We start from the raw sequence: 230,032 nt of genomic DNA, 5'->3' as shown, positions 1-230,032 counted from the left end.
GGCTTCACCGTTATCGTCACCAAGTCGACGGTGCCGGTCGGCACGGGTGACGAGGTCGAGCGGATCATGCGCGAAACCAATCCCGCGGCAGATGTCGCCGTCGTTTCCAATCCGGAATTCCTGCGCGAAGGTGCGGCGATCGAAGACTTCAAGCGTCCCGACCGTATCGTCGTCGGCCTGAACGACGACCGGGCGCGCGAAACCATGACCGAGGTCTACCGCCCGCTCTATCTCAACCAGGCCCCCTTGGTCTTCACCACCCGCCGCACCTCCGAACTGATCAAATATGCGGCCAATGCATTTCTCGCGATGAAGATTACCTTCATCAACGAGATCGCCGATCTTTGCGAACGGGTCGACGCAAACGTCCAGGACGTTTCACGCGGCATCGGCCTCGATGGCCGTATCGGCTCCAAGTTCCTGCATGCCGGCCCGGGTTACGGCGGCTCGTGCTTCCCCAAGGATACGCTTGCTCTTGCCAAGACGGCGCAGGATTACGACGCGCCGATGCGTCTCATCGAGACGACGATCTCGATCAACGACAACCGCAAGCGCGCGATGGGACGCAAAGTCATTTCGGCCGTCGGCGGAGACATTCGCGGCAAGAAGATCGCGATCCTTGGCCTGACCTTCAAGCCGAATACCGACGACATGCGCGACAGCCCGGCGATCGCGGTCATCCAGACCCTGCAGGACAACGGCGCGCAAGTGGTCGGCTACGATCCCGAGGGCATGGAAAACGCCCGCAAGGTAATCGAGAACATCGAATATGCGAGCGGACCCTACGAGGCGGCCGCTGGTGCGGATGCCATTGTCATCGTCACCGAATGGAACCAGTTCCGCGCGCTCGATTTCAATCGCCTGAAGCAGTCGATGCGCGCTCCGATCCTGGTTGATCTGCGCAATATCTACCGCAGCGACGAGGTCCGCAAACACGGCTTTACCTATACCGGTATCGGCACCAACCTTTATCAGGAAGCGACCGGCGCCTGAGATAGCTCCGTGAACTTTTGATTGTCCTGACGCCGCGGAGCATAATCCGCGGCGTTTGGTTTTGAGCATGACGCCGAAAAGTGTAGGCGTTTTCGGACGACACCATGCTTGCCGATTTAGAGGATTCCGACCCGCGTCCCCTTTATCGTCAGCACGGTCAGCCGGCCCGTCGCCGAAACCGCAGTGTCGATACCAATGCGTTGCGGCCCGAATGTCGGGATTCGTGCCGGCGTATGCCCGTGGATCACGAGGACAGGAAGCTGCGGCCCTTCATCCAGGAAGGGCTGACGGATCCACATGAGGTCGCTGTCTTTCTGCTTTTTGAGGTCGATGCCCGGTTTGATGCCCGCATGAACAAAGACGACCCTTCCTATCCGCAGCATGATCGGCAGCGATTCCAGGAATTTGATATGCCGCTCGGGTATCATGGTGCGGATGACGCGGGCAATTGTTTCGCTTCCGGCCGCCGATTCCAGCAGATGCTCGATGTCGATACCGTATGAGTGCAGCGTCTCCTTTCCGGCAAAGCCGAGCCATTCGAGAATGCGTGCCGGCTTGCGGTAGAGTTTGACCAGTTCCGCGTCGTGATTGCCGCACAGGACGAAGCGCTGAAATCCCGGCGGCGGGGTCTTGCTCAGGAACTCCAGCACCGCACTCGAATCAGGCCCGCGATCGACATAGTCGCCGAGCATGACGATGAGTTTCGGTCCCGGGATGCGCGCGGCATCCTCGACGATGCGGCGATGCACCTCGACGAGCTCGTTATAACATCCGTGAACATCGCTCATCGCGTAGACCGCAGCGAATTCGCCTTCGGCAAACGTCAGCCGAGCGCGTCTTTTACGGTTGCCGGCCAGTATCGGTATGTGTTGTCGCCACGGCGCTAGATAGTTAAACATGGAACCCATTTATGAGACCCGACCGAATGGCGGGTTGCCGGAAATAATCCATCTCTTATCCATCGCTGAAACGGCATGAGGCTCACTGTTCATAAGAATTTGGCCTGATCGCGGCCCCACCGAAGTTGTAACCCGAACCAATTGCCACATTCAGAGTGACATAGTTCTTCGCCGTTTGCTGCACCGCCTGCGCCAGGTTGGCCTGACTGGTCACGGCTGAACGCTGCGCATCCAGCACATCAAGCAAGGATGATTGTCCATCCTTGTAGCTCCCGATTGAAAGCGCAAGAGTCTCCTGCGTGGTCTTCACCTGCGCCCGCAGCGCCTGAATGGTTTGCGCGTCGCGGTGAACGGACGATAGAGCGCGCTCAATCTCTTCGAGGGCGGCCAGAACAATCTGCTTCCACGCAAGAGACTGCACCTTCGCATTGGATCTCGACATCTCCACATTCGGGCGCAGCCGATCACCACCGAAAATTGGCGGGTTGAGAGCCGGCCTAAACAACCAGGTGGTCAGGCCACCGGGAGCGCTACCCGCTTGTTTTATGGATGACGGCGAGATCGAACCATTGAGAGTGATGCTCGGATAAAGCTGCGACTCGGCAGCGCCGATATTGACCGTTGCAGCGGCGAGGTCACGCTCCGCCTTGCGGATGTAGTCATTCATGCTTGGGAGGGTGCTGCGGTTAATAATACGCTATAGTTTGCTATATGATGATTAATCCGGCGTTAAGCCGGCGATTATTGCGTTTCTCGCGACATTATCGGCTAATATTCCTCAAATGGAGGAGCCACAGGCATCGGATTTCCACAGGGGTGACCTTCGAGAAGCTGCAAAAATCAACTATAACGAGAGGCCGCGGGAAAAAATGAACGTTAAAGCAGATCGCGCTTGACGCCCTTGCGGCGCAGCATAATGATGGCGCGTTGCGAGCGTGAATGACATTCTTGGTCAGGAATCTCAGATCCAAAACTGCGGGGTGCAAAGTGGAAACTGCGGTTGATTCGAAGCTTATCGAGGCGATCACCTACGACGAAGACAGCCGGCATCTAAGGGTCTATCTGACCAACGGTCAGAGGCGAGAATATGAAGGCGTTCCCAAGGGTGTCGTCGTCGGTTTGACGATGGCGGCATCGCCAGGAAATTTTTATATGAAGGCAATCCGGGGCAAATATCCTCCCCGTCCCTAATGCCTTATCGAGAACGGATGATAGTATCATCGTTCCAGCAAAGATGCGGGACCGGCATTCGCCGGTCCCGCAAATCAGTTTCCCGCCAGCACTTGCATAATTCCTTAAATCGGGATCGATTGAAGGACAAATTATGCCGCACTTCAAAATGCTACGGCGTCGTTTGCGTGTCTAAAAAGACGCGGCGCTGCCGCGGCGCGCGCGGTCAATAATTGCCGAGGAAATCGCGAACCGCATTGATCTCGAGCGGCGCAATTTCGTGACCGCCGGGGTGCCAGACCTCCCTGACCTCCGCCTCTCGGTCTTTCAGATGCTCGGACAGCGCCTCGGTCATGGAGACGGGAGCGATCGGATCCCGTCGTCCCGCCGTCACCAGCACCTTTCTTCCCACAAGCGTTACCTGGGCTTCGGGTTGAAACGGAATGAGCGGGTGCATCAGAACCGCGGCATCGAAGATACCCTTCTCGATCAGCACGTTGGCAAGAATATTTGCGCCGTTCGAGAATCCCAGGCCGAGAATCTCGGAAGCCCGGTACTCGTCAGCGAATGCTTTGACGTAGGCAGCCATCTTCTCGGTCGCGCGCGAAAGGTCGGGCATGTCGTAGACCCCTTCCCCGGTGCGGCGAAAGAACCGCGCCGCGCCGTGTTCGGAAACATCGCCGCGCGGGGAGAGAATCGTCGCTTCCGGCAGCAGGCGCCGACCGAAGTCGAAAAACTGGTTTTCGTCGCCCCCGGTGCCGTGCAGCACCAGCAGAATAGGTTTATCAGGTGCACCGGCATGCAGCCGGTGCACATATCCAGTTTCGGTCATATCGCCTCTCCTTACGCTTCGAGCGGCTGCAGGTGCTGCTCGAGCAGCGCGCGAAGATGGGCGTGCTGCTGCGGCAGTTTCAAGGCTTCGCCGAGATGGGCCGTGTCCTCGTCGTGGTCGAAACCTGGCTCATTGGTCGCGACCTCGAACAGCACGCCGCCCGGCGTGCGAAAATAGATGGCCCAGAAGTAGTCGCGGTCGATCACCGGCGTGACCTGATAACCCGTGTCCATCAGCGCCTTGCGCACTTCGAGCTGCTTCTCGCGGTTTTCGACGGCGAAGGCGACGTGATGAACCGAGCCGGCGCCGGGAAGCGCGCGGGCGATGTTCGGCATGGTCTCGAGATCGATGAGATGCGCGCCATTGCCGGAGGGCTTGATCAGCCGCTTGACGCCGTCCCTTTCTTCAGCGACCTGGTAGCCCATGAACTTCAGGAGCTCGGCCGTGGCGCCCTCGTCCCGCAGCCGCATGGCAACGGAATGGAAGCCGCGAATAGCGTGATCCTCACTGATGCCGCTATGCGTCCAGGGCTGGCGGTTATCGTCCTCGACTTCAACAAGTGCAAAACCGTCACCGTCGGGACCGGAAAAATTCAGGCGTTTCTCGCCGAAACTTTCCTCAGCCTTCAGGCCGCCGACACCAAGCGCGGCAAAGTGATCGCTCCAGAAGCCGATCGAGCCTTGCGGAACGGAAAACACCGTCGTGCCGACCTCGCCTGTGCCGGGACGGCCCTGCGCCATCTTCGGGAACGGGAAATAGGTCATTACGCTGCCGGGTGTGCCGGTCTCGTCACCGTAATAGAGGTGATAAACGTCAGGCGCGTCGAAATTGACAGTCTTCTTGACGCGACGCAGACCGAGCGCATTGGTGAAAAACTGGTTGTTGGTGCGGGCGTCCTGCGCCATCGACGTGACGTGGTGCAGACCCTTGATCTGATCGAGCATTTGAGACCCCTTTCATGCCCGCCGTTGCGGGCTTTCGATGAGGCTAAGATGCGCGCTGAAACTCTCACGGAACAGACCCGCAGACCAAAACGCATTGTCTTCTATTAGTGAACGAACATCAGATTGCGTTCACACCTATGCCCCGTGGGGATCGGCCGGCAATTGCCAGTCGATCGGCGCGCGCCCGCGCGACTGCAGGAAGGCATTTGCCTTTGAAAAATGCCCGCAGCCGAAAAAACCGTTATGGGCCGAAAGCGGCGAGGGATGCGGCGCCCTGAGCACGAGATGCCGCGTCGTATCGACGAAGGCGGCCTTGCGCTGGGCATAGGAACCCCAGAGCATGAAGACGACGGATTCACATTCATCGTTGACCTTGCGGATAACGGCGTCGGTGAAGCGCTCCCACCCCTTGCCCTGATGGGCCGCTGCCTGCCCCTCCTCGACGGTCAGCACGCTGTTCAGCAGGAGCACACCCTGTCTTGCCCAATGTTCGAGAAAACCGTGCCGTGCCGGCGCTATGCCGAGATCCGTCTCCATCTCCTTATAGATGTTGACGAGCGAGGGTGGTATGCGCACGCCCGGCCGGACACTGAAGCACAGCCCATGGGCTTGCCCAAGTCCATGATAGGGATCCTGGCCGAGGATGACGGCCTTGACGTTGGAGATCGGCGTCAGATCAAGGGCGCGAAAATATTCGCTGCCCTTGGGGAATATCCGCTTGCCGACCTGCTTCTGCGCGACGAGGAAAGACTTGAGCTGTTGCATGTAGGGGCTGGAAAATTCCCCCTCCAGCGCAGCCTTCCAGCTCTCCTCGAGACTGACGGATGGATCGCTCATCCCGGAAACCCTTCGCATATGACGAAATAACGGTCACACGGTTCTAGCAAAATCGATCTACGCTGCAATGCCCGTCGGCTCGGCAATAGGTCTACACCTTCAGAATTCGGAGAGAGAGGATTTGCGAGAGGCTGGCCGGGGCACCGTCGTCCGTGTTTAACTATATGATAGCTTCGGTATTTACGCCGGCAGGCGGCCTGAGTAGAACCTTGATTGTGAAATCGGAGCCATGTCTTCCTATGAAATTCGGCACGAGCGGCCTTCGCGGACTTTCAGTCGATCTCAAGGGGCGCGCCTCTGCCCTCTACGCCACCGCGTTCGGCAAATATCTGCTGCAGACCGGTAAGGCGCGGACCGGCGACGTCATTCTGATCGGCCGCGATTTTCGCGATTCAAGCCCTGAAATCTCGGGAAATTGTGCCGGTGCGCTTGCCGCGCTCGGCTTTCGGATATTCGACTGCGGCAATGTCCCCACACCCGCCCTTGCCCTTTATGGTCTCGAAAGCAACGCCGCATGTCTGATGGTGACGGGCTCACATATTCCGGCCGACCGCAACGGCATCAAATTCTATCGCCCGGATGGCGAGATCGACAAGGCGGACGAGGCAGCGATCACCAGTTTGGCAGCCGAGATCGAACGAACCGGCGAAACGGTAACGCAGGCGCCGACCGGGACGGAGGATCATGAAGCGATCTGCCGGCAGCTCTTTTTCGAACGCAATGCCGCTCTGCTTCCGCAAGGCGCGCTTGCCGGTCTGAAGATCGGCGTCTACCAGCACAGCACCGTCGCCCGCGACCTGCTGGTGGACGTTCTCGCTCATTACGGCGCCGAGATCACCGCTCTCGGACGTTCGGAGAGTTTCATTCCCGTCGACACCGAAGCCGTTTCCGACGAGACGATCGCGCTGATGAGGCGTTGGGTGTCCGACCACAAGTTCGATGCGATCGTCTCGACCGATGGCGACGGCGACCGTCCGCTGGTCGCAGACGAAACAGGCACGCCGCTGCGCGGTGACCTTCTCGGCCTCGTGGCAGCCAATTTCCTCGGCGCCGGCACGGTGGTGACGCCGGTTACCTCCAATTCGGGCATCGAGGCCGCGGGCTCTTTCGCCGTCCGACGCACCCGCGTCGGCTCACCCTTCGTCATATCAGGCATGGAAGAGGCCGTGACGGCCGGCAAGGATCATGTCATGGGCTTTGAAGCCAATGGCGGACTGCTGACCGCAACCGCCTTTGATATCAACGGCCGGAACGTGCGTGCCTTGCCGACACGCGATTGTTTTATCCCGATGCTCGCGATCCTGTCGCTCGCCGCCATTCGCAGGCAGCCGCTTTCGGCCGTTGCCGCCTCTTATCATCTGCCATTTGCAGCCGCCGACCGCCTGGAGAGTTTTCCGGTCGAGACGAGCGCAGCGCTGATGCAGTATCTGCGTGCCTCTGATGAAAATCTTTCGGCCTTCCTGCAGCCGATCGGCGAGGTGGCTGCGAAGTCCGACATCGATGGACTTCGCCTGACGCTGAGGGACGGCAGGATTATCCATTTCCGCCCGTCCGGCAATGCGCCGGAAATGCGCTGTTACGTGGAAGCCGAGAGCGAAACCGCAGCCCTGGATCTTCTGACCGCCGGGCTGACCCGTATACGAGACTGGGCGGAGATACCCGCTAAACATGCGACGAACACGCTTTTTTCAAGGAACCCGCCTATGACGCAGAAAATTGTTCCCGTGATCATGGCCGGCGGCAAAGGCACCCGGCTCTGGCCGCTTTCCCGTGCCACCGCACCGAAACAGTTCATCCAGTTCGTCGGTGACAAGACGCTGTTTCAGGAGACCCTCGACCGGGTTTCCAATCCGGATCTCTATGAAGCCGCGATCGTCGTCACCAATGAGGAATTCCGCTTCCTGGTCGCCGAGCAGGCCCGCGAACTCGCCATCCCGCTCGCCGCCGTCCTGCTGGAACCGGTTGCCCGCAACACCGCGGCAGCGGTGGCCGCCGCCGCTAACCTTGCCGGCGAGCTCTTCGGCAAGAACACCATCATCCAGATGCTCGCCTCGGATCACGAGATCCTGGCCGATGAGACCTATTTCGATTGCATCCGCATCGCCCGCGATGCCGCAGGCGACGGCAAGCTCGTGACTTTCGGCATCAGTCCGACGGAGCCGGCGACGGGTTACGGTTATATCGAAATCGGCGATGCGCTCAAAAATGGTGCGCACAAGGTCAAGCGCTTCGTCGAAAAGCCGGCGCTTGAGAAGGCCGAGCAGATGCTCGCCGCAGGCGGCTTCTACTGGAACTCCGGCATCTTCATGTTCCCGGTTGCGGAACTTATCGCCGAACTGCAGGAATATGCGCCTGACGTGCTGAAGGCTGCAAGCAAGGCCGTTTCGAAGGCAAGCCGCGACCTCGATTTCACCCGCCTCGACCCCGACCATTTCGCCAAGAGCCCCGACATCTCCATCGACTACGCGATCATGGAAAGGACCTCCAAGGCCGCCGTTGTCCCCTCGCCCTTCAAATGGTCTGATATGGGAAGCTGGGATGCCGTCTGGAAATCAGGCGCACGCGACGGTAACGGCAATGTCGCCGCCGCAAACACCACCGTGGTCAATACCCGCAACTCGCTCGTCATGACGCATGGCGTGCATCTTGCCGTCCAGGGCATGGATGATGTCGCCGTCATCGCCAGCGAAGACGCCGTCTATGTCGGGCCGCTCAAAGACAGCCAGAACGTCGGGCAATTGGTCAAGATGCTGGCGTCCACGTCCGCCACCGCGAAATTCACCGAAACCCATCCGACATCCTATCGCCCCTGGGGCGGCTATACCTCGATCTTCAACGGCGATCGCTTCCAGGTGAAGCGCATCTTCGTTACACCGGGCAAGAAGCTTTCGCTGCAAAAACACCACCACCGCTCCGAACACTGGATCGTCGTCAAGGGAACGGCCGAGGTGACGGTCGGTGAGACCGTGCGGATGCTGCGTGAGAACGAGAGCGTCTACATTCCGCTCGGCGAAGTCCACCGCCTCGCCAACCCCGGAAAGATCCTTCTCGAACTCATCGAGGTGCAGACGGGTTCCTATCTCGGCGAGGACGACATCATCCGTATCGTCGATGAGTTCGGAAGAACGTAAAATCGCAACCGGAGCGATGGTCGGGTCTTTTCCGGCGCGACCATCCTCGCTGTTGAATTTCCTCTTGGGGTTCTCGTAGAATGGATGTACCGACAGACATGACCGGAGATATCCCCCTGATGCGTACGTTGCCCGTCCTCGCCGGATTTCTTGCAATCATGGTGCCGGGAATGGCGTTTGCCGAAACGGCAAGCATGCGAACCGCAAGCGAGTCCGAAATTCGCCAGCACCTGCCCGGTACGTCCGAACTGAAAGAAGGCAAGAATGGCTACGAATATCGCGACGGCAATAAGAATGGCTACAAGATAAACAATGGCCAGGTGTGCGTCCTGTTCCCCAGCAAGAAGACCGATTGCGTCAACGTGAAGACCGACGGCAAGACCTTTCAGATGATCGACAAAAAAGGCGGCCGAACCAGATTCTGATTTGTGGCCCGGCAATTTCCTTGCCCGGGCTTGTCTTCCCGCAGGCAAAATCATTTTGCGGGTGAAGTTGCACTGTCCTTGTCGAGAACGAAGTCGGCGATCAGACCCGAATGGTTCGAGCCGAGACTATCATCGACACGTTTCAGCGATGTCAGATGAAGCGGCGCGCGCGCAAATATGTGATCGATGGCGATCCCGAGCCGGCCGGCGCCGACCGGCCATGTTGCCGGTTCCGGCGTGATCGTCTTCAGCTTCTGGTCGCGCAGGAAAGCTTGGATGCTCGGAGCGATCACCGAGGAGTTGAAATCGCCTGACACCACCAGAGGGCCGTCGATTGAGCCGAGCGCTTTGGCGAGATCTTCCAATTCAGCCATCTGAAAATCGTCGAAGTATGGTTTAGTCAGGTGCGCTGAAACCAGATTGATGGTCTCGCCGCCGAAATCGACGCTTGCTATCACCAGCCTATTTTTTCGCAAACTGCCCATGCTTGCAACCTGCGGGCTGACGAACGGGCGTTTGGAGAGCACAAGCGTATCGCATGTATCCTTCCCGGTATCGCAGCCGATATGGTAGGGATAGGCCTTGAACAATTGCTGCAGGTGAAACGTCAACGGCTTTGCTTCGAGCAGATTGACGACGTCGGCATTCGACGCGATCACCATGTTGGTGATCTCAGTTGAGTTTTTCCAGTTGTCGATCGCGATGTTGAACGACATCAGACGGAAAAGCGGCGGGGTGTCGGTGCTTCTGTCGCCCTCCGCGAATTCGCGCAGCATGATGATGCCGTGAGCGATGAGAAGAAGCGAGGCAATCAGAAGGATAAAGCCGTAGATCTGTCTCTTGATGGCCAGAATGATGATGCTGGCGGCGACGAACACGACGCCGAGGTGAAGCTGAAAGCTGTAGACGAAGGACAGAAGCCAGAAGTTCGTGACATAGCGTAACGATACGATCGCGATGGCAACGGTCAGAAACGCGCAGAGAATCCAATAAATTATATCTCTCATCGATCCTGACCTGCTTGCAGACGGCCGTCCGGCCATAACATGCGATCAGTTATGGTGCAATGCAACAAAACAGCCGGGAGCCGGCGTCCGGCAAAACAGCGGCGGATAGACCGACGGCAGCGGGGACGGTGCTGTGGCCTTCTCTTTCAAAGACCTATCGACTCGGCCTCTTCTTATCTTGTAAGTGGGGTCACTTGATACGGAATCGGCTCTTTGCCGTCGGCAGGGAGCCGAGAAAAGGTGGGAATGCGCTACTTCATTACAGGGACTGCCGGCTTTATCGGTTTTCATCTGGCCAGGCGCCTGCTGCAGGAAGGGCACGACGTCACAGGCTTCGACGGCCTGACTCCGTATTATAACGTCAAGCTCAAGGAGATGCGCCATGCGGCACTCTCCCAGTTTCCGGCTTTCAAACCTGTCATCGCTATGCTTGAGGACCGCCCATCGCTGGAAGCCGCCGTTCTGGAGGCCAAGCCCGACATTTTGATCCACCTCGCCGCACAGGCTGGCGTCCGCTACAGCCTGGAAAATCCCGAGGCCTATCTTCGTTCGAACGTCGAAGGCTCGTGGAACATCATGGAAATCGCGCGGAGCGTCGAAATCCGTCACCTGATGCTGGCCTCGACATCCTCGATCTATGGCGCCAATCCGACCGTCCCCTTTCACGAGACCGATCGCGCCGACGAGCCGCTGACCATTTATGCCGCGACGAAGAAATCAATGGAACTGATGGCGCATAGTTATGCCCATCTTCACAAGATTCCGACCACGGCTTTTCGCTTCTTTACGGTTTATGGCCCATGGGGCCGCCCGGACATGGCGCTGTTCAAATTCACCAAGAACATGCTCGAAGGCCAGCCGATCGAGATTTACGGCGAAGGCAATATGAGCCGTGACTTCACCTATATCGACGATCTCATTGAAGCGATCGTTAGGCTCTCGGCAATCGCTCCGAGCGAGGAAAATCGTCTTGACAACGTAGCTGTCGAAACGCTTTCGCGCCAGGCGCCCTTCCGCGTCGTCAATATCGGCGGGGGCAAGCCGGTCAGCCTGATGGATTTCGTCGAAACGGTGGAGAAAGCGCTCGGCCGTCCCGCCATCCGCAAGATGCTGGCGATGCAGAAGGGTGACGTGCCGCGCACCTTCGCAGCCCCCAATCTGCTCGTCGCGCTGACGGGATACAGGCCGGATACGACATTGGATATCGGCGTCAAGGCCTTCGTCGACTGGTATCTCGACGTGCGCGGCGAACTCGACGCTTAGAACAGGGTGACGTCCGAAGACCCCTCACACTTTTCGGTATCATGCGCTAGGTGTCGCAGAGGATGCGACAGGCCGAAGCCGGCCCAATGTTTCAGCGGAGAAACGTGACGGCGTCGACGGCAGCGACCGCCGTCGCAAACACGTAACCGACGACAACGGTCAGGCTCTGCGAATAGGTCTTGAGCCGGTAGCCCTCGCCCTCGACCGTAGCAGGGCCGCGCAGGACGAAAGGAACGCCTGGGCGCATGAAACCGGCGCGTGTCGTCAACGGAACCTCGGGCGAATGGCCAATGGCTGAGGTGTACATCAGGTCGCGGGCAAGGCTGGCTGGGCCGATGGCGAAGGCCGGCTCGGCGGCGGCGGTGATCGTCAGGGTCAAGGCGATGGTGGCAAGAGTTCTGTGCATGTCGAAGTCCCCGTTTGCGGATCGGCGGGCTTCATTTTGCCCGGCTCCAAACGATCGACGCGTCTGTCCACGCTTCGGTCGCTTTCATGAGACCACTCTACACCTCAGTATTTTCAGGGTTTTTAAGCAGATCGGTCAAATTTTAAGAAATTTGATTTTCCGGTCGCACCGGTTCGGAATCCACGGAAAAAACGCGGAAATGCCGATGGCCTCGACGCTGCATCGCAGTCTACAGGACACGATCCAGCTTCTTGTTGATGTGCAGGTTCGGCATCAATCCCGCACTTTGCGCAGCATGATAGGATTCTCGCGCCGCATCGAACGAGATCGACCACATGATGGCGCTGAGCAGCAGAGCGATAATATAGATCTGAATACGCATCGAACTGCCGATACGGAAAGAGCAAGGCAGTTTTGTGTCAAAACATAGTCACAGGGATCACGAAAAAGTGGCGCGTTCTTTGTTTTGCAGCCGGCTGGCACCAGACATATTAGTGTCGTGAAAATTAGTGATATTGCACTGCTACCTGTTAGCAGCCGACCCCGAGGCTTGGTTCCTCTTCCCACCCCGAGAACCCTGAGAGGTCCGTTCCCACGGGCCTCTTTGCTTTCTTTCCAAGCGTTTTTCCATAACTGTGAGATCGCCTGATCCGAATTGACGTTGGACCGCTGAACGGCATATCTCGATCCCAAACCAGACCACACGTTCCACGAGCAATGTCATCTTCTTGCCTTGGCAAATATATCAATCGATTGACTTACTTTTCGACTAATGTTACAAATTGCCATGACCCGAGAAGCTAACAGCCAGCCACCGGCCTCCGCCCGCGCCGAGATCGCGCGCCAGAAGATGCTGGACGCTGCCCTCGACGTCTTCGGCCGCTATGGCTTCGATGGCGCCTCGACGCGCCAGCTCGCGGATGCGGCCGGCGTCAACCTGCAGGCGATCCCCTATTATTTCGGCAGCAAAGAAGGTCTCTACATCGCCACGGCCGAATATCTGATGATGCGGATCAATACGCATGTCGGTGACATGAGGGCGCGCGTCGGTGCGCATCTGCTGGCGCTCGACGCTGCGGGCAAACCGCTTGGGGAAGCGGAGGCCCGCCATTTCTTGATCGAGATTTTGCAGACCATGGTGACGCTGTTCGTCGGCGGGGAATCCGAATCCTGGGCGCGTTTCCTGATCCGCGAGCAGATGGAGCCGACCGAAGCCTTCACACGGGTCTATCAGGGCCTCATGCGGCCGATGATCGAGGTGGGCCGGCGGCTGATCGGAGCCATCCTTCACGAGGATCCCGCCTCGGAACATGTGCGCCTTCGCACTTTCACCCTTCTCGGCAGCATTCTCGTCTTCCGCGTCGCCCACGCGGCCGTGCTCGCCCAGATGGAGTGGGACGGAGTCGGCCCGGAACAGGTGGAAACGGTGCGCGGCCTTGCCGCAGAGTTGGTCGATTGCATCGGCTCGCCGAAAGGAAGTGCAGCATGAAACGCATCCTTCCCCTCGCAATCCTTCTTCTCGTTGCGGCAGGTGCCGCCGGCTGGTGGTACGGCCTGCCCCAAAAGCTCGGCTGGTTGCCTGAGGCCAGCCGCGAGTTCGTCCTTTACGGCAATATCGATATCCGCCAGGTCTCGCTCGGCTTCCGCGTCAGTGGCCGCCTCTCCGAACTCCTTGCCGACGAAGGTGACGTCATCAAGAGCGGAACGGTCATGGCGAAGCTCGACGCAACCCCCTATGACTTCGCGGTCCGCTCCGGCGAGGCCAATGTCGCAGCCCTTCGGGCGACGCTCGACAAGCTGAAAGCCGGTCCGCGGCCGACCGAGATCGCCCAGGCACGCGCCGCCTATGACGAAAGTATCGCCGATCTCCGCAATGCCAACCTCGCCTATGACCGCGCCCGCCAGTTGCGACCGCAGGGGACGATTTCCGAGGCGAGCCTTGATCAGGCAACCGCTGCAAGGGCCATGGCCGCCGCACGTTCCGATTCCGCCAACGAGGCGCTGAAACTGCTGCTGGAAGGCTCCCGTGTCGAGGATATTGCCGCTGCCGACGCCCAATTGAAGGCGGCACAGGCAACACTCGCTTCCGCCCGCACTTCGCTAGATGACACCGAACTGCGCGCGCCGAACGACGGCGTCGTGCTCTCCCGCGTCCGGGAAAATGGCGCGATTGTTTCCCCCGCCGACACCGTCTTCGTGTTGTCGCTGACAGAACCCGTCTGGGTTCGCACCTATGTCGCCGAACCCGATCTCGGCCGCATCCATCCCGGCATGAAGGTTTCGGTCACCTCCGATACGGCGTCCAACAAACCCTATGAAGGTACGATCGGCTTCATCTCGCCGGTTGCCGAATTCACGCCGAAATCGGTGGAGACGCCGGAGCTCAGGACCGACCTCGTCTATCGCCTGCGGATTGTCATCGATAAGCCCGGCCCGGATCTGCGCCAGGGCATGCCAGTCACCATGCGTTTTCCTACGCCGACGGCGGACGAACGATGACCGCCGCCGAGACCGGCCGGGGCGACAAGCCGCTTGTCCGGATCGACGGCGTCACCAAGCGCTTCGACGATGCGCCGGCCGTCCTTGACGCCGTCTCCGGCGTCATCGGTGGCGGCGCGATCACCGGTCTCGTCGGCCCTGACGGCGCCGGCAAGACGACGCTGATCCGCCTGATGACCGGCCTGATGCTGCCCGACACGGGAGCTATGGAGGTTCTCGGCTTCGATACCCGGAAGAATGCCGCCGGCATCCAGGCGGCGATCGGCTACATGCCGCAGCGCTTCGGTCTCTATGAGGACCTTTCGGTACAGGAAAACCTCGACCTTTACGCCGATCTGCGTGGCCTGCCGAAGAGCGAACGTGCGAGCGCCTTCGACGAACTGCTCACCTTTACCGATCTCAAGCGTTTCACCGGCAGGCTCGCTGGAAAGCTTTCCGGCGGCATGAAGCAAAAGCTCGGTCTTGCCTGCGCGCTTCTGAAGAAGCCGCGCCTGCTGCTGCTCGACGAGCCGGGCGTCGGCGTCGATCCAATCTCGCGCCGCGACCTCTGGAAGATGGTTGAGAACCTGACGAAGGAAGGCATCGGCGTCCTTTGGTCGACCGCCTATCTCGACGAGGCCGAAGCCTGCGATCATGTGCTGCTCTTGAACCAGGGCAAGCTGCTCTTTTCGGGGAAACCGGCTGACATGACCGGCCGCGTCAGCGACCGGGTTTTCCGCGTCTCGGGCTTGACAGGGCGCCGCCGGCAGGTGCTCGCCGGACTTCTGCAGGCTGATGGCGTCATCGATGGCGTGATCCAGGGCGAGGCGATCCGCCTCGTCGCCGCCAAGGACAGGAAACCGGATATAGGCTCGGCCGGCGATGGCGCGACACTCACCCCTGCCCCGCCGCGCTTCGAAGATGCCTTTATCGACATGCTGGGTGGTGGTCCTGGCGGCCGCTCGAGATTGGCCGAGGCGCAAGAGCCGACGAAAGGCGAGGATGACCGGCCGGTGATCGAGGCCAAGGCGCTGACCAAGCGCTTCGGCGATTTCACCGCTGCCGACAATATCAGCTTCGATATCCGCCGCGGCGAGATCTTCGGCCTGCTCGGCCCAAACGGCGCCGGCAAATCCACCACCTTCAAGATGCTCTGCGGCTTGCTGAAGCCGACAAGCGGCGAAGGCCGCGTCGCCGGTTTCGACCTTCGCCGCGATGCCGCCGAGGCCCGCAACCACCTCGGCTACATGGCGCAGAAATTCTCGCTCTATGGCGATCTGACTGTCATGCAAAATCTCGAATTCTTCTCTGGCGTCTATGGCCTTCGCGGGCCGCACAGGCGCGAACGCATCGAGCTGATGGCCAGCATCTTCGATTTCGGCCGCCATGCCAGCCAGCCGGCGAAAGATCTACCGCTCGGCCTGAAGCAGCGCCTGGCGCTTGCCTGCGCTGTCATGCACGAGCCGCGCGCCCTCTTCCTCGACGAACCGACCTCCGGCGTCGATCCGATCACCCGGCGAGAATTCTGGACGCATATCAATGCGCTGGTCGAAAAGGGCGTGACCGTGCTCGTCACCACCCATTTCATGGACGAGGCGGAATATTGCGACCGCATCTCGCTGATTTATCGCGGACGTTCGATCGCGCTCGGTTCGCCCGATGAATTGAAAGCCCGGGTTGCAACCAAGGAGCAGCCGGACCCGACGATGGAGGACGCCTTCATCGCCCTGGTGCAGCAATCCGAGAAGGAGGATGCCGCATGAGCACCTCCTCCGGCCGGATGCGGCGTCTCTTGGCCCTCGTGCGCAAGGAAAGCTTTCAGGCGATTCGCGATCCGAGCAGCATCCTCATCGCCTTCGTGCTGCCGCTGATCCTGCTCTTTCTCTTCGGCTACGGCGTCTCGCTCGATACCACCCGCACTCGCATCGGCCTCGTGACCGAGGAGATGACGCCGCTGACACAGGATCTGTCGGCGAGTTTCCAAGCCTCGCGCTATTTCGAGGTCGCCGTCAGCCGCGACCGGCGCCTGTTCGAGGACGATCTTGTGCTCGGCAAGGTACGCGGCATTGTCGTCATTCCCGCCGATTTCACCACACGCTACACCGCCGGCAACCGTCCCGATATTCAGATGATTGTCGACGGCTCGGATCCGAACACGGCGAATTTCGTACAGAATTATGCGCGGGGCACCATTGCCAACTGGGAGCGGCAGAGGCAAGCGGACGTCGCCTCCCATAGTCCTGCCATCTCGGTCGAGCAGCGCTTCTGGTTCAATCCTGAACTGACTAGCCGCAATTTCCTCGTGCCTGGCTCCATAGCCATCGTCATGACGCTGGTCGGCACACTTCTGACCTCGCTCGTCGTCGCCCGCGAATGGGAGCGGGGCACGATGGAGGCGATGATGGCAACGCCGGTAACAGCGGTCGAGCTGCTCGCAGGCAAGATCCTGCCTTATTTTCTGCTCGGCCTCACCTCGATGACGCTCTGCGTGCTGCTTGCGGTCTTTCTCTTCGGCGTGCCGTTCCGTGGCTCCGTCGCTGCCCTCTATGCCCTATCGGTCGCCTTCCTGATCCCGGCGCTCGGCCAGGGCCTGTTGATCTCTACGGCAACGAAGAATCAGTTCCTCGCCTCACAGTTGGCGCTGATCTCGGCCTTTCTGCCGGCATTCCTGCTGTCGGGCTTTCTCTTCGAGATCAATTCCATGCCGACCGTGATCCAGTGGGTCACCTTCATCGTGCCGGCGCGTTACCTGATCCCCAGCCTGCAGACGGTGTTCCTCGCCGGCGATATCTGGCCGATGTTCCTGCAGGCGATCGGCGTGATGCTGACGATCGGCGTCATCATGTTCGTGCTTGCGGCGCGCAGCACCAGAAAGAGGATCGGCTGAGATGGGTTGGACAAGGCTTTACGCCCTGATCGTCAAGGAGCTGCTCGCCGTCCTGCGTGATCCGAAGGGCCGCGCCATCCTGATCGGCCCGCCGATCGTCCAGCTTCTCGTCTTCTCCTATGCCGCGACGCTCGAAGTGCGCAATGTCGATGTGATGATCCTCAACCGCGACAGCGGTCACTGGGGCCAGGAACTGATCGAGCGCATCGACGGCTCGCCGACTTTCAGGAAGATCGAGATTGCAGAAAGTCAGGCGGAGGTCCGGGTGGCGATCGACAATCAGACGGCCATTGCCGCCGTTGAGATCGGCCCAGACTTTTCCCGCAATATCGAGGCCGGGACGCCAGCCGACCTGCAAATGGTGCTTGATGGCCGTCGCTCCAACGCCTCGCAGATCGTCGCGGGCTATCTCTCGCAAATCGGCGCCGCCCTTGCCGCCGAGACACCGGCCGGCAAACGTGCCGGCGCCGACATCGTCTCGACACTGCCGCGCAACTGGTTCAACCCGAACCTCACCTATCAATGGTTCATGGTGCCGAACCTGATCGCCAGCATCGCGCTCCTCATCGGCCTGATCGTCACGGCGCTGTCGATTGCTCGCGAGCGCGAGCTCGGCACCTTCGACCAGCTGATGGTCTCGCCGCTGCGTATGCACGAGATTCTGATCGGCAAGCTGATTCCACCGATGATGATCGGCCTCTTCCACATCACCGTCTATATCCTGGCCGCCGTCTTCCTCTTCGAGGTGCCGCTGCGCGGCTCGCTCTTCCTGCTTTACGGCAGCGCGATCTTCTATCTCGGTTCGGTCGCCGGCCTCGGCCTCTTCATCTCGGCGCTGTCGATGACGCAGCAGCAGGCGATCCTCGGCGCTTTCCTTTTCATGGTCCCGGCTATGCTGCTCTCCGGCTTTGCGACGCCGATCGAGAACATGCCGGGATGGTTGCAGCCGGTGACCCTGATCAATCCGCTGCGCTATTTCCTGGTCGTCGTCAAAGGCGTCTTCCTCAAGGATATTCCTTTGAGCGAGGTGGTGAACCAGACGATCCCACTGGCGCTGATCGCCACTGTTACGCTCAGTGCCGCCGCCTGGCTTTTCCGCCGGCGGCTGGAATAACGCATTCCGACCCGGACTTTAGCGGCCTCACATAATGTGAACCGGCCGTCCAAAGCGTGACACTCTCCTGCCGGAACCTCGGATTGGCGCGGTCGTTACCCCAGTGCAATCCCCAGAAAAGGAGAAGCAAAATGTACAAGATTCTCGTTGTTTCCAGCGCCCTTGCGCTGTCGTCATTTGCAACCAATGCGCTCGCTGATGGAGCCGTGACCGGTGCAGCCGGCGGCGCCATCACCGGCGCAATCGTCGGCGGCCCTGTGGGTGCTGCCATTGGCGGTGTGGCCGGCGGTGTCGCCGGTGCCGTTGTCGATCCGCCGCCGCGCGAGGTCGTCACTTATGTCCAGCAGCAGCCAGCCCCGACCGCCTCCGTGGTGGTCCAGGAACCGATCGTCGTCGGCAAGCCGCTTCCGGCAGACGTCGTGGTGACGCCGGTACCTGACAATCCGAAATATGCCTATACGGTCATCAACAATCAACGCGTGATTGTCGAACCCCGCACCCACCGTGTGGTGCAGGTCATCGAATAATCAGGCAACCGAAGCCGCCCGTTGTGGTTCGGCAACTTCCGGCTCCGCTTCGGCGGAGCCTTTTTTCGTGCGCTCGCGCCACCTGCCGATCAGTGAGAACAGAACGACGGCGTACTCTGGCAACTCGAACCCCCGCGGCAGCGCCTCTATCGGAATTTGGTCGCCGTAAAGCTTGCCCTGCCTGAGCGATAGAATATGCACGGTGGAAAGCATGAGCCGATCCTCCATCGATTGACGGGATCAGCATCGCCGAAACGTCCGCTTTGGGTCCTTAAGAGACCGATTAAGGGCTACTAAAACTTCCAAGAGCTTTCAGCGCGGTCGCATTCCGGCCCGCGCCAGTCCTGCCAGAACCGGAACAAAGCGCCGCGGGTCCCTGGCCGGTTGACCGGCTTGAATTTTCTCAAGGGTCGCGCCGGGTGCGATCGCCTCAAGCGCATGCAGGTACTGCCGCGCCTCGGCCATGTTGCCGAGATGCGCATGTGCTGCGATCAGCATCCAGTAGGTCGGGTCGAAATGGGCATTGAGCGCCAGCGAGCGAGCGCCGAAAGAGACCGCCGCCTCGTAATTGCCGCGAAAGATCTCGGCCATCGCGATGCCCGTCAGCGAAAAACGCGCGTCCGGATCTCGCGGCCCCAGCATCAAGGCGCGGTGCAGACGCTCGAGCGCGTCATCGATATCGCCGCAGTGCAGGGCCGCGATGCCGGAGCATGCCGCGACGCGAAGATCATTGGGATTGGCGGCAGCGGCAGCCTCCAGGACGGCCATGCCGCCGTCGTAGTCCTTGCCCGTCTGCAGCAGCGCCATACCGCAATGGACCATCACCCGGGGATCGCCGGCCGAATGCTGGAGGCCGCTGCGTGCAAGCCTGAGGCATTCCGCCTTGTCGTCTTCTCCGAGCGGCGGCCAGCCCATGGTCGTGCGATGTTCGAGCGCCCACGCGGCAAGCGACAGGATCAACGCATTTTCCGGCTCGATGGCCAGGGCCTCGCGCAGCAGCGCATAGGCAACGGCATTGCTTTCGATCGACTCGTCGGTGATGGCAGCAAGCGCACGCAGATAGAGATCATAGACCGCGGGGCTGTTCGGCCGGTCTCGCCGCGATCTCCGGATTTCGGCGATCTCGATCGCCGGCTCGACGATCGTGGCAACGCGCTCGGTGATCCGGTCCTGGAAGGCGAAGACGTGGCTGATGCCGTCTTCGAAATGATCGGCCCAGAGATTGGCCGCCGAAAGGCCGTCGACCAGTTGCACGTTGATGCGCAGCTGCGCGCCCTCTCGCCGGATACTGCCTTCGAGCACGTAGCGCACACCGAATTCCCTGGCCACCTCTCGCACATCGACGCTGCGTCCCTTGTAGACGAAGGCGGAGTTCTGCGAGACCACCGAAAAGGAACGGAAGCGCGAAAGCGCGGTGATGATCTCCGCCACCACGCCGTCGGCGAAATAATCCTGGTCGGCGTCACCGCCGAGATTGGCGAAGGGAAGAACGGCAACCGACGGCGCCTGCGGCGCCACGGGCGCCATCCCGGCATTGTCCTGGCGCGGCAGGCGATAACCAACCCTGGGAACGGTGACGATCCACTCCGTGCCATCCGGGTTTGCGCCGAGAAGCTTCCTGAGCGTGGCAATCTGGACCGTCAGGTCGCCTTCTTCTACGGCAAGTCCCGGCCAGGCCCGCTCCATCAGATCCGCCTTGGTGACGACGCGGCCCTCAGCCTCCAGCAGCAAGCCGAGCAGCGCTACGGGCCGTGGTCCCGCCGCAACAGACTTTCCGTCCCGCCACAGGCTTCCTGTCACGGGATCGTAAAGGAACGGACCAAACGAAAGCCTTGAGCTGCTCATTGCCAGAGCATAGCGCGAAAATATTGCGGACTGAAAGCCGATGGTGCGCCGATGCGCTGGATAAGCCACCGTCGGATGAACGGCAGCTTATCCAGCGGACAGGGTCAAACCTTCAACTCGCGTCGCTCGCGCTCGGTCACCATCGCAAGGTCGAGCACCTTCTGCAGGTTGGCGGCGTGGCGGAAGTTCGGGTCCGGCTGGATGCCGCTTGCCACGGCCTCGGCAAAACGCTCGTAGTTGGTCGCCACCGGTTCAACCTCGATCTTCGTCCAGGTCGCGGTTTCGACATCCTCGCCGAGGCAACCATGCAGCTCCGAACCGCTGGGACGATGGATGACCTCAAGGCTGCCCCTCTCGCCATAAATGCGCAACTTCAACTCGTTCAGATGCCCTGTCGCCCAGCGGCTGGCATGGATGACGCCGAGCGCGCCGTTGGCGAAATCGACAGACATGGTGAAGCTGTCATTGGCATCGAGCAGATATTCGCCGATCTGGCCGCCCGGCGCCTTGTTGAAGGTCTTCAGCCGCGCAAAGACGTGATCGATGTCGGTCGCCGCGCCATAGGCGGCGAAATCGAGAATATGGATGCCGACGTCGCCGAGCACGCCGTTCGAACCATGGCCGGTGGAAAGCCGCCACAGCCAGGTCGATTCCGTGCGCCAGTCGCCCCAGGCGCGCGACACCAGCCAGCTCTGGAGATAGGAGGCTTCCACATGTCTGATCGTGCCGAGCTCGCCAGCAAGCACCATCTCACGGGCGCGCTGCAGCGGCGCGACGTTGCGATAGGTGAGGTTGACCATGTTGATGACGCCGGCCTTTTCGGCGGCCTCCGTCATCTCCAGCGCCGTCGCATAGTTCTCCGCCAGCGGCTTTTCGCAGAAGACGTGCTTGCCCGCAGCAATCAGCGCCATCGTCGTCGGGTGATGGATGCGGTCTGGCGTGACATTTGTCGCCGCATCGAATTCACCCCAGGCGATCGCCTCCTCCAGCGAAAGAAACCGCTTTTCGATGTTGAACTTGTCGGCGAAGGCCGAAAGCCGTTCGGGGTCGGTGTCGACGGCGCCGACCACCGTCACGCCGTCGATGAGGGGGAAGCGGGCGAGCTGGTTATTCGCCATCACCCCCGTGCCAAGAACGAGTAGTCGCATGGATGCTCCTCAGCGGTAACCGGCTTCGCCGGCCTGGTGCAGTCTCGGGCCGCGTTCGACGATCGGCTCCAGTGCTTTTTCTACCGGCACATTTGGAGCGTCGGTGATACCAGTCAACGCCCCCTCAGGGCTATAGGCCCACTTCACGCCGTTGATCAGCACCTTCTGCACATTGACGTCGTGATAGGTCGGATAGGTCTCGTGGCCGGGGCGAAAATAGAAGATGTTGCCGGCGCCACGGCGCCAGGTCAGGCCCGAGCGGAACACTTCGCCGCCCTGGAACCACGAGATGAACACCGTTTCAAGCGGTTCCGGCACCGAGAACTGCTCGCCGTACATTTCCTCGTTCTCGAGTTCGAAATGCTCGCCGATGCCGGCGGCGATCGGATGGCGCTGGTTGATCGTCCACAGACGCTCGCGCTCGCCAGCCTCGCGCCATTTCAGCGCGCAGGGCGTGCCCATCAGCCGCTTGAAGATCTTGGAGAAATGGCCGGAATGCAGCACGAGCAGGCCCATGCCTTCCCAGACGCGCTTGGCAACCCGCTCGACGACGACGTCGGCGACCGCGCCGTGATCCTTGTGGCCCCACCAGGTCAAGACGTCGGTATCGGCAAGGCGGGCTTCGCTGAGGCCGTGCTCCGGCTCCTGCAGCGTCGCTGTCGTCGCCGAGATACTTGGATCGGTGTTCAGTGCGTTGGCGATCGTCGTGTGCATGCCCTCGGGATAAATACTCCGGACGACGGCATTGGTATTCTCGTGGATATTCTCTCCCCAGACGACGGTGCGAATGGCCATGATGTGCTCCTGTAGAACCTGGAAGTATCGATAGGCGGGAAGTCAGGATTCAAAGCGCTTTGGAAAACGGCGCCGACTGCGCCTCGTCTCCTCCACGTCCAAGGAACACATAGACCTTTGTCAGTATTTTGACAAAGGGGAAAATTTATCAGCTGGAGGCGGAGGATCCGCCTACCAATATCGTAGCAATATCAATGCGAAACGGATTTCGAGAACAGATTGACGACGATAACGCCCGATATGATCAGCCCAAGCCCGACGATTGCCGGAAGGTCGAGGCGCTGCTTGAAGAACACCAGACCGACCGAGGAAATCAGCACGATTCCCAAAGCGCTCCAAATCGCATAGGCGATACCGACGGGGATGCTCTTCAGGGTCAACGATAGGCAATAGAAGGCAGCCGCATAACAGGCGAGGACGAGTGCCGTCGGCCCGATGCGGGTGAACTGCTGCGACAGTTGCAGCGCGGTCGTGCCGATGACTTCGAGCACGATGGCTGCAAACAGCAGCCCGTAGACGGCGGCCTGGCTCATGGCGAATTCCTTTTCGAATTACTTGCCGGTCAGTTCGACAAGGCGATCGATGAGATCCCGCCTCAGAACGCCGCTGATATCATGGCTTTCCAACGTATCTGCGAACCAAAGTCCGTCGGCGGCGAAACGCACGACTTGTGCGTCGAGGGAGGAGTCGGTGCCGATATATTCCTCCGCCCGCGCCTGCACCCATTGGCGCCACCGAAGACGCAGCCGGGGTTCGGCAAGAAGCGCGATCGTCACCTGCGTCCAACTCCGGGAATCGTCGGGACGATCCTTGAGACCGGATACCGCCCTGAGATAGGCGCGGGTGAAGCGGCCCTGCGGCAGCGGATCGCCGCGCATCAATTCCTCTATATCGGCGTCGAACTTTTCGAGCAGGCTTTCAAACAGGGCATCGAGCAGCGCATTCTTCGTCGGAAAGTGATGCAGCAGCCCGCCCTTGCTGACGCTGGACGCAGCGGAAACCGCATCGAGCGTGACGGCGGCCATGCCTTCGCTGGCAGCAAGGCGCGCGGCGACATCCAGCAACTGCTGGCGCACGAGGGCGGGCTGCTTCTTGCGACGATGAGCGTTCGACATGCAAATAAAAGATACCGTCCGGACGGTTTTGTCAAGCAGAATCGGCGACTACCCTGCCGGCATTATGCGCGAAATGCCGCGGCACCTTGATGACAGTTGCGATCATTTTCCGCCCGGTGCATGAAGAGGCCGGGGTTGGTCCAGGCAGTGGGGATGGTTCCGTGACGGAGAAGGTCACCACCTTATATCAGGCGATCGGCGGCGATCCGGTCGTGCGGGCGCTGACGCACCGCTTCTACGAGCTGATGGACACGCTGCCGGAGGCGAGCAACGTGCGCGCCGTGCATCCGCCGAGCCTTACGGGCAGTGAAGTGAAATTCTACGAATATATGAGCGGTTATCTCGGCGGCCCGCCGCTCTATACCGACAAGCGCGGCCATCCGCGCCTGCGCAGCCGCCATTTCGTCGCCGAGATCGGCCCTGTCGTGCGTGACGAATGGCTGCTCTGCTTCCGCCGCGCACTGGACGAGACGATCGCAAGCCAAGCGCTGCGCGATCTCATCTGGGCGCCGGTGGAACGGCTCGCCTATCACATGCAGAACAAGGAATAGCCGATGCGCCTCAATGACCGTTTCGTGCCGCTGTTTTACTTGTTGTCGGGCCTGTTCGGCTTTGCCGGCGTGGCGCTTGCGGCAGCGGCTGCGCATGGCGGTGGCGATGCCCACCTGCTCGCCTCGGCCTCGGCAATGTGCCTGGCGCATGCGCCTGCCTTGCTGGCATTGGCGCTCGCCGCCGACAGAATCAATACCGCCTGGCTGGCCGGTTTGCTGATTGGCATCGGCACGCTGCTCTTTTCAGGCGATCTCGTTTCGCTGCGTTTTGCCGGTTCCGGCCTATTCCCGATGGCCGCCCCGACCGGCGGTTTCGCCATGATGTTCGGCTGGCTGGCCGTTGCCGCCGGAGCGGTTTTTCGCGTCCGGGCCTAGGATTGTCGGTTCGGCATAGCGCTCTGCCGATATTGCTCAGGGGCTTAATGAAGGTTCACAGAGTAGATATACCATCGTAGATACCATCCCGAGGAATGGCTGGGGCCCGCGGCTTGCTCCCTCTTCTCCCCTCGGGGAGAAGGTGGCCCGAAGGGTCGGATGCAAGGGGGCCGCACGGCACGCCATCCATTATTGCCCTTCGCTTACTCTCAGTGCATTCGCGGCTTAGCCGCTCACCCTCTCATCGCCTCGCTATCGCTCCGGCACTTCTCCCCGCTGGGGAGAAGAGACCTGTGGCAGCGCCTCAGGCTCCTTTCTCCGCCGGAGTTGAGAGAGAGCAAAAAATCAAGATTTTAGCGAAGAGCCAAGTCGCTCTTAATCAACCGCAATTAGATCCCATCAACCACGTTGAAGCCCTCGAAGATCGGCGGTCCCTTGTAGATCGCCTTGTGATCGCCGGCATTGCGGTGCGCCGCACGAAAGCTCTCGGACTTCGTCCAGCTCTGAAAATCCGCTTCGCTTTTCCAGACCGTGTGTGAGGAATAGAGCGTATAGCCCTCCTCTTCGTTGACCTTGCCGCGCAGCAGGCGGAATTCGACGAAACCGGGCACCTCGGGCAGGCTGGAATCGCGATTGCGCCAGACCGTCTCGAAATCGCCTTCGCTCCCGGTTGCAACCTTGAAGCGGTTCATTGCGATATACATGGAATCTCCCTACGCCTTCCTCTTGCCCGCCCTTGCAGAACGCAAGGGAAAGGCGAGAACATTATCGCCGTTTGCCGCTGCTGGGCCAAGCGGTCTTGTTGTCGCTTCCCCGGGCATGCGCGCTTCCCAGGTCGGGAACAGCGTCACATTCTGGTAGATCTGCTGGCGTTCAGCATGCTGCTGGAAAAGTTCGTAAAGTTCGGGCACGAGGCCCTCGCCTGTCTGCGCGGCGAGCTTATGCAGGCCGATCATGGTGAAGCCGTCGGGGCGCTGGTCGTTCATCGGGAATTGTCTCGTTCGTTCATCGTCTGCAGCGCACGCTCCAGGCTGGACTTGCTGCCGTTTCGAAGTGGGATGAAGGCCTTGCCGAACTTCTTGCAGCCGGTCTTCACGCGCAGGCAGGCATCGTGGCTGATACAGTCGATCGGGCAGAACACGCAGTCGACCGAGGGAAGGACGGTATCGATGCGGGAAACCGCTTCACGCAGCCCGCCGTCGTGATGAATGAGCTCGGCACCGAAATTGCTGCAGATCTGGCGAAGATGCGCCACCTGGCAGTCGCGGCCACCGACATAGAGGAAACTGCGGCCATCCAGTTTGGATCGCCCGGAGGGTGCCTGACCAGCGTCCTCGCCCGCGCTGTCGCGGACCTCCCGGTTCGAACCCTTCTTGCCCTTGCGAGCCATATGCCACCCGTTCGCTCGTTGATCGTCACACGATTTCTGCGTGTGCGAGCGGACCTTATTAAACTTGATTTTTACAGTAAAGTATAAAGTTGATGATTTTTATCATATTTATTGGACCGTGATTGGCAAGGAGGCAAAGCTCCTTCCACCTCCACCGGGCGTAGCCCCAAACGGTGCTGCGCGGCGGACAGCATCGATGGCGAGTTGATCGATTTCGGGAACACCAGATCCACTTACCACGCGAACCGACGTCAGGCCGCCACTGCCATTCACCGAAAAAGTGACGACCACAGTGCCCTCGACACCACGAGGTGTTCTGATCGCACGGCGAATACGGCTGCGGACCTTGCCGTCGTAATTGGCTTTGGCCGCGGTTCCGACCCCATCATTGTTGCCAACGGCACGCGAATTGCGATCCGATTGAGCCGACGGATCACCCTCGGCCATACCCTGCTTCGCGTCCTGCTGCGCCTCCCCCCGCGAACCGGCGACCTTTTTCGGCGGGCGCTTCTTCTCGACCGGTTTCGGCTTTTCCTGCGTCACCACCTTTGGTTTCGGCATTGGCGTCACGATCTCTTGCGGCACCTCGGGTTCTGGCTGAACCTCCACTGTTTCAACCGGCTTTACCGTCCGAGGCATCTCTGCCGTGACAGGCTGCACTTCGGATGGTTGAACTTCCGGAGGAACCTCATCGGCTGGCTTCTGCTCTTCCGGGGTGACGGTCGACATCGGCTGCGCGACTGCCGTTTCAGCCGGCACCTCGGAAACCAGAATCTCTGGCTCCACTGCGGTCACGGATTCCGGCGATACGCGCGTCACCTCCTGAGCCGGAGCCGGCCGAACCGGATCCTGCGTCTCTACAGGCGACACCTCGGACGGCTGCAAGGTTTCGGGTTGAGGTTCGGCCATTTCCGTAGGCTGGATCGTGTCAGGCTGAACAGCTTCTGCAATAATTTCTTCCTGCACTGTCACTTCGGTCTCGCCGGCGGCAGCCTGATCAATGTCCGAATTGCCATACATGACGACGCTCACCGCATCGCCTGCTTCCTCGATCGCCTCCTCCTGCGCCTTGGGGAAGGCAGTGATCAATACAGCGGCCAGCGTCGCGTGGAAAATCAGCGAACCAACGCAGGCAAGCGCCACCCGTCGCCGCACCGGCTTCTTCTCGTCCTCCTGCTTTTCCACCGCCGCATCCATCGGCGGCGCAGGAACGGAGGCTATCGGCTCGGCTTCCGGATGATCGGGAAAGGAGGGTATCTGCGCGAAACGCGCATAGTGGACCACAGCCTCGCCGGCCGGCTGCCGCTGCACGTTGCGCAGGTCGGAAAGCTCATGGCCGGGATGCATGTTATTGTCGTTCAGACCGCCGTCAGCGTCCGGTTCCCCGATGAGCACCTGTCTCGATCTGGTCTTCGCTGAAATTGCCATTTGTATGCCTCGGACAGCCTGAAACATGTCGGCCGGGGTTCATCCCCGGCGTATCCTCAAAGCGATTCCAGGAAAGGTGTGAAGCGGCTTTCCGTCCGGAATTGCGTAAAAACAAACGGATAGAGCGGTTCAGCGCTTCCGTGAAAAGCTGAACCGCTCTACCCCTCGAAAGGAACGGAAATCTGCGAACGGGTGACGAGACCCTTCATGCATTCACCCGCCGCCGGGCCATCGCAGACCGGCGTGTCGTTGATGATGATACGCGTGACCGTCTCGCACTTCACATTCGGCATATCGAACTGGCGCACGCGCTTCTTGCCCTGCGGTAGATCGCGGAAGTCGAGCACGGTGATGCGGTCGACGGCATTCTTGTCGTTGAAGAAGGCGAGCTCGAAGGAGATCTTGTTGATCGGCGCCTGAAGATTGTTCTCGGCGATGAAGGTCATCATGCAGCCCTTTTGCGACGGCGCCAGAGCGTTGAGTTCGATATCGAGCTTGGCGGTTGCCGCATCCTGCGCCTGGCATACGCTTGAAACCGCCGTCATCATGCCGGCCGCAACAGCCACAAACCTAACCGTCATCATCTTCTCCGCCGTTGTTGCGAACCGCCGCCAGGCGGCTTCATATCAGCAATCTCAAAAACTTGACTATAATAGTCTCCTATTGCATCTTTAAAAAACCATGAGTAAGAAAGTCAAGATAATTGTCATCACAACCGGGGATCCCGATCACCGGCCTCACGGAATTGCCAACCGAAATGATGGTTGAAAAGCCAGATAACTTTAAGCATGTGCCGCTGCAGAGCGAACCTGCGGCGCAGCACCGGATCGTCGAAAGCGCGGACCTTTTCCGCGGCACCAACGAGATCATGATTCGACACGACGGCTTGGTCTACCGCCTGAAGATCACCCGTCAGGGCAAGCTCATTCTCAATAAGTAGGGTAGGACATGACCGAACAGACAAGACCGACGCCAGCCGAAATCCGCGCGTTTCGCGCTGACAATCCGAAGATGCGCGAGCGCGATATCGCCGCCCAGCTGAAGATTTCCGAGGCAGCCCTCGTCGCCGCCGAGACCGGCATCAGCGTGACACGCATCGATGGCAGCGCGCTGAAGCTCCTCGAGCGCGTCGCCGGGCTCGGTGAAGTGATGGCGCTGTCGCGCAACGAAAGTGCCGTGCACGAGAAGATCGGCGTCTTCGAAAACATCAAGAGCGGCGCGCAGGCCGCGATCGTTCTCGGCGAGAACATCGACCTGCGCATCTTCCCGAGCCGCTGGGAGCATGGTTTCGCCGTATCCAAGAAGGATGGCGATCAGGAGCGTCTCAGCCTGCAATATTTCGGCAAGGCCGGCAACGCCGTGCACAAGGTGCACCTGCGCGCGAGCTCGAATGTCGAGGCCTATCACGCGATCGTCGCCGAGTTGAAGTTGCAAGACCAGTCGCAGGAATTTGTCGAGGCTGAAACCTCGAACGCCGCCGATGAGACCGCCGACATCAGCCGTGACGAACTGCGCGACAACTGGAGCAAGCTCACCGATACGCATCAGTTCTTCGGCATGCTGAAGCGCCTGAAGATCGGCCGCCAGGCGGCCGTGCGCACTGTCGGCGACGACTATGCCTGGAAGCTCGACATCAGCGCCACGGCAGAGATGATGCATGCCTCTGTGAAATCTGGCCTGCCGATCATGTGCTTCGTCGCCAATGACGGCATCGTCCAGATCCATTCCGGCCCGATCTTCAACGTGCAGGCCATGGGTCCGTGGATTAATATCATGGACCCGAGCTTCCACCTGCATCTGCGCCAGGATCATATTGCCGAGACCTGGGCCGTGCGCAAGCCGACCACGGACGGCCACGTCACCTCGCTGGAGGCCTACAACGCCGAAGGCGAGATGATCATCCAGTTCTTCGGCAAGCGGCAGGAAGGTTCCGACGAACGCGCCGCATGGCGCGAGATCATGGAAAACCTGCCGCGGGCAGCAAGCGTGGCAGCATAAGGATCGCAACGATGACGATGCGTAACAATCTGCGCCGGATCCGTGCTTGGGAACTGGCCCTGACGGCGGCCGTCATGGCGCTGCCGCTGATCCCGATGGCGCCGACGGTCGAAGGCTTCGCCTTCATCCGCGCCGCCCATGCTGACGAAAAGAAGCTCGACACGTCGCGCCTGGTTTCGGTCGGCGGCGACATTACCGAGATCGTCTATGCGCTCGGAGAGGAAAGCCGGCTGATCGCCCGTGACACGACGAGCATGTATCCGGAGGCGGCGCTGAAGCTGCCCAACGTCGGCTACATGCGCGCGCTCTCGCCGGAAGGCATCCTCGCCATGAACCCGACGGCGATCATTGCCGTCGAAGGTTCAGGCCCGCAGGAGGCGCTGACCGTGCTGAAGAATGCCAGCGTGCCCTTCGAGACCGTGCCGAGCGCCTTTACCCGCGACGGCATCATCGCCAAGATCGACCGTGTCGGCACGCTGCTTGGCGTGCCCGACAAGGCCAAGGCGCTAGAAGAAAAGGTCGCAGCCGATCTCGACGCGATGATCGCCGACGCCGAAAAGCGCCCGAAGGCCGAGCGCAAGCGCGTTCTCTTCATCCTCAGCGCCCAGAACGGCCGGATCATGGCATCAGGCACCGGCACGGCCGCCGATGGCATCGTCAAGCTCGCCGGCGCCATCAACGCCGTTGGCGCATTCCCGGGTTACAAGCCGCTGACGGACGAGGCGCTTATCGAAGCCAAGCCCGACATCATCCTGATGATGAACCGCGGCGATGACGCCGGCACCAAGAGCGAAGACCTGCTGGCTCAGCCGGCGATCGCGCTGACGCCGGCAGGCGAGAAGAAAGCGATCATCCGAATGGATGGCGTCTACCTGCTCGGCTTCGGCCCGCGCACTGCAGCCGCCGCGCGTCAGCTCAACACGGCGATCTACGGAGGCTGATCATGGCCCTGCCGCTTGCAATGACGGAACGAAGGCGACCATTCCCTATGCCGGACATCCGCGAAATCAGGCAGGCGGGCGACAGGACGCGGCTGGCCTTGCTGGTGATCGCGCTGCTCGTCGCCGGCTCGGTCTTCTCGATGCTGTTTTCGGTGACGACAGGCGCCTCGGATGCCTCGATCCTCGACGTCATCAGCAACATGGCCGGTTCCGAGATGGCGCTCAGTACGCGTGACCGGATCATCATCTTCGATATCCGCCTGCCAAGGGCGATCCTCGGCTTCTTGATCGGCGCCTCGCTTGCCGTCTCCGGTACGGTGATGCAAGGCCTGTTCCGCAATCCGCTGGCCGATCCCGGCCTCGTCGGCGTTTCCTCCGGTGCAAGCCTCGGCGCAGTCGCGATGATCGTACTCGGCAGCGGCATCGCTGCTCCGCTCCAGGTGCTTCTCGGCATCTACGCTCTGCCGGCGGCCGCCTTTGGCGGCGGCCTCGTCACGACGCTACTGCTCTACAGGATCGCCACCCATCGTGGCCAGACCTCGGTGGCGACGATGCTGCTTGCGGGCATCGCGCTCGGCGCACTCGCCCTCGCCATCACCGGGCTGCTGATCTACATGGCCAACGACCAGCAGCTGCGCGACCTGACCTTCTGGAGCATGGGTTCGCTTGCCGGCGCCACGTGGACGAAGATCGCCGCCGCCAGCCCGATCATCCTGTTGTCCTTCACCACCCTGCCCTTCATGGCCCGCGGCCTCAATGCCATCACGCTCGGCGAGGCGGCCGCCTTTCATATGGGCGTGCCGGTGCAGCGGCTGAAGAATGTCGCGATCGTCGGCGTCGCCGCAGCGACCGGCGCGTCCGTCGCTGTCAGCGGCGGCATCGGTTTCCTCGGGATCGTCGTGCCGCATATCCTGCGCATGGCGATCGGCCCCGATCATCGTTTCCTGCTGCCGACAGCAGCTCTTCTCGGCGGCTCCCTGCTGATCTTCGCGGACGTCCTGGCGCGCACCCTGGTCGCCCCGGCCGAGCTGCCGATCGGCATCATCACCGCGGCGGTCGGCGGGCCGTTCTTCCTGTGGATCCTGCTGAGGCAGCGTTCGCGCCTTGCCCTGTGAGTGACCCCGTGAGTGACCCCCGTGAGTGACATTGAGATGATCGAAATTTCCGGCGTCTCCGTGCGCCTTTCCAGCAAGACCATCATCAGCGACGTCACTTTCACGGCAAGAGCCGGCGAGCTGACGGCGATTGCCGGGCCGAACGGCTCCGGCAAGACGACGACGATGAAAGCCATCTCCGGCGAACTTGCCTATGGCGGCTCGGTGCGCATCGGCGGCGACGAGGTGAGGGCTCTGAAGCCCTGGCAGCTTGCTGCCGTTCGCGGTGTCCTGCCGCAGGCAAGCACGATCTCCTTTCCGTTCACCGTGCGCGAGATCGTCCGCATGGGCCTGACTTCGGGCCTCGACCTGCATCCCGACAAGGCCGAGCAGACGGCCGCCGCAGCACTTGCCTCCGTCGACTTGAGCCGCTTCGAAGGCCGTTTCTATCAGGAGCTCTCCGGCGGCGAGCAGCAGCGTGTGCAGCTTGCCCGCGTGCTCTGCCAGATCGCCGAACCCGTCGTCGACGGCAAGCCCTGCTGGCTGCTGCTCGACGAACCGGTCTCGAGCCTTGACATTAGCCACCAGCTGACCATCATGACGCTTGCCCGCAATTTCTGCGAACGTGGCGGCGGTGTCATCGCCGTCATGCACGATCTCAACCTGACGGCGCTCTTTGCCGACCGCATTGTGCTGATGAAATCCGGCCGGCTCGCCGCCGCTGGCAGCATCGGCGAAGTGCTGACGAACGAAACGATGCTCTCGGTGTTCGGCTGCGCGCTGCGGATCAACCAGGTACCGTCAGACGGCACGCCCTTCGTGCTCGCCCACAGCGCCGTTTCGCGCTCCTGAGCACCGCGCGAGCGGAACTTTTGATCGCCCGGCACGTTTCCGGCATGATCTGGGTCAATGCCGAGCGATATCATTCATGCAACGGACGGTGGTGACCCTCGTGCGAAACAGGCGGGCTTGTGCGCGCCCCAGCCAATGGAGACAGCCATGAGCTATTCTATCTTCCAGTCCGGCCGCAGCCGCCGCAACGGCACCTTCCACAATCTGGAATCCGGCATCGAGGAACAGATCGAAGCGTTGCGCGACGAACTCGCAGAACTGACGCGCCTCGTTGGCAAGAGTTCGCGCCACCAGGGTGAGAAAATCCGTAGTCAGGCCGGCGCCGGCTATGAGGAACTGCTCGGCCGCAGCGAGGATCTGCTGCGCGAATTGCAGCACGGCTATGAGCGTGGAGCGACGGAAATGCGTGAGACGGTGCGCAAGCATCCCTTAGCGACCATCGGCGCTGCAGCCGCTTTCGGCCTTGCCATCGCCTTCCTCGCCCGGCGCTGAGGAAGCGCGATGCTCTTCTCGATCCTCGGCCTGCTGACGGGCGCAAGCGTGCACCGAACCGTCGCGCGCGCCAAGCGCAATGGCATCTTCATTGCGTTTGCCGTGCTCTTCCTCCTTACTGCCTACGCGCTGGCTGTTACCGCCGGCGCCATCTGGCTCGCCGGCATATATGGCCCGGTCGGCGCTGCTCTTTTCCTGGCCGCCTGCGCGCTGCTGATCGCCATCATCGCGCTGGTGGTAATGTCGATCATCAACGCCCGGGAAGCCCGCCGCACCCGGGAACGCCGCGCGGCGCTGGAATCGCTGGCAACGGTCGGGCTCGGCCTTATCCGCGCCCAGCCGCTCCTGACCGCCGGTGTTTTGGCGGCAATTGTCGCAGCCAATCTGGTGGGATCGAAGCGCGAGGATTGATTGAGGAGACGGCAACAGGCGGCGGCCCCTCACCCTAGCCCTCTCCCCGTAAAAACGGGAAGAGGGGACGCGCCATACGAGACGCGAGAGAGGGGCGGAGAGGTTGCGGCATATCCCCTTCGCCCCGTTTACGGGGAGAAGGTGGCGGCAGCCGGATGAGGGGCGGATCCACAATCATATCAATGATATAGTCGACAACGCAAAAAAGCCCGCTCCCCGACGGGCGACCGGCTTGCTTCCCAAGTGTAACTCTTTCAGAATGCGAAGGCCTTCGACGTCAGCGGCGCCGAGGTGGCGTCGGGGCCGAAATCGGCCTCGCCTGATATCTGCAGCAACTCCTGCAGCCGCTGCCGGGCTCGGTTGACGCGGCTCTTGATGGTACCCACGGCACAGCCGCAGATTTCGGCCGCCTCCTCGTAGGAAAAACCCGAGGCGCCGACGAGGATGATTGCCTCGCGTTGATCCGGCGGCAGCTGGTCGAGCGCCTTCTTGAAGTCCTGCAGATCGAGCGCGCCATATTGCGAGGGGTGCATCGCCATCGATTCAGTGAACAGCCCGTCGCTGTCCTGCACTTCGCGACCGCTCTTGCGCATCTGGCTGTAGAGTTCGTTGCGCAGGATCGTAAACAGCCAGGCCTTCATATTGGTGCCCATCTCGAAATGATCCTGTTTGGCCCAGGCTTTCATGATGGTGTCCTGGACGAGATCGTCGGCACGGTCGTGCCGCCCGATGAGCGAGATCGCGAAGGCGCGAAGACTTGGGAGTGCCGCCAGCAGTTCCCGCTTGAAGCTGGGTTGCGATTTGTCTTCCATGCGGCGATCCTATTCGGCCATCTTGGCAGAAGCCATCATTTCAGCATGGTCGAGCTTTTCGAGAAGGTCGAGAAAACGATCGGGGATCGCCTCACCCTGTGCGGCCGCATAAAGCGACCGCAGCCTGACGCCGATCTGATTGTTCGGGTCTAGGATGTCGCTCGCCCGCAGCTCCAGCTTTCGCTGATCGGCTGCTTCTTTCTTGCGTGTAGTCATCAATTCGTCTTCTCGCCGGTTGTCTGTCCAGAGTATGATGCCGAAAAGTGTGGGCGGTTTTCGGATGACATCATGCCCTAACTTTCTAATTTAGAACAGGATTCGGATTTTAGGCCGACCCGGCCGAAAATCATCCTGTTCTAGGGGCGTGGATGGGATCAATCACGATTTCAACCAGCGACATCGAACGTTCGATTGTCGATATCGCTGGTATTTGCCGCTGCATGGGTCAAAACGCTACGCCCTTTCTTCGTCGGCTGGAATAATGCGGCGCGACGAAAAAAGTTCCTGTCATTCCGGAACTTTTTTATGAAGGCAGCGTTAACCGCTCATTGAAGCCAATGCCGGTCTGCATTCAGGAGCCATTAATGACACTTTCTACTCGAATTGCGCCGCACCTTCCTTATCTGCGCCGCTATTCCCGCGCCCTTACCGGCACTCAGACTTCGGGCGACGCTTACGTCGCCGCCGTTCTCGAAGCCATCATCGCCGATCTGTCGATTTTCCCGGATACGGCGAATGACCGGGTCGCACTCTACAAACTGTTCACGCAACTGTTTGGTTCCACCGCAGTCCAGATTCCGGAGCCGACCTCGCCCTATGCCTGGGAGCAACGCGCCACGCTGAACCTTTCCAAGGTTTCGCCGCGCGCCCGTCAGGCCTTCCTGCTCGCCTCCGTGGAGAATTTCCGCGTCGCTGAAATTGCCGAAATCCTGGAAACCGAGGAGCAGGATGTCGTGCAGCTGCTCGACGTAGCGTCGCAGGAGATTTCCCGTCAGGTCGCAACCGATATCATGATCATCGAGGACGAACCGCTGATCGCCATGGATATCGAGCAGATGGTCGAGAGCCTCGGCCATCGCGTCACCGGCATTGCCCGTACGCATGCCGAGGCCGTGGCGCTCTACAATAAGACCAAGCCGAGCATGGTGCTGGCCGACATTCAGCTTGCCGACGGCAGCTCCGGTATCGACGCAGTCAACGACATCCTCAAGACGTCGAGCGTGCCGGTGATCTTCATCACCGCTTTCCCGGAACGCCTTCTGACCGGCGAGCGCCCGGAACCGACTTTCCTTGTCACCAAGCCCTTCAATCCGGACATGGTCAAGGCACTGATCAGCCAGGCTCTTTTCTTCAATGAATCGACCAGAGTGGCCGCCTGAGACGTAATTTTCCGGCTTTCGGAACCAAATCGCCAAAACAGGCGTTCCGGTGCTACCGGGACGCTCCGATGGCTTTAACGGTTTTTGCAGCGCTTTGTTCTAGAGTTGGCAGGCGCTGTATGGAAGGGCGCTCCCTTCAGCGACGGTCAAGATGTCACAAGGAAAGGCGGCCGAGTGAATACGACTGAACCATTGTCCGGCATGCCTTTTACCTTCGAAGGCAAAGCCGCAATGATGGAGCGCGCGCTCGGCAGCGCCGGGGTTTCGATCCTCTGCCAGGATGCTCGACTGTCGATCTTCTACGTCGAAAATCTGCCGCCGCATTTCGCGGCGCTCTTTATGCCCGGCGGCAGCGACGCCGCCCTTTTCGGCGAGGCCCATGGGCGATATCTGACAGCGCTGAAACACAAGGTCCTGGAAACCGGCATTCCCAACAATGCCGAAGTCGAAATCGATGTCGACGGCGAAAGGCGCACTTATGAACTGAAGATCCAGCGCACCGGCGAACGCAGTGCACATGGACTTCTGTCCGTCATGACTGAAGTCACCGAAAGCCGGCATCGGGAAAAAGTTCTGAAATCGCTGCTGCGCGAGCTCTCACACCGCTCGAAGAACCTTCTGGCCATCATCCAGGGCATTGCCACGCAGACGGCGCGCAACACGCTCTCTCTCGACAGCTTCCTCCTCAAGTTCCGCGGACGGCTGCAATCGCTTTCCAATTCGCAGGACCTGATCACTGATTCGAGCTGGCGCGGCGCCTACCTCTTCGAACTCGCCGAAAAGCAATTCGCCCCCTATTGGCCGGAGACGGCCGGCTCCATGCCGATCTATGGCATCAACGCTCATCTGACACCGAATGCCGCCGTGCACCTCGGGCTCGCCCTCCACGAACTCATCGTCAATTCCGCCTCCTTCGGCGCAATATCAGGCGGCGCCGCCTCCATCACGCTGAATTGCCGCGAAGCCATGATCAACGACAGGAGGGCGATCGAAGTTGCCTGGGCGGAAGTTCTGCATGATCAGTCGGAAGTCCACGAATTCAGCGACAACAGCTTCGGCCGCACTGTGCTGGAGCGTGTCGTGCCTTCATCGGTCAATGGCAAAGCGGAGTTGAACCTCGTTCCCGGCCGCATCGAGTACCGTCTGACCATTCCGGAAACCGAATTCGAGATCTTCAAGCGGGTGTGAAAGCCCTGGAGACAGCCGAGAACGAAAAACAGCTGGTGCGAGGGCGGCGCACCAGCTGTCTTCACTCACCGGGAGGGGACCGTGAGTACGTCCGGATAGTGGGTTGGGGGCGCGCATGTTGGGTCGATGCGATCACCATCCGGATATCGCAATAACGACGACCTCAAACTTTGGTTCCCTGCCATCCGAAAAAAATTCGACTTTTTTGAATCTTTTTTCGGATGCCCTTCCCTCATCACGCGCTCAGCCGTTTCACCGATTTAGGTCGAATAAATTTTCTCAGCAAAAACAGAGGATTACTTGCGAGTCAGCAAGGGAAAATCGTCAAAATTTTACCGTTTGATAAATTTTTAAACCTGAGTTACGCTTTCCCTCACAGGCCGTTTACCAATAATGAGGGAACTTCAATGGAACGACTGGAAACCGGGATTCATCCCGGCCGGCTTTCGCCCGCCGAGTATGAGGCTAATTTTTCCGATCTTCATCCGCGCCTCGATAATCATGAGGCGCTGGTCGCCGCTGACCGCTGTTATTTCTGTTATGACGCGCCATGCATGACGGCCTGTCCCACCTCGATCGACATTCCGCTGTTCATCCGCCAGATTTCGACCGGCAATCCGATCGGCTCGGCAAAGACGATCTTCGACCAGAACATCCTCGGCGGCATGTGCGCCCGCGTCTGTCCCACCGAAGAACTCTGTGAACAGGCCTGTGTGCGCAACACGGCTGAAGAGCGGCCGGTCGAGATCGGCCGCCTGCAGCGTTATGCCACCGATGCCGCCATGCAGGCCGACAAGCAATTCTATGCCAGGGCCGAGCCGACCGGAAAGACGATCGCCGTTGTCGGCGCCGGCCCGGCCGGCCTTGCCGCCGCCCATCGCCTGGCCGTGAATGGCCATTCCGTCGTCATCTATGATGCCAGGGAAAAATCCGGCGGTCTCAACGAATACGGTATCGCCACTTACAAGACCGTCGACGACTTCGCCCAGAAGGAAGTCGATTACGTCCTTTCGATCGGCGGTATCGAGGTTCGGCATGGCCAGTGTCTCGGCCGCGATTTTTTACTTTCCGATCTGCAGGCGCAATATGACGGCGTCTTCCTCGGTATCGGCCTTGCCGGCGTTAACGCGCTACGCATCGAGGGCGAAAACCTTGAAGGCGTCGACGACGCCGTCGATTTCATCGCCGCACTCCGCCAAGCCGAAGACAAAAGCAAAATCGCCATCGGCCGCCGCGTCGTCGTCCTTGGCGGCGGCATGACGGCGATCGACGCCGCCGTGCAGGCAAAGCTGCTCGGTGCCGAGGAGGTGACGATCTGTTACCGCCGCGGCAAGGAGCACATGAACGCCTCCGAATTCGAACAGGATCTGGCAAGCTCCAAGGGCGTCATCATCCGCCACTGGCTGGCGCCGAAATCGATCCTGTCGCAGGACGGCAAAGTCGCCGCGATCGAAGTGGAATATACCAAAATCCTCGATGGCCGTCTCGTCGGCACCGGCGAGACCGGTGTGATTGCCGCCGACCAGATCTTCAAGGCGATCGGCCAGAGCTTTGACGCCTCTGGTCTCGGTTCGCTGCGCATGGAATCCGGCCGCATCGCTGTCGATGGCGAAGGCCATACCTCGCTTGACGGCGTCTGGGCCGGCGGCGACTGCGTCTTCGGCGGCGACGATCTCACCGTTTCCGCCGTCGCCCACGGTCGCGATGCGGCTGAATCCATCCATCGTGCCCTCACCGCAGCAGCCGCTCCGGCTGTCGCGGTTGCCTAAAGGGGAGAATGAATAATGGCTGATCTCCGTAATAATTTCGTCGGCATCAAGTCCCCGAACCCGTTCTGGCTGGCGTCGGCGCCGCCGACCGACAAGGCCTACAATGTCGAGCGCGCCTTCAAGGCCGGCTGGGGCGGCGTGGTCTGGAAGACGCTGGGCGAGGAAGGCCCGCCCGTGGTCAACGTCAACGGCCCGCGCTACGGCGCGATCTGGGGCGCCGACCGCCGCCTGCTCGGTATGAACAATATCGAGCTCATCACCGACCGCGACCTCTACACCAACCTGCGCGAAATGAAGCAGGTGAAGATGAACTGGCCGGACCGGGCACTGATCGCCTCGATCATGGTACCTTGCGAGGAAGAGGCCTGGAAGGCGATCCTGCCCTTGGTCGAAGAAACCGGCGCCGACGGCATCGAGCTCAATTTCGGCTGTCCGCACGGCATGTCGGAGCGCGGCATGGGTTCCGCGGTCGGTCAGGTGCCGGAATATATCGAGATGGTCGTGCGCTGGTGCAAGCAGTACACCCGCATGCCCGTCATCACCAAGCTCACGCCCAACGTCACCGATGTCCGCCGCCCCGCCCGCGCCGCCAAGGCCGGCGGCACCGATGCCGTCTCGCTGATCAACACGATCAATTCGATCGTCTCCGTCGATCTCGACAACTTCGCCCCTAACCCGACGGTCGGCGGCAAGGGCAGCCATGGTGGTTATTGCGGCCCGGCGGTAAAGCCGATCGCGCTCAACATGGTGGCCGAGATCGCCCGCGATCCCGAAACCTATGGCCTGCCGATCTCGGGCATCGGCGGCATCACCACCTGGCGGGACGCTGCCGAATTCCTCGTGCTCGGCGCCGGCAACGTCCAGGTCTGCACCGCGGCGATGACTTACGGCTTCAAGATCGTCCAGGAGATGATCACCGGCCTCTCCGACTGGATGGACGAAAAAGGCCACCGCAGCCTCGACGACATTACCGGCCGCGCCGTGCCCAACGTCACCGACTGGCAGTATCTGAACCTCAACTACATCGCCAAGGCCAAGATCGATCAGGACGCCTGCATCAAATGCGGCCGCTGCTACATCGCCTGCGAGGACACCTCGCACCAGGCGATCACCAACTTCGTCGATGGCGCTCGCCATTTCGAGGTGATGGATGAGGAATGCGTCGGCTGCAATCTCTGCGTCAGCGTCTGTCCGGTTGAGAACTGCATCACCATGGAGCAGCTTCCCGCCGGCGCCCTCGACAAACGCACCGGCCGGGTTGTCGACCCCAACTATGCCAACTGGACCACGCATCCGAACAACCCAATGGCGCGCCAGGCGGCGGAGTGATGGAGCTTCAACGCCACGGGCAAGCTCGGTCCGCGGCATTGCGCTGCACCGCAAATGCAAGTTTCGGGCTTGATGGATGGGCCCGAAAGCTGGCGAAAGGCGATTACGGGAACATCATAAGGCTGCCGAAGTTAGCGCAGGCGATTCCACGAGAGAGCCATGCACGACCACTCAAGCAGCGAAGAGTCGAAATCGAAGCCTCGCAGTTGGAGCCGACGCTCCCCGATCGGAGCGGAGGTTGATGCCGGCGGCGTTTCGTTCCGAGTATGGGCCCCTGCCAGAGAACGCTGTTTCCTCGTGATCGAGGGAAATTCCGAACATAAGATGACGGCGGAGGACGGCGGCTACTTCTGCCTGTATCTGCCCGGTTTGGATGTAGGAACGCGATACCAGTTTCACTTTGGAGACGCGGATGATCTTCTTGCCGATCCTGCCTCGCGTTTTCAGCCAGATGGTCCATCGGGGCCATCAGTCGTCGTAGATCCGGCGCGGTATCAGTGGAGTGATTACGACTGGCAAGGAATGCCCGCCTTCGGAGCTGCTCTCTACGAGATGCACATCGGCACCTTCACAAGGGAAGGTACCTTTGCGGCAGCCCGGGAAAAGCTGGAAAGACTTCGCGCACTCGGCATCAACTGCCTGGAAGTAATGCCCATCAATGAGTTTGAAGGCGAATTCGGCTGGGGCTACGACGGAACATTGCTCTATGCTCCGACGCGGCTCTATGGAACACCGGATGATGTGCGCGCTTTCGTCGACGAAGCCCACCGGATCGGCATCGGGGTGATCCTCGACGTGGTCTACAACCACTTCGGTGTCGGCGAGCGGTTTTCTGAATTCACGCCCGACTATTTCACGGAGCGGTACTCGAACGAATGGGGCAAGGCGATCAACTTCGACGGTCCGAACAGCCACGGTGTTCGGGAATATATAGCAAAGAACGCGGCCTACTGGATCGACGAATTCCATTTCGATGGACTGCGTATCGATGCAACGCAGGCGTTGTTCGACTCAAGCCACGAACACATCGTCACGGTCATTGCTAGGGAAGCTCGAGCAGCAGCGGGACAGCGGCAGATCTATCTCGTGAGCGAAAATGAGCCGCAGCAAAGCGAAATGGTGCGGCCGGAGAGCGCGGGAGGGCATGGGCTGAACGCCTTATGGAACGATGATTTCCACCGCTCCGCGACAGTGGCGCTGACCGGCCGCAACGAAGCCTATTATCATGATCACCGCGGTACGGCCCAGGAACTCGTTTCTGCCGCCAAATATGGCTGCCTGTTTCAGGGGCAGCGATATGATTGGCAGGATAAACCGCGCGGAACGGCTGGGCTCGACCTCAAGCCGTGGAATTTCGTGCACTTCCTCCAGAATCACGACCAAGTCGCCAATTCCGGCACGGGCGCCAGGATCGGCCACCTAACATCGCCAGCCCGTCTTCGGGCCATGACGGCGCTGCAACTGCTGGGGCCGCAGACGCCCATGCTCTTTCAGGGACAGGAATTTGGTGCCTCTTCTCCGTTTTATTATTTCGCAGATCACGCTGGAGAAATCGCCGACATGGTCCGGCAGGGGCGGCGCAGTTTCCTCAGCCAATTCCCGAACCTGAGGGATGAAGAGCTCATCAGACAGATGGCGGATCCGTGTGCTCGCACGACGTTTGAGAAGGTGAAGCTCGATTGGGCCGAATGGGAGAGAAACGCGGCAGTCGTGCTGCTTCATCGCGACCTGCTGAATCTTCGTCAGACGAACAAGGCATTTTCTCGCCAAGCTTGCGCTCGTGACGGCCAAATGGACGGTAATGTTTTGTCCAGCTCCGCCTTCCTCCTGAGGTTCTTCGCGGAGAAGCCGTCGGACGAAAGAATATTGTTGATCAACTTCGGCAATGACCTCGTGATCGATAGTCTGCCGGATCCGCTTTTTGCGCCGCCGGAAGCTCACCAATGGCATCTCTCTTGGTCAAGTGAAGATGCCGCCTACGGTGGCAGTGGACGCCGCCCATATGATTTTTGGAAGCGTTGGGTATTGAACGGGGATATTGCTCTGGTCGTCGCCCCCTTTAAACTCCAGAACCGGCAAAACGTCTCAGCAATGCCAATTGAGGACTGGCAAGCCGGCATCTTGCGAGCCGGGGACCCTAGCACTTAACTGCCGGCATTCGATTTTCGTCGTTGAAGCAGACGTTCGAGAAAATGAGAGAGGGAGTCGCCTGAACTCTCGCCATCGCCGCTGAGGACGGTAACGCCCCACCTCTTCAGAACATGCACCTGAACCTCGGTCGGCTCGTGCATGAAGAGAAATAGCGGCGGCCGGTGTCGGTCTAGTCCGGTCCGCCGCCATGTCGACCACAGGTGATGGAGCAAAAAGCGAATGTTCAGATCGGACATGCTGTAGCCGACAAACAGCAATGTCGAGGCGAAGGCATCGCTCCTGAATTTTATGTCCAAAGGAGCGTCAAACGATAGGCGATCGAAGTAATCCGACTCTGTCAGCACCAGTGTGTCCGGATCGGAGAAGTCGCCGTGGTATTTGACGATTTGAGTTTCGCCGACTGGCGCGGTCGCCATATCTTTCGCGCTTGTAATCCGTGTGAATGGCCGCCCGAACGCCTCATAGGAGATTTCGAGATTTGCATCGTAATTTGTGGTGTACACGAGAGGAAAGTCCAATTCGACGATGAGCCTATGCAGCTCGGAGTTCTCAAGTTGCTCAGGCAAGATCTGCCACTCGCGTTTCATCCATTCGACCAAATGAGACAACGAGCCGTGCTTCAAACGGTAATATTCGGCAATTTCCTGATAGGTTGCGCCGTGCGTGGCGGCGAACGACGAAGGCAGGCCGAGATCCATCAGCATATGATCGATGAGACAGCTCCATGAGGGCAGGCCGACGTTCATCGATATTCCTGCACCAACGAACAAAACGGCCTGCCGGCGTTCAATCGCGGTGGCAATCGCCGATATTTGTTTGTCGTGTGGCACGCATCCTCCTGACTACCGTAAGACCGAACGTCGTCTGGAGAGACTTGTTTCTGTGCGGTAGCGCACTCGGTAGCGCACTTCGGCTTGGAGTTCGCTGTTCTTTGGAGCAGCATGTTCCCGACAGTGCGGGCAATTGCGACGGCCAGCCGCATTCGCTCCTCATCAACTGATATCTGGACTGCCCTTGAAGCCATCTCCCGTTGAAAGATCGCATGGATTGACCGGCGCATCAGTCCTGAATGAGCTTAGTACCTCTCGACCAAAAACTTCGATGAACTCGCGCTGATTGCGCCCGACATTGTGAATATAGATTTCGTCAAATCCCATCGCGACATCGGCTTTCAACCACTCGACATGCTGTCGTGGATCGGCCGAGATGCGCACATGCTGGTCCATATCTTCAGGCCGCACCTTCAGACATGCCTCATCGAACTCCTCCGGCAAACGAAGCGTTTCCGAGATTGCAGCGGAAATCGCGTTGCTGCGCCACTGGTCGAAGGCATTAGCCCTAGCTTCCTCTTCGGAGCCGGCATAGGAAATATGTGTTTGCAAGTAGAGCGGCTTTTGCCTCCCGCCGCCGCGCCGGAAGGCTTCGACGACTTTGTCGAGCTTGCCGGTCGGCTGGTTGATGGTGATAAGCGCATCCGCCCAGCCTCCCGCCCACTCGGCCGTTTCTGGCGAAAGAGCGCCGGCAACAATGCGCGGGATCTCATCAGGGAGAGTATGGACGCGGCCCTGATCGACTTTGATGGGTTCTGTCCGACTGACCAGCTTCCCCGACCACAAGTCCCTCATGATCTCGACCGCAGCCAGCAACCGTTCATTTCGTTCTGCCTTGGAGGGCCAGCGTTCGCCGATGACATGTTCATTCATGGCCTGCCCGCTGCCCACCGCTATCCACGGCAACCGGCCCGAAAACATCTCTGCAATCGTCGCACCAGCCTGTGCGGTAATCGCCGGATGATAACGCCAGCCCATAGGGACTGTGATGATACCGAAGGGAATAGATTGCGTGGCCTGGAGCGCGGCCCCTAACCAGGCCCAAGCAAAGCCCGACTGACCCTGCCTCTCACTCCATGGCGTCAGGTGATCGGACGACATCACGGCGCCGAAACCTGCAGCCTCCGCAGCCTGCACATATCCGAGGAGCTCGCTTGGCGAAAATTGTTCATGGGACGCGTGATAGCCGATGAGCGTCATGATCCGTTGCCCTCGGAAATAAACCAGTGGTAGGCATGGGGCTCGAGTTGCAGGCGTGGTTGGATGGCGCCTGCGTACTCCACCTCGCCGATCAGATCTCGGAACTTCCGAGGCTGCATTCCGCCAAAATTGATTTCCGTCTTAATACGCCGGCGAGCGAGGTTGTGGACGAGCAGCAGAAGCGACCCGGCGTCTTCAAAGCCGTGGACCAAAACAGCCGGATCCTCGGCGCTCAATCTCACCAGCCGCCCTTTTGTGAAGATCGGCTGATTCCTGCGAAGAGAAATAAAACGCCTGATCTTGTTCAACAGGGAATTAGGATCATTGAATTGGTCGACAACATTGACTTTCTTGTAGGAAAACGGCCCGTCCGAGACGATCGGCTGACACAGTTTTCCGGCGTCGGCACTGGAGAAACCGGCATTCCTCTCCGCCGACCATTGCATCGGTACCCTCACTGCATTGCGTCCGGGCTGGGAAAGGTCCTCGCCGATACCGATCTCGTCGCCGTAGACGATAAGCGGCGGCCCGCTCAGAGAAAAGATGATGCTGAAGGCGAGTTCCGTCCGTCGTTGGTCGCCGCCCAACATGGGCGCAACGCGACGGCGGATGCCGCGGCCGAATGCCTGCATTTCTTCCTTCGAAGCGAAGGCGTCGAAGACGTTCTTCTTCAAATCCGCGGGAACTCGGGAAAAATCGAGCTCATCGAGATTGCGCAGGAAATTAACCCATGCGCAACCGGGCGGTGGCTCCGGAAGCAGGCTCAGTCCCTGATTGATCGAGGCCGCGTCTTCCCCAGCGAGGCCTGCGAAGAGATAGCAGGCAAGCATGAAGTTGAGCAGAAGCTGGAGTTGGTCTCCTTCGCCAAAAAAGGCGTCGGAAGCTTCCGGCGGAAGATTGACTTCTCCGAGGAGCACACCACCCGATCGCCTGCTTTGCAGATAGCTGCCGATCTGCCTCAGGATGCCGTGGGGATCGCGAGGATTGGCATGCTCAAGTCCTTTATCGGCGATGATGAGCGGGGCGGCGTCCAGCCTGAACCCGCTGACGCCGAATGCGATCCAGTAATCGACGATGCGCAATATTTCTTCGCGCACCTGCGGATTTGCAGCGTTCAATTCGGGCTGAAACTCGTAGAAGCTATGGAAATAATAGGCCCTCGCCACCTCATCATAGGTCCAGAGGCTGTCCACTTCGCCCGGAAAAATCGATTTGGCCCCTGAAGCGACAGGTGCAGGATCGGGGCTCCAGACATAATAACTGCGGTAGCGCGTCTCGTCATCCCGCCTAGCGGCCTGGAACCAGGGATGCTGATCGGATGTATGATTGACGACGAGGTCCATGATCACCCGAATGCCATGCTCACCGGCACCGTGCAGAAATGTCAGGAAATCGTCAAGCGTTCCCACCTTTGGATTGATCGAATAGAAATCGCTGACGTCATAACCATTGTCGCGATCCGGACTGCGATAAAACGGCAGTAGCCAGATGCAGGTAATTCCGAGTTCCGAAAAGTAGGCCAGCTTTTCCGTCAGGCCCGCGAAGTCGCCAATGCCGTCACCATTGCCATCGGCGAATTTCTCGACATCGATGCTGTAGATCACCGCCTCCTCATACCAGCTGCTGCTTCGGTTCGGCACCGCGACGGTCTCCCGATAATCTCTGTTGCCACCCCTTCTAACGGTCCCGGAAGGAGGGGGTTCCTCGGATTGCGCCAAGTCCAAGGATGCCGGGGGATGCGGAAGGAAGGTCTGGCCCGGTGGAACCTGCAGACATCACCAGTGTTTTCCCGATATCCCCAACAGATAGGAAGCCTCCGATGGATTACTCCACGACACCGCTGGCAGGTCCCGAGCGATCACCTCTCCAACCGAAATGGTGGCATACCGCAACTGTATACCAGGTCTATCCGCGCAGCTTTTGCGATTCCAACGGAGACGGCATTGGCGATATCCCCGGCATCACCTCAAAGCTCGACTACCTGAAAAAGCTCGGGATCGACATCATCTGGCTGTCGCCGATCTACAAGTCGCCGATGGACGACAATGGTTATGACATATCGGACTACCGGGACATTGCCCCCGAGTTTGGCACGCTCCAAGATTTCGACCGGCTGGTGGCTGAGGCGAAAGACCGAGAAATCGGCATCATGCTCGACCTCGTCGTCAACCACACATCGGACGAGCATCCGTGGTTTCTTCAATCCCGTCACGGTTCGGACAACCCATTCCGCGACTTCTACATCTGGCGCAAACCTGCGCCGGACGGAGGACCGCCGAACGGCCTGAAGTCCTCCTTCGGCGGACCGGCCTGGACGCTCGACCCGGCAACAGGCGAATATTACCTGCATATGTTTTCTCGCCGCCAGCCGGATCTCAACTGGGAGAACGAAAGGGTGCGGGCGGAAATCTATGACATGATGAACTGGTGGCTTGAGCGAGGCATTGCCGGCTTTCGCATGGATGTCATTGATTATATCGGCAAGCAGGTGGACCAGGAGCTTATAAAGGACGGACCGCATCTGCACGACTATCTGCAGGAGATGAATGCCAAGACCTTTGGCAGCCGCGATATCCTGACGGTCGGCGAAGCCTGGAGCGCCACTCCCGGTGCAGCCCTCCTCTATTCCGGACGCGACCGCCAAGAACTCTCGATGATCTTCCAGTTCGAGCACGTCACCCAGCAATGGGACGCGGTCTATGGCAAATGGCGCCCGAAACCGTTCGACCTTGTGAATCTCAAGACCGTCCTGAGCAAATGGCAGCTTGCTCTATCGGAAGACGGGTGGAATTCGCTCTTCTGGGGCAATCACGATCTGCCGCGCGCCGTCTCCCGCTACGGCGACGTGACCGGCTATCATATCGAGTCGGCCAAGATGCTGGCCACCGTGCTGCATCTGCTGAAAGGCACGCCCTTCGTCTATCAGGGCGAGGAAATCGGAATGACAAACGTCCCCTTCACCTCCATCGATCAGTACCGGGACATCGAAACCCTCAACATGCACAGGCTGCACGTGGAGGCCGGCCTTTCCCCAGAAGAGTTTATTCGCGGAGCAAACGAGAACGGTCGCGATAACGCCCGCACACCGATGCAATGGAGTGCGGCCCCCTATGGCGGTTTTTCGACCGGCGTACCCTGGATCGAGGTCAATCCCAATTATCCGAAGGTCAACGCCGAAGCGGCCATCGGAGACGAGAAGTCGATCTGGAACCACTATCGCAAACTGATCGCGCTCCGGAAGACCTGCCCTGTCATCGTCTACGGGGAATACCGATCCTGGCTCGACCAACATCCTGATGTCTTCGTCTATACCCGTACATTCGACAGGACACGGATGATTGTCATCGCTAATTTCACCCCGCGGCACATTGGGCTGAGTTTGCCATCGGAGCTCGGGATGAACGGAGAATGTCTCATTTGCAACTATGAACCGGTGCACAAGATCAACGAGACCATTGAACTCAGCCCCTACGAGGCCTTCGCCATAGCGTCTAGGTGAAGCTGGGATCCGGTCACAGTTGCTCGGGCTTTTTGATAGTGCTCGGTGCTGCGATCTTCTCGGCTATCGCAAGCGCCGGGGCAGCGAAAGAGACTGGCGCCGGCTGCCTCTCGATGCAATGGCCGCGCCGACCGCGATGGAAGCAAGGGCTGCAAGGCCCAGCATCAGAGGCGTCGACAGCGATGGCCGCGAGCGCGAGCGTAACCCGCCATCGATATGCGCCGTGTCCTGGGAAGGCCGATAGAGATTACCGTCGCTTTTCGCGACAGGTGATGCTCGGTTGAAATAGGCGGCCATGAAGCGGCCGAGCAAACGCGCCGCCAGGTTTGGCGCCAGCAGGTGAGCGAGACGTGTTGCATTGGTTACTGCGCCAACGGTGGTCGTTGCTCGCGGGTGTTTTGCCACCTGGACTATGGCTTCGGCAACGCGCCGGGCATCGATCAGCGGCGGCGGCGCGGAGACCTTCCGGCCGACATAGTTGGCACCATGCATCAGGCCGGGGGTGTCGACGAAGGCGGGGTAAATGTCACAGATATGAATGCGAGGCTTATCCGCCACCTCCGCCCGTAAGGCCTCGGAAAATCCGCGAAGCCCGAACTTGCTGGCGCTGTAGGCTGTGGCGAACGGCGCCGCTGCAAAACCGCCGAGCGAAATCATATTGATGAATACGCCCGTACCCTGGCGTAGAAACACCGGGAGAGCCGCGTGTGCGTCGTTGATATGTCCCAGCAAGTTCGCGCGGATGACCTGCTCATGCGCCTCAATTGGCGTCTCCTCGAACCGACCAACCGCGCCGACGCCGACATTGCTGACCCAGACATCGATCTTGCCGAACGAGGCAGCTTTCGAGGCAAGAGCCTTGACTGCATCGGGGTCGGTGACATCCGCAACAACTGAAGTGGCCTCGCCGCCGAGGCGGCGGCAGACCTCTGCCACTTTTTCCAATGCGGCACCGTTGCGCGACGCGAGCACCAGCCTGCTACCCCGCCTGGCGAATGCCTCGGCTGCGGCTTGACCGATACCACTCGATGCGCCGGTAATGACGACAACAGCATCCTCGAGATTGGTTGTCATAGTCGAAGCGTCCTTTCGATTTACCCTTTCTGCGCAAACAACCCGGCGCCATTGAAGTTCCCGGCCGGCGGACATCGCGCCGTTTCAGTCAGCTCTTGCTGTCTCGGAGCGCGCTGAGATGTCGCTCATCATCACGCGCCATCTCGAGATGCGATCGAGAGCGGCCATTTAGGTTAAATGCAGGCAAAGGATGCCTTAGCCACCGAATGATTTTCGATAGGCATGAGGGCTTGTCCCGAGCCGCCTGCGAAAATGATGCCGCATGGTTGCCAGTGTTCCAAAGCCGCTGGCGGCGGCGATGTCGTCGAGCGAAACAGCAAGTTCCTTCTCCAGCAGGTCGCGGGCATGCCGCAGCCGCTCCGTGAGCAGCCATTCGCCGACGCTGAGGCCCGTCGTCGCTTCGAAGCGCCGCTGGAAGGTGCGCATGCTCATGCCCGCTCTTTTCGCAAGCAGGCTGATCGGCTGATCCTCGGAAAGGCTTTCGCGCATCCATTCGATCAGCGGCCCCAAGCGGATGCCCTCGCGTTCCTCAGGAACCGGCGCGTGAATGAACTGCGCCTGTCCGCCTTCGCGGTGCGGCGGCACGACGAGGCGTCTTGCAACGCTGTTTGCTGCTTCCGAACCGAAATCGCCGCGCACCACATGCAGGCAGAGATCGATGCCGGCAGCACTGCCCGCTGCCGTCAGCAGACTGCCCTCGTCTATGTAGAGAACGTCGGCATCGAGTGCGATATCGGGATAACGCGCGGCGATCGAGGCGACATAACGCCAATGCGTCGTCGCCCTGCGGTTCGTTAGCAGGCCCGACCCGGCAAGAACGGCAACACCCGAGCAAAGCGACATGATCCGTGCGCCGCGTTGATGCGCTGCCTTGAGCGCTGAAACAAGCGGCTCGGGAACGACGGCATCGATCGACCGCCAGCCCGGCACGACGATCAGGTCCGCTTCGTCAAGCACTTCCAGTCCCTGGTCGACTGCGACCGTCAGCCCTCCCGCTGCGCGAAGCGGACCCGGTTCGATGCCGCAGACTGAGAAGCGATACCAGCCTTCGCCCATTTCCGGCCGTGGCAGGCCGAAGACCTCGTAGGCGATGCCGAATTCGAAGGTGCAGAGCCCGTCATAGGCAAGTGCGGCGACCAGCGGTCCTTTCGTCTGCTGCGGCAATGAGTTTGGCATGATCTTTACGCTGTCAGACATGATGGCCAATTTCGCAAAGCTCTAGCATCGGCGATACCAGGCGGCAACTTCAGAAAAAGGAAGACCGATGCCAAGCCCCGTTTCCCAAACACCTGCTGCAGCTCCGGATGCCGCTGTCGCTCACTTTGCCGCCAAGCTCGCTTTCGAAACCGACTGCTCGGATGTGCATGCCGCCTTTGCGGTCGGCAACGTCGATTTCGTTCTCCTCGACGTGCGCTCGCCGCAGCTCTTCGCGGAGTCCCATATTCCCGGCGCCATCAACCTGCCGCACGGCAAGATGACGGCGCACCGAATGTCAGCATGGGCAAGCGATACACTCTTCGCCGTCTATTGCGCCGGCCCGCATTGCAACGGCGCCGACAAGGCCGCCTTCCGCCTCGCCAATCTCGGGCTCCAGGCCAAGCTGATGATCGGCGGCATGACCGGCTGGGCCGATGAAAGCTTCGCCTTCGAACAGGGCGTCCCTGCTGCCGCCTGATGGCCGCCCTCTCCCCCTACAATCATGCAGCGGGGAGACAGGAAAATCGCGATCGTCAGAACTCGACGACCACCTTGCCGAAAGGCCCGCGATAGAGATGATCGAGCGCCTCAGGGAATTCGTCGAAGGCATAACGCTTGTCGATCACAGGCTTCAGCCCGGTCTGGTCGATTGCCCGCACCAGATCTTCAAGCGCACGGCGATGGCCGACGGAAATGCCCTGCACAACAGGCGCCTTGAGCAGCAACGGCCCGGTCGGGCCGGAAACCTCGAATCCCTCGAACACGCCGATGACGGAAATGCGGCCATTGATCGCCACCGCCTTCAGCGCCTGGCCGAGATGTGGGCCGCCGACGATCTCAAGCACGTGATCGGCCCCATAGCCGCCGGTCAACTGATAGAGTTGCTCAACCCAGTCGCCCTCATGGCGATTGATCGCGTGATCGGCGCCGAGGGCAACGGCGCGGCCGAGCTTCTCCGCGCTGCCTGATGTGATGAAGACCTCCGCACCATGGGCCTTGGCTATCTGCAGACCGAAGAGCGCCACCCCGCCTGTGCCTTGCACCAGCACCTTGTCGCCGGCCTTCAGACCGCCGCGTTCGATCAGTGCGAACCAGGCAGTCAGCCCGGCGCAGGGCAAGGTGCTCGCCTGCGCCGCATCGAGCGTGTTAGGCGCGCCTGAATACCATTCTTCGGAAAGCACGGTGTATTGCGAGAGGACGCCGGGATAAAAGCCGCCGCGCGTCTTGTAAGGCGGCGTGCGCGCATCGCCTAACCCGCGTCCGTCGATCCAGTCGGGCGAAAACGTCGAGATGACCCGATCGCCCGGCTTGAAACGGCTGACCTCCGGTCCGACTGCCTCGACGACCCCCGCCATATCGGAAGCCGGCACGAAGGGAAATTGCAGCGGCAACCCCATGCCGCTCTCCATCACCAGTCGGTCGCGGAAATTGAGCGAAACGGCTTCCGTCCGCACCAGAACCCTGTTTCCCGAAACCGGCTCGAGCCTCCGCTCGCCGATCGTCAGCTGGCGCTCCGGTCCAACCGCGTCGATCTGCCATTGCCGTGTTGTTTGCATTGCCTTGCTCCTTGTCCATTGCAGGGAGCACAAGGATATCGTTGAATATTTCGCGCCAGTTGCGATATTAATTCACCAGAATGGTTCCAAAGAGGAAACAAATGGAACAGCTGAAGGGTATCTCGATCTTCGTCGAAGCCGTCGAGGCTGGTGGCTTTTCGGCTGCCGCCGAGCGGCTCCATCTCACGCGTTCGGCCGTCGGCAAGACGATCGCACGTCTGGAACAGCGTCTCGGCGTGCGCCTCTTCAACCGTACGACACGCATGCAGAGCCTTACCGAGGAAGGCCGATTCTTCTACGAGCGCTGCCTGCGGGCGATCGAGGAAATCCGCCTCGGGGAAGCCATGCTGGAATCCGGCCGGCGTGACGTGCGCGGCCGATTGCGCATCTCGATGCCCGTGCTTTTCGGCCGCCACTGCATCGCGCCGATCCTCGCACGCCTGCTCGATGAACATCCGAACCTCGAACTCGACCTTTCCTTCAACGACCGTATCGTCGACCTGCTCGAGGACGGGTTCGATCTTGTCATCCGCAACGGACCGCTGAAGGACAATCCGGATCTGATGGCCCGGGCGATCGCGCGCCAGCGCATGACCGTCTGCGCATCGCCCGCCTATCTGGAAAAACATGGCGCACCGCAGACGGTCTTCGATATTCCGCGGTATGAGGGCATCGTCTACAGGCGGGGCGATGATGACAAAGGTTGGATCTTTCCGACTGCGGCTGATCCCGGGCGGCGGCTGGTGCCAAAGGCGCGACTTCGGCTCGACGACCTCGCTTCGATTTCCGATGCCGCCGTCGCCGGGCGCGGTCTTGCCTGGCTGCCCTGCTGGCTGGTCCGCGAGGAGGTGCTGGCGGGCCGGCTCATTCAGGTATTGAAGCACGAACCGGCCAATATCTCCGATGCCCATGCCGTTTGGCTGCGCTCACCGGTCATGCTGCCGAAGGTGCGGCTCGCGATCGATACGCTCGCTGCGGGATTGCCGGCAATGATGGGCTGAAGCGCTCGCCGCGGGTCTGCGAGCGACTAGAAACCCATGTTATTCCTAGGCGTTTCTCTGGAAATAACGCGATGGCGCAGTACATCCGCTCATTCACCGTCCACTGTGGGCGGCCGCCATATCACTCGGAAAAACGTCAGCATGTCACTTTGCAGCGCCCTGGTGGAAAACAATCTAGTCGTCGCCATGAATGGCGAGGATATCCTGCGCCGTTTAGGCGCCGACGTGGCAACGGCGCCAAGTGTCGCCGAAGCGATTGAGATCCTGACCGGACAGTCCTTCGATCTGGCGCTTCTTGACGTCGATCTTGGCGATGAGACGAGTTTCGGGATTGCCGATCGAGTGGCTGCTGACGGCGTGCCCTTCTTATTTGCCACGGGGTATGGGGAGGGCATCGCTCAGGCGAGTAGCCACTCCGACGCGCCCGTGCTGCAGAAGCCTTATACGATGGAGGGCATGACGCATATTCTTGCCCGGGTGTCGCTTCCGAGGAGAGGGTAAAGCCTCATCCTCCAAGGGTATCCGGTCGCAGCCCACCGATGAAGAGCTGTTCCAGAAACCGCGCCGCATCCTCGAAGCGCCCCTCGCCCGAATGTTCCTGCCCCAGCACAGCACGCACCTGAACGTCGAAGTCCGCGTAATGCTGCGTCGTCGACCAGATGGAGAAGATCAGGTGGTAGGGATCGCATTTGACGATCTTGCCTGATGTCGCCCAGGCGCGGATGACCTCCGCCTTCTCGTCGACCAGTTCCTTCAGCGGCCCCTTCAACTCGTCTTCGATATGTGGCGCGCCCTGCAGCACCTCGTTGGCGAAGAGCCGGCTCTCGCGGGGAAAATCGCGGGCCATCTCCAGCTTGCGGCGGATGTAGCTGCGGATTTCCGTCTCTGGATTGCCTTCGGCGTCGAAGGCGCGGAGCGGCTCCAGCCAAGTGTAAAGTACCCGGTCGATCAGCGCCCGGTGCATGGCTTCCTTGGTGCGGAAATAATAGAGCAAGTTGGGTTTCGACATGCCGGCCACTTCGGCAATCTGATCGATTGTCGAGCCGCGAAAGCCGCTTGCCGAAAACACATCGAGCGCAGCTTCCAGGATCTGCTCTTCCTTCTCTTCCTGGATTCGCGTCCGCCTCAGGGTTTTCGCTGCTCTCGGTATTGTCACAGGCTGTCGTTTCCCCTTGAAATTCAACTTCTTCGCTCAAGTTTTGGCTAGGGACGACCCTCGCCGCTTCCTTGAGCAACTGCCCGCATTTTTATCGGCAATTTTCGTGATTTTCGTCTTGAGCCCGGCGATGGAAGTTGTAATGTTTACCAATCGGTCAAATTATCCGTCAGATGTAAAACAAAGGCAACTGGCGATTTTCCGGCGCTCGACAAAACCAATAAGGGGGCGCAGGAAAGGACCACGGGAACGAGCGGGCATGCCTCTTTGCATGACTGCCGCAAACAGGTGAGGGCATAAAGAATGGTGGCAGCACCAGGCGAGAACATGCGCGTCAATGGCGACCGTCTCTGGGACAGTCTCATGGACATGGCGAAGATCGGCCCCGGCATAGCAGGCGGCAACAACCGCCAGACACTGACAGATGCCGATGCGCAGGGCCGCAGTCTTTTCAAAAGATGGTGTGACGATGCCGGTTTGACCATGGGTGTCGACCGGATGGGCACGATGTTCGCCGCCCGCCCCGGCACCGATCCCGATGCCTTGCCGGTCTATGTCGGCTCGCATCTCGATACCCAGCCGACCGGCGGCAAATATGACGGCGTGCTCGGCGTGCTTGCGGCCCTCGAAGTCGTGCGCACGATGAACGATCTCGGCATCAAGACCAAACATCCGATCGTCGTCACCAATTGGACGAATGAGGAAGGCGCGCGTTTTGCCCCTGCCATGCTGGCGTCAGGCGTCTTCGCCGGCGTGCACAGCCTGGACTTTGCCTATAATCGCAGGGACCCCGAGGGCAATCTGTTCGGCGACGAATTGAAGCGTATCGGCTGGGTCGGCGACGAAGAGGTCGGCGCCCGCAAGATGCACGCCTATTTCGAATATCACATCGAGCAGGGACCGATCCTCGAAGCCGAGGAAAAGCAGATCGGCGTCGTCACCCATTGCCAGGGCCTCTGGTGGCTGGAATTCACACTGACCGGCAAGGAAGCCCATACCGGCTCGACGCCGATGAACCTGCGCGTCAATGCCGGCCTCGCCATGGCCCGCATTCTGGAAATGGTCCAGGACGTGGCGATGGGCGAACAGCCGGGTGCCGTCGGCGGTGTCGGCCAGGTGTTCTTCTCGCCGAATTCCCGCAACGTGCTACCCGGGAAGGTGGTCTTCACCGTCGACATCCGCTCGCCCGACAAGGAGAAGCTCGACCGTATGCGGGCAAAGATCGAGGCAAAGGCGCCTGAGATCACCAATGCACTCGGCGTCGGCTGTTCCATCGAGGCGATCGGCCACTTCGAACCGATCACCTTCGATCCGAAACTGGTCACGTCGGTGCGCGAAGCCGCCGAGCGGCTCGGCTACAGCCACATGAACATCATCTCCGGCGCCGGCCATGACGCCTGCTGGGCCGCCAAAGTGGCACCTGCGACGATGGTCATGTGCCCCTGCGTCGGCGGGCTCTCGCATAACGAGGCGGAAGAAATCTCCAAGGAATGGGCGACGGCGGGCGCCGATGTGCTGTTTCATGCGGTGGTCGAGACGGCGGAGATTGTGGTGTGATGGCTTATGTCGAGCCCGGAGCCCCCTCATCCGACCCTTCGGGCCACCTTCTCCCCGCTGGGGAGAAGGGATCGGTAGACGTCGCGGTCTCCCCCTTCTCCCCTCGGGGAGAAGGTGCCCGAAGGGCGGATGAGGGGGCTCCGGGCGCGACGAAAATTATCAAGCAGGATATCCGGAAACATCGCACCAACAAGACCGACCAGGCCAGAACGCTTCGCCGCAAAGAAACTGAAGAGGAATACCACCTCTGGAGCGACCTCCGCGCCCGCCGCTTGAATGGCTATAAGTTTGCAAGGCAAGTTCCCCTCGGCCCATTCATCGTCGATTTCCTCTGTCGTGAACAACGATTGATCGTCGAAGTCGACGGCTTCCAGCATGCCGATAGCACGTCGGATCAGCGCCGAACTGAATGGCTCAATGTGAATGGCTATTCCGTCCTACGCTTCTGGAATCGGGAAATCTCGCGCGAACGTCGCTCAGTACTCGAAACGATTCTAGCTGCCTTGCAGGGCCGGATCGAGGTCAGCTCAGAACTGCTCGGCTTCTATTCGCCGGCCCAAACTGCAGACAAGAACGGGGAATGATCATGACCACAGTCATCAAGAACGGCACCATCGTCACGGCCGACCTCACCTACAAGGCTGACGTGAAAATCGACGGCGGCAAGATCATCGAGATCGGGCAGAATCTCTCGGGCGACGAGACGCTGGATGCCACGGGCTGTTACGTCATGCCCGGCGGCATCGATCCGCACACTCATCTCGAAATGCCCTTCATGGGCACCTATTCCTCCGACGATTTCGAAAGCGGCACGCGCGCCGCCCTTTCCGGCGGCACCACCATGGTGGTTGATTTTGCCCTGCCCGCTCCCGGCCAGTCGCTGCTCGAAGCGCTGACCATGTGGGACAACAAATCGACCCGCGCCAATTGCGATTATTCCTTCCACATGGCAGTCACCTGGTGGAGTGAGCAGGTCTTCAAGGAAATGGAGACCATCGTCCGCGACAAGGGCATCAACACCTTCAAGCACTTCATGGCGTATAAGGGCGCGCTGATGGTCGACGATGACGAAATGTTCGCCTCCTTCCAGCGCTGCGCCGAACTCGGCGCCCTGCCGCTAGTGCACGCCGAAAACGGCGACGTCGTCGCCTCGATGTCGGCAAAGCTGCTCGCCGAGGGCAATAACGGCCCCGAGGCGCACGCCTATTCCCGGCCCGCCGAAGTCGAAGGTGAAGCGACCAACCGCGCCATCATGATCGCCGACATGGCCGGCTGCCCGGTCTATATCGTCCACACCTCTTGCGAACAGGCGCACGAGGCGATCCGCCGTGCGCGCAGCAAGGGCATGCGCGTCTATGGCGAACCGCTGATCCAGCACCTGACGCTCGACGAGAGCGAATATTCCAATCCCGACTGGGATCATGCGGCCCGCCGGGTGATGTCGCCGCCCTTCCGCAACAAGCAGCATCAGGATTCGCTCTGGGCAGGTCTCGCCTCCGGCTCGCTGCAGGTCGTCGCCACTGACCATTGCGCCTTCACCACGGCGCAGAAGCGCTTCGGCGTTGGCGATTTCACCAAGATCCCGAACGGCACCGGCGGCCTCGAAGACCGCATGCCGATGCTCTGGACGCATGGTGTCAACACCGGGCGGCTGACGATGAACGAATTCGTCGCCGTCACATCGACCAACATCGCCAAGATCCTCAACATCTATCCCAAGAAGGGCGCAATCCTTGTCGGCGCCGATGCCGATATCGTCGTCTGGGACCCGCAACGTTCCAAGACCATTTCGTCCAAAGCCCAGCAGTCGGCGATCGACTACAACGTCTTCGAAGGCAAGGAAGTGACCGGCCTGCCGCGCTATACGCTGACGCGCGGCGTCCTCGCGATCGAGGAAGGCGCGATCAAGACCCGCCAGGGCCACGGCGAATTCGTCAGGCGCGAGCCGGTCACGGCCGTCAGCAAGGCGCTTTCCCAGTGGAAGGATATCACCGCACCGCGCAAGGTGACGCGTAGCGGCATTCCGGCAAGCGGCGTATGACGATGGCGCATGACGATACGGCCATCAATCGGGGACCGCTGCCTCTATGCCAATGACCTCACGCCGGCACCAAAGCGTCCAACTCCGGCAGAAGCACGACGCTTTCCTGCTCGTTCGGATCGGTGCGCGCGATGATCGCTGTGCACGGCGTGCTGCTGAGGTTGGCCGGCAGGTGCGGCACGCCGGCCGGGATATAGAAAAGTTCGCCGGCATGAACGATGACGTGATGCTCGAGCCGGTCTCCGTACCAGGTATGAGCCTCGCCGGAGAGCATGTAGATCGCCGTCTCGTGCGCCTCGTGCAGATGCGCCTTGGCGCGCACGCCGGGCGGGATCGTCAAAAGATGCATGCAGATGCCCTTGGCGCCGACCGTTTCGGCGGCGATGCCTGCGAAATAGCTCAGCCCCTGCTTGCCGTCATAGGCATGATTGGGGCGAACGATGTGGCAGGTGGGCTTTGATGTCACGTCCATCCTCATCCTCCATGGAGTGTGTCGTCGATAAAACCGGCGGTAATGATAGCACGCAAACCGCGTTCAAGCGGGGAAAACAAGACTGGTCGCATTGATGCAAGCACCCTCCGTCGTATCCGCCAAGGATCTCTGTCTCACCTACCAGGCCAATGATGGCCCGGTGAGTGCACTGAGCAATGTCAATCTCGATGTCCGCAAGGGCGATTTCGTCTCTTTCATCGGCCCGTCGGGCTGCGGCAAGACCACCTTCCTGCGTGTCATCGCCGATCTCGAAAAGAGCACCTCGGGCGAGATCTCGATCAACGGCATGACACCGGAGGAGGCGCGCAAGGCCCGCGCCTACGGTTATGTCTTCCAGGCGCCGGCGCTCTATCCCTGGCGCACCATCGAAAACAACATCGCTCTGCCCTTGGAGATTATGGGCTATTCCGGCGCCGAGCGGACGCGGCGCATCGCCGAAGCGCTCGATCTCGTCGGTCTTTCGGGCTTCGAGAAGAAATTCCCCTGGCAGCTTTCCGGCGGCATGCAGCAGCGGGCCTCGATCGCCCGCGCACTCGCCTTCGACGCGGACCTGCTGCTGATGGATGAGCCCTTCGGCGCCTTGGACGAGATCGTCCGCGACCATCTGAATGAAGAGCTGCTGAAACTCTGGACCCGTACGAACAAGACGATCTGCTTCGTCACCCATTCCATCCCCGAGGCGGTCTATCTCTCGACCAAGATCGTGGTGATGTCTCCGCGACCGGGCCGGGTGACCGATGTGATCGACTCGACCCTGCCGGCCGAGCGCCCACTCGACATCCGCGAAACCCCCGAGTTCCTGGAGATTGCCCACCGCGTTCGCGAGGGACTGAGGACGGGACACGCATGAGGAGCGGGCGCGTGTTGTTTGGCAAGACCCCTCCCCAACCCCTCCCCACAAGGGGGAGGGGCAAACACGCGGCGCTCGCTGAATTCTCCATGGAATGTCGCGGGAGAGCGCTGCCGCCACCCGCGGGTTCGACCGTTAAGTCCCTCCCCCTTGTGGGGAGGGGTTGGGGAGGGGTCTAGATGCCACACTCAAACATCAGCCTCAAAACCCGCCAAACGGCAAAACGGCTCCGCCGTGAGCTGACAAAGGCGGAGGCTGCCATGTGGGATATGCTTCGCGATCTCAGGCCCTATGGTGCCCGATTCAGGCGCGAGACGCCGATAGGCCCCTATATCGCCGATTTCGCTTGGCTTTCAGCACGACTGATCGTCGAGGTCGACGGTGACAGCCACGAGACTGCCGACGGCCGCCGCCACGATCTTGCCAGGGATGCATTCCTGCGCAACGAGGGTTTCAAAGTGCTGCGCTTCGACAATGCCCAAGTACTTGATGGACCCGATTACGTGTTTCTCACCGTCGAGAAATATGCCGCGCCATTTTTGAAGGAGCGCGTAGCATGAAGCCCGACACGTTCAAGGATAAGATCGTCCCCGTCACCACCATCCTGCTGGCCCTCGTCGTCATCTGGTATGTCGCCGCCATCCTCATGAACGCGCCATTCCAGCGCGACATGGACGGCCGCGCCGGCGTCACACCTTCGACTCTCGAATTCATCGGCAAGACGCTGGCGCAGCCGAAGCCGGTCCTGCCGGCGCCGCATCAGGTGGCGCAGAACGTCTACGAGAACACATTTCTGCGCAGCCTTTCGAGCAACCGCAGCCTCGTCTATCACAGCTGGGTAACGCTCTCCTCCACCCTGCTCGGCTTTGGCTTCGGCATGCTGCTCGGCATCCTTCTCGCCGTGCTGATCGTCCACAACCGCGCCATGGACCGCTCGCTGATGCCCTGGCTGGTGGCCAGCCAGACCATACCGATCCTCGCCATCGCACCGATGATCGTCATCATCTCCTATAACGTGCTGACCGGCGACAATGCTATTGCACATCTCCTCAATCTCGATTCCGACGCTTCCCGGCTCGTGTCGAAGGCGCTGATCTCCACCTACCTCTCCTTCTTTCCGGTCGCCGTCGGCATGGTGAAAGGGTTGCGTTCGCCTGAGATCATGCATCTCGACCTGATGCGCACCTATTATGCCAGCCCGATGCAGACTTTCTGGAAGCTGCGCGTTCCAGCCTCGATCCCTTTCCTCTTCACCTCGATGAAGGTAGCGATTGCCGCCAGCCTCGTCGGCGCCATCGTCGGCGAGTTACCGACGGGTGCTGTCGCCGGCATCGGCTCGAAGCTGCTCGCCGGCTCCTATTACAGCCAGACCATCGATATCTGGGCCGCCCTCGTCGCCGGATCGCTGCTTGCCGGCATCCTGGTCGCGATTGTCGGCGTTGCGGCGAAAATCGTTGACCGCGCCATGGGCGGGAGGCCGGCATGAGACATTTGACCTTCTCCTGGCAAGGCGTCGTCGCCCTCCTCCTCTGCATCGGAGCACTGATGGCCCCGCCGCTCCTGGCCGACGGCGCGACGCGACCCCTCACCGATGGCACGGCAACCCTCATTTTCATCATCATCATCGCGGCTGCCCTGCTGTCTCTAGCGCCGCAGCCGCCGGCCTATCGGGCCACCGTGCTGTTTATCGGCGCGCATGGCGCCGCCTGGATGCTGCTTTCGGCTCTTTCCGGCAACGATGGTGCGGCGACGCGGGCCTTCTTCCTGCTGCTGTTCGCCTGCTGGCTGCTTGCCTGGCGATGCGTCACCGAGCTGTCGAAGCTGCAGCCCGTCACAACGTCCGGCAAGTCGGCGCTCCAGCTCCTGATCCCAGCAATCTTCGGCGCCTGGATCCTCATTCTCTGGGAGGCGGTCACGCGTGGCGCCGGCGTTCCCTTCATCCTGCTGCCGCCGCCGAGCGCCATCGGCGCGCGGTTCATGGCATCGCTGCCGATCCTCGGCGCAGACGTCAGACAGACGATCTTCAAGGCGGTGCTGATCGGTTATATCCTCGGCTGCCTCAGCGGCTTCGTCGTCGCGGTGCTGGCCGACCGCATCGCCTTCCTGCGCCGCGGCCTTCTTCCGATCGGCAACATGGTTTCGGCCCTGCCGATCATCGGCGTCGCCCCTGTCATGGTCATGTGGTTCGGCTTCGATTGGCCGTCGAAGGCCGTCGTCGTCATCATCATGACCTTCTTCCCCATGCTGGTGAATACCGTCGCCGGCCTTGCCGCCTCAGGGAACATGGAGCGCGACCTGATGCGCACCTATGCGTCCGGCTATTGGCAGACACTGCTGAAGCTCAGGCTTCCCTCAGCAATGCCCTTCATTTTCAACGCACTGAAGATCAACTCGACGCTGGCGCTGATTGGTGCCATCGTTGCGGAATTCTTCGGAACGCCGATCGTCGGCATGGGCTTCCGCATCTCCACCGAGATCGGCCGCATGAATGTCGACATGGTCTGGGCGGAAATCGCCGTCGCGGCGCTGGCCGGCTCGATCTTCTATGGCATCATCGCCCTGACCGAACGGGCGGTGACGTTCTGGCATCCGTCTATCCGTGGTGGCTAGGCGCGCGCGGGCTCCAGAAACGGGTCCGGGCATAACTTCAGAGGGTAAGGATAAGAAAATGAGAAAGTTGATGGTTGCAATGATGGCGAGCGCGATGTCGCTTGCATCGGCCCATGCCATGGCCGCCGACAAGGTGGTGCTGCAGCTGAAATGGGTCACGCAGAGCCAGTTCGGCGGTTACTACGTCGCCAAGGACAAGGGCTTCTATAAGGAAGAAGGCCTCGACGTCGACATCAAGCCGGGTGGCCCTGATATCGCCCCCGAGCAGGTGATCGCCGGCGGTGGCGCCGATGTCATCGTCGACTGGATGGGTGGCGCCCTTGTTGCCCGCGAAAAGGGCGTTCCGCTCGTTAACATCGCCCAGCCCTACCAGAAGGCGGGCCTGGAAATGGTCTGCCGCAAGGATGGCCCGGTCAAGACCGAAGCCGACTTCAAGGGCCACACGCTCGGCGTCTGGTTCTTCGGCAACGAGTATCCCTTCTTCGCCTGGATGAACAAGCTCGGCCTGTCCACAGAAGGCGGTCCGAACGGCGTCACCGTGCTGAAGCAGAGCTTCGACGTGCAGCCGCTTGTCCAGAAGCAGGCCGACTGCATCTCCGTCATGACTTATAACGAATACTGGCAGGCGATCGATGCCGGCTTCAAGCCGGAAGAACTGACGGTCTTCAACTACACTGAAATGGGCAACGACCTTCTTGAAGACGGTCTCTATGCGATGGAAGACAAGCTGAAGGACCCCGCCTTCAAGGAGAAGATGGTCAAGTTCGTCCGCGCTTCGATGAAGGGCTGGAAATATGCCACCGAGAATCCCGACGAAGCCGCCGAGATCGTCATGGACAACGGCGGCCAGGACGAGAACCATCAGAAGCGTATGATGGGTGAAGTCGCCAAACTGGTCGGCGACAGCTCCGGCAAGCTGGACGAGGCACTCTATGCCCGCACGGCAAAGGCGCTGCTCGACCAGAAGATCATCAGCAAGGAGCCGTCAGGCGCCTGGACGCACGACATCACCGACGCCGCTTCCAAGTAGGTTCGTCAACGCGGCGAAGCGAAACGCGCGGGAGATTTTCCGCGCGTTTCGTGTTTTTCCGTGCGAGGTGGAAAAAAACGCCTTGCAGCTGTCGCATTTATCGGGCGTCAAACGTCATGGGGTAAGAACGCGATCAATCTTCGTAATGTTGACATAACCTTGCGGTGATTGATTGACGTCGGAATGGTAATTATTATCGCCTGATGGGGAATTGTTTTCTGCCGGACTTGTAGATCGAGCAAATCGATACCACCTACAAGCCGAATTTGCCGCCGAGGGATGAAGACGGCAAAGGACCGGCGGAAACCTCTGAGAATGCAGGAAGGGCAGTGGCCTGATCGCGCGCTGAGTGGCAGACGCTCGAGTTCGGCCAACCTTATCATAAGATTGGACGAAGACGCATGGCACGCAAGCCGATTGGAATTCTAGGCGCCTCTACCCTTTTTGCAGCGGCACTTGCTGCATCCACCGCATTTTCGCAGGAAGCGCCGGTCGCAAAACCGCAACAGAACCTGCCGGCGATCGTCGTCACCACGGCTGTCAATCGCACCCTCGTCGACCGTGTCATCGGCACGGGAACAGTCAAACCCGTCGAAGAAGTCTATATCCAGCCGCAGGTCGAAGGCCTCTCGATTCGCACCCTGAAAGCCGATGTCGGCGACAAGGTTCAGGCCGAAAGCACGCTGGCGACGCTCAACGATGACGCGCTGGTCCTGGAAAAGAGCCAGATGATGGCGACGAGGGCCAAGGGCGAGGCAAGCCTCGCCCAGCTGCGCGCCCAGCTCATCGAGGCGCAGGCCAATGCCGAACAGGCAAGGCAGCAGCAGGCCCGCGCCCAGGAAATGGTCAAGAAGGGCACGGTTTCCACCGCCCAGGTCGAACAGGCCGATGCGACTGCCGCCGCCGCCAATGCTCGCGTCGTCTCCGCCGAACAGGCGATCGAGGTCGCCGAAGCGGATCTGAAGGTCTTCGACAGCCAGATCGCCGATGCGGATTTGAAGCTGGCGCGCACCGATGTGAAGACGCCGGTCGCCGGCACGGTCTCGGCGAAGAACGCCAAGGTCGGCGCCATTGCCGCCGGCAACGGCGATCCGCTGTTCACCATCATCCGCGACGGCGATATCGAGCTTGTCGCTGAGGTCGCCGAAAGCGATGTTGTCAGGATCGTGGCCGGCCAAAAGGCAACGATTTCGCTTTCTGGCAGCCGTGAGAAACTTTCCGGCGCCGTACGCCTGGTTTCGCCGACTGTCGATCCGGTCACTCGCCTCGGCCTCGTGCATATCTCCATCGATGATGACAGCAAGGCGCGTTCCGGCATGTATGGCAGCGCCGAAATCATCGTGCGCGAGACTGAAGGCGTAGCGCTTCCCCTGACCGCAGTACTCACCGGCAACGAAGGCTCCTCCGCCCGCAAAGTCGAGGACGGCGTGGTGAAATTCGCCAAGATCGAGACCGGCATCCAGGACGGCGCCTATGTCGAGGTGGTCAATGGATTGAAGACCGGCGACGAGGTCGTAGCCAAGGCGGGCGCTTATGTCCGCGACGGCGACCACATCACGCCGGTGCGTGAACAGCCCCCGGCTTCCAACTAAAGAGACCATCCGATGAATTTCTCAGCCTGGTCCATTCGAAATCCCGTTGCGCCGCTGCTGGCCTTCTGCCTGCTGGTGTTCATCGGCATGCAGTCATTTAATTCGCTGCCGATCACGCGTTTTCCCAATATCGACGTGCCGCTCGTCTCGATCAGCGTAACGCAGAGCGGCGCTTCGCCGGCTGAACTCGAAATGCAGGTAACGAAGGAGATCGAAGACGCGGTCGCCTCCATCACCGGCATCGACGAAATCCAGTCGACGGTCACCGACGGCAGTTCGCAAACGAACGTCATGTTCCGGATGGAAGTGCCGACCGAACAGGCCGTTCAGGACACCAAGGATGCGATCGACCGCATCCGCAGCGATCTGCCGGCAACGGCCGAAGCACCGATCGTCTCCAAGGTCGATGTCGAGGGACAGGCGATCCAGACCTTCGCCGTTTCCTCGCCTGCGATGTCGCTGGAAGAACTTTCCTGGTTCGTCGACGATACGATCAAACGTTCGCTGCAGGGCCAGGCCGGCATCGGCCGTGTTGACCGTTACGGCGGCGCAGAACGCGAAGTACGCATCGAACTCACCCCTGACAAGCTCAATGCCTATGGTATCACCGCCGCCAGCGTGAACCAGCAGCTGCGCGGCACCAACATCGACCTCGGCTCTGGTCGCGGCCAGGTGGCGGGCAGCGAACAGGCGATCCGTGTTCTCGGTGACGCCCGCAACGTCGCCGACCTTGCCAATACGACCATTGGCCTGCCGAACGGCCGCTTCGTCAAACTATCCGATCTCGGCGTTATCAAGGACACTTATGAGGAGCCGAAATCCTTCTCGCGCTTCAACGCTACGCCGGTCGTTACCTTCGGCGTTTTCCGCTCGAAGGGCGCCAGCGAGGTCAGCGTCGCCGAAACCGTGGCGCAGAACCTCGACAAGGTGCGAGCCGAAAATCCCAATGTGAAGATCGAACTGATCGATGATTCGGTCTATTTCACCTACGGCAACTACGAAGCCGCCATTCATACGCTCCTCGAGGGTGCGCTGCTCGCTGTCATCGTCGTCCTCCTGTTCCTCAGGAACTGGCGTGCGACCCTGATCTCTGCAATCGCCCTTCCGCTGTCTGCGATCCCAACCTTCTGGGTCATGGACATGATGGGCTTCTCGCTGAACCTCGTCAGCTTCCTTGCTCTGACGCTCGCCACCGGTATCCTTGTCGACGATGCGATCGTCGAAATCGAAAACATTGCCCGCCACATCAAGATGGGCAAGACGCCCTATCGGGCAGCGATCGAGGCAGCCGACGAAATCGGCCTTGCCGTCATCGCCACCACCTTCACGATCATCGCTGTCTTCGTGCCCGTTTCCTTCATGCCGGGCATTCCGGGTCAATACTTCATCCAGTTCGGTCTGACCGTCGCCTTCTCCGTCTTCTTCTCGCTGATGGTCGCGCGCCTCATCACCCCGATGATGGCCGCGTATCTCATGCGTGCAGAAGACGGCGTCGACGATCATCACGACAATGATAGCCTGTTGATGCGTGGATACACACGCCTCATACGCGGCACGACCGGCCGCTGGTACACGCGTTATGCGACTCTGCTTGTCGCGTTCGGCTTCCTCGCCGGCTCCATTATGCTGCTGATGCAGGTTCCGGGCAGCTTCCTGCCGCCCGAAGACGCCTCGCGCATCGTGCTCTCTGTCGAGCTGCCGCCCAATGCACGGCTTGACGACACCGAGAAGACGACCGATGCGATCTATGACAGAGTCAAGGACATCAACGGCGTCGAAAGCGTCTTCGTCCTCGGCGGCGCGTCGCCGAAGGGCGATCTCGAACTGCGCCGTGCGACCATCACGCTGGCACTCGACAAGCTCGACCAATCGCTGGTCAAGAAGATGGTCAACGACGTGCTCGGCCGTATCCCCGTCATTGGCCCGAAACTGCCGAAGGTGGAGGTCCACGGCCGTGAACGCCCGCAGTGGGATATCGAAAAGGAAGTCTTCGCCAAGCTGCGTGACATTCCCGACGTCCGGATCCTGAAGCTCAATGACCGCGGCGAACGCGACCTCTCCTTCAACTTCCTTTCCAAGAACGACAAGGACCTGAACGACGCCGTCGGCATTCTGGAATCCAAACTGCGCGCCGATCCGCTGCTTGCCAATGTCAGCGCTGACGGCTCGCTGCCCCGTCCGGAACTGCAGGTTCACCCGCGCATGGATGAGGCCGCCCGCTTGGGCATTACGCCGCAGCAGATCTCTGAGACGATCCGCGTTGCCACCATTGGCGATGTCGATGCCGCCCTTGCCAAGATCTCGCTCGACGATCGCCAGATCCCGATCCGCGTTCAGGCCGCACTCGACATGCGTCGCGATCTCGCGGCCATCCGGACGTTGAAGATCCAGACCGCCAGCGGCGGCACCGTTCCGCTCGCAAGCGTCGCCAATATCGACTATTCGGAAGGCGTAAGTTCGATCAAGCGCAACAACCGCAACCGCGTCGTTTCGATCGGTTCCGACCTGCCGCAGGGCGTCGCACTCGACACGGCTTCGGCCCGCTTCCGCCAGATCGTCAACGACGCAAATATCCCGGCCACGGTGCACCTTGCCGAAAGCGGCGACACCAAGGTGCAGAGCGAGATGCAGCAGAGCTTCGTCAACGCCATGTTGATGGGCCTGTTGCTGGTGCTGACGGTGCTGATCCTGCTCTTCAAGGACGTGATCCAGCCCTTCACCATCCTGTTCTCGCTGCCGCTCGCCATCGGCGGCGTCGCAGCCGGCCTGATCATCACCAGCAATCCGCTGTCGATGCCGGTCATGATCGGCATTCTGATGCTGATGGGTATCGTCACCAAGAATGCCATCCTGCTCGTCGATTTTGCAATCGAGATGCGCCACCAGGGCATGTCCCGCGTCGAGGCCATGGTCGAAGCCGGCCGCAAACGCGCCCGGCCGATCATCATGACCTCGATCGCCATGTCGGCAGGCATGCTGCCTTCCGCGCTCGGTGTCGGCGAAGGCGGCTCGTTTCGCGCGCCGATGGCGATCGCGGTGATCGGCGGCATCATCGTCTCGACCGTGCTCTCGCTCGTCGTCGTGCCCTCCTTCTTCCTGATCATGGACGATCTGTCCCGCCTGCTCGGCTGGGCTTTCGGCCGCCTGGTCGGCAAGAAGGACAACGAGGAGCTGCCGCTGTCGCGCGAGGATCTCACCCGCGTCACCCGGGAGAACCGCGGCGACATCGACGCGCTGGAGGAGCGCCTGACGGCGATCGAAAAGCCGGAAGACAAACGCAAGAGCGCCAAGGGCAACGACACCAACGTGCTGCGCCTGCCGCCCTTCGCGGCGGAATAAGCAAAACCCAGGAAACGAACGGGCCGGGAGCGATCTCCCGGCCCGTTTCGTTTTTCGTTCATTTCCAACGCATGTCGCGCAAAAGTGTGCAGCGGCTTTGTGCGACATGCGTAAAAACAAAGACCTAAAGCGGGCGGTGTTCGGACGACATGCTCTAATTCTTTGATTTTGATCCGGATTTTTAGGCCGATCCGGCCTAAAATCCGGATCTAGAGTCCGCCCTGCTCCCTGAGGAAGCTGACGATCGAGCTGACGCCGTCGCCGCGCTTCATGTCGGAGAAGACGAAGGGGCGCGAAGCGCGCATGCGCGTCGCATCCCGGTCCATCACGTCGAGATCGGCGCCGACATAGGGCGCCAGATCCTTCTTGTTGATGACGAGCAGGTCCGACCGGGTGATACCCGGCCCGCCCTTGCGCGGGATTTCCTCGCCCTGGCAAACGGAGATGACATAGATGGTGATATCGGCAAGATCGGGCGAAAAGGTCGCCGCTAGATTGTCGCCGCCGGATTCGATGAAGACGACGTCGAGATCGGGGATCCGCTGGTTGAGGCCGGCGATCGCCTGCAAATTGATCGTCGCATCCTCACGAATGGCGGTATGCGGGCAGCCGCCTGTCTCGACGCCGACGATGCGGTCCGAAGTCAATGCCTGCATCCGCACCAGCGCCTCGGCATCCTCGGTCGTATAGATATCGTTGGTGACGACGGCGACGGAATAGTCGTCGCGCATCGCCTTGCAGAGCTTTTCGGTCAGCGCTGTCTTGCCCGAGCCGACTGGCCCGCCGATGCCGACGCGCAAAGGTCCGTTTCTTGATTTCATGTGCCTTACTCCAATCGAACCCCGATGATAACGAAGCCGCCCGCCCGCGCCACCGTCAAATGACTTAGAGCGCTTGTTTTTCTTCGAATCACCGAAGCGCTCTATCTCTTTGTTTTCACGCAATTCCGGACGCAAAACCGCTGCGCACTTTTGCTGGAATTGCTCTCGCCGCCGCGATAATTTCGGACAATTACGAGCGGAACAGCCGCGTCGCCTGCGTCTCATGGCGCAGGCTTGCAATATCGGCCTGCACCGTCGCCGAACCCAGATCATCGAGCGTCGAGATAGCCGCCCGCCGGGCGATCTTCGCGAGGTGCTCTTCAAGGCCGGCAAGCACGGCAACGCCATCCCTCTGCCCAGCGATGCCGAGGCGGATGCCTGACGAAACCGCTTGCGAGGCATAGGCGTGCAGGAAGACTGCGAGCACCTTCACGGATCCGATTCCATGTGCACCCGCAACCGCTCCCACCGCGACAGGATAAGCGGCCTTGCCGGGCAGCCTCTCGAATACATCGTCCGGCCAAGCGCCTGCCGCCGCCAGGAAAGCCTCGCCGAGCAGCATCGTTTCCTGATGGCGCTCGCGTGATCCGGCAAGCGCCTCGGCGAGCGCGGCGATCTCGGCAAGGCGCGCGGCTTCAGCCTGGTGCCTGTGGCTTTCGGCCAGCAGCACCGTATCGTTCCAGACCGAACCATTGCCGATTAAAGTGCCGGTCCAGGCCGCAAGCGAGGCCGCATCCGTGACCAACCCGTCGGCAACCGCCCGCTCCAGCCCGCCCGAATAGGCAAAGCTGCCGATCGGAAAGGCCGGTGAGAGCCATGCCGTCAGGCGCAGCAGTGCCTGCAACTCGCGATCCCCAGTCATCAAGGCTCAGTCGTGCTTGTGGTCGTGATGTCCGTGGTCATGACTATGATCCCGCCCGTGGTCATGATCATGACCGCGATCGTGGCGGTGCTCATGCTCATGCTCGTAGCCATGTTCGTGATCATGGTCATGGCCGTGATCATGCAAGGCCGTGGTCATGGCCGTGGTCATGATTGTGATCGTGATCATGCCCATGCGAATGCCCGCCTTGGGAATGGTAGGCGCCGCGTGCCGGCTGGAACGGCTCGTCGATCTCGAGGACGACGGCGCCGAGGCCCTGCAGCATGGTGCGGATGACATGATCGCGCAGGATGACGATGCGATCTTCCTCGATCTGGGCCGCAAGATGCCGGTTGCCCAGATGCCAGGCGAGCTCGACCAGATGCGTGCGGTCGCGTCCGCGAACCTCGAAGAGCTTCTCGTCGGCGGCGAGGATCTCGATCAGTTCGCCGTCGTCGCGCACCAAGAGGTCGCCATTGGCGAAAAGCACCGGATCCTTGAGATCGAGCATGACCATTTCGCCATTTTCCAAATGCAGCAGCTTGCGGCGCAGATGGCGCAGATCATGCGGCAGCTTGACTTGGGCGATCGGATGGGAGGAAGGGGTTCCGGCGGGAAGATGGGACGTGACGCGCTGCATGATATGTCCGTTTTGCTGAGAGGACGACCATGCAAAATAGCTCTTCCCGATGCAAGCACCAATGCCCTTTCGTCCGGGTGTGACTTTTATATTCCGTAAGCCTGCATCACGTTGTCGCTCTCCGGCCCTCTGTTCTCGCCATCGGCGCCGTTGTCGACAAGCCCGTGCCAGGCGTGATGCAGACCTTCTCGTTCGTGGACGACGCGATTGCGCCCAAGTGCCTTGGCGAGATAGAGCGCCCGGTCGGCGGAAGCATAGACCGCCTGCTTGGTGCGCCCGGTGACGAGATCGGCAACGCCGCCGGAAACAGTGATGCGGATATCGTGCCCCTCGGCTTTCATGGCGCCGCCGGCGATCCGGGCCCGGACGCTTTCGACGCGCTCCATACGCGTCTCGAGCGGCTCGCCGGAGACGATGACGCCGAACTCCTCCCCACCCAGCCGTGCGACGACGGACATCTCATCGAAGGCGGATCTCAGCATGGCCGAAACGGCGATGATGACGGCATCGCCGCAGCCATGGCCGAAGCGGTCGTTGATCGCCTTGAAACGGTCGACGTCAAAAATCACCAGCGACGCATCGCCATCAGTATTCTCAAGCGCCTCGGTAAAAGCACGCCGGTTGAGCAGCCCGGAAAGCGTATCCGTGCGGCTGAGCTTTTCGAATTCCGCCCGCGAGAGCGCGAGATCGCGCATGGCAAAGCCGGCAAACAGTGACAGCATGCCGGAAACGGTACCGCCGATCAGCCAGGAAAAGATCGCGCTGAAGCCGATTGCATGGGCGAGCGTCACCGGTAGAAGCCCGAGAAGATCGAGCGACGGCATCGTCAATGCGATAATGACTCCTGACAGAATAACGGCAAGAAAAGCCATCTTCAGGGCGAAGACATAGACGTTTCTGCGGTATTGAAGATCGCCGAAATCGGCCTGCAGCAAAATCCAGTTTCTCATGAGAATCAACCTTCCTGCTCGGCGTTTCCAGGCATTGATAAGAGCCCAATTGCTGCGGGTGTCTTAATCGACCCGTTAAAATTCGAACGGTTCGGACGTTTCGGTGGACAGAATTTTTCTAGCAGGGGATGCAGCTTTCCAATCCCTAAATCGAACAGCGCGAAGAGACAGCTAAACGACTGATATAAAAGGGGTTCATCAAGTTTCGTGATGCAGTTGTTCCAGAAGGGGTTAGCTTGACAAAATACCGGGTTTTCCACCGATTTTTACAGCCATATGGAGAGCGATATTCACAATTCACTTTAAGAGCGGACCGACCCGACGGCTGCTTCAATTGTAGACAGCAACAGACAACCGCAATGTTTGTGGAAGCGGGTTCCATATGCCGGTTCGAAACCCAGCCGAGCGCAGGGCAGCGGCGGTCCAGGTGTTGCAGCCGAAGAGTGCGTTGAAGTATCCCCTGGCTTCGAAGAACCGGTCGATCTCGCCGTAACCCGCATCCGGAATCGGCACCACCGCGCCCGCGTCGCGGACGAAACTCTCGGAGATAAAATCGCGCAGCTGCGCCAATTGATCCTCACTGACATTGAATGCCGTAACGGTGGACTGCGGCTCGGTGATATGACTGGCAAGGTCCACATGCAGCACTGAACGGTCGATCGTCAGCGCGCGCAACACCGGCAGCGGCTTCAGCTCCGCCCATGTGGGAGTTTCCAGATAGAAGGCACGTCCGCCCCAGCCGATAATTAGCCACTCCGCATTCGGATGGCCGAGCGGAAAACCAGTATTGTCGAGGAAGGAAAAGGCAGCCCGCGTTTCCGCGTCGAGCGGAATGGCAATATCGGTATGGATCGGGCCCCACAGCAGTAGAATTCGATGCGTCACTGCGGCAGACGACGCCTCGACCGGCGCAATCAGCGGCCGGGGAATAAAGGTGCCGCAGGCCGCCGAGAGCACAAGCAGAAATACGATCCGCAACAACCAGCGGATACCGGTCCTCATCGAGGCCGTCCGTCGCACATGGGCGTGGGCTTAGAACAGGAAATAGCGCTGCGCCATCGGCAGCACCGTCGCCGGCTCGCATGTCAGCAATTCGCCGTTCGCCCTGACCTCGTAGGTCTCCGGATCGACCTCGATCTCGGGTGTCAGGTCGTTGTGGATCATCGATGCCTTGGAGATGCCGCCGCGCGTATTCCTCACCGCGACCAGTTCCTTGGCAACGCCGAGCCGGCCTTTCAGGCCGGCGTCAAGCGAGGCCTGGCTGACGAAAGTGACGGAGGAATTGGTGAGGCTCTTGCCATAGGAGGCAAACATCGGCCGGTAGTGTACCGGCTGCGGCGTCGGGATCGAGGCGTTCGGATCGCCCATCGGCGCGGCCGCGATCGACCCACCGAGCAGTACCATATCGGGCTTCACGCCGAAAAAGGCAGGATTCCACAGCACGAGATCGGCGCGCTTGCCGACTTCGACCGAGCCGATCTCGCGGCTGAGACCGTGGGCGATCGCCGGGTTGATCGTATATTTGGCGATATAGCGGCGAACGCGGAAATTGTCGTTGTCGCCCTTTTCCTCCTTCAGCCGGCCGCGCTGACGCTTCATCTTGTCGGCCGTCTGCCAAGTGCGGATCGCCACCTCGGCGACGCGGCCCATGGCTTGGCTGTCGGACGAGATGATCGAGAAGGCGCCGATATCGTGCAGGATGTCTTCGGCGGCGATCGTCTCCTTGCGGATCCGGCTTTCGGCAAAGGCGATATCTTCGGGGATCGACGGCGACAGATGGTGGCAGACCATCAGCATGTCGAGATGCTCGGCGATGGTATTGACCGTATAGGGGCGCGTCGGATTGGTCGACGACGGGATGACGTTCGGCTGGCCGCAGATCTTGATGATGTCAGGCGCATGCCCGCCGCCGGCTCCTTCCGTGTGGAAGGCATGGATGGTGCGACCCTTGATGGCACCGATCGTATCCTCGACGAAGCCGCTTTCATTCAGCGTATCGGTGTGGATCATCACCTGCACGTCGTATTCGTCGGCAACCGACAGGCAGCAGTCGATGGCGCCTGGTGTCGTGCCCCAATCCTCGTGCAGCTTCAGCGACGTGGCGCCGGCCAGCACCATTTCGGTCAGCGCCCCTGGCAGCGAGGCATTGCCCTTGCCGGCAAAGGCAAGGTTCATCGGAAAGGCGTCGGCCGCTTCGATCATGCGCGCGAGATGCCAGGGACCGGGCGTGCAGGTGGTGGCCAGCGTGCCGTGCGCCGGTCCCGTGCCGCCGCCGAGCATGCAGGTCATGCCGCTCATCAACGCTTCCTCGATCTGCTGCGGTGCGATGAAATGGATATGGCTGTCCATGCCGCCAGCGGTGACGATCTTGCCTTCGGCAGCGATCGCCTCCGTGCCGGGGCCGACGATGATGTCGACACCCGGCTGCATGTCGGGATTACCGGCCTTGCCGATCGCAAAGATGCGACCGTCTTTGAGGCCGATATCGGCCTTGTAGATGCCCGAATGATCGACGATCACCGCATTGGTGATGACCGTATCGACCGCGCCATCCGCCCGCGTCACCTGGCTCTGTCCCATGCCGTCGCGGATCACCTTGCCGCCGCCGAACTTCACCTCCTCACCATAGGTGGTGAAATCCTTCTCGATCTCGATGAAGAGCTCCGTATCGGCAAGGCGCACCTTGTCGCCGGTGGTCGGTCCAAACATGCCGGCATAGGCGGCGCGCGAGATCTTGTAGGGCATCTATCAGGCTCCTTGGGAGGAAGAGACGAGTGTTTCTCCGCCGAGCCGCTTGAGGCGGCCAGCGGCAATATAGCTATCGACAAGCTGTCGTTCGGCCGAAAACGGGTGCCATTCCCAGCCGGCGTGGCCAAAGCCGGCAAGTGTCGCCTCGGCCTCGGCATATGTGTTCAGCACCTCGGCAATGACGATCATCCCGCTGCTCGGCACGACATAGGGCGCTGGAGAAAACGCCGAAAGCGACGCATCCACGGCCTCGTGAACCGATTTGCCGATAATGACGTGCCTTTTGCCGGTGTCTGCGCAAAAGGAGCTGAACGCAGCGGTATGGTCGTCGCAGAAATCATCAAGCTCCGGATGAGAGACGGCAAGCGGCGCCCGCATCGCGGCGAATTTTTCAGGGTCGCGCACGCTCCAGATTTCGCCAGCCGAAACGACGCCCGGATGGGCGCGCCACTCACGCGAACCGAGCATCGCCTTTGCCGGCCTGCCGGTGTTGCAGACCGCGACGGCATCCGTGCGGCTGCCGCCGGCGCCATAGGAGCGGCAATCATTGAAGCGGATGACAATATCGGCGGCATCGATGATGCCAGCCCCACCCTCCTCGATGTCGCCATTGCCGACGATCATGATTTTTCTGATCACCCTAGTTGCTCATCGTATCTTCGAGCTCTTTCAGCTCTTTCGTGCGTTTGTCCGTAATGTTGGCGAGACACCCGGCGACCAGCATCGGCTCCATCGTGCCGCCACGGGCCTGAAAGCCAAAGGCGTCGCATTCGGCGTCGCGATAGTCGATCCAGGCGCGTTGCGCCTTGACCAGCGCCTGCTCTGCGCCCTTCATGTCGCCATCCAGGTCCTTGTCGATCGCCGCCAGGGCGGCGCGCGTCTTCTTATACTGCGCATTCAGCGCCTTGTCGGCAGTCTCGTGGCGCGCCGTCTCGCAGCCAGTCATGTCCGATTGCGTCTTGGGATTGTTGCAATCGATATCCTGAGCAGAGGCAGCACCTGCCGTCAGCAGCATCGCCGCCCCGACGAGGCAGATATTCAAGCGCATGCACTTCTCCCGTATTTTGTTCTTAAAGCTTGCCCATCACCAGTTGACGGAAACCGTAGACCTCGCGCTTGCCGGAAAGCGGGATCAGCGTCACCGAGCGCGTCTGCCCCGGCTCGAAGCGCACCGCCGTCCCCGCCGGGATATCGAGCCGCTTGCCGTGTGCTACCGCGCGATCGAAGGAAAGCCCGGCATTGGTCTCGGCGAAATGATAGTGGCTGCCGACCTGCACCGGCCGATCGCCCGTATTGGAAACCTCCAGCGTCACCGTCGGCGCGCCGGCATTCAGTTCGATGTCGCCGCTTGCGGCAATGATCTCGCCTGGAATCATCTCGTCCTCCTTAAGCCGCCTTGGGCGCGCAGCCCTCGGCCTTCAATACGCGCTTCGTCGATGCCGGATTTTTGGCGAGCATGGCCGCCGGCCGAATGGGCCTCGCGACGAGATTGCCGCCGCAGTTCGGGCAGACACCCTTCAGCACGCCGTCCACGCAATCGGCGCAGAAGGTGCATTCATAGGTGCAGATCCGTGCTTCAATGCTATCAGGCGGCAGATCCTTGTCGCAGCATTCGCAATTGGGCCTGAGCTCGAGCATTCCTATCTCCTCAACGGATCGGCTCGTGCACGGTGACGAGCTTGGTTCCATCCGGGAACGTCGCCTCCACCTGCACGTCGTGGATCATCTCGGCAATCCCCTCCATCACCTGGTCGCGGCCGATCACATGGGCGCCGGCTTCCATCAGCTCGGCAACCGGGCGGCCGTCGCGGGCGCCTTCGACAACGAAGTCGCTGATCAGCGCGATCGCTTCGGGATAGTTCAGCTTGACGCCGCGCTCCAGCCGCCGCCGCGCCACCATCGCCGCCATCGAAATCAACAGCTTGTCTTTTTCTCTCGGAGTGAGGTTCATCGCTTGTCCATCTGCTTGATCGAATGCTGAAGTTCATAGATTCCAGACTTTCGGCACAGGCGCACCATTGCGCAAGGCGGAAATGACCGGGATCAGGATTTTTCTGAGTGAGAAGCCGTCGGCCGCTGCCAGGCGGACGACGAGCTTGCCATTCCAAGCGCTCGCACCGCCCATCGATCCTTCGACGAGCGGCCGGACCTTGCCGAGATAGGCTTCTGAAAGCGGCCCGGCATAAAACAGCGTCGCAAAGGCCACCTGTCCGCCGAGCACGGCCTGCCGCGCCGCCAGCGCCGCCACAGCTTCGGAAAGTCTGAGTTCTTCGGCGTGGATCAGTTGACCCGAGCGGCGGATGCGCCAGCGGTCACGGAACAGCCCTGATATCACCGCCTCACCCATCGCCTTGCGGCCGAGCAGCACGGCTTCGACGGCCAGAAATTCGCCGCTCTCGTCAAGATCGACGTCCAGCCGGCGAAAAAGTGCGGCCCGGTCGAAGAGGATCGTTTCCTGCGGCAGCCAGTCGACGCGGGCTTGGGCTCCGACCGTGATGCTGGTCGCCACCTCGGCGATGCCGGCCGATGCCTTGTAGATCTTCTCGCAGGCCTGAGTGGTGACGTCGATGCGCGTGCCGGCGCCGGCATCCACGCTCCAATCCATCCGATCGCCGCCCGTCAAACCGCCAGCGGTATTGATGATGACGGCTTCCATGGAGGCGTCGAAGGTGTCGGGCAGGCGGATCTTCGCTGCCCCCTCCTGATAGAGTTCATGGATGCGCGTGCGGCCATCGAACAGCTTTGCCGTCAGATGCCCTCGCCCTTCGGCTCTTTGCGGTCTCGTGCCTGCCGCCGCAATCGTCATATCGTCCCTTTCGGTCGCGCCCCTGGTTTTCATTCAAGCGCGCGGATAGCGGAAAGCAAGCAATTCCCATGCCGCACCGGGCAGACCTTTGGCGGCGGCGGAAGGTTTTCCAGGCGCCGCGCCTTCTGCTGCAAAATGCGGCATCTGCCAGCCAGACAGTCAGACAGTCAGGTGGCGGCGGGCCTCCGGCGTATCCAGCGTCTCGGCAAGCCCTTCATGCACGATTTCGCCGCGGTCCATGATGTAAACATAGTCAGCAAGCTCGCGGCAGAAATCGAGATACTGCTCGACGAGCAGGATCGCCATGCCGGTGGAGTCGCGCAGGTAACGGATCGCCCGGCCGATATCCTTGATGATCGACGGCTGAATGCCCTCGGTCGGCTCGTCGAGCACGAGAATCCGAGGCCGCGTCACCATGGCCCGCCCGATCGCCAACTGCTGCTGCTGCCCGCCGGAAAGATCGCCGCCGCGACGTGACAACATCGACTTCAGCACCGGGAAGAGACTGAAGATGTCATCGGGGATGTTGCGGTCGCGGCGGCCAAGCGGAGCAAAGCCGGTTTCGAGATTTTCCTTGACGGTGAGCAGCGGGAAGATCTCGCGCCCCTGCGGCACATAGCCGATGCCCTGCTTGGCGCGGGCAAAGGGCGGCAGGCTGTTGAGCCTGGTGTCATTGAAGGTGACGGTGCCCGCCGACAGCGGATGCTGGCCGGTAACGGCGCGAAGAAGAGAACTCTTCCCCACGCCGTTACGCCCCAGCACGCAGGTGATCTTGCCCATCTCCGCTTTGATCGAGATGCCGCGCAGCGCCTGAGCGGCGCCGTAGTGGAGGTTTGCGTTTTCGACTGTCAGCATCGGTTTCCCTTTACATTCAAACTGCTGTCGGAGCAGGCCGCTGCCCCTCATCCGGCTGCCGCCACCTTCTCCCCGCTTGCGGGGAGAAGGGAATATGCCGCGACCTGTCCGTCCCTCGTCCACCTATCGCATGGCACGTCCCCTCGCCCCGTTTACGGGGAGAGGGTTAGGGTGAGGGGCATCCGGCAAACACGACGCTCACCGCCCCAAATAATTCTCGATGACCTTCGGATCCGAACTCACAAAGTCGATCGATCCCTCAGCCAACACAGATCCTTCCGCAAGGCAAGTCACCTTGACGCCAAGGTCTCGGATGAAGCCCATATCATGTTCGACGACGACCACCGACCGGGTTTTGGCGATATCCTTGAGCAGGATCGCGGTTTCGGCCGTCTCCGCATCGGTCATGCCGGCCACCGGCTCGTCGACGAGCAGGAGCTTCGGCCCCTGCGCCAGCAGCATGCCGATCTCCAGCCACTGCTTCTGCCCGTGCGAGAGATTGGCGGCGAATTCGTCGCGGCGATGGGTCAGCCGCACGGTTTCGAGGATCTCCTCGATGCGCGTCTTGTCCTCGCCCGAAAGCCGGTAAAACAGCGTCGAGAACACGCCGCGACGGCGGTTCAACGCCAGTTCCAGATTGTCCCAGACCGTATGACTCTCGAAGACCGTCGGCTTCTGGAACTTGCGGCCAATGCCGAGCTGGGCGATGTCGGCCTCGTCCTTCTTGGTGAGATCGATCGTGCCGTTGAAGAAAACTTCGCCCTCGTCGGGCCTGGTCTTGCCGGTGATGATATCCATCATCGTCGTCTTGCCGGCGCCGTTCGGGCCGATGATGGCTCTGAGTTCACCGGGTTCGATGACGATCGACAGCGAATTCAGCGCCTTGAAGCCGTCGAAGGAAACCGAGACGCCATTGAGATAAAGTACGCTGTTGGGTTTGACGTCGGGGATCATGGTGCTCACTCCGCTGCCTGGATTTTCGGCTCGATGCCATCTTCCTGCGCCGCCGGCGGAGCAGAATTGGAGACCTTCTTCCGCTTTCCGAGATATCGGGCGATCGTGCCGACGACGCCCTTGGGCAGGAACAGCGTGACGGCAACGAAGAGGCCGCCGAGCGCAAACAGCCAGAACTCCGGGAAGAGGCCGGTGAAGATCGTCTTGCCGCCGTTGACAAGGATCGCGCCGATGATCGGGCCGATCAGCGTCGCCCGCCCGCCCACCGCCGTCCAGATGACGACTTCGATCGAATTGGCAGGCGCGAATTCGCCGGGATTGATAATGCCGACCTGCGGCACGTAGAGCGCACCGGCAATACCAGCTATCATCGCCGAGACGACGAAGGTGAAGAGCTTGAAGTGCTCAACGCGGTAACCGAGGAAGCGCGTGCGGCTTTCCGCATCGCGCACGCCGACCAGCACCTTGCCAAACTTCGAGCGCACGATCGCCGAGGCGAGCAGCAGCGATAGAGCAAGGAAGATCGCAGTTGCCGCAAAGAGGACTGCACGCGTGCCGTCAGCCTGGACGTTGAAACCGATAATGTCCTTGAAATCGGTTAGGCCGTTATTGCCGCCGAAGCCCATGTCATTGCGGAAGAAGGCCAGCAGCAGCGCGTAGGTCATCGCCTGGGTGATGATCGAGAGATAGACGCCGTTGACGCGTGAGCGGAAGGCAAACCAGCCGAAGACGAAGGCGAGCAGGCCGGGCACGACGAGCACCATCAGAGCCGCAAACCAGAAATGGTTGAAGCCGTACCAGAACCAGGGCAGATCCTTCCAGTTCAGGAACACCATGAAGTCGGGCAGAACAGGGTCTCCGTAGCTGCCGCGCGTGCCGATCTGGCGCATCAGATACATGCCCATCGCATAGCCGCCGAGCGCAAAGAAGGCCCCGTGGCCGAGGGAGAGGATGCCGCAGAAGCCCCAGACGAGATCAAGCGCCAGCGCCAGCAGCGCATAGGTCAGATACTTGCCGAACAGCGACATGATATAAGTCGGCACGTGCAGCGGATTGGTCGGCCCCGTCATCAGGTTCAGGACTGGCACAAGGACGGCGACCAGAAGCAGGAGGGCGATGGCAATGACGATCTTGCGATCGAGTGATCGGAGAAGGAAGGCCGTTATCATGCTTCCACCGCCCTTCCTTTGAGTGCGAAGAGCCCGCGGGGACGCTTCTGGATGAAGAGAATGATGAGGACGAGCACCAGGATCTTGCCGAGCACGGCGCCGGCGAAGGGCTCGAGGAACTTGTTGACGACGCCGAGCGAGAGTGCACCGACCAGTGTACCCCAGAGATTGCCGACACCACCGAAGACGACGACCATGAAGCTGTCGATGATGTAGGATTGACCGAGGTTCGGCGAGACATTGTCGATCTGGCTGAGCGCCACGCCGGCGATGCCGGCAATGCCCGAGCCGAGCGCGAAGGTGAAGGCATCGACCCAGCCGGTGCGGATGCCCATCGACGACGCCATGCGCCGGTTCTGCGTAACGGCACGCATCTGCAGGCCGAAGGCGGACCGCTTGAGCAGCAGGAGCAGCGCCACAAAGACCACCATCGAAAATACGATGATCCACAGTCGGTTCCAGGTGATGGAGAGTCCGCCGAGATCGAAGACGCCGGACATCCAGGTCGGATTGCGGACCTCGCGGTTGGTCGGGCCGAAGATGCTGCGCACTGCCTGCTGCAGGATGAGCGACACGCCCCAAGTGGCGAGCAGCGTTTCGAGCGGCCGGCCGTAGAGATAGCGGATGACGGCGCGCTCGATCACCAGACCGACGAAGCCGGTAAAGACGAAGGCCGCAGGCACGGCAAAGGCCAGCGAATAATCGGCAAGTTCAGGAAAGGCGGAGGTGATGTATTCCTGCACCACATAGGTGGTGTAGGCGCCGATCATCACCATTTCGCCATGCGCCATGTTGATGACGCCCATGACGCCGAAGGTGATGGCAAGGCCGATCGCGGCAAGCAGCAGCACCGAGCCGAGAGACAATCCGTACCAGATGTTCTGGACGATATCCCACAGCGCCAGGCTGCGATTGATGGAGCTGATATCCGCCTGGATTGCCGGCTTCAGGTCGTCAGGCGCGGTTTCGAGTGTGGTCGTGAGGATGGTCAGCGCATCGCGATTGCCGCGCGCCGCGATCGTGTCGATCGCAGCCTTCTTGTCTTCGACGCTCGCATCCGTCTTGAGCAGCAGCACTGCGCGCGCCGCTTCCATCGTATTCTTGATCTCGGCGTCCTTTTCGGCCGCAAGCGCCGAGTTCAGCAGGTCGAGATTGGCGGGATCGGCATCTTTCAGCAGGCCCTGCGCCGCGGCAAGCCGCGCGGAACGGTCCGGGCTCATCAGCGTCAACTGGCTGGTAGCGGCGCCGATGACGCCGCGAAGCGCGTTGTTGATCTTGACCTTCGTCATCAGATCCGGATCGACATCGGCAGCGGCTTCGCCGGTGATCGGATCGGAATAGGTCGGTTCGTCATCGGTACCGCCCTGGAGGAGAACCGGGCCGCCGTCGGAATTGACGTAGAGAAGGCCGTCGCTCAACTGCTGCAGGATCTGGCTGACATGCTGGTCCTTGGAAGCGACCAGCGCTTTGATGGCCGCTTCCCGTTCCGGGAAATCGCCGACGCCGAGCGCGTCGACAAGCACGTGGATATCGTCCTGGGCCTGGACTTCGCTCGAGATTATCACGCCCGAAAAAGCAAAGCCTGAAAATACGAGGCCCGAAAATGTCAGGCAAACCGTGATGAGGAAAATCTTTATGGCGCGATACATCGGCTTTCTCGCCCTTGATAGTGTTGGCCTCGAGGCGCAATCGCTGGGACGGAGCTTCCGCCCGGGAACAAACCCGGACGGAATCCTTCAGGCAGTCATCGGATCGGGGTCGTACTCAGGAGCCCTTGCCACCGCACTTGCCGGTAGCGACGTTGAAGTTGCCGCAGGACATCGGCTTGCGCCAATCGGAGATCAGATCCTTGGAGTCAGGCAGGAAATCTGACCATTCGTCGCCGACGACGGCGGGTGTCTGCTGGACGATTTCGAACTGGCCGTCGGCCTGGATTTCACCGATCAGCACCGGCTTGGTGATGTGGTGGTTCGGCATGACGGTCGCATAACCGCCGGAGAGGTTCGGAACGCTGACGCCGATGATGGTGTCGAGAACCTTGTCGGTATCGGTCGTGCCGGCAGCCTGGACGGCCTTAACCCATGCATTGAAGCCGATATACGCAGCTTCCATCGGGTCGTTCGTCACGCGCTTGTCGTTCTTGGTGAAAGCGTGCCATTCCTTGATGAACTTCTTGTTGGCTGGGCTTTCGACCGACTCGAAGTAGTTCCAGGCAGCGAGGTGGCCGACGAGCGGCTTGGTGTCGAGGCCGGCAAGTTCTTCTTCGCCGACCGAGAAGGCGACGACGGGGATGTCTGTTGCCTTGATGCCCTTGTTGCCCAGTTCCTTGTAGAACGGAACGTTGGCATCGCCGTTGATCGTAGAGACAACCGCGGTCTTCTTGCCGGCCGAACCGAATTCCTTGATCTTGGAAACTTCGGTCTGCCAGTCGGAGAAGCCGAACGGCGTGTAGTTGGTCATGATGTCTTCTTTCGGAATACCCTTCGAAATCAGGTATGCCTCGAGAATCTTGTTGGTCGTGCGCGGATAAACGTAGTCCGTACCTTCGAGAACGAAGCGCTTGACGCCTTCTTTTTCCATCAGGTAGTCGACAGCAGGAATGGCCTGCTGGTTCGGAGCAGCACCGGTGTAGAAGATGTTGCGCGAGGACTCTTCGCCTTCATACTGGACCGGGTAGAAGAGGATCGAGTTGGTCTCTTCGAAAACCGGCAGAACGGACTTGCGCGACGAGGACGTCCAGCAACCGAAGACGGCGGCAACCTTGTCCTTCTGGATCAGCTCGCGTGCCTTTTCGGCAAACAGCGGCCAGTCGGAAGCCGGGTCGACGACGACGGCCTCGAGCTTCTTGCCGAGAAGGCCGCCCTTCTTGTTCTGCTCGTCGATGAGCATCAGCATGGCGTCCTTGAGCGTGGTCTCGGAAATGGCCATGGTGCCGGAGAGCGAGTGTAGAATGCCGACCTTGATCGTGTCGTCGGCGGCAACTGCACCGCCGAAGGCAGCCGACGCCGCCATGATGGCGCCGAGCGCTGCGCCCGTAATAGTGGATTTGAGATTCATCTGGTTGAACTCCCCTCTTCTTGTTCCGCAACAGACCGGAAACGGAGATTAACTGTTGCTTAAAGAACTATCGGGTGCTGCAGCGCGAAAACACATACGTCGATTGACGTAGGCGCCGGGGGCAAACAGGCAGCAGGCCGGGAGAGGTGGCATCCCCCACCGCGGGAGATGCCCTGTCGATTCTCTGGGAGGAATTATCCGTCGATCGTCAAGACGATCGACGTGGGACCGTAAGAGAGGCTCGCCCTATGGCCTGCGACGGTCAGCTTTTCGAGGGCGCCAGTCACGACGCTCGCCTTCAGGATCTCGATCTTCGTTCCGGGCGTCGGGACAAACCCGTCGGCAAGCGTCACATCGAGCTCGCCGGCCAGCACCGCCTTGCCATGGACGATCAGCGTACCCTCGCCGTTCGCGCCTAGCCTCGGCTTCAACACGGCCGTGGCAAGCTGCTGATAGTCGCCGCCGACGGTCACGGGCTTTTCCGCCGCCAGAACGAGCGAACCGCGGTCGGCCGTCAGGCCGCCTGTACCGAAGGCCGACGGCGATAGGGCCATCAGTGCGCCCTCTTCCAGCACGGTACCGCCGGTATAGCTGTTGGCGCCCGACAGCTCGAGAATGCCGCTGCCGTGCTTCACCAGCCTGCCATTGCCGGTGATGTCGTTCCGCCAGGTGTCGATCGAATTGAAACCGCCCTTTGCCGCGTCCATCGTCACGGTCACGTCCTGTTCGAACGCACCGTAACCGTCGGCCGCCGCAAAGAGGTTGAGACGGCCGTAACCTTCCGCATCGTCGAGCAGCGGGTAGCCGGAGGCGATCTCCGTCGACTTCAGCACGGCGCGGCGCTGCTCGCCGCCCAGATAGGGCAGACGCGTTTCGAGAAGCGCTTCGGCGCCCTGCGGCACGCGCGCCGGCTGATCGGTCGCATGGATCGTCGGCAGGCCGTAGCTCAAGCGCTGCAGCACGTAGGCGCGATTGGCGTCATGATCGGCGAAACGGTCTGCGGCCAACGGTGCTGCATGGGCCGCAACCTCGAGTGCACCCGCATCCGCAACGCCTGACTTGGCGACGAGCCATGACTGCGCTTGGGCGTAGGCATCGCTCTTCAGCGCGGCATTGTCGGCGTTGTTCAGATTGTAGACGACCGTAGCTGTGCCGAGCATGCGGCCGCCTATCACGTCGAGAGGAGAATGCATGCCGGCGAGGATGCGGTCTTCGCCCAGCTCGCTGGCACGCGTGATCATTTCCTGAAAGCGTTGCGGCACGAGATAGGCCATGGCCAGTGCATCCCGCCAGGCTTCCGCCGTATGCCCGCTCGGGAAACCGCCGTCCTCGGCCGGCTTGCCGCCCTTGGCCGGCTCCAGCGTTGGGACGACCGATACGTCCTGGCTCCAGCGGTAGGGGCGGGCATATTTGAAATAGCGTTTGGCCGGCTCTGTCGAGCCGTCACCGCTGGCGGCGTTGATGAAGTCGATAGCAAGTCCCATGTCGGGGTTGGCGTCGATCTTGTTTTCCGCGTCCGGCTTGCTGCCGGCGCCGCGATTGTTGCCCTTGTCATCATATTTGACCGTCGTCGCATCGGCTGCCACCTCGGTGATCGTGGTGGTCTGCTTCGAGCCGGCCTTCCAGGCATCCGTCAGCGGACCGAGGCCATCGACGATGCTGGCATTCTTGCCGCGCCGATCGTCGAGATAGGCGGCGACGGCCTGATCGGCCGTCCGCGCCCGCGTCGCTTTGACGACATAGGCGATGTTGGCGTCATGGACGGCCTGGTTGACGATATGGCCGTCGGTCTTGCTGGACGGAATGCCGTCCCAATCCGTCTTGGCGACCGCCGGGCAATTATCCTTGGCCGGGGCTTCGACACCCGCATCGACGAAAGGCGTGCGCGGGGTCCAGATTTCGAGGAAGCCGGAGAGAAGATGAACGGCGGCATTGGTGTCCACCGCCGAGAAGCAGGCGTCACCGCGTTTGTTGGTGTTTCCGGCCTGCGCATAAGGCGCTTTCGCCGCCGTCGCCTGCTCGGCGCTGGCAAGTGATGGCACGATGGAAAGAAGGCAGACGAGGGCGGTGCTCAGGCGGCAAAGGCTTAAAACAGACATGGTGATACCCGAAATGTTTGAACGAACGCCGGGAGAGTTAGAGCTCTCATGTGACAGATCAATTGCAAAAATATTGCCATTCTGTGAACCTGTCGGTGCCCGCCTCTTGCCTTTCCCAACCATCCCGCCAAAACTGCCGGAGAGACGATGAGCCCAACCGGAATGCCGGAAAGGAAGACATGGCAGCGCGCCAACGCATCATTCCGGTGAGACGCGAATACAATCGCTGGGTCGCCAACCAGACGCTGGAAGATTACGCGTTGCGCTTCACCGCAAAGAGCGCTCGCCATTTCTCCTCGCAGCGGATCTCGCAGACGGCGATCGGCGCGATCTCCTTTCTGGCGCTGGAGGCGATCGGCGGCGCGATCACTCTTTCCTACGGCACGACCAACGCCTTTTACGCCATTATCGTCGCCTCGGTCGCCATGCTGGCGATCGGCCTGCCGATCAGCCGCTACGCCATCCGCCACGGCGTCGACATCGATCTTCTGACGCGTGGCGCGGGCTTCGGCTATATCGGCTCGACTATCACCTCGCTGATCTATGCGAGCTTCACCTTCATGCTGTTTGCGATCGAGGCATCGATCATGTCCGGCGCGCTGGAGCTCACCCTCGGCATCCCGCTCTGGATCGGCTACATCATCAGCGCCGTCATGGTAATCCCGCTGGTGACGCACGGCGTGCGGCTGATCAGCAAGTTCCAGCTGATGACCCAGCCCTTTTGGATCGTGCTGAATATCCTTCCCTTGATCTTCATCGCCTTGTCGGACTGGGAAAAATTCGATCTCTGGCGCGCCTTCGCCGGCATCCGCCATGCCTCCGGTCCGCCCGGCACCATCGCCGAATTCGATCTGGTGGAATTCGGCGCTGCCTCCGCCGTCATCCTGGCGCTGATGTCGCAGATCGGCGAACAGGCCGACTTCCTGCGCTTCCTGCCGCCGGACCCGCAGCGCAAGTGGCGCCACCGCCTGGCGATCTTTCTCGCCGGGCCCGGCTGGGTCATCATCGGCGCGCCGAAGCTGCTTGCCGGTTCATTTCTGGTCGTGCTGACCTTCACCTCGGGCGTCCCCCTCGATCGCGCCGCCGACCCGGCGCAAATGTATCTGACCGCCTTCGGCTACATGGTCCCCTGGCACAATGCCGCGCTGCTGTTGATGGCCGCTTTCGTCGTCGTCTCGCAGCTGAAGATCAACGTGATGAACGCCTATGCCGGCTCGCTCGCCTGGTCGAACTTCTTCTCGCGGCTGACCCACAGCCATCCCGGCCGCGTCATCTGGCTGGTGTTCAACGTCGCAATCGCCCTGCTTCTGATGGAACTCGGCATCTACCGGCTGCTGGAGGAAACACTCGGCATCTTCTCGATCATTGCGATGGCCTGGCTCTGCACGATCTCCGCTGATCTCTTCATCAACAAGCCGCTGGGCCTTGCTCCCCCGGGTATCGAGTTCAAGCGCGCCCATCTCTACGACATCAACCCCGTCGGCCTCGGCGCCATGACGTTGTCGGCGGCCGTATCGCTGATCGCTCATTTCGGCGCCTTCGGCGATATTGCCGCCTCGCTCGCGCCCTATATCACCCTCGTCGTCGCATTGATCGCCTCGCCTGTCATCGCCTGGGCGACCAAAGGCAAGTTCTATCTCGCCCGCAAGCCACGCCACAGCTGGAAGAACCTGACGAGCATCACCTGCTCGGTCTGCGAACATCCCTTCGAACCGGAGGACATGGCCTGGTGTCCGGCCTATGCCGCACCGATCTGCTCGCTCTGCTGTTCGCTCGACAGCCGCTGCCACGACATGTGCAAGCCGGCCGCCCGTTTCAACGCCCAAGTCGGCACCGTCGCCAAGGTGCTGCTGCCTCAGACCATCATCGAGAAGCTGACGACACGCCTCGGCCGCTATGGCGTCGCCGTCGTGCTGGCATTGACGGCCATCGGCGCCATCCTGGCGATGATCGCCCATCAGGTCGCCGCCGCCTCGCCTGAAACGGCCGAGGTCGTCAACCGCACCATCCTCATCGTCTTCTTCGTCTTCTCGGTGATATCAGGCGTCGTCTGCTGGTTCTATGTGCTTGCCCATGACAGCCGCGTCGTCGCCGAGGAGGAATCCTCGCGCCAGAACACGCTGCTGCTCAAGGAAATCGCCGCCCACAAGAAGACCGATGCCGCCTTGCAGAACGCCAAGGAAACCGCCGAGGCCGCCAACCGGGCAAAGAGCCGCTATGTCGTCGGCTTGAGCCATGAGTTGCGCACACCGCTGAACGCCGTGCTCGGCTACGCCCAGATCCTCGAGCGCGACGAAACGATCCCGACGCCGCGCCAATCTTCGATCAAGGTCATCCGCCGCAGCGCCGAACATCTCTCCGGCCTGATCGACGGCCTGCTCGATATCTCGAAGATCGAGGCCGGCCGCCTGCAGGTCTATTCGAACGAGATCAACATCCAGGATTTCCTCGACCAGATCGTCGATATGTTCCGCCCGCAGGCCCAGGCGAAGGGGCTCGTCTTCATCCATGAGCGCTCGCCGGCCTTGCCGCAATTCGTTCGCACCGATGAGAAACGGCTACGCCAGATCCTCGTCAACCTGCTCTCGAACGCCATCAAGTTCACCGACGAGGGTAGCGTCACCTTCGATGTCGGCTATCGCAGCCAGGTCGCGACTTTCACCGTCGCCGATACGGGGCGCGGCATCAGTGAGAAAGACCTGACCCGCATCTACGAGCCTTTCCAGCGTGGCGAGGCCGAAAGCGTGCGGCCAATGCCGGGGCTCGGCCTCGGCCTCACGATCACCCGGCTTCTGACCAACACGCTGGGTGGCGAGATCTCGGTTTCGAGCGTGAAGGACGAAGGCTCGAGCTTCCGCGTCCGCCTGATGTTGTCCGCCGTCATGCGCGCCGTGGCCGCCGCACCGCAGGAAAAGCGCATTGTCAGCTATGACGGCCCGCGTCGGACGGTCGTCGTCGTCGACGATAACGAGGACCATCGCGAGATGATGCGCGAAATCCTGGCGCCGCTCGATTTCATCGTGCTGACGGCAGCGGGCGGCGGCGAATGCCTGACGCTGATCGAGGGCATTATGCCGGACCTCTTCCTTGTCGATATCCTGATGCCCGGCATGAACGGCTGGCAGCTCGTCTCGCGTCTGCGTGAGGCCGGCCAGACGGCGCCAGTGCTGATGCTCTCGGCCAATATCGGTGACGCGGCTGTTCTCAGCGACAGCGACGACAGCCACAATGATGCAATCGGCAAGCCGGTCGATATCCGCCAACTCCGTGATAAGCTCGCCCTGCATCTTGGCCTGAAGTGGATCTATGCCGATGCCGCGCCAGCCGTTCCCGTTAAGATCGAAGCGCCGATACTGAGCCCCGGTGCTGCCCATGTGCAGGAATTGCTGCGGCTCGGCGAGATCGGCTATATCAGAGGCATCGAAGCCAAGCTTTCGGACCTTGCCAGGATGGAGGCAAATCAGCCATTCACCGATGAACTTCGCACCTATGTCGCCGCCTTCGATCTCGCCGGCTTCATGACCTTCCTGCACGACTTCGACGAAAAGGTGGAATCCATTGGCTGAGCCAGCCTCCCTCCCCCGTGACATCGTTCTGCTCGTCGACGACTCGGCCGAAGCACTCGGCTTTTTGACCGACGCACTCGAACAATCCGGCTTCTCCGTGCTGATCGCCACGTCGGGCACGGCGGCGCTTGGTATCGTCGAGCGCATCACGCCCGATCTCATCCTGCTCGACGCGGTGATGCCGAGCATGGACGGCTTCGAGACCTGCCGTCGGCTGAAGGCGAACGCCGCGGCGGCGCAGGTACCTGTCATCTTCATGACGGGCTTGACCGAGACCGAGCATGTTGTGCACGCGCTGGAATCCGGCGGCGTCGATTATCTCAGCAAGCCGATCAACATCGACGAACTGCGCGCCCGCATCCGTGTCCATTTGCGCAACGCTCGCTCGGCCCAAAGCGCCCGCATTGCGCTGGACGCAGCTGGCCGCCATCTGCTGGCAGTCAAGGGCGACGGCGCCATCCACTGGTCAACGCCGCAGGCGACACGGCTGGTCAATGCCGCCATGGGCAGCGACGACGGCATGGAAATCGTCGTCCGCCATATCGCTGGCTGGATGCGCGACCGGGTCGCGGCGGTGCGCGACGGCATCATCTCGATCGCCCATGCCGGCCAGGCGGCGCTGCAGCTCGCCTTCCTGGGCGCAATCGGCCCTGACGAATATCTCTTCCGCCTCACTGCCGCCAATCAGCGCAGCGACGACGAGGTGCTGCGCCAGCGCTTTTCGCTTACCCAGCGCGAATCCGAAGTGTTGCTCTGGATCGCCAAGGGCAAGGCCAACCGCGACATCGGCGAAATATTGGGACTGTCGGCGCGGACGGTAAACAAGCACCTCGAACAGATTTACGTGAAGCTCGGCGTCGAGAACCGGGCCTCGGCCGCCGTGAAAGCCACGCATGTGCTCTACGAGATATGAGATGGTGTTGGAGGCTGGAACAGCATGATCTTAGCTCTGTTCGGCCTAAAATCTGGATCCTGTTCTAAATTAAATGGTGAGAGCATGATGTCGTCCGAAAACCGCTCACACTTTTCGGCATCATACTCCAGGCGCTAGAGCGGGATTGTTTTAGTCGGAATCGGAACAGGGATTCCCTTTCTGGTGCAAATCAGATTCACCATTCTGGCCGGTGCAGGAGGCCGGTCTGGATGGCGAAACCTTTTTCGGATGATCTTCGGGAACGCGTTGTTGGCGCAGTAACGCGCGAGGGCCTGTCGTGTCGAGCGGCGGCAAAGCGCTTCGGCATTGGCATCAGCACCGCGATCGACTGGGTCCGGCGCTTGCGTGAGACGGGCAGCGCGGCTCCCGGCCAGATGGGCGGGCACAAGCCACGGGCGATCTCAGGTAAACATCGGGTCTGGTTGATCGATCGCTGCCACATGCAGGCGTTCACCTTGCGCGGGTTGGTGGCGGAACTCGGAGAGCGCGGCCTGAAAGTGGATTACAGCGCCGTCCGGACCTTCGTGCATGAGGAAGGGCTGAGTTATAAAAAAAGACGTTGGTCGCCAGCGAGCGCGAGCGGCCCGATGTTGCCGCCCGGCGGGCGCGCTGGCTGAAGCATCGCCATCGCATCGATCCATCTCGCCTTGTCTTTATCGACGAAACCTGGACGAAGACGAATATGACGCCGCTCAGGGGCTGGGCGCCGCGCGGCGAACGGCTGTTGGGCCATGCGCCCTTCGGCCACTGGAATACCATGACTTTTGTCGCAGCCCTCAGGGCCGACCGCGTCAGCGCACCGTGGATCATCGACGGCCCGATCAATGGCGAACGCTTTCGCATCTATGTCGAGAGGGTGCTGGTACCGGAGCTCAAACCCGGCGACATCGTCGTCATGGATAATCTCGGCTCGCACAAGGCCGGCGCTATCCGTGCCGCCATCCGCAAGGCCGGCGCCAGATTGTTCTTCCTGCCGCAGTATTCCCCCGATCTCAATCCGATCGAAAAACTCTTCGCCAAGATCAAGCACGAGCTGCGCAAGGCGCAGGCTCGAACCCGACAGGCCATCGACGACGCGCTGGCAGCCACCCTTCAAACCGTCTCGCCGAAAGAGTGCCAAAACTACTTCAAGGAAGCCGGATATGAACGGACATAAAACAATCCCGCTCTAAACCACCCGATCCGGCGCATCCCTGCCCTCGAAAAACGCCGTCACGTTGTCAACCACCTTCATGCCCATGGCGGTCCGCGTCTCTTCCGTAGCACTGCCGAGATGCGGCAGTACCACGACGTTCTCCATCCGCCGCAGTGCCTCCGGCACATCAGGTTCCGCCTCGTAGACGTCAAGCCCGGCGCCGCGGATCTTGCCCGCCTTGAGCGCTGCAATCAGCGCCGCCTCATCCACCACGTCGCCACGCGCCGTATTGATGAGAAAGGCGCCCGGCTTCATCGCCGCAAGCCGCGCCGCATTCATTAGGTGTCGGTTCTCTGCTCCACCTGGGCAATGCAGCGAGACAAAATCGGCCACCGCCAGCACGGCCTCGATCGTCGCCAGCTGCCGCGCGCCGTAACGCGCCGCCTCCGCCGGATCGATCGGCGAACGGTTGAAGAACACCACATCCATGCCGAAGCCGAAATGGCAGCGTTGCGCGAAGGCCTTGCCGATACGGCCGAAACCGATAATGCCGACCGTCTTCCCGGTCACCTTGGTGCCGACCATATGCGTCGGGCACCAGCCCTTCCATTCACCAGCGCGTACCTGCCGCTCGCCCTCACCGCCGCGCCGGGCAATGGAGAGCAGCAGCAGCATGGCGATATCGGCCGTGCAGTCGGTCAGCACGCCCGGCGTATTCGTCACCGCAATGCCCCTCGCCCTGGCGGCTGATATATCGATGTGATTGTAGCCGACCCCGAAATTGCCGAGGATCTTGGTGACGACAGGCACACCGTCAAAGACGGCGGCCGGCAACCGATCGGAAACCGTCGGCAATACGGCATCATAGGTCGAGAGCGCCAGCCGCATCTCGCTTTCGCCGAGCGGAATATCTTCACGATTGAACGTCACATCGAAACGTTCGGCAAGGACAGTTTCCACCGAGGCTGGCCAGCGCCGGGTGACGAGAATGCGGGGTTTGGACATGGAGGGTTCCGCTCAATGCTTCAAAACGATGCCAAGAGTTAGACCAGCCAGGCGAAAATTGAAACGTCCGCGAAAAGAAAGAAGCCCGGCCGGAACCGGGCTTCGATAATCTTATCTCATAAAAGGGAGCGAGGCTTACATGCCCTGCGGGAAGTAGCTGTACTTGCCGTCCGGACCCTTCTTCCATTCGTACATGATGTAGCCAGGGATCTTCGGGTCGCCCTTTTCGTCGAACGAAATGTCGCCGAGAACGGTCGGGAACGGGCCTTTTTCCTTCATGGCCTTGGCAACAGCCTCAGGATCCAGCGAACCGGCAGCCTTGGCGGCCCCGGCGATCGTCTGCATCGCAGCGTAGGAATAGAGCGTGTAGGCTTCCGGATTGAAACCAGCGGCCTTGAACTTTTCGACGAGTTCCTTGTTCGCAGGGTTCGCTGTCGGATCGGGGCCGAAGGTGTTCAGCGTACCGGCGACGGCGTCACCAGCAATCGAGGCCAGTTCGTTCGAAACGATACCGTCGCCCGAAACCAGCGTCGCCTTCAGACCCTGGTCAGCCGCCTGGCGGATGATGAGACCAGCTTCGGTGTGCAGACCACCCCAATAGATGATCGAGACGCCAGCTTCCTTCATCTTGGCGATGAGGGCCGAGAAGTCCTTGTCGCCGACGTTGATGCCTTCGTATATGACTTCCGTGACGCCGGCGGCATTCATAGCCTTCTTGGTTTCGTCGGCAAGGCCCTGACCGTAGGGGGTCTTGTCGTGAACGACAGCGATCTTGGCGTCCTTGAAGTGATCGGCAAGGTATTTGCCGGCGATGGCACCCTGCTGGTCGTCACGGCCGCAGGTGCGGAACGTGTTCCAGAGGCCCCGTTCCGTGAAGGTCGGGTTCGTCGCGGCCGGGGTGATTTCGAGGATGCCGTTTTCGGCATAGACTTCCGAAGCCGGGATCGAAACGCCCGAGTTGAAGTGGCCGATGACGAACTTGACGCCGTCAGCAGCGAACTTGTTGGCGACCGAGATGCCCTGCTTCGGGTCGGAGACGTCGTCGCCGAGTTCGATCTTGATCTGCTCGCCGTTGATGCCGCCAGCCGCGTTGATGTCGGCGACCGCCTGCTCCGCACCCTTCTGGAGCTGAGCGCCGAACGCAGCGTTCGGGCCAGTCAGCGGACCAGCGACAGCGATGAGAACGTCGGCCCACGCGTTGCCGCTGAAGGCGAGCATCGCCGTCAGAGCCACTGCCGACAGAAGAGACTTTTTCATATTATTACTCCCAATTTTTGGGCGGGTTCCGGTCCAAGGCCCAGCGCACTACCCACCATTGACTGCGCCAGGAAAGCTGTTCCACTCGGAAGGCAATTCATGCCTAGTTTCAACGGACTGTCAATGTTTGTCCTTCCACGAAAACGCGGAAGTTTTTTCGTACAGCCAGTAATAGTTGTTAACCATCTGATTGGTGCGGCGGTAGCGGAAGCCGGCCGTAGAGAACACCAGCAGGGTCACGAAGTCGAGGATATAGTAGAAGGCGCTGAGCATCGGGCCATTGAACAGGGCATGATGCAGGAACTGCATCGCCCAGGCGAGCAGGAATGTATAGACGATGACCAACGGATAGTCGGCCCAGCCTTCGGCAACCGCTTTGCCGGCGCGCCATGCCGTCCAGAAGCCTAAGAGCAAGACGATGACACGGATCGCCACAAGGGAGCCGGCATCCGCTTCGAAGAAAAGTCCCTGCATGTCAAACTCTCCTTTCGACCTAGTGTCTTCCGCCTTCGAGATAGGCGGCGCGAACCTCGGGATTGGCAAGAAGCTCCTTGCCGGAGCCGCTCATCGTCACCTTGCCGTTCACCATCACGTAGGCGCGATGAGAAAGCCTGAGGGCGGCGAACGCGTTCTGCTCGACGAGGAAAACGGTCAGCCCCTCCGCCTCGTTGAGCTTCTTGATCGCCTCGAAGATGCCCTTGACGATCAGCGGCGCAAGACCGAGCGAGGGTTCATCGAGAAGCAGCAGCTTCGGGCGCGCCATCAGCGCGCGGCCGATCGACAGCATCTGTTGCTCACCACCCGAAAGCGTTCCGCCCCGCTGGGCGTGACGTTCCTTGAGCCGCGGGAAGAGCGTGAAGATCTTCTCGACGTCTTCGGCGAAGTGTTTCAGATTGTCGAGGCCGGCGCCCATCTGAAGATTTTCCAGAACCGTCATGCGCGGGAAGATGCGGCGGCCTTCCGGCGACTGTGCAATGCGTAGACGGGCGATTTCATGCGTCGGCATGCGGGTGATGTCGCGGCCCTCGAAGACCACCGAACCGATGCGGGCCTGCGGGCTGCCGCAGATCGTCATCATCAGTGTCGACTTGCCGGCGCCATTGGCGCCGATCAGGCTGACGATCTCGCCCTTGTTGACGTGGACATCGACGCCGGCCAGCGCCCGGATATTGCCGTAATAGGTTTCGACGCTATTCACCTGAAGGAGCGGTTGACCCGTCATTACTTCATCGCCCATCAGTTTGCGCCTCCTTCGAGCTGCTCGACGGCTGCGATCACCTCTTCCACTTCTTCATCCTCGACGCCAAGATAGGCCGCGATGACCCTCGGATCGTTCTTCACGTGATCCGGCGTGCCATCGGAAATCTTCTGACCATATTCGAGGACGACGACGTGGTCGGAGATTTCCATGACCACCGACATGTCGTGCTCGATCAGCAGGATCGACGTTCCTGTTTCGGCGCGAATGCTCTTCAGCAGCGCGTTGAGCGTTGCCGATTCCCGTGGGTTGAGGCCGGCAGCCGGCTCGTCCAGGCAAAGCAGCTCCGGACCGGTACACATGGCGCGGGCAATTTCGAGACGCCGCTGGGCGCCATAGGGCAGGTCGCCGGCCGGGTCGTCGGCGCGGTCGATCAGGTCGGCCTTCTCGAGCCAAAAACGGGCGAGCTCGATTGCAGCGGCCGCTTCCCGCCTATAGGGGCCGACACCGATAAGGCCGAGGATCGTATAACCCGATGCCTTCATCAGCTTGTTGTGCTGGGCAACCAGCAGGTTTTCGAGAACGGTCAGGCCGGAGAACAGCCGGATGTTCTGGAAGGTGCGTGCGACCTTGGCTTCCCTGGTGATGCGAAAGTCCGGAAGACGCTCGAGCAGATATTGCTTGCCGCTCTTCTGGTTGAACGTGATCATGCCCATCGTCGGCTTGTAGAAGCCGGTGATGCAGTTGAAGACAGTGGTCTTGCCGGCGCCGTTCGGCCCGATCAGCGCGGTGATATCGCCGCGCTTGGCTTCGAAGGAGAAGTCGTTGATGGCCATCAGGCCGCCGAACTTCATCGACAGGTGCTCGACCTTGAGAAGAGTGTCGTCAGACATCGTATTCTTTACAGGGCTCATCAACCATGGCCCTCCTTGATGAAGCTTCCGGATATCGCCTTGCGCGCTCTGAGGAAGGCTGTCGGCTCACGCGAGCCGACGAAGCCGCGCGGCTTGAACAGCATGACGACGACCATGGCGAGGCCGAAGATCAACATGCGGTAGAGTTCGGGCGTAAAATCGGGTCCGAAGATCAGTTTTAGGAAGCCCATGCTGCGCAACAACTCGGTGCCGCCGACCATGACGATGGCGGCGATCGCGATGCCGGTCAGCGAGCCCATGCCGCCGAGAACGACGATGGCCAGAATGACGGCCGATTCCAGGAAGACGAAGGATTCCGGCGAAACGAAGCCCTGGCGGGCGGCGAAGAACGAGCCGGCGAAACCGGCAAACATCGCGCCCGTCGCAAAGGCGGTGAGCTTGGTCGTCACCGTATTGATGCCGAGGGAACGGCAGGCGATCTCGTCTTCGCGCAAGGCTTCCCAGGCGCGTCCGATCGGCATGCGGCGCAGGCGGATGGTGACATAGGCGGTCAGCATGCAGAGCGCCAGGATCAGGTAAAAGAGGAAGATCTTGTAATAGGCCGAGGAGATCGGCAGGTGAAAGAGCTTGGCAAAGCCGCCGGCCGTCGCATCGAAGGGAATGCCGAAGAGTGTTGCCTTCGGGATGCTCGAGATACCGAAGGTGCCCTTCGTCACTTGAGTCCAGTTGATGAGGACGAGACGAATGATTTCACCGAAGGCAAGCGTCACGATGGCGAGGTAATCGCCGCGTAGGCGCAGCACCGGGAAGCCGAGAATGACGCCCCAGAGTGCCGCGAACATGCCCGAAAGCGGCAATAGCATCCAGAAGGACAGGCCGAAATAGGTCGAAAGCAGCGCGTAGGAATAAGCGCCGACGGCATAGAAGGCGACATAGCCGAGGTCGAGCAGGCCGGCGAGGCCGACGACGATGTTCAGCCCCCAGGCCAGCATCACATAGATCAAGATCTGGATGCCGAAATTGTCGACATATGTCAGCGAGCCCTGAGGGCCTTTGATCGCCACCACCACCATAGGATAAAGCAGCAGCGCGATCAGCGCGATCTTCAGGAAATGCCGGTGGAAGAAGCTCTTCTCGGTTGAGATGTCGAGTTCGCCGTGTCTCGCCTTTGCCAGCTTGCGGCTGTCGAGATGCGGCCGCAGGAAAACCACCGTGGCGAAGCGGCCGATGGCGGCGATCGCGACGAAGATCGCAAGCAGGCCCCAGCGCTGGACAATGATCAGTTCGTTGCTGATGTTCTGGTCGGTCTTGAGGCCGACATAGAGAACGAACATGCCGAACGACAGGACTGCGGCGAAAAGAGCTTCGGTAAGGCCTTTGCGGACAAGTCCGGCATCGGGCTTGCCTGCAGAATTTTCGATTTTTGCCATGACGTTATACCTTCTCGACTTCCGGCCGCCCGAGGATGCCGGTCGGCTTGAAGATCAACACGAAAGCCAGGATCGCAAAGGTCGCGACGTCCTTGTAGGCGATGGTGAAGTATGCCGACCACAGCGACTCGATAAGGCCGATAAGCAGGCCGCCGAAGACGGCGCCGGGTAACGAACCGATACCGCCGAGAACGGCTGCCGTGAAGGCCTTCACACCAGGCGTGAAGCCGTCGTTAAAAGAGGCGACGCCATAATACATCAGGTACATCGTGCCGGCGACGGCTGCGAGTGCCGCACCCATAACGAAAGTGATCGAGATCGTCTGGTCGACGTTGACGCCGAGCAGCGCCGCCATCTTGCGATCCTGCTCAGTGGCGCGCTGGGCACGGCCGAGTGCGGTGCGATTGACGATGTACCAGAAGATCGTCAGCAGCACCGCCGTGATCAAGATGATGATGATCTGCTTCAGCGACACCGAGATGTTGCCGAACTGGTAGACCGAGCTCACCATCGGCGGAATCGGCTTGTTGCGTGGACCCTGCGTCACCTGGATGAAGTTGGACAGCGTGATCGACATGCCGATCGCGGTAATCAGCGGCGCCAGGCGGAAGGAACCGCGCAGGGGACGGTATGCGACGCGCTCGATCGTCCAATTCCACAAACTCGTCATCAACATCGCGACGACAAGCATCGCCAACAGCAGAACTGCCACCGGGAGACCTGCGAAGATGGATGTGAGGACGAGGAAGACGATAAGAGCGGCGAAACCACCGAGCATGAAGATGTCGCCATGGGCGAAATTGATCATGCCGATAATGCCGTAAACCATCGTATAGCCAATAGCCACAAGGCCATAGATGGATCCGAGCGTCAGCCCGTTTAAGAGCTGCTGGACGAAATACTCCATATGTCGTTTTCCCCTGGATGCGAGCGAAACACGCTGCATCTCTTTTTGGTTCTTCAGTTCTCCGTTTCAGAGAACCTCATAGGCCGAATGCATAGCGGTTTCGTTGGAAATGTGAAGACAAAAAGGATTTACTCCGACAGATTCTTGTCAGAACAGGGCTAGATGGCGCGTTTTGAACCAAAATCCACAGAAAAACGGCAGAGCAGGGCCTATTTTTAGCCAGAAACTGCCACTGGATTAACCATCCGGAGATATCGCCGTCGATTTCTTGCTCCGCTTGCCGCGTAAGCTATTCCACAGAATTGGAAGATGGAGCAAATTCAGACCCCACGGCAGCCTCTTTGACGAATGTCATTTCACGAGCGATGCCCGATCTTCGTCTGACAAGGCTGAAAACTTATGGTAGCATCATCTGACTGTGCATTGAGGGATGCGGGGCACGACGGGGAACACCATATAAACTTGAGTATCTGGTTGTGACAGGGATGGTTTGCGGACGAGCGACAATGGGTGCTCGCCGCGTGGCGAACGGCAAAAGGACAATGCTGAGGACATTTGAAAAGGCGGCGCTCGAAGCCGGCAGGGCCATCATCACGATCCTGCGCGAAGGCTTCCCCGTCGCTATGAAGGCGGATGCAAGTCCGGTCACGGTCGCCGATGAGGAAGCCGAACGCATCATCCTCGCTCATCTCGCCAGAGATTATCCCGAAATACCCGTCGTGGCGGAAGAATCGGTTGCCGCCGGCAAGGTGCCCGACATTGCCGGCCGTGGCTTCTTCCTGGTCGACCCTCTCGACGGCACGCGCGAGTTCGTCGACGGGCGGCAGGAATTCACCGTCAACATCGCCTATATCGAGAACGGCGCCCCGGTGGCGGGCATTGTCTACGCGCCAGCGCTCGGGCTTGCCTTTTCGGGAGAACGCGGCCACGCCGAAAAGCTCGTCGTCACGGACGATTTCGCAGTTGGCGCTCGCAGCACAATCACTGTGCGCGAACAGCCCGCCGACAGGCTGGCGCTTGCAAGCCTTCGCCACAACAGCCCGGAGACCGGAAGCTTTCTCGCCGACCACGCGATCTTCAAATGCACCAATATCGGCTCCTCGCTGAAATTCTGCCTGCTGGCCGAGGGAAAGGCCGACGTCTATCCGCGCTTTACCCGCACGATGGAATGGGACACCGCGGCCGGCGATGCGGTGCTGCGCGCCGCCGGCGGTTCGACGGTGACGCTGGACGGAATGCCGCTGACCTACGGCAAGACGGGAAAGGCGGCCGATTTCGACTTCGCCAACCCGAACTTCATCTCCTGGGGCGGCAGGAAACGCATCCTCGAACCGGCGTGACCATCCTCAGGATCGCTGAAGACCGGCAAGCGGCGCGATTCTCTGCATCGTAACCATGAGCTCAGACCTGTCGCGACAATCCGCGACCGGCCTCCGGCGTGCGCGCCTCAACTGAGCAAGCGTCCCTCCTTAAAGCGCGTCCACGATTCCCTTTCCAGCTGTGAAGTGATTCGCGTTATCGGCCCTCATTGAGCGATTCGGGCGGCGAATCCGTTGCCCTGCATCTTTTCAAGACGCCGCGCGCCAACAATCCTGCCTTGGTTTTGTCACATTTCAGCACGCCTTCGACAGTGCTCGATATCTTCATCCGAAAAATTTCGCCGCGTGTTCCGTTAAGAAATATGCTTAAGAGACCCGGTGCACGTGTCGAAACAGCACGTCGCCAACCCCCGGTGAACCCCTGCCAAAGGCCTAAAAACTTTGACAAAATTCCAATTATTAACGAAATATCATGAGCTTGCCTCAACTTAACGCAAGTGCGAAAGATTTGTTGCGATGCGATATTTCTCTGGACACCATTACACAATTGTCGCATTTTTCCGTTTTAGTAGGGTTACTAAGACCTGAGTGCAGCCCTGGTGACAGGGTTAACCATTGATCGCCTATTGCCGCCGCGCCCCCTCGAAGACAACAGAGTACGATCCTTGAGCATCACGGAACTAAACAACAGCATTTCGACAGAGTCCTTCCGGCCGAGCCGCCGCCAGCAGCCGAGCCTGAAGATCCAGACCCCTGTTATCCATAGCGATGCGCCGCAGGCGCCGTTGGTGGATCTCGTCCTGAAGCGGGCGTTCGACATTTTTTCGTCGTTGAGCGCCCTCCTCGTCCTCGCCCCTTTCCTTCTGTTCGTCGCCCTGCTGATCAAGCTTGACAGCCCGGGACCAGTGCTTTTCAAGCAGACCCGCTGGGGCAAGAACTGCAAGGCCATCAAGGTCTACAAGTTCCGTTCCATGCGCACCGACCTTTGCGACGTCTCCGGCATTGCCCAGACGGTCAAGGACGACCCGCGCGTCACCCGCATCGGTGCCATTCTACGCCGGACGAATGTCGATGAATTGCCGCAGCTGCTGAACGTGCTGCTGGGCCATATGTCGATCGTCGGCCCGCGTTGCCATGCAATCGGCATGCGCGCCGGCGGCGTGCTCTACGAAGAGCTCGTACCGGAATACCATCAGCGCCATGCGATGCGTCCAGGCATGACCGGTCTTGCCCAGATGCGTGGCCTGCGCGGCCCGACCGATCGTCCGGCCAAGGCGCGCGCCCGCATTGCCAGCGATCTCTACTACGTCGGGAATTTCTCGATCTGGATGGACATCCGCATCATTGTCGGAACCGTCGTGTCGGAGCTGACCGGCGGTAAAGGCTTCTAAGCTTTAAGCTTTGTGAGAAGGGGCCGGCGGCCTTATGCATGTCGCCCACAAATGTGCAGCGGTTTCGGGAAACCGACATGCATGAGACAAAGACCTAAAGCGCGATGTAACGCGCTTTAGAGCAGCCGGTACCGGAATGCTCTGGCGACCGCCTGCATGCGATTGACCGAATCGTGCTTGCGCATCGCGCTCTTCAGATAACCTGCCACCGTATGCGACGAGAGATCGAGAACGATCGCGATCTCGTCGCTGCTCTTGCCGGCCGCCGACTACAGCGCCGCGCGTCTTTTTAGACGCGCAAAGGACGCTGTAGCACTTTGAATTGCTGGCTGATTCCTTAAATCGATTCCCATTAAAGGAATCAGCCAGCGTCGCAAGCATTCGATTTCGCGCCGGGTAAGCGCCTCCGACGGACCGTCTTCCCCGCTGCCATTGCGCGAAACTTTGTCCAGAAGCTCCATGCAGCCGTAGAGCAGCGCCATCGCCTGCGCTCGTGTGGGCATAGGACAGCCGCCTGAGAAGGCGAAGATGTATTATTTCAGGTCAGCGTCGTGTAGCGCGAAGGCGAAGGTATCCTTCAGCCCTTGCATCCGAAAGAGCTTGTTGAGTTTGCGGTTTTCCTGATTGGCGGCGCTGCCCGCAAACGCCCCCTCCTCGCAGAAGATCGGCACGATCGCCGCTTCATCGCAGTCACCAGTCTGCCGCAATAGAAGAGATCGGCGGCCTCGTAAAAGCCGACAAGGCTTTGCGGCCATTTGCTGATCAGCCGGTTTTCGGTGAAAGCCGTACGGTCGCCCCGCGGGAAAGCCGAGAGCAGATAGAAATCGAAGCCCGCAAGCTTCGCCATCTCGCCGAGCCGATCGTTGCCATCATTGAACGAAACCCCGGCGCCATCGGCCTGCGAAGGCGAAAATACAGCATCCTCAGCGCAGTCGTCGACTGCGCGCTCAGGTCTTTTCATCTTCGTAATCCTCATATAGCCAGCTTCGGCTCGGCCTCGCTGCCGGCGGCGAGAAGCTGGCGCCGGAGCATCAGCAAAGATGGCTTCTGTCTCGCATCCCGAGGACACGAAGCATCAAAAACGCGACTGGACTGATACAGCGGGAAGAACGGAGACGAAGTCTTGCGCTCAGTCTTATGTTGCAGCGCTGATAAGATCATCCCGGGAAATCAGCTAATATTTATTCCACATGGCTCCCATGCAGGCGCCACAAATTGCCGTAGCGGCAAGCGGCCGCTCCAAATCGCCGGCCAGGGCCGGGCGTCTAAATTTGTTATCAAAGTCTTACGATGGGTTTAGGCAATTTTTAAATGTGGCAGGCTAGAGTGGGGCTCGTGGTCTTGCGTTGTGTAGAGAGTCCAATGACCGAAATGATACGTCCCCGAGTGAAATATGTCATCGGCCCCGATGGCAGCCCCCTGACGATTGCGGATCTTCCGCCGCCCAATACGCGGCGCTGGGTGATTCGCCGGAAGGCAGAGGTTGTCGCGGCTGTTCGCGGTGGCTTGTTGAGCTTGGAAGAGGCCTGCGAGCGTTATACGCTCACGGTCGAAGAATTCCTCTCCTGGCAGTCGTCGATCAACAGTCACGGTCTCGCCGGCCTGCGCACCACGCGCATTCAGCAATATCGTCACTGATCACGCGCCAGCATCGACGACATCTATTTCGGGCCGGACGCATCTCCCATGAGGGAATGAAGAAGGCCCGAAATCATTGACGAGGCCGCGTAGCACCAGAGGCCGGGCTGCGTGAAGGCGTCGGCCAGCCCAGTCGTCTTCGCCGCCGCAATGACGATCGCAACCAGCAGCACGTCCATCATCGACCACTTGGACAGATGCGGTACGACGCGACGATAGAACAGGCTGCCGACCCCGCTGCCGGCGGCCGGCGCTTCTGCGGCCATCCCCATCGCCTCCGCGGTGATGCCGATCATCTTCAGAAGCGGCAGCAGGATCGAAACCAACGCGACGATCGCCGCCAGCAGCCCATCCCCGCCTTGCCAAAGCGAGACGATGATTTCGATGAGCGACGGCGTGTCGTCGAAGAAATATAGAGTCTCGAAACGGACCAGCGGTAAGACGAGGCCGAGCGCCAGGAAGAACGGCGCGGCCACGAGAAGCACGGGGCGAGCCATCGAAAGCGCCTTCATTGCCGCGAACCTCGTATCGACCCTATATTTTGCATGAACACTCCGTCTCCTGCCTCTATTGCCTCCACGGCTTGGCATGACCGCGCCGCCATGTCACGGTCCGCCAAGACAATATCCGTTACGAGGAAAGACAATGGACATTCGAAACGAGGAAGGCGCCTCCGGCGGCCGTTATGCGGCCGAGGTCGAAGGACACGAGGCGGAGATGACCTATTCACGCACATCGCCGAAGCTCGTCATCATCGATCACACGGGCGTTCCCGATGCGCTGCGCGGCAAGGGTGTCGGCCAGGCGTTGGCGCTCCATGCTGTGGAAGCAGCCCGCACCGGTGGCTGGAAGATCATCCCGCTTTGCCCCTTCTTCAAGGCGCAGGCGCAACGCCATCCGGAATGGAAAGACGTCGTGAACTAGATGCGTAAAAACAAGGACCTAAAGCGCAAGGAGCGAATCTGAAAGATCGCAACGCGCTTTAGTCCATTGGCCCGAAAATCGGTATCGATTTTCGGAAAAGCACGATGCGAGATTGAAAGAGTTAGAGCGTCCTTTTGCGTGTCCGGAAGGGCCCGCGGCGCTCTAATGCGCGGGCTCAAAGACACGCAGCGGTTTTGGGACACGCACAAAAAATGCAATCGCATCGTGTGAATCACGCTCGATGTGACCCGCTTTGGACCTAGCGTCTTCCATCGCTCGCGGCCTGACAACCTCGATTTCGGCGAGAGCCGCCCCAAGGCGCAAACACCAAAAGCCATGTATGACGGACAGCGCGCCCATCATACATGGCTTCTCAGTGGCGATGCCAGAGCGCCGAAGCCGGCGCCCGCCGTTTCTCTTACGCCCTTGCGCGGGCGGCGCCGTCACGCTCTTCCAGCGCTGTGGCCCTTGCATATTCCGCCTGCATCTCCTCGAGCGCCATTTCCAGCGTCTCTTCCTGCATCTTCAGTTCCTTGATCGAAACCTGCAGGTTGTCAGCCCGCTGACGCGCGGCCTTGGCGAAGGTCGGATAAGCAAAGTGATTCGGGTCTGATATACCGGACTTCTTTTCCTCGACGACGATCTGGCTCTCCAGATCCTTCGTCATCCGTTCGAATTCGGACATCATCATCTGCAACTGCTGCAACTGACGTCGTTTTTCATTCACCTGAAATTCCTTCAGGCGAACGAGACTTTCTCGCGACTTCATACGCATTACTCCCGTGATGCGAGACCCCGGCTCAACTTGAAACCGCCCTGCGCGCCGCTTTGACACGGTTTGCTAAAAAATTTCCTGCGATATTAACAAATACCTACCGCTGGTAACCTTTCGTTTACGGGCATCGTTAATGATAGGCCCGATGATTTAAGGGTCGGTAAATGCCGCGGCATGAAATTCGAACCTTTTCATTGGCGAGTCGGATGAATCACTTAGCGCTGTTTCCTAATGTTAAAGTAGAGGAACGCCTTTTTGAGATTCCTATTGGAAAACAGAGAAATGGAAAAATTGTTTAATAAATTCGATACTCCTTGCCAGAGTGAATTAGAATTTGTTAACCATTTCGTGGCAGCTTTCAAATCACGTAGCGTGTTCGGTATCGTGTAGGGGGCCAGACCACCTTTCGGCGGCGGTAAAGGGGATAATTATGCGGGTACTTCTAATCGAGGATGACAGCGCGACGGCGCAGAGCATCGAGTTGATGCTGAAATCAGAGAGTTTCAATGTTTATACCACCGATCTCGGTGAAGAAGGCGTCGATCTGGGCAAGCTGTATGATTATGACATCATCCTTCTCGATCTGAACCTGCCCGACATGTCCGGATATGAGGTGCTTCGCACTCTCCGACTGTCCAAGGTCAAGACACCGATCCTCATTCTGTCGGGCATGGCCGGCATCGAAGACAAGGTTCGTGGCCTCGGCTTCGGCGCCGACGACTACATGACCAAGCCGTTCCACAAGGACGAGCTCGTCGCCCGTATCCACGCCATCGTCCGCCGCTCCAAGGGCCATGCCCAGTCGGTCATCATGACCGGCGAGCTGATCGTCAACCTCGATGCCAAGACTGTGGAAGTCGGCGGCCAGCGCGTCCATCTGACGGGCAAGGAATATCAGATGCTGGAGCTGCTTTCGCTCCGCAAGGGCACCACCCTCACCAAGGAAATGTTCTTGAACCACCTCTACGGCGGCATGGACGAGCCGGAACTGAAGATCATCGACGTCTTCATCTGCAAGCTCCGCAAAAAGCTCGCCAATGCTGCCGGCGGTGCCAACTACATCGAGACCGTCTGGGGCCGCGGTTACGTTCTTCGCGAGCCGGATGGTGCCGAATACGCCGAAACCGCCTGATATTTTTTTCCGATCCCCCTTATCGGACAAACGAAGATCCCGCCTTTTCGGCGGGATTTTTCGTTTCTGCTTACGATGGGCGAGACTTACCCGATGTAGAGGATCTTAGGCTGGATCAGCCTGAAGCGCCCTGTATCTCGATGAAGAAAATAGAACGTGGCAGCCGTCGAACGTGCTTGCACTTTCGGCGTCATGCTCCAGGGACGCCGACATCGGCGGGGAAGAGGCCGCGCCGGTCAGGCGGCGATCGCGCGGTTTCCGAAAACGGCGGTCAGGATCTTGCGATCGAACGGCTTCAGCAGAAAGTCGGTGGCACCGGCCCGTTTGCCTGCCATCAGCTTCTTCAGATCCGCCTCGACGACGCAGTAATAGATCTTGACCTCTTTGCCGCCCTCCATGGCGCGGATGGCGGCGATGAGGTCAAGCGCACCTTCCATGCCGGAATCGACGATCAGATATTCCGGCAGCTCCGCCTGGCAGCGCTGCAGCGCCTCGCCGGCGTTGGAAGCTTCGCTGACGAGAAAGTCGAGTTCGGAGAGAATGCGCTTGCCGACCTTACGGACGATGTCCGAATTATCGGTGATCATGAACCTTTGCATGGCCGCTCCTTTGCCCCCGCATTCGTCGTAGCAAGAGGCCTCTTACAACCCTGGAGAATAGGTCCATCAGGCTAAGGAATCGTTACCGGACGAGCCTGGGCACGCGTCCGCGCTCCGAAATCAGGCTGCCGCGGCCACCGCCGTGAACACCAGTTCGTCGGCACTGGCGCTGTGCTCAAGCGTCATCCCGCACTCCTGCGCCAGAAGCACGGTGTAATAGGGCTGGATCGAATGGGCGTCGATCGCCTCCTCGATGGTGCCGGTCGATATCTCGACGAATTTCGGCGGCAAGCGCATCAGTTTACCTTTGGCCGTGAGCCTGAACCTGGCATCGAACTCGGGATTTTCGAGCGTTACCTCGAGCACGCCGCCCCGCGGAATGGCGGAATAGGCAACGAGGAAGAGGTTGAGCAGCAGCTTGACACGGTTCTTGGCGACGATGGCGCGTGGTCCGTTCCAGATCACTTCGGTCTTCTTCTCGGCGACGGCGAAATCCTTGGCAGCGCGTTCGGCTTCGCCGGTGTCGATCGAGGCGCCGACGGAACCCGATGCGCCGAAGGCCAGGCGTGCAAACTTCAAGCGGACGGAAGCGTTGAGCGCGCTGGTGCGGATCAGGTCCATCGCATCGGAATCGGCGCCGCCTTCATCCAGGAGTTCCAGGCCGTTGTTGATTGCGCCGACGGGCGAGATAACATCGTGGCAAACGCGGCTGCAAAGAAGCGCGGCCAGATCCGGGCCAGACAGAGTAAGATTTGGGTTCTTGGACATCATCGTCTCCTGAGGGGCGGCAATTTCATCGCGCCCGGAATATGCTTCATCAAAATTGCGCGAAGTTTGCGATCGTACTCGGTGCCATAATGACACCATATTTGGTAAACCGATTGTTAAGATCATCGGGGCAAAATGCACCAATCGCCGCGAGCGGTTGCCCGCTCCAAGCCAAACGACGAACGGATGACACCATGCGCCTTCGATTTCCGCACCGATTCATCGGCTTCTTCAGGTTGCTTTCGGCCCTCGTCTTCTCCTCGCTGATGGTTGCCGGGCCGGCCACCGCCCAGGACAACGGCCAGTACACGATTCAGGAAATCGTCGACGCCGGCCACTCCTTCTTCGGTTCCGCCAGCGGCGGACTTGCCAAGGTCGTCGAGAGTGCGTTCCAGAAATACGGCCTGCCAAACGGATATATCCTCGGACAGGAAGGCGGCGGCGCCTTCATCGCCGGTCTTACCTATGGCGAAGGCCAGCTGAACACCAAGAACGCTGGTGAACATAATCTCTACTGGCAGGGACCTTCGCTCGGTCTCGATTACGGTGGCCAGGGCTCGCGCGTGATGATGCTGGTCTACGACCTGCCCTCCGTCAACGGCATCTATGCGCGCTTCGGCGGCGTCAGCGGCTCGGCCTATGTGATCGCCGGCTTCGGCATGACCTTGCTCAAGAACAACGACGTGCTGGTCGTGCCGATCCGCACCGGCGTCGGCGCCCGCCTGGGCATCAATGTCGGCTATCTCAAGATCACCCAGGCGCCGACCTGGAACCCTTTCTGAGGCCGCAAAGCCACCGGAATCTGCCGCCGCTCACACCGGCGGCCTTGCCATGCGTGTCATGCGTGCTTAATTATCGCGGCTGACGCCGTATCAACCTTCTTACCGATGGCCGCGCCGTGATCGAATATGCTCTTTTGTTCGGATTGGGCTTCCTGACCGCGGCCTTCCTTGTCTTTTTGGTCTCGCCCGCCGTTCACCGCCGCATTGTCTGGTATACCGAGAACAGGCTGAAAGCGACGATGCCGCTGAGCCCTCAGGAGGTTCGCGCCCAGAAGGATATGGTGCGTGCGCTCTATGCCGCCGAAAATGCCCGCACGGCCCAGGATCTTCTGCGTGAGCGCGAGAAATCCCTGTCGCTCCAGCTTCGTCATGACGCACTCGCCGTCGATGCCGGCAGGCTTGCCGCCGAAATCGGCGAATTGCAGACCCAGATCGGCGAGATGCATGTCGAGGCCGCCGACCAGCGCTCGCATCTGCGCAAGGACGAGAACTATATCAGCCAGTTGAAGACCAACCTGCATATTGCCGAGCAGTCCGCTGCCAGCAAGGAGAGCGAACTGGCGACGATGCGGACGCGGCTGAGCAAACTCGGTGAACAGGTCGATGGGCTGAGGATCGACCTGGCTGCGCGCGAAACCGAGGCAGAGAGCCTGAAATTCCGCGTCAACGCGCTGCGTGACGAACGCGATACCCTGCGTCAGGACGTCAACCTGCTGCAGAAGCGCGCCAAGGATGCCGAACAGAAACTGACGCAACAGCAGCATATGGTGATCCGCCTGGAGGATAAGGCCGCGCGTGAGAGCGCTTCCGCCGCCGAAAAGGAAACTCTGGTCGTTCGCCGCCAGCAGGAGATCGCCAAATTGAAGGAGCAGTTGAAGGCCGCTAACGCAGAGATCCGCAAGGTCAACCGGGTATTGCGCGACGCCGGCCTTGCCGGGATGGTCGCGGAGCTGCCGGCGGAAATGATGGCCGAAGACACGACCGCATCCGCGCTCGACACCGCCGCCATGACGGCCGAGATGGGCGAGGATGTCCGCAAGCGCAGCGCCGCCCTTGCCGAGCGCCTGCAAAAGGCAAAGGCCGTAACCGGGCGCGATGGCGCGATCCGCGAGGAGATCGCCTCGATCGCCGCCAATATGGTGGCGCTGACCGCACTCAACGAGGGGCCTTCCTCGCCGATCCGCACGCTGCTCGCACATGCCGCGGAAAAGAACCCCAACGATCGCGTCAGCCTTGCCGACAGAGCGGCGGCGATCATCGCCGATCCCCCGCGCTGACGCCTTTAGCGCGGCGCGCGTCGGATAAGACGAGCGGCGCGCCATCATTTTGAATTGGCATAATCCCAAAAAACGATTCCGATTTTCGGGCGTATAGGCTAAATCCGCCCCATCGCGGAGGCCATGGAAAACAGCGCGATACCCGTCGCCGTCGCGGCATTGAGGCTGTCGAGTTCCTCCGACTGTGGAATGCGCGCGCTCCGGAACCGCGCAAGCAGCGCCTCCGGCAACCCCTCGCCCTCGGTGCCGACGACGAGCGCCATCCGCGTCGAGGCCGGAATGGCGCGGATATCGGTCTTGCCGTGCGGCGAAAACGTCCAGATGGCAAAGCCCCGTTCGGCAAGCGCCAGGAGCACATCCAAGGCCTTGCCGCCACGCCGATGCGGAACACTCAGCACCGAACCGACCGAGACACGCAGCGCCTTGCGGTAGAGTGGATCACAGGAGGTTTCGTCGAGCAGCACCGCGTCCGCTCGGAAGGCGGCCGCATTGCGGAACATCGAGCCGGCATTGTCGTGATTGGAAATGCCGCAACCGACAAGCACCAGCGCCCGTTCCGGCAGCGCGTCGAGAAGTGCCGCCTCGCCGCGATCCTCCCGCCGGCCGAGCGCGAGAACGCCACGGTGCAGGTGGAAACCGACGACGCCGTCGAGCACATCAGACCCGGCGACATAGACCGGCACGTCGGCCGGAAACCGCTCCAGGACGGGTAGGACGCCCTCGACGCGATTGCGCAGCAGCAGGATCTTCTCGGCGAAAAAGCCGCGGCCTGCCGCATGCGCCTCGGCGAGCATGCGCAGCACGACGGTGCCCTCGGCGATGAAGCGGTTCTCTCGGCCCGTCAGGTCGCGCTCGCGGATCGCGCGGAATTCAGCGACGCGTGGATCGTCGGCGCTGTTGATGTCGATCGGAACGGCGGCCATGCCGGTTTCAATTGCCCGCGACAGTGACGTCGGCAACCGTCCGGCCGGTCCTGAGATCGTAAACCAGCGCCTTGCTCTTGCCCTCGGCCGTTTCGCCGTAGAACAGGATCTGCCCTGATGAAAACGAGGTGGACTGCACCTTGAAGCCGAGCGGCAGGGAAACGGTCGCCGCAAGCGGCGCATCCGAGGGTACGCCGGAGGCGGCAACAGCGGACGCCGTCTCCTTCGGTTCGCTGTGCATCACCTTGTAGACAACCGCGCCGAAGACCGCCATAAGGCTCACGAACATGATGGCGCCGGAAACGATCTGCAGGCGGACCATCTTGCGCCGGACACTTTCCATCGCCGGATCAAGGGGCTTCTCTTCCTGGTCGTCTGGCTCGATTGCTGTCATCTGTGCATCCCGTTCTAAAAAATACGTCGGAGAAGAAGCGTCTTGAGCGACCCCTTTAAACAAGCAGCCGGCAATAGAAAAGTCCTGACCGCCGATGAAACTGCCGAAGGCAGGTTGGACGCCTGGCTGACGGCGCAAGTCGGCGAGGAATTTTCGCGCAGCCGCATCAAGTCGTTGATCAAGGACGGCCAGGTTTTTCTGCGCGGCGAACCCGTTACCGACCCGCAGCGCAAGGTGCGCACCGGCGACAATTTCGAACTCACGCTGCCCGAGCCGGAAGACCCGACACCGCAGGGCGAGGACATCCCGCTCGATATCCTCCATGAGGACGACGATGTCATCGTCATCTCCAAGCCTTCCGGTCTCGTCGTCCATCCCGGCGCCGGTAACTGGACGGGGACACTGGTCAACGCGCTGATCCACCATTGCAGCGATACGCTCTCCGGTATCGGCGGCGTACGCCGCCCCGGCATCGTCCACCGTCTTGACAAGGACACGACAGGCGTCATGGTCGTCGCCAAGAACGACATCGCTCATCGTCACCTGTCGCTGCAATTTGCCGACCATGGCCGCACCATGCCGCTGGAGCGGGCCTATCAGGCAATCGTCTGGGGCCGGCCCCGCACGCTGTCGGGCACGGTCGACGCCCCGCTCGGCCGCGCCACCGGTGACCGCACGCGCCGCGCCGTCAAGCGCCCCGACAGTCAGGACGCCGACGAGGCGATCACGCACTACCAGGTGATCGAGCGCTTCCATGAGAAGCCGGACGCAACCGCGTTCGCCTCGCTGGTCGAGTGCCGCCTCGAAACCGGCCGCACCCACCAGATCCGTGTCCACATGGCCCATATCGGCCATCCGCTGCTCGGCGACACGGTTTACGGCGCCGGCTTCAAGACCAAGGCCAATCTCCTGCCGGAAGAGATCCGCAAGATCGTCAACGGTTTTGGCCGCCAGGCGTTGCACGCCTTCATGCTGCAGTTCGAGCATCCCCGCACCGGCGAAATCATGCATTTCGAAGTGCCGCTGCCGGATGATATGGTCGAACTGATCGAGGCGCTGCGCCAATAAAGGCGGCTCCGAAATGTCGCCTGCCCGCCTCACACCTGCATGAGCGGCATCTTGAACCGCTGTTTCGCCACACTTATCTATATATTGACTTAGTGCGGGCTCGGAGAGAGCCGCACGCCCCGGTTTGCCTTTTTTAACGCGAGGATGCGTTTCCATCGGGAACCGGAATTCACTTTAGGAGGGTGCACTATGGCCCGAAATACCTTGCCGTCCATCACCGCCGGCGAAGCCGGTCTCAACCGTTACCTCGACGAAATCCGCAAGTTCCCGATGCTGGAGCCGCAGCAGGAATACATGCTCGCAAAGCGTTATGCCGAGCATGGCGACCGCGACGCTGCCCACAAGCTGGTCACCAGCCATCTTCGCCTCGTCGCGAAGATTGCGATGGGTTATCGCGGCTATGGCCTGCCGATCGGCGAAGTCGTCTCCGAGGGTAATGTCGGCCTGATGCAGGCCGTCAAGAAGTTCGATGCCGAGCGCGGCTTCCGCCTCGCCACCTATGCCATGTGGTGGATCAAGGCCTCGATCCAGGAATATATCCTGCGCTCGTGGTCGCTGGTGAAGATGGGCACGACTGCCAACCAGAAGCGTCTGTTCTTCAATCTGCGCCGGCTGAAGGGACGCATCCAGGCAATTGATGACGGCGATCTGAAGCCGGAGCACGTCTCGGAGATCGCCACCAAGCTGAACGTCTCGGAGGAGGAGGTCATTTCGATGAACCGCCGCCTCTCCGGCGACGCCTCGCTGAACGCGCCGATCAAGGCAGCCGAAGGTGACGGCGGCCAGTGGCAGGATTGGCTGGTGGACGACCATGACAGCCAGGAAGACGTGCTGATCGAACAGGACGAACTCGACACTCGCCGGCGCATGCTGGCGAAAGCGATGAGCGTGCTGAACGAGCGTGAACGCCGCATCTTCGAGGCTCGCCGCCTCGCCGAGGATCCGGTGACCCTGGAAGACCTTTCGACCGAGTTCGACATCAGCCGCGAACGCGTCCGACAGATCGAGGTTCGCGCCTTCGAAAAGGTGCAGGACGCCGTGCGCAAGGAAGCCCTGGAACGCGCCAAGGCCGTCCGGGTCGTCGAAGCCACGGCATAAACCTGCAACATGATAGAATTGACGAAGGCGGGCCTTGCGGCTCGCCTTTTCTTTTCATTGATCTCTGCTGCACCCGGGAAAAGCCATCACTGGCTCGTCGAGACATCCCCGAGTGCGGTCCATTCCTTGATCGCGGTATTGAAGGCGTCCGTCCCCGTACCGCCCTTCTCCATCGTCAGCAGCGCGCGGCGGCCGTTGCGGTAGGTAATCGGAATATCGATCCAATTGCGGGTCGACATCAGGTCGAGATTGGCCTTGCGCGCATCGGGATAGTCGTTGAGCGCGATCATGTGGAAATCGTCGGTGATCTTGGCCGGAACCGCAATCAGCGCATCGCCGCGATCCTGTTCCGTGCGCTTCATCGAGATGCGCTGGACGCTTTCGATGCTGCCGCCTTCGAAATTCGGCGGCACCGAGAAGACGATCTCGACCAGATGGCTTGCCGGGAGCGACGGATCGGAATTGCGTTTGAAGGTGACGAGCGCCGAGAGATTGCGCTCGGGTACGGTAACGTTGCCCTGCACTGTCGCCTCCTGCCGGCCGTCCTGACCGGCCTCGTGCTGCACGCTCCAGACGACCGATCCCTCGATCGCCGTCGGCGAGCTCTGGCCGATGCGTTCCTCATAGAGAAACATCTTTTGCGACGAACCGACGGGCGCGGTCTGCTGCGGCGATGCCACCGGGCCGTTCGGCGTCCGCGTTTCGGCGGGTGCCGCATCGCCCTGCGCGCTGGCAGGCGGCGTATCTGCTGCCGCGACATTCTGTTCGGCGACCGATTTTCCTTCCGCGGTCGGTGTTCCCGGTACCGTTGCCGGTCCGCTGTCGACCTCGGTCCCGTCGGTCAGCAGCCGTTGGGTGAATTTCGAATTGGCCGCAGCGCCGTCATTGTTCATTGACGCTACCTGCGGGTTCGGGTTCGGGTTCGGCTGCGCCGGCGTCGCTGGGGTATTCTGCGCTCCTGGTGTGGTCGGCTGGGCTGGCGTCACCGCGCTTGGCTGGGCTGGCGTCACCGCGCCGGGCTGAGCAGGCGTCGCCGAGCGATCCGGCGGCGTTGCCGCCTCGTTCCTGGTCGCCTGGGACGGTGCCGAGCTGACGAGCCCGTCGACCATCGCCACCAGCGCCTCCCTGTTCGTCCAGCCGGCATAGCCGCCGCCACCGATCAGGATGAGTGCGAAGATGAGCGTGATCACGGTGCCGATGCCGAAGCGGCGGCGCTTCGGCTCGATACGAAAGCTCTTGCCCTGCAGCTTGGAGGCAACAATCTGATCAATATCCATTGCCGGATCGGCGTCATCGTCGTCAGCGGCGACCGATCCGCGGCGGTCGTAGCCGCGCAGCGCCTTCGCCTCTCGCCAGGCCTCGCTCGGCGCGCCGCCAGCAGGCGCCGGCTTGCCGTTGTGCACTTCCGCGAAGATATCGACATCGTCGAAATGCGAGGCGACCGGCGTCTTCTTATTGCTGCCTGCCTCGATCGGCGGCAGATCGTCGAACGCAGCCGTCTCCCAGGAAAAACTTTCCTTGGCGGCCGGCATGACGGCCGCGGGTGCCACTTTTTCGAGGCTCGATATCACCTCCTCGAAAGCGCGCGCCGAGGCATCGGCCGTAATCGGTGCCGGCGCCGTCTCCGAATATTGCCTGAGTTCCTCTTCCGCCCATTCGGTCTCCGCATCCTTGGGCGCCGGGGCCGGCGTTTCGGCAACGGGTTCGGTCCAGACGGGGTCGAAATGCGCCGCCGCGGCGCCCTGCAACGGCTCCTCGCGGCTGTGCTCGACAAATTCCTGCGGACGATCGAAATCGGCGACCGGCTCCACCAGCCGGTTGGATGCATGGTCTATGCCGCGGGTGATCGGCTGCAACGGCTCAACGGGCTCGTAAGCCTCCTCGGCCTCCGGTCCCCCGCTTTCCGCCGCCGCCGGTTCGGCCGCGATCTCTTCGGCTTCCACGGGATGATGCTCATCACCACGGTCTTCGTCGGCTTGCTCGCTGCGATGCTCGGCAGGCGCCTCCCAGCCGTCATATCCGGCGGGCACATCTTCGGCAGCGACGTCGCGCGCCTCACTGGCATGCCATTCCTCGGCCGGCGCTTCCTCCTCATGCGAGGGGTGCCAGTATGTCTCGGCGGCACCGGATGTCTCCGGCAAAATCGCTGTCTCGGCGGCAACAGGGATTTCGGCGGGACCAGGTTCTTCCGCGGAAAGGGGCTCCTCGGCAGCGACCTCTTCGTCAGCTTCCTCTGGCGCGGCGGCTTCCACGTGATGGGGCTCGTCGGCGGCCTCGGCCGCCCGCGGTTCCGCATAGGCTTCGTAGACCGGCTCCTCGACAGCCGTCTCCGGCGTCGACGCCGGTTCGCTTTCGTCGTGAACCGCTTGTTCTTCGAAGGATTCCGGCGCGGTGACGTCCGCAAGCGGCGCATCGAGCGGCAAAGCCTCGGAGTGTTCGCCTTCCACTTCGCGGATGGCGGCCTCGAGCTTTTCGAGCTGGCGTTGCAGCATGGCTTCCGGCGGACGCGGCTTCATGTTCTCGAGCTGCCGCTGCACTGCGCCGCGGGCACGTTCGTAGACTTTCACCCGCATCTCAGGGGTATTTTCAGCCAGGCCGTCGACGGCCCGCCGAATGACTGCAATAAAATCCGCCATTAGTACTTTCTCAAGAAGTCCGGCACTCTACCGAACCATCCTCCACAGTGACCCGTGAGCTTAATCCTCAAACGGATCGGTCACAAGTATGGTGTCATCCCGCTCCGGGCTGGTGGACAGGAGCGCGACGGGCGCCCCGATCAGCTCTTCGACCTGGCGAACATATTTGATCGCCTGTGCCGGCAGATCCGCCCAACTGCGGGCGCCGACGGTCGATTCCTTCCACCCTTCCAGCGTAATGTAGATCGGTTCGACCCTAGCTTGCGCTCCCTGGCTTGCCGGAAGATGATCAATCTGTTCGCCGTCGAGCATATAGCCGACGCAGATCTTCAATTCCTCGAGACCGTCGAGCACGTCGAGCTTGGTGAGCGCGATGCCCGTGATGCCGTTGGTGGCGATGGATTGGCGCACCAGTGCGGCGTCGAACCAGCCGCAGCGCCGCTTGCGTCCGGTCACCACGCCGAATTCATGACCTTTTTCGCCAAGGAATTCACCGATCGCGTCCTTCAGCTCGGTCGGGAACGGGCCTTCGCCGACGCGCGTCGTATAGGCCTTGGTGATGCCGAGGATATAGCCGAGCGAGCCGGGTCCCATGCCTGAACCGGCAGCGGCCTGACCGGCCACCGTGTTCGACGACGTCACGAAAGGATAAGTGCCGTGATCGATGTCGAGCAGAGTGCCCTGCGCGCCTTCGAACAGGATGCGGGAGCCCTTGCGACGCTCCTTGTCGAGGAAGAGCCAGACCGTATCACGGAAGGGCAGCACCCGATCGGCGACCGAGGTCAGTTCGTCCATGATCGCCTGGTGGCTGACTTCGGCAACGCCGAGGCCGCGGCGAAGCGCATTGTGATGCGTCAGAATACGGTCGACCTTGCCGGAAAGACTATCGAGATCGGCAAGATCCATGACGCGGATGGCGCGGCGGCCGACCTTGTCTTCATAGGCCGGACCGATGCCGCGGCGTGTCGTGCCGATTTTGGTGCCGCTGTTCGACGCCGCATCCTCGCGCATCGCGTCGAGCTCGCGGTGCAGCGAAAGAATGAGCGTCGCATTGTCTGCAATGCGCAGATTGTCAGGCGTAACCGTCACGCCCTGCGCCTCCAGCCGGCCGATCTCGGCGATCAGCGCATGCGGATCGACGACGACACCGTTGCCAATGACGGCCATCTTGCCCGGGCGCACGACGCCGGACGGCAAGAGCGAGAGCTTATAGTTGGTGCCGTCGATGACGAGCGTATGGCCGGCATTGTGTCCGCCCTGATAGCGCACGACAATATCCGCACGCTCCGAAAGCCAGTCGACAATCTTGCCCTTGCCTTCGTCACCCCACTGCGAACCGACCACGACTACGTTCGTCATCCAACTCTTCCTGTTACCGGCGCGGAACCGCGCACCTGCTCAAACCCGCGCATCTATAAAGCTTTGTTTTTTGGAAAGCGACCCTGTTGTCACAGCAGATTGGGCTTTTTACGTGACAAATCAGCAGCCGACAGGCTATTTCCCGTCACAAAACGCCGCACGGCGATCGCGGAAAGACGGGAAGAACGCTCTTGCAAGCCACGGCCTATATCTGCCTCGTTATCGCCACCCTCTGCTGGGGTGGTAACTCCGTCGCCGGCAAACTCGCGCTCGGGCATATCAGCCCGATGATGCTGACCTTCCTGCGCTGGTTCCTCGCTGTGGCGGTGATCGCCGTGATTTCAGTACCGCAACTGCGCAAGGACTGGCCGGTGGTCAGGAAGAACCTTCCGCTGCTCCTCTTCTACGGCGTCATCGGCTACACCCTTTTCAACGCCATGCTTTACTCGGCCGTGCAATATACGACTGCGATCAACGTCGCCATCGAGCAGGCCGGCATCCCGATGCTGATCTTCCTGCTGAATTTCATGTTCTTCCGTACCGGCATTTCGCTGGCGCAATGTCTCGGCTTCGGCATGACGCTAATCGGCGTCGCTTTGACCGCCGCACATGGTGACCTCTCAACGCTGCTGCAACTAGGCCTCAACCGCGGCGACGGGCTGATGCTGATCGCCATTGCCGCCTATTCGGTCTACACGATCTTCCTGCGCTGGAAGCCGCCGCTGGACTGGCGCACGCTGATGGCGGTCCCAGCGCTTGGCGCCATGCTCACCTCGCTGCCGCTGCTCCTTTGGGAGGCCGGCCGTGGCGGGGCGCAGTGGCCGGACCAGGCCGGCTGGGTCATCACTCTCTACACGGCGATCTTCCCGTCACTAGTGGCGCAGATCCTTTATATCAAGGGCGTGGTGGCAATCGGTGCCAACCGGGCCGGCCTGTTCATCAATCTCGTGCCGGTGTTCGGAACGCTGCTCTCCGTCGCGCTGATCGGCGAGCAGCTGCAGTCGTTCCATGTGATCGCGCTGGTGCTGACCTTAGGCGGCATCGCGATCGCCGAAAAGGGCCGGCCGAAAGCTTCGGCACAAACCGTGCCCGCCTCACCCGTGGACTAGAGCCTAACCGAGTTCCAGCGTCGTCACGCCGAAGACGTGCTTCAGCGGGATAGCCGGCGCCGGCCCGCGATACATGCGTGTCGTCTCGAACACCGGTTGAAGACCGAGCCCTTCGGCAAGCGCGACTGCCTCGTGGTTCGCCGTGGGAATATCGATGAAGACCGCGGCCCCCTTCGCCTCGGGGATCAATTCGGCAAGCAGCGCGGCAGCGCTATCGGCATCGTTGGCAAAGAGTGGGCCGATCTTGTAGCCATCGTAGCAGCGGCGGATGGTGCCGTAACCGCGGATCTTGTGGCTCTTGCGCACCACCGCCGAACGACGGCCCTTGCGGGCGGTGCACCAGGCAGCGAGAAAGGCATCCCGCGGCTGCGGAAAGATCGCCGAATCATATCGCTGCAGGCCTTCGAGGCGTGAATCCAGCACCGGCTGCGCGACAAGCGTCGAGACAGGCAAGGTGTTGGCGACCCCGCCGTAGCGAATTGTGGAGTAGGCCGGTTCGAAGCCGGCCTTGCGGTAGTTGTCCTGCTGTGCGGCGACGCCGTCGAGACCGATCGTGCGGTCTCCCGCGCTGGCAATGCCCGCCTGCCAGATCGCCTTGCCGTAGCCTTTGCCGCGGAAATCGGGATGGACGATGTAGAGGCCCAGGAAGGCGAAACTCTCGCCATATTTGACGACCGAGATCGACCCGACGGGGACTTCGCCGATAGCGCCGACGAAAAATCCTGACGGATCGGCATCGAGGAATGCAAGCGAATCGTCGAGGCCCGGGTTCCAACCCTCCTGACGCGCCCATTCGAGCACGAGTTCCAGTTCGCCGGGCCGCATCGAACGAACGGCAAATTCCGAATTCATGCGATTTTCCTAGATTGAATGTCCCGCAAGTCCATCCCGGCAATGGCAAAGCAATTGTCAGGTCCCAGCTCCCCGATTGCACCTGCGAATGATGGAGAGCCGCGCTCATGGACTTGACGACGCGTATAATCATTTTTCGATGCAATGCAGAAAGCTTCGTTTCCGCATTACCATGAAACAATGCCGTTGCAAGCTCAAGAAAATTACTTGCGCGCCAATTATCTTCCTGCCGATGCAGATAAAACGCCGCGCCGAAAAGACACTGCCTGCCAATTTGAAAGGCGAGGAAAGCATTTCGGCCGAAATCAGTTCCGCGACGCGGCAAAGGCGCTGTTGAAACCGACGGCGACAATGGTCGCCAGCGGACGGATCACCGGCCGTTCAGCCGCCCATCGCGGCCTTCTGCTTTTCGATCCCGCTCGTCATCGATGAGAAAAGACGGTCTGTCTCGGCCGCCGGTGCGGGATGACCGAAGGCATAGCCCTGCAGGCCGTCGCAGCCGAGCTGCGCCAGCACGACGGCATGCGCCGCGGTCTCGATGCCCTCGGCGATCACCTCGACATCGAGTGCCTTGGCGATTTCCACGATCGAACCCACGACGCGCCGCTGCTCGGCAGAGCTGACAACTTCGGTGACGAGCTGCCGGTCGATCTTCAGCCGCTTCGGCCGCAGCTTGACGAGACCGATGAGCGAGGCATGGCCCGATCCGAAGTCGTCGATCTCGATATCGATGCCCATCTGTTTGATATCGCCGATCTGATCGAGCAGTTTTTGGTCGCTGTCGTCGAGGAAAATCGTCTCGACCAGTTCGAAGACGATCGCACCGGGCGGAATGGCGAGTCTCCTCAGCTTGTCCAGCAGCGTCGGATCGGCAAGGCGCGACGCCGAGATATTGACGGCGATGCGCGGTACCGCAAGGCCGCGCAACAGCCAGAACAGCCGGTCTTCGAGAACGCTTTTCAGGATCGCCGCGTCGATCTCCGCCGCAAGTCCGAGCTCATCGGCGATCTTCAGGAATATCCCCGGGGCAAGCACGCCCTTCTCGGGATGTTTCCAGCGCGCCAGCGCCTCGAAGCCGATGACTTCCCGCGTCCGGGCGTCGAGCTGCAGCTGATAATAGGGAACGATCTCGCCGCGCTCCAGTCCAAGCTTCAGCTCTTCGGCGAGGCGGCGCTTGGAGCGCAGATCCTCCTGCAGTTGCCGCGTGAAGAATTCGACGCGGTTCCGCCCGAGCTTCTTGGCCTGGTAGAGCGCCAGATCGGATTCGGCAAGCAGGTTGCGCGCCCGCCGATCGCCGCTCCAGGAAACGCCGATCGAGGCGCCGGATTGCAGCATCTCTTGGCCGAAGCGGATCTTCTTCCGCAGCCGGCGCTGGAGATCCTCGGTGATCAGCTTCAGCTCGGTGAGATCGGTGAAATTGACCAGCACGATGACGAACTCATCGCCGCCAACGCGGGCAACCGTGCCATTTACAGGAATGGCAGCGATGATGCGAAGGGCTGCCGCCCTGAGAACAACATCGCCTGCGGCATGACCGTGGCTGTCGTTGATCTGCTTGAACTGGTCGAGGTCGAGATGCAGGACCGCAAGCGCGGTGATGCTCTTGTCGGCCGGCAGTTCCGCCAGCCGCTTGTCGAGAAGGCGCCGGTTCGGCAGGCCGGTGAGATAGTCGTGATCGGCGACATGCTCGATGCGCGCATTGCTTTCCTCGAGCGCCAGCGCCCTCGCCTCGGCCACCACCTTCTGCCGCGCCAGTTCCCCGTTGAGCAGTACGTCGGCCGTCACATCCCATTCGGCGCCGATGAAGGATGGCAGACCTTCCGCATCGACATAGAAATGCGCGCGCGAACGCAAATGGCGGATTTCGCCGCTGGGCAATACGATCCGGAATTGTGAGTCATAGGCGCCGCGCGTCGCGATCGCCTGCTCGAAGTCGCGTTCGGCCCGCTCGAGATCATCTGGATGGATGGCATTCGACCAAAGCGATGCCGGCACCAACCGGCAGGTCTCGCCGGTCTCGTAGAGACGATGCATCTGCGCATCCCACAAGATCCCGCCCTGCTCGATGCTATGCTCCCAGACACCGATCCGGGATGCATCGAGAGCGAGTTCGAGCCGACGCAGAAGATCCTGAAACTCGTGTTCGGATCGAGTGGCTTTGTTCTCTGGCAACGCGGTCCCAGCCTTGGAAGCTTGCATAACGGCAATATGGTCTCAAGCCGGCATTAATGAAGCCTTGTCTTGACCACCGAACTAATGACTAGGTGAACTGTTGGTTACGACTTTCCCATTTCGGATCAAAGGACTTGCAGTCTGCGGCAGCTTCAAGATCAGTGGTTGTGCCGCGGCGGTTTTTGTGCGATCTGGCGGAATTCCGTCGCTCCCTCCAGCACCGCGCCGTCCGACAATTGCGTAACCGAACGGCGATAGATCTGCTGCCATGGCGTCGCATCCGCAGGCACCGGCGGGATGCCATCGCCCTTGCGCCGTTCGATCTCGGTGTCATCGACCAGCATGTCGCAGCGCCCATGGTTGAAGTCGATGCGGATGATATCGCCGGTACGAAGCCAGGCGAGGCCGCCGCCGGCGGCGCTTTCCGGCGAGGCGTTGAGGATCGAGGGACTGTCCGCCGTGCCCGATTGGCGGCCATCGCCGATCGTCGGCAGGCTGCGGATGCCGCGCTTCAGGAGATGATCCGGAGGCTGCATGTTGACGACCTCAGCCGAACCCGGCCAGCCGATCGGCCCGGCGCCCCGGATGACGAGGATGGTATTTTCGTCGATGCCGAGTTGGGGATCGTTGATGCGCTTGTGATAGTCCTCCGAACCGTCGAAGACCACCGCCCTTCCCTCGAAAACGCCTTCGCGCCCTGGTTCGTCAAGGTAGCGCCGGCGGAAATCCTCCGAGACCACACTCATCTTCATGATCGCAAAATCGAAGAGATTGCCTTTGAGAACGAGGAAGCCCGCCCGCTCCTTCAGCGGCTCGGCGAACGGCTTGATGACCTCGCGGTCGCGTGCTTCCTTGCCTTCCAGGTTCTCGGCCATCGTCCTGCCCGTCACCGTGCGACAGTTGCCGTCGAGCTTTCCGGCCTGCAGCAGCTCCCACATGATCGCCGGCGTGCCGCCGGCGCGATGGAAGCGCTCGCCGAGATAGGCGCCCGCCGGCTGGACGTTGGCCAGCAGCGGAATGTCGAAACCATGCACCTGCCAGTCGTCGGGATGGAGTTCGACGCCGGCGTGCTTCGCCATCGCAGCCAGATGCGGCTGCGCGTTGGTCGAGCCGCCGATCGCCGAATTGGTGCGGATGGCATTCAGGAAAGCCTCGCGCGTCAGGATATCCGACGGCTTCAGATCCTCGAACACGATCTCGACAGCACGCCGTCCGGTGCGGTAGGCCATCTGGCCGCGCTCGCGGTAAGCGGCGGGAATGGCGCCACAGCCGGTCAGCGAAAGGCCGAGCGCCTCGGCCAGCGCATTCATCGTCGAAGCGGTGCCCATCGTATTGCAGTGGCCGACGGAAGGCGCAGAATCGAGTGCCGCTTGAAGAAACTCTTCCCGATCGATCTCGCCTGCCGCATATTTCCGCCGCATCCGCCAGATCACCGTCCCGGAGCCCGCCAGTTCCCCCTCGTGCCAACCGTCGAGCATCGGCCCTCCGGAGAGCACGATCGCCGGAATATCGACCGTCGAAGCCGCCATGATCGCTGAAGGCGTGGTCTTGTCGCAGCCGGTGGTCAGCACGACACCGTCGAGCGGATAGCCGTAGAGGATCTCGACGAGGCCGAGATAGGCGAGATTGCGGTCGAGTGCGGCCGTCGGACGCTTGCAGTTCTCAAAGATCGGATGCGTCGGAAACTCGATCGGAACGCCGCCGGCATCGCGGATGCCGTCGCGCACCCGCTTGGCAAGTTCGACATGCACTCTGTTGCAAGGCGTGAGATCGCTGCCGCTCTGGGCAATCCCGATGACCGGCTTGCCGGAGCGCAGCTCTTCCGGCGTGATGCCGTAATTCATGAAGCGCTCAAGATAGAGCGCTGCCATGTCGATATGATCGGGATTGTCAAACCAGTCCTGCGAACGCAGGCGCCGCTTCGGCGAATGGCTGTTCGTCACTGTTTTTCTCCCGGCCTGGCATTCTTCTTTTCAAGATGGAGGAGCAAGCCACTGTGATCCTTTTCGCCATTGCCATTGGCGACGAATTCGCTGAATTCGGCATGCACCGCCGCCGTCAGCGGCAGCGTCAGCGACAGGGTCTTGGCCGCTTCCATGGCGGCGTTCAGATCCTTCAGCTGGTTGCTGGACGAACCGCCTGGGGTAAATTGCCGTTCGACCATGCGCTTGCCGTGCAGTTCGAGGATTCGGCTCTCGGCAAAGCCGCCACGAATGGCGTCCCGGAAGGCCGCCGGCGAGCCGCCGCCAGCTTCGATCAGCATCATCGCTTCGGCGACGGCTCCGATCGTCACCGCAACGATCTGCTGGTTGGCGAGCTTGGCGAGCTGGCCCGCACCGCTCGGGCCGACGCGGGTCACCCGCCCCATCGGCGCAAAGATATCCGCAAGCCGGTCGATGACGTCCTCGTCGCCACCCGCCATGATGGCGAGCGTACCGGCTTCAGCCCCGACGACGCCGCCGGATACCGGCGCATCGACGTGATCGACGCCGCGCTCGGCAAGCCTCGCCGAATGGTCACGGGCGAAATGCGGGGCAATCGAACTCATGTCGATGACGGTAGCACCAGGCGTCATCGCATCGGCCGCGCCGCGGTCGAACAACACGTCCTTCACCGCCTCGGCGTTGGTCAGCATGGTGATGACGACATCGGCGCCTGAAACGGCATCCGCCGGTGTTTCCGTGCAGACCGCGCCGTCTCCCGCAAGCGCTTCGGCTTTGCCGGGATCGCGATTCCAGACGGTGACGGAAAAGCCCCCGCCAAGCAGCCGGCGAGCCATCGGCGCCCCCATCAGGCCGGTGCCGAGAAAGGCGATCCGCCTGCCGTCATGAGCTTTCCCCGAACCTGTCATTCAGTCCTCCCAACTGTTGTCCGTCTTTGATAGTCCGCTCGCCCACCGTTGCAAACCGTTTTGACGGACGTAACGCATTTTTGTGGTGTGTCCTTAGATGTGGGTGGTGTCGTCCGAAAACCGCGCGTACTTGTCGGCTTCATGCCCTGAAAACGATACGGGCGAGAACCGAAGTTCCCGCCCGATTTACCCGACAAAGGAAGGTTGAATTCCGTTTATTCCGCCGCGAGCCGGATGACCTCCGCCTCTTCTTCCTTGTGTTCGTCCGGCTTGTGCTGGACGAGCGGACGGTTGCCCGTCAACCGCCGCAGCAGCACGTAGAAGACAGGCGTCATGAAGATGCCGAAGAAGGTCACGCCGATCATGCCCGAGAAGACCGCGACACCCATGGCCGCGCGCATTTCCGAACCGGCGCCAGTGGAGACGACGAGCGGCACGACGCCCATGATGAAGGCGAGCGAGGTCATGAGGATCGGGCGAAGGCGAAGGCGGCTGGCCTCGATCGCGGCCTCCCGCGGTGTCCTTCCCTCGAACTCCAGTTCGCGAGCGAATTCCACGATAAGGATAGCGTTCTTCGCGGATAGGCCGACAAGCACCACCAGACCGATCTGAGTGAAGATGTTGTTGTCTCCACCGGTGAGCCAGACGCCGGTCAGCGCGGCCAGCACGCCCATCGGCACAATCATGATGATGGCAAGCGGCAGCGTCAGGCTCTCATACTGGGCAGCCAACACCAGGAAGACGAGCAGCAGAGCCAGCGGGAAGACGACGACACTGGAGTTACCGGCCAGGATCTGCTGATAGGTTAGATCTGTCCATTCGAAGTCGATGCCCGCAGGCAGGGTCTCGTGAAGGATCTTCTCGATTGCCGCTTGCGCCTGACCGGACGAGAAGCCCGGTGCCGGGCCGCCGTTGATATCGGCGGCAAGGAAGCCGTTGTAGCGGTTCGCGCGTTCCGGACCGGTGCTCGGTTCCACCTTCAAGAGGGCCGAAAGCGGGATCATCTCACCCGATGCCGACCGGACCTTCAACTGGCCGATATCTTCCGGCTGGGCGCGGAATTTCGCATCGGCTTGCACACGGACGCTGTAGGTGCGGCCGAAGGCGTTGAAGTCGTTCACATAGAGCGAGCCGAGATAGATCTGCAGTGTCTGGAAGACGTCGGTGACGGAAACTCCGAGCTGCTCGGCCTTGGCACGGTCGAGATCGGCGTAGAGCTGCGGCACGTTGATCTGGAAGCTGGAAAACAGCCCGGCGAGCTCAGGCGTCTGATAGGCCTTTGCAAGCACTGCCTTGGTCGCCTCGTCGAGCGCCTGATTGCCGAGGCCCGCACGATCCTCGATCTGCAGCTTGAAGCCGCCTGTCGTGCCGAGACCATTGACCGGCGGCGGCGGGAACATGGCGATGAAGGCATCCTGGATGACGCCGAACTTCTGGTTCAGCGCCATGGCGATTGCGCCGCCCGCGAGATCAGGCGTCTTGCGCTCCTCGAAGTCCTTCAGCGTCACAAAGACGATGCCGGCATTCGAGGAGTTGGTGAAGCCGTTGATCGACAGGCCTGGGAAGGCGATCGCATTGGCAACCCCCGGCTGCGCCAGCGCGATGTCGGTCATACGCTTGATGACGTCCTCTGTGCGGTCGAGGCTTGCGGCGTCCGGCAACTGGGCGAAGCCGATCAGATACTGCTTGTCCTGCGACGGCACGAAGCCGCCGGGAACCGTGCTGAACAGACTGTAGGTCGCACCGACCAGTGCCAAATAGATCACCATGACGATGCTCTTGCGCGACAAGAGCCCACCCACGCCCTTGCCGTAGGCATTCGAGCCCGCGCCGAAGACACGGTTGAAGCCGCGGAAGAACCAGCCGAAGATGGCGTCCATGAACCGCGTCAGCCAGTCCTTCGGCTGATCATGGCCCTTCAGGAGAAGGGCTGCCAGCGCCGGAGACAGGGTGAGCGAGTTGAAGGCCGAGATGACGGTCGAGATTGCGATCGTCAGCGCGAACTGGCGATAAAACTGACCTGACAGGCCGGAGATGAAAGCGAGCGGCACGAAGACCGCGACGAGCACCAGCGCGATCGCGACGATCGGACCGGAGACTTCCTTCATCGCCTTGTAGGTGGCAGCCCGCGGCGACAAGCCTTGTTCGATATTGCGCTCGACGTTTTCGACAACGACGATCGCGTCGTCGACGACGATACCGATCGCAAGCACCAGCCCGAACAGACTGAGCGCGTTGATCGAGAAGCCGAAGACATACATGACCGCGAAGGTGCCGATAATCGATACCGGTACCGCGATCAGCGGGATGATCGAGGCACGCCACGTCTGCAGGAACAGGATGACGACGAGGACGACGAGAGCAATGGCTTCGAGCAGCGTGTCGATGACCTTCTCGATCGAGGCGCGCACGAATTTCGTCGTATCGTAGACGATCTCGTATTTGACGCCGGCAGGCATGGCGAGCTGCAACTGATCCATGGTCGCGTTCACGTTGTCCGCGATTTCGATCGCGTTCGAACCCGGCGCCTGCAGGACAGCGACGGCGACGGCCGGCTTGCCGTCGAGCAGCGAACGCAGCGTATAGTCCGCAGCACCGAGTTCGATGCGGGCGACATCGCGAAGGCGGGTGATCTCGCCACTGGCGCCCGTCTTGACGATGATGTTGCCGAATTCCTCGGGCGTGCGCAGGCGGCCTTGGGCATTGACGTTGAGCTGCAGATCCACACCGGGCTGGCTCGGCGACGCGCCGATGATACCGGCGGCGGCCTGGATGTTCTGGGAGCTGATCGCGCTGCTGATGTCGCTGGCGGCGAGATTGTGCTCGGCGGCCTTCTGAGGGTCGATCCAGACACGCATGGAATAGTCGCCGGCACCGAAGACCTGCACCTGACCGACGCCTGCGATGCGGGCGAGCCGATCCTTGATGTTCAGGGTCGCGTAGTTGCGAAGATAGGTGATGTCGTGATCGCCCCCGTCAGAGACGAGGTTGACGACCATGATGAAGTTGGGCGAGCTCTTGACTGTCGTGATGCCGAGCGAACGGACTTCCGCCGGCAGGCGCGGTTCGGCCTGCGAAACGCGGTTCTGCACGAGCTGCTGCGCCTTGTCGGGGTCGGTGCCGAGCTTGAACGTGACGGTGACGTTGAGCACGCCGTCCGATGTCGCCTGGCTGGCCATGTAGAGCATGCCTTCGACGCCGTTGATCTGCTCTTCGAGCGGCGTTGCCACCGTTTCGGCGATGACGGACGGGTTGGCGCCGGGATAGGTGGCGCGCACGACGATCGACGGCGGCACGACCTCCGGATATTCGGAAATCGGTAGCGCGCGCAGGCCGATCAGGCCGGCAACCAGGATGAGGACCGAAAGAACACCGGCAAAGACCGGGCGGTCGACAAAGAATCTGGAGATGTTCATATCAAAGCCCTCTCCGGGGTGAACATGGATGCAAAGTCCCTCTCCGGCGGTTTGGCAGCCGCCGGCGGGTCATATCATTTCGCGTATCGGCCTTCCCCGGGGAGAGGAAGGCGAAGTCCTATTGCACGGTCGCGACCTTCTCTTCCATCTGTGGTGCGACGACTGCACCAGGACGGATGCGCTGCAGACCGTTGACGACGATCTTCTCACCGACTTTCAGGCCGCTTTCGACAACCCGCTGGCCGTCAGCCAGCGTGCCGAGCTGGACCTGTCGATAGGCGACCTTGTTCTCGCCATCGACGACAAAGACGAACTTCTTGTCCTGGTCCGTACCGACGGCACGGTCGCTGATGACGATCTTGTTCTCGGCCTTCGGCTGGCCCATGCGCACCCGCACGAACTGGCCGGGGATGAGACGCCCGCCCGGATTGTCGAAGACGGCGCGTACGCCGATCGTGCCGCTTGATGCATCGACCTCGTTGTCGATCAACTGCAGCTTGCCCTTGATCGGCGTGCCGCTGTCGGTCAGCGTGCCGACCTCGACCGGGATCTGCTCGACGGCAGGCACGGCGCTATCCGTCTGCGGAAGTTGGGCGAGCGCCCGCGTTACCATCTCTTCGCTGGCGTTGAAGCTCGCATAGATCGGATCGACGGAAACGAGTGTCGTCAGCGCCGGCGAGGCCGACCCGGCCGCGACGAGGTTACCGGCGGTCACCTCGATCTTGCCGATGCGGCCGGAAACCGGAGCCCGCACCTGCGTGTAGTCGAGATCGAGCTGAGCCGACTGCAGTGCAGCCTGCGCCGAACGCAGCCCAGCCTGAGCCTCGGCCAGCGCGCTCTGGCGCTGATCGAGATCGCTTTGGGAGATGGTGCGGTTGTCGGAAAGCCTGCGGCCGCGGTCGAGTTCAGTCTGCGCCAGGCTGACCTTGGCTTCGGCCGAAGCGACCTGGCCTTGCGCCTGCGCCACGCTCGCCTGGTAGGGGGCTGGGTCGATGGTGAAGAGCAGGTCGCCCTGCTTGACCAGCGCCCCTTCACGGAAGGCCACCGACAGGATGGCACCGGCAACACGGGAACGCACCTGCACACGGTCGACGGCTTCCAGACGGCCGGAGAAATTCTCCCAGGCCGTCACATCGTGCGCCGCAACGACGGCCACCGTCACCGGCACAGCGGGAGCCTGTGCAGGGGCGGAAGCGGCCGTGGCGGTCGTGCTCATCGGCAATTCGAAAAACAGTGCGGCGCCGGAAACGGACGCAACAAGGCCTATGCCGGCGCCCACCAGGGCCCAGCGCTTCTTTCTGGACGTCATCGGTACTCTCCTTACGGCTCAAGGCCGCCGAAATATCAGGTCTTCTTCAATGCAATTGCGGTTGAACGCTTACGTCCCGAAGGAAGCTTCCGAAATGGCGGCTGACGTTTTCCTGCCAGTCGGGCACTCCCTCGGATTTCCCACCATAAATCGAGGGCCAGCCCGTCCCGGCGGGAAGGACATGCTGGCGCACACCGACACCGGCCTGTTTCAGGCGGGCACCGTAACCAATCGTTTCATCGTGCAGAGGATCGTCCTCCGCGGTGAATATCAGCGCCGGCGCGACCCCCGAAATACGAGAACAGAGGCAAGGCGCCGCGTAAGGGTGGCAACCGCCGCCGCTCAGATAGTGGCTCCAGCCCTCCGTCCAGCGCTGGCGCATGCCGATGGCTTCGGCCTTGCGGATCGAGGACGTGCCCATGAAGGGATCAAGCAGCGGCGAAATCAGGATCTGGCCGTCGAGCGCGTCCGGCATCTGGTCGCGCGCCTTCAGCGCCACACCGGCAGCGACATTGCCGCCTGCTTCTTCGCCAGCGACGAAGAGCAACGACTTCCGATCGCCGAGACCGGCGCGTTTGTTGGCGAGATAGGTAAAAACGGAGAAGGAGACTTCCAGCGCTTGCGGGAATATGTTGCCGGAAAGACTGCTGTAATCGGCAGCGACCACGATGGCGCCGGCCTTGGCGAGGCTCATCGCCACCGGCCGGTCGATGTTCTTGTCGCTGTCCAGAAACGCGCCGCCATGCAGGTAAAGCACGATCGGCGGACCCTTGCCGTAATCGGCGCCCTGGTAGATGCGCGCGGAAACGGGGCCGATGGCCACCTTATCCAGCATCATATCTTTCCATTCCACCGTCATGCTTCCGGTCTCTTTTCCGTCGGCCACAAGCAGACATCGCCTGCAGCTTGCATTTTGTATAAAAAAGATATTGTTATTCCAACGGAGGAATAAGAAGCTATATCGCGATAACTCTGTTCCAGATCTCGAACAATGGTGCAACGCAAACTGCGGATTTGAAACCGATGGATCAGCTCTCGGCAATGCGCGTCTTCATTCGGGTCGTGGAGACGGGCAATTTCACCCGCGCCGCCGACATGCTCGCCATGCCCAAGGCGACAGTGACCAATCTCATCCAGGGCCTGGAAGCGCATCTGCGCACCAAGCTTTTGAATCGTACCACGCGCCGGGTCATGGTGACCACGGACGGCGCGCTTTATTACGAACGCGCCGCCCAGATCATTTCCGAGCTGGAAGAACTGGATGGCAGCCTCTCCAATTCCCAGAGCCTGCCGAGCGGGCGGCTGCGTGTCGAGATGGCCGGCGCTTTTGCCGATTGGATCGTCGTTCCGGCACTTTGCGATTTCTATCAGCGTTATCCCGATATCCGTATCGATCTCGGTGTCGGCGACCGGACGGTCGATTATCTTGCCGAAAATGTCGATTGCGCGCTGCGGGCCGGCACGCCGGCCGACCAGTCGCTGATTGCACGGCGCGTTTCCGAAGTCGAGATGATCACTTGCGCTTCACCGAGCTACATCCAGAAATTCGGCATGCCCGAGCGGCCGGAGGATCTGGAGGCGGATCACTACACCGTCAACTATTTCCGCGCCCAGAATAACCGAACGCTGCCCTTCGAATTCCGCCGACACAACGAGGTGATCGAGACCAGTCCGCGTTACATCGCCTCGGTCAACGATAGCCGCACCTATCTGACGGCTGCGCTGACGGGTCTCGGCATCGCGCAGGTGCCGATCTTCATGGCGCGCGAGCCGATGGCAAGGGGCGAGCTCGTCCGCCTGTTGCCGGATTGGCGTCGCGATCCGTTACCGCTCTATGTCGTTTATCCGCCGAACCGCCACCTCAGCAACAAGGTACGCGTCTTCGTCGACTGGCTGGTGAAGCTTCTGGTCGAGGCGAGACTGAACGACGTCTGAGCGCCAAAACAAATACGGCCCGGAAGGCAGGGGAAACCTTCGACGGGCCGCAATGTACAACTTTGAACATCAAGCCTGTCGCACCGTAGCAAGGACGCGGCAGGCTCTGGAGGTTCGGGAGAGAGCGGCAGGGAATTCCACTCTCTCGCGATAAAACAGATATACGCACTCCCCGCAGGATTGTAAGGAAAAATTCCGCAATCGCATTCACATAATTGCGATGACGGCTTGGCTCCGATGTTCCCGCGCGGGGCGGGCCAGGTTTCAATTCCTGACAGCCGGCTTCAGCAGGTCCTCGAGGCCGATGCGGCGGAACAATTCCGCCCGGACACGGTCGGCAACGCCGTTGACGATCTCCGCGCCGTCCTCGGACGGATCGATATGGACGCGGAACGGCCTCTTACCGAAGGGCTTGCCGACGACATCGACGATGGCGGCGGCTACCGCGCCGGCATCGGCATCGGCCGGTTCAAGCGCTGCCAGGCCCCGCAGCGCCTGCTCGGGCACACCCTTGTAGGGTCCGTCATTGTATTCGGCGGCGCGGGCAGTATCATCCGGCGAGCCGAAATGGGCGAAATGGTTGGTGCCCTTGGTGAAGGCGCCAGGCACGATGATCGAGGTCTCGATGCCCCAGCGGGTAAGCTCGCCGGCATAGGAGACGGCAAGTGAATCCATCGCCGCCTTGGCGGCGAAATAGGGCGAGAGATAGGGAGGCGTGCCGCCGCGGCTGCTCGACGACGATACCCAGACCACCAGGCCCATGCCCTGATTGCGCAGATAGGGGAGTGCCGCACGGTTGACGCGCTGGGTGGATAGCACGTTGATGTCGAAGAGCTCGGCGAACTGTTCCGGCGTGAAGGCTTCGGCCGGGCCGAAGGACATATGGCCGGCATTGTGCATGATCACGTCGAGACGGCCTGCATCAGCGACGATCCTGGCGATACCCGATACGACCGACGCGTCGGAGGCGACATCGAGTTCGACGCTGCGCAGATCGACGTTGTTGTCCTTGGCGAAAGTCGCAGCATCGGCGACGGCGGCAGCGTTGCGGCCTTCCGTGGCGCGCATGCCGGCATAGACGGTGTGGCCCGCCTTGGCGAGGGCGCGGGCAGTAAGAGCACCGAAACCGCTGGAAGCGCCTGTTATGACGATGATTTGCTTGCTCATGATCCTATTCCTTCTGGGTTCGATTGGGGTTGATTGAAGTGGAGCTTGAGTTGGTGGCGGCCTCGGGACCGCTGCCGGACTTTCGTCAGATCACGCCGCCATTGGCGCGTAGCGTCTGGCCGTTGACCCAGCCGCCGTCCGGGCCGGCAAGAAAGGCAACCGCAGCGGCGATGTCTTCCGGTGTGCCGAGACGTTCCATCGGGTTCATTTTCGCCATGCGGGCGATGAGTTCGTCCGACTTGCCGTTGAGGAAAAGGTCGGTGGCCACAGGACCGGGCGCGATGGCGTTGACGGTGATATCGCGGCCGCGCATTTCCTTGGCCATAATCGCCGTCAGCGTTTCCACGGCAGCCTTGGTAGCGGCGTAGACGCCGTAGGTTTCGAGCTTCAGGCCAACGACGGATGTCGAGAAGTTGATGACCCGGCCGCCGTCACGCAGACGCTTGGCGGCTTCCCTGAGCGTATTGAAGGTGCCTTTGAGGTTGACGTTGATCTGGCGATCGAAATTAACGTCGTCGGCTTCGGCAAGAGAAGACAGCATCATGATCCCGGCATTGTTAACGAGCACATCGACGCCGCCGAAGGCGGTTTCCGCGGCTTCGAACATGTGGCGGACGGCTTCGGCATCGCCGACATCGGCTTTCGCCGTCAGTGCCTTGCCGCCGGCCTGCTCGATCTCCTGCGCCAGTTCCTCGGCCGGAGCGGCGCTGCCGGAATAGTTGATGACGACGGTGAAACCGTCCTTGGCGAGGCGTCGGGCGACTGCCGCGCCAATGCCGCGGGAAGCGCCAGTCACCAGTGCGACCTTGTTTTCGTTGCTGGCCATTTTCGTTCTCCTTCAGGAATGCGCCGCAGCGCGTTTTCGATGAGGAGAAGATGCCGCTTTTCTACACGCGGATAATCGGGCATAATCCAGCATCACTATCCGGGAATGACGAACAAACAAGATGGACAGATTTGATGCCATGCGGGTCTTCTGCCGCGTCGTGGAACGGCGCAGCTTTACTCTTGCGGCCGAAGATACCGGCCTGCCGCGCTCGACCGTCACCGATGCAGTAAAACAGCTCGAAGCCCGTCTCGGCGTGCGCCTGCTTCAGCGTACGACGCGTCATGTCAGCCCGACGCTCGACGGCGAAGCCTATTACCAGCGCTGCCTGTCGATCCTCGCCGATATCGAGGAAGCCGAAGGCGCCTTTGCCGGCGCCAAACCGAAGGGCATGCTGCGCGTCGATGTGCACGGCACGCTTGCCCGCCATTTCGTGCTGCCGAGCCTGCCGTCCTTCCTGGAGACCTATCCTGACATCGAATTCTACATGAGCGAGGGCGACCGACTAGTCGACCTGGTGCGCGAGGGCATTGACTGCGTGCTGCGCGTCGGCACGCCTCAGGACAGCGACATGGTCGCCCGGAGCGTCGCCATGCTCGATGAGGTGACCCTCGCGTCACCCGCCTATATCGCCCGTCACGGCCAGCCGCAGCATCCGGACCGGCTTGCCGGCCATCGCATGGTCGGCTTCCGCTCCAGCGGCACCGGCAGTCTGCTGCCGCTCGAATTTATCGTCGACGGCGCAGTAGCCAACATCGGCATTCCGGCGACCGTCGCCGTCAATGCCGCCGAAAGCTATATATCAGCGGCCAGGCTGGGCCTCGGCATGATCCAGATCCCGCGCTATCACGCTGAAAAGGATCTGGCCGAAGGCACGCTGGTCCAAGTGCTGCCGGATTTTCCGCCGACGCAAACACCGGTGTCCCTGCTCTATCCCCGTAACCGACAGCTTTCGCCGCGCGTGCGCGTCTTCATCGACTGGCTGGTGAAGGTCTTCGCTCGACAAAATTCTGAAAACGCGCTTCACTAAAATGCGCTTTGCTAATATGAGCGCCCTCGGAGAACGGCCATGGCACTCAACGATATCACCGTCTACCAAACGGAGGACGGCTTCGTTGTCGAATTCGGCGGCGAAGGCGAAGACAGAATTGCCGTGACGCTGCGCAGCACGCCTGAACTGACGCCGGAAAACGCCGTCTTGCGGGCCAAGGCCCTGCTTGCCGCAGCAATCGAACCTGCCCATGGCGACGGCACGCGCAGCAAGGATCCCGCTTTGCTTGAGGAAGAGCTGGAGGAGGGTCTGGAAGATACCTTCCCGGCGAGCGACCCGGTCTCGGTCACATCCTCCTCGATCCCGATGCGCGATCCGAATGCCGGCCGCTGATCCCTGTCGCGCAAACGTATGAAACGGTTTTGGGATGACGCCAAGCGCGCTGAATGTTATCTGCATCGATCATGACCGATGGTGGAACGATCTCAGGTGCGATTGGCGTCGGCACCCTTGCGAGCGAAAGCCTCAGGAAATTTTTCGAGCGCGATGCGATCACCGTCTCTCGCGACCTGCTCGGCTGCCATCTGACCGTGGATGGCGTCGGCGGACGCATCACCGAGACCGAAGCCTATTTTCCCGATGACGAGGCCTCGCACAGCTTCCGCGGCCCGACCAAGCGCAACGGCGCCATGTACGGCAAACCGGGCAATGTCTATATCTACCGCATCTACGGCATGTACTGGTGCCTGAATTTCGTCTGCCATCCGGGCTCGGCTGCCCTCATCCGCGCCCTGGAGCCGGAAACGGGAATCCCTGTGATGATGGAGCGGCGCGGCACCGACATGCTGACGGCGCTCTGCAGCGGTCCCGGCAAGCTCTGCCAGGCGCTCGGCATCGATATCGCGATCAATGACAGGCTGCTCGATCGCTCGCCCTATGCGATTGCGCCGTCAACACCCGTGCCGATCATCTCGGGAAAACGCATCGGCATCACCAAAAATGCCGAAGCACCATGGCGCTTCGGCATTCAGGGATCGCGTTATCTCAGCAAGCCGTTCCGCTGATCATTCCATCACCGCGCTGTGGTCGGCCGCAGGTGCTGCCTTCGGCTTGCGCAGCAATAACACCAGCGGGATGACCGCAAGCGACATCAGCATCAGCAGTTTGAAATCGTCCATATAGGCGATGATCGTCGATTGCAGCGTGATGATTTCGTTGAGCGAAGCGCGGCCGGCAGCCGTCAGCGGGCTTAGCCCCTGTGCCGCTACCGCGTTGAAGGCGTGATTGAACGGCGTCACATAGGCTGCGATCGATTCGTGATTGCTCTGTGTGTTTTCGACGATCAGCGCCGAGACGATCGAGATGCCGACCGACGAGCCGATGTTTCGCGACAGGTTATAGAGGCCGGTGCCGTCGCCGCGCATATGGGCGGGCAGCGTGGCAAAGGCGATCGTCGTCAGCGGCACGAACAGGAAGCCGAGGCCGGCGCCCTGGATGAAACCGACGGAGACGATCGTCCATTGTGAGACATCGGGCGTCCAGCCGGTCATGTCGTACATCGCCCAGGCGGTAAGACCGAGCCCGAGCACCAGCAGCAAGCGCGTATCGACCTTGCCGATTAGCCGTCCGACGATGAACATGCAGAGCATGGTGCCAAGCCCACGCGGCCCCATGACGATGCCGGCGGTGATCACGGGATAGCCCATCAGCGTTTGCAGATAGGGCGTCATCAGCGCCAGCGAGGCGAGATAGGTGACGCCGATCACGAAGATGAAGATCATGCTGATCGAGAAATTCTGATCGAGAAACAACTTCGGGTTCACGAAGGATTTCTCTGCCGTCAGCGTGTGCACGACCAGCAGATAGAAAGCGGCAGCGCAGATCAGCGCCTCGATGACGATCTCGCCCGAGGAGAACCAGTCGAGCTGCTCGCCGCGGTCGAGAAAGAGCTGCAGCGCGGCAATACCGAGGCTCATCATCCCGAAGCCGAACCAGTCCAGCTTGGCAAGCAGATCCCTCTTGGTCTCGGTGACGAAGACGACGATGCCCATGAAGGCCAGTGCCCCGATCGGCACGTTGATATAAAACACCCAGCGCCAGCTGATATTGTCGGTCAACCAGCCGCCGATGACAGGCCCAAGCACTGGCCCGACCATGACCGAGACGCCGAAAAGGGCCATGGCCGAGCCGCGCTCCTCGACGGTATAGATATCGAGGAGGATGCCCTGGGAAAGTGGCACCAGCGATGCGCCGAACAGGCCCTGCATCAGGCGGAAGGCGACGATCTGGTTCAGTGATTGCGCCAGGCCGCAGAGAACGGAAGCAACCACGAAACCGACGATGGCGACGAGCAGCACGCGTTTGCGACCGAACTTGGCGGCAAGAAAGCCCGACGGCGGCGTCATGATTGCCGCCGCGACGATATAGGAGGTCAGGACCCAGTTGATCTGGTCGGCGGAGGCCGACACGCTGCCCTGGATATAGGGCAGCGCCACGTTGGCGATCGTCGTGTCCAGCGCCTGCATGATGACGGCGAGAATGACGCAGGCCGTGATCGCACCGCGATTGGCAATCGGCGTCGCCGGAGAAGCGGAAGTGTTACTCATGATCCTTGCCCTGAGGCCGACCCAGAAGCTTGTTGACGAAATCAGGCAGGCCGCGGGCATGGCCGGTCTCGACATCGACCACCGTGCTCATGCCGACGCGCAGCGGCGGCTTGCCGTGGGTCTCATCGATACTGACTCGCATCGGAATGCGCTGGACGACCTTCACCCAATTGCCCGTGGTATTCTGCGCCGGCAGCAGCGAGAAGCTGGAGCCGGAGGCCGGGCTGATGCTCTCGACTTTGCCCTTCCATGTGACGCCGGGATAGGTGTCGATATAGATATCGGCCGTCTGGCCGGGTTTGACGTAGGTGAGCTCGGTTTCCTTCGGGCTGGCGGCGATCCACAGGTGGTCGGTGGCAACAAGCGAAAACGCCTGCTGCGAAGCCTGCAGATAGGAGCCGACCTGCAGCGCGTTGACATTGGTGACGATGCCGTCGAACGGCGCCTTGACGACGCTGTGGTCGAGTTCGCGCTGGGCATTGTCGACATTCGACTTGGCCTGCAGGTAGAGCGGGTTCTCCTCGAGCGGCTGATCGGCGGAGCCGCCGAGCTGGGCAAGCGTGGTTGCGGCTTCCGCCTTGGCGACGGTCACCTTCTGCTCAGCGGCTTCGAGATTGTGCTTGGCCTCGTCATAGGCCGAGCGGGTCGCGCCGCCGCTGGTCACCAGGTTCTGCTGACGGTCGAATTCCTCCTGGTAATAGGGAATATCGGCCTCGGCCTGGGTGATCTCGGCCAGCGACTGCTGATAGCTTGCCTTGAGGTTCATGATCTGGTTGCGCTGGACGCCCAGCTGGGCCTCGGCGCCGGCAAGCGCGATCTTGAAGGAATCGGCCCTGAGGCTGAAGAGCACTTGCCCCGCCTTGACCGCCTCGTTCTCATGCACGTTGATCTGGTCGACGATGCCTGAGACATCGGTGGTAAGCCCGACCATATCGGCCTGGATATAGGCGTTGTCGGTCGACATCACCTGACCGCCATTGACGTAATAATAACCACCGACGACGAGCGCCACCGGCAGCAATGCAAACAGGATCGGCCGCGTGAGACTGCGCCGGCGGCGGACCTTGTTGCCGCCAGGCGCAGCCACGGCGGCAGCCGGCGCTGAATTGGATGAAGGCGCTTCGGCTACCGTTTCCTGCTGTTTCGCTTCGTTTTCTTCGACAGGAGTCTTGGTCTTGGCATTGGCGTCGGCAACGACGCGGAGGGGGGATTGATCAGCCATCGTTCGTCTCATTCTCGTCAACCGGGCTCCGGCATGCCTGAACCAGGTTCGTCTTCATTACGGATAGGATGTGGAAAAGCAGCTCGCGCTGTTCTGGCGAAACGCCTTGCAACGCTTCTGCGCGGGTGGTGTCGCCGAGCTCGCGCATTTCGGCGAGCAACGGGTGCGCCTCGTCGCGCATGTAGAGCAGCCAGATGCGCCGGTCGGTCGGGTGCTGGCGGCGCTCAATCAGCCCGCGCTCGGCGAGCTTGTCGAGAATGCGCACCAGCGTGATCGGCTCGACTTCGAGGATTTCGGCAAGGCCGCCCTGATGGATACCCTCGTTATTCGAGAGATAGGCAAGCGTCTGCCATTGCGACCGAGTCAGCCCAAGGCACTTCGCGCGCTGCTCGAACCGCTTGCGCAGCAGCCGCGCGACGTCGTGGAGAAGGAAACCGAGGGTCGGAGTGGCGTTCATGAAAACCTGTGACCGTTATTTATAAGCATACTTATAATATCGGTAGATATATTGAGCATGTACGCTGCACAAGGGCATGGATGGCAGATTCAACGGAAGCGGCCAAAATGCCGCAGACCAGCTCCGTCCCTATTTCTGCGGTAGGTACAGCCTCCGGAGGAGGCGCGGCGCGCCGCCCCCGACGAGATCGACGATGATGCCCCTCACATGCTGGAACAGGAGTTCGACTGGGGCCGAACTCGCGCGCTGCTACCCCGGGAGAGACGAGATCGTCGAGAGCGGATGCCCTCCCGTGACGTTTTGATGGATTCCGGAATCGTTACCAATTGGCATTTGCAATTTTTCGTCGCTGCCGTTTATAGTCCAATTCCATAGGGTTACGATTTTTCCGATGTGCATTGCGTGCCGGCCTTCCTTTTCCAAGGGATTGAATGCCGGGGGAATCACGGGGGCAAAGGCCCTCATTCAAAGCAGCAAGACATGAACAGCATCACTTCATCTTGAGGTTGGCGGCAGTGAATCGGCCGTCGAGATTGGAGGACCGGTATGACTTACGCGCTTCGACAGATGGTGGTGCTTGGCTGTATTGCCGCATTCATGCCTCTCCCCGCGCTGGCCCAGAGCGCTCCGCCGCCCCCGCCGGTCACCGTCGCCAAGCCTGTCGTGCGCGATGTCGTCGACAGCGACGAGTTCATCGGCCGTTTCGAGCCCGTCGACGAAGTCTCCGTCCGTTCGCGCGTCGGTGGTTACCTGGAGGAAATCCATTTCCAGGACGGCGCCCTGGTCAAGCAGGGCGATCTGCTCTTCGTCATCGACCAGCGGCCGTTCGTCACCGCGCTTAATCAGGCAAAGGCGGCACTCGAAGCCTCGCAATCCGCCCTGGTCTTTGCCGATGCGCAGTATAAGCGCGCGCAATCGCTTGCTTCGAGCGGCAGCCAATCGGCGCAGACGCTGGACGATCGCCGCCGCGAATTCGATTCGGCTGAGGCCAATGTCCGCGGCGCCCAGGCTGCCGCCGATCGCGCATCTCTCGACATGGAATATACCGAAATCAAAGCGCCGCTCAGCGGCCGCATCGACCGCCGCCTGATCTCCGCCGGCAACCTCGTGCAAACCGACCAGACCATTCTCACGACGATCGTTTCTCTCGACCCGATCGATTTCTATTTCGACGTCGATGAGCGCCGCCTGCTGAATTTTGCCGACACGGCCCGCAAGCTGGGCAAGGATCTCCAGCAGGGCGGTGGCGGACTGGATGTATCCGTCACGATCTCCGATCCCAATGCCAAGCCATTCAAAGGAAAGCTCGATTTCGCCGAAAATCGGGTCGACAATGAGAGCGGCACCATTCGTCTGCGTGCCCGCTTCCCCAACCCCGATCTCGTCCTTCAGCCCGGCCTCTTCGGTCGCATACAGGTCGAAGCCTCGAACACCTACCAGGCCATTCTCGTGCCCGACGAGGCGATCGGCTCGGACCAGAATGAGCGCGTCGTTTATGTCGTCGCCGAAGACGGCACGGTGTCGACCAAGCCCGTAAGGCCTGGGCCGAGGCTCTACGGCTACCGCATCATACGCGAGGGCCTCGATGGCACCGAGACGATCATTGTCAACGGCCTGATGCGCGCCCGACCGGGTGCAAAGATTACGCCTCACATGACCGAACTGCCGCAGGAGCGGCAGGACACTGCGCCCGAAACCGCCGGCGCGGAGAGCGGACAATGAGATTTGCTCATTTTTTCGTGGACCGACCGATCTTTGCGGCCGTCATCTCGATCCTGCTTCTCGTCGTCGGTGGCATTGCCTATACGCAATTGCCGGTATCGCAGTATCCGGAGATAGCGCCGCCGACCATCGTCGTGCGCACCTCTTATCCGGGTGCCGACCCGCAGACGATCGCCGATACCGTTTCAACGCCGCTTGAACAACAGATCAACGGCGTCGAAGACATGCTTTATATGTCTTCTTACTCCAGCGCCGACGGCGCCATGTCACTGACGATCACCTTCAAGCTCGGCACTGATCTCGACAAGGTCCAGGTGCTCGTCCAAAACCGCGTTTCCATCGCCCTTCCCCGTCTTCCCGAAGAAGTCCAGCGGCTTGGGGTGACCACCGACAAAAGCTCGCCGGATCTGATGATGGTCGTGCACCTGCTGTCGCCGTCGCACCGCTATGACCAGCTTTACGTCTCGAATTACGCCCGCAACCGCATACGCGACGTTCTCGTGCGCCTTGACGGCGTCGGCGACGTGCAGATCTTCGGCGAGCGCCAGTATTCGATGCGAATCTGGCTGGATCCGGAAAAGCTCTCCGCTTACGGGATGACATCCGACGACGTCGTCTCCGCGTTGAGAGACCAGAACGTTCAGGTATCAGGCGGCAAGATCGGTGCCCCACCCGTCACCGGCAAGAATGCATTCGAATATACGGTGCGAACGGACGGCCGCTTCTCCGACGTGCGCGAGTTCCGGTATGTCATTGTGAAATCGACGACATCGGGCCGGCTCGTGCAGTTGCAGGATGTCGCCCGGATAGAACTCGGCGCACAGGATTACGTCACTAACAGTTATCTCAACAACGATCCTGCAGTTGCTCTCGGCATCTTCGCCCGGCCGGGAACCAACGCCTTGGACACGGCCCATCAAGTCCAGACGCTGATGAAGGACATATCCCAGAATTTCCCGCCGGGTCTGGAATATCGTATCGTCTACGACACGACTGAATTCATCTCGGATTCGATCACCGAGGTCTATAGAACCATCGCCGAAGCGGCCATCCTGGTGGCAATCGTCGTTCTTGTCTTCCTGCAATCCTGGCGAACCGCGATCATCCCGATCATTGCCATCCCGGTGTCGCTGATCGGCACCTTTGCCGTGCTGCTCGCCTTCGGCTTCTCGCTCAACATGCTCACCCTGTTCGGCCTCGTGCTGGCGATCGGTATCGTCGTTGACGACGCGATCGTGGTGGTGGAAAACGTCGAGCGCAATCTGGCACGCGGCATGACGCCGAAGCAGGCGTCCCATGTCACGATGGACGAAGTCGGAACCGCCGTCGTCGCCATCTCGCTGGTGCTGATCGCCGTGTTCGTGCCGACAGCCTTCATTCCAGGCATTTCTGGCCAGTTCTACAGGCAGTTCGCGGTCACGATCTCCGTCACCACTGCAATTTCCGCATTGAATTCGCTCACACTGTCGCCCGCGCTCGCAGGCATATTGCTGAAAACCCATGACCATGAAACCAAGCGCACGAATGTCGCATCCCGACTGGGAAGAGGGCTTGCAGACGGCTTCAATCATGGATTCGATCGGCTGAGTTCCGGCTATTCGTGGACCGTTCGGCATCTGGTCAGCAGCTGGGTTGGGTTGACAGCCGCAATGGTCACCTTCGTCTGTCTGCTGGGAGCAACCTGGTACATGGGCACGAAAGTTCCCGCGGGCTTTATCCCGACCATGGACCAGGGTTACGCCATCATCGTCATACAGCTACCGGACGGCGCCTCGCTCGCGCGTACCGATGCCGTCGTCAAGCAGGTGGGCGATATCGCCCGCACCGTGCCTGGCGTCGGCAATGCCGTGCAATTTGCCGGCTTCAGCGGAGCGACATTCACCAATGCCTCGAATGCCGGCGTCGTCTTCGTCCCGTTCAAGTCCTTCGCCGAACGTGAAGAAGGCGGGGAGAACGCCAACAAGATCATCGGCGAGCTTTACGGCAAGCTGCAAAGCATTCAGGAAGCCTTCATCATTGCCATCCCGCCGCCATCCGTGCGTGGCGTCGGCAATTCCGGCGGCTTCAAGATGCAGATTTCCGATCTCGAAAACGCCGACATGACGCGCGTGCTCGGCCTCGCCCGCCAGATGATGGGTGCGGCGGCAACGACCGAGGGGCTGACTGGCGTCTTTACGACATTCTCCGATGCAAGCCCGCAATATTTCCTGGCGATCGACCGCGACAAGGCACGTTTCCTGAATGTGCCGATTCCCAATATCTTCAACGCCCTTTCCATCAATCTTGGCGTCGCCTACGTCAACGATTTCAATGCGTTCGGCCGCGTCTACCAGGTTCGCGCCCAAGCCGACCGGCAATACCGCATGGACCGGGAAGATATCCTCGCCCTCAAGGTCCGGTCGGCGACCGGGGCGCTGGTTCCGCTTGGAACCTTGATGGACATCCAGGATGCCAGCGGCCCGGCGCTTGTCCAACGCTACAACATGTATGTCTCGGTACCGCTTCAGGGCAATCCGACGCCGGGCACGTCGACGGGCGATGCCATCGCCAAGATGGAGGCCTTAGCAGCCAAGATCCTGCCGCAGGGGACCACCTTCGAATGGACGGAACTTGCCTATCAGGAGACCCACACCGGCAACACCGCCATCTATATCTTCGCCCTGTCCGTCGTCTTCGTCTTCCTGGCGCTGGCGGCACAATATGAAAGCTGGGTTCTGCCGCTCGCGATCATTCTCATCGTCCCGCTGGCGGTGCTCGCGGCGCTGATCGGGGTCTCGCTGAGGGGAATGGACAACAATGTCCTGACCCAGATCGGCCTGATCGTCCTGATCGGCCTTGCCGCCAAGAACGCCATTCTGATTGTCGAGTTCGCCAGGCAGGCGGAAGACGAGGGCAAATCGCCGGTAGAGGCGGCCATCGAGGCCAGCCATCTTCGCCTGCGCCCGATCCTGATGACGGCATTCGCCTTCATCTTCGGTGTTCTGCCGCTTGCGATCGCCACCGGCCCCGGCGCAGAAATGCGCCAGTCGCTCGGCACCGCCGTCTTCTCGGGCATGCTCGGCGTGACGATCTTCGGCCTGTTTCTGACGCCGGTCTTTTACGTCGTGCTGCGCGGTTGGCGCCGCAAGCGGCCGGCCACTGTAGAGCCAGCGAAGACGGAGCCGGTTGAGCAAGGGGTCGTCTGACACGACCCCACCGGCAGGAGAAACGGAAGTCAGGTCGAAAACAGATGCACTTGGCCTTGCCACAGGCGGGCGACGGTGAGCTTGCCGCTGCGATAGGCGCGCGTATCGAGATTGAGCCGCCTCGGCCGTATGTCGGGTTCATCGTTCGGCGTGTGACCGTGAACGACGAGTTTCGGCAACGGCACCCGGCTTTCGAGAAACCGCTGGCGGATGAGGACCAGATCCTCGTCCGTCTGCTCGCTGAGCGGCAGCTTCGGATTGATGCCCGCATGCACGAAAATCACGTTCGGGGTCTCCAGCAGGACGGGCATCGCCCGCATGAAATCGATATGCGTGCGCGGCAGCGACTGGCGGATGAAGGCATCAAGCTTCGCGCCGGAGGGAAAGACCAACGGCAGGTGCTCCGGATCGAGGCCATAGGATTTGAGCGACTCCGCCGACCCCATCTGCATCCAATCGTCATAGGAGGTCCAGCCGTCGATATAGTCGAGCATGGCGACTTCGTGATTGCCGGCAAGGCAGATGCGATCGAATCCATCAGGCGGCGGCTCCATCAGGTGGTCAATGACCTGGGACGATTCCGGGCCGCGGTCGATATAGTCCCCGAGCGTGACGATCAGCTTGCGCCCGGGCAACTGCGCGCCATCACGCAGGATCGCCTCCTCGGCCTTCACAAGCAGATCATACCGACCGTGAATGTCGCCGATCGCATAGGTTGGGATAGCGGCAATATCCAGCGTCAGACGCGGTCTCGGCTGGCGTGCCATTTTCGAAACCTCGCTGTTGCGAGCACGAGAGTCGCTCATCATATTTCTCGATAGCCCTGGTTCACCGTAAGTAGAGTGAAGGACAACGCAATCAAGCTGGTAAGAAAATTCAAAGCTTTCGGGTTTTGTAGAAAAACCGGCCTTATCATTCGAGGGGCAATCCCTCACTCCTATATCCGTCGAGAAAAGAGTGACCGATGGGAACGGTATCGCAATTTCATCAGAGCCTGAGAGCTCCCGCGCATCGCATCGAAAGCGAAGAGGAGGCGATATCCACGGCCCGCGACCTCGCCGCCGCATTCCGGCATCACGCGAGCGAGCGCGATATCAACCGCATCCTACCCTTTGCCGAGCTTGATGCGCTGTCGGTATCGGGGCTGACTGCAATCGCGGTACCGCCCGACCACCAAGGGCTCGACGTGTCGAACGCCTTGCTCGCCGAAATCGTTGCAATCATCGCCGAGGGCGATCCTTCGATCGGCGAGGCGCTGGAAAATCATTTTTGCATGCTGGAAACCCTCCGCACCCAGGCTGCCGAAGATTTGAAGGCATCGCTGTTTGCCCGCGTGCTGCTCGGCGACCGCTTTTCGGGCGCCGCCTTCACCGACGGAGCTGCGCTTGCGGCCGAAGGCCCGGGCTACCGCCTGAGTGGGCGCACGCGACAGGCGCCCGGTATTCTATTCGCCGACTGGATCGCCGCTGCCGCCACCGCCCCGCCCAGCCGCCCGGTGACGCTCTACCTTGCACGGGCTGACGAAGGCGTGCAGGTGGTCGACGATTGGGACGGCTTCGGCCAGCGCACCAACGGATCAGCGACGGTGATCGTCGCCACACTTCATGTCAATGCCGATGCGATTGCCCCTGCCCCCTCGTCCGGATATTCGACCGGCATCTCGCTCGGCCTGCTGCTCAAGGCCGGCGTCAGCCTGGGCATCGCGCGGGCCGCATGGAGCGACCTGATGAGCGCGATTGGCGATCGCAGCGCGACCGTCCTCCCGCGAATCGGCGGCCGCGCCATCCGTATCGAAGCGACAGCGGCAGCCTTGGAACGGGCTGGGCGCAAACTCGACATTGCCCAGGTCAATCCTGTTGAGGCAGCGATGGCGGACGCGCATTTTTCCGCCTCGGCCGCCGCAATCCTTGCCGGGGAAACGGCGCTCGACACCGCAAACGCGCTGTTTGAACTTGCAGGGGAAACATCGGCCGGCATCGGGCTCAATCTCGACCGCCATTGGCGCAATGCCCGCATTCACGCGCTATCGCTGCCGCACGATAAGCTGGTGCATGCCGCAGGCGAATATATGTCGAAGGTTGGCGGCGCCTAATCAGCTGGCGGCGGAGATCGGGAATTCTTCCGTCGTACCGTCGACGCGGCCACCGCCGGCGACGAATTGCTCAAGGGTCATATTGTCGAGAATGGCGGCGATCGCGTCCCGAACGTCGGTCATCGAGCGCCGCACCTGACAGGTTTCCGGATCGGCACAGTCGTCGCAGGCCTCGTAAGCCGTTCGGCTGGCGCAACGGATGGGCGCTAGGGGCCCGTCGAGCGTGCGGATGACATGGCCGATGCGGATTTCGGAGGCCGGCCGCGACAGGGAATAGCCGCCGCCCGGTCCCTTTTTCGAGCGCAGGATGCCGACATTGCGCAGTTCGAGCAGGATCGTATCGAGAAACTTCTTCGGGATATTGTTGCGGGCCGCGATGTCGTTGATGAAGGCGGTCTCACCCGGCGCCAGCCGCGCCAGGTCGACCAGCGCCTTCAGCCCGTATTTTCCCTTTTTCGTCAGCATCGTCGTCGCCTTGTAGAAATCGCAGTATTTATCCTGCCAATAGCAGGCAAATAGCGTCAAAAGCGTGAACATACAACAAAATAGCTATTATTTATAGCTTGTATCGGCAACATCCACAGGCCCGCACGGCAGCCTTGACAAAGACCGGCCGCCGCGCGCCTTCCGCTCACCTCGGTCAGATCGTCTTCAGCATGCCGCCGTCGACGAAATAGGTCGAGCCGATGCAATAGCTCGCACGCTCCGAACTGAGGAAGACAAAGACGTTGGCCAGCTCCTCCGGCGTGCCGAACCGTTTGGAGGCGGCGTGCTCGTTGGCGACGCTCTGCAGATAGCCCTCCCAGTTGCCGCCGGTTTCGGCGGTCAATTGCTTGGCGGTCTTGATCCAGTCGGGCGTCAGGATCAGGCCGGCATTGACACAGTTGACACGGATATTGTCCTTGATGAGTTCGGTCGAGAGCGTCTTCGAAAACATCATCAGCGCCGACTTGCTGACGTTGTAGATCGGCTCGTACCAGAGTGGCTGGACAGCGCAGATCGAGGCGTTGTGCAGGATCACTCCGCCGCCGCGTTCCTTCATCTGCGGCGCGATGCCGCGCGCCAGCCGCACGGCGGCCATCACATGCAGGTCCCAATAGGTCTGCCACTTCTCGTCGGGCGCCTCCATCACCGTCTCGTTCGATCCGGTGCCGGCATTGTTGATGAGGATGTCGGCGCCGCCTTTTGCGGCCGCCGCCGCGATGATCGCCTCGGTTCCCGCAACCGTCGCCACATCGGCCGCGACAGCGGCGGCGCTGACGCCGTACGTCTCGGCGATACGGGCGGCTTCCGCCTCGAGCCGTTCGCCGCCGCGTGCTGCCAGCACGAGGTCGGCGCCCTCGGCCGCCAATCCCTCGGCGATCGCCAGTCCGATGCCGACTGACGCACCTGTTATGACGGCAGTCTTTCCCTTCAATCCGAGATCCATGTCTTCCTCCGCAAACGGCCGGAGATCCCGGCCTGATGTGCTGAGTGTTCCGCCAATGAATACCGGGCGTCAAGCGCCTGCACTCCTCTTGCGGCAGACGCCGATCTGTCGCATGCCTGCATCAACGGATGGGAGGAGTTTTGATGCGACGTTATTCAGCCTGCATAGAGTGGCTGTTTGCCGAAGAGGGCGACAGCTTTCCCGATCGCATCCGCCGCGCCCATGCAGCCGGCCTGACGGCGATCGAATTCTGGCGCTGGACCGACAAGGATCTGAATGCGATCGAGGCGGCGCTGAAGGAAACCGGCCTTGCCGTCTCCAGCCTCGTCGCCGAACCGATGATCGCACTGACCGACGCCGCCAACCGGCAGGTCTGGCTCAAAGGCCTTGCCGAATCCGTGACTGCCGCGAAGCGTCTCGGCGCGCCGGTGCTAATTGCCCAGGCGGGCGACGATCTCCCAGGCTTGAGCCGCGAAGAACAGCGCCGGGCGCTCACCGAAACGCTGAGAGCCGGCGCCGATATCCTCAAAGGCAGCGGTGTGCGCCTCGGCGTCGAGCCGCTCAATATCCGCATCGACCATATCGGCTATTTCCTCGATTCGACCCGCGAAGGCCTCGACATCATCGACGACGTCGCTCGCCCCGAGATCGGCATCGTCTACGACATCTACCATTCCGCCGTGATGGACGAGCGCAGCGAAGACGTGCTGAACGGCCGTCTCGACCGTATCATCCACGTCCATGTCGCCGATCACCCCGGCCGCAACGAGCCGGGCTCCGGCAGCATCGACCTTGCTCTACGCCTCGGCTGGATCTTCACCAACGGTTACGACGGCGCCGTCGGTCTGGAGTACCGGCCGACCAGGCCCGGCGCGGACGCAGTCAAGGCCGCGATTGCTTCGCTCGGCGGTTAAACCTCGGCGGCATCGACGCTTGCCACCGCCTTGCAGGGTCCGGCAGAGCGGCGCTCGATAATGCGCGAGGCAATCATGATGCGCCGCGCCGGCATGCCGGGGAGGCGTGGATTCTCGATGCGCTCGAGCAAGAGCCGCAGCCCGACGGCCCCGCACTCCTGCCCCTCCATCCTCACCGTCGTCAGCGCCGGTGAGATCTGCGTTGCCGGCGAGTAGTCGCCGAAACCGACGACCGAAATATCGTCGGGAATGCGGTATCCCTGACCGAGCAGTTCGGAAACCACGGTCAGCGCCAGCCCGTCATGAGCGCAGAAGAAAGCCGTCGGCCGGATGCCTTTTTCCACGAGCGCTCGGAAGGCCGCGCTGAAGCCATTCCCTTCGTCGAACTGCATAACATGAAGCGAAATGTCAGGATAACGTTCGGCGACTTCGCGGGCGCCGTAGTGCCGCTCTTGGCGTCCCCGCAGGCCTGGCATGCCATAGACGTAAACGATGGACCGATGGCCGAGCCCGACCAGATACTCCACCACCGCCTGCCCCGCCTCATGGTCGGTGCCGCCGACATGGTCGATCTGTTCGAGCGCATCGACCCAGCCGAAACGCACGATCGGAACGCCGGCGGCACTCGCCGCCGCCACGGCCTCACGGGCATGCGGGCCGACGAGCATCAGCCCGTCGCAAGTGCGCGCCAGCTCCTCCAACTGACCGGAATCATGGGTCCAGCGTACGCGCAGCGTCATGCCAAGCCGATGAGCCTCGCGCTGCACACCGTTCTGCACCTGCATATAGAGCTCACTGTTGACGGCATCGAGATCGTGAAAGACGACCGCGACCTCGCCGGCAGTACCCTGCCCGGCAGGCTTGATATAGCCGAGGCGCTGCGCCGTCTCGCGGATCAGTGCGCGCGTTTCCTCGCTGACGCCGCTCTTGCCGGCAAGCGATCGCGACACCGCATATTTCGAGAGTCCGACCTCCCTTGCGATGGTCTGCAATGTAACCCGACCCCTACTTCCCACGTGGCACCTCAGCGTTGGATTGATGCGACGCTGGCTATAGCCCGCGCCACAAAGGCAAATTTTTACACTAACGTAAACATAACGCTTTACCTAACAATATCCAAATGTAATCTTTCCTTCATCCCAAGCCCAATAGCAAAATAATGAATAAGGGCACGGATTTTTGGAGGAGATCCCTATGATCAAGCTGAAACGACGTGCGTTTCTGGCCGGGACGTCGGCCGCCCTGATATTGCCGGCCCTGCCGGTTTTCGCCGCTGACTTCAAGGAAGCGGATATCCTGAAAACGAAGGTATCGAGCGGCGCCCTGCCCGCCTTGAAGGACCGGCTTCCTGAAAATCCGCTCATCGTCAAACCGGTTGAAAGCGTCGGCAAGTACGGCGGCGACTGGAACATGGCGCTGGTCGGCGGCGGCTCGCTGTCGATGCTGTTCCGCTACCAGGCCTACGAACCGCTGCTGCGCTACACCCCCGACTGGTCAGGCGTGACGCTTAATGTCGCCGAGTCCTTTGAGGGTGACGCCGATTCCAGAGTCTATACGATCCGGCTGCGCAAGGGCATGAAATGGTCGGACGGCCATCCCTACACCACCGCCGACATCAAGTTCTGGTACGACACCGTTTTCACCGACAAGCGCGTCGCCTTCGTCGGTCAGGATCATTGGAAGTCCGGCGGCAAGCCGGCCAAGCTGGAGATCATCGACGAGCAGACCTTCAAGGTCACCTTCGACAAGCCGAACGGCCTGTTCCCGCTGCAGGTCGCCTGGGCAAACAACGATCAGACGACGCGCACGCCGAAGCATTATCTCGAGCAGTTCCACATCGACTTCAATCCGAAGGCCGATGAACTCGCCAAGCAACGCGGCTTTGAAAGCTGGATCGCCTCCTTCCAGGCGGCCGCCGGTTTCCAGGACGACAACGCCTTCTTCCTGAATTCTTCGAAAAAGCCCTGCGTGCATGCCTGGATGTTCACGATAGCGCCCGGCGAAAACACCGAACGTGCCATTGCCGAACGCAATCCCTACTATTGGAAGGTCGACACCGAGGGCAACCAGCTGCCCTATATGGACCGCATCGTCTACCAGATGGTCGCCGATCCGCAGGTTCTGCTGCTGAAGGCCATGCAGGGCGAAGTCGACCTGATGGACCAGTATATCGCCACGCCGAACAACAAATCGGTTCTCTACGATGCGCGAGAGCAGGGCGGCTATGAATTCTACACGCTGACGTCGACCGAAGCCAATGTGATGAATTTCATCTTCAACCTGAACCACAATGATGAGACCAAGCGGACGCTCTTCCGGAACAAGGATTTCCGCGCGGCACTCTCGACCGCGCTCGACCGGCAGTCGCTGATCGATGCCGTGCTCGTTGGCCAGGGCGCGCCTGCCCAGCCGTCGATCAAGAAGGAAGATCCGCTTTACAACGAGCAGCTCGCCTCGCAGTTCACGGCCTATGACGTCGACAAGGCGAATGCCATGCTCGATCAGATCGTGCCGAAGCGCGACGACCAGAACTTCCGCCTCGACGAAAAGGGCCGCCGCCTGACGATCATCTTCGAGATCGACCAGGCGCGCGCCGTCTTCCTCGATCTCTTCCAGCTTGTCATTCCGATGTTCCAGGCGGTCGGGATCGATGCGCAGATGCGCTCGATGGACCGTTCGCTCTGGGAGACGCGCGTCCGCCAGGGCCGGGATTTCGACGCGACCGCCCACCAGTTCGGCGCCAACGGCGGCGTCGCCGCCATGCTCGACCCGCGCTATTACGTGCCGACCGATGCCAACGCCATGTATGCCCCGGCCTGGCAACTCTGGTATCGCGACCGCGCCAATGCCAATGCCGAGGAACCGCCGGAAAGCACGAAGAGCCAGCTTGCGCTCTACGACAAGTTGAAGGCGACGTCCGACGCATCAGGCCAGCGCGAGGTCATGAAGCAGATCCTTCAAGGCGCCGCCGACAATTTCTATGTCTTCGGCATCTCGCTGCCGCCTGATGGATACGGCATCGTCAAGAACAACATGAAGAACATCACGAAGATCATGCCGAACTCCTTCGGCTGGCCGACGCCCGCTCCGACGATGCCGGAGCAGTTCTATAAGGCCTGATGGCCCATTCCCCATGATGCATGCCAGGCGCCGGCCCCTCCGGTTGGCGCCGAGGCCCTTCTTTGCCAATGATTGGATGAAGACGATGCTCGATGCCAGGAAACAGAATACCGACACGCTGAGGACGCCGGACTGGTTCAAGACCGCGACTCGCTGGACCCAGCTGACCTTCGCGGAAGATGACCCGGAGAAATACGACCCGGCCTTCTGGATCGATGTTTTCAAACGCACGAAATCGAACGCGGTCTGCCTCAGCGCCGGCGGCTATATCGCCTATTATCCGAGCGACGTGCCCTACCACTATGTCAGCAAATATCTCGGCGACAAGGATATCTTCGGCTCGCTCGTCGATGCCGCCCGCAAGCTCGACATGCATGTCATGGCCCGCGTTGACCCGCATGCGATCCATGACGATGCCGCCAAAGCCCATCCGGAATGGGTGATGATCAATGCCGACGGAACCCCGCGCCGCCACTGGGCCTATCCCGATGTCTGGGTGACCAATGCCTATGGCGACTACAACAGCGTCTTCATGCCTGAGGTGGTCAAGGAGATCGTCCGCAAATACGATATCGACGCAGTCTTCGCCAATCGCTGGCAGGGCCACGGCGTCGATTATAGCGAAGACAGCGCCCGCCGCTTCAAGGACATGTCCGGCTATGGCCTGCCTGCAAAACCCGATGCCGAGGATCCCGCCTGGCAGGCCTGGGTGCAATGGCGCCGCCGCGTGCTGACCGACATGATCGCGCAATGGGACGATGCCGTCAAAGCGATCCGCCCGCATGCGAGCTTCATTCCGAACATGGGCGGCGCTTCGCTGATGGAATTCGATCTCTCGGTCATCGCCAGGCACTGCCCGTTCCTCGTCGTCGACCATCAGGGCCGCAAGGGCCTCGAGCTCGGCTGGTCGGCTGGCCGCAACGGCAAGCGCATCCGCGCCACCTTCCCCGACCGCCTGGTCGTGCTGATCACCTCGATCGGCCCGGAGGAGGAATATCGCTGGAAGGATGCCGTCACCTCGGGTGAGGAGATGCAGCTCTGGATCAACGACGGCACCGCCCACGGTCTCTGTGCCTGGTTCACCAAGTTTAACGGTGTCGTGCCCGACAAACGCTGGGTCGAGCCGGTGGCCGACGCCTTCGGCCTGCAGGCAGCCGTCGAGCCGGTGCTGGAAAGCATGAAGCCGACCGCCGAAATCGCCGTCATCGATCCCTCGACGACACTGCGCCACTGGGCGCCGGAAGAGCGGCATTCCGCCGAAAAACACGATCTCGGTCTCTACCACGCCCTCGTCGAAGCCCGCCTGCCCTTCGAGCTGCTCTCGGACCAGGTGCTAACCGAAGAGAGCCTCGATCGGTTCAAGCTGATCATCCTCGCCAACGCTTCCTGCCTTTCGGATGCGCAGAACGCCGCAATCCGCGCCTATGTCGATCGCGGCGGCAGCGTTATTGCCTCCTATGAGACGTCGCTGCGCGACGAGTTCGGCAAGAAGCGCCCCAACTTCGGCCTGGCCGACGTGCTCGGCGCCAGATACGTCTCCGGCCCGCGCGGCATCGTCAAGAACACCTATGTCGCCCTTTCTGGCGATCACCCGATCAATCGGGGTTTCGACGGCGCCGAGCGGATCATGGGCGGCACCCGCCTGATCCACGCCGAACCGTCGGTCGATGCGAAGACACCCTTCCTCTACATCCCCGACTTTCCCGATCTGCCGATGGAAGAGGTCTATCCGCGTGAGGCCCCGAAAGGTGCTGCCGTCATCGCCCGCGAGACTGGCAAGGGTGGCCGCACGGTCTACATCCCCTGGAACATCGGCGAGATCTTCTGGGAGGTCTTTGCCGTTGATCATGCGCGGCTCATCGCCAACGCCGTTCATTGGGCACTCGGCAAGACGCCGCGTGTCACCGTCAAGGGCAAGGGGGTCGTCGATCTGGCGCTGCGCGAAAACGATGGGGGCCTGGCAGTCAGCCTCTTCAACCTCACCAACCCGATGATGATGAAAGGCCCGATCCGCGACAATTACCCTCTGGCAGCGCAGACCGTTTCGGTGGAGATTCCGGAGGGCCGATCGCTGGCAAAGGCTTGGCTCGTCGTTGCCGACCGCGCCGCAAACTTCAGCTTCGGGAATGGCCGCGCGCAGGTGGAGGTGCCTGGTATCGATCGGCTGGAGGTCCTGCATCTTACCTGGAAATGAGATGACACGCGACGAAGGAGCGCTTTCGGCCTGGAGGGCCGAAGGTGGGTAAAGATCCGGGGGAAGCGCGTCACGGCGTTCCCGACCGGAGGAGAAACGTTTCGATGCTTGGCTATATCTTCAAGCGCGTGCTCTACATGATCCCGACCCTGTTCGGCATGTCGCTGATCTCGTTCCTGATCATCCAGTTGCCACCAGGTGACTATCTGACGTCGATGATCGCCACCATGAGCGACAGCGGCCAGACCGTCGATCCCGCGCAGATCGAGCGGCTGAAGGAAATCTACGGCTTCGACGACCCCTTCTATGTCCAATATCTGAAATGGATCTGGGGCATCGTCAGCCGCGGCGACTTCGGCTACTCCTTCGAGTGGGGCCAGCCCGTCTCCGGGCTGATCTGGGCTCGCATGGGCTCGACGCTGGTGATCTCGCTCCTGAGCCTGCTCTTCGTCTGGATCGTCGCTTTGCCGATCGGCATCTATTCCGCTGTCCGCCGCCACTCCGTTGGCGACCATGTCTTCACCTTCCTCGGCTTCATCGGCCTTGCTGTGCCGAACTTCATCCTGGCGCTGACGCTGATGTACATCGCCTATAGATATCTCGGCCAGAGCGTCGGCGGGCTGATTTCGCCGGAATATGCCGAGGCGCCCTGGAGCCTCGCCAAGATTGGTGATTTCCTCGCCCATCTCTGGATCCCGATCATCATCATCGGCGCATCGGGAACGGCAGCAATGATCCGCATCCTGCGCGCCAACCTGACCGACGAACTGCACAAGCCCTATGTCGTCACCGCCCGCGCCAAGGGACTGCCGGAATACAAGGTCATCTTGAAATATCCGGTCAGAATCGCGCTCAATCCCTTCGTCTCGGCGATCGGCTGGGTGCTGCCGCATCTCGTCTCCGGCGTGACGATCACCGCCATCGTGCTGAACCTGCCGACCGCCGGGCCGCTGCTTTTCCGCGCACTGATCTCGCAGGACATGTACCTCGCCGGCAGTTTCATCCTGCTTTTGAGCGCGCTGACCCTCGTCGGCATGCTGCTGTCGGATCTGTTGCTGGCGCTGCTCGATCCGCGCATCCGGTTCAATTGAGGGGAATGCGATGAGCACGCACGAAACCTTCGGAAACCACGCTGGTCCGCTTCACACTGTTGCCGATGGCCCGTCGATCAGCCCGCTGAAACAGGGCAAGACCGTCTCGACCGCCGCGATCGGCCCCTGGCGGCTGGTCGCCGGCAAACTGATCCGCCAGAAGGTGGCGATGGTGGCCGGCGCCATCATCCTCTTCCTCTATCTGGTTGGCCTCTTCGCCGAATTCCTGGCGCCGGCTTTGCCGATGACCTCGCGGCCGCAATATACCTATGCCCCGCCGCAGGGCTTCAGCTTCTTCGTCGAAAAACCGGACGGCAGCTCGGAGTTCAATTTCCATGTGAAGGGCTACAAGGTCGAGATCGACAAGGTGGCGCTGCGCCGCACCTTCGTCGTCGACGACACCAAGGTCGTCCCGATCGGCTTCTTCGTCAAAGGCGCGGCCTACGATCTCTGGGGCCTGATCCCGATGAACCGCCACCTGATCGGCCCCCTCAACCAGAACGACCCGATGTATCTGCTCGGTGCCGACCGGCTCGGCCGCGACGTCTTCTCGCGCCTCGTCTACGGCACACGCGTATCCATGTCGATCGGCCTCGTCGGCGTCGCCATGTCGCTGATCCTGGGCGTCGTGCTCGGATCCATCTCCGGCTTCTACGGCGGCTGGGTCGATACGCTGATCCAGCGCGTCATCGAGGTCGTCAGCGCCATGCCGACCATCCCGCTATGGCTCGGCCTGGCGGCGGCGATCCCGCTGACATGGTCGCCGGTCAATGTCTATTTCGTCATCACGATCATTGTCTCGCTGCTCGGCTGGACCAGCCTGGCGCGGGAGGTGCGCGGCCGGTTCCTGGCGCTGCGCAGCGAGGATTTCGTCGTCGCCGCCCGGCTCGACGGATCGAGCGAAGCACGGCTGATCTTCCGCCACATCCTGCCGTCGCTGACGAGCCACATCCTTGCGGTCGTGACACTGGCCGTGCCGACAATGATCGTCGCCGAGACCTCGCTTTCCTTCCTCGGCATCGGTCTCAAGCCGCCGGTCGTCAGCTGGGGCGTGCTGCTGCAGGACGCCCAGAACATCCGCACCGTCGCCACCGCGCCGTGGCTCCTGATCTGGCCGTCGCTCGCGGTCGTCGTCGCCGTCCTGTCCTTCAATTTCTTCGGCGACGGCCTGCGCGATGCCGCCGACCCCTACGACAATTGAGGAGGAAACCATGACCGATCTTTCAGACGACGTCGTTCTCTCCATCGAAAACCTCTCGATCGATTTCCGGCTGCGCACCCACATCCTGCACGCCGTCGAAAATGTCAGCTTCGAGCTGAAGCGCGGTGAGACGCTCTGTCTCGTCGGCGAGAGCGGATCCGGTAAAAGCGTCACCGCCCGCTCGCTGCTGCAGATCGTCGACAGCCCCGGCAGCATCGTTTCCGGCCGCATCCTGCTCAATAACGGCGACGGGATCGCCGACATCGCCGCGCTGAAACCGTCGGATCGGGCGATGCGCGCCATCCGCGGCCGCCGCATCGGCCTGATCTTCCAGGAGCCGATGAGCTCGCTGTCACCGGTCCATACCATCGGTTCGCAGATCATCGAGGCCGTGCGCCTGCACAGCAATCTTGATCAGCATGCAGCCCGCGAAAGGACCATCGAACTGCTGCGCCAGGTCGAAATTCCGAACCCGGACAAGATGGCCGACCGCTACACCTTCGAGTTCTCCGGCGGAATGCGCCAGCGCGCCATGATCGCCATGGCGCTTGCCGGCAATCCCGACATTCTCATCGCCGACGAGCCGACGACGGCACTCGACGTCACCACGCAGGCCGAAATCCTCGACCTTATCAAGCGGTTGCAGGTCGAACGCGGCATGGCCATGCTGCTCATCACCCATGACATGGGGATCGTCGCCGAAGTGGCCGATGATGTCGCCGTCATGCGCTTCGGCCGCATCGTCGAGCACGGCCCGGTGGATGCGATTTACCATGCCGCCAAGCATCCCTATACCCGCCAGCTGCTGGCCTCGACGGTCAAGCTGACCCACCATGTCGAAGGGCGGCTGCCCGCCGTGGCACTGTCGCCGCAGGCGCCGCAGCCGATCCTGTCCGTCCGCAACCTCGGCAAGATCTATGGCTGGCACGGCAAGGCCAACACGCTGCGCGCAGTCGACGATGCCAGCTTCGATCTCTATCCCGGCGAAAACCTCGGCATCGTCGGTGAAAGCGGCTCCGGCAAGACGACGCTCGGCCGGCTGATCCTGCGCACCGTCGAGCCGACATCGGGCAGCATCAGCTATCGCGGCAGGGACGGTGGCGAGATCGACGTCACCAAGCTGACGAAGCGCGAACTCCGCACCTTCCACCGCGAAGTCCGCCTGGTCTTCCAGGACCCCTTCGCCTCGCTCAATCCGCGCATGACCGTCAAGGAGGTGATCGGTGATCCGCTTGTTGTCAACGGGCTGGCCAAGCGCAAGGCGCTGGAGGACCGCGTCGCCGAGCTGATGCGCCTGGTCGGCCTCGATCCGATGGGCATGGAGCGTTACCCCCATGCCTTTTCCGGCGGCCAGCGCCAGCGCATCGGCATCGCCCGCGCCCTTGCGCTCGACCCGCGCATCATCATCGCCGACGAGGCGACGTCGGCCCTCGATGTCTCGATCCGCAGCCAGATCCTCGACCTGCTGCTCGATATCCGCCAGCGGCTGAACCTGAGCTTCATCTTCATTTCGCACGATATTTCGGTGGTGCGTTATTTCTGCGATCGCGTCGCCGTCATGCATCGCGGCAAAATCGTCGAACTTGGCGAGGCCGAACAGATCTGCACCGCTCCCGAGGAGGCCTATACCAAGAGCCTCATCTCCGCCATTCCCAATCCCGACCCCCGCGATAAGCGCATGCTGCACCGGCATCGTTTCGTCGCGCCCGCCAATATCTAAGGACGATCCCGTGCCGAAATTTTCCGCCAACCTTTCCTTCCTCTACCAGGACCTGCCCTTTCTCGACCGCTTCACGGCAGCCGCAAAGGACGGCTTCGGCGCCCTCGAATATCTCGGCCCCTATGCCGAGCCCAAGGAGAAGGTCGCCGAGGCGCTGAAGGCGAGCGGCCTGAAACAGGCGCTCTTCAATGTACCATCCGGCGACTGGGCCGGCGGCGAGCGCGGCATCGCCTGCTTACCGAAGCGCGTAGACGAGTTCCGCAATGGGGTCGCGCAGGCCCTCGATTATGCCGCAGCGCTCGATTGCCGACAGGTGAATGTCATTTCCGGGCTGGTGCCTAGGGGTGCGGACCTTCAAACACTGGAAACGGTGCTGGTCGACAATCTGAAATATGCTGCAAAGCGTTGCGCCGATGCCGACGTCAGGCTGCTGATCGAGCCGATCAACCTACGCGATATTCCCGGTTTCTTCCTGTCGACCACCGCTGACGCCGAGCGCATCCTCGACAGGGTCGGTTCCGACAACCTCTATATCCAGTATGATTTCTACCACATGCAGATCATGCAGGGCGATCTGATCCCCACCTTCGTCAGGCTGAAGGAGAAGATCGCGCATGTGCAGATCGCCGACAATCCCGGCCGGGGCGAACCCGGGACCGGCGAGATCAATTACGGCTTCATCCTCTCCGAACTCGACCGCCTCGGCTACGAAGGCTGGGTGGGCTGCGAGTACAAGCCGAAATCCGGCACCAGCGAAGGCCTCGGCTGGATGAAACCCTATCTGAAGTGAGCGAGGACAGCATGAACATCGGATTTATCGGACTGGGCGTCATGGGCCGCCCGATGGCGGAACACCTGATCGACGCCGGCCATACGCTGCATCTGAGCCGCGTGAAGGAAATCTCGCAGCATCTTGTCGACAAGGGCGGCAAAGCCGCCGCAAGCGCCGAGGCGGTGGCGCACGCTTCCGACATCGTCATCCTGATGCTGCCGGATACACCAGATGTCGAGGCGGTTCTGTTCGGCGAAGACGGCGTCGCCGCCGGCCTTTCCCAGGGCAAGCTGGTTATCGACATGAGCTCGATCTCACCGGTCGCCACCAAGACTTTCGCCAAACGCATCGAGGCGCTCGGCTGCGATTATCTCGATGCCCCGGTTTCCGGCGGTGAAGTCGGCGCCAAGGCCGCCTCGCTGACGATCATGGTCGGCGGCAAGGAGCAAGCTTTCGAACGCGCCAGGTCGCTTTTCGAAAAGATGGGCAAGAACATCACCCATGTCGGCGGCAGCGGCGACGGCCAGACGGCGAAGGTCGCCAACCAGATCATCGTCGGCCTGACGATCGAGGCTGTTGGCGAAGCGCTGCTTTTTGCCAGGAGGGCCGGTGCTGACCCGGCCAAGGTGCGCTCCGCACTGATGGGCGGCTTTGCCGCTTCGCGCATCCTTGAAGTGCATGGCGAGCGCATGGTCAAGGAGACCTTCGAGCCCGGCTTCCGCATCCGCCTGCACCGCAAGGACATGACGCTTGCCGTCGATGCCGCCCGCGCACTCGATCTGTCGCTGCCGAACACGGCCGCCACGCAGCAGCTGATGAATGCCGCGATCGCCAATGGCGACGGCGAACGCGACCACTCCGCTCTCATCCGCACCCTGGAACTCCTCGCCGGAGGACCGCGCTAGATCAACGCTTTTTAGAATTGCCGGATGACATCTTCGATTGTCTTCCGCCGGAGCCCTCTTTCCGGACGGCGAAGCCATGTCCGGTCATCGATAGAGAAGGACAGGAAAATGCTCAACAAAGATATCCAGCTGCCCTACGGCGCCGTCTATTTCCGCAAGTCCAACCCGCCCCGCGAAGATTGGGAACGCGACTACGCCACCGCCGGGCAGGACGGCCTCAACATCTTCCGCCACTGGTTCATGTGGAGCGCGATCGAAACCGCCCCCGGCGTCTACGATTGGGAGGAATATGACCGCCAGATGGATCTTGCCGCCGCAAACGGCATCAAGACCGTTATCGCCGAGTTGATTCATGCCGTGCCGGACTGGGCAGTGCGCAAATATGCGCATGCTTTGCAGGTCAATGCCGACGGCACCAAACTCGGTTCCTATATGGGCGTCTCGTCGGCAACCGGTGGCTTCTCCAACAATGGCGGCGGCGCCGGCGCCCTGACGCTGAACTGCGCCGAAGTGAAGGAAGCCGCTGGCAAGTTCCTGACCGCGCTTGCCACCCGCTACAAGGATCATCCGGCGATCTATGGCTATGACGTCTGGAACGAGTGCAACTATTCCGCCGATGTCGATTACAGCCGCTTTGCCAAATCAGCCTTTCGCAAATGGCTGGAGAAGAAGTACGGCAGCCTGAAGGTCCTGGCGAAAGCCTGGTACCGCTACAGCTATGCCGAATGGGAGGATATCGAGCCGCCGGTGCACATGGCGCCCTATCCCGAATGCATCGACTGGCTGCAGTTCAAGCGCGACAATTTCTACGACCAGATGCAGTGGCGCATCGATACGATCCGCGCCGTCGACCAGAAGAATACCATCGCTGCTCACGGCATATCCGGCGCAATTCCCAACATGGCGGCCAACGGCTGCGACGACTGGCTCGCCGCCTCCAAAGTCGAGGTTTACGGCTTCACCTGGATCCAGGCGCGCAAGGGCTCGGAAGCCTGGAAGAACTGGTATGGCGTCGATATCAACCGCGCCGCCGCCCGCGGCAAGCCCTTCTGGCATGCCGAGCGCCAGGGCGGGCCGCTCTGGCTGCAGCCGCAGGTGATCGGCCGCGACAAGGAGGATGGCCGCGTCGCCGAGCCCGAGGATATCCGTCTCTGGAGCATGACCTCGCTTGCCGGCGGCGCTCGCGGCGTGATCAATCTGCGCTGGCGCCCACTGCTCGACGGTCCGCTCTTCGGCGCGTTCGGCTCCTACGGCATGGACGGCTCGCGCACGCCGCGCTCCGATATGGCAAGCGCCATGGCGAAATGGGCAAACGACCGGGCGCAGGCTCCCCTCTGGGAGGCAAAGCCCGTTCGCGGCGAGGTCGGCATCCTTGTCGTTCGCGAAACGCAAGAGTTTGATTACCTCCTGAACCATGACCGCAAGGAGAAACCCTATCCCGAGGCCATGTGGGGCGCCTATCGCGCCTTCCTCGAAAATGGCGTGCAGCCGGACTGGGTGCATATCGACGATATCGCGGCCTATGATTTCCTCTATTTCCCCTATCCGATCATGTTCACATCAGAACAGGCGAACCGCCTGAAAGCCTGGGTCGAAAACGGCGGCACGCTTATTGCCGAAGCATGCCCCGGCTATTTCGGCGATCACGGCCATGTCGGCACCGTGCAGCCGAACATGGGCCTCGACGAGGTCTTCGGCGCACGCGAGGAGGAAGTCGAATTCATGCCCGATATCGGCGACCGCATCCATTTCGATCTGGACGGCGCAGCCGTCGACGGCGGCGGCTTCCTACAGTCTTATCGGCTGACCGGCGGAACAGGACGCGGCCACTTCACCGACGGCCGTCTTGCCGTCGTCGAAAACGCCTATGGCAAGGGCCGCACGCTGTTGATCGGCACCAATCCTTCCGTGGCCTATTACCGCACGCAGGGGAAGGCGAACGGCGCTTTCTTCGCTGAGCTATTGAGATGGAGCGGGACGAAGCGCCATTTGACGCTGTCGAATGCCGCACTCTTCGCCCGTATCCACGAGGGAGAAAAGGGCAGCTTCCTCTGGCTAGTCAATCCGACGCGAACGGCGCAGAAGACTGAGGTAACGCTCGCCCAAGGGACGCTTGCCCAAAGTCAGGCCGTCTGGCCGATCGGCCATATCGGCAATAGTGGCATCGAGGTGCCGCCGCGCGACGTGCTGATCCTGCCGCTCAATAGCTGAAATTTCAGGATGCGGATGAACTGGCGCCTTCGGCAAAGCCTTCAAGCTCGGGATCGAAATCAACCTCGACGACATTGTTGAAGACAGCGGTGGCCAGCATGATGCCGGCGAAAGCGACGAGGTCGACGAGCACCTTGGTCTCATAGCGCTGTTTCAGCTTTGCCCAGTGTTCGACGGGAACGGCGTTGGAATCGGCGACGATCGCCTTGCCGAAAGCGTCGAGCAGCGCTTCCTCGTCGGAAAGCTCCAGCGCGTCGGGATCGAAACCCTTGTTCATCAGCGCCCGGCGGAAGAAGGTGATAGCGATCTTCGATCTGGCTGCCTTCGAGATCGCATGCGAGAATATCCAGATCGCCCGGTCGTTGATCGCGGGATCGAGTTCGGCGCGCAGCGTGAACCATTCGGCATAAATGCGGTGGGCGGCCGGCGAATGCAGCAGCGTACGCTTCATATTGGTCATCCGGCCGCGCCGCCTGACTTCCTCGTCATGCGCCGCACGAACCTCTTCCGAAGCGGTGTCGTAGTCGATTTGCGGGAGGTGGCTCATCGGGTCCGTTCTTTCGTTTGTGCGCAGAAGCTATCGCGGCGCCGAGATATTGTGGGCTGTACAGCGGCAAATCTGCTTGGCCGCTGCCTGCCTCACGCCTAGACTGACCAAATCGAAGCTGGAGGCAAGGCATGAGCGACGACCACGAGCAGCATCATGTCGATTGGCGTGAACATGGCGTCAAGGTCATTCCCGGCAATTCGCTCGATCCGAACACCGCGCAGACGCCGGGCATGAACCGCGCGACTGCGATCAACAACGCGCGCGCCGGGGCCGAGAAAATCTGGGCCGGCACGGTGACGATCCATGCCAACGCCAAGACCGGCGCTCATCACCATGGCGATCTCGAAAGCATCATCTACGTGGTCAAGGGCAAGGCCCGCATGCGCTGGGGCGAGCATCTGGAATATACCGCCGAGGCCGGCCCCGGCGACTTCATCTACGTTCCGCCCTATGTGCCGCATCAGGAGATCAACGCCAGCCGCGACGAGACGCTGGAATGCGTTCTCGTCCGCTCAGGCCAGGAACCGGTCGTCGTTAACCTCGACATCGAACCGGTCGAAAAGCCGGAAGACGTTGCGTGGATCGATCCGATCCACCGTTAGAGTAATTTCCGCAATGTGCGCAGACCCTTACGCCGCCAAACGCTCTGCAAGAATCATCGCAGACGCCTTCAAGCGTTGACGGCGTCTGCGCCGTTCATAACAGGGTTCTCGATAATCCGGCCGGTATCGGCGGCATAGAGGTGGATCTGGTTGTAATCGATCGCGATGCCGATCGGATCGCCCGACTTCACCTTCACGGCCTCAGTCAGCGCCACGGCAAAGGGCAGCCCGTCGAAATCGGCGTGGACGACGCGGCTTGCGCCGAGCTCCTCGATGAAATCGGCGGTAGCGATCAGGGCGCCGGGAGCATCCGGGGCGACCAGCCGGGCGGCCTCGGCGCGCATGCCGAGCACGACGCGTTTGCCTTTCAGCGGTGCGGCGCGCTCGCGCGGCAGCACGACCTTGCGGCTTTGATCGTAGACGAAGACGCCATCGTCATTGATCGTGCCCTCGAGCAGGTTCATCGCCGGCGTGCCGACGAAACCCGCGACGAAGCGCGAGACCGGATGATGATAGACCTCTTCCGGCGTGCCAACCTGCTCCACCCTGCCGCCATTCATCACCACCAGCCGGTCGGCCAGCGTCATCGCCTCGGTCTGGTCATGCGTGACGAAGATCGACGTGGCGCCAAGGCGGCGGTGCAGGCGGCGGATTTCGGCGCGCATGGCGATACGCAGCTTGGCGTCGAGGTTCGACAACGGCTCGTCGAAGAGGAATACCTTCGGTTCGCGGATCATCGCCCGCCCCATGGCGACGCGCTGGCGCTGGCCGCCGGAAAGAGCGGCGGGCCGGCGTCCGAGGAAGGGTTCGAGGCTGAGCGCCTTGGCGACCTCGCCGATGCGCCGCTGACGCTCCGCCTTCGAGACACCGGCCACCTTCAATGCGTAGCCGATATTCTCGGCAACGCTCATATGCGGATAAAGCGCATAGTTCTGGAACACCATGGCGCAGCCGCGCTCGCGCGGCTCCAGCTGGTTGACGACGCGGCCGTCAATGGCGATTTCACCGCCGCTGATTTCCTCGAGGCCGGCGATCATCCGCAGCAGCGTGGACTTGCCGCAGCCGGACGGGCCGAGGATGACGATGAACTCGCCCGACTGGATGTCGAGATCGACGCCGTGAACGACGGGGGTCTTGCCGTAGTTTTTCTTCACGCCACGAATGGAGATCGGTGCCAAGGGAATACTCCTTCACTTCTCGGTGGAGATAAGGCCGCGTACGAACCAGCGCTGCATCAGAATGACGAGGATCAATGGCGGCGACATGATGATCAGGGTTCCGGCCATGGCCACGTTCCAGTCGGGCAGGCCGAATTCGGACGGGATGAGGGTCTTGAGCTGCGTCACAGCGATACCGAAATTCGGATCGGTGGTGATCAGCAGCGGCCAGAGATACTGGTTCCAGGCCCAGACGAACATGATCGTGAACAGCGCGATCATATTTGGCCGCGAAAGCGGCAGCAGAATGTCCCAGAAGAACCGGACCGGGCCCGATCCGTCCATCTTCGAAGCCTCGGCCAACTCGTCGGGAACCGTCAGGTAGAACTGCCGGTAGAGGAAGGTGCCGGTCGCGGTTGCGACCAGCGGCAAAACGAGACCGGGATAGGAATTCAGCAGGCCCCATTCGAGCTTGATCTGGAAGCCGGTGATCTGCGCAACGAGCCAGCTTATGCCGGTGACGTCGAGGATCGTCTGGAAAGGCTGCAGCGCGTTGGCCGCAATCGAATAGGTCGGCACGATGCGGACTTCCAGCGGCAGCATCAGCGTGATGAAGATGATCCAGAAAATCACATACCGGCCGCGGAAGCGGAAGTAGACGATCGAGAAGGCTGCCATGGAAGACAGCATGACCTTGCCGGCGCCAACGGTTGCGGCGAAGATGATGCTGTGGAACAGCTTGTTGCCGAGATCGGCGCGAACCCAGGCGGTCTCAGCGTTTTCCCAGAAATGCGAGCCCGGCATCAGCGGCAGCGGCACGCGATTGACCGTCTCCAGATCAAGCGTCGAGGCGATGATAACGATGGCGAAAGGCAGAAGCGCGATCACCATGCCGAGCGCGAGAAGGCTATAGCAGATGAAGTTGAATATCGGCGTGCGTTCGATCATGTCCGCGACCTCACTTGTAGTGCACGCGCCGCTCGATGAAGCGGAACTGGAAGATGGTGAGAAGAACAACGAGCACCATCAGGATGATGGACTGCGCTGCGGCGCCCGAATAGTCGAGACCTCTGAAGCCGTCGAAATAGATCTTATAGACCATGAGCTCGGTGGCGCGCGCCGGGCCACCCTGCGTCATCACGTCGACGATACCGAAGGAATCCTGGAAGCTCTCGGTGATGTTGATGACGAGCAGGAAGAACAGCGTCGGCGTCAGCAGGGGCAGCTGGATATCCCAGATCCGGCGCATCGGCCCCGAACCATCCATCGCGGCGGCCTCGATCAGCGAGCGCGGAATGCCTTGCAGCGCCGAGAGGAAGAAGATGAAGTTGTAGCCGATATATTTCCAGGAGAAGGCGACGATGACGGCGATCATCGCATCCTTGCCGTCGAGCGCGGGGTTCCAGAGGCCGGGCCAGACGTGGTTAATGACCGACAGAAGGCCGGCCTCCGGCGCCAGGATGAAGCGGAAGGCGAGGCCGAGAGCGGGAGCGGCAATGGCGTAAGGCCAGATAAAGACTGACCGGTAGACTTTGTGGCCGCGCAATTCACGATCCGTCAAAAGCGCCAGGATCAGCGCCAGCCCCATGGCAATGGCCGTCGAGCTGAAGCCGAAGATCATGCTGCGGGTGATCGAGTCCCAATAGATCGGATCGGTGAGCAGCTGTTTGAAATTGTCGAAACCGACCCAGGCATTACCGCCGCCCCATGGCTGCTCGAGCGTGAACGCCCAATAGAGCGCCTGCGCGCTTGGCCAATAGAAGAAGACGAAGATCAGCAACAGCATCGGAAATGCGAAGAGCAGCCCGATCGTCGTTGAGGAGAAAGTGACGCGCTTTTCCATGAGTGGTCGTTTTCGTCCTGGTTCGATTTAAAACATGTCGCGCAAAACTGTGCAGCGGTTTTGCGGTAACGACATGCGTCAAAATAAAGGTCTAAAGCGCGAGGAGCGAATCTGAAAGATTGCGGCGCGCTTTAGGCGCGGGCGGCGAATTCGCATCCGCGGCCGAGTACGCACCCGGCGCGCGAAATGCGGGCCGGGTGCGGCTCATATCAAACGATCAGGGGAGCTGAACGTTCTTGTAGGTCTGCTGGAAGCGACGCAGCAGCGTGTTGCCGCGTTCGGCAGCGCTGTCGAGCGAAGCCTGGACATCGGCATTGTTGACGAAGATTGCCTGCAGACCATTGGCGATTTCGGTGCGGACCTGCAGCAGGCCACCGAGGCGGATGCCGTGCGGAGCCGCGTCACCAGCCGGCGAGGCGGTCAGGCTCTGAATGGCGAGTTCGCGGCCGGCATAAGGAGCCTTGTCGTAGAAGCCCTGCTTCTTCAGATATTCGAAGCCGGAGTTACGAACCGGGATGTAACCGGTAACGGTCGACCAGGTAAGAGCTTCTTCCGGCTTTGCGATGAAGTTGAAGAATGCCGCGGCAGCCTTATATTCGGCGTCCGAGTGACCCTTCAGAACCCAGAGCGAAGCGCCGCCGACGAAAGAGCTGTGGCGGGTTGCGTCGCCGTAGGTCGGGAGCATGGCAACGCCCCAGTTCATGCCCTGTTTGGCGGTGCGGCCGACATTGCCGTGGTCGCCGACCGAGGTCAGGATGACCTGGCAATCGCCAGCGGCAAAGGCTTCGACGAAGGTCTGGCCGACAGCCTTGTTCTTGATGACGGCAAGCTTGTTGTCGTACCAGGACTTGAGGTCCTTGACGTAGCTGACGAGAAGCGGGTTCTTGTTGAACACCAGCTCGGCGTCGAGACCTTCAAAACCGTTCTTCTTCGTGGCGATCGCTTCGCCGTTGACCGCTTCGAACTGCTCGATGTACTGCCAGACTTCGTTGTTGGAGATGTCAAAGCCGAGCGGGCAAGCATAGCCTGCATCCTTCAGAGCCTTGAGGTCCTCGCCTGCTTCCTTCCAGGTCGCCGGAGCATGATCCTTGCCGATCTTGGCGAAGGCGTCCTTGTTCCAGTAGAGAAGAGCGGTCGAGGAGTTGAAGGGGAAGGAGTACATCTCGCCCTTCGATGTCGCGTAGTAGCCGGAGATACCGGAGAAGTAGTCCTTCCAGTCGACGGTATAGCCCATGTCGGTCATCAGCTTGTTGGCCGGGTAGTAGGCGCCGGAGAGCATGATGTCGAGGGTGCCGGCGTCGGAGACCTGGGCGATGGTCGGCTGCTTGCCGGCGCGGAACGCAGCAATGGTGTTCTGCAGGGACGCGTCGTAGCTGCCCTGGCTGGTGCAGACGACTTCGTAGTCGGCCTGCGACTGGTTGAAGCGATCGCACTGCTCCTGGACACGCTTTGCGATGTCACCGGAATTGCCGAACCAGAAGTCAATCTTGGTCTTATCGGCGGCGGCAGCGGGACCAGCAAGAAACGCTGTAGCGAGAAGGGCGCCAACGGCGCCGAGAAGCTTGGCTTGCATGAGAACCTCGAACGTAAAAGGGACGCGCACTTTCAGCGCACGCCCTATTAGCTGGTTCAAATTGCCGCGGCCAATGAATATTACATGACATGAAATTATCTAAATACAGTTGTCATAAAACCTTCATACAACCATCATTCGCAAATCCTAGGGAAATATTTAGAGAAATTTCAAAGCTTGCTTCAGCATATTGCCAATAAATTGCAGCTATATTCAAAACAATGGAATTTTAGGGGATATTTAATATTTATTTATACTGAAACAGAGTGCCTTTATTCGGCTACTCCGCCGCAACGAAACTTGCAAAAACGCTGGCATTTTCGCCTTTGCACTGGTGTGCAACCTCAGGATTTAGGCCTCAGGATTGAAGGGAATCCTTCAGGATCGCCGCAAAACGCGGATCGAATGCACGGCTGATCGGTCCGGCGGCAGCGCCAAGCGCCACCGACCAGGGATCAGCCATGCCGGGCTGCAGGCGCGGCAGCGTCCGGCCGCGACGTTCGGCGATCGACGGCAGCAACGGGCCGATTGCCGCAATCAACCTGTTCACCAGCGCTTCCGGCGCGCTGCCGCAGAGGATCACCGTCTGCGGATCGAACAGCGTCTCGATGAGATGGATGCTCCAGCGCAGGTCCACTGCCGCTGCTTCGACCCAGGTGTGGATGCTTTGATCGCCTCTTAAGGAAAGATCGTTGATACGTGCGTGCAGATGAGGATCGCCGGGATCGACCGATAGATGCTGATAGAGCGAGGCGAGCGAGGCGCGATGTTCGAGCGGCGTCGATTTGCCGTCGGCAAACAGCAGCGCCATGCCGATCTCGCCGGCATTGCCGTTGGTGCCGCGGTAGAGTTCGCCGTTCAGAATGAGGCCGGCGCCGATGCCATAGCCGACAAAGAGGCAGACGGCGTGGTCGAGGCCATGGGCAGCTCCCACCATGCGTTCGGCAGTCGCCGCCGCCGCCGCATCGTTTTGCAGGCCGACATCGAGCCCGGTGCCGGCGGTCAGCGTTTCCAACAACGGAAATTTCTGCCAGGCCTCCATCATCCAAGGATCATCGCCGCTGCCAGCAACCCCGAAAGGCCCGGGCATGGCGGCGCCGAGACCAACCAGCCGCTTTTCCGACTGCTGGACGATCCCGGCAAGCTTTGACCTTATGCCGGCGACGAGGTCGAGGATGACCTTCGTCCCGTTCGACGGACCTCCAGGTGGGAGGCCGGCCTCTTCACGCACGAGAACGCTGCCGACGAGATCGACCGCGACCGCCCGCGTCACATGCCGGTCGATCTGCAGGCCGATCGCAAAGGCGCCCTCGGGCACCAGGCCGTAGGGTGTCGACGGCTGGCCTCTGCCCCTCCTCACCGCCTCCTGCGAACTGACGAGACCGTCGCGCTCAAGTTCCTCGATGATATTCGACACCGTCTGCTTGGTCAGCCGCGTCGCCCGCGCCAGATCGGCGCGTGAAAGCGCACCGTTGATCCTGAGGGCATCGATCATCACGCGCCGGTTATGCGCACTGGTGCCTTCGTGATTGGTCCCGCTCTTGGCCCGGATCGGGCGGCTGTCATTCATGTGCAATTTCCTCTTGACTCCAATAGAATGTTGAAGAAGTAATAAGTCAAGACACTTGACTTATTAAGGGACCGAAGAGTTCCAGGGAACGCAGGAGGCCGGCAAGGCCTCCGACGACGCTCCGAGACGACGAACCGGCACGTTTTCGCGCGTGCCTTCTCGAACACCGATGGCGGAGGACCGCCCTCGGCAATGCGTAAATGTCAAAATCTGGAGGCTGCAATGCTGAAATCCTTTAACAAGACGCTTCTGGGTGCGGCCTTGATCGGCGCATCCCTTGCGCCGCATGCTTTCGCCGAAACGACGCTGAACGCGCTCTTCATGGCGCAGGCCGCCTATAGCGAGGCCGATGTACGCGCCATGACCGACGCCTTCGCCAAGGCGAACCCCGATATCAAGGTAAATCTCGAATTCGTTCCCTATGAAGGCCTGCACGACAAGACGGTGCTGGCGCAGGGTTCCGGCGGTGGTTATGACGTCGTCCTCTTCGACGTCATCTGGCCGGCCGAATACGCCACCAACAAGGTGCTGGTCGACGTCTCCTCTCGCGTCACCGACGAGATGAAGAAAGGCGTGCTGCCGGGTGCCTGGACCACTGTGCAATATGATAGCAAATATTACGGCATGCCGTGGATCCTCGACACCAAATACCTGTTCTACAACAAGGAAATCCTCGAAAAGGCCGGCATCAAGACCCCGCCCAAGACCTGGGACGAACTGACCGAACAGGCAAAGACGATCAAGGACAAGGGCTTGCTTGCCACGCCGATCGCCTGGAGCTGGTCGCAGGCCGAAGCCGCGATCTGCGACTACACCACGCTCGTCAGCGCCTATGGCGGCGATTTCCTTAAGGACGGCAAGCCGGCCTTCCAGACCGGCGGCGGCCTCGACGCCCTGAAGTACATGGTCTCCAGCTATTCCTCCGGCCTCACCAATCCGAATTCCAAGGAATTCCTGGAAGAGGACGTCCGCAAGGTCTTCGAAAACGGCGATGCCGCCTTCGCGCTGAACTGGACCTACATGTACAACATGGCCAACGATCCGAAGGACAGCAAGGTCGCAGGCAAGGTCGGCGTCGTGCCGGCGCCCGGTGTTGCCGGCAAGAGCGAGGCTTCCGCCGTCAACGGCTCGATGGGCCTTGGCATCACCTCGGCCAGCAAGCATCCGGATGAAGCCTGGAAATACATCACCTTCATGACCTCGCAGGCGACGCAGAATGCCTATGCCAAGCTCAGCCTGCCGATCTGGGCGTCCTCCTATGAGGACCCAGCCGTCACCAAGGGCCAGGAAGAGCTGATCTCCGCCGCCAAGATCGGCCTGGCCGCGATGTATCCGCGTCCGACGACGCCGAAATACCAGGAGCTCTCGACCGCGCTGCAGCAGGCGATCCAGGAATCGCTGCTCGGCCAGTCCTCTCCAGAGGACGCGCTGAAGTCGGCCGCAGATAATAGCGGCCTCTGATCAAGCCATGAAAACCCGGGCGGCGCCGGCCGTCGCCCGGTCTCCAAAACCTGTAATGAAGAAGGGTCGCCTTGATGTCGGGCACTTGGCTGACAACCCGCGCGTGGCTTTTGATGCTGCCGCTTCTCGTGGTCATGATATCAGTCATTGGCTGGCCTCTGATCGATACCGTCGGCCTCTCCTTCACCGATGCCAAGCTCGTCGGCACGGAAGGGAACTTCGTCGGCATCGACAACTACGCGAACATGATCTCCGGCTCGAATTTCCAGCGCACGCTCATCACCACCGCATGGTTCGCGATCGTTTCGGTCGCCGCCGAAATGGTAATCGGCGTTCTGGCAGCCTTGCTGCTGAACCAGCAGTTTCGTGGCCGCACCGCACTTCGTGCGCTGATGATCCTACCCTGGGCGCTGCCAACCGTCGTCAACGCCACGCTCTGGCGGCTGATCTACAATCCGGAATACGGCGCTCTGAACGCCGCGCTGACCCAACTTGGCCTGCTGGAGGCCTACCGCTCCTGGCTCGGCGAACCGGGCACGGCGCTGGCAGCCCTCATCGTCGCCGACTGTTGGAAGAATTTCCCCCTGGTGGCGCTGATCGCGCTGGCCGCACTCCAGGCCGTGCCGCGCGACATCACTGCCGCCTCGCTCGTCGACGGCGCCGGCGCTTTCGCCCGCTTCCGCTTCGTCGTTCTGCCCTATCTTGCCGGCCCCTTGATGGTGGCGCTGGTGCTGCGCACGATCGAGGCCTTCAAAGTGTTCGACATCATCTGGGTCATGACCCGCGGCGGCCCGGCCAACAGCACGCGCACGCTGTCGATCCTCGTCTATCAGGAAGCCTTCTCCTTCCAGCGGGCAGGCTCCGGCGCCTCGCTGGCATTGATCGTCACGCTGCTGGTGACGCTGCTTGCTGCCGGCTACGCCGCTCTGGTGCGCAGGGCGGCGGGGAGTGTGGCCTGATGGAACGCCGGAGCCCGCTCTTTTCCACCTTCATTCACCTCTGCGCATTGCTGCTCGCCGCCGTTATCCTGGCGCCGATCCTATGGTTGTTCATTATGAGCATCTCGCCGGCCGCCGACCTTGCGGCAAAGCCGCTGCGCTGGTGGCCGCAGACGGCGGATTTCTCTCGCTACGGCGTGCTGCTCTCGACGCTCGAAAACAGCGCCGGCGCCGCCTTCACCTCGTCGCTGCGAAACAGCATCGAAGTGGCGGGCATGGCGACGATCGCCGCCATCGCACTCGCCATTCCGGCCGGCTGGGCTGTGTCGCGCACGCCTTCGGTGGGATGGTCGCTGTCGATGGTGATCGCCACCTATATGTTGCCGCCGGTGGCGCTCGCCGTGCCGCTCTATATGGGCCTGTCCCATCTCGGATTGCTGAACAACGTCTTCGGCCTCGCTCTCGTCTATCTCACCATTCTGGCGCCTTTCACCACTTGGCTGATGAAATCGGGTTTCGATTCCATCCCGCGCGAGATCGAATCCGCCGCGATGATCGATGGTGCCGGCCTGTTCCAGACGCTGCGCATCATCACGCTGCCGCTGGCAGCCCCTGTGGTCGCGACGTCAAGCCTCTTTGCTTTCCTGCTTGCCTGGGATGAATTCTTCTATGCGCTGCTCTTCACCTCGGACCAGCGCGCCAAGACGCTGACTGTCGCCATTGCCGATCTCGCCGGCGGCCGCGTTTCCGATTACGGACTGATTGCGACGGCAGGCGTGCTCGCCGCCCTGCCCCCGGTGCTGATCGGTCTTGTCATGCAACGCGCCCTGATTTCGGGGCTCACCAGCGGCGGCGTCAAGGGATGAACATGACAGCAGAAAGAACCCGGCCGGCCGGACTTGCCGCGATCGATCGCGAAATGGCGCGCCAGCATGCCGATGCGATCGCCTCCTATGAAGCCGCCCAGCCGATGGCGGCAAGGGCCGCCGTCTCGCTGAAAAAGACCGGCAGGCTGCTGCTCATCGGCATGGGCGGCTCGCATGCCGTCAATCGCGCCGTCGAGCCGCTCTACCGGGCCTACGGCATCGATGCCATCGCCCTGCCACTGTCCGAGCAGCTTGGCCAGCCGCTGCCGATCGCCGGCAGGACGATCTTCGTCACCTCGCAATCCGGCGAAAGCGCCGAAGTCCTGCGCTGGTTCGACGAGACCGGCGGCACGGAAGAGACCTTCGGCCTGACGCTCGAAGGCGGTTCCTTCCTCGCAAGAACCGCCCCGTCGCTGGCCGGCACCGGCGGCACCGAGCTAGCCTTCGCCGCCACCCGCAGCTTGACGGTGACCTTCGCTCTGCATCTGGCCATCCTCGCCGCCCTCGGCGAAAATCCCGACGCCGCACTTGCCGCCCTCAAGACGCCGGAAGACCGTGACATCACCGCCGCCCTCTCGGCACTCGAAAACGTCGCGACCGTCGTCACCTCAGGCCGCCGGCTGCAGGGAGTTGCCGAGGCGCTCGCGCTCGGATTGACCGAGCTGTCGCGCCGTCCCTGCTTCTCGCTTGAAGGTGGCCAGTTGCGCCACGGACCGATGGAGATGCTGGGATCGGAGATCGGTGTCGTGCTCTTCCGCGGCATGGACGAAACGGCCGGCCTGGTCACCGCAATGGCGGCATCCGCCGTCGAGACCGGCGCCCCGGTCATCCTGTTCGACGCCTCGGGCGAAGCGCCGGTCGCCGGCGCGGTGACCATCCGCTTTGCGCCTGCAACCGGTCTTGCCGCGATCTTCGCCATGCTGCCGGTCGCCCAGCGGCTGATGATCGCCTTTGCCGATGCTCGCGTGGAGAATGCCGGAACGCCAGTCCGCTCCACGAAGATCACCCGGAGCGAATGAATGCGGCCGCTTGCAGTCATCGGCAACGTCAACATCGACCTGATCCTTGGACCGGCCGCCCCCTGGCCGAAGGCCGGGACGGAAATCATCGTCGATCATGACGAGTTGCGGGTCGGCGGAGCCGCCGGCAACAGCGCGCTCGCCTGGCAAGCGCTTGGCGTCGAATTCGGGATCGCCGCCAATGTCGGCAGCGACCAGTTCGGCCGCTGGCTGAGCGAAGCCTTCGGCCACCGTTCCGACAAGTGGCAGGTCCGTCCTGAGAAAACGACGCTCTCCGTCGGCATTACCCATCCGGACGGCGAGCGCACCTTCTTCACGACGAGGGGCCATCTGCCGCGCTTCAGTCTGGCAGACGTCTTTGCGGCCCTCGACGGCACTCGCCTCAGCGGCGGTTACGCCCTACTCTGCGGCTCGTTCCTGACCGACGACCTGACAGCGGATTATGACGCCTTCTTCGACTGGGCCGACAGCCACGGCATCACCGTCGCGCTCGATACCGGCTGGCCGCTCGACGGCTGGACAGACGAGAATTGCGCGGCGACACGCGCATGGCTCTCCCGCAGCGGTATTGCGCTGCTGAACGAGGTCGAATCGACGACGCTTGCCGGCATCGCCGATCCGATCGAGGCGGCCTGCCACATCAGGTCACATATGCCGGAGGCCGCAATCATCGTCGTCAAGCGCGGCCCGGACGGCGCTCTCGCGATCGGGCCGGACGGCCTGTTGGTTTCGGTGGCGGCACCCGCTGTCGAGGTCGTCGATACGATCGGCGCCGGCGATGTCTTCAACGCCGCCTTCCTCGCCGCGCTTGCGAGCGATGAGTCGCTGATGTCCTGCCTGGAGGCGGGAACCGCAGTCGCCTCGCGCGCCATCTCCACCCTTCCCCGCAATTATGGCGGCCCGTCATCTCCTGAGGAGCCTGTGCGATGAGCGCGCTCGAAATTCAGAACATCCGCAAGACCTACGGCGACGTCGAGACGTTGAAAGGCATCGACATCTCATTGGAAAGCGGCGAGTTCTTGGTGCTGCTCGGCTCCTCCGGCTGCGGCAAGTCCACGCTGCTGAACATCATCGCCGGCCTTGCCGAGGCGACGAGCGGCGATGTCAGGATCGGCGGCCGCTCCGTGCTTAGCGTACATCCGAAGGACCGCGATATCGCCATGGTCTTTCAATCCTACGCGCTCTATCCCAATCTGACGGTGCACCGGAACATCGGCTTCGGCCTGGAAATGCGCAAGGTGCCGACGCCGGAGCGCGACATGGCCGTGCACGATGCCGCAAAGCTCCTGCAAATCGAAAACCTCCTCGACCGCAAGCCGAGCCAGCTTTCCGGCGGCCAGCGCCAGCGCGTCGCGATCGGCCGCGCGCTGGTGCGCAAGCCGGAGGTATTCCTTTTCGACGAACCTCTCTCCAACCTCGACGCCAAGCTGCGCATGGAGATGCGCACCGAAATCAAGCGGCTGCATCAGATGCTGAAAACCACGGTCGTCTATGTCACCCATGACCAGATCGAGGCAATGACCCTTGCAAGCCGCATCGCCGTCATGCGCGACGGCCGCATCGAGCAGCTGGGCACGCCGGAGGAGATCTACAACCATCCGGCGACGCTCTATGTCGCCACCTTCGTCGGCGCGCCGCCGATGAACCTGCTGAAGGCGACGGCGCGTGACGGTCGCCTGGCGCTTTCAGGCTCCGATGCGATCCTGCCCCTGCACGCCCGTTTCCGAGAAGCGGTCGGCAATGGCCGCGAGCTTATCCTCGGCATCCGTCCCGAGGCGCTTCGCACGGACGGCACCGGCCCATCGATCGAGGCAACCCTTGAGGTCGCAGAGCTGACCGGCCCGGAACTCGTCGTCACTGCCCTTGCCGGAAATCAGCGCCTGATGGCCTGCCTGCCGCCGCGAACGCCAATCCGCGACAACGAAAAGCTCACTCTCTTTTTCGACGAGGAGGCAATGCACCTCTTCGACCCGGAAACCGGTCTCAGCTGCGGCCGTTAGTACAGGATGATTTTAGGCCGGATCGGCCTAAAATCTGAATCCTGTTATACATTGTATAGTTAGAGCATGATGTGGTCCGAAAAGTGTGAGCGGTTTTACGATAACGACATGCGTAAAAACTAGGACCTAAAGCGCGAGGAGCGACTCTGAAAGATCGCAACGCGCTTTAGCGACCGAACGGTTTTCCAGTCAGTTGTTCAATTCGCTGCGTCAGTCGGCTTCAGCTGGTAGACGTGAATATAGTCGACGAGCAGGATGGAAGGGTTCGGCGTTTCATCGATCGGCCAACCCGAGCCGAGCGCCAGGTTCACCAGCGGATAGAACGGCATGTGGAACTCCTTCGGCGTATCGAAACTCCAGATGAACTGACGGTCGAGATAGAAGCTCGTCTTGTCAGCTTGGATATCGACGCCGTAAGTGTGGTATTCGCTGTTCAAAATTCCGTCCTGAACGGTTTGCCAATGGCCGCCGGTCGTGTTCTGGCCGCCCTGGCTCTGACGCCAGATATGAAAGCCCATGCTGAATTCGTAGGGCGCGCGTCCATAATATTCCAGGACGTCGATCTCGGCGGTGTATTTCGACCGGTCAAGCCCGATGAGCCAGAAGGCCGGCCAGACACCCTTGCCCGGCGGCAGCTTCATCCGTGCTTCGAAATAGCCAAATTGCTGCGAGAAGCCTTCGCCTTTCGGGTTCACCGACGACAACAGGCCCGAGCGCCAAGTTCCATCGGCCTCCTTGCGCGCTTCGATCTTCAGAATTCCCTGATCGGTGGTAAACGGAAAGCCCGGCGCTGGGTCTGTGAACCTGGCGTCACCGAAATCGCCGTTCCAGGGCGTATGGGCGATCCAGCGGGAGCTTCTCTCCCCCAAGGCCGAGACGTCCAGACTGTCGAAACTTTCCTCGAACGTTAGCTGGTACGCATTGATATTGAGTGGTTGCTGAGCCACGCTGGGCTGCCCGGGCAACGCCCCCAGGCCGAGAACAATGAGCAAACCCAGAGCCTTAGAAGATATCCCGTAACGCATCCTGCTCCTCCGAAAACGCCAAACCAATCGTTGGACTACACTTATCTCGATCAAAAGGTGAGAACCCCGTTTCGTCGCGGCATGAGCCTTTGGACGACGATGGTCTCGATGCCGTCTGGCCTTCCGACAACCTGCCACAGCAACAGCGCGAAGGCCCAGAAGATCGCGACTGCTGCCCCGCCGCAAAGCGCCAGGCCGACGACAAGGTTTAGGCCGACAGGCATGGCGGCGAGCATCGGCGCCATCCACAGCAGGAAAGCGATCATCGGCAAGCTCGCGGACAGAGGCCGCAAAAAAGCGTTCAACTGAGCGGCAAACGTCGCGCCGATCAGCCGCCGCGTGATGATAAGCGATGCGGCATAGGCGACAAGCACCGCCACGATCCGCGCGCCCAATGCTCCTGCCACCTGAAAATAGACGATGCCCAGGACGGTGACCGGAACCCTGACGGCGAACTCGGCAAACATCCGGAGAGCGAGATAACGGGTCTTATTCAGGACCATGGCCAATGGCGGCATCATATTCGTCGGCAGACCGAGCAGACTGACGATGCACAGCCATTGCAGAATCGGCGCGGCGGATGCCCATTTCTCGCCAACGATGATCCGTACGGCCGGCTCGGCAAGAAGCGCCAGCATGATGAGGATGGGCGCGGCCACGAAGGTGATCGCGTTCGTCGCCTTCAGATAGGCAGTGATCAGATTACGACGGTCATCGACGGTCGAGAATGCCGCCATCAGCGGGCGCAACAATGGCCCAACAAAGGTCTGGTATGGAATACCGGCAATATTGTCGGCGACGCTGAAGGCGCCGAACGTCGACAAGCCGGTAAAGCGTGGCAAAAGCAGCCGGTCCAGTTGCCAGTTGATCGAACTCAGCACCTGCGACACGGTGTTCCAGCTGATCATGTCCTGAAAGTGCTTCCACTCGGAAAGGCTGAACCTCGGTCGCATCGGCGCAAAGACATAGGAGGTGATCGCCGCGGCGGTCGGGCCTGCAACCGCGCCGATCGCCAGTCCCCAATAGCTGCCGGTCGCGACCGCCACCCCGACACCGAACAGCAGTGTCGAACCCTTGGTGATGAGATCGAGTGCGAACTCGCGTTTGAAATCGAACCGTTGCATGAACAGAACCATGCGTGGGCTGATCACACTGCGCATCGCAGGCGCGATGGAGAGCACGGCGACAAGCGAGAAAAGCCGGGAATCGTCGTAGATCAGAGCCATTGGCCAGGAAATGATCATCATCAGTATGCTGATGGCCACGCCTCGAAGCAGGCTGAGGGTAAGGGCCGTGGCAAACATATCGTCAGAAGGCGACGGCTGGCGCATCAGGGCCTGCGTCAGCGGCAGGTCCAGGATTGTCTCGACGATGACCAGAACCGAGGTCGCGATAGCGACAAGGCCGAAATCCGCCGGGCTCAAAAGCCTTGCGAGGACCAGGAGGCTGACGAAATCGAGCAGTCGCGCCAGGAATTTTCCGCCGATTGTCCAGATACTCGCCGTCGCCGTCTTCTGAGATACGCTTGACATGATCTATCTTCTATTCCTCGTCGACGGATTGAGACGGTTTCGGTGGCAGCGGCAAGACAGGCAGCTCCGTCCTTTTCCGTCAGCCCGGCCGTCTTCTGAAGACCTCGGCGGATCGGTCGCCATGGGTGGACAGTTGTTGTTCGATCAGGCTGGACAGACGGTCGCGGAACACGGTGGAAGAGAATTTCAGCGAGTGCGCGCGGATGGCATGCGGATCGATATCGCCCTCCACCTCTTCGAACGCCGCCATCGTTTCCAACAGAGCTTCGGTGGTCTGTTGCGCAAAGCGAAAACCGACCTGCGGCGAGGAAACGGTTTCTCTGGCGCCGCCAGCGTCGAAAGCCAGGACCGGCCGCCCGGATGCCATGGCTTCCACCGGAAGGATACCGAAATCCTCCGTGCCCGGAAACAACAGCGCGCGGCATCGCGACAGGTGGTCGCGCAGAATGTTGAAGGGCTGGTGGCCGAGAAACTCAACGGTCGGTCCGGCGATCGACTTCAGATAAGCCAATTGTTCTCCCTCGCCGATCACGACCAGCTTCCGCCCGGCCTCGGTGCAGGCGCGAACGGCGATATCCGGCCGCTTATATGTGGTCAGTTGACCCGCATAGAGATAGAATTCGCCTTTTCCCTTCCCCACCGCAAAATCGTCCGTCGCAACGGGCGGATGGATGACGACGGATTCCCGGTCGTAGAAGCGGCGGATGCGGCTTGCGACATAGTCGGAATTGGCGACGAACACATCGACTCGCGAGGACGTCGTCACGTCCCAGGCGCGCAGCATGGGCGCGGTGATCGACATCAAAGCGCGCCCAACCCAGGGCAGGCCATGACGGTAGACATGGAACTGATCCCAGATGTAGCGCATCGGCGAGTGGCAGTAGCAGACATGCAGCGCGTCGGCGCGCGTGATGATGCCCTTGGCGGGTCCGGATCTGCTCGACAGCACGAGATCGTAGTCCTGCAGATCGAACTGCTCGAGCGCGAAGGGCATCAGCGGCAGCATCTTGGTATAGTGCCGCTGCGCGCCGGGGATCCTCTGCAGGAAGGAGGTGCGGATGTTCCGCGTCTTCAAAAAATCGCTGATGCGATCCCGGTTGCAGACGAGGGTGAAGATGTCGGCCTGCGGAAACATGCGGCACAGCTCTTCGACGACTTTCTCGCCGCCGCGCATCGAAACGAGCCAATAATGCACGATGGCGACACGAAGCTGCTTTGCGTCGCTCGCACCTCCGGCATCAGTGACACGTCTTTTCGCCATGACAGGCGCATCGCCGAGAAATGCCCTCGCGTCGGGAAGAGAGGTTGTTGCTTTGAGAGTCAACTCAATACTCCTTGTATCACCACACCGTCTGTCAGCTCGGGAACCGCATTCGCCGAAATCAGGCTCTGGTATTCGGCAAGAAGCGCGGCGCGCCATTCCTCGTGTGTCGAGGCGAGATCCGGCGACAGCCGGAAAGCCCGCTCGCTCATGGCGCGGACCTCATGTCTCGGCATCTGGCTGAATCTCGTCAAAGTATCGGCAAAGGCGCTTTCGTCAGCCGTATCGCAGGCAAGCGCCATGCCGGCTCTTTGCATTTCCTCGGCGAGAAAGGCGCTGCGCGACATGATGACCGGCAGACCGCTCCTGGCCGCTTCGATAGCGACGAGACCGAACGGCTCGGGATAGCGCGACGGCATCAACAGTGCGCGCGCCTTGCGGATGATCGGGCCGATCTCCGCATGCGACTGCCAGCCGACGGCCCTGACGTGATTTCCTGAAGCTGCGACCAGCGGCATCAGCGGCCCGTCCCCGATCACGCAGAGCCGGACGCCGGCTTTGCGCGTGGCGGCCACGGCGTCCTCTATGCCCTTCTCCTCATCCAGCCTCCCGATGAACACGAATTCGTCGTTGGCCTCCGCCTCGATGCGATTGATGGATAGCGGAGCAACGGGATTGCGGATCGTCGTCAGGCGTTCGGGCCGATATCCGGCGCCGACGAGAAAACCAGCCATCTTCTCGTGCAGCAGGATGATTCGGCCGAAATCGGCCTGATCCTTCAGCAGCCGTAGGATATTGGAGCCGCGGGCGACCCGCCACAATTTGTGGGAATAACTTCTCTTGTCGCAAGCCGTCGCAATGCAGCTTCCGCCGAGCGGGCGTCGAAGGCAGATTTCCTGTGCCTGATAGTCGAAGAAGGCGCCGTTGGGGCAGGCGGTAAAGAAATCATGCGCGTGAACCACGCATCGTCCGGCGACCGGCGCCAGTGCTCTGAAAATTGCCGGAGACAGGATCTGGTGCCAGCCATGGACATGGTAGACGGTATTGGCGGTGTCGTTTGCGGCAATCCAGTTCGCCACCATACGGACGGCGGCGCCGTTGTGAATGCCGGTCACGAAAGCCTTCGCACGCTCGGCGCTGAGCAGGTCGCGGCTGTTCAGACCGACCATCGAAACCCCGAGCGCGACAAGCTCCACATTGGCGGCGTCATCCCCGCAAATATAGGTCACGGGGATGTCGAGCCCCCGAAAAAGCTTAGCGGACAGCACCGCCAGCGCCGTCGCGCCGCCTCTGGCCACCGAATAGTCGTCGATGATGACCACGCGATCGATCTTTGTCGTGCCTGGGCCGGGAAAACGGCCGACGCTTGCTGCGGATCGGAGAGCCTCGGGAAGCGATGGGCGCATCACTTCACCGAAACCGCGCCGTTGGCACAGGCCTCCAGCGCCTTGCGGTTGAGAATGCGGATCTTGCCCTGCCCGCCGTCGATGATCTTGTTTTCCCGCAGGCGCCGCAAGCATTGATTGACCTTCTCGCGGGACGCCGGCAGCGTCGCGGCCAGGTCATTTTGCGAGATGATTAGTTCGTCGCCGCTATTTGCCGCATCTTTTCCATAAACAGCGGAGAGCCGCAGCAGCGTGCTGGCCAGCCTCGACTGCAGGCTCGACGCCGCATTGGCAATGATCCGGAGTTCAAGCTCTGAAATACGCGCCAGTGCCCTGGAGAAAACCTTTTCGCGAAAGCTTGGATCGCTGGCGTACATATCGCGCAGCAACCGGCCTTCGAAGAAATGCAGTTCGCAGTTGGAACCGGCGCGGTATTCGAGACTCAACGTCTGCCTACGCAGGACCTCGAGTTCGCCGATGAGGCCCGATTTCGGAATAATCTCGACGATGAATTCCCTGCCGTCGGGCAGCATCGTACTGGCGCTGACCACCCCCGAATGGACGCGCGCGAAGGTATCGACAAGGACGCCGGCTCCGGCGATGACTTCGCCGCGCCGGAACCGCCGGACGCTCGACCGGCAGGAAAGAAATTCGTCGTCGATGACGATGCGGCTGTTGAGATGAATGCTGCCGTTAGCCGATATCGCCGGCTTGCCGATGCCGGCCCTGCGATCTGATGTGTGTGTCGCCCCATCCATGCGCATAACTCCGAATACTCGAATAACCATAGAAAATGCTGCGCTGCATCATTTATATTGCCTTAATATGAGAGTCAAATAACATCAGCGAAATTTGACGTAAAGATAAAGCATCTACTTAGATTCAAAACAAAATATACATCACGAACTGAATTCAAAACCTCAGTGGAGCCAAAAAACCGCCGTTTGATCGAATATGACTGCCTATTAAAATGGCTTACTGAATTAAAAACAGCAATAATCGAAATGGTGATATCAAAACTGATAAATAAGCATCAGAAGATAATCGTCCCGAATTAGCTTAGATTGTCGTTTGAAATGAAAAGAACGCCGTCATGATGTAATCCAAACTCTCCATTGCCCGTTAGTAGCATAAACAATTTATTAAGGATTATGACCTTGGTAACAGACAACCAGAGTGCGGCGCAGCAAACTTTGAACGGTTCTTAATCGGAATGTTTTGGAGACCATCGATGACATGGGAAGCACATAGTTTCGAGGCCTGGTCGCGTGTCGGACGGTCCGCGAAAGACGGCGATCTCCATTCGTCCCGGCCTCGTGCCGCAGGCAGATCGTCGAAGCGCGCGATAGACCTTTTCATCGCAATCACGGCGCTGATCCTCCTTTCCCCGCTTCTGTTGATCGTCGCAATAATCGTGAAGATGAGCGACCGCGGCCCGGTCTTCTATTCCCATACGCGTATCGGCGTCGGCGGAGCGCCGTTCGGGTGCCTCAAGTTTCGCACGATGAAGACCGATGCGAGTGCTCAGCTTGCCGAATTGCTGCAAAACAACCCGGCTGCGCGAAGCGAATGGGAAGAGACACGCAAGCTGAAGGACGATCCGAGGGTTACAGCCGTCGGCGAGATCCTGAGGCGGTCGAGCATCGACGAACTCCCCCAGCTGATCAATATCGTGCGTGGCGACATGAGCCTTGTCGGCCCCCGGCCGATCACCGCCGAGGAATTGCCGCGCTACGGCGAGCATATTTGGGCCTACATGGCCGTCCGCCCGGGCCTGACCGGTCACTGGCAGACCAGCGGGCGCAACGATGTCAGTTATGAGTACCGGGTTTCCCTCGACGTTCACTATCTCGCCAACTGGTCGCTCGGTCGGGACTTCGTCATCATTGCCAAGACCATTCCCGCTCTGTTTTCGCAGCGCGGCTCTTACTGAGCATTCAAGGGGAAGCTGCCGACCATGCGTGAAATCGGAAGACACGCTGCCCCCGTCCCCTCCAAGCTGCCACTCCCTGGTTACTCCGTGATCTCGCCATTTTGGATTAGGACGACATGACCTCAAGCACGATCTTCAGCGGTGTTTCTCCGATATCTCTGCCTGCCGCAGTCACTGGCGGGAATTCGCCGCTGACCTTGCGAGATATGCTCTTCTTTCTCAGGATGCGCTGGCGATGGATTGTGGCGACGACGCTCGTTTTCCTCGCAATGGCGGGGATCTATGTGCTGAGCGCCGAGCCGACTTTCGTTGCCAGCACGCAACTTGTGATCTTCCCGCAGGTGAGCGGCACCGAAGCACAAAGGTCTTTCGCCGAAGACGCATTCATAGAGGGACAGCTGGAGATCGCCAGATCCAGCGATGTCATCGGCGAAACGGTAAGGGCACTTGGTCTCGATACCGATCCTGGCTTTGTCGATCAGGCGCCTTCGCTGCAGGATAGGGCAAAGAACTGGTTGATGGGGATTTCTTCTGAATCGGATTCGGAATCGCAGGAAGCAGTAGGCACAGGGCCGCGCCAGGCACAGCCGCAAGCGGAGGACGATCGGATCCAGGATCGGGCCATCGCTACTCTGCTGAACATGATAGGAATACGCCGGGTCGGGAGTTCGACGATCATCGAGATCTCGGCTGCTGCGTCGACCCCTCAAAGGGCCGTCGACATCGCCGATATGCTCGCCAGGCAATATATCCAGAAGAATATCGCGATGAAGGCCAATGCTTCCCGCCAATACAGCGAATGGCTGGCAAGATTTGTAAGCGAGCAGCAGCGTGGACTGGCCGAAGCTGCCAGCGCCCTGGCCAGCTTCACGAGCAATCCGCGCGATCAGTTCAAGCTTGCGGAGCTGCAGAGTGCAACGGACGCCCGCCGCACCCTCTACGAAAATACCTTGAACCAGTTGACGGAAGCCCGGCAGCGCATCACCTACCCGGTATCCGATGCCACGATCGTCTCGCAGGCCACACTGCCGCTTTCGAAGGCCAGACCACGCAGCGCGCTCATTATCGCCTTTGCGTCGGCGGTTGGTCTTGGCGTCGGGCTGGCACTCGCCATGATCAGGCACGCCGGCGATCGCCGGATCATCCGTCCCCATCAGATTGCGGAATCCGGCGGACTGCCCTTTGTCACTTTGCTGGCAACATCGAGGCGGATCCGCAATAGTCATCCGGCACGTTTCCTTGCTGCCGGTACCGGCAGCAGCAGCACAGCCGCCTATCCTGTCATACCGGGCATGGCGGAACTGAGCGCGACAGTCGTCGGTCTTCGGCGCAAACGCCGGGTCGTCATTGGAATCGTCGCCGTCAATCCCGGCAGCGGGGCGTCGACCATAGCATGCGAACTTGCGGTGCTGTCCTCGATATCAGGCGCTCACACGCTGCTGATCGATGCAGCCGCACAGAAATCGTCGCTCAGCAAATCGATCGCCCCGCATAGTTCCACAGGTCTCGTCGACGTTCTCGAAAATGGCGAACTGATCCAGACGGCGGCATTGGCCCTCACCCCGACGCTGAGATTTCTTCCCCTCGGCAAAGTCGAAGCGGTGACGCCAGCCATACGCCTCAGTTCCCGCCGCACGCAGTTGAGTTTCGCCGAACTGAAAAAGGAGTTCGACGCCATATTCGTCGACATTTCTGCATTCTCCGCGTCGCCGGATGCCAATGCGATCGCGCCGGAACTGGACGGTGTCCTCGTGGTCACGTCGCACGGGCGCACCTCGATCGACGACACCATGCGCGTCATCGACACCCTGCGGAATGTCGGCGCGGAGATCCTCGGCGCGATCATCAATCATGCACCGAAAAGAATAGATTCATGACCTCACCTTCGGCAGAAGCAACCAGGCAGCACAGCCCGATCGGACCGGCGCCCGTTCCTTGCGGCGCTGAAGCCATGGCGGGGCACGCGAACCGCCCATTGCGAATGGCCGTCGGGATCGCTTCGGCCGGCCGCCCCTCGATACTGCGGGAGACGGTGGATTATCTCACGGCCCTGCAGGATCAGGCCAAGCGGCTGATCGTCTGCGTGCCCGTGATCGACGACGCAGCCGGGCTCGCCGACCGCCGCGACGTGGAAGTCATCGTCGGCAGCCGCGGCCTGACCTCTCAGCGCAACAGGATCATCCAGGCGGCCGCTGCCGATACGGATGTTCTGATCTTCCTGGATGACGACTTCATTCCCGCCGCGACCTTCCTGTCGCGGATGGCGGCCGTCTTTGCGGCAAACCCCGACGTGGCGATCGCCACCGGCGAAGTTCTGGCCGATGGCATCCTCGACGGCGGCCTCAGCATGTCAAATGCTCTGCAGGTTCTTGAAACTGCGGCCGAAGAAGCCGTGCAGGTGACGGATGTCTATAACGCCTACGGATGCAATATGGCGGTTCGCCTTTCACCCATTCTCGAGCACGCGCTGGCCTTCGATGAACAATTGCCGCTCTACGGCTGGCTTGAGGATGTCGATTTCAGTCGGTCCATCGCCCGCTATGGCAGGTCCGTCCGTGTCGAAGGTGCCCGCGGGGTGCACCTCGGCGTCAGATCCGGGCGCCAGCCCGGCCGAAGACTCGGCTATTCGCAGGTTGCCAATCCTGTCTACCTGACCCGGAAGGGCACGATGTCGAAGGGCCGTGCCGTTGCACAGATCAGCCGTAACATCCTGGCGAATACGCGGGGCCTATTGTTCAATGATCGCTTGGTCGACCGTTGGGGACGTTTGAACGGCAATTTGCTGGCCCTGTCCGATCTTCTTATCGGCCGCGCCTCTCCGTCCCGCATTCTCGAATTCGGCAATCCCTCGCCGCGCGAGCTGCCTTCGCCGCCGATCGCAACGAAAAGGAGATAGCAGACATGCAGCGCACATCCTTGTCCGATCGCCTCATCTCCGCCGCCTTTGCCTTGCTGGTATCTTCCTGCGTAACCGGCTGGAGCGTCGCTCATGCGGAAAACTATACGCTCGTGCCGGAAGATCAGGTGCGACTGCGTGTCGTCGAATGGCGATCTTCGGATGCCCGGTATGCGAGCTGGGAGGCACTCGGCGGGACATATACGGTCGATGATACCGGCAATCTGGCGATCCCAATCGCTGGCCAGGTGCAGGCGATCGGCAAGACGACGGAACAGGTTTCCGATGCGATCGCCACTGCGCTCTCCGAAAAGGCCGAACTGCCGGGAAAACCGTTCATCGCGGTGGAGATCGCTCAACATGCACCGATCTTCGTAACCGGAACCGTGCAGACCCCTGGGCGCTATGCTTTTGAGGCCGATATGACGGTTATGAAGGCCGTCAGCATCGCCGGCGGCTTCCTTCGGGAGCGCGAGGAAAATACCGTCTTCGAGCGCGACCGGATCCAGGCCGCCGGCGCCTATCGAACCGCCATTCTCAACCGGCGCGATCTTCTGATGCGCCAGGCGCGGTTGCGCGCCGAGATTGCCGGCGAACAGAGTTTCGAGATCCCTGCCGAGCTCGCCGGAACGCCCGATGTGGACAAGCTGAAGGCGCAGGAATTGAACCTGATGCGGCTGCGACGCGTCGATATCGAAAGCCAGATCGAAGCGGCAAGCGACCTCAGCCGTCTCTACGGCCAGCAGGTCCAGTCTCTCGAGGCCAAGATCAATTCGCAAAAACGGCAGATCGACCTGGCGCAGAAGGAACTGGACAATGTCAACAGCCTGGTGAGCAAGGGCCTGGTCAGCAATTCCCGTCAGGTCTCGGTCGACCGCGGAGTCGCGGATGCGCAAGGCACCCTGATCGATCTCGAAGTCGCCCTGACCACGGCTCGCCAGGGGCTCAGCGAAGCCGACCGCTCGAAGATCAATATCGTCAACCGGCAGAACAGCGAAAACCAGGAACTGCTGAACCAGGTCAATCTGGCGATCGGCAGAGCGGCGATCGATATCCAGGTGGCCCAGCTTCTGGGCGAGCAGGCTGGCTACAGCGCGCAACTCGCCCAGATGAATACGGAAACGCCGGGTCTTGGCAGAGCGCAGAAGAACTACAGGATCGTGCGTCGCAACGAAGACGGGACTTATCGCAATATCGAGGCGGACGAGACGACCACCTTGCAGCCGCATGATGTCGTCGAAATCGGTATCGACACCGACCTTCAGACGCCGTCGCCTCCGCTGCAGCTGCAGTCCGCACCGCAGCAGCAAAGCTCGACCGTCCCGCTGTCGAATGTGGCAGGCGATAATCAATCGGCTGCCGGCTGGATATCCCAGACGGGATCGAATTAGGGGGCGGTTGTGAGCATCGACGACAACTGGCGGCTTCCGCCCCAAGCATCGCGCCGAAAGGCGGATGCCCGTCTTCGGCACCTCCGCCGCTTGCCGTCCGGATCGGGGTCTGAAGCATGTCGATAGAACCGATCGGTTTCATCGTTCTGCTGCTTGGCCTGCTCGGCATGGTCAACGGCGCGCGTTTTGCGGTGGCGACCCTTTGCCTGTCGACGCTGCTGGGGGCCGCAGCGGCTCTCCAATTGCCCGCGCTCGGCGGCAGCAGCATCCAGCCAAGCCATCTACTGGTACTTTTTCTCGTGGCCGCCGCCCTGTTACGCCCGGCTCAAACACAGGCCATGCTGACCAGTCTCGCCTATCCGGGTCCTGGTTTCTGGTTTGCCTGCTACATCCTGTTTTCCGTAGCATCCTCTTTCTTCTTGCCCCGCATCTTTGCGGGCGCGACCTTGGTCTACTCCTCTGCACGAGACGCCACGGGCATGATGTCGACGGTGGCCGCTCCCTTGTCGCCGGGTTCGTCCAATCTCAGCCAGTCCTTCTATCTGCTCGGCGATCTGGCCTGCTTTGCTGCCATCTCGGGGCTTGCCAGGCTCGGATATGCCCGTTTCATCGCACTGCAGTTGATCGTGGCCTCGATCGCATGTTTTGCCCTGGCGTTGGTCGATATCGGAACGTTCCTGACCGACCAGTCCTACCTGCTCGATGTCATCAGAAATGCGAATTATACGATGCATACGGCCGAGACCATCAGCGGCTTCAAACGCATCGTCGGTCCGTTTCCCGAAGCAAGCACTTATGGCGCGGTCGCATTGACCTATTTTTCCTTCACGCTCATGCTTTGGCTGGAGCGCGTCCAAAGCCGCATGGCGGGACTTGCAACGCTTTTTATCGGCCCGACGATCGTCCTTTGCACCTCAACAACCGCCTATATCGCCGGCATCTTCGTTGTCTGCATGTTCGTGCTCTATAGCTTGAAACGACTGATCGGCGGCCCGGCCACGACCCCGCACGTGGCACTCCTGGTGATCACGCTGTTCTTGATTCCCTGCGCCATCGTCGCGCTCAGCCTTGTCCCCGATGCGTGGGATTCCATCGCCGGCTTGGTGAACACCACCTTGTCAGACAAGCTTCAATCGCAATCCGGCGAAGAGCGCACTGCCTGGAACACGCTGGCATTGATCGCATTCGTCGATACTGCCACCTTCGGCGCCGGGCTCGGCACGGTTCGAGCCTCGAGTTTCATCGCTGCATTGCTCTCCAATGTCGGATTGACCGGCACTCTTCTCTTCGCCGCCTTCCTGTACAGCCTCGTGAGAGCCTCGGGCCGGCATAGGTCAGGCAATCGGGAGATGCACGCGATCGGAAACGCGGCGGTGATGGCATCCATCGCCCAGGTCGCCTCGGCGGCGATATCGGGAAGCGGCACCGATCTCGGTTTGCTGTTCAGCACCACGGCCGGCCTGGCGGCCGGCTGCCTGGCGGCAACCAATACCTCGCCACGCCGCGCGACCCGATCGCTTGCCAACCGGACTCCACTGGGGACATCGACATCTCTGATGAGAGCGCCGATGTTTTCAACACGATGACGCCCGCTGTGGAGCTCCGCCATGGCGTAGCATGGCAATCTCATCAAGCCGTTGGCGTGCCGGCACGGGGCCGAAGCCAGCCGGCCACGCCGCATCTTTCAAGAATCTCCTGTAGAAACAAACTGGCGAACGAACGCCGTCCTGCAAGGCCATCCGCAGAAGGCTATGCGGCGGATTCCATGTCGATATTAGCCTTGCGGGCGCTCACGGGTGGTCGCGACGCTATCTGCAGCGGAATTGTTTTCCCGCAGCCTGGCACTGCGTCGCAAAAACCCCGAGAGGAACACGCCCGCCAGATAGCCGATTTCCATGAGCGAGAGAATGGCGACACCGAAGACGATTGCCGCAATCACCGAAGACCCGTCGACGAAAGCCACACTGCCGAAGCCGATTGCGACGAGAAATGCAAAAATTGCGAAAGCCCAGGCGCGGATGGAGGCCCCGGCAGCGATCGAAATGACGGCTGCCACAAGTATGGTGATCAACATGACAATCCCCCTCCCCTCCGCATTCCACCAAACGTCCCGGCACCAATTGTCGTACCGCGAAACGATATGTCGAAACACAGCCTTATGACAGACAGGGCATTCCTCATAATGAATACCTCAACAATGAAACACGCAAAAGCCGCCGTCAGCCAGATACCGATTCAGCACCAGTTGGACTGGATGTCGGCAATATATACTGAACAGGGCCTTCATATGACAGACCTGTCGGCTCAATTCACAACTGTTCCCTCGCCTCGCAAAGACAATGCCGATTCAATCGTATTGCGCACAATCGGAAGGGTGATGACATGAATAATCAGTGCGTCGTCTACGTCACGGATGTCGAATATTCATTTCCGACCATTCTCTCGGCGCTTCAGGCTCGCAAATTCGCAAGCCCCGTGACCGATGTCTGCGTCCTCATGTCGGAACATCTCGACAATTTCGAAGAGCTGAAAGCCCTGCTCGCAACGAACGGGGTCATATTGATCGATGCGACTGAGGCGCTGCAGGACTCCCTCGGCAAGCTCGACAGTTCGCATTTCCAGGGACGCATCAGCGTCAGCACGATGGCCAAGCTGGTCCTTTGCGAGATCCTGCCTGCCCATTATACTCAGATCATCTACCTCGATGGGGATACCCAGATCGTCAGCGATCTGGGTGCTTTCGAAAGTACAACTGTGCCCGAAGGCAGGTTTTTCGCGGCGCGCGATTACACGGCGATCCATGACTTCCTCGATACCGGAAAGGACAGCCACTATTTCAATGCAGGGGTCCTGAAATTCCATCGCAACGGCTGGATAGGACAGGAGGCGCTTGAGCTTTTTGCTAGAAATCCCGAGGCTTGCGATGGCAAACATGATCAGGGCGCATTGAACTATGTCTGCGGTTCATCGCTCATCCTCGTATCGAACCGGTGGAACTTTCCCAAACAGTTCCTTCATCTGGTGACCATGTCCTCCTTGTCGATCGTCCATTATATGGCGCATCCGAAGCCATGGCACGGAACCTTCTTTCCATGGACCGATAAAGAAAGCCAAGTGTACGTCGACCTGCGCAAAGCACATCCGATTTACAACTCGCTGTATCGCGGAATAAGCTTCGACCGTAAGATGCTGTATAAATATCGATCGATACGGGCGCGCATCGAACACGCGATTGAGAAAGACGAATTCAATCCTCGGGTTCAGAGCCTGCTGGTTGGCGATTATGCCGTATGATGATGTATTGCTGGTCCGACCTGAATGTTCGCGAAACTGAACTCAGCGTCGCCGGTCGAGCCGTGGATTTGCAGACGGAAGCGCAAGTATTCATCCATTCATTCCAGGAATGGATAATGTTCAGGACAGAATATGAGTTATAGGGCTTCCGCCGCCAGTATCTCGCATTATGTGAAAGCCCGCTTACGCCGGTCGCTCAAGGCTCGGCAGGTTCGCTATGACCTGCTGCGCATCGGCCTCAAGCAGGCGCGCCACGTCGTCATCTGCGTCATCCGCGACGAAGGGCACCGGCTGGCCTTCTTCCTGCAGTATTATCGTGATCTCGGCTTCGAGCACTTCATCTGCATCGACAACGGCTCGACCGACGGCACAGCCGAGTTGCTGTCCAGCTTCGACGACGTCTCCCTTCTTTCCGCTCATGGGTCCTACAAGGCGGCGAGATTCGGAAACGACTGGATCAACGAAGTTATCAACCGGCACTGCCGGGAGAAGTGGGTCCTGTATGTCGATGCAGATGAATTTCTGGTCTATCCCCATTGCGACACTCGGCCGATCGATCAATTGACCGCCTATATCGAATCCATGGGCGGCCACTCGCTCCGCTCGGTCATGATCGACATGTATAGCCCGCATCCCGTTCTCGACAACATCTGCGAACCCGGTCGCAACCCGCTCGAGGTCTGCAATCTCTTCGACCGATCCGGCTATATCGCGCATTTCGACAAACGCAACCGGACAATATGGATCAAGGGTGGCGTTCGCGGGCGGGTCTACTTCCACGACAGGCTGTGGGACGGCCCCGCGCTCAACAAGATACCTCTCGTCTATGTGGCCGGTGAACGTCTGTTTCTCAAATCATCGCACCAGGTCTGGCCGCTCTCGCTGAATTTGGGCGACATGCGCGGAGCGCTCGGCGTATCCGGCGCCCTTCTGCATTTCAAGTTTTTGTCGACCTTCGTGCACAAAGTTGCCGATGCTGCACACCGGTCCCAACATACGGAAGAATACACCGTATACTCCTCAGGCAAGAACATGGATGACTTCGTCCATGACGATACGGGGACCTACAGAAGTTGGAAGGACCTGTCCGATCACGGGCTCATACAGGGTGAAGGCTGGAAATACTGGAGGAATGCCTCCGAGACCGAAGTCTAATGCAAGTCGTCCAAAAATGCGCAGCGGTTTTGGGACGACGCGCATGAAGACAAGAGCCAACACGTCAACCCGAGCTTTCAGCCTGCATCATCTGACTATCAACTCCCCATCAAACACAAAGCCCGCCGGCGGCGGGTTCTGTTGAGGCTTCTGCCGTTCCGTTTTATTTTATCGAGGCGCCGCCTCAAACGAGAGACGTCACACCCTCGGCATAAGCCTCAAGCGCCTTGCGATTGAGAATGCGGATTTTGCCCTGTGTCCCGTCGACCACTTTGTTCTCGCGCAAACGCCGCAGGCATTGGTTGACCTTCTCACGCGACGCCGGCAGCGTTGCGGCTAGGTCATTTTGGGAGATGATCAGCTCATCGCCACTATTCTCCGCATCCATTCTGTACAGGGCGGAAAGACGCAGCAGCGTCCGGGCCACTCTCTGCCTTAGACTCGATCCGGCATTGGCAATGATCCGCAGTTCGAGTTCGGAAACACGCGCCAGCGCCTTTGACAGGATCTTCACCTGAAATTGCGGATCGTTCGCACACAAGTCCCGCAGTAATCGACCGTCGAAGTAATGGAGTTCGCAGTCCGAGGAGGCCCGATATTCCAGGTTGAGAGACTGCTTGCGCAGCACTTCCAATTCGCCGATCAAGCCACCTTTAGGAATGATTTCGACGATGAACTCTCGTCCATCGGCAAGCGGGGTGCTTGCACTCACCATTCCGCGCTGCACACGGGCGAACATGTCGATGAGGACACCGGCGCTGGCAATAAGCTCACCGCGACGAAACTTGCGAACACTCGAGCGGCAAAACGGGAACTCGTGATCCAAATCCCCCCGATCACCGTAAACAATACCTACAGTTCCGAAAGTAATCGCTTCGCCTATTCGCGCCGCGTTTCCTCTAGTTCTGTCGTCTCTGATGCTAATCACCCCATCCATAAGTGCAACTCCACGCAGACTAATTGGCTTACTAGATCGATAGACATTCGTAATAAGTTGAATTAGAAAGTCAAACAGTAATAAAATAAAAATATCGTGTTGAAACTATACATAATAATGACGGATCCTCACATTTATATATCGTAAAATTCATATTGAATTCTGTCTTAGGCAACGCTTTGAAGCTGTACGACGATTTTTATAGGATTTATGACAATTGCCAATCCGCAGAATATGTTAACAATTATAATAATAATGTCATTTATTACAATAAAGATAAATAATATTTTTGCTACATCGCCAAAAGCGAAGGTTATATTTAATATATTCACAGGAATTTCTTCAGAGAATAAAGAATTTATTCACGATTATGACCTCGGTCACAGACATAGAACTTGCAATAAAACAAGCTTTGGCTGTGATTTCTGGGGTTTGTCTAACGGAGACGCGGATGGCGGGGAAAAATCAGGGCATAAACCCGATCAAACCTTGGCGGGATTTCGCCAGGGCGAGACGGGAAAGGCGTCCATTCAATTCGTTACAATCCCATACGATCAGCAGAATTCTGAAGCGCGCGTTGGACCTCATCATTGCAGCAGGGCTCTTAGTCCTTCTGTCGCCGCTCCTTGTATCGGTAGCAGCCATCACAACGCTAAGTGATTGGGGGCCAATTTTCAATTCCCATCGCCGGATCGGTTATAAGGGAAAAGAGTTTGGTTGCCTCAAGTTTCGTACGATAACAGTCGATGCAACGGCCAACGCGCCTGTCACAGTCGTCGGCGATATTTTGAAACGATCGAGCCTCGACAAGCTTCCGCAATTGATCAACGTGTTGCTGGGTCAAATGAGCCTCGTCGGGCCCCGCCCCATTACCAAAGAAGAGCTGTCGCATTACGGTGAACATGCTTACGCCTACATGGCCGTCCGTCCCGGCCTGACTGGCCATTGGCAGACCAGCGGGCGCAACGACGTCAGCTACCGGAATAGAGTTTCCCTCGACGTCGAGTATTTGTCCAAATGGACGCTGGCGTTGGATTTCGTGATCGTGGCAAAGACGCTCTCCGCCCTGCTTTCCCGGCACGCCTTACTGCCCAGGGTGGATTCCTAAAGCGCGTCGCAATCTTTCAGCTTCGCGCCCAGCTTAGCCGAGCATCCGGCCGGCCTCGGTCATGTCGCTACCCATGAGGGCGTTTGCCCGTGACATGGGAGCGCTCAGTGATGGCGTTCTTTTTCCGGCGCTTTTGAATATGCCACAAGGAGAAGGCAAATAGACCCACCAGATAGCATATCTCCATCAATACAAGCACTTCGAAACAAGAAACGACAGCCTCCGTCAAGGAGGTACCTTTCAGCAGGATCACGCCGCCCAAGGCCGTGACGACTAGAAATGCAAATATTGCAAAGGCCGAGGCGCGGATGGTGGCTCCGGCAGCGATGGAGACGGCAACCACGACGAACGTGCTCTTCAGCATTATTCTGATCCTCTCTTCACACCTCCTTCAAGCCACCGTCAGCCGTCAACGACATGACAAAACCCAAAGTCGAAACGAAGTCCGATCAAAGTATTTTATCTATTAGGGTTAAAATATTGCTAACAACTGCCCAGCAATTCGATTGAACCCCATCGGGTAATATTCGACTATTCATCTGGAAGGCCCGTTCTACCGATTAAACCCAAGAAATTCTTGGATATTGCAGTCAGAAAGATTTAGGCATCGGAGGCTTATACAGGAGCAAGTAATGCAGTTCCGGCGTTCCCTCGCCGAACTGAACGTTCACGTGTTTTTCCTGAAAAGATGAATTTGGCAATAGGCTTACGCTCGAGCGCATGTGCGCTGGCAACGATCGGGCTTACGCTCGTCCGGCAAGCGCGACGGCCTCAGTGTTGCGCAACAGCCTACGCAAGACTCGGCTCCTGCGATGGACCCGGATTGTTCATCTGAGGTGATCGGCGCGCAACAACGAAACAGAGCCCGCCGCCATGGCGAGCTCTGCTGATGTCCTTGCCGGTTGAACACCTGCGATGAATTGCCGGCATCGAGGCCGGTATCGGCAAGCCTATTTCGAGACAGCGCCGGCCAATTGCCGTTTTGCGACGCGTTGGAGACTGAGGTTTTCCAGCCAGGTGACTTGTTTCCTCAATTTCAACGCCGGCTTTTCGATGAATCTCCACGAGAAGGCGGCAAAGCAAGCGGCAATGATGCTGCAGACAATGCCGTTCAGCCACCAGTTATGCGCCCAAGGTCCGAGCGCTACGAACGCCTGTTGGATCGGATAGCCATAGAGGAAGACGCCGTAGGAGTAATCAGCTCCACGCAGGACGCCGAGCTTGCGGGGCGAGGTGAGGCCAAGGAAGACCGTGACATATCCCATGGCCGGAATGGCAACAAAGTCCCCAAAGGAGGTGAACCAATAGGCCCATAGGATGAACGCCACCGAGGCGAGGAAAATGCGGATATCCCAAAGAACCTTGTCCTTGTAGAGATAGAAGGTCACCCCCACAAGAAAAGCACAAATGAGCAGATTGCCCGACGCAGTCGTCGGCATATTCGCCCAATCACTTTCATGTTTCCAATATCTTGCGATACCGAAGCTTATGATCAAGGCCGGCGTTGCGATAAGGGCAATCACCCGCCGCCTGACGACGCCGAGCAAGAAGAGGACGGCAATCACCCCATAGCACTCAAGCTCGAAGGGCACCGTCCAGAGCTGCCCGTTCACCATCGCGGCATCAGGATTATCCAGGAATACCCCGGGAAGATTGAAGTGAATGTGCCCTGTGACATTCATCAGATATGTAAAAAACTGAGGATCGGTGAAATAGTCACGCAGGTCATACTCTGTATAGATCGCACCGAGTATAAAGGCAGCCAACAATACCTCTACCGCAAGAGCAGGGTAGATCCGGATAAATCGGTTACCGAGAAAGGAAATCAATGTCTTCGATCGTTCAAGACTGCCAGCCACCAGGAACCCGCTCAGGACAAAGAACATGGGCAGCACAGACTTGATAACAGGGCGGAAGGATGACTCCCAGAGAAAGAGGTCATCGCCGTACGTGACGCGGGCCGTATGTATCCAAAGCACTGAAAAGGCTAACAGTAATCGCATATAATCAGATCCTGTCGGTCGCCCGTTCGCTTGATCAAGCTTTTCGCCGAGAAACATCTGTGCCCCTTTCAGAAGTATTGACTCGATTTGGAATGGCAAGCCGTTGCCGCAGAGCGGCGCCGGCATCATTGCCGGGTCGGGGCCGCGTGTCAGTGACCACAGGTACATCAGTTAAAAATTGAACGAGAGAGCAGCCCTCTCCCGAAGACGCGTCTCTGACCATCAACCCATGGCCCCTGTGCTTCCCGAGGTGCCCTGCGATGGTCGGAGTTGGTATCCAGGTGATCGGGCAGCGGATTGGATGAGGAGACTATGAAATTTCTGGCCACCCTGTTTTGTCTTGTTCTCGCCTCTATCGGATTGGGGCTGATCGCAGGCGGCGCCTGGCTGCTGCTCCTCGGCGGTTCGCCCTATTACGCGATCACCGGACTTGCCTATCTGGTTGGCGCATTTCTGCTGTGGCGCCGGAAGATATCAGGCAGCCTCATCGTCCTGCTTGTCGCCGTTCTCACCCTTCCCTGGGCGTTATGGGAGTCGGGTCTTAATTTTTGGGCGCTTTTTGCCCGCTTGATGTCCCCCATCGCGCTGGCAAGCTTTGCGCTTCTCTTTGCTCCGTCGCTTTCCCTGACCGCCAACCGGAAGCTCTTATATGGCGGTGCCTCGGTTACGGCGATCCTGTTCGTCGCGGGTGTCGGCCTGAGCTTTGTGCCGCACGGCATTATCCGCCCCTCCGCCGACATCACCGCCTACAAGACCCCCAAGGGCGACAACGCTCCCTCCGATTGGACATCCTATGGCCGCACCACCGCAGGAGATCGTTATTCGCCATTCGATCAGATCAACCGCGGCAATGTGTCCAAGCTCGATCTTGCCTGGACATATCGCACCGGAAAAAGCGATGGCGCCGATCAGAACACCCCGCTGCAGATCGGCGATACGGTCTACACCTGCACGCCGACAGACGTGATCGCAGCGCTCGATGCAGATACCGGCAAACCCCGCTGGACCTTTGACCCCAAGGCGACGGCGCCTTACTGGCAACGCTGCCGCGGCCTCGGTTACTACAAGATGCCAAAGGCGACCCAGTCAGCCGATGGTCTCTGTAACGAGCGTTTGGTGCAGACGACGATCGATGCCCGTCTCCTGGAAATCGATAGCAAGACCGGCACCCTCTGCAAGGACTTCGGAGACAATGGCACCGTCCAGCTTTCCCAGGGCATGGGCGAAGTCAAGTCAGGCTATTATTTCCAGACATCGGCGCCGCTGATTGCCCGCAATCTGATCGTCGTCGGGGGTTGGGTCACGGACAACCAGGAGGTCGGCGAACCCTCCGGCGTTATCCGCGCGTTCAACGTGGTCACCGGCGAGCTCGAATGGGCATGGGATCTCGGCAACCCCGAGATCACCAAGCTCCCGCCGGACGGCCAGACCTATACGCGGGCCACGCCCAACATGTGGACGATGGCCGCTTTCGACGACAAGCTTGGCCTCATCTATGCACCGCTCGGCAATACCACGCCGGATTATTACGGCGTCAATCGCCCTGGTTTCGCCGATCAATACAACGCGACATTGGTGGCGCTCGATGTAACGACGGGTCGGGAGAAATGGAAATTCCAGACCGTCCATCACGATATCTGGGACTATGATCTGCCGGCCCAACCCCTCCTGATCGATCTGCCCGACGGCAATGGCGCCACCGTGCCCGCTCTGCTGCAGACCACCAAACGCGGGCAGCTTTTTCTCCTCGACCGTCAAACCGGCACACCGCTTGCCGAAGTTCAGGAGAAACCGGTGCCGCAGCAAGGCGGCGCGCCGGAAGAAAAACTGTCCCCGACGCAGCCCTACTCCGTCGGCATGCCGACAATCGGTGCGGAGCGCGTAACCGAGCAGACGGCCTGGGGCCTCACCATGTTCGATCAGCTGGCATGCCGCATCGCATTCCGCAAGATGCGCTACGACGGCGATTTCACCCCGATCGGCACACAGTATGCGATCCAGCAGCCGGGCAATCTGGGTGGTCTCAACTGGGGAAGCGTATCGGTCGACTTGCCGAACAACAGGGTCTTCATGAACGATATTCGCGTCCCCAGTCTCTTCTCACTCATTCCGCGCGCCGAATACGTCGACTTTGCCCTGACCACAACCGCGCACGGCCCCTCCGCCCCCCAGCGTGGTACGCCTTACGCCATGGCCACCGAGATGTGGACATCGAGGCTTCGCGTCCCTTGCACGCAACCGCCCTTCGGCACCGTCACCGCAGTGGATCTGAAGACGCGCAAGATCGCATGGCAGGTTCCTGCCGGCACAGCCGAAGAACTCGGGCCGTTCAAGATCAAAACCAAGCTGCCTATGCAGATGGGCCTTCCGAGCTACGCCGGCACGTCGGCCACCGCCGGTGGAATCGTCTTCTTCGCTGGCTTCCAGGACTATTATATCCGCGGCTATGATGCCGAGAATGGTACCGAACTCTGGAAATATCCTCTGCCGGTCGGTTCGAGCGCGACGCCTATGACCTATGTATCGCCGAAAACAGGCAAGCAATATGTCCTGATATCGGTTGGTGGAGCGCCATACTCGAAAGATGTTGGCGACTATGTGCTGGCGTTTTCTCTAAAGAACGGAGATTAACCCCTCAAGTCCAGTGAACCGGCTGCGCTCAGGCTGAATCTCACGCCTGGCGACCAGGATCGATTGGCTAGGGGGGGCTCCGGATCAATCCTTATTTCTCCATAGAACGACGCCGACGCGTCCTTCCATTCGAAACCCCGAGGACTTCAACGGCTGCGTGAAAGGAACCCGTAAGTAATGATTTACTATACCAGATCTTGCTCAATACTGAGGGCAACAGCCGTCGAACCGATATCACGGACTACCCCATGCTATGACGGCATATGCACGCGGGACTGGCAACCGCTTCCTCAACCGGACAGGATGCAAACGTCTATCATGACCACCGGGCTATGATGTCGTCGGTATTTGCCAGCGCCTTGCGGACTGCGTTGCGCGCCAAGTTCGGCCGCTGTAGTCGAATGCTTTTCTCAATATTTTCGTGAAGTTTCAGCGCATATCGCAAGTTGTCTTCCTCCCGCGTGACATGGGCGAAGAGGTGATTCAGCGCCGATTCGATCAATACGCCGAGCGGTACCAACAGATCATTTCCGGAGGCGCGCAAGATCGCGATGTGAAATCGCGCATCGGATTCTGTTCGCTGCTGGAGCGATGTCGCCTGGTCCATGTCATGCAAGGCCTGACTGATCGCGTTCATCTGTTCCTCAGTTCGTCGCTCCGCAGCAAGCGCAGTCGCTTCCGGCTCGATCATATGCCTGAGTTCTTGCACGGCCCTCAGAAAGGATTCGCGATCGGGAGATGCGGCATACCAGCCCAAGACATCTCGATCCAGCAGGTTCCAACGTTCCCTAGGTTCGACCCAGCTGCCGATTTTCGGGCGGGAAGAAAGCAGACCCTTGGCCATCAACATCTTGATCGCTTCGCGCACCGCCGAGCGGCTGACGTCAAAGACTTCCGACCATTTTGCCTCATTTGGCAGGATCGTGCCCGGCGGATAGTCGCCGCGCACGATCTGCAGACCGATCTCGCCGGCCAACGACACATGAACACTCGCCCCAGTCATGCGGGGAGAATTTGGGCGCCTTGTGGTTATCGAGCGGTCAACCGTCACCACCTCGACCGCAGCCGTTGGCCTTCCTGATTTTTTGTCAGGCATTTATTTCTACTGCCTCAGCATTCTTTCGACTGTCTGCACGTATGGTCAAAACAATCGTAATAACGAGGAAGTCGCCTGCGATTGACGCCGGCACAAAGCGCGGAATTCAAGGCGCGTCAAGCCCTGCGGATCTCTCGATCCGTCTCGTGAGGACAGTCGGCGCACCCTTCAACCGGGTGCGCCAAACCGTGAACCTACTTTTGAATGCAGGTGTCGACTGTGTCCTTTGTGCACTCATCGAGCCCGGTGAAGACCGGATCTTTAACCGGCTTGCCGGCAATCAGATCCATCATCACCGACGGTGCTTTGTAGCCCATCTCGAATGGCCGCTGGCCGACGAGCGCCGTCACTAGGCCTTCCTTCGCAATGGCAACCTCGTCGCCGATCGTGTCGGCCGCACCAATGACGAAATCGTTGCTGGCGATCTTCTCGGCCATTGGCTTGAACAGGTCGCGATAGGGTTGCGGTGCGCCGAACAACGGCCAGCCACCCATAATGCCGAATGCGTCCATGCCGGGATTGGCCGCGAGAATATCGGTCATTGCCTGAACACCCTTGGCACCGTCGTCATTGGTGAACACCGGGCAGCCGGCGACCTCAGTCCAGCCACCCTCACCTTTCAGCGCGGGCAAACCTTTCTGACCAGTGAGCGTGTCGCGCATCCCTTGTGCGCGGCGTAGAATATTGTCTGCGCCCGGATTGCCTTCGATCGTGCAGATCTTGCCGCCCTTCGGCTTGGCCTTCTTAATGTACTCGCCGATGCGGGCGCCCATCAGATAGTTGTCGGTGCCAAGATAGGTCTTGCGCAAGGCTGCATCCTCGGCGGCAAGATCGGCATCGAGCGTCATCACCGGAACCGTTGGATTGGCCGTCTTCAGGGTCTGGGCGATGAGCTTTGCATTTGACGGCGAGATTGCGATTGCAGCCGTGTCTGCCTTGCCCAACATATCCTGAACGATCTGCGCTTCCCCGGCTTCATCGGATGTCGATGCCGGACCAGTGTAGAAGCATTCGTATTCGGCCGTGGGGTTCTCCTTGTTCCATTTCTGGCAACCTTGATTGATTGCTTCGAAGAACGGATTGTCGAGGCCTTTGACGACGATGACGAGTTGCTTCTTGGCCAAGGCTTGCCCGGCGGTCATTGCTAAAACTGCGGCTGTAAGTAGTAATGCCTTCCTCATAGTTTCCTCCCTTGAAACAGACGGACACCGCGTGCCCGCCACACGAAATCAACCCGGATACCAGAGGATGCGAGGCTCCTCCTTTGAGCGCTCGTATTGCCATGCCGAGTCGATAAGCATTTCGAGATCGTAGTCTGGCCGCCAATCCAGCAGGTATTTCGCCTTGCTGTTGTCCATCCAATTGGAATGGAAGCGGCTTGGTATGTCGATTGAGCCGAGATTGCGGGTACGCAGGAGATAGGCGGCGACTTCAGCATAGTCGACCGGTCGATCCATGCAGATATTGAAGAGTTGCCGCTCCGCCCGGGGGTTATCGATCGCTGCCAGTATTGCCGATACAAGGTCATCGACATGCACGAAGTTGCGTTTCAGCGGACGACTGTCAGCATCGAGCAACAGCGGCACCGTACCCATCGCCGCATAGCGCCGTGCCGCGTCTTCCGGAACGAGCGTCTTCCAGTCCGGACCGCCAAAGACATCGTCTCCAAAAGACAGCGAATACTTGAAGTCGTCCTTTTCCATGATCCAGGGCGCGCGCAGACAACAGCCATTAAGGCCGTACTGAATGCCAAACTGCTCCAGCATGACCTCTTCCAGGACTTTGGAGAGCGCATAGCTTCCCGGATAGGCACAATGGCGGGTGTTCTCGGTGATCGGGCCGTCGTGGCGATAGTGGAAATGTCCCACACCCGCATCACCACCAATCAGGATGAACTGGCGTGCGGTGACGCTCGTACGGAACTCCTCGAGCAGCCAAAAGAGACCTTTGACCGTGACATCCATGATGTCTTCAGGCGTTTCCTTGCATGTGGCGAGATGCACGACATGGGTAACGTCATCCAGCGCCGCTGCCACGACATCGCGATCGGCGATCGAGCCTTGGAAGACATCGACACGGTCGGTCGCCTCGTACAAACGATTATGACAAAGCGCACGAATACGGGCTTTGGAAAATCTCGGATCGTCAAGCAGCCCAGCAATGAAGCGCCGCCCGACCTTGCCCGTCGCACCGGTAACAAGGATCAGCATGCTCATTCTCCCCCATGAGTAGCTAATATCCGGGCACCACTCTCGTCAAATGATATTTGTCTGACAAAACAGATTTTTGCGACAATAGGAGCAACGGCCGGGACAATGAGTTGACGCTGTCGCAGGGTTTTGCGTAAATGCTCCCATTCGCTTTTCCTGGGAGGACATTGGAGAAGCGGACACGCTTGAGCCTTGCGTCGGAGACAGGCAGGGTTCGGAGCGATGGATGGCCCGCAGGTTTTGGGAGGCGAGGAGGCTGGTGGCGGTTCTTGAACTCAGCAATATTTCCAAACATTTCGGCGCCATCCAGGCAGTCAACGATGTTTCGTTTTCACTCGAAGCGGGGCAAGTGGTCGGCCTCATGGGCGATAACGGCGCTGGCAAGTCCACACTGGTGAAGATGATTGCCGGCAACTTTCGGCCGAGCCATGGAACCATGCGGCTCGACGGCGCCGATCTCGTGCTTCATCGGCCGAAGGAAGCACGCCAGCATGGCATTGAGATCGTTCACCAGGATTTGGCGCTCTGCAACAATCTGACGGCGGCAGCGAACGTGTTCCTCGGACGAGAACTGCGCCGCGGCCTTTGGCCTCTTCGCATCCTCGACCACAAGAGCATGTACAAGCGCGCCGGCGAGATATTTCGCGAACTCAAATCCGAGACGCGGGCGCGCGACCTCGTCAAGCAAATGTCAGGTGGCCAGCGGCAAGCGGTCGCGATCGGCCGCACGATGCTGTCTGAAGCGAAAATCGTATTGATGGACGAGCCGACGGCAGCCATTTCCGTGCGCCAGGTGGCTGAGGTTCTGAATCTGATCCGCCAATTGCGGGACCGGGGCATTGTCGTTGTCCTGATCAGCCACCGCATGCCCGACGTCTTTTCGGTCGCCGACCGCGTGATCGTGATGCGGCGAGGCAGAAAAGTAGCCGACAAGCAGATTGCGGCAAGTTCGCCGGAGGAAGTGACGGGACTGATCACCGGCGCCATCGAACAGGTGTGATCGATGCTATCCGTTGCAACGAGAAGGAAGAAGGTCGACGATGGCGATTACACTTGACCAAACGATCGGACAGAAGCAACGGAGTTGGCTTGCGACGATCATGAGCGGCCAGACATTCTGGGTGCTGATTGCAGTCATTCTCGCCTGCATTTTTCTGTCGATGGCAACGGACTCCTTTGCGACGGCGAAGAACATCTACAACATCACCCGCAACGTCACCTTCGTCGCCATTATCGCGCTGGGCATGACGCTGGTCATCATCACCGGCGGCATTGATTTGTCCGTTGGCTCGGTGCTTTGCCTGTGCAGCATGGTGCTGGCGGTCGTCATGCATGCGGGATACAGCATTGAAGTCGGCATCGCCGCCTCAATCGGTACCGCTCTATTGGTCGGAGCTTTCAATGGCGTCTTGATTGCCTATCTCGGCTTCCCGCCTTTCGTCGTCACGCTTGGCATGTTGTCGATTGCGCGCAGCCTTGCGATGGTTGCATCCAACAATACTGTCGTTTTTGAGTTCGGGCCAGATCACGACAAGCTCCTGGCGCTGGGTGGTGGCGCCTGGGTTTTCGGCATCGCCAATCCAGTGCTTTATATGATCGTGCTGGCACTCATTACCGGTTTCGTGCTGCGCTGGACCAAGTTCGGTCGCTATGTCTTTGCCATCGGCGGCAATGAGCATGCCGCGACACTGACAGGTGTTCCCGTGCCGAGGATCAAGGTCATCGTCTATATGATTTCTGCCCTTTCGGCGGGGGTTGCCGGCATCATTCAAACCGGCTGGCTCGGCGCCGTCACTACAAACATCGGCGCCGGGATGGAGCTTCAGGTCATTGCCGCCGCGGTTATCGGCGGCGCCAACCTGGCCGGCGGCGTCGGCACTGCCTTTGGAGCCTTGGTCGGCGCCGCACTCATCGAGGTCATCCGTAACAGTCTTGGCCTGCTTGGCATCAACGCGTTCTGGCAGGGCTGCTTTATCGGCGGGGCAATCGTGCTCGCCGTCCTTTTCGACCGGCTTCGCAACTTGCGCCAGGGCGAGTAGACGAATCCGGCCCTTAAGAGACATCTGCGGTTCGCGCCCGCGCCACGAACGACTGTACGTTCACGCAGTCTGACCTTGTTCAACCCGCTTTGTTGTCTGCCCGTTGCCCTTGAAAAAGTGCACCTTCGAGACATCGGCGGTGAGTCCTATTTGGATTCCCGCCTTCATGTCATGACCGTCGTGCAGGACGAGGCAATCGTGCCCATCCGGCAGTTTGACGTGGAGCAGCGTTACCGCCCCGGTATATTCACAAAGCCCGACGGTTCCGCGCAGCGTCCCGTCTCGAGGCTCCACGACGCTCAGATGCTCCGGCCTTACCCCGATGGTCTCGGCTGCGGCATCCATTGCCGTTGCGCCTGTCAGCAAAGGCGCGATAACTGCAGGGAGCAGGTTCATTTTTGGGCTTCCGATGAATTGCGCCACGAAGGTATTTGCCGGCCGCTCGTATAGGTCCCGAGGGGAGCCGACCTGCTCGACGCGGCCGTCGCGCAGAACCACGATCTTGTCGGCGAGCGTCATCGCTTCGATCTGGTCGTGCGTTACATAAATCATCGTCGTGGAGAGCCGCTTGTGTAGAGCGGCGATTTCAGAGCGCATGTGCACGCGCAGCTCTGCATCGAGGTTCGACAGCGGTTCGTCGAACAGGAAGACATCAGGATTTCCGACGATGGCGCGGCCGATCGCAACGCGCTGCCGCTGACCGCCGGAAAGCTCGCGAGGGTAGCGATCGAGCAATGCTTCGAGCTTCAGCGTGGCGCTAGCTTCATCGACACGCTTCTGACGCTCCTGTGCCGGAACTTTGCGGACCTTCAGCCCGAAACCCATATTGTCCCGGACGGTCAGGTGCGGATAGAGGGCATAGGATTGGAAGACCATGGCAACACCGCGTTTCGAAGCCGGCACTTCGTTGACCACCCGGCCGCCAATCGCAAGTTCACCGCCGCTGAGATATTCCAGCCCCGAAATCAGCCGCAGCAAGGTGGACTTACCGCAGCCTGACGGACCGACGAATACGACGAATTCGCCCGGATCGATCCTCAGATCGACGCCGCGGATGACCTCGACGGCGCCGAAGCGTTTTTCGATGCCTTTAAGCGATACACTGCTCATGAACGAAAATTCCTCATCCCTTCACGCCTGATAGCGCAAAACTTTCGATGATCTGCCGCTGGGCGATCAGATAGACGATCAGGATCGGCACCACGGCAAGGCTGGTAGCGGCAAGCTGCAGGTTCCACAGCGGCAAGCCGTAGCTGTCGTTGAAGTTCGACAGGGCCAAAGGCAGCGTGAACATGTCGAGCGAGCTCAGAAAGATCAGCGGCTCCAGGAACAGGTTCCACGAGAACAGAAAGGTGATGATGGAAACCGCAGCCAGGGCCGGACGCGCCATCGGCAGCGCTATCTTCCACCAAACGCCGAAGCGTGAGAGGCCGTCCATCTTGCCGGCTTCTTCCAACTCCTTGGGCAGGGCCAGGAAATATTGGCGCATCAGGAACGTTGCCATCACCCCATGAGGGCCGAAGGTGGGCAGCAGGATCAGCGGCCAATGAGTATCCACCAAACCAAACCAACGCATCAGGAAGAAGTTCGGAATGATCGTCACTTCCTCCGGCACCATGAGCGCCGAGATCAGAAAGAGCATCAGCAGCCCCGCACCGGCAAACCGCATGCGCGCCAGCGCATAGCCGGCCATGGACGAGATGACGAGGGTGAGCGCCGTCACCACGATCGCGATGTAAAGCGAGTTGAAATACTGCCGCGCGAACGGCTGGTATGTGAACACTTCGACGAAATTCTGCCAGCGCCAGACGCGCGGAACAAGCGTCGGCGCGCCGAATATCTCGGTCACGCTCTTGAAGCCGGCAGACACCATCCAAACGAATGGGAAAACAAAAGGTATGGCGGCGATCAGGAGCGCGATCGTCCAGCAGGCGCGGTAGAGGATCTGGATTTGGCGCTGGGTCACTCCGATCCCTTTCTCCGCAGCATCACCTGCACCAGGGTCAGCGCCATGATCATCACGAACATGATCATCGCGAGCGCCGAGGCATAGCCGACATTGAAGAACTTGAAGCCCTGCTGGTAGATGTAGAAGGCAAGCACCAGTGTGCCGTTTTCCGGGCCGCCACCGGTCATCTGGTATATGTGATCGAAGACCTTGAAAGAGCCGATCGTCGTGATGACCATGATGACGAGCGTGGTCGGCGCCAGCAACGGCCAGGTGATCATGCTGAAGATCTGCCGGCGTGAGGCGCCCTCCAGGCGCGCTGCCTCTTCGTAATCCCGCGGGATCGCCTGCAGCGCCGCAATGTAGAGGATCATGTTGAGGCCGACCATCTTGATGACGCGGGTGACGATGACCGCCGCCATGGCCCAGTTCGGTTCACGCAACCAGTTTGGACCAGTGATCCCGACCAGCGCCAGCACCTGGTTGATGAAACCGCCTTCTCCTTGCAGCAGAAATTTCCAGACGATCGCCCAGGCGATGGCCGAGGTGATGACGGGAGCGAAAAACACCGTGCGAAAGAACACGACCCCGAAGAACGGCCGGGAGAGGGCGAGCGCCAAAGCGAGCGCGAGCGCCATGTTGAGCGGCACGAGACCGATCGCGAAAATAACCGAATTGCGTACCACAAGCCAAAAGTCAGGGTTTTCGACGAGCGCATTCCGAAAATTGGCAAGGCCGATGAAGGTGGCCTGCTGGCTGAGCAGGTTCCATTCGGTCATTGAATAATAGACCACTGCGCACAGCGGACCGAGGAAGAAGATGAGGAACCCGATGAAGGTGGGGCTGACGAACAGCCACGCCTCCATCATCTCTCTCATCTTCAACGTCAGCCAGGTCTTTTGGCCGGTTTGAATGGAGTTATGAACGGTATCGGCCATCTTCGTTCTGATCAAAGCAGCGGCTGGATTGCCGCGCAGATGCCCTTGATGGCGGCATCGACATCGGCATCCGGCTTCCACAGGGCATCGACGCGAGGCGCCATGGCGGCAAGGATCTGGGGCGCTTTTTCGTTCGCCGAGACCACCCGGCCCTTTTCTATCGCGGCAGCCACATTCTTCATCATCTCGGGCGGCACGAGCTTGTTGCCGTTGATGAATGCATCGGCCTGCAGAACGCTCTTGCGGGCCGGCGGGAAGAACTGCGCCATGGTGGCGACGTTCTCCTTATTGGTCATATGCGCCACGAATTCTGCGGCGATTTCCGTATTCTTGCCTTGGGCGAACACAACAAGACCGGCCTGGCCGATGACGGGTGACTCACCACCTGGGCCGGTGGGCAACGGTGCGATGCCCCACTTGAAACCGGCTTCCGCCATCTTCGAGGCGCGGGAAATCTGGTTGACCGTCATCGCCGAATTGCCGGAGAAGTAATCGCCCTGTTCGCCTGGCGGAACGATGGACTTGTCCTTGAAGACCATGTCATGCAGCTGCTTGACCGCTTTGACGGCTTCGGGCTTGTCGAAGCCGCATTCCTTGTTCGACCAGATATCGCCGCCATAAGCGCGGATTGGCGGCAGAAGGGCATGGGTCATGCGAGAGGCATAGCCTTCGCCATCCTTGAACTCGAAGCCCCATTTGCCGGGATTGGCTGCCGCGAGCTTCTTGGAGACTTCCTGGAACTTGTCCATGTTCCATTCGCCCTTGGCGGCGAGCGTCAGCGGATCTTCGAGCCCGGCTTTGTCGAACATGTCCTTGTTGTAGTAGATCATGAAAGGCGAGGTGGAGAACGGAATGCCGTAGACTGTTTCGTCCTTCTGCCAGAGGCCCATGGCCGGCTTCGAGAAATCGTCGAAATCATAGCCTTCCGCCGCCTTGAGCGTCGGGCCGAGGTCCATCAGAAGATTGGCGTTTTCGAAAGCCGGAGCGGCATCTTCCATCATCCAGGCTATGTCGGGAGCATTGCCGCCGGCGATCTGGAAGGTTAGTTTCTGCGTGTAGTCATTGACTGGCACGGTCTCGAACTTCACGTTCACGTCGGGATGCGTGGCTTTGAAGCTCTCCGCAATGCCATTCAGCATCTTCAGATGAGCCTCACTCCCGGTCCACACAGTCATGCGGAGATCCGTCGCGAAGACGGCAGACGTCGATATGCACAATGTCAACGCGGATGCTGCGATACCTGCAAATGCGGCCTTCATGGTTTCCTCCCTTTTTGGTCGTTTGCAATCAGCCTTCACCGAATGAATGCAAACGGCATTCGCCCCGAATTTGGCTGCAAGCTGCGGCGGATGGTTCCGCCACATGATCTCGAAAACCTTGCCGCAGGCCGCTCACCCGACAGCGTGCGGAAGGCTCCCGGGCGCGTCTCCGATCGACCATCCTCCGTCGACCGGGATATTTGCACCCGTAATGTAGCTGGCAGCATCGCTGCACAAAAAAACAAACGCCCCCACCAGGTCCTGCGGCTGGCCCGGCCTACCAATAGGGATCTTGGCGGCAACCGCTTCGCGGAACGCCGGGTCGCCGTAGCGCGCGGAATTGGCCTCGATCTCGATCGCACCCGGCGAAACCACATTCAGCGTGACGCCGCGATGGCCGGTTTCGCGCGCAATCGACCTGATCGCGGTCAACTGCGCCGCCTTGAGCGATGCATAAACAACCGTTTCCGCCCGCGGCCGCACCGCCATGATACTGCCGGTGGCGACGATCCTGCCCCAGCCCCGCTCGGCCATCGGTGGAACCAGCTTTGCCGTCAGCATCAGCAGCGCCGAGAAATTCGATGCCACATGGGCGCTGACATGCGCCTCATCGAATTCCTGCCAGGGCCGCCGATGTTCGATGGCGGCATTGGCAATGAGGATATCGATCGGGCCGTGTGTTTTGAGCACATCATCGGCAAAAGCCTGCGTCGCACGCCCGTCGGTGAAGTCTGCTTCCAGTACCGGCGCTGTGCCGCCGGTCGCCCGGGCCACCTCACTCGCGCCCTTCTCATTACCGAAATGATGCAGGATCAGTTCCGCTCCATGCTCCGCAAGGCCAAGCGCAACAGCCCGGCCAATGCCGGAACTGGCGCCGGTTACCAGCACCCGCCGGCCTTTCAATGAGAAGCGCGCGGCGCTCATCGCTCGGTATCTTTCAGCTTGTCGGCCACCTCGAGCGAGGCAATGTCGGCAGCTTCGAAATGCTCCCGGATTTTTTGCTCGGCGAGGTCGGCATCGCCAGCTGCAATTGCGTCGTAGATCGCCTGATGCCGTTCAATCGTTGCCCGCCAGTCAGCGTCGCTGCGATTGGCGCGACGTGAAAACAATTCCGACACCTCGCGCTGCACGGAACGCATGCTCTCCATGTGCACACGGATCATGTAATTACCCGTCGTCATGGCAAGGCCAAGGTGAAACAGGATGTCGGCGGCGGTAAAGCTGGAGGGCTCCTGCACGGAAGCCTGCATGCCCGCCAATCCCTGCCGCATGATATTGAGACCTTCCGGATCGCGGCGTTCGGCGGCGAGCCGGGCAATTCCCGTCTCGACGACGCGGCGCATCTCATTGGCTTCGCGCAGCCGCTTGAGACTGGAGCGGACCGCGTAGCCGTAGATTTTATCCATCGAGTCGCCGCTCAGCGCCTTGGCGCGGGCGACCTTGCCTTGCTGGGTGAAGATCAGCCCGGCTGCCGTCAGCTGGCGAAGCGCCTCGCGGGCGATAGGCTTCGAGACGCCGAACTCCCTGGCGATCTCCCCTTCGGGCGGCAACGGCTCGCCAGGCGAGATGCGCCCGTCAAAGAGCGCGGCGGCAATCGCATCGGACACTCCATCCGCCAACCGCGAAGGGTTTGGCGGCTTGGCGGTGAAAACGGGTTTCCTTTCGGGAATTTCACTCATCTCGATCCTCATATTCACAAAGCTAACACGCAGTTTCCAACTTAGCAACTAGGTTTATCAGTTGCCAAGTCACCGACATCTAGCTAGGAATAACAGACACGCCCGAAAGCAGCGAGCAAAACCCGGAGCAACGAGCAAAACATTGGGAACGAAAGAGCCGATGGATTCTGTGCAACGTTCGACCGGACCGGCGATCCTCATTTCAGATGTCGTCGCCCATCCGCTCAGCCAGACGCTGCCCAAACCGACCGTCACGTCCTGGGGCACCTATCACAAGGTCTCGATGGTTCTCGTCGAGGTGCGCACTGATGCCGGCATCGTCGGCGTCGGTGAGGCTCTGGCCCGGTTTTCGCCCAAGGCTTATGCGGAGCTGATCGAAACCTCGTTAAAGCCACGGCTGATCGGACAGGACGCACGCAACATCGGCGCGCTCTGGCAATCCATGCGGCGCTCGCTCTCAGGCCGCGCCGGCGGAATGCTGATCGAGGCGATCGCAGGCGTCGACATTGCGCTGTGGGACATCATGGGCAAGGCCGCCGGCATGCCGATCGCCAAGCTGCTTGGCGGCATCGGCCGGGAAACGATCGAGGTCTATGCCGCCGCCGTAAACTGGGTCGACGATGCCAAGGCGGATCGGGAACTGGAGCGCTATATCGGCGAGGGATTCCCGCGCATCAAAGTCAAGATGGCCAATCCCGTCAGGGAAGCCTGCCGGCGCATCGACCGGCTGCGCAAACGCGCCGGCGACGATATCGAACTCTGTGTCGACGCCAACTGGGCCTATGATCTGGACCAGGCGATCGAAGTCGGCAGGGCACTTTCGGCCAACGGCTACTTCTGGTTCGAGGAGCCGCTGGCGCCGGAAAATGAGCAAGGCTACGAAGAACTTCGCAAACGCTGCGACGTGCCGCTCGCAGCCGGAGAGAGCAACTTTACCGCCGATCAGGCGCAGCGTCTCGTCGCCAACCGCACGCTTTCAGTCCTGCAGCCAGATGTCGCGCGTGCCGGCGGCATATCCGAAACGCGGCGCATGGCCGACTATGCCGCCCTCCACGATGTGGGCTACGCCCCGCATATCGGCATGTCCGGCATTATCTGCGAGACGGCCAGCGCGCATCTGGCGGCCGCCCTTCCGAATTTCCGGGTGATGGAATGCGAGTGCGATCTTAGCCCCTTCAAGCGCGACCTGACCGATCTGGCGCCCGGCTGCCTGCGCCAGAAGAATGGCCAGCTCGACGTGCCAACACGGCCGGGTCTCGGCATCGAAATCAATTGGGACGCCATCAAACGGCTCCACGTACAGTGAGGTCAACGCTAGAATGACGACATCAGCCCCCTCTTCCATAGCCGACATGATGGAAGCCATGAGGCTCGCCATGCTTCGTGCAGATCCGGCGCTCAGCCGTTTCGATCCTCTGCCGCGCATCCTGTCCTTTGACGACTTTTCGCGCGGGCATTGCGGCTGGTCACAGTTGGTCGGCAATTACGAGGACAGCCTCGACGTCATGCTGCCGGGCTTTGCCCAGCACTCGAGCGCCATGCTCTCAACTCTCGGACATTGGGATGCGGGATCCCACGGCGGCATGGATTCGTCCTATGCGCTCAAGATCGCCACAAAGGCAAAGCCCGGTGCCCAGAACGTTGCAATCAAGCGCCATACCTTCCGCAAGCGCGGGCCGATCCGCTTCGAGATTTTCTTCACGTTCAAGCCGGAGGCGACGGAACTGAAACTATCGGAAACCGACGTGCGATCGATCGGCTTCCTGTTCGACCTGCAATGCGGCGATCGGGACGGAAATGGCGAGCGGGTCATGCCGCATCTGCGCTTTCTCAATGCACTCGACGGCAAGCACTTGCAGAAATGGCAGTACAAGCGTGAGACCACGTCCTTCACAGCCATCGGCCGGGAAGACAAGACCGTAAGCCACTATCACCTGGCGCCGGAAGGCTGGCTGGACTTGCCGGATGGTGAACAACGGCTCTGCTACAACGAGATCCCGACGAAGGTGAACTGGAGCTATATGCGCTTCGATTTCGACCTCGCCTCCATGAAGGCTTCCGGCTTGCAATGCAACGACCGGAATTTCGACGTATCCGGCTTCGAGTCGATCCGGATTCCGGCGATGAAAAATCTCTGGTGCATGCTGAACTTCTGCCTGTTCGCCGAGACGGATGTCGCAAAACGTGCCTTTCTCTACGTTGATTCCATCTGCATTTCAGGGGATTTTTGATGCTTCCCGAAAACATCACGGCGGTGATAACCCGCAATGAGCGCTGGAGCGGTGACGCCGCGAGCGAACCCTATGAGGCCGGCTGGGCGCATGAAGCCGTGTTCTTTATTCGGGCATTGAAGCCTCCCGTCGGCACTGTACCCAAGGGCTGGGTGGAGATCTCGCCTGACGGCATGCACTGGGTTCGAGAAGGAACGGAATTCGTCATGCCGGGCGAACAGGACGGCATTGCCGTGGCCCGGCTCAACGCCTTCGGCAATTGGCTGCGCGTTGCAACCCGCTTTGCCGATGGCGCTGAATGCACCGTGCTCGTGACCCTTCATCTGAAGGCTTGATTTGAGAAACGCGGGTATCGCTTCCGCGCTTTCTCCTTCCGTCAGCCAAGATAGGCGCCCTGGGCCAGAAGTTCCCTGCGCAAATCCGCGTAGTCGACATGCCGGGGGCTGGCCCTGTTGCCGACCGAAAGTGCTGCGGCAACACCGGCCGCCTGGCCGAGCGCAAAGCAGGGCGGCATGACACGAATGGCGCTGAGCGCCTCATGCGTCGCCGAAACCGCGCGGCCGGACACCAACAGGCCTTCATGAATGCGCGGCAGCATGACCCGGTAAGGTATCTGGTAGATATTGGCGGCATCGAGCCCCGCGCCACCGGTACCACCGCCCGAACCTGTGGGGTCGTGAATATCGAGCGGATAGCCGCACAACGCCACGACATCGTCGAAGGCGCGGCCGGAATGCAAATCTTGCAGCGTCAGTTCGTAAGCGCCGTCGATCCGTCGGGTTTCCCGCACACCGATCTGAGTTGCCGTGTCCCGCAGCTCCACCTGTTCGAAGCCGGGCAGGTTGTCGCGGAAGAAATCGAGCAGCGCCACGGTCTGCTCCCGACCTTCGACCTCGGCAAGTGAGAGCTCAAGGGCGTCAGCCCCATTGCGGCGCAACACGCGGCCGGTATTGATGCGCCAGACGCCCGGTTCCATGGTTTTGTATAGGCCGATGCCGCGGCGAGGCGCGGGAAAGCGGCCCTCTGCCGTCGCCTTGGCGACGATCGAGGCGAAAGGCCGAAAGTCCTGCGGATGCGCGCGGATGTAATCCTCCACCACCTGGTCGTCGACGTTCTGCACGCGGAAGAACAGTGTCTGCGGCTGGGAAAGGCCGTCGCTTTCCCGCCCCTGGCGGGTATGGACACCGGCATAATGGGCGACATCGCCGTCGGCCGAGCAATCGACGACGACCTTGGCACGAGCGCTCCTCAGCCCGCCCTTGCCGGCGCAAACGACTCCGAGCACCCGGGGATTGTCCGCATCATGGTCATCAACGATCGCATCGACGACCATGGTGTGCAGCAACAATTCCACTCCTGCCTCGACGCACATGCGCTGCGCCGCGACCTTTGCCGCCTCAGGCTGGAAAGGGGTCACCTTGTCGTGGCCGTAGACGATGAAGCCGCAATAGGCCGAACCTGCCGGGATCGTGCTCGGATGCAACGCGCCGCCGAGCGCCATCATCCGCTGAACGAATTCTTCGTAGATGCCGCGGATCAGTTGCTGGCTGCCGTCGAGCGAATAGGAGGTCATGCAGGGGCCGACGAGGCCCGCCGTGAGGTTGCCGCCGAGGAAGCCGTAGCGCTCCACAAGGCGTACCCGCACGCCAAGACGTGCCGCCGCGACCGCCGCCGATAATCCCGATGGTCCGCCCCCGATGACGAGCACATCGACATCATCGAGTTCGGGAATATCGGCCGAATAGGCGTAACGGCGAGCTGTCTGCTGCATAGTTTTATCCCCTCCCCGGCCTAGCGGAACATCGATCCGCCGTCGACATCAAGCGCGGCGCCGTAGGTAAAGCTGGCTGCATCCGAGCACAGGAACATGATTGCCGCCGCCATATCCTCCGGCCGCCCCATGCGCCGCATCGGCAGATTGCCGGCGATGCGGTCCTTCAGCGACTGGTCAATATGGGAGTGCATCGGGGAATCCGTCGGTCCGGGGTTCAGCGCGTTGATGCGGATCTTCTTGCCCGCAAGTTCCCGCGCTACCGACTTGACCATCGACAAGGTTCCTGCTTTCGATGCCGCATAGGCGGTATCGGCGATCAGCCCGCCGCCGCCATGCACGCCGGCATCCGAGGCGATACAGACGATGTTGCCGCCATCGGTGTTGTCGAGCATGCGTTTGACCGCCGCCTGCACGACGAAGAAGCTGCCGAGCAGATTGACATTGAGCACGCGATGCCAATGCGCCCAATCCTGCTCGAATATACGCTTGGCTGTGATGATCGCTGCACACGTCACAACGTTATCGAGACGCGCCAGATTGGCGTCACAATAATCGAAGGCCTTGTCGATGCTTTCCTGATCGCTGACATCCACCGTCACGGTGTGAACGGCCCCGCCGCCATTGCGCAGCTCCGCACCATAGCGCTCCAGCCCCGCCTCATCACGATCGGCCATGACGACTTCCGCGCCCTTGCTGGCGAAGGCCCTTGCAGTTTCTAGACCCATTCCGCTCGCTGCGCCCGTGATAAGCACGCTTCGGCCCGCAAAACTATCGTTGGAAAAAGTAGCATAGGTCCCAAGCATCGTCGCAGCCTCGTTCATTAAGGGCAGCGCAACAACCAGTCAGCAGGCTCGCCTTCCCATCGCTAGCAACGTAGCAACTATGTTATATAGTTGTAAAGCGCAATGTGGAGGCGATACGCTGTCTGGAAGCGGAGTTTCGCACTGTCTCACGCAGGACGGTGGAATAACTCGTTGATCGCGCTGCATCGATCGGTGCGATCAATGCCGTCATGGCGAAACCAATGCGCTCGCTGCAGCGATTTCTAACGTCAAATCTCTCTTGTCGTGCCACTTGGCAAAACAGGAAAGCTCCGGCCGCTTCACCGGTCCGAAAGCGCGCGCTTCGCAAGCGACCTTCGCCACATCCGGACCGGCCTGGTTTGCTCCGCCAATGACAATAAACTTGTGAAAAATCCGATATTAGGGCACAATTTGTGAACGCATCGGAATTTGCGGCGCAATCTCAAATCCGGCCGTCTCGCGCCGGATAGCAGTTCGCGTCGGAGGGTCGGCGTCGATGGATCAGGGGTTCTTTCTTCTGTTCGCTACGGTGTCCGTGATCACGGCCCTGACGGTGGTCTTGGCCCGAAATCCGGTGCACAGCGCATTGTCGCTGATGGCGTGTTTCCTCAACATCTCGGCAATCTTCGTTATGCTCGAGGCGCCGTTGCTCGCGGTCATCCAGATCTTCGTCTATGTCGGCGCGATCATGGTCCTGTTCCTGTTCGTGATCATGATGATCGATGTACGCGAAGCGGTGTTGCAGCGGTTCTTGCCGGGCGGCAACCTGCCAGCCATGGTGCTGCTCATCCTGCTTGGGATCGAGATGCTTGTGCTGGTGCTCTGGACCGACCGCTTTTCGATCACGGAGCCCGCTGCCATGAGCGGCGGCGATCAGACCAGGCAGCTCAGCACGACACTTTTCGCCGACTATCTCCTGCCGTTTGAAGCTGCGTCCGTCATCCTTCTGGCCGCCCTGGTCGGCGCCATCGTGCTGGCGCGGAAGGAGCAGGGATGATGGTTCCGCTCTCGTGGTACATTCTACTCGGAGTGGTCCTGTTCGTGATCGGAGCAGCTGGCGTGCTGGTCAGGCGCAATATCCTGGTCTTGCTGATGTCGCTGGAGCTGCTGCTCAACTCGGTCAACATCAATTTCATCGCTTTCGGGCGTTACCACGGCGATTTCCGCGGGCAGATCTTCGCGATCTTCGTCATCGCAATCACAGCGGCGGAAGTTGCCGTCGCCCTCGGTATCCTGGTCGCCCTCGTGAGGAACAAATCCACCCTCAAGGTCGACGAAGTGACCATGATGAAAGGATAGCGGCTTTGGACCCGGTGATATCGATCCGGCCGCTGCTTGCCGTCGCCATAGCAGGCCTGGCGGCCCTTGCCGTTCTCCTTCTGCACAACCGCGAGAAGCTCCGCGATATCGTCTCGCCGCTCGCTGCAATCGTCATGTTCGCGATTGTCGCCTCGATGGCGCCCACGGTGTTGGCGGGCGGGACGGTCGAATTGCGCCTGTTCGAGATTTTGCCGGGGATAGACTTCGCTTTCCGGGTGGATGCGCTCGGCATGGTATTCGCCACCGTCTCGTCGCTCCTGTGGATCGTGGCGGCGATCTATTCCATCGGCTACATGCGCCACTTGAACGAGCATGCGCAGACTAGGTTCTTCGCTTGCTTCGCCACCAGCCTCGCGGCGGCCGTCGGGGGCGCCTTTTCCGCCAATCTATTCACGCTGGTGATCTTCTACGAGATGCTTAGCCTCGTGACCTATCCGCTTGTTTACCACCACGAGGATGAACAGGGATGGGCGGGCAGCCGCAAGTACCTCGTCTATTTGATGGGCGCGTCGAAAAGCCTGCTTCTCGCCGCGCTGGCGCTGACCTACCACATTGCGGGGTCGTTCGATTTTGTGTCGGGGGGCCTGCTGGCAAGGAGCGATGCTTCTGCCGCGATGCTGACGGTCGTCTATTTCTGCTACCTTTTCGGTTTCGCCAAGGCTGCGGTAATGCCGATGCACGCCTGGCTGCCTGCCGCGATGGTGGCGCCGACACCGGTCAGCGCGCTCCTGCATGCAGTGGCCGTGGTCAAGATGGGCGTGTTCTGCGTGCTGCGGGTGGTGTTTCACGTTTTCGGCACGGGGCTGGTGGGCGGGCTTGGGCTGGGCATCGCCACGGCCTATCTGGTCTCCTTCACGATCTTGATGGCGTCCGTCTATGCGCTGACGCGGGACGACCTGAAGGCGAGGCTCGCCTATTCGACGGTCAGCCAGCTCTCCTACGTCGTTCTGGGCGCGGTTCTGTTGTCGCCCGTCGCGATGGTCGGCGGCATCGTCCACATTGCGGCGCATGCGTTCTCGAAGATCACCCTCTTCTTCTGCGCCGGCTCGATCTTTTGCGCATCGGGAAAGCGGAATATCAGCGACATGGCCGGCATCGGCCGCAGGCTGCCTTGGACGATGGGTGCTTTTTTCGTCGCCTCGCTGAGCATGATCGGGGTGCCGCCGACCGGGGGCTTCGTCAGCAAGTGGTATCTGGCGCGGGGCTCGGTGGAGGCGGGCGAAATTGCGTTCCTGGTCGTGCTCCTTGCGAGCTCAGTCCTGAACGCAGCTTATTTCCTGCCTGTCAGCTATGCCGCCTTTTTCGGGACGGAAGCGCAGGAGAGCCCGGCGACGGTCCGCGAAATTCCGATGATGACGATCCCGCTGGTTGCGACTGCCATCTTGTCGGTGTCGATGGGCATCTTTCCCGGCTATTTCCTCGCCCTGGCGGAAGGAGTTGTCAGATGATCAAGCGTGTCGTCGACTTCTTTGGTGACGAGGAACATGCAAACCAGCGCCGCCGGCTGTTCTATCTGGTGCTCGTTCTGACCGTTATCTCCGACTTTCTGGTCCACCGCGAACACGCAGAATACCTCTGGGACCGCCTGCCGGGCTGGTCGGCCGCCTACGGCTTCTTATCCTGCGTGCTGCTGATTTTCGTTTCCAAGTTCCTTGGCCACCGGGCTGGGCTCATGCGGCGCGAGGACTATTATGACTGACTTCGTCCATCCCGCCCTGCTGTTCATTCTCGGCGCCCTGCCGATCCCTTTCCTGAACGGATCGATCCGCAAAGCCTATCTGCTGCTGATCCCGGCGCTGGCGATCCTCGCCGTGCTGACGATACAACCGGGAAGCTACGGCGCGACGCAGTTCGTCGGGCAGGAAATCCTCATCGCCAAGGTCGACAAGCTGAGCATCGTCTTCGCCACCGTTTTCACCATCATGGCGCTGATTGGAACGGTCTATGCGCTGCACCTGCCTCGCCCCGGCCAGCATGTCGCTGCATTTGTCTACGTCGGCAGCGCCCTCGGCGTCGTGTTCGCCGGCGACTACTTGACGCTCTACCTGTTCTGGGAAGGCATGGCGTTTGCCTCTGCCTACCTGGTCTTCGCCGAAGGCGGTCGACAGGCGATCGCCGCCGGGTTCCGGTATCTCATGGTCCATTTCACTGGCGGCGTCGTCCTACTTGGCGGCGTCATTCTCTACGGGCTCTCGACTGGCTCGCTGCTCTTCGGCCCGATCGCAGGCGAGATGGGCGTCGGCGCTTACCTGATCCTTGCCGGGTTCATGCTCAATGCCGCTGTGCCGCCGCTCAACGCCTGGCTGACCGACGCTTACCCGGAGGCGACGGTCACCGGCGCGGTGTTCATGAGCGCCTTCACCACCAAGACCGCCGTCTATGTGCTGGCGCGGGCGTTTCCGGGAACTGAACTTCTCGTTTGGCTCGGTACCGCGATGGCGCTCTACGGCGTCGTCTACGCGGTGCTGGAGAACGACTGCCGGCGGCTACTGGCCTATCACATCGTTAGCCAGGTGGGCTACATGGTGGCGGGCGTCGGCATCGGCACCGAGATGGCGGTGAACGGGGCCACCAGTCATGCTTTCGCACATATCCTCTACAAGGCGCTCTTGTTCATGGGTACTGGGGCGGTGATTTACGTCACCGGCCGGCGCAAGCTCACCGAGCTTGGTGGGCTCTACAAGACCATGCCGGTGACCGTGGCGCTCTACATGGTTGGCGCTTTCGCGATTTCGGCATTTCCATTCTTCTCGGGCTTCGTCACCAAGTCGATGGTGGTGGCCGCCGCCGGGCAGGATCACCGCGCGCTGGTGGTGTTGGCACTGACGATGGCGTCGGCGGGGACATTCCTCCACACCGGTCTCAAGCTCCCCTATTACATGTTCTTTGGCACGGACCGGAAGCTGGAGGCGCGGGAGCCGCCCCGCAACATGCTGGTTGCGATGGGCATGGCGGCGGTGCTCTGCATCGCGATCGGCGTCGTCCCGCAGCCGCTTTACGCACTTCTACCCTATCCGGTCGACTTCGAGCCCTACACCGGCGTCCATGTCACCGAGAGCCTTGGCGTGCTGATGTTCACCGCCTTGGGTTTTGTCATATTCCTCAGGGCACTCGACCCCGAGAACACGATCAGCATCGACACCGACTGGTTCTACCGCAAGGGCGCGCGGGTCTTCATGTGGATCGCCGGAAAACCGCTGACGCGCTACGAGAAGACGGTGAGTGAGGTGTCCGAGACCGCGGTTCTGCCTTTCCTGCATGGGGCGGCGCGGGCGGGACTGTGGATTGATCTCGCCGGTGTGGATGCCATCGTGAATGGCGTCGCCCGGGCGATCCTGAATGGTGGCGGGACGCTGCGGCGCCTCCAGACCGGCGTCGTGACCCATTACGCGCTGGCGATGATCGGTGGTGTGATCGCAGCCACTGTCGTCTTCGCCGTGGTGTGGCGGTAGGGGGCGTGATGGGATTGCCGCTACTCAGTCTCATCGTATTCACGCCCGTCGCCGGGGCAGCGGTTCTGATGTTTCTGCGCAGCGACGATGCGGTGCGGTGGACCGCGCTGGCCGTCACCATCCTCGATCTCGCTCTCTGCATCGCCATGCTGGCGAGCTTTGACACCACGACCCACGCGATGCAGTTCACCGAGAAGCGCCTATGGGTGCCCGCGCTCGGGATCACTTATGCGCTTGGCATCGACGGGATAAGCGCGCTCTTCGTTTTCCTGACCGCTCTGCTGGGCTCGATATGCGTGCTCGCCTCGTGGGTCGCGATCGACCGCAAGGTGAAGGCGTTCATGGTCAGTCTGCTCTCCATGCAGACGCTGATGCTGGGGGTGTTCTGCGCGCTCGACCTGTTCCTGTTCTACGTCTTCTGGGAGGCGATGCTGATCCCGATGTACCTGATCATCGGCGTCTGGGGCGGCGAAGGCCGGGTCTATGCGGCGTTCAAGTTCTTCCTCTACACGCTGGCGGGCAGCCTCCTGTTCCTCATCGGTGTCATCGTGCTCTATTTCAACGGCGGCGAGACCTTCGACATCGTCACGCTGACAGCGCAGGATTTGCCGTTCCCGGTCCAGTCCTGGCTGTTCTTCGCCTTCCTGATCGCCTTCGCCGTCAAAGTGCCGATGGTGCCGGTCCATACCTGGCTGCCGGACGCCCATGTACAGGCGCCGACGGCAGGCAGCATCATCCTTGCAGGGGTGCTCCTGAAGATGGGCGCCTACGGGTTCCTGCGGTTCTCGCTGTCGATGCTGCCGGAGGCGTCGGTGTATTATTCGACGCTGATGCTTTCGCTTTCGGCGCTTGCGATCGTCTACGGCGGGTTGCTTGCGCTGGCGCAGGACGACCTGAAGAAGCTGGTGGCCTATTCCAGCATCAGCCACATGGGCTTCGTGACGCTGGGGATTTTTGCGCTGAACCTCCGCGGGCTCGAGGGCGCCATCCTGCAAATGTTCAATCATGGCGTAACGACCGGCGCGTTGTTCCTGTTCGTCGGCCTGATCTACGAGCGGACACACACGCGAAGCATTGCAGATTACGGCGGGCTGATGAAGGCGGCGCCGGTCTATACGGCATTTCTGGCGCTGTTCACTCTGTCGTCAATGGCGCTGCCGGGGACGAATTCGTTCGTGGGCGAACTGCTGGTGCTGTCGGGCGGTTTTGCGGCCAACCTCGCCATCGGCGCGCCCGCCGTTTTTGGCGCGTTATTGGGCGCGGCCTATCTGCTTGGCATGTACAGGAAAGTCGCGCTAGGCCCGGCCAGCGTCGGTGTCCGATTCAAGATACGCGACGTGAACGCCCGCGAGATGGTCGCGATCCTGCCGCTGGCCGTCTTCGTGCTTTGGGCCGGGCTATATCCGAAACCCTTTCTCAACATTATCGACGTCTCGGTGAAGCATCTGCTGGCTCAGGCGCATGATAAAGGGAGCGGCCAATGACTGCCGCAGCACTTTTCCAGTCGGCTCTCGCAAGCCTGCCCGAGATCGTGGTGATCACTGGAGCCTGCATCCTTTTGATCCTGGGACAGCTTGTGCGCAAGGGCCAGGAACATTTCCTTGTCTGGGCCTCCGTCGCGGTCGTGCTGATTGCCGCCATGGCGACACTCATGCTTTCGAGCGAGGTGCGGCCGGCCTACACGAGCATGTTCATCGCCGATCGCTTCGCGGTCTTCTTCAAGTTCGTGTTCTACCTGGCCACCATCCTGACATTCCTCCTTTCGCGAAAATATGCGGAAATCGAAGGGATCGGGAGCAGCGAATACTATGTCCTGCTGCTCTTTTCGCTGTCGGGAATGATGATCATGGCTTCGGCGACCGATCTCCTCTCGATCTATGTGGGCCTCGAACTGATGGTGCTCTGCACCTATGTGCTGACCGGCTTCCTGCGGCGAGAGCGGCGGTCGAACGAAGCGGCGCTGAAATACGTGATCCTTGGCGCGGTCTCGACCGGGATTTTCCTCTACGGCGTTTCGTTGATGTACGGGCTCACCGGCACGACGCAACTGGACGGGATGGCTGCGGCTGTGACCGACGACCCGCTCGATCCGGGATTGCTGCTGGCAGAGGTCTTCATCGTCGCGGGGCTGGTCTTCAAGGTCGGCGCGGTGCCGTTTCATATGTGGGTGCCGGACGTCTACGAAGGCGCGCCGACGACGATCACCGCATTCATGTCGGTAGGCCCTAAGGCGGCAGGATTTGCGGCGATCCTGCGGGTGTTCCTCAACCCGCTGGTCGCGGCCTCGGACGTCTGGATCATCGTCGCGGTCATTGCGGTGGTGACGATGGCGCTCGGAAGTTTCGTCGCGCTGGTGCAGGATAATTTCAAGCGCCTCCTGGCCTATTCCAGCATTGCCCATGCCGGGTTCGCCCTTTTCGGCGTGGTGGCCGGCGGCGCGGACGGAATCGCCAGCGTGATGCTCTACCTGCTGATCTACTCCCTCATGAATCTCGGTATTTTCGGCGCCGTCATCATGATGCGGAACGGCGATTTCTCAGGCGAGGTCATTGAAGATTACGCGGGTTTCGCCAAGTCGCATCCCGGTCTGGCGCTTCTGATGCTGCTCTATCTGTTCTCGCTGGCCGGCATTCCGCCGACGGCCGGGTTCTTCGCCAAATTCTACGTGCTGCTCGCGCTGGTCGAGCGAGGTTTCGTCATGCTGGCGGTGATCGCGGTGCTGCTGAGCGCCGTCGCCGCCTATTTTTACATCCGCATAGTCATGGTGATCTACATGCGCGAGCCGGAGAGGACGTTCGAGCCTGCGCTGACTCCCTGGGTACGCACCACGCTCGCCTTCACCGCCTTGGGCACCATCGGCATCGGCCTGTTTCCCGCGTGGTTTCTGCGGCTTGCTCAAAACTCGGTGTTTGGCGGCTGACCGATTGAATTTGCAATGATCTGCCCGACGGAATAAACTCGAAGCTCAAGAAAGGATTACCCAAGCCCTTTCCCGGGGCGACCGCATTACCATCCTGAACAGGGCGGTCGCGGCCTTAGGAAAGCTTTCAGTGGGTAACCGGTGCAGTGCGATATGGCTGCAATGGAATTCTTGCCGGTTCTTTTCATGGTCGCCGGAGTTGTTCTGGTGACAGGGGCGACGCTTTTTGTCTCCTCACTGCTGCGCCCGTCCAATCCCTATCCCGAAAAGAACATGCCCTATGAATGCGGCATGGACCCAGCAGGCGAGGCCGCCGGGGGCCGCTTTAGGGTGCAGTTCTTTATTCTCGCGATCCTGTTGGTCGTTTTCGATGTCGAGACGATGTTCCTCTTTCCCTGGGCCGTTGTCCTGAAAGACATCGGCCTCGTCGGTTATGTCGAGATGTTCGTCTTCATAGTGCTGCTTCTTGTGGGCTTCGCCTACGCCTGGCTGAAGGGAGCGCTGGAATGGGAAGCGTAAACAATTCGATCCGCGACAGCGTGCTGTTCACCACCGCCGAGAGCGTTATCAACTGGAGCCGAAAATCGGCGCTGTGGCCCGAGACCTTCGGAATTGCCTGCTGCGCCATCGAGATGATCTCGGCGGGGTGCGCCCGCTATGATCTCGACCGGTTCGGCGTGGTGTTCCGGCCTTCGCCGCGCCAGTCCGACGTGATGATTATCGCCGGCACCGTGACGCGGAAATTCGCTCCCGTCGTGCGCAGGCTTTATGACCAGATGCCGGAGCCGCGCTGGGTTATCGCAATGGGCACCTGCGCTATCTCGGGCGGGGTCTACAACACCTATGCGGTGGCGCAGGGAGCGGAGACCTTCGTGCCGGTGGACGTGCATGTGCCCGGCTGCCCGCCGCGGCCCGAGGCGCTGATGCATGGGTTCCTGCTACTTCAGGAGAAGATCAAAAAATCCCGAGCACTGGCCGGGACTCCTCTGGATCGAGTTGCAGCGTCATGAGTGTGGAGACGCCCCTCATCCGCACGACGATCACGGAGCGTTTCGGCGAGACAATCGACGATCTTGGCTTCGCGCATGGTGTACATGCCTTCGCCGCTCCGCCTGACACGATCGTCGAGCTTTGCCGGTTTCTGAAGGAACACCCGGCGTTGCGGTTCAACTTCCTGTCGGACATCTGCGGGGTCGATCATTATCCTGAGATGCCACGCTACGAGACGGTGTACCACCTCTATTCGCTACCGAACAAATGGCGCGTTCGCATCAAATGCCGCCTCGCCGATCCGCCGCGGGTCCCGTCTGTGACGGGGGTCTGGCGAACCGCCAATTGGCATGAGCGCGAAGCCTGGGACATGTACGGGATCAGGTTCGAGGGCCACCCCGATTTGCGCCGGATCTACATGTGGGAAGGGTTCGAGGGCTTCCCGCAGCGCAAGGATTTTCCGCTCCGTGGCTACAAGGACAAGCTGAACCCGTTTGGCGCCGAAGGCACGCCGCCGACGCAGCCCGACCTCGCCACCAAGAACATTCCATAAGGGAGGCCGCTCCACGCCGGGAACCTAAAATGACCGAAGTCACCGAACTGATCAGCCCGCAAGGCGAAGCGTTCGACACCAAGGAGGTGCTTCTCAATCTCGGCCCCCAGCACCCGAGCACGCATGGGGTTCTTCGGCTTGTCCTGGAAATGGACGGCGAGTACGTCAAGCGCGTGGATCCACATATCGGCTACCTCCATCGCGGCACCGAAAAACTGGCGGAGAGCTTCACCTACACCCAGATTTTTCCGCTCACCGATCGGCTCGACTACCTCTGTCCACCGTCGAACAACCTCGCCTTCGCGCTGGCGGTGGAGAAACTCCTCGGCATAGAAGCACCGATCGCGCACAATATATCCGCGTGATGATGGCCGAGCTGGCACGGATCTCCGGCCATGTCTTGATCACCGGCGCGCTGCCGATGGACCTCGGCGCCATGACCGCCTTGCTCTACGCCATGCGGGAGCGCGAAATGATCATGGACCTCCTGGAAATGATCAGCGGTGCGCGCATGCACACGTCCTTCTGCAGGGTCGGCGGAGTGCGCGAGGACCTGCCTGACGGTTTCCTTCCCAAGATCAGGGAGTTCTGCGACATCTTCCCAAACCGGATCCGCGACTATGAGCGGTTGCTCGAAAACAGCCGGGTATTCCTGAAGCGCACGCAGGGGATCGGCGTGATCTCCGCCGAGGACGCCATCGATCTTGGCCTGAGCGGTCCGAACTTGCGCGCTTCGGGCGTCGACTGGGACATCCGTCGCGACGAGCCCTATGAGATCTATGACCGGCTCGACTTCAACGTCATCACGCGCGACGAGGGCGACTGCTATGCGCGCTGGCAATGTCGGGTCGAGGAAATGCGCGAGAGTGTCCGGATCATCGAGCAATGCCTCGACCAGATGCCCGAGGGGCCGTTCCAGATCGACATGCCAACAATCGCCTTCCCGGTGGACAAGGACAAGGTGCATTGCTCGATGGAAGCACTGATCCAGCATTTCGACCTGTCGGCCTATGGCTTCAAGGTGCCGAAGGGCGAGGTCTATTCGGCGATCGAGGCGCCAAAGGGCGAGCTTGGCTTCTATATCATCAGCGACGGGTCGCCAAAACCATTCCGCATGAAGGTGCGGGCACCCTCGTTCGTCAACCTTCAGGGACTGTTCGGGGTGACCAACGCCCGCTATCTGGCGGACATGATCGCCGTGCTCGGCAGTCTCGACCCGGTGATGGCGGAGGTGGACAAGTAGCAGGGATTTGAATGCAATGACCATGCGCGAAAAGATAAAAGAGGCAGCGGCGCGGTATCCCGACCAGCGCTCTGCGATCATGCCCGCGCTTCTGATCGCGCAGAGGGAGCATGGCCATCTGCCTGGTCAGGTGCTGGAAGAAGTCGCCGACACGCTCGGAGTCGAACGGATCTGGGTCTACGAGCTTGCGACCTTTTATTCGCTCTTCCATACCGAGCCGGTGGGCATGTTCCACCTGCAACTCTGTGACAATGTTTCCTGCATGTTGTGCGGAGCCGAGGATCTGCTGAAGCATCTGGAAACGGTGCTGGCGATCAGGAAGGGCGACACCACGCCGGACGGGCTGTTCACGCTTTCCTCCGTCGAGTGCCTCGGTGCCTGCGAGATGGCTCCGGTGATGCAGGTCGGCGACGATTACCATGGCGCCCTTGATGTCGCGCGGATAGATGCACTTTTGGAGAACCTGCGGGCTACGGCGGAACGGGTCGCGAGCATCGAGCCCTCTGCGCGACCGCAGGGAGAGTAGCGCCATGTTCGAGCCGGTTCTCCTCAAGAATGTCGCCGTGCCGGACAGTCACCTGCTGTCGACCTACGAGGCTGGCGGCGGCTACCAGGCACTGGCGAAGGCGCTGAGAGAATACACGCCTGACGAGGTCGTTAACCTAGTCAAACAGTCCAACCTGCGCGGTCGCGGCGGTGCCGGATTCCCGACGGGCATGAAATGGAGTTTCGTACCGAAGCAGGTCGACAAGCCGAAATATCTTTGCTGCAACGCCGATGAGGGGGAGCCAGGTACCTTCAAGGACCGGATCATCATGGAGCGCGATCCGCATCAGCTCATCGAGGGGCTGGCGGTAAGCGCCTATGCGATTGGGGCCAAAACCGCCTATGTCTACATCCGCGGAGAATATGTGACGGCCATCCGTCGCCTGGAGCAGGCGATCGCCGAGGCACAGGAAAAGGGTTATCTGGGAACGGGCATTCTGGGCTCGAATTTCGATTTCGCCGTCCACATCCATTGCGGCGCAGGCGCCTATATCTGCGGCGAGGAGACTGCCATGCTCGAGTCGCTCGAGGGCAAGCGGGCGCAGCCGCGATTGAAGCCGCCGTTTCCGGCCGTGGCCGGGCTCTACGCCAGCCCGACTGTGATCAACAATGTCGAGACGCTGGCCTGCGTGCCGCATATCGTGGCGCGGGGCGCGGACTGGTTCCGCGGCATCGGCCCGGACAAGAGCCCTGGCCCGAAGCTCTACTGCCTCAGTGGGCAGGTGCGCAAACCCGGCCTCTACGAGTTGCCGATGGGCATACCCTGCGCGAGCTGGTCGAGGAACATGCCGGCGGGGCCCTGCCGGGACGCAAGATCAAGGCGGTGATCCCGGGCGGGGTCTCAGCGCCGGTCATCCCTGAGCACGGGCTGGACGTGAGGATGGATTTTGACTCGCTGGCTGCCGCCGGCTCGATGCTCGGTTCGGCCGGCCTTATCGTGATCGACGATAGCACCTGCATGGTCAAGGTCGCCACCAGGGTCATCGAGTTCTTCCACCATGAGTCCTGCGGCAAGTGCACGCCCTGCCGGGAAGGATTGAACTGGGTCGTGAAGGTCCTGCGCCGGATTGAAGGCGGGGATGGCGCACCCGGCGATCTGGAGCAACTGGAGATGCTCTGCAAGGGCATTTTCGGCAATACGTTTTGTGCCTTGGGTGACGGTGCAGCGATGGGATTGCGGGCAGCACTCGCGCATTTCCGAGATGAATTCGTCGCCCATGTCGAGGAGCGGAGGTGCCCGTTTCACTAAAGGAGTGTGCCGGACCAGGCTTGTGAGGAAACCATGCTTAAAGTCACGATCGATGGACAAACGCTGGAAGTTGAGGCTGGCTCGACGGTGTTGCAGTCCGCCCTGCGTTTGGGCATCGACATCCCGACCTTCTGCTATATTAAGCGCCTGCCGCCGCTCGCCTCCTGCCGCATGTGTCTGGTGGAGATCGAGGGCCTGCGCCGGCTGCAGCCGTCCTGCGCCACTGTGGCCACCGATGGCATGGTCGTGCGGACGAACACGCCTCTGATCGAGGAAACGCGCTCTTCCATGCTCGACATGCTGCTCGCCAACCACCCCCTCGACTGCCCGATCTGCGACAAGGGCGGCGAATGCGAGCTCCAGGACATGGTAATGGCCTACGGCCCCCGCGAAAGCCAATTCCACGATGACAAACGTGTGTTCCACTCCGAGGACATTCGTTTAAGTCCGGTCATCATCATGAACGTCAACCGCTGCATCCAGTGCCAGCGCTGCGTCCGGATGTGTGAGGAGGTCGTCGGCGCGGTGGCACTGGGCACCGTCGAAAAAGGCATGGATACCGCCGTCACCGGCTTCGAGGGCAGTCTGGCGAGTTGCGATCAGTGCGGCAATTGCGTCGAGGTCTGCCCGGTCGGCGCGCTGATGAGCTTCCCCTACCGCTACAAGGCGCGCCCCTGGGATCTCGTAGAGACCGACACGGTCTGCCCGCATTGTGGCACCGGTTGCCAGCTGACGGTGGGCACGCGCAAGGGCGAGTTCATGCGGGTGCGCTCGAAGTGGGACGAAGGTGTCAACCACGAAACTCTCTGCGTGCGAGGACGCTTCGGCCTCGATTTCGTTGCAAGCCGGGACCGGATCAAGCAGCCAATGATCCGTCACGATGGCGCCCTGGTTCCGGTTTCCTGGGACGAAGCGGGGGACTATCTGCACCGGCGACTGTTGGCCGTCGAGAGCAAGGATGCCGGCGGGCTGGCCTCGCCTCGCCTGCCCAACGAGGTGCTTTATCAGTTCCAGAAGCTGATGCGAACAGTATTCCGGACCAACAACATTGATTGTTCGTCACGCTGGGCCGCGCCCTTCGATACGCTCGGCCCGCTATTGGGAACTTTCTACAGCCGCAAGCCACTGGAGGACCTAATCGGCAGCGACTGCGTGCTCGTCGTCGGAGGCAACATAACCGAGGAGAACCCGGTCACCGAATACCTGCTGCGGGACGGCGCGCGGCGGCGGCAGACCGGATTGCTCATGCTATCGGCGCGGCCATCGCGTCTGGACGCCGATGCCAGGGTGGTGGTTCGTGTGCCTCCGGGCGGAGAAGCGGCGAGCCTTGCGGCGGTAGTGGCCGGTCTCGTGGCGGCGGCTGGTCAGGCCTTGCCGGGCGGCGCTTTTGCGGACATCGATGCGGCAATCGGCAGACCAGCGGCGGGCGCCGGCAGTGACGGGCCCGAGCGCCTGGCCGCCGCGCTCAGGGAAGGCCGCAGCGTCACCGTGCTTGTCAGCGTCGACCTCCTGAGATTACCCGAAGCGCGTGCGACGCTGCAGCAGCTCAACAACCTGCTGCACGTCCTCCGCCTGCTAGGCAAGGGCCCGGCGATGCAGTTTCTCTTCGACCGTGCCAACCAGATGGGCGCCTGGGACATGGGGGTCCTGCCGGCGGGTCTGCCGGGGCTGCGGGCGGTCGCCGATGACGCGGCGCGCGCAACTTTTGCACGAAACTGGGGCACCGAAATCCCGTCTGAACCCGGCGCGGATCTCGACGCCATGCTGGAGCTCTGCGTCGGTGGGCGGATGGGCGCGCTCTACATCGTCGGAACCGACCCCCTGGTCGCCTATCCCGACCGGGACTTCGTGACGCGGGCGCTTGGCGCCGCCGATCTCCTGATCGTGCAGGACGCGTTCCTCACGGATACGGCGGGCATGGCCGAGGTCGTCTTGCCCGCGTCGGGCTACGGCGAGGAATCCGGAACGTTCACCAACAATGAGGGCCGGATCCAGAATGTTCGCAAATTCCGTGAGCCCGTTTTCGAGGCGCGAGGCAATCTGGCGATTGTCGACTTCGTCGCGGCGCTACGCAACCAAGCGCTGCGGCCATCGACGCAAGCCGAAATTTTCGACGAGATTGCCCGGCTGGTTCCGGCCTATCAGGGGTTGACGCAGGACGGGCTTGCCGCCGACGGTGCATTCACCAAGGCAGTGCCAACATTACCGGCTGGCGTGTTCCTTGCGCCGCCGCCCGTTCCAACTGCAGCCGACCGGCTCATGCTGATCACCGGCGACTGCCTGTTCCACAACGGATATCTTTCCGAACGGTCGGACATCCTGAACACAGTCGCCAACGATCCCTATGTCGCGATGAGCGCGCAGGATACCGCGCAGCTTGGCCTGTCGGATGGCGATCAGGTGATCGTGCGTTCCGGCCAGGGCGAACTGACGGCGCAACTCAAGGTCGACAGGCGGTTTCCCAAGGGCCTCGTCTTCGTTCCGGAAAACTATAGAGCCTTGCGTCTCAACAGCCTGATGCGGCGGGGCGAATACCCATGCCCGGTGGAGGTCCAGAAGGTTCATGCCGCTCTTGAGCTCGACCGCACGGACCGGATCTGGCGTGGGGTCTGAAGATTTGGGATCGGGCATCGGAAGGCCCCCGGCATGCCGCCGTGTCCCAGCGTCTTTACATCGATCTGGCGACGTCAGTGATACCTGGTCCCGCAGATGTAATCCTGCAGATCCTGCTCTGTACGCTGCGCTTCGTCGAGCCTGTGTTTAACCACGTCCCCGATACTGACCACGCCGGTAACCTCGTTCCCGTCCATGACCAGCACATGACGCGTCCGTCGATTGGTCATGATCCCCATCGCGACGGGCAGCAAATCCTGTGTCGAACAGGTCGCCACACTGCGGTTCATGATGTCAGCGGCCCGCATCATCGCCGCCTCGGCCCCGTATTCCGCCACCGCATTGCAGCAGTCCCGCTCCGACAGCGTACCGAGGTATTTGCCGTTCGATCGGCTGACGACGACGAAGCCGATATTGTTGTCTCGAAACAGCCGCAGTACCTCCACCATCGTCTGATCGGGAGCAACTGTGATGACACCGACACCCTTGTTTTTCATGATTTCACCGACAAACATCTGAGCCTCCTTCCGAGCGCTTCGGTTTGACAGCTGGCGCGCGTTCATGTTCGCCGGATATTCCGCCACCAGTTGTAGCCCTGCGTCTCTTTCGTCTCGACAAGTACGTCCTTCTTCGTATTCAGGCGCGCGGCAACCACGCCGCCGCCGGTTGCCGCCTTACCCGGCTTGGCGAGCAGATCATCGCGCCCGATCACCAGGTCAGCTGAGGAAAAACTCGAGAATTCGTATTGCTGGCCAAGCGCGATCGCGTCCGCCGGGCAGGCGTCCTCGCACAGCCCGCAGAATAGGCATCGGGCCGTGTCGATCTCGAATTTGGCCGGGTGCCGCTTGCCGTTCTCGTCCTCGTAGGGGACGACTTCGATACAGTCGCAGGGACAGATCTGCGCGCAGAGTTCGCAGGCCACGCACTTGATCTCGCCCTCTTCATCACGCGTCAGGAAGTGATGCCCGCGATAGCGGGAGTAGGGCAGCCACTTTTCCTTGTCCGGATACTGCATGGTCACGGATCTGGAGAACATGTAGCCGAAGGTCAGAGCCAAGGCGCTCGCCAGATCGGCAAAGAACGCCCAACCAATCCATGTTCCAATTCTGTCCTGCGCGCGCGACATCGCCGCCTCGCTACGGAGCCGCTACGACCCCAAAAAGTACACCGGTTATAATTATGTTCGCCATTGAAAGAGGAAGCAAGACTTTCCATCCGATCGCCATCAGTTGGTCGTAGCGGTAGCGGGGGAAAGTGAAGCGGAACCAGATAAACACATAGACGAAGAACGCGATCTTGAGCACAAACCACAAGAGCGGTGGCAAGGGAATCAGAACTCCGTTCCAACCGCCGAAGAACAGGATCACCACCAGCACCGACACAAGCAATACGATGGCATATTCGCTGACCATGAAGAAGGCAAAGCGGATACCGCTGTATTCGGTATGGAACCCGGCACCCAGATCACCCTCCGCCTCCGCCAGGTCGAAGGGAATGCGCTGTGCTTCGGCGAGCCCGGCGACGAAGAACACAATGAATCCGACCGGTTGGTAGACGATGTTCCAGACATCGGCCTGCGCCCGCACGATCTCGAGCAGGCTCATGGATTGCGCCAGCATGACCACGCCGATGACCGCGAACCCCATCGGGATCTCGTAGCTGATCATCTGCGCGCAGGTCCTGAGGCTGCCCAGGACAGCGTATTTGCTGTTGGAGGCCCAGCCGCCGAAGATCACGCCATAAACCTCGATCCCGATCACCGAGAAAACGAAAAGGAGCGCCACATTCATGTTGGAGACGTAGAGCGTGATCTCGTGGCCGAGGACCGAGACCGTTTCGCCGAAGGGGATCGCGACGAACACCACAAAGGGCGGGGCGAGCGCCAGGATTGGCGCCAGTTTGAACAGGAACCGGTCGGCCTCGGCCGGGATGTGATCCTCTTTGGTCAGGAGCTTGATTCCATCCGCCGCCGGCTGCAACAGCCCGTGCCATCCCACGCGCATCGGCCCCATCCGCTGCTGCATGTGCCCGGCGATCTTGCGTTCCAGCCAGGTCAGCGGCAAGGGTAGCAACAGCAGGATCGCAATCAGGAACGCGACCTTCAAGACGATCAGGCCAAGGGCGACGATAAGTTCCATGATCCCGGCTACTTATTCATCGGGTTGAAGCGCACGACCGGACTTTGGCTCCGGCTATACAATGAGCACTGCGCGCACTTGTCAGATTACATGGTACAACGGCGACGCACCGCATACAATGCCGTCGCAGTTATGTCGCCGCTGGCTATGATGTGTCCGGGCTCAGGACGTTTTGAGACGAGTGGCTCGCTGCGCAAGATGAACGCTCCGCGTTTCCGCCGGTTGCACCGCGCCATCTTGCGTATCAAAAACCGCCGAGGCTCTCATCGCTGCAGGATGAAAGTTCCGTGGCAGGTCACTGTTTTATCGGGCTGGCCCGATCGACCGCTCATGACCTTCAGGTTATGGTCCGCAGGACGAGAGCTACCATCGCCAGGGAAAGCGAAGCTTTTCCGCCAGCGATAAGAAGGTAGGTGCTGATCTTTAGAGAGGATTTGGTTGCGGGGGCAGGATTTGAACCTGCGGCCTTCAGGTTATGGTCCGCAGGACGAGGAGCTACCATCGCCAGCGAAGATGAAGTCTTCGCGCCAGCGATATTGCTCAGGAGTGTATTTGGGATTTGGTTGCGGGGGCAGGATTTGAACCTGCGGCCTTCAGGTTATGAGCCTGACGAGCTACCGGGCTGCTCCACCCCGCGCCATTTTATTTTGCCTATGGCAAATATGGTATTTCTTGTCTGTCTGTTCAACGCAGAAGGGCCGCTTGTGAGCGGCCCTTTTGCGACGGCATGGGCCGTTTGTTTTGTTTAGAGAAGATTGTTTTATCAAAGTTGCGTTTTGCAGACCTGGCAGCGACCTACTCTCCCGCGTCTTAAGACGAAGTACCATGGGCGCAGGGGCGTTTCACGGCCGTGTTCGGAAAGGGAACGGGTGCAGCCACCCCGCCATAACCACCAGGTCGGCAAAGCGCAACTTTGTTGTTTTGAGAAGCTGGATTTGGAGCGAATAGGGAGTAGCCAATAGCGAATAGCGTTATTTGGTTCTCTTTCGCTGGTTTTGAACACGTCTTTTGGAACCTCTTCCGGCTGCGGGTGCTTGTGGCACCCATACAGGCCAGAGGCCGTCGCCAATCGTTTGGCGGGCCGTCCGCAGCGCCATGGCGCGTCAGGACAAAGGTCTGGCACATCGAACTTTGTTCGATGAGCATAGTCAATGAGAACGATCAAGCCGATCGAGCTATTAGTACCGGTAAGCTTCATGCGTTGCCGCACTTCCACACCCGGCCTATCAACGTGGTCGTCTTCCACGGCTCTGATAGGGAATACTCGTTTTCAGGTGGGTTTCCCGCTTAGATGCCTTCAGCGGTTATCCCGTCCATATGTAGCTACCCTGCTATGCCCTTGGCAGGACAACAGGTCCACCAGAGATATGTCCATCCCGGTCCTCTCGTACTAGGGACAGATCCTGTCAATATTCCTACACCCACGGCAGATAGGGACCGAACTGTCTCACGACGTTCTGAACCCAGCTCACGTACCGCTTTAATTGGCGAACAGCCAAACCCTTGGGACCTGCTCCAGCCCCAGGATGCGATGAGCCGACATCGAGGTGCCAAACAACCCCGTCGATATGGACTCTTGGGGGTCATCAGCCTGTTATCCCCGGCGTACCTTTTATCCGTTGAGCGATGGCCCTTCCACGCGGGACCACCGGATCACTATGACCGACTTTCGTCTCTGCTCGACTTGTCAGTCTCGCAGTCAGGCGGGCTTATGCCATTGCACTCGACGACCGATTTCCGACCGGTCTGAGCCCACCATCGCGCGCCTCCGTTACTCTTTCGGAGGCGACCGCCCCAGTCAAACTACCCACCATACACTGTCCCGGACCCGGATAACGGGCCGCGGTTAGACATCCATGACGATAAGGGTGGTATTTCAAGGATGGCTCCACGGAAACTGGCGTCCCCGCTTCAAAGCCTACCACCTATCCTACACATGCCGACACGAATGCCAGTGTAAAGCTATAGTAAAGGTGCACGGGGTCTTTCCGTCTGACCGCAGGAACCCCGCATCTTCACGGGGAATTCAATTTCACTGAGTCTATGTTGGAGACAGCGGGGAAGTCGTTACGCCATTCGTGCAGGTCGGAACTTACCCGACAAGGAATTTCGCTACCTTAGGACCGTTATAGTTACGGCCGCCGTTTACTGGGGCTTCGATTCAAAGCTTGCACCTCTCCTCTTAACCTTCCAGCACCGGGCAGGCGTCAGACCCTATACGTCGTCTTGCGACTTCGCAGAGCCCTGTGTTTTTGATAAACAGTCGCTACCCCCTGGTCTGTGCCACCCCATAATAGTTGCCTACCATGGGGTCACGCTTCTTCCGAAGTTACGCGTGCAATTTGCCGAGTTCCTTCAACATAGTTCTCTCAAGCGCCTTGGTATACTCTACCTGACCACCTGTGTCGGTTTCGGGTACGGTCTATACGGTGGAGCTATTTCCTGGAACCGCTCCGCTGCCCTGATAATCCAATAAACCAGAACAACTTGTGCAATCCGTCACTACCACCAGGCCCACGAATATTAACGTGGTTCCCATCGACTACGCATTTCTGCCTCGCCTTAGGGGCCGGCTAACCCTGCTCAGATTAACTTTAAGCAGGAACCCTTGGTCTTTCGGCGAGAGGGTCTCTCACCCTCTTTATCGTTACTCATGTCAACATTCGCACTTCCGATACCTCCAGGAGCCCTCACGGGTCTCCCTTCATCAGCTTACGGAACGCTCCGCTACCACGTGTATTGCTACACATCCTCAGCTTCGGTGCATGGCTTCAGCCCCGTTACATTTTCGGCGCAAAGACCCTTATTTAGACCAGTGAGCTGTTACGCTTTCTTTAAATGATGGCTGCTTCTAAGCCAACATCCTGGTTGTTTTGGGATCCTCACATCCTTTCCCACTTAGCCATGACTTGGGGACCTTAGCTGGAGGTTAGGGTTGTTGCCCTTTTCACGACGGACGTTAGCACCCGCCGTGTGTCTGCCGAGTAGTACTCCCCGGTATTCGGAGTTTGGTTAGGATCAGTAAGACGGTGAGTCCCCATAGCCCATCCAGTGCTCTACCCCCGGGGGTATTCGCTCGA

General features: G+C 60.6%; 206 protein-coding genes, 1 tRNA gene, 2 rRNA genes and 7 pseudogenes (2 of these 216 only partly in view). 105 read left to right on the top strand and 111 right to left on the bottom strand.

Going from position 1 to position 230,032, the window contains the following annotated elements; genetic code table 11:
- Positions 1-993, top strand: partial view of a UDP-glucose dehydrogenase family protein gene (locus ACS4RR_RS08135; RefSeq protein WP_017965755.1) — the 3' portion only. 336 nt of this gene lie to the left of the window's left edge; the window shows 993 of its 1,329 coding nt (coding positions 337-1,329); its start codon lies off the left edge, out of view; its stop codon occupies positions 991-993.
- 116 nt (positions 994-1,109) lie between these two features.
- On the opposite strand, the gene ACS4RR_RS08130 is transcribed toward ACS4RR_RS08135, so the two are convergent.
- Together ACS4RR_RS08130 and ACS4RR_RS08125 are read right to left on the bottom strand one after the other, a co-directional pair.
- Positions 1,110-1,901 (bottom strand): metallophosphoesterase family protein, encoded by a 792-nt coding sequence (locus ACS4RR_RS08130; protein ID WP_456189932.1) that lies wholly within the window; start codon positions 1,899-1,901, stop codon positions 1,110-1,112.
- A 73-nt stretch (positions 1,902-1,974) separates the two neighbouring features.
- Positions 1,975-2,547: pseudogene (locus tag ACS4RR_RS08125) on the bottom strand (TolC family protein); the annotation flags it as partial.
- A 284-nt stretch (positions 2,548-2,831) separates the two neighbouring features.
- Here ACS4RR_RS08125 and ACS4RR_RS08120 point away from each other — a divergent pair.
- On the top strand, positions 2,832-3,083 hold the full coding sequence (locus tag ACS4RR_RS08120; RefSeq protein WP_162118002.1) for a KTSC domain-containing protein: 252 nt from the start codon (positions 2,832-2,834) through the stop codon (positions 3,081-3,083).
- Positions 3,084-3,288: 205 nt separating this feature from the next.
- Here the strand turns inward: ACS4RR_RS08120 and ACS4RR_RS08115 are convergent, their stop codons facing one another.
- From ACS4RR_RS08115 to ung, 3 genes are all read right to left on the bottom strand, one after another.
- The gene (locus ACS4RR_RS08115) at positions 3,289-3,894 is read right to left on the bottom strand and encodes an alpha/beta hydrolase (protein WP_017965759.1); all 606 of its coding nucleotides are present in this window, start codon (positions 3,892-3,894) and stop codon (positions 3,289-3,291) included.
- An 11-nt stretch (positions 3,895-3,905) separates the two neighbouring features.
- Entirely contained in the window at positions 3,906-4,838 is a 933-nt protein-coding gene (locus ACS4RR_RS08110) for a VOC family protein (RefSeq protein WP_017965760.1), read from the bottom strand.
- Between the two features lie 135 nt (positions 4,839-4,973).
- Positions 4,974-5,675 carry a uracil-DNA glycosylase gene (gene ung / locus ACS4RR_RS08105; protein ID WP_260109249.1) on the bottom strand — a complete coding sequence of 234 codons (702 nt, stop codon included), beginning with the start codon at positions 5,673-5,675 and terminating at the stop codon, positions 4,974-4,976.
- A gap of 239 nt (positions 5,676-5,914) precedes the next feature.
- Between ung and ACS4RR_RS08100 the strand changes: the two are divergent.
- The 3 genes and pseudogenes from ACS4RR_RS08100 to ACS4RR_RS08090 form a co-directional block, all read left to right on the top strand.
- Positions 5,915-7,327: pseudogene (locus ACS4RR_RS08100) on the top strand (phosphomannomutase); the annotation flags it as partial.
- A 51-nt stretch (positions 7,328-7,378) separates the two neighbouring features.
- Entirely contained in the window at positions 7,379-8,806 is a 1,428-nt protein-coding gene (locus tag ACS4RR_RS08095) for a mannose-1-phosphate guanylyltransferase/mannose-6-phosphate isomerase (protein ID WP_222386781.1), read from the top strand.
- Between the two features lie 119 nt (positions 8,807-8,925).
- The gene (locus ACS4RR_RS08090) at positions 8,926-9,231 is read left to right on the top strand and encodes a hypothetical protein (RefSeq protein WP_026154312.1); all 306 of its coding nucleotides are present in this window, start codon (positions 8,926-8,928) and stop codon (positions 9,229-9,231) included.
- Positions 9,232-9,281: 50 nt separating this feature from the next.
- Here the strand turns inward: ACS4RR_RS08090 and ACS4RR_RS08085 are convergent, their stop codons facing one another.
- Positions 9,282-10,238, bottom strand: coding sequence for an endonuclease/exonuclease/phosphatase family protein (locus ACS4RR_RS08085; RefSeq protein ID WP_260109250.1), 957 nt, complete (start codon positions 10,236-10,238; stop codon positions 9,282-9,284).
- A gap of 246 nt (positions 10,239-10,484) precedes the next feature.
- Here ACS4RR_RS08085 and ACS4RR_RS08080 point away from each other — a divergent pair, with 246 nt between their 5' ends.
- The gene (locus ACS4RR_RS08080; protein WP_260109251.1) at positions 10,485-11,501 is read left to right on the top strand and encodes an NAD-dependent epimerase/dehydratase family protein; all 1,017 of its coding nucleotides are present in this window, start codon (positions 10,485-10,487) and stop codon (positions 11,499-11,501) included.
- 91 nt (positions 11,502-11,592) lie between these two features.
- On the opposite strand, the gene ACS4RR_RS08075 is transcribed toward ACS4RR_RS08080, so the two are convergent.
- Both ACS4RR_RS08075 and ACS4RR_RS08070 read right to left on the bottom strand, forming a co-directional pair.
- Positions 11,593-11,907 carry a hypothetical protein gene (locus ACS4RR_RS08075; protein ID WP_162117995.1) on the bottom strand — a complete coding sequence of 105 codons (315 nt, stop codon included), beginning with the start codon at positions 11,905-11,907 and terminating at the stop codon, positions 11,593-11,595.
- A 229-nt stretch (positions 11,908-12,136) separates the two neighbouring features.
- The gene (locus ACS4RR_RS08070) at positions 12,137-12,289 is read right to left on the bottom strand and encodes a hypothetical protein (RefSeq protein WP_003581757.1); all 153 of its coding nucleotides are present in this window, start codon (positions 12,287-12,289) and stop codon (positions 12,137-12,139) included.
- A 405-nt stretch (positions 12,290-12,694) separates the two neighbouring features.
- On the opposite strand from ACS4RR_RS08070, the gene ACS4RR_RS08065 reads away from it, so the two are divergent.
- From ACS4RR_RS08065 to ACS4RR_RS08040, 6 genes are all read left to right on the top strand, one after another.
- Positions 12,695-13,396: a CerR family C-terminal domain-containing protein gene (locus ACS4RR_RS08065; RefSeq protein WP_222386743.1), complete on the top strand. Its 702-nt coding sequence runs from the start codon at positions 12,695-12,697 to the stop codon at positions 13,394-13,396.
- Positions 13,393-14,406, top strand: coding sequence for a secretion protein HlyD (gene hlyD, locus ACS4RR_RS08060; RefSeq protein ID WP_222386744.1), 1,014 nt, complete (start codon positions 13,393-13,395; stop codon positions 14,404-14,406). Before ACS4RR_RS08065 ends, hlyD begins: the two co-directional genes overlap by 4 nt.
- Positions 14,403-16,148, top strand: coding sequence for an ATP-binding cassette domain-containing protein (locus ACS4RR_RS08055; protein ID WP_260109252.1), 1,746 nt, complete (start codon positions 14,403-14,405; stop codon positions 16,146-16,148). Before hlyD ends, ACS4RR_RS08055 begins: the two co-directional genes overlap by 4 nt.
- Entirely contained in the window at positions 16,145-17,272 is a 1,128-nt protein-coding gene (locus tag ACS4RR_RS08050; protein ID WP_260109253.1) for an ABC transporter permease, read from the top strand. The genes ACS4RR_RS08055 and ACS4RR_RS08050 overlap by 4 nt, the downstream gene beginning before the upstream one ends.
- A 1-nt stretch (position 17,273) precedes the next feature.
- Positions 17,274-18,386 carry an ABC transporter permease gene (locus tag ACS4RR_RS08045; protein ID WP_162117990.1) on the top strand — a complete coding sequence of 371 codons (1,113 nt, stop codon included), beginning with the start codon at positions 17,274-17,276 and terminating at the stop codon, positions 18,384-18,386.
- Positions 18,387-18,517: 131 nt separating this feature from the next.
- A complete protein-coding gene (locus ACS4RR_RS08040; RefSeq protein WP_162117989.1) occupies positions 18,518-18,913 on the top strand; it encodes a DUF1236 domain-containing protein in 396 nt (131 codons plus the stop codon).
- Here the strand turns inward: ACS4RR_RS08040 and ACS4RR_RS08035 are convergent, their stop codons facing one another.
- The 6 genes from ACS4RR_RS08035 to ACS4RR_RS08010 all read right to left on the bottom strand — a co-directional run bounded on the left by ACS4RR_RS08035 (position 18,914) and on the right by ACS4RR_RS08010 (position 23,816).
- Complete coding sequence (locus ACS4RR_RS08035; RefSeq protein ID WP_017965772.1) at positions 18,914-19,126, bottom strand: hypothetical protein; 213 nt, start codon at positions 19,124-19,126, stop codon at positions 18,914-18,916.
- Positions 19,127-19,225: 99 nt separating this feature from the next.
- Positions 19,226-20,758, bottom strand: a complete 1,533-nt coding sequence (locus ACS4RR_RS08030; protein ID WP_260109254.1) for a winged helix-turn-helix domain-containing tetratricopeptide repeat protein — start codon at positions 20,756-20,758, stop codon at positions 19,226-19,228.
- Positions 20,759-20,862: 104 nt separating this feature from the next.
- Entirely contained in the window at positions 20,863-21,906 is a 1,044-nt protein-coding gene (locus ACS4RR_RS08025; protein WP_260109255.1) for a Gfo/Idh/MocA family protein, read from the bottom strand.
- Positions 21,907-21,915: 9 nt separating this feature from the next.
- Positions 21,916-22,701, bottom strand: a complete 786-nt coding sequence (locus ACS4RR_RS08020; protein WP_260109256.1) for a ThuA domain-containing protein — start codon at positions 22,699-22,701, stop codon at positions 21,916-21,918.
- Positions 22,702-22,892: 191 nt separating this feature from the next.
- Positions 22,893-23,234 (bottom strand): DMT family transporter, encoded by a 342-nt coding sequence (locus ACS4RR_RS08015; protein WP_017965776.1) that lies wholly within the window; start codon positions 23,232-23,234, stop codon positions 22,893-22,895.
- A gap of 18 nt (positions 23,235-23,252) precedes the next feature.
- Positions 23,253-23,816 (bottom strand): TetR/AcrR family transcriptional regulator, encoded by a 564-nt coding sequence (locus ACS4RR_RS08010; protein ID WP_260109257.1) that lies wholly within the window; start codon positions 23,814-23,816, stop codon positions 23,253-23,255.
- A gap of 161 nt (positions 23,817-23,977) precedes the next feature.
- On the opposite strand from ACS4RR_RS08010, the gene ACS4RR_RS08005 reads away from it, so the two are divergent.
- Together ACS4RR_RS08005 and ACS4RR_RS08000 are read left to right on the top strand one after the other, a co-directional pair.
- A complete protein-coding gene (locus ACS4RR_RS08005) occupies positions 23,978-24,367 on the top strand; it encodes a group II truncated hemoglobin (RefSeq protein WP_026154315.1) in 390 nt (129 codons plus the stop codon).
- Between the two features lie 3 nt (positions 24,368-24,370).
- Positions 24,371-24,742, top strand: a complete 372-nt coding sequence (locus ACS4RR_RS08000; protein WP_017965779.1) for a DUF423 domain-containing protein — start codon at positions 24,371-24,373, stop codon at positions 24,740-24,742.
- A 389-nt stretch (positions 24,743-25,131) separates the two neighbouring features.
- Here the strand turns inward: ACS4RR_RS08000 and hmuQ are convergent, their stop codons facing one another.
- The 5 genes from hmuQ to ACS4RR_RS07975 all read right to left on the bottom strand — a co-directional run bounded on the left by hmuQ (position 25,132) and on the right by ACS4RR_RS07975 (position 28,141).
- Positions 25,132-25,446: a heme-degrading protein HmuQ gene (gene hmuQ, locus ACS4RR_RS07995; protein WP_017965780.1), complete on the bottom strand. Its 315-nt coding sequence runs from the start codon at positions 25,444-25,446 to the stop codon at positions 25,132-25,134.
- 9 nt (positions 25,447-25,455) lie between these two features.
- Positions 25,456-25,728, bottom strand: a complete 273-nt coding sequence (locus ACS4RR_RS07990; protein ID WP_003542206.1) for a hypothetical protein — start codon at positions 25,726-25,728, stop codon at positions 25,456-25,458.
- Positions 25,725-26,132: a DUF2325 domain-containing protein gene (locus tag ACS4RR_RS07985; protein ID WP_017965781.1), complete on the bottom strand. Its 408-nt coding sequence runs from the start codon at positions 26,130-26,132 to the stop codon at positions 25,725-25,727. Before ACS4RR_RS07985 ends, ACS4RR_RS07990 begins: the two co-directional genes overlap by 4 nt.
- Positions 26,133-26,240: 108 nt before the next feature.
- Positions 26,241-27,560 (bottom strand): energy transducer TonB family protein, encoded by a 1,320-nt coding sequence (locus ACS4RR_RS07980; RefSeq protein ID WP_260109258.1) that lies wholly within the window; start codon positions 27,558-27,560, stop codon positions 26,241-26,243.
- 158 nt (positions 27,561-27,718) lie between these two features.
- On the bottom strand, positions 27,719-28,141 hold the full coding sequence (locus tag ACS4RR_RS07975) for a hypothetical protein (protein ID WP_026154316.1): 423 nt from the start codon (positions 28,139-28,141) through the stop codon (positions 27,719-27,721).
- 176 nt (positions 28,142-28,317) lie between these two features.
- Between ACS4RR_RS07975 and hemP the strand changes: the two genes are divergently transcribed.
- From hemP to ACS4RR_RS07940, 7 genes are all read left to right on the top strand, one after another.
- Positions 28,318-28,500 (top strand): hemin uptake protein HemP, encoded by a 183-nt coding sequence (hemP, locus tag ACS4RR_RS07970; protein WP_012758649.1) that lies wholly within the window; start codon positions 28,318-28,320, stop codon positions 28,498-28,500.
- 8 nt (positions 28,501-28,508) lie between these two features.
- Positions 28,509-29,558: a hemin-degrading factor gene (locus tag ACS4RR_RS07965; RefSeq protein ID WP_017965784.1), complete on the top strand. Its 1,050-nt coding sequence runs from the start codon at positions 28,509-28,511 to the stop codon at positions 29,556-29,558.
- Positions 29,559-29,569: 11 nt separating this feature from the next.
- Entirely contained in the window at positions 29,570-30,499 is a 930-nt protein-coding gene (locus tag ACS4RR_RS07960; protein ID WP_260109259.1) for a heme/hemin ABC transporter substrate-binding protein, read from the top strand.
- Positions 30,500-30,501: 2 nt separating this feature from the next.
- Positions 30,502-31,614 (top strand): FecCD family ABC transporter permease, encoded by a 1,113-nt coding sequence (locus ACS4RR_RS07955; RefSeq protein ID WP_260109260.1) that lies wholly within the window; start codon positions 30,502-30,504, stop codon positions 31,612-31,614.
- Positions 31,615-31,650: 36 nt separating this feature from the next.
- Positions 31,651-32,445, top strand: a complete 795-nt coding sequence (locus tag ACS4RR_RS07950) for a heme ABC transporter ATP-binding protein (protein ID WP_017965787.1) — start codon at positions 31,651-31,653, stop codon at positions 32,443-32,445.
- Between the two features lie 147 nt (positions 32,446-32,592).
- Complete coding sequence (locus ACS4RR_RS07945; protein WP_017965788.1) at positions 32,593-32,937, top strand: DUF883 family protein; 345 nt, start codon at positions 32,593-32,595, stop codon at positions 32,935-32,937.
- 9 nt (positions 32,938-32,946) lie between these two features.
- Complete coding sequence (locus tag ACS4RR_RS07940) at positions 32,947-33,348, top strand: hypothetical protein (RefSeq protein WP_222280950.1); 402 nt, start codon at positions 32,947-32,949, stop codon at positions 33,346-33,348.
- A gap of 254 nt (positions 33,349-33,602) precedes the next feature.
- Here the strand turns inward: ACS4RR_RS07940 and ACS4RR_RS07935 are convergent, their stop codons facing one another.
- Positions 33,603-34,160, bottom strand: a complete 558-nt coding sequence (locus ACS4RR_RS07935; protein WP_003542247.1) for an RNA polymerase sigma factor — start codon at positions 34,158-34,160, stop codon at positions 33,603-33,605.
- Positions 34,161-34,169: 9 nt separating this feature from the next.
- Positions 34,170-34,376 (bottom strand): NepR family anti-sigma factor, encoded by a 207-nt coding sequence (locus ACS4RR_RS07930; RefSeq protein ID WP_017965790.1) that lies wholly within the window; start codon positions 34,374-34,376, stop codon positions 34,170-34,172.
- A 368-nt stretch (positions 34,377-34,744) separates the two neighbouring features.
- Here ACS4RR_RS07930 and ACS4RR_RS07925 point away from each other — a divergent pair, with 368 nt between their 5' ends.
- The 5 genes from ACS4RR_RS07925 to treZ all read left to right on the top strand — a co-directional run bounded on the left by ACS4RR_RS07925 (position 34,745) and on the right by treZ (position 41,973).
- Positions 34,745-35,539, top strand: a complete 795-nt coding sequence (locus ACS4RR_RS07925) for a response regulator (protein WP_017965791.1) — start codon at positions 34,745-34,747, stop codon at positions 35,537-35,539.
- 192 nt (positions 35,540-35,731) lie between these two features.
- Complete coding sequence (locus tag ACS4RR_RS07920) at positions 35,732-36,727, top strand: sensor histidine kinase (protein ID WP_017965792.1); 996 nt, start codon at positions 35,732-35,734, stop codon at positions 36,725-36,727.
- A 407-nt stretch (positions 36,728-37,134) separates the two neighbouring features.
- Positions 37,135-38,496, top strand: a complete 1,362-nt coding sequence (locus ACS4RR_RS07915; RefSeq protein WP_456189931.1) for an NAD(P)-dependent oxidoreductase — start codon at positions 37,135-37,137, stop codon at positions 38,494-38,496.
- A 15-nt stretch (positions 38,497-38,511) separates the two neighbouring features.
- Positions 38,512-39,825, top strand: a complete 1,314-nt coding sequence (preA, locus tag ACS4RR_RS07910; protein ID WP_456189930.1) for an NAD-dependent dihydropyrimidine dehydrogenase subunit PreA — start codon at positions 38,512-38,514, stop codon at positions 39,823-39,825.
- 159 nt (positions 39,826-39,984) lie between these two features.
- Positions 39,985-41,973 carry a malto-oligosyltrehalose trehalohydrolase gene (gene treZ, locus ACS4RR_RS07905; RefSeq protein ID WP_026154317.1) on the top strand — a complete coding sequence of 663 codons (1,989 nt, stop codon included), beginning with the start codon at positions 39,985-39,987 and terminating at the stop codon, positions 41,971-41,973.
- On the opposite strand, the gene ACS4RR_RS07900 is transcribed toward treZ, so the two are convergent.
- The 3 genes from ACS4RR_RS07900 to ACS4RR_RS07890 form a co-directional block, all read right to left on the bottom strand.
- Entirely contained in the window at positions 41,970-42,806 is an 837-nt protein-coding gene (locus tag ACS4RR_RS07900; RefSeq protein WP_456189929.1) for an SIR2 family protein, read from the bottom strand. The genes treZ and ACS4RR_RS07900 overlap by 4 nt on opposite strands.
- Before the next feature lie 162 nt (positions 42,807-42,968).
- Positions 42,969-44,006, bottom strand: coding sequence for a TIGR03885 family FMN-dependent LLM class oxidoreductase (locus ACS4RR_RS07895; protein WP_260109264.1), 1,038 nt, complete (start codon positions 44,004-44,006; stop codon positions 42,969-42,971).
- Entirely contained in the window at positions 44,003-45,646 is a 1,644-nt protein-coding gene (locus ACS4RR_RS07890; RefSeq protein WP_456189928.1) for an alpha-amylase family protein, read from the bottom strand. The genes ACS4RR_RS07895 and ACS4RR_RS07890 overlap by 4 nt, the downstream gene beginning before the upstream one ends.
- Positions 45,647-45,825: 179 nt before the next feature.
- Between ACS4RR_RS07890 and ACS4RR_RS07885 the strand changes: the two genes are divergently transcribed.
- Complete coding sequence (locus ACS4RR_RS07885) at positions 45,826-47,505, top strand: glycoside hydrolase family 13 protein (RefSeq protein ID WP_170262114.1); 1,680 nt, start codon at positions 45,826-45,828, stop codon at positions 47,503-47,505.
- A gap of 63 nt (positions 47,506-47,568) precedes the next feature.
- On the opposite strand, the gene ACS4RR_RS07880 is transcribed toward ACS4RR_RS07885, so the two are convergent.
- The gene (locus ACS4RR_RS07880; RefSeq protein WP_260109266.1) at positions 47,569-48,579 is read right to left on the bottom strand and encodes an SDR family oxidoreductase; all 1,011 of its coding nucleotides are present in this window, start codon (positions 48,577-48,579) and stop codon (positions 47,569-47,571) included.
- A 195-nt stretch (positions 48,580-48,774) separates the two neighbouring features.
- A complete protein-coding gene (gene ftrA, locus ACS4RR_RS07875; protein ID WP_456189927.1) occupies positions 48,775-49,776 on the bottom strand; it encodes a transcriptional regulator FtrA in 1,002 nt (333 codons plus the stop codon).
- A 67-nt stretch (positions 49,777-49,843) separates the two neighbouring features.
- Here ftrA and ACS4RR_RS07870 point away from each other — a divergent pair, with 67 nt between their 5' ends.
- Positions 49,844-50,254: a rhodanese-like domain-containing protein gene (locus ACS4RR_RS07870; protein ID WP_260109268.1), complete on the top strand. Its 411-nt coding sequence runs from the start codon at positions 49,844-49,846 to the stop codon at positions 50,252-50,254.
- A gap of 55 nt (positions 50,255-50,309) precedes the next feature.
- Here ACS4RR_RS07870 and ACS4RR_RS07865 read toward each other — a convergent pair whose 3' ends face one another.
- Entirely contained in the window at positions 50,310-51,332 is a 1,023-nt protein-coding gene (locus tag ACS4RR_RS07865; RefSeq protein WP_222386764.1) for a zinc-dependent alcohol dehydrogenase family protein, read from the bottom strand.
- Positions 51,333-51,433: 101 nt separating this feature from the next.
- On the opposite strand from ACS4RR_RS07865, the gene ACS4RR_RS07860 reads away from it, so the two are divergent.
- Both ACS4RR_RS07860 and ACS4RR_RS07855 read left to right on the top strand, forming a co-directional pair.
- Positions 51,434-52,333, top strand: coding sequence for a LysR family transcriptional regulator (locus ACS4RR_RS07860; protein WP_170262110.1), 900 nt, complete (start codon positions 51,434-51,436; stop codon positions 52,331-52,333).
- Between the two features lie 159 nt (positions 52,334-52,492).
- Positions 52,493-52,834 (top strand): annotated as a pseudogene (locus tag ACS4RR_RS07855) (response regulator); the annotation flags it as partial.
- A gap of 4 nt (positions 52,835-52,838) precedes the next feature.
- Here ACS4RR_RS07855 and ACS4RR_RS07850 read toward each other — a convergent pair.
- Positions 52,839-53,516, bottom strand: coding sequence for a TetR family transcriptional regulator C-terminal domain-containing protein (locus ACS4RR_RS07850; RefSeq protein WP_170262109.1), 678 nt, complete (start codon positions 53,514-53,516; stop codon positions 52,839-52,841).
- A gap of 276 nt (positions 53,517-53,792) precedes the next feature.
- On the opposite strand from ACS4RR_RS07850, the gene ACS4RR_RS07845 reads away from it, so the two are divergent.
- Genes ACS4RR_RS07845 through hydA form a run of 3 tightly spaced genes read left to right on the top strand, consistent with a single transcriptional unit; the run spans position 53,793 to position 57,087 of the window.
- Positions 53,793-55,046 (top strand): Zn-dependent hydrolase, encoded by a 1,254-nt coding sequence (locus ACS4RR_RS07845; protein ID WP_017965807.1) that lies wholly within the window; start codon positions 53,793-53,795, stop codon positions 55,044-55,046.
- The gene (locus ACS4RR_RS07840; RefSeq protein WP_170262108.1) at positions 55,046-55,630 is read left to right on the top strand and encodes an endonuclease domain-containing protein; all 585 of its coding nucleotides are present in this window, start codon (positions 55,046-55,048) and stop codon (positions 55,628-55,630) included. Before ACS4RR_RS07845 ends, ACS4RR_RS07840 begins: the two co-directional genes overlap by 1 nt.
- Before the next feature lie 2 nt (positions 55,631-55,632).
- The gene (gene hydA, locus ACS4RR_RS07835) at positions 55,633-57,087 is read left to right on the top strand and encodes a dihydropyrimidinase (RefSeq protein ID WP_162117970.1); all 1,455 of its coding nucleotides are present in this window, start codon (positions 55,633-55,635) and stop codon (positions 57,085-57,087) included.
- A gap of 58 nt (positions 57,088-57,145) precedes the next feature.
- Here hydA and ACS4RR_RS07830 read toward each other — a convergent pair whose 3' ends face one another.
- Positions 57,146-57,559, bottom strand: a complete 414-nt coding sequence (locus ACS4RR_RS07830) for a cupin domain-containing protein (protein WP_018073737.1) — start codon at positions 57,557-57,559, stop codon at positions 57,146-57,148.
- Between the two features lie 94 nt (positions 57,560-57,653).
- On the opposite strand from ACS4RR_RS07830, the gene ACS4RR_RS07825 reads away from it, so the two are divergent.
- The 7 genes from ACS4RR_RS07825 to ACS4RR_RS07795 all read left to right on the top strand — a co-directional run bounded on the left by ACS4RR_RS07825 (position 57,654) and on the right by ACS4RR_RS07795 (position 67,001).
- On the top strand, positions 57,654-58,430 hold the full coding sequence (locus ACS4RR_RS07825) for an ABC transporter ATP-binding protein (RefSeq protein ID WP_260109270.1): 777 nt from the start codon (positions 57,654-57,656) through the stop codon (positions 58,428-58,430).
- A 260-nt stretch (positions 58,431-58,690) separates the two neighbouring features.
- The gene (locus ACS4RR_RS07820; protein WP_246726162.1) at positions 58,691-58,990 is read left to right on the top strand and encodes an endonuclease domain-containing protein; all 300 of its coding nucleotides are present in this window, start codon (positions 58,691-58,693) and stop codon (positions 58,988-58,990) included.
- Positions 58,987-59,916: an ABC transporter permease gene (locus tag ACS4RR_RS07815; RefSeq protein WP_064248347.1), complete on the top strand. Its 930-nt coding sequence runs from the start codon at positions 58,987-58,989 to the stop codon at positions 59,914-59,916. The genes ACS4RR_RS07820 and ACS4RR_RS07815 overlap by 4 nt, the downstream gene beginning before the upstream one ends.
- Entirely contained in the window at positions 59,913-61,040 is a 1,128-nt protein-coding gene (locus tag ACS4RR_RS07810; protein WP_456189926.1) for an ABC transporter permease, read from the top strand. The genes ACS4RR_RS07815 and ACS4RR_RS07810 overlap by 4 nt, the downstream gene beginning before the upstream one ends.
- Positions 61,041-61,098: 58 nt before the next feature.
- Positions 61,099-62,070, top strand: coding sequence for an ABC transporter substrate-binding protein (locus ACS4RR_RS07805; protein ID WP_222295621.1), 972 nt, complete (start codon positions 61,099-61,101; stop codon positions 62,068-62,070).
- Positions 62,071-62,471: 401 nt separating this feature from the next.
- The gene (locus ACS4RR_RS07800; protein WP_222295620.1) at positions 62,472-63,662 is read left to right on the top strand and encodes an efflux RND transporter periplasmic adaptor subunit; all 1,191 of its coding nucleotides are present in this window, start codon (positions 62,472-62,474) and stop codon (positions 63,660-63,662) included.
- 12 nt (positions 63,663-63,674) lie between these two features.
- Complete coding sequence (locus ACS4RR_RS07795) at positions 63,675-67,001, top strand: efflux RND transporter permease subunit (protein WP_260109272.1); 3,327 nt, start codon at positions 63,675-63,677, stop codon at positions 66,999-67,001.
- Positions 67,002-67,210: 209 nt separating this feature from the next.
- Here ACS4RR_RS07795 and ureG read toward each other — a convergent pair whose 3' ends face one another.
- From ureG to ACS4RR_RS07705, 18 genes and pseudogenes are all read right to left on the bottom strand, one after another.
- On the bottom strand, positions 67,211-67,822 hold the full coding sequence (ureG, locus tag ACS4RR_RS07790; RefSeq protein WP_017965817.1) for an urease accessory protein UreG: 612 nt from the start codon (positions 67,820-67,822) through the stop codon (positions 67,211-67,213).
- A 190-nt stretch (positions 67,823-68,012) separates the two neighbouring features.
- Positions 68,013-68,684, bottom strand: coding sequence for an urease accessory protein UreF (locus ACS4RR_RS07785; RefSeq protein ID WP_222295618.1), 672 nt, complete (start codon positions 68,682-68,684; stop codon positions 68,013-68,015).
- Between the two features lie 6 nt (positions 68,685-68,690).
- Positions 68,691-69,324 (bottom strand): annotated as a pseudogene (locus ACS4RR_RS07780) (urease accessory protein UreE).
- An 86-nt stretch (positions 69,325-69,410) separates the two neighbouring features.
- On the bottom strand, positions 69,411-70,274 hold the full coding sequence (locus tag ACS4RR_RS07775; RefSeq protein WP_456189925.1) for a GGDEF domain-containing protein: 864 nt from the start codon (positions 70,272-70,274) through the stop codon (positions 69,411-69,413).
- A 330-nt stretch (positions 70,275-70,604) separates the two neighbouring features.
- Complete coding sequence (locus tag ACS4RR_RS07770; RefSeq protein WP_222386772.1) at positions 70,605-71,276, bottom strand: TIGR02117 family protein; 672 nt, start codon at positions 71,274-71,276, stop codon at positions 70,605-70,607.
- A gap of 30 nt (positions 71,277-71,306) precedes the next feature.
- Positions 71,307-73,019 carry an urease subunit alpha gene (gene ureC, locus ACS4RR_RS07765; RefSeq protein WP_456189924.1) on the bottom strand — a complete coding sequence of 571 codons (1,713 nt, stop codon included), beginning with the start codon at positions 73,017-73,019 and terminating at the stop codon, positions 71,307-71,309.
- A 3-nt stretch (positions 73,020-73,022) separates the two neighbouring features.
- Entirely contained in the window at positions 73,023-73,646 is a 624-nt protein-coding gene (locus ACS4RR_RS07760; protein WP_017965823.1) for a hypothetical protein, read from the bottom strand.
- A 16-nt stretch (positions 73,647-73,662) separates the two neighbouring features.
- On the bottom strand, positions 73,663-74,070 hold the full coding sequence (locus ACS4RR_RS07755) for a lysozyme inhibitor LprI family protein (protein WP_017965824.1): 408 nt from the start codon (positions 74,068-74,070) through the stop codon (positions 73,663-73,665).
- 22 nt (positions 74,071-74,092) lie between these two features.
- The gene (locus ACS4RR_RS07750) at positions 74,093-74,398 is read right to left on the bottom strand and encodes an urease subunit beta (RefSeq protein WP_003561953.1); all 306 of its coding nucleotides are present in this window, start codon (positions 74,396-74,398) and stop codon (positions 74,093-74,095) included.
- Between the two features lie 10 nt (positions 74,399-74,408).
- Complete coding sequence (locus ACS4RR_RS07745) at positions 74,409-74,660, bottom strand: DUF1272 domain-containing protein (protein ID WP_018493803.1); 252 nt, start codon at positions 74,658-74,660, stop codon at positions 74,409-74,411.
- 10 nt (positions 74,661-74,670) lie between these two features.
- Positions 74,671-74,973, bottom strand: a complete 303-nt coding sequence (locus tag ACS4RR_RS07740) for an urease subunit gamma (protein WP_003561955.1) — start codon at positions 74,971-74,973, stop codon at positions 74,671-74,673.
- Positions 74,974-75,006: 33 nt separating this feature from the next.
- Entirely contained in the window at positions 75,007-75,828 is an 822-nt protein-coding gene (locus tag ACS4RR_RS07735; RefSeq protein ID WP_260298843.1) for an urease accessory protein UreD, read from the bottom strand.
- Positions 75,829-75,987: 159 nt separating this feature from the next.
- On the bottom strand, positions 75,988-76,683 hold the full coding sequence (urtE, locus tag ACS4RR_RS07730; protein ID WP_221109004.1) for an urea ABC transporter ATP-binding subunit UrtE: 696 nt from the start codon (positions 76,681-76,683) through the stop codon (positions 75,988-75,990).
- Between the two features lie 198 nt (positions 76,684-76,881).
- Positions 76,882-77,637, bottom strand: coding sequence for an urea ABC transporter ATP-binding protein UrtD (gene urtD / locus ACS4RR_RS07725; protein WP_260296887.1), 756 nt, complete (start codon positions 77,635-77,637; stop codon positions 76,882-76,884).
- A gap of 5 nt (positions 77,638-77,642) precedes the next feature.
- A complete protein-coding gene (urtC, locus tag ACS4RR_RS07720) occupies positions 77,643-78,806 on the bottom strand; it encodes an urea ABC transporter permease subunit UrtC (RefSeq protein ID WP_456189923.1) in 1,164 nt (387 codons plus the stop codon).
- Entirely contained in the window at positions 78,803-80,455 is a 1,653-nt protein-coding gene (gene urtB / locus ACS4RR_RS07715; RefSeq protein WP_456189922.1) for an urea ABC transporter permease subunit UrtB, read from the bottom strand. The genes urtC and urtB overlap by 4 nt, the downstream gene beginning before the upstream one ends.
- A 115-nt stretch (positions 80,456-80,570) precedes the next feature.
- Positions 80,571-81,863: an urea ABC transporter substrate-binding protein gene (gene urtA, locus ACS4RR_RS07710; RefSeq protein ID WP_260296895.1), complete on the bottom strand. Its 1,293-nt coding sequence runs from the start codon at positions 81,861-81,863 to the stop codon at positions 80,571-80,573.
- A gap of 194 nt (positions 81,864-82,057) precedes the next feature.
- Positions 82,058-83,962, bottom strand: coding sequence for an acid phosphatase (locus ACS4RR_RS07705; RefSeq protein WP_456189921.1), 1,905 nt, complete (start codon positions 83,960-83,962; stop codon positions 82,058-82,060).
- A gap of 179 nt (positions 83,963-84,141) precedes the next feature.
- Here ACS4RR_RS07705 and ACS4RR_RS07700 point away from each other — a divergent pair, with 179 nt between their 5' ends.
- From ACS4RR_RS07700 to ACS4RR_RS07690, 3 genes are all read left to right on the top strand, one after another.
- On the top strand, positions 84,142-87,528 hold the full coding sequence (locus ACS4RR_RS07700; RefSeq protein ID WP_260296898.1) for a hybrid sensor histidine kinase/response regulator: 3,387 nt from the start codon (positions 84,142-84,144) through the stop codon (positions 87,526-87,528).
- On the top strand, positions 87,521-88,441 hold the full coding sequence (locus ACS4RR_RS07695) for a response regulator transcription factor (RefSeq protein WP_260109280.1): 921 nt from the start codon (positions 87,521-87,523) through the stop codon (positions 88,439-88,441). Before ACS4RR_RS07700 ends, ACS4RR_RS07695 begins: the two co-directional genes overlap by 8 nt.
- A gap of 230 nt (positions 88,442-88,671) precedes the next feature.
- Positions 88,672-89,618, top strand: a protein-coding gene (locus ACS4RR_RS07690) for an IS630 family transposase (RefSeq protein ID WP_222282285.1) whose coding sequence is annotated in 2 segments (ribosomal slippage) — positions 88,672-89,010 and positions 89,013-89,618 — 945 coding nt in all. Because the reading frame shifts where the segments join, the coding sequence is not laid out codon by codon here.
- A 12-nt stretch (positions 89,619-89,630) separates the two neighbouring features.
- On the opposite strand, the gene ACS4RR_RS07685 is transcribed toward ACS4RR_RS07690, so the two are convergent.
- The 7 genes from ACS4RR_RS07685 to ACS4RR_RS07655 all read right to left on the bottom strand — a co-directional run bounded on the left by ACS4RR_RS07685 (position 89,631) and on the right by ACS4RR_RS07655 (position 96,269).
- Positions 89,631-90,602 carry a 2-hydroxyacid dehydrogenase gene (locus ACS4RR_RS07685; RefSeq protein ID WP_260109281.1) on the bottom strand — a complete coding sequence of 324 codons (972 nt, stop codon included), beginning with the start codon at positions 90,600-90,602 and terminating at the stop codon, positions 89,631-89,633.
- A 135-nt stretch (positions 90,603-90,737) separates the two neighbouring features.
- A complete protein-coding gene (locus ACS4RR_RS07680; RefSeq protein ID WP_162117950.1) occupies positions 90,738-91,859 on the bottom strand; it encodes a branched-chain amino acid ABC transporter substrate-binding protein in 1,122 nt (373 codons plus the stop codon).
- A 120-nt stretch (positions 91,860-91,979) separates the two neighbouring features.
- A complete protein-coding gene (locus ACS4RR_RS07675) occupies positions 91,980-92,333 on the bottom strand; it encodes a DUF6867 family protein (protein WP_017965837.1) in 354 nt (117 codons plus the stop codon).
- A 19-nt stretch (positions 92,334-92,352) separates the two neighbouring features.
- Positions 92,353-93,096, bottom strand: a complete 744-nt coding sequence (locus ACS4RR_RS07670; protein ID WP_017965838.1) for an ABC transporter ATP-binding protein — start codon at positions 93,094-93,096, stop codon at positions 92,353-92,355.
- Positions 93,096-93,971, bottom strand: a complete 876-nt coding sequence (locus ACS4RR_RS07665) for an ABC transporter ATP-binding protein (protein ID WP_020486146.1) — start codon at positions 93,969-93,971, stop codon at positions 93,096-93,098. The genes ACS4RR_RS07670 and ACS4RR_RS07665 overlap by 1 nt, the downstream gene beginning before the upstream one ends.
- Positions 93,971-95,362, bottom strand: coding sequence for a high-affinity branched-chain amino acid ABC transporter permease LivM (gene livM / locus ACS4RR_RS07660; RefSeq protein WP_017965840.1), 1,392 nt, complete (start codon positions 95,360-95,362; stop codon positions 93,971-93,973). The genes ACS4RR_RS07665 and livM overlap by 1 nt, the downstream gene beginning before the upstream one ends.
- A 4-nt stretch (positions 95,363-95,366) precedes the next feature.
- On the bottom strand, positions 95,367-96,269 hold the full coding sequence (locus tag ACS4RR_RS07655) for a branched-chain amino acid ABC transporter permease (protein WP_170261673.1): 903 nt from the start codon (positions 96,267-96,269) through the stop codon (positions 95,367-95,369).
- 542 nt (positions 96,270-96,811) lie between these two features.
- On the opposite strand from ACS4RR_RS07655, the gene cysQ reads away from it, so the two are divergent.
- Together cysQ and ACS4RR_RS07645 are read left to right on the top strand one after the other, a co-directional pair.
- A complete protein-coding gene (gene cysQ / locus ACS4RR_RS07650) occupies positions 96,812-97,609 on the top strand; it encodes a 3'(2'),5'-bisphosphate nucleotidase CysQ (protein WP_017965842.1) in 798 nt (265 codons plus the stop codon).
- 644 nt (positions 97,610-98,253) lie between these two features.
- Positions 98,254-98,979 carry a sugar transferase gene (locus ACS4RR_RS07645; protein WP_026154324.1) on the top strand — a complete coding sequence of 242 codons (726 nt, stop codon included), beginning with the start codon at positions 98,254-98,256 and terminating at the stop codon, positions 98,977-98,979.
- A 116-nt stretch (positions 98,980-99,095) separates the two neighbouring features.
- Here ACS4RR_RS07645 and ACS4RR_RS07640 read toward each other — a convergent pair.
- A pseudogene (locus tag ACS4RR_RS07640) lies at positions 99,096-99,940 on the bottom strand (response regulator transcription factor).
- Between the two features lie 401 nt (positions 99,941-100,341).
- Between ACS4RR_RS07640 and sciP the strand changes: the two are divergent.
- The gene (gene sciP / locus ACS4RR_RS07635; protein WP_007533628.1) at positions 100,342-100,617 is read left to right on the top strand and encodes a CtrA inhibitor SciP; all 276 of its coding nucleotides are present in this window, start codon (positions 100,342-100,344) and stop codon (positions 100,615-100,617) included.
- A 23-nt stretch (positions 100,618-100,640) separates the two neighbouring features.
- Here sciP and ACS4RR_RS07630 read toward each other — a convergent pair whose 3' ends face one another.
- The gene (locus ACS4RR_RS07630; RefSeq protein ID WP_260109283.1) at positions 100,641-101,207 is read right to left on the bottom strand and encodes a paraquat-inducible protein A; all 567 of its coding nucleotides are present in this window, start codon (positions 101,205-101,207) and stop codon (positions 100,641-100,643) included.
- A 55-nt stretch (positions 101,208-101,262) separates the two neighbouring features.
- On the opposite strand from ACS4RR_RS07630, the gene ACS4RR_RS07625 reads away from it, so the two are divergent.
- A complete protein-coding gene (locus ACS4RR_RS07625; protein WP_017965846.1) occupies positions 101,263-101,541 on the top strand; it encodes a GNAT family N-acetyltransferase in 279 nt (92 codons plus the stop codon).
- A gap of 418 nt (positions 101,542-101,959) precedes the next feature.
- Here ACS4RR_RS07625 and ACS4RR_RS07620 read toward each other — a convergent pair whose 3' ends face one another.
- A complete protein-coding gene (locus tag ACS4RR_RS07620; protein ID WP_024319371.1) occupies positions 101,960-102,310 on the bottom strand; it encodes a hypothetical protein in 351 nt (116 codons plus the stop codon).
- 436 nt (positions 102,311-102,746) lie between these two features.
- Here ACS4RR_RS07620 and ctrA point away from each other — a divergent pair, with 436 nt between their 5' ends.
- Complete coding sequence (ctrA, locus tag ACS4RR_RS07615; protein ID WP_003542362.1) at positions 102,747-103,448, top strand: response regulator transcription factor CtrA; 702 nt, start codon at positions 102,747-102,749, stop codon at positions 103,446-103,448.
- Between the two features lie 236 nt (positions 103,449-103,684).
- Here the strand turns inward: ctrA and ACS4RR_RS07610 are convergent, their stop codons facing one another.
- Both ACS4RR_RS07610 and chpT read right to left on the bottom strand, forming a co-directional pair.
- On the bottom strand, positions 103,685-104,047 hold the full coding sequence (locus ACS4RR_RS07610) for a response regulator (RefSeq protein ID WP_003542364.1): 363 nt from the start codon (positions 104,045-104,047) through the stop codon (positions 103,685-103,687).
- A 120-nt stretch (positions 104,048-104,167) separates the two neighbouring features.
- Positions 104,168-104,815, bottom strand: a complete 648-nt coding sequence (gene chpT, locus ACS4RR_RS07605) for a histidine phosphotransferase ChpT (RefSeq protein WP_026154325.1) — start codon at positions 104,813-104,815, stop codon at positions 104,168-104,170.
- Between the two features lie 194 nt (positions 104,816-105,009).
- On the opposite strand from chpT, the gene ACS4RR_RS07600 reads away from it, so the two are divergent.
- Together ACS4RR_RS07600 and ACS4RR_RS07595 are read left to right on the top strand one after the other, a co-directional pair.
- Positions 105,010-105,597: a DUF1134 domain-containing protein gene (locus ACS4RR_RS07600; protein ID WP_170278836.1), complete on the top strand. Its 588-nt coding sequence runs from the start codon at positions 105,010-105,012 to the stop codon at positions 105,595-105,597.
- Between the two features lie 116 nt (positions 105,598-105,713).
- A complete protein-coding gene (locus tag ACS4RR_RS07595; protein ID WP_456189920.1) occupies positions 105,714-106,874 on the top strand; it encodes a coiled-coil domain-containing protein in 1,161 nt (386 codons plus the stop codon).
- A gap of 98 nt (positions 106,875-106,972) precedes the next feature.
- Here the strand turns inward: ACS4RR_RS07595 and ACS4RR_RS07590 are convergent, their stop codons facing one another.
- Complete coding sequence (locus ACS4RR_RS07590; RefSeq protein ID WP_170281531.1) at positions 106,973-107,797, bottom strand: TrmH family RNA methyltransferase; 825 nt, start codon at positions 107,795-107,797, stop codon at positions 106,973-106,975.
- A 7-nt stretch (positions 107,798-107,804) separates the two neighbouring features.
- The gene (locus ACS4RR_RS07585; protein ID WP_017965853.1) at positions 107,805-108,191 is read right to left on the bottom strand and encodes a hypothetical protein; all 387 of its coding nucleotides are present in this window, start codon (positions 108,189-108,191) and stop codon (positions 107,805-107,807) included.
- 42 nt (positions 108,192-108,233) lie between these two features.
- Here ACS4RR_RS07585 and ACS4RR_RS07580 point away from each other — a divergent pair, with 42 nt between their 5' ends.
- Positions 108,234-109,259 (top strand): RluA family pseudouridine synthase, encoded by a 1,026-nt coding sequence (locus tag ACS4RR_RS07580; RefSeq protein ID WP_260109284.1) that lies wholly within the window; start codon positions 108,234-108,236, stop codon positions 109,257-109,259.
- A 189-nt stretch (positions 109,260-109,448) separates the two neighbouring features.
- A complete protein-coding gene (gene rpoH, locus ACS4RR_RS07575; RefSeq protein WP_003542378.1) occupies positions 109,449-110,357 on the top strand; it encodes an RNA polymerase sigma factor RpoH in 909 nt (302 codons plus the stop codon).
- 86 nt (positions 110,358-110,443) lie between these two features.
- Here rpoH and ACS4RR_RS07570 read toward each other — a convergent pair whose 3' ends face one another.
- Complete coding sequence (locus ACS4RR_RS07570) at positions 110,444-112,993, bottom strand: hypothetical protein (RefSeq protein WP_456189919.1); 2,550 nt, start codon at positions 112,991-112,993, stop codon at positions 110,444-110,446.
- Between the two features lie 60 nt (positions 112,994-113,053).
- Complete coding sequence (locus tag ACS4RR_RS07565) at positions 113,054-114,352, bottom strand: adenylosuccinate synthase (protein WP_456189918.1); 1,299 nt, start codon at positions 114,350-114,352, stop codon at positions 113,054-113,056.
- A 191-nt stretch (positions 114,353-114,543) separates the two neighbouring features.
- Between ACS4RR_RS07565 and ACS4RR_RS07560 the strand changes: the two genes are divergently transcribed.
- Positions 114,544-115,461 (top strand): DMT family transporter, encoded by a 918-nt coding sequence (locus ACS4RR_RS07560; protein ID WP_260109286.1) that lies wholly within the window; start codon positions 114,544-114,546, stop codon positions 115,459-115,461.
- A gap of 3 nt (positions 115,462-115,464) precedes the next feature.
- Here the strand turns inward: ACS4RR_RS07560 and ACS4RR_RS07555 are convergent, their stop codons facing one another.
- Complete coding sequence (locus tag ACS4RR_RS07555) at positions 115,465-116,313, bottom strand: GNAT family N-acetyltransferase (RefSeq protein ID WP_260109287.1); 849 nt, start codon at positions 116,311-116,313, stop codon at positions 115,465-115,467.
- Between the two features lie 144 nt (positions 116,314-116,457).
- Here ACS4RR_RS07555 and ACS4RR_RS07550 point away from each other — a divergent pair, with 144 nt between their 5' ends.
- Complete coding sequence (locus ACS4RR_RS07550; protein WP_456189917.1) at positions 116,458-116,745, top strand: hypothetical protein; 288 nt, start codon at positions 116,458-116,460, stop codon at positions 116,743-116,745.
- Here ACS4RR_RS07550 and ACS4RR_RS07545 read toward each other — a convergent pair.
- The 6 genes from ACS4RR_RS07545 to ACS4RR_RS07520 form a co-directional block, all read right to left on the bottom strand.
- The gene (locus ACS4RR_RS07545) at positions 116,695-118,512 is read right to left on the bottom strand and encodes a putative bifunctional diguanylate cyclase/phosphodiesterase (protein ID WP_260109289.1); all 1,818 of its coding nucleotides are present in this window, start codon (positions 118,510-118,512) and stop codon (positions 116,695-116,697) included. The two genes, ACS4RR_RS07550 and ACS4RR_RS07545, sit on opposite strands and share 51 nt — an antisense overlap.
- Before the next feature lie 131 nt (positions 118,513-118,643).
- On the bottom strand, positions 118,644-120,428 hold the full coding sequence (locus ACS4RR_RS07540; RefSeq protein ID WP_260109290.1) for an IlvD/Edd family dehydratase: 1,785 nt from the start codon (positions 120,426-120,428) through the stop codon (positions 118,644-118,646).
- Complete coding sequence (locus ACS4RR_RS07535; RefSeq protein WP_162117937.1) at positions 120,425-121,336, bottom strand: NAD(P)-dependent oxidoreductase; 912 nt, start codon at positions 121,334-121,336, stop codon at positions 120,425-120,427. The genes ACS4RR_RS07540 and ACS4RR_RS07535 overlap by 4 nt, the downstream gene beginning before the upstream one ends.
- 215 nt (positions 121,337-121,551) lie before the next feature.
- Positions 121,552-124,752: an efflux RND transporter permease subunit gene (locus tag ACS4RR_RS07530; RefSeq protein WP_260056606.1), complete on the bottom strand. Its 3,201-nt coding sequence runs from the start codon at positions 124,750-124,752 to the stop codon at positions 121,552-121,554.
- A gap of 118 nt (positions 124,753-124,870) precedes the next feature.
- On the bottom strand, positions 124,871-126,061 hold the full coding sequence (locus ACS4RR_RS07525; RefSeq protein ID WP_260109292.1) for an efflux RND transporter periplasmic adaptor subunit: 1,191 nt from the start codon (positions 126,059-126,061) through the stop codon (positions 124,871-124,873).
- 46 nt (positions 126,062-126,107) lie between these two features.
- On the bottom strand, positions 126,108-126,920 hold the full coding sequence (locus tag ACS4RR_RS07520) for an alpha/beta hydrolase fold domain-containing protein (protein ID WP_260109293.1): 813 nt from the start codon (positions 126,918-126,920) through the stop codon (positions 126,108-126,110).
- 164 nt (positions 126,921-127,084) lie between these two features.
- Between ACS4RR_RS07520 and ACS4RR_RS07515 the strand changes: the two genes are divergently transcribed.
- The gene (locus ACS4RR_RS07515) at positions 127,085-127,996 is read left to right on the top strand and encodes a LysR family transcriptional regulator (RefSeq protein ID WP_260109294.1); all 912 of its coding nucleotides are present in this window, start codon (positions 127,085-127,087) and stop codon (positions 127,994-127,996) included.
- Positions 127,997-128,260: 264 nt separating this feature from the next.
- Here the strand turns inward: ACS4RR_RS07515 and ACS4RR_RS07510 are convergent, their stop codons facing one another.
- On the bottom strand, positions 128,261-129,163 hold the full coding sequence (locus ACS4RR_RS07510) for an SDR family NAD(P)-dependent oxidoreductase (RefSeq protein WP_456189916.1): 903 nt from the start codon (positions 129,161-129,163) through the stop codon (positions 128,261-128,263).
- Between the two features lie 85 nt (positions 129,164-129,248).
- Positions 129,249-129,989, bottom strand: a complete 741-nt coding sequence (locus tag ACS4RR_RS07505; RefSeq protein ID WP_456189915.1) for an SDR family oxidoreductase — start codon at positions 129,987-129,989, stop codon at positions 129,249-129,251.
- 121 nt (positions 129,990-130,110) lie between these two features.
- On the opposite strand from ACS4RR_RS07505, the gene ACS4RR_RS07500 reads away from it, so the two are divergent.
- The 3 genes from ACS4RR_RS07500 to ACS4RR_RS07490 are packed head-to-tail and all read left to right on the top strand — an operon-like array spanning position 130,111 to position 132,044.
- Positions 130,111-131,019: a LysR family transcriptional regulator gene (locus tag ACS4RR_RS07500; protein WP_260109296.1), complete on the top strand. Its 909-nt coding sequence runs from the start codon at positions 130,111-130,113 to the stop codon at positions 131,017-131,019.
- A 39-nt stretch (positions 131,020-131,058) separates the two neighbouring features.
- On the top strand, positions 131,059-131,373 hold the full coding sequence (locus tag ACS4RR_RS07495; protein ID WP_260109297.1) for a hypothetical protein: 315 nt from the start codon (positions 131,059-131,061) through the stop codon (positions 131,371-131,373).
- 53 nt (positions 131,374-131,426) lie between these two features.
- Entirely contained in the window at positions 131,427-132,044 is a 618-nt protein-coding gene (locus ACS4RR_RS07490) for a DNA-3-methyladenine glycosylase (RefSeq protein ID WP_260109298.1), read from the top strand.
- Here ACS4RR_RS07490 and ACS4RR_RS07485 read toward each other — a convergent pair whose 3' ends face one another.
- From ACS4RR_RS07485 to ACS4RR_RS07475, 3 genes are read right to left on the bottom strand one after another with little or no spacing between them, the layout of a single operon-like run.
- Positions 132,045-133,586: a DHA2 family efflux MFS transporter permease subunit gene (locus ACS4RR_RS07485; RefSeq protein ID WP_260109299.1), complete on the bottom strand. Its 1,542-nt coding sequence runs from the start codon at positions 133,584-133,586 to the stop codon at positions 132,045-132,047. It lies immediately after the preceding gene.
- On the bottom strand, positions 133,579-134,808 hold the full coding sequence (locus tag ACS4RR_RS07480) for an HlyD family secretion protein (RefSeq protein ID WP_162117931.1): 1,230 nt from the start codon (positions 134,806-134,808) through the stop codon (positions 133,579-133,581). The genes ACS4RR_RS07485 and ACS4RR_RS07480 overlap by 8 nt, the downstream gene beginning before the upstream one ends.
- On the bottom strand, positions 134,801-135,265 hold the full coding sequence (locus ACS4RR_RS07475; RefSeq protein WP_003562008.1) for a MarR family winged helix-turn-helix transcriptional regulator: 465 nt from the start codon (positions 135,263-135,265) through the stop codon (positions 134,801-134,803). Before ACS4RR_RS07475 ends, ACS4RR_RS07480 begins: the two co-directional genes overlap by 8 nt.
- A gap of 546 nt (positions 135,266-135,811) precedes the next feature.
- On the opposite strand from ACS4RR_RS07475, the gene ACS4RR_RS07470 reads away from it, so the two are divergent.
- Positions 135,812-136,987 (top strand): efflux RND transporter periplasmic adaptor subunit, encoded by a 1,176-nt coding sequence (locus tag ACS4RR_RS07470; protein WP_017965872.1) that lies wholly within the window; start codon positions 135,812-135,814, stop codon positions 136,985-136,987.
- Complete coding sequence (locus ACS4RR_RS07465; protein ID WP_456189914.1) at positions 136,984-140,172, top strand: efflux RND transporter permease subunit; 3,189 nt, start codon at positions 136,984-136,986, stop codon at positions 140,170-140,172. Before ACS4RR_RS07470 ends, ACS4RR_RS07465 begins: the two co-directional genes overlap by 4 nt.
- A gap of 29 nt (positions 140,173-140,201) precedes the next feature.
- On the opposite strand, the gene ACS4RR_RS07460 is transcribed toward ACS4RR_RS07465, so the two are convergent.
- Positions 140,202-140,978, bottom strand: coding sequence for a metallophosphoesterase family protein (locus ACS4RR_RS07460; protein ID WP_170257943.1), 777 nt, complete (start codon positions 140,976-140,978; stop codon positions 140,202-140,204).
- A 158-nt stretch (positions 140,979-141,136) separates the two neighbouring features.
- Between ACS4RR_RS07460 and ACS4RR_RS07455 the strand changes: the two genes are divergently transcribed.
- A complete protein-coding gene (locus ACS4RR_RS07455) occupies positions 141,137-142,264 on the top strand; it encodes an acyl-CoA dehydrogenase (RefSeq protein ID WP_456189913.1) in 1,128 nt (375 codons plus the stop codon).
- On the opposite strand, the gene ACS4RR_RS07450 is transcribed toward ACS4RR_RS07455, so the two are convergent.
- Together ACS4RR_RS07450 and ACS4RR_RS07445 are read right to left on the bottom strand one after the other, a co-directional pair.
- Positions 142,265-142,729 (bottom strand): RrF2 family transcriptional regulator, encoded by a 465-nt coding sequence (locus ACS4RR_RS07450; RefSeq protein WP_170257941.1) that lies wholly within the window; start codon positions 142,727-142,729, stop codon positions 142,265-142,267. It lies immediately after the preceding gene.
- Positions 142,730-142,904: 175 nt separating this feature from the next.
- The gene (locus tag ACS4RR_RS07445) at positions 142,905-143,693 is read right to left on the bottom strand and encodes an SDR family NAD(P)-dependent oxidoreductase (RefSeq protein WP_017965877.1); all 789 of its coding nucleotides are present in this window, start codon (positions 143,691-143,693) and stop codon (positions 142,905-142,907) included.
- A 143-nt stretch (positions 143,694-143,836) separates the two neighbouring features.
- Here ACS4RR_RS07445 and ACS4RR_RS07440 point away from each other — a divergent pair, with 143 nt between their 5' ends.
- Positions 143,837-144,607 (top strand): TIM barrel protein, encoded by a 771-nt coding sequence (locus tag ACS4RR_RS07440; RefSeq protein ID WP_456189912.1) that lies wholly within the window; start codon positions 143,837-143,839, stop codon positions 144,605-144,607.
- On the opposite strand, the gene ACS4RR_RS07435 is transcribed toward ACS4RR_RS07440, so the two are convergent.
- Complete coding sequence (locus ACS4RR_RS07435) at positions 144,604-145,623, bottom strand: substrate-binding domain-containing protein (protein ID WP_170261657.1); 1,020 nt, start codon at positions 145,621-145,623, stop codon at positions 144,604-144,606. The two genes, ACS4RR_RS07440 and ACS4RR_RS07435, sit on opposite strands and share 4 nt — an antisense overlap.
- A gap of 178 nt (positions 145,624-145,801) precedes the next feature.
- Between ACS4RR_RS07435 and ACS4RR_RS07430 the strand changes: the two genes are divergently transcribed.
- The 8 genes from ACS4RR_RS07430 (at position 145,802) to ACS4RR_RS07395 (ending at position 157,821) form a co-directional block, all read left to right on the top strand.
- Positions 145,802-147,727, top strand: coding sequence for an ABC transporter substrate-binding protein (locus ACS4RR_RS07430; RefSeq protein WP_170261656.1), 1,926 nt, complete (start codon positions 145,802-145,804; stop codon positions 147,725-147,727).
- An 85-nt stretch (positions 147,728-147,812) separates the two neighbouring features.
- Positions 147,813-149,921, top strand: a complete 2,109-nt coding sequence (locus ACS4RR_RS07425; RefSeq protein WP_456189911.1) for a family 10 glycosylhydrolase — start codon at positions 147,813-147,815, stop codon at positions 149,919-149,921.
- 104 nt (positions 149,922-150,025) lie between these two features.
- A complete protein-coding gene (locus ACS4RR_RS07420; protein WP_260109306.1) occupies positions 150,026-151,012 on the top strand; it encodes an ABC transporter permease in 987 nt (328 codons plus the stop codon).
- A 10-nt stretch (positions 151,013-151,022) separates the two neighbouring features.
- On the top strand, positions 151,023-152,213 hold the full coding sequence (locus tag ACS4RR_RS07415) for an ABC transporter permease (RefSeq protein WP_017961798.1): 1,191 nt from the start codon (positions 151,023-151,025) through the stop codon (positions 152,211-152,213).
- Positions 152,214-152,223: 10 nt separating this feature from the next.
- Positions 152,224-153,933, top strand: coding sequence for an ABC transporter ATP-binding protein (locus tag ACS4RR_RS07410; RefSeq protein WP_170261653.1), 1,710 nt, complete (start codon positions 152,224-152,226; stop codon positions 153,931-153,933).
- A 10-nt stretch (positions 153,934-153,943) separates the two neighbouring features.
- Entirely contained in the window at positions 153,944-154,723 is a 780-nt protein-coding gene (otnI, locus tag ACS4RR_RS07405; protein ID WP_260296926.1) for a 2-oxo-tetronate isomerase, read from the top strand.
- 11 nt (positions 154,724-154,734) lie between these two features.
- The gene (locus ACS4RR_RS07400) at positions 154,735-155,610 is read left to right on the top strand and encodes a 2-hydroxy-3-oxopropionate reductase (RefSeq protein WP_170261651.1); all 876 of its coding nucleotides are present in this window, start codon (positions 154,735-154,737) and stop codon (positions 155,608-155,610) included.
- A 108-nt stretch (positions 155,611-155,718) separates the two neighbouring features.
- A complete protein-coding gene (locus tag ACS4RR_RS07395; RefSeq protein WP_170261650.1) occupies positions 155,719-157,821 on the top strand; it encodes a beta-galactosidase in 2,103 nt (700 codons plus the stop codon).
- 4 nt (positions 157,822-157,825) lie between these two features.
- Here ACS4RR_RS07395 and ACS4RR_RS07390 read toward each other — a convergent pair whose 3' ends face one another.
- Positions 157,826-158,368: a carboxymuconolactone decarboxylase family protein gene (locus ACS4RR_RS07390; protein ID WP_170261649.1), complete on the bottom strand. Its 543-nt coding sequence runs from the start codon at positions 158,366-158,368 to the stop codon at positions 157,826-157,828.
- Between the two features lie 131 nt (positions 158,369-158,499).
- On the opposite strand from ACS4RR_RS07390, the gene ACS4RR_RS07385 reads away from it, so the two are divergent.
- Positions 158,500-158,973 carry a cupin domain-containing protein gene (locus ACS4RR_RS07385; RefSeq protein ID WP_017965889.1) on the top strand — a complete coding sequence of 158 codons (474 nt, stop codon included), beginning with the start codon at positions 158,500-158,502 and terminating at the stop codon, positions 158,971-158,973.
- Positions 158,974-159,041: 68 nt separating this feature from the next.
- Here ACS4RR_RS07385 and ACS4RR_RS07380 read toward each other — a convergent pair whose 3' ends face one another.
- From ACS4RR_RS07380 to ACS4RR_RS07360, 5 genes are all read right to left on the bottom strand, one after another.
- Complete coding sequence (locus ACS4RR_RS07380) at positions 159,042-160,151, bottom strand: sn-glycerol-3-phosphate import ATP-binding protein UgpC (RefSeq protein ID WP_260056612.1); 1,110 nt, start codon at positions 160,149-160,151, stop codon at positions 159,042-159,044.
- A 12-nt stretch (positions 160,152-160,163) separates the two neighbouring features.
- Positions 160,164-161,078 carry an ABC transporter permease subunit gene (locus ACS4RR_RS07375; protein WP_442100228.1) on the bottom strand — a complete coding sequence of 305 codons (915 nt, stop codon included), beginning with the start codon at positions 161,076-161,078 and terminating at the stop codon, positions 160,164-160,166.
- Positions 161,079-161,088: 10 nt separating this feature from the next.
- On the bottom strand, positions 161,089-161,973 hold the full coding sequence (locus ACS4RR_RS07370; protein ID WP_017965892.1) for a carbohydrate ABC transporter permease: 885 nt from the start codon (positions 161,971-161,973) through the stop codon (positions 161,089-161,091).
- Positions 161,974-162,190: 217 nt separating this feature from the next.
- The gene (locus ACS4RR_RS07365) at positions 162,191-163,546 is read right to left on the bottom strand and encodes an extracellular solute-binding protein (RefSeq protein WP_017965893.1); all 1,356 of its coding nucleotides are present in this window, start codon (positions 163,544-163,546) and stop codon (positions 162,191-162,193) included.
- 358 nt (positions 163,547-163,904) lie between these two features.
- Positions 163,905-165,116 (bottom strand): ROK family transcriptional regulator, encoded by a 1,212-nt coding sequence (locus ACS4RR_RS07360; protein WP_456189910.1) that lies wholly within the window; start codon positions 165,114-165,116, stop codon positions 163,905-163,907.
- Between the two features lie 222 nt (positions 165,117-165,338).
- Between ACS4RR_RS07360 and ACS4RR_RS07355 the strand changes: the two genes are divergently transcribed.
- The 6 genes from ACS4RR_RS07355 (at position 165,339) to ACS4RR_RS07330 (ending at position 171,400) form a co-directional block, all read left to right on the top strand.
- A complete protein-coding gene (locus tag ACS4RR_RS07355) occupies positions 165,339-166,577 on the top strand; it encodes an extracellular solute-binding protein (protein WP_018481755.1) in 1,239 nt (412 codons plus the stop codon).
- 74 nt (positions 166,578-166,651) lie between these two features.
- Positions 166,652-167,536: a carbohydrate ABC transporter permease gene (locus tag ACS4RR_RS07350; RefSeq protein ID WP_260109317.1), complete on the top strand. Its 885-nt coding sequence runs from the start codon at positions 166,652-166,654 to the stop codon at positions 167,534-167,536.
- Positions 167,536-168,381 (top strand): carbohydrate ABC transporter permease, encoded by an 846-nt coding sequence (locus ACS4RR_RS07345; RefSeq protein ID WP_456189909.1) that lies wholly within the window; start codon positions 167,536-167,538, stop codon positions 168,379-168,381. The genes ACS4RR_RS07350 and ACS4RR_RS07345 overlap by 1 nt, the downstream gene beginning before the upstream one ends.
- Positions 168,378-169,400: an SIS domain-containing protein gene (locus tag ACS4RR_RS07340; RefSeq protein ID WP_222386819.1), complete on the top strand. Its 1,023-nt coding sequence runs from the start codon at positions 168,378-168,380 to the stop codon at positions 169,398-169,400. Before ACS4RR_RS07345 ends, ACS4RR_RS07340 begins: the two co-directional genes overlap by 4 nt.
- Positions 169,401-170,330: a PfkB family carbohydrate kinase gene (locus tag ACS4RR_RS07335; RefSeq protein ID WP_260109318.1), complete on the top strand. Its 930-nt coding sequence runs from the start codon at positions 169,401-169,403 to the stop codon at positions 170,328-170,330. It abuts the gene before it with no gap.
- Positions 170,327-171,400, top strand: coding sequence for an ABC transporter ATP-binding protein (locus ACS4RR_RS07330; protein ID WP_260109319.1), 1,074 nt, complete (start codon positions 170,327-170,329; stop codon positions 171,398-171,400). Before ACS4RR_RS07335 ends, ACS4RR_RS07330 begins: the two co-directional genes overlap by 4 nt.
- 197 nt (positions 171,401-171,597) lie before the next feature.
- On the opposite strand, the gene ACS4RR_RS07325 is transcribed toward ACS4RR_RS07330, so the two are convergent.
- From ACS4RR_RS07325 to ACS4RR_RS07305, 5 genes are all read right to left on the bottom strand, one after another.
- Complete coding sequence (locus ACS4RR_RS07325) at positions 171,598-172,425, bottom strand: glycoside hydrolase family 16 protein (RefSeq protein ID WP_456189908.1); 828 nt, start codon at positions 172,423-172,425, stop codon at positions 171,598-171,600.
- Between the two features lie 50 nt (positions 172,426-172,475).
- Positions 172,476-173,957 (bottom strand): lipopolysaccharide biosynthesis protein, encoded by a 1,482-nt coding sequence (locus ACS4RR_RS07320; protein ID WP_170278803.1) that lies wholly within the window; start codon positions 173,955-173,957, stop codon positions 172,476-172,478.
- A gap of 79 nt (positions 173,958-174,036) precedes the next feature.
- Positions 174,037-175,281, bottom strand: coding sequence for a glycosyltransferase family 4 protein (locus ACS4RR_RS07315; RefSeq protein ID WP_456189907.1), 1,245 nt, complete (start codon positions 175,279-175,281; stop codon positions 174,037-174,039).
- Positions 175,278-176,624 (bottom strand): glycosyltransferase family 4 protein, encoded by a 1,347-nt coding sequence (locus tag ACS4RR_RS07310; protein WP_260109322.1) that lies wholly within the window; start codon positions 176,622-176,624, stop codon positions 175,278-175,280. The genes ACS4RR_RS07315 and ACS4RR_RS07310 overlap by 4 nt, the downstream gene beginning before the upstream one ends.
- The gene (locus tag ACS4RR_RS07305) at positions 176,624-177,361 is read right to left on the bottom strand and encodes a Crp/Fnr family transcriptional regulator (RefSeq protein WP_026154330.1); all 738 of its coding nucleotides are present in this window, start codon (positions 177,359-177,361) and stop codon (positions 176,624-176,626) included. The genes ACS4RR_RS07310 and ACS4RR_RS07305 overlap by 1 nt, the downstream gene beginning before the upstream one ends.
- Before the next feature lie 473 nt (positions 177,362-177,834).
- On the opposite strand from ACS4RR_RS07305, the gene ACS4RR_RS07300 reads away from it, so the two are divergent.
- The 5 genes from ACS4RR_RS07300 (at position 177,835) to ACS4RR_RS07280 (ending at position 184,409) form a co-directional block, all read left to right on the top strand.
- Positions 177,835-178,536 carry a sugar transferase gene (locus ACS4RR_RS07300; RefSeq protein WP_017965906.1) on the top strand — a complete coding sequence of 234 codons (702 nt, stop codon included), beginning with the start codon at positions 177,835-177,837 and terminating at the stop codon, positions 178,534-178,536.
- Between the two features lie 116 nt (positions 178,537-178,652).
- Positions 178,653-180,413, top strand: a complete 1,761-nt coding sequence (locus ACS4RR_RS07295) for a GumC family protein (protein ID WP_456189906.1) — start codon at positions 178,653-178,655, stop codon at positions 180,411-180,413.
- Positions 180,410-181,432, top strand: coding sequence for a glycosyltransferase family 2 protein (locus ACS4RR_RS07290; RefSeq protein WP_260109324.1), 1,023 nt, complete (start codon positions 180,410-180,412; stop codon positions 181,430-181,432). Before ACS4RR_RS07295 ends, ACS4RR_RS07290 begins: the two co-directional genes overlap by 4 nt.
- Positions 181,433-181,437: 5 nt before the next feature.
- Positions 181,438-182,823, top strand: coding sequence for a polysaccharide biosynthesis/export family protein (locus ACS4RR_RS07285; protein WP_456189905.1), 1,386 nt, complete (start codon positions 181,438-181,440; stop codon positions 182,821-182,823).
- Between the two features lie 116 nt (positions 182,824-182,939).
- A complete protein-coding gene (locus ACS4RR_RS07280) occupies positions 182,940-184,409 on the top strand; it encodes a hypothetical protein (protein ID WP_456189904.1) in 1,470 nt (489 codons plus the stop codon).
- A 188-nt stretch (positions 184,410-184,597) separates the two neighbouring features.
- On the opposite strand, the gene ACS4RR_RS07275 is transcribed toward ACS4RR_RS07280, so the two are convergent.
- On the bottom strand, positions 184,598-184,897 hold the full coding sequence (locus tag ACS4RR_RS07275) for a hypothetical protein (protein ID WP_456189903.1): 300 nt from the start codon (positions 184,895-184,897) through the stop codon (positions 184,598-184,600).
- A gap of 308 nt (positions 184,898-185,205) precedes the next feature.
- On the opposite strand from ACS4RR_RS07275, the gene ACS4RR_RS07270 reads away from it, so the two are divergent.
- Together ACS4RR_RS07270 and ACS4RR_RS07265 are read left to right on the top strand one after the other, a co-directional pair.
- The gene (locus tag ACS4RR_RS07270; RefSeq protein ID WP_222386831.1) at positions 185,206-186,117 is read left to right on the top strand and encodes a glycosyltransferase family 8 protein; all 912 of its coding nucleotides are present in this window, start codon (positions 185,206-185,208) and stop codon (positions 186,115-186,117) included.
- A 132-nt stretch (positions 186,118-186,249) separates the two neighbouring features.
- Positions 186,250-187,272 (top strand): glycosyltransferase family 2 protein, encoded by a 1,023-nt coding sequence (locus tag ACS4RR_RS07265; RefSeq protein WP_456189902.1) that lies wholly within the window; start codon positions 186,250-186,252, stop codon positions 187,270-187,272.
- Positions 187,273-187,456: 184 nt separating this feature from the next.
- Here the strand turns inward: ACS4RR_RS07265 and ACS4RR_RS07260 are convergent, their stop codons facing one another.
- Complete coding sequence (locus ACS4RR_RS07260; protein ID WP_456189901.1) at positions 187,457-188,209, bottom strand: Crp/Fnr family transcriptional regulator; 753 nt, start codon at positions 188,207-188,209, stop codon at positions 187,457-187,459.
- Between the two features lie 451 nt (positions 188,210-188,660).
- On the opposite strand from ACS4RR_RS07260, the gene ACS4RR_RS07255 reads away from it, so the two are divergent.
- The gene (locus tag ACS4RR_RS07255; RefSeq protein WP_222386834.1) at positions 188,661-189,317 is read left to right on the top strand and encodes a sugar transferase; all 657 of its coding nucleotides are present in this window, start codon (positions 188,661-188,663) and stop codon (positions 189,315-189,317) included.
- Positions 189,318-189,384: 67 nt separating this feature from the next.
- Here ACS4RR_RS07255 and ACS4RR_RS07250 read toward each other — a convergent pair whose 3' ends face one another.
- Both ACS4RR_RS07250 and ACS4RR_RS07245 read right to left on the bottom strand, forming a co-directional pair.
- On the bottom strand, positions 189,385-189,681 hold the full coding sequence (locus tag ACS4RR_RS07250; protein WP_222386835.1) for a hypothetical protein: 297 nt from the start codon (positions 189,679-189,681) through the stop codon (positions 189,385-189,387).
- Between the two features lie 586 nt (positions 189,682-190,267).
- Entirely contained in the window at positions 190,268-191,377 is a 1,110-nt protein-coding gene (locus tag ACS4RR_RS07245) for an acyltransferase family protein (RefSeq protein WP_456189900.1), read from the bottom strand.
- A 255-nt stretch (positions 191,378-191,632) separates the two neighbouring features.
- Between ACS4RR_RS07245 and ACS4RR_RS07240 the strand changes: the two genes are divergently transcribed.
- On the top strand, positions 191,633-193,951 hold the full coding sequence (locus ACS4RR_RS07240; RefSeq protein WP_456189899.1) for a membrane-bound PQQ-dependent dehydrogenase, glucose/quinate/shikimate family: 2,319 nt from the start codon (positions 191,633-191,635) through the stop codon (positions 193,949-193,951).
- 316 nt (positions 193,952-194,267) lie between these two features.
- Here ACS4RR_RS07240 and ACS4RR_RS07235 read toward each other — a convergent pair whose 3' ends face one another.
- The 3 genes from ACS4RR_RS07235 to ACS4RR_RS07225 all read right to left on the bottom strand — a co-directional run bounded on the left by ACS4RR_RS07235 (position 194,268) and on the right by ACS4RR_RS07225 (position 197,257).
- Positions 194,268-195,047, bottom strand: coding sequence for a FadR/GntR family transcriptional regulator (locus tag ACS4RR_RS07235; protein ID WP_456189898.1), 780 nt, complete (start codon positions 195,045-195,047; stop codon positions 194,268-194,270).
- A gap of 194 nt (positions 195,048-195,241) precedes the next feature.
- The gene (locus ACS4RR_RS07230) at positions 195,242-196,228 is read right to left on the bottom strand and encodes a substrate-binding domain-containing protein (RefSeq protein WP_017965922.1); all 987 of its coding nucleotides are present in this window, start codon (positions 196,226-196,228) and stop codon (positions 195,242-195,244) included.
- Between the two features lie 48 nt (positions 196,229-196,276).
- A complete protein-coding gene (locus ACS4RR_RS07225; protein ID WP_456189897.1) occupies positions 196,277-197,257 on the bottom strand; it encodes an NAD-dependent epimerase/dehydratase family protein in 981 nt (326 codons plus the stop codon).
- A gap of 259 nt (positions 197,258-197,516) precedes the next feature.
- On the opposite strand from ACS4RR_RS07225, the gene ACS4RR_RS07220 reads away from it, so the two are divergent.
- The gene (locus ACS4RR_RS07220) at positions 197,517-198,257 is read left to right on the top strand and encodes an ATP-binding cassette domain-containing protein (RefSeq protein ID WP_017965924.1); all 741 of its coding nucleotides are present in this window, start codon (positions 197,517-197,519) and stop codon (positions 198,255-198,257) included.
- Positions 198,258-198,297: 40 nt separating this feature from the next.
- Complete coding sequence (locus ACS4RR_RS07215; RefSeq protein WP_017965925.1) at positions 198,298-199,296, top strand: ABC transporter permease; 999 nt, start codon at positions 198,298-198,300, stop codon at positions 199,294-199,296.
- 60 nt (positions 199,297-199,356) lie between these two features.
- Here ACS4RR_RS07215 and ACS4RR_RS07210 read toward each other — a convergent pair whose 3' ends face one another.
- The 6 genes from ACS4RR_RS07210 to ACS4RR_RS07185 all read right to left on the bottom strand — a co-directional run bounded on the left by ACS4RR_RS07210 (position 199,357) and on the right by ACS4RR_RS07185 (position 205,120).
- Positions 199,357-200,406, bottom strand: coding sequence for an ABC transporter ATP-binding protein (locus ACS4RR_RS07210; protein ID WP_456189896.1), 1,050 nt, complete (start codon positions 200,404-200,406; stop codon positions 199,357-199,359).
- Between the two features lie 13 nt (positions 200,407-200,419).
- A complete protein-coding gene (locus tag ACS4RR_RS07205; RefSeq protein WP_456189895.1) occupies positions 200,420-201,262 on the bottom strand; it encodes a carbohydrate ABC transporter permease in 843 nt (280 codons plus the stop codon).
- Positions 201,259-202,182, bottom strand: a complete 924-nt coding sequence (locus ACS4RR_RS07200; RefSeq protein ID WP_222386840.1) for a carbohydrate ABC transporter permease — start codon at positions 202,180-202,182, stop codon at positions 201,259-201,261. The genes ACS4RR_RS07205 and ACS4RR_RS07200 overlap by 4 nt, the downstream gene beginning before the upstream one ends.
- Positions 202,183-202,193: 11 nt before the next feature.
- Positions 202,194-203,441: an ABC transporter substrate-binding protein gene (locus ACS4RR_RS07195; RefSeq protein ID WP_456189894.1), complete on the bottom strand. Its 1,248-nt coding sequence runs from the start codon at positions 203,439-203,441 to the stop codon at positions 202,194-202,196.
- A gap of 132 nt (positions 203,442-203,573) precedes the next feature.
- Positions 203,574-204,365: an SDR family NAD(P)-dependent oxidoreductase gene (locus ACS4RR_RS07190; protein WP_260296953.1), complete on the bottom strand. Its 792-nt coding sequence runs from the start codon at positions 204,363-204,365 to the stop codon at positions 203,574-203,576.
- Positions 204,362-205,120: a FadR/GntR family transcriptional regulator gene (locus ACS4RR_RS07185; protein WP_260296957.1), complete on the bottom strand. Its 759-nt coding sequence runs from the start codon at positions 205,118-205,120 to the stop codon at positions 204,362-204,364. The genes ACS4RR_RS07190 and ACS4RR_RS07185 overlap by 4 nt, the downstream gene beginning before the upstream one ends.
- A gap of 160 nt (positions 205,121-205,280) precedes the next feature.
- Between ACS4RR_RS07185 and ACS4RR_RS07180 the strand changes: the two genes are divergently transcribed.
- From ACS4RR_RS07180 to ACS4RR_RS07170, 3 genes are read left to right on the top strand one after another with little or no spacing between them, the layout of a single operon-like run.
- Positions 205,281-206,426: a mandelate racemase/muconate lactonizing enzyme family protein gene (locus ACS4RR_RS07180; RefSeq protein WP_260109337.1), complete on the top strand. Its 1,146-nt coding sequence runs from the start codon at positions 205,281-205,283 to the stop codon at positions 206,424-206,426.
- 58 nt (positions 206,427-206,484) lie between these two features.
- A complete protein-coding gene (locus tag ACS4RR_RS07175; protein WP_260111066.1) occupies positions 206,485-207,351 on the top strand; it encodes a DUF6772 family protein in 867 nt (288 codons plus the stop codon).
- Positions 207,351-207,686 carry a hypothetical protein gene (locus tag ACS4RR_RS07170; RefSeq protein ID WP_029872515.1) on the top strand — a complete coding sequence of 112 codons (336 nt, stop codon included), beginning with the start codon at positions 207,351-207,353 and terminating at the stop codon, positions 207,684-207,686. Before ACS4RR_RS07175 ends, ACS4RR_RS07170 begins: the two co-directional genes overlap by 1 nt.
- 41 nt (positions 207,687-207,727) lie before the next feature.
- On the opposite strand, the gene ACS4RR_RS07165 is transcribed toward ACS4RR_RS07170, so the two are convergent.
- Both ACS4RR_RS07165 and ACS4RR_RS07160 read right to left on the bottom strand, forming a co-directional pair.
- Complete coding sequence (locus ACS4RR_RS07165; RefSeq protein ID WP_260109338.1) at positions 207,728-209,122, bottom strand: FAD-dependent oxidoreductase; 1,395 nt, start codon at positions 209,120-209,122, stop codon at positions 207,728-207,730.
- Between the two features lie 20 nt (positions 209,123-209,142).
- Positions 209,143-209,946 carry an SDR family NAD(P)-dependent oxidoreductase gene (locus tag ACS4RR_RS07160; RefSeq protein WP_260109339.1) on the bottom strand — a complete coding sequence of 268 codons (804 nt, stop codon included), beginning with the start codon at positions 209,944-209,946 and terminating at the stop codon, positions 209,143-209,145.
- A 478-nt stretch (positions 209,947-210,424) separates the two neighbouring features.
- Between ACS4RR_RS07160 and ACS4RR_RS07155 the strand changes: the two genes are divergently transcribed.
- The 14 genes and pseudogenes from ACS4RR_RS07155 to nuoG all read left to right on the top strand — a co-directional run bounded on the left by ACS4RR_RS07155 (position 210,425) and on the right by nuoG (position 224,814).
- Positions 210,425-210,925 (top strand): NADH-quinone oxidoreductase subunit J, encoded by a 501-nt coding sequence (locus ACS4RR_RS07155; protein ID WP_260109340.1) that lies wholly within the window; start codon positions 210,425-210,427, stop codon positions 210,923-210,925.
- Positions 210,925-211,227 (top strand): NADH-quinone oxidoreductase subunit NuoK, encoded by a 303-nt coding sequence (nuoK, locus tag ACS4RR_RS07150; protein ID WP_456190138.1) that lies wholly within the window; start codon positions 210,925-210,927, stop codon positions 211,225-211,227. The genes ACS4RR_RS07155 and nuoK overlap by 1 nt, the downstream gene beginning before the upstream one ends.
- 5 nt (positions 211,228-211,232) lie before the next feature.
- Entirely contained in the window at positions 211,233-212,696 is a 1,464-nt protein-coding gene (locus ACS4RR_RS07145; protein WP_260109341.1) for a monovalent cation/H+ antiporter subunit D family protein, read from the top strand.
- Positions 212,693-212,947, top strand: a complete 255-nt coding sequence (locus ACS4RR_RS07140) for a hypothetical protein (RefSeq protein WP_017965940.1) — start codon at positions 212,693-212,695, stop codon at positions 212,945-212,947. Before ACS4RR_RS07145 ends, ACS4RR_RS07140 begins: the two co-directional genes overlap by 4 nt.
- Entirely contained in the window at positions 212,940-214,700 is a 1,761-nt protein-coding gene (locus tag ACS4RR_RS07135) for a Na(+)/H(+) antiporter subunit D (RefSeq protein WP_260109342.1), read from the top strand. The genes ACS4RR_RS07140 and ACS4RR_RS07135 overlap by 8 nt, the downstream gene beginning before the upstream one ends.
- Before the next feature lie 8 nt (positions 214,701-214,708).
- Positions 214,709-216,184, top strand: a complete 1,476-nt coding sequence (locus ACS4RR_RS07130; protein ID WP_260109343.1) for an NADH-quinone oxidoreductase subunit M — start codon at positions 214,709-214,711, stop codon at positions 216,182-216,184.
- Complete coding sequence (locus tag ACS4RR_RS07125; protein ID WP_260109344.1) at positions 216,181-217,620, top strand: NADH-quinone oxidoreductase subunit N; 1,440 nt, start codon at positions 216,181-216,183, stop codon at positions 217,618-217,620. The genes ACS4RR_RS07130 and ACS4RR_RS07125 overlap by 4 nt, the downstream gene beginning before the upstream one ends.
- Before the next feature lie 153 nt (positions 217,621-217,773).
- Complete coding sequence (locus ACS4RR_RS07120) at positions 217,774-218,139, top strand: NADH-quinone oxidoreductase subunit A (RefSeq protein ID WP_017965944.1); 366 nt, start codon at positions 217,774-217,776, stop codon at positions 218,137-218,139.
- Complete coding sequence (locus ACS4RR_RS07115) at positions 218,127-218,630, top strand: NuoB/complex I 20 kDa subunit family protein (protein ID WP_260109345.1); 504 nt, start codon at positions 218,127-218,129, stop codon at positions 218,628-218,630. The genes ACS4RR_RS07120 and ACS4RR_RS07115 overlap by 13 nt, the downstream gene beginning before the upstream one ends.
- Positions 218,627-219,163, top strand: a complete 537-nt coding sequence (locus ACS4RR_RS07110) for an NADH-quinone oxidoreductase subunit C (RefSeq protein ID WP_162117878.1) — start codon at positions 218,627-218,629, stop codon at positions 219,161-219,163. Before ACS4RR_RS07115 ends, ACS4RR_RS07110 begins: the two co-directional genes overlap by 4 nt.
- Positions 219,164-219,192: 29 nt before the next feature.
- Positions 219,193-220,406 (top strand): annotated as a pseudogene (gene nuoD, locus ACS4RR_RS07105) (NADH dehydrogenase (quinone) subunit D).
- 16 nt (positions 220,407-220,422) lie between these two features.
- Positions 220,423-220,932 (top strand): NADH-quinone oxidoreductase subunit NuoE, encoded by a 510-nt coding sequence (gene nuoE / locus ACS4RR_RS07100; RefSeq protein WP_162117877.1) that lies wholly within the window; start codon positions 220,423-220,425, stop codon positions 220,930-220,932.
- A gap of 4 nt (positions 220,933-220,936) precedes the next feature.
- Positions 220,937-222,201: pseudogene (nuoF, locus tag ACS4RR_RS07095) on the top strand (NADH-quinone oxidoreductase subunit NuoF).
- A gap of 33 nt (positions 222,202-222,234) precedes the next feature.
- Positions 222,235-224,814 (top strand): NADH-quinone oxidoreductase subunit NuoG, encoded by a 2,580-nt coding sequence (nuoG, locus tag ACS4RR_RS07090; RefSeq protein ID WP_456189893.1) that lies wholly within the window; start codon positions 222,235-222,237, stop codon positions 224,812-224,814.
- 74 nt (positions 224,815-224,888) lie between these two features.
- Here the strand turns inward: nuoG and ACS4RR_RS07085 are convergent, their stop codons facing one another.
- The 6 genes from ACS4RR_RS07085 to ACS4RR_RS07060 all read right to left on the bottom strand — a co-directional run.
- Entirely contained in the window at positions 224,889-225,329 is a 441-nt protein-coding gene (locus ACS4RR_RS07085) for a CBS domain-containing protein (protein ID WP_026154335.1), read from the bottom strand.
- A 44-nt stretch (positions 225,330-225,373) separates the two neighbouring features.
- Entirely contained in the window at positions 225,374-225,940 is a 567-nt protein-coding gene (locus ACS4RR_RS07080; RefSeq protein ID WP_456189892.1) for an NADH-quinone oxidoreductase subunit I, read from the bottom strand.
- 10 nt (positions 225,941-225,950) lie between these two features.
- On the bottom strand, positions 225,951-226,952 hold the full coding sequence (gene nuoH, locus ACS4RR_RS07075; RefSeq protein WP_017965953.1) for an NADH-quinone oxidoreductase subunit NuoH: 1,002 nt from the start codon (positions 226,950-226,952) through the stop codon (positions 225,951-225,953).
- Positions 226,953-227,512: 560 nt separating this feature from the next.
- Positions 227,513-227,589 (bottom strand) — tRNA-Met (locus ACS4RR_RS07070).
- Between the two features lie 145 nt (positions 227,590-227,734).
- Positions 227,735-227,849: ribosomal RNA gene (gene rrf / locus ACS4RR_RS07065) — 5S ribosomal RNA — on the bottom strand.
- A gap of 260 nt (positions 227,850-228,109) precedes the next feature.
- Positions 228,110-230,032: ribosomal RNA gene (locus ACS4RR_RS07060) — 23S ribosomal RNA — on the bottom strand; it runs 955 nt beyond the window's last position.

Origin of the sequence: Rhizobium zaerense (assembly GCF_051810725.1) — a bacterium.
Lineage (GTDB): Bacteria > Pseudomonadota > Alphaproteobacteria > Rhizobiales > Rhizobiaceae > Rhizobium > Rhizobium leguminosarum_I.
This window is presented reverse-complemented; position numbering and strand designations above follow the sequence as displayed.

Coding starts and splice junctions, on each gene's coding strand:
- ACS4RR_RS07865 (WP_222386764.1), bottom strand. CDS start 51,332: ATGCAAACAACACGGCAATGGCAGATCGACGCGGTTGGACCGGAGCGC.
- ACS4RR_RS07735 (WP_260298843.1), bottom strand. CDS start 75,828: ATGACGATTGCGGCGGCAGGCACGAGACCGCAAAGAGCCGAAGGGCGA.
- ACS4RR_RS07815 (WP_064248347.1), top strand. CDS start 58,987: ATGAAGCCCGACACGTTCAAGGATAAGATCGTCCCCGTCACCACCATC.
- cysQ (WP_017965842.1), top strand. CDS start 96,812: ATGCTGAGGACATTTGAAAAGGCGGCGCTCGAAGCCGGCAGGGCCATC.
- ACS4RR_RS07990 (WP_003542206.1), bottom strand. CDS start 25,728: ATGAACGACCAGCGCCCCGACGGCTTCACCATGATCGGCCTGCATAAG.
- ACS4RR_RS08075 (WP_162117995.1), bottom strand. CDS start 11,907: ATGCACAGAACTCTTGCCACCATCGCCTTGACCCTGACGATCACCGCC.
- ACS4RR_RS07245 (WP_456189900.1), bottom strand. CDS start 191,377: ATGTTTCTCGGCGAAAAGCTTGATCAAGCGAACGGGCGACCGACAGGA.
- ACS4RR_RS08085 (WP_260109250.1), bottom strand. CDS start 10,238: ATGAGAGATATAATTTATTGGATTCTCTGCGCGTTTCTGACCGTTGCC.
- ACS4RR_RS07335 (WP_260109318.1), top strand. CDS start 169,401: ATGCGGCCGCTTGCAGTCATCGGCAACGTCAACATCGACCTGATCCTT.
- ACS4RR_RS07420 (WP_260109306.1), top strand. CDS start 150,026: ATGCTTGGCTATATCTTCAAGCGCGTGCTCTACATGATCCCGACCCTG.
- hydA (WP_162117970.1), top strand. CDS start 55,633: ATGACCACAGTCATCAAGAACGGCACCATCGTCACGGCCGACCTCACC.
- ACS4RR_RS07610 (WP_003542364.1), bottom strand. CDS start 104,047: ATGCAAAGGTTCATGATCACCGATAATTCGGACATCGTCCGTAAGGTC.
- ACS4RR_RS07740 (WP_003561955.1), bottom strand. CDS start 74,973: ATGAACCTCACTCCGAGAGAAAAAGACAAGCTGTTGATTTCGATGGCG.
- ACS4RR_RS07975 (WP_026154316.1), bottom strand. CDS start 28,141: ATGACGGTTAGGTTTGTGGCTGTTGCGGCCGGCATGATGACGGCGGTT.
- ACS4RR_RS08080 (WP_260109251.1), top strand. CDS start 10,485: ATGCGCTACTTCATTACAGGGACTGCCGGCTTTATCGGTTTTCATCTG.
- ACS4RR_RS07190 (WP_260296953.1), bottom strand. CDS start 204,365: ATGAGCGCCGCGCGCTTCTCATTGAAAGGCCGGCGGGTGCTGGTAACC.
- ACS4RR_RS07415 (WP_017961798.1), top strand. CDS start 151,023: ATGAGCACGCACGAAACCTTCGGAAACCACGCTGGTCCGCTTCACACT.
- livM (WP_017965840.1), bottom strand. CDS start 95,362: ATGGCAAAAATCGAAAATTCTGCAGGCAAGCCCGATGCCGGACTTGTC.
- ACS4RR_RS07430 (WP_170261656.1), top strand. CDS start 145,802: ATGATCAAGCTGAAACGACGTGCGTTTCTGGCCGGGACGTCGGCCGCC.
- ACS4RR_RS07860 (WP_170262110.1), top strand. CDS start 51,434: ATGGAACAGCTGAAGGGTATCTCGATCTTCGTCGAAGCCGTCGAGGCT.
- ACS4RR_RS07115 (WP_260109345.1), top strand. CDS start 218,127: ATGGGAAGCGTAAACAATTCGATCCGCGACAGCGTGCTGTTCACCACC.
- ACS4RR_RS07955 (WP_260109260.1), top strand. CDS start 30,502: ATGGCCCTGCCGCTTGCAATGACGGAACGAAGGCGACCATTCCCTATG.
- nuoK (WP_456190138.1), top strand. CDS start 210,925: ATGGTTCCGCTCTCGTGGTACATTCTACTCGGAGTGGTCCTGTTCGTG.
- ACS4RR_RS07550 (WP_456189917.1), top strand. CDS start 116,458: ATGCAGAAAGCTTCGTTTCCGCATTACCATGAAACAATGCCGTTGCAA.
- ACS4RR_RS07120 (WP_017965944.1), top strand. CDS start 217,774: ATGGCTGCAATGGAATTCTTGCCGGTTCTTTTCATGGTCGCCGGAGTT.
- ACS4RR_RS07840 (WP_170262108.1), top strand. CDS start 55,046: ATGGCTTATGTCGAGCCCGGAGCCCCCTCATCCGACCCTTCGGGCCAC.
- ACS4RR_RS07270 (WP_222386831.1), top strand. CDS start 185,206: ATGAATAATCAGTGCGTCGTCTACGTCACGGATGTCGAATATTCATTT.
- ACS4RR_RS07830 (WP_018073737.1), bottom strand. CDS start 57,559: ATGGACGTGACATCAAAGCCCACCTGCCACATCGTTCGCCCCAATCAT.
- ACS4RR_RS07505 (WP_456189915.1), bottom strand. CDS start 129,989: ATGGCCAGCAACGAAAACAAGGTCGCACTGGTGACTGGCGCTTCCCGC.
- ACS4RR_RS07230 (WP_017965922.1), bottom strand. CDS start 196,228: ATGAGGAAGGCATTACTACTTACAGCCGCAGTTTTAGCAATGACCGCC.
- ACS4RR_RS07525 (WP_260109292.1), bottom strand. CDS start 126,061: ATGACGTCCAGAAAGAAGCGCTGGGCCCTGGTGGGCGCCGGCATAGGC.
- ACS4RR_RS07425 (WP_456189911.1), top strand. CDS start 147,813: ATGCTCGATGCCAGGAAACAGAATACCGACACGCTGAGGACGCCGGAC.
- ACS4RR_RS07410 (WP_170261653.1), top strand. CDS start 152,224: ATGACCGATCTTTCAGACGACGTCGTTCTCTCCATCGAAAACCTCTCG.
- ACS4RR_RS07400 (WP_170261651.1), top strand. CDS start 154,735: ATGAACATCGGATTTATCGGACTGGGCGTCATGGGCCGCCCGATGGCG.
- ACS4RR_RS07880 (WP_260109266.1), bottom strand. CDS start 48,579: ATGACAACCAATCTCGAGGATGCTGTTGTCGTCATTACCGGCGCATCG.
- ACS4RR_RS07340 (WP_222386819.1), top strand. CDS start 168,378: ATGAACATGACAGCAGAAAGAACCCGGCCGGCCGGACTTGCCGCGATC.
- ACS4RR_RS07570 (WP_456189919.1), bottom strand. CDS start 112,993: ATGGCGGATTTTATTGCAGTCATTCGGCGGGCCGTCGACGGCCTGGCT.
- ACS4RR_RS08040 (WP_162117989.1), top strand. CDS start 18,518: ATGTACAAGATTCTCGTTGTTTCCAGCGCCCTTGCGCTGTCGTCATTT.
- ACS4RR_RS07440 (WP_456189912.1), top strand. CDS start 143,837: ATGCGACGTTATTCAGCCTGCATAGAGTGGCTGTTTGCCGAAGAGGGC.
- ACS4RR_RS07630 (WP_260109283.1), bottom strand. CDS start 101,207: ATGCCAAGCCGTGGAGGCAATAGAGGCAGGAGACGGAGTGTTCATGCA.
- ACS4RR_RS07965 (WP_017965784.1), top strand. CDS start 28,509: ATGACCGAACAGACAAGACCGACGCCAGCCGAAATCCGCGCGTTTCGC.
- urtA (WP_260296895.1), bottom strand. CDS start 81,863: ATGAATCTCAAATCCACTATTACGGGCGCAGCGCTCGGCGCCATCATG.
- hemP (WP_012758649.1), top strand. CDS start 28,318: ATGATGGTTGAAAAGCCAGATAACTTTAAGCATGTGCCGCTGCAGAGC.
- ACS4RR_RS07500 (WP_260109296.1), top strand. CDS start 130,111: ATGGACAGATTTGATGCCATGCGGGTCTTCTGCCGCGTCGTGGAACGG.
- ACS4RR_RS07290 (WP_260109324.1), top strand. CDS start 180,410: ATGACCTCACCTTCGGCAGAAGCAACCAGGCAGCACAGCCCGATCGGA.
- ACS4RR_RS07390 (WP_170261649.1), bottom strand. CDS start 158,368: ATGAGCCACCTCCCGCAAATCGACTACGACACCGCTTCGGAAGAGGTT.
- nuoE (WP_162117877.1), top strand. CDS start 220,423: ATGACCATGCGCGAAAAGATAAAAGAGGCAGCGGCGCGGTATCCCGAC.
- ACS4RR_RS07985 (WP_017965781.1), bottom strand. CDS start 26,132: ATGGCTCGCAAGGGCAAGAAGGGTTCGAACCGGGAGGTCCGCGACAGC.
- ACS4RR_RS07310 (WP_260109322.1), bottom strand. CDS start 176,624: ATGCGCCCATCGCTTCCCGAGGCTCTCCGATCCGCAGCAAGCGTCGGC.
- ACS4RR_RS08030 (WP_260109254.1), bottom strand. CDS start 20,758: ATGAGCAGCTCAAGGCTTTCGTTTGGTCCGTTCCTTTACGATCCCGTG.
- ACS4RR_RS08115 (WP_017965759.1), bottom strand. CDS start 3,894: ATGACCGAAACTGGATATGTGCACCGGCTGCATGCCGGTGCACCTGAT.
- ACS4RR_RS08000 (WP_017965779.1), top strand. CDS start 24,371: ATGCGCCTCAATGACCGTTTCGTGCCGCTGTTTTACTTGTTGTCGGGC.
- ACS4RR_RS07280 (WP_456189904.1), top strand. CDS start 182,940: ATGTCGATAGAACCGATCGGTTTCATCGTTCTGCTGCTTGGCCTGCTC.
- ACS4RR_RS07925 (WP_017965791.1), top strand. CDS start 34,745: ATGACACTTTCTACTCGAATTGCGCCGCACCTTCCTTATCTGCGCCGC.
- ACS4RR_RS07460 (WP_170257943.1), bottom strand. CDS start 140,978: ATGAGCGACTCTCGTGCTCGCAACAGCGAGGTTTCGAAAATGGCACGC.
- ACS4RR_RS07980 (WP_260109258.1), bottom strand. CDS start 27,560: ATGGCAATTTCAGCGAAGACCAGATCGAGACAGGTGCTCATCGGGGAA.
- ACS4RR_RS07265 (WP_456189902.1), top strand. CDS start 186,250: ATGAGTTATAGGGCTTCCGCCGCCAGTATCTCGCATTATGTGAAAGCC.
- ACS4RR_RS07700 (WP_260296898.1), top strand. CDS start 84,142: ATGGCAGCGCGCCAACGCATCATTCCGGTGAGACGCGAATACAATCGC.
- ACS4RR_RS08015 (WP_017965776.1), bottom strand. CDS start 23,234: ATGAGCCAGGCCGCCGTCTACGGGCTGCTGTTTGCAGCCATCGTGCTC.
- hlyD (WP_222386744.1), top strand. CDS start 13,393: ATGAAACGCATCCTTCCCCTCGCAATCCTTCTTCTCGTTGCGGCAGGT.
- ACS4RR_RS07295 (WP_456189906.1), top strand. CDS start 178,653: ATGACCTCAAGCACGATCTTCAGCGGTGTTTCTCCGATATCTCTGCCT.
- ACS4RR_RS07180 (WP_260109337.1), top strand. CDS start 205,281: ATGGATTCTGTGCAACGTTCGACCGGACCGGCGATCCTCATTTCAGAT.
- nuoH (WP_017965953.1), bottom strand. CDS start 226,952: ATGGAACTTATCGTCGCCCTTGGCCTGATCGTCTTGAAGGTCGCGTTC.
- ACS4RR_RS07175 (WP_260111066.1), top strand. CDS start 206,485: ATGAGGCTCGCCATGCTTCGTGCAGATCCGGCGCTCAGCCGTTTCGAT.
- ACS4RR_RS07395 (WP_170261650.1), top strand. CDS start 155,719: ATGCTCAACAAAGATATCCAGCTGCCCTACGGCGCCGTCTATTTCCGC.
- ACS4RR_RS07480 (WP_162117931.1), bottom strand. CDS start 134,808: ATGGCTGATCAATCCCCCCTCCGCGTCGTTGCCGACGCCAATGCCAAG.
- ACS4RR_RS07510 (WP_456189916.1), bottom strand. CDS start 129,163: ATGAGCAAGCAAATCATCGTCATAACAGGCGCTTCCAGCGGTTTCGGT.
- ACS4RR_RS07885 (WP_170262114.1), top strand. CDS start 45,826: ATGGATTACTCCACGACACCGCTGGCAGGTCCCGAGCGATCACCTCTC.
- ACS4RR_RS08095 (WP_222386781.1), top strand. CDS start 7,379: ATGACGCAGAAAATTGTTCCCGTGATCATGGCCGGCGGCAAAGGCACC.
- ACS4RR_RS07485 (WP_260109299.1), bottom strand. CDS start 133,586: ATGAGTAACACTTCCGCTTCTCCGGCGACGCCGATTGCCAATCGCGGT.
- ACS4RR_RS07620 (WP_024319371.1), bottom strand. CDS start 102,310: ATGAAGTCGCGAGAAAGTCTCGTTCGCCTGAAGGAATTTCAGGTGAAT.
- ACS4RR_RS07530 (WP_260056606.1), bottom strand. CDS start 124,752: ATGAACATCTCCAGATTCTTTGTCGACCGCCCGGTCTTTGCCGGTGTT.
- ACS4RR_RS07930 (WP_017965790.1), bottom strand. CDS start 34,376: ATGACTACACGCAAGAAAGAAGCAGCCGATCAGCGAAAGCTGGAGCTG.
- ACS4RR_RS07820 (WP_246726162.1), top strand. CDS start 58,691: ATGTGGGATATGCTTCGCGATCTCAGGCCCTATGGTGCCCGATTCAGG.
- ACS4RR_RS08070 (WP_003581757.1), bottom strand. CDS start 12,289: ATGCGTATTCAGATCTATATTATCGCTCTGCTGCTCAGCGCCATCATG.
- ACS4RR_RS08045 (WP_162117990.1), top strand. CDS start 17,274: ATGGGTTGGACAAGGCTTTACGCCCTGATCGTCAAGGAGCTGCTCGCC.
- ACS4RR_RS07600 (WP_170278836.1), top strand. CDS start 105,010: ATGCGCCTTCGATTTCCGCACCGATTCATCGGCTTCTTCAGGTTGCTT.
- ACS4RR_RS07465 (WP_456189914.1), top strand. CDS start 136,984: ATGAGATTTGCTCATTTTTTCGTGGACCGACCGATCTTTGCGGCCGTC.
- ACS4RR_RS07215 (WP_017965925.1), top strand. CDS start 198,298: ATGGCGATTACACTTGACCAAACGATCGGACAGAAGCAACGGAGTTGG.
- rpoH (WP_003542378.1), top strand. CDS start 109,449: ATGGCCCGAAATACCTTGCCGTCCATCACCGCCGGCGAAGCCGGTCTC.
- ACS4RR_RS07670 (WP_017965838.1), bottom strand. CDS start 93,096: ATGGGCGATGAAGTAATGACGGGTCAACCGCTCCTTCAGGTGAATAGC.
- chpT (WP_026154325.1), bottom strand. CDS start 104,815: ATGTCCAAGAACCCAAATCTTACTCTGTCTGGCCCGGATCTGGCCGCG.
- ACS4RR_RS07170 (WP_029872515.1), top strand. CDS start 207,351: ATGCTTCCCGAAAACATCACGGCGGTGATAACCCGCAATGAGCGCTGG.
- ACS4RR_RS07685 (WP_260109281.1), bottom strand. CDS start 90,602: ATGTCCAAACCCCGCATTCTCGTCACCCGGCGCTGGCCAGCCTCGGTG.
- ACS4RR_RS07125 (WP_260109344.1), top strand. CDS start 216,181: ATGACTGCCGCAGCACTTTTCCAGTCGGCTCTCGCAAGCCTGCCCGAG.
- ACS4RR_RS07520 (WP_260109293.1), bottom strand. CDS start 126,920: ATGACGGTGGAATGGAAAGATATGATGCTGGATAAGGTGGCCATCGGC.
- ACS4RR_RS08110 (WP_017965760.1), bottom strand. CDS start 4,838: ATGCTCGATCAGATCAAGGGTCTGCACCACGTCACGTCGATGGCGCAG.
- ACS4RR_RS07745 (WP_018493803.1), bottom strand. CDS start 74,660: ATGCTCGAGCTCAGGCCCAATTGCGAATGCTGCGACAAGGATCTGCCG.
- nuoG (WP_456189893.1), top strand. CDS start 222,235: ATGCTTAAAGTCACGATCGATGGACAAACGCTGGAAGTTGAGGCTGGC.
- ACS4RR_RS07705 (WP_456189921.1), bottom strand. CDS start 83,962: ATGTCTGTTTTAAGCCTTTGCCGCCTGAGCACCGCCCTCGTCTGCCTT.
- ACS4RR_RS07195 (WP_456189894.1), bottom strand. CDS start 203,441: ATGAAGGCCGCATTTGCAGGTATCGCAGCATCCGCGTTGACATTGTGC.
- hmuQ (WP_017965780.1), bottom strand. CDS start 25,446: ATGTATATCGCAATGAACCGCTTCAAGGTTGCAACCGGGAGCGAAGGC.
- ACS4RR_RS07565 (WP_456189918.1), bottom strand. CDS start 114,352: ATGACGAACGTAGTCGTGGTCGGTTCGCAGTGGGGTGACGAAGGCAAG.
- ACS4RR_RS07355 (WP_018481755.1), top strand. CDS start 165,339: ATGCTGAAATCCTTTAACAAGACGCTTCTGGGTGCGGCCTTGATCGGC.
- ACS4RR_RS07330 (WP_260109319.1), top strand. CDS start 170,327: ATGAGCGCGCTCGAAATTCAGAACATCCGCAAGACCTACGGCGACGTC.
- ACS4RR_RS07535 (WP_162117937.1), bottom strand. CDS start 121,336: ATGACAGGTTCGGGGAAAGCTCATGACGGCAGGCGGATCGCCTTTCTC.
- ACS4RR_RS07350 (WP_260109317.1), top strand. CDS start 166,652: ATGTCGGGCACTTGGCTGACAACCCGCGCGTGGCTTTTGATGCTGCCG.
- ACS4RR_RS08010 (WP_260109257.1), bottom strand. CDS start 23,816: ATGTCGAACGCTCATCGTCGCAAGAAGCAGCCCGCCCTCGTGCGCCAG.
- ACS4RR_RS07325 (WP_456189908.1), bottom strand. CDS start 172,425: ATGCGTTACGGGATATCTTCTAAGGCTCTGGGTTTGCTCATTGTTCTC.
- treZ (WP_026154317.1), top strand. CDS start 39,985: ATGCACGACCACTCAAGCAGCGAAGAGTCGAAATCGAAGCCTCGCAGT.
- ACS4RR_RS07240 (WP_456189899.1), top strand. CDS start 191,633: ATGAAATTTCTGGCCACCCTGTTTTGTCTTGTTCTCGCCTCTATCGGA.
- ACS4RR_RS07300 (WP_017965906.1), top strand. CDS start 177,835: ATGACATGGGAAGCACATAGTTTCGAGGCCTGGTCGCGTGTCGGACGG.
- ACS4RR_RS07455 (WP_456189913.1), top strand. CDS start 141,137: ATGGGAACGGTATCGCAATTTCATCAGAGCCTGAGAGCTCCCGCGCAT.
- ACS4RR_RS07810 (WP_456189926.1), top strand. CDS start 59,913: ATGAGACATTTGACCTTCTCCTGGCAAGGCGTCGTCGCCCTCCTCCTC.
- ACS4RR_RS07655 (WP_170261673.1), bottom strand. CDS start 96,269: ATGGAGTATTTCGTCCAGCAGCTCTTAAACGGGCTGACGCTCGGATCC.
- preA (WP_456189930.1), top strand. CDS start 38,512: ATGGCTGATCTCCGTAATAATTTCGTCGGCATCAAGTCCCCGAACCCG.
- ACS4RR_RS08020 (WP_260109256.1), bottom strand. CDS start 22,701: ATGGCCATTCGCACCGTCGTCTGGGGAGAGAATATCCACGAGAATACC.
- ACS4RR_RS07475 (WP_003562008.1), bottom strand. CDS start 135,265: ATGAACGCCACTCCGACCCTCGGTTTCCTTCTCCACGACGTCGCGCGG.
- ACS4RR_RS07760 (WP_017965823.1), bottom strand. CDS start 73,646: ATGATCGTCGGCAATGGCGACATCGAGGAGGGTGGGGCTGGCATCATC.
- ACS4RR_RS07825 (WP_260109270.1), top strand. CDS start 57,654: ATGCAAGCACCCTCCGTCGTATCCGCCAAGGATCTCTGTCTCACCTAC.
- ACS4RR_RS07200 (WP_222386840.1), bottom strand. CDS start 202,182: ATGGCCGATACCGTTCATAACTCCATTCAAACCGGCCAAAAGACCTGG.
- ACS4RR_RS07665 (WP_020486146.1), bottom strand. CDS start 93,971: ATGAGCCCTGTAAAGAATACGATGTCTGACGACACTCTTCTCAAGGTC.
- ACS4RR_RS08090 (WP_026154312.1), top strand. CDS start 8,926: ATGCGTACGTTGCCCGTCCTCGCCGGATTTCTTGCAATCATGGTGCCG.
- ACS4RR_RS07490 (WP_260109298.1), top strand. CDS start 131,427: ATGTTATCTGCATCGATCATGACCGATGGTGGAACGATCTCAGGTGCG.
- ACS4RR_RS07895 (WP_260109264.1), bottom strand. CDS start 44,006: ATGACGCTCATCGGCTATCACGCGTCCCATGAACAATTTTCGCCAAGC.
- ACS4RR_RS07445 (WP_017965877.1), bottom strand. CDS start 143,693: ATGGATCTCGGATTGAAGGGAAAGACTGCCGTCATAACAGGTGCGTCA.
- ACS4RR_RS07155 (WP_260109340.1), top strand. CDS start 210,425: ATGGATCAGGGGTTCTTTCTTCTGTTCGCTACGGTGTCCGTGATCACG.
- ACS4RR_RS07800 (WP_222295620.1), top strand. CDS start 62,472: ATGGCACGCAAGCCGATTGGAATTCTAGGCGCCTCTACCCTTTTTGCA.
- ACS4RR_RS07275 (WP_456189903.1), bottom strand. CDS start 184,897: ATGTTGATCACCATACTTGTGGCAGCCGTCATTTCGATCGCTGCCGGG.
- ACS4RR_RS07210 (WP_456189896.1), bottom strand. CDS start 200,406: ATGAGCAGTGTATCGCTTAAAGGCATCGAAAAACGCTTCGGCGCCGTC.
- ACS4RR_RS07110 (WP_162117878.1), top strand. CDS start 218,627: ATGAGTGTGGAGACGCCCCTCATCCGCACGACGATCACGGAGCGTTTC.
- ACS4RR_RS07470 (WP_017965872.1), top strand. CDS start 135,812: ATGACTTACGCGCTTCGACAGATGGTGGTGCTTGGCTGTATTGCCGCA.
- ACS4RR_RS07225 (WP_456189897.1), bottom strand. CDS start 197,257: ATGCTGATCCTTGTTACCGGTGCGACGGGCAAGGTCGGGCGGCGCTTC.
- ACS4RR_RS07625 (WP_017965846.1), top strand. CDS start 101,263: ATGGACATTCGAAACGAGGAAGGCGCCTCCGGCGGCCGTTATGCGGCC.
- ACS4RR_RS08025 (WP_260109255.1), bottom strand. CDS start 21,906: ATGCGACTACTCGTTCTTGGCACGGGGGTGATGGCGAATAACCAGCTC.
- ACS4RR_RS07750 (WP_003561953.1), bottom strand. CDS start 74,398: ATGATTCCAGGCGAGATCATTGCCGCAAGCGGCGACATCGAACTGAAT.
- ACS4RR_RS07130 (WP_260109343.1), top strand. CDS start 214,709: ATGGGATTGCCGCTACTCAGTCTCATCGTATTCACGCCCGTCGCCGGG.
- ACS4RR_RS07165 (WP_260109338.1), bottom strand. CDS start 209,122: ATGCAGCAGACAGCTCGCCGTTACGCCTATTCGGCCGATATTCCCGAA.
- ureC (WP_456189924.1), bottom strand. CDS start 73,019: ATGCCCTACAAGATCTCGCGCGCCGCCTATGCCGGCATGTTTGGACCG.
- ureG (WP_017965817.1), bottom strand. CDS start 67,822: ATGAAATCAAGAAACGGACCTTTGCGCGTCGGCATCGGCGGGCCAGTC.
- ACS4RR_RS07805 (WP_222295621.1), top strand. CDS start 61,099: ATGAGAAAGTTGATGGTTGCAATGATGGCGAGCGCGATGTCGCTTGCA.
- ACS4RR_RS07135 (WP_260109342.1), top strand. CDS start 212,940: ATGACTGACTTCGTCCATCCCGCCCTGCTGTTCATTCTCGGCGCCCTG.
- ftrA (WP_456189927.1), bottom strand. CDS start 49,776: ATGTCTGACAGCGTAAAGATCATGCCAAACTCATTGCCGCAGCAGACG.
- ACS4RR_RS07785 (WP_222295618.1), bottom strand. CDS start 68,684: ATGACTGGGGATCGCGAGTTGCAGGCACTGCTGCGCCTGACGGCATGG.
- ACS4RR_RS08050 (WP_260109253.1), top strand. CDS start 16,145: ATGAGCACCTCCTCCGGCCGGATGCGGCGTCTCTTGGCCCTCGTGCGC.
- ACS4RR_RS08055 (WP_260109252.1), top strand. CDS start 14,403: ATGACCGCCGCCGAGACCGGCCGGGGCGACAAGCCGCTTGTCCGGATC.
- ACS4RR_RS07305 (WP_026154330.1), bottom strand. CDS start 177,361: ATGGATGGGGCGACACACACATCAGATCGCAGGGCCGGCATCGGCAAG.
- ACS4RR_RS08130 (WP_456189932.1), bottom strand. CDS start 1,901: ATGGGTTCCATGTTTAACTATCTAGCGCCGTGGCGACAACACATACCG.
- ACS4RR_RS07960 (WP_260109259.1), top strand. CDS start 29,570: ATGACGATGCGTAACAATCTGCGCCGGATCCGTGCTTGGGAACTGGCC.
- ACS4RR_RS07515 (WP_260109294.1), top strand. CDS start 127,085: ATGGATCAGCTCTCGGCAATGCGCGTCTTCATTCGGGTCGTGGAGACG.
- ACS4RR_RS07795 (WP_260109272.1), top strand. CDS start 63,675: ATGAATTTCTCAGCCTGGTCCATTCGAAATCCCGTTGCGCCGCTGCTG.
- ACS4RR_RS07545 (WP_260109289.1), bottom strand. CDS start 118,512: ATGCAAGCTTCCAAGGCTGGGACCGCGTTGCCAGAGAACAAAGCCACT.
- ACS4RR_RS07320 (WP_170278803.1), bottom strand. CDS start 173,957: ATGTCAAGCGTATCTCAGAAGACGGCGACGGCGAGTATCTGGACAATC.
- ACS4RR_RS07140 (WP_017965940.1), top strand. CDS start 212,693: ATGATCAAGCGTGTCGTCGACTTCTTTGGTGACGAGGAACATGCAAAC.
- ACS4RR_RS07385 (WP_017965889.1), top strand. CDS start 158,500: ATGAGCGACGACCACGAGCAGCATCATGTCGATTGGCGTGAACATGGC.
- sciP (WP_007533628.1), top strand. CDS start 100,342: ATGACCGAAATGATACGTCCCCGAGTGAAATATGTCATCGGCCCCGAT.
- ACS4RR_RS07235 (WP_456189898.1), bottom strand. CDS start 195,047: ATGCCTGACAAAAAATCAGGAAGGCCAACGGCTGCGGTCGAGGTGGTG.
- ACS4RR_RS07250 (WP_222386835.1), bottom strand. CDS start 189,681: ATGCTGAAGAGCACGTTCGTCGTGGTTGCCGTCTCCATCGCTGCCGGA.
- ACS4RR_RS07950 (WP_017965787.1), top strand. CDS start 31,651: ATGATCGAAATTTCCGGCGTCTCCGTGCGCCTTTCCAGCAAGACCATC.
- urtB (WP_456189922.1), bottom strand. CDS start 80,455: ATGTATCGCGCCATAAAGATTTTCCTCATCACGGTTTGCCTGACATTT.
- ACS4RR_RS07365 (WP_017965893.1), bottom strand. CDS start 163,546: ATGCAAGCCAAGCTTCTCGGCGCCGTTGGCGCCCTTCTCGCTACAGCG.
- ACS4RR_RS07585 (WP_017965853.1), bottom strand. CDS start 108,191: ATGACAGCAATCGAGCCAGACGACCAGGAAGAGAAGCCCCTTGATCCG.
- ACS4RR_RS07870 (WP_260109268.1), top strand. CDS start 49,844: ATGCCAAGCCCCGTTTCCCAAACACCTGCTGCAGCTCCGGATGCCGCT.
- urtC (WP_456189923.1), bottom strand. CDS start 78,806: ATGATAACGGCCTTCCTTCTCCGATCACTCGATCGCAAGATCGTCATT.
- ACS4RR_RS07940 (WP_222280950.1), top strand. CDS start 32,947: ATGCTCTTCTCGATCCTCGGCCTGCTGACGGGCGCAAGCGTGCACCGA.
- ACS4RR_RS07255 (WP_222386834.1), top strand. CDS start 188,661: ATGGCGGGGAAAAATCAGGGCATAAACCCGATCAAACCTTGGCGGGAT.
- urtD (WP_260296887.1), bottom strand. CDS start 77,637: ATGATCCCCGACGTCAAACCCAACAGCGTACTTTATCTCAATGGCGTC.
- ACS4RR_RS08035 (WP_017965772.1), bottom strand. CDS start 19,126: ATGCTTTCCACCGTGCATATTCTATCGCTCAGGCAGGGCAAGCTTTAC.
- ung (WP_260109249.1), bottom strand. CDS start 5,675: ATGAGCGATCCATCCGTCAGTCTCGAGGAGAGCTGGAAGGCTGCGCTG.
- ACS4RR_RS07080 (WP_456189892.1), bottom strand. CDS start 225,940: ATGTCGCGCGCGCAGGACAGAATTGGAACATGGATTGGTTGGGCGTTC.
- ACS4RR_RS07370 (WP_017965892.1), bottom strand. CDS start 161,973: ATGGAAAAGCGCGTCACTTTCTCCTCAACGACGATCGGGCTGCTCTTC.
- ACS4RR_RS07680 (WP_162117950.1), bottom strand. CDS start 91,859: ATGAAAAAGTCTCTTCTGTCGGCAGTGGCTCTGACGGCGATGCTCGCC.
- ACS4RR_RS07755 (WP_017965824.1), bottom strand. CDS start 74,070: ATGCGCTTGAATATCTGCCTCGTCGGGGCGGCGATGCTGCTGACGGCA.
- ACS4RR_RS07450 (WP_170257941.1), bottom strand. CDS start 142,729: ATGCTGACGAAAAAGGGAAAATACGGGCTGAAGGCGCTGGTCGACCTG.
- ACS4RR_RS07675 (WP_017965837.1), bottom strand. CDS start 92,333: ATGCAGGGACTTTTCTTCGAAGCGGATGCCGGCTCCCTTGTGGCGATC.
- ACS4RR_RS07085 (WP_026154335.1), bottom strand. CDS start 225,329: ATGTTTGTCGGTGAAATCATGAAAAACAAGGGTGTCGGTGTCATCACA.
- ACS4RR_RS07345 (WP_456189909.1), top strand. CDS start 167,536: ATGGAACGCCGGAGCCCGCTCTTTTCCACCTTCATTCACCTCTGCGCA.
- ACS4RR_RS07285 (WP_456189905.1), top strand. CDS start 181,438: ATGCAGCGCACATCCTTGTCCGATCGCCTCATCTCCGCCGCCTTTGCC.
- ACS4RR_RS07770 (WP_222386772.1), bottom strand. CDS start 71,276: ATGAGGACCGGTATCCGCTGGTTGTTGCGGATCGTATTTCTGCTTGTG.
- ACS4RR_RS07590 (WP_170281531.1), bottom strand. CDS start 107,797: ATGGCCGCCGTTCCGATCGACATCAACAGCGCCGACGATCCACGCGTC.
- ACS4RR_RS07360 (WP_456189910.1), bottom strand. CDS start 165,116: ATGAATGACAGCCGCCCGATCCGGGCCAAGAGCGGGACCAATCACGAA.
- urtE (WP_221109004.1), bottom strand. CDS start 76,683: ATGCTGACAGTCGAAAACGCAAACCTCCACTACGGCGCCGCTCAGGCG.
- ACS4RR_RS07495 (WP_260109297.1), top strand. CDS start 131,059: ATGGCACTCAACGATATCACCGTCTACCAAACGGAGGACGGCTTCGTT.
- ctrA (WP_003542362.1), top strand. CDS start 102,747: ATGCGGGTACTTCTAATCGAGGATGACAGCGCGACGGCGCAGAGCATC.
- ACS4RR_RS07935 (WP_003542247.1), bottom strand. CDS start 34,160: ATGGAAGACAAATCGCAACCCAGCTTCAAGCGGGAACTGCTGGCGGCA.
- ACS4RR_RS08120 (WP_162118002.1), top strand. CDS start 2,832: ATGACATTCTTGGTCAGGAATCTCAGATCCAAAACTGCGGGGTGCAAA.
- ACS4RR_RS07555 (WP_260109287.1), bottom strand. CDS start 116,313: ATGAATTCGGAATTTGCCGTTCGTTCGATGCGGCCCGGCGAACTGGAA.
- ACS4RR_RS07185 (WP_260296957.1), bottom strand. CDS start 205,120: ATGAGTGAAATTCCCGAAAGGAAACCCGTTTTCACCGCCAAGCCGCCA.
- ACS4RR_RS07160 (WP_260109339.1), bottom strand. CDS start 209,946: ATGAACGAGGCTGCGACGATGCTTGGGACCTATGCTACTTTTTCCAAC.
- ACS4RR_RS07845 (WP_017965807.1), top strand. CDS start 53,793: ATGGTGGCAGCACCAGGCGAGAACATGCGCGTCAATGGCGACCGTCTC.
- ACS4RR_RS07260 (WP_456189901.1), bottom strand. CDS start 188,209: ATGGATGGGGTGATTAGCATCAGAGACGACAGAACTAGAGGAAACGCG.
- ACS4RR_RS08065 (WP_222386743.1), top strand. CDS start 12,695: ATGACCCGAGAAGCTAACAGCCAGCCACCGGCCTCCGCCCGCGCCGAG.
- ACS4RR_RS07945 (WP_017965788.1), top strand. CDS start 32,593: ATGAGCTATTCTATCTTCCAGTCCGGCCGCAGCCGCCGCAACGGCACC.
- ACS4RR_RS07375 (WP_442100228.1), bottom strand. CDS start 161,078: ATGATCGAACGCACGCCGATATTCAACTTCATCTGCTATAGCCTTCTC.
- ACS4RR_RS07775 (WP_456189925.1), bottom strand. CDS start 70,274: ATGAGAAACTGGATTTTGCTGCAGGCCGATTTCGGCGATCTTCAATAC.
- ACS4RR_RS07915 (WP_456189931.1), top strand. CDS start 37,135: ATGGAACGACTGGAAACCGGGATTCATCCCGGCCGGCTTTCGCCCGCC.